225 protein-coding genes and 3 tRNA genes (2 of these 228 only partly in view) are annotated in these 221,336 nt (G+C 67.2%); 93 read left to right on the top strand and 135 right to left on the bottom strand.

All coding sequences use genetic code 11. The annotated features are described in order from the left end of the window. The 3 genes in view from AC07OH_RS09195 to AC07OH_RS09205 are tightly spaced (at most 31 nt apart) and all read right to left on the bottom strand, a layout consistent with a single transcriptional unit that may run on beyond the window. Window positions 1-104: the 5' portion of a SixA phosphatase family protein gene (locus AC07OH_RS09195; RefSeq protein ID WP_369632787.1), read on the bottom strand. 358 nt of this gene lie to the left of the window's left edge; 104 of the gene's 462 nt are visible here — the first part of the coding sequence; its start codon is at window positions 102-104; the stop codon falls past the left edge of the window. Window positions 105-135: 31 nt separating this feature from the next. Beyond that, window positions 136-2,463, bottom strand: a complete 2,328-nt coding sequence (ppk1, locus tag AC07OH_RS09200) for a polyphosphate kinase 1 (RefSeq protein WP_495300368.1) — start codon at window positions 2,461-2,463, stop codon at window positions 136-138. Beyond that, on the bottom strand, window positions 2,460-3,377 hold the full coding sequence (locus AC07OH_RS09205) for a GNAT family N-acetyltransferase (RefSeq protein WP_495300369.1): 918 nt from the start codon (window positions 3,375-3,377) through the stop codon (window positions 2,460-2,462). Before AC07OH_RS09205 ends, ppk1 begins: the two co-directional genes overlap by 4 nt. A gap of 158 nt (window positions 3,378-3,535) precedes the next feature. Between AC07OH_RS09205 and AC07OH_RS09210 the strand changes: the two genes are divergently transcribed. The 6 genes from AC07OH_RS09210 to AC07OH_RS09235 all read left to right on the top strand — a co-directional run bounded on the left by AC07OH_RS09210 (window position 3,536) and on the right by AC07OH_RS09235 (window position 8,993). Continuing rightward, a complete protein-coding gene (locus AC07OH_RS09210; RefSeq protein WP_495300370.1) occupies window positions 3,536-5,215 on the top strand; it encodes an FAD-dependent oxidoreductase in 1,680 nt (559 codons plus the stop codon). Between the two features lie 29 nt (window positions 5,216-5,244). After that, window positions 5,245-5,508 carry a UBP-type zinc finger domain-containing protein gene (locus AC07OH_RS09215; protein WP_492676766.1) on the top strand — a complete coding sequence of 88 codons (264 nt, stop codon included), beginning with the start codon at window positions 5,245-5,247 and terminating at the stop codon, window positions 5,506-5,508. 101 nt (window positions 5,509-5,609) lie between these two features. After that, a complete protein-coding gene (locus AC07OH_RS09220) occupies window positions 5,610-6,314 on the top strand; it encodes a glutathione binding-like protein (RefSeq protein WP_070060964.1) in 705 nt (234 codons plus the stop codon). A 35-nt stretch (window positions 6,315-6,349) separates the two neighbouring features. Beyond that, window positions 6,350-6,426 (top strand) — tRNA-Pro (locus AC07OH_RS09225). Between the two features lie 1,077 nt (window positions 6,427-7,503). Then, window positions 7,504-7,580, top strand: a tRNA-Arg gene (locus tag AC07OH_RS09230). A gap of 174 nt (window positions 7,581-7,754) precedes the next feature. Next, window positions 7,755-8,993 carry a tyrosine-type recombinase/integrase gene (locus tag AC07OH_RS09235; RefSeq protein ID WP_495300371.1) on the top strand — a complete coding sequence of 413 codons (1,239 nt, stop codon included), beginning with the start codon at window positions 7,755-7,757 and terminating at the stop codon, window positions 8,991-8,993. Between the two features lie 108 nt (window positions 8,994-9,101). Here AC07OH_RS09235 and AC07OH_RS09240 read toward each other — a convergent pair whose 3' ends face one another. Together AC07OH_RS09240 and AC07OH_RS09245 are read right to left on the bottom strand one after the other, a co-directional pair. Beyond that, window positions 9,102-9,908 carry a NotI family restriction endonuclease gene (locus tag AC07OH_RS09240; protein WP_495300970.1) on the bottom strand — a complete coding sequence of 269 codons (807 nt, stop codon included), beginning with the start codon at window positions 9,906-9,908 and terminating at the stop codon, window positions 9,102-9,104. A 47-nt stretch (window positions 9,909-9,955) separates the two neighbouring features. Further along, on the bottom strand, window positions 9,956-11,047 hold the full coding sequence (locus tag AC07OH_RS09245) for a DNA-methyltransferase (RefSeq protein ID WP_495300372.1): 1,092 nt from the start codon (window positions 11,045-11,047) through the stop codon (window positions 9,956-9,958). 443 nt (window positions 11,048-11,490) lie between these two features. Between AC07OH_RS09245 and AC07OH_RS09250 the strand changes: the two genes are divergently transcribed. Both AC07OH_RS09250 and AC07OH_RS09255 read left to right on the top strand, forming a co-directional pair. Next, on the top strand, window positions 11,491-11,814 hold the full coding sequence (locus AC07OH_RS09250) for a hypothetical protein (RefSeq protein ID WP_495300373.1): 324 nt from the start codon (window positions 11,491-11,493) through the stop codon (window positions 11,812-11,814). Window positions 11,815-11,882: 68 nt separating this feature from the next. After that, on the top strand, window positions 11,883-12,443 hold the full coding sequence (locus AC07OH_RS09255; RefSeq protein WP_495300374.1) for a hypothetical protein: 561 nt from the start codon (window positions 11,883-11,885) through the stop codon (window positions 12,441-12,443). Here the strand turns inward: AC07OH_RS09255 and AC07OH_RS09260 are convergent, their stop codons facing one another. After that, window positions 12,444-13,196: an SOS response-associated peptidase gene (locus AC07OH_RS09260; RefSeq protein ID WP_495300375.1), complete on the bottom strand. Its 753-nt coding sequence runs from the start codon at window positions 13,194-13,196 to the stop codon at window positions 12,444-12,446. Window positions 13,197-13,285: 89 nt separating this feature from the next. On the opposite strand from AC07OH_RS09260, the gene AC07OH_RS09265 reads away from it, so the two are divergent. The 7 genes from AC07OH_RS09265 (at window position 13,286) to AC07OH_RS09295 (ending at window position 15,892) form a co-directional block, all read left to right on the top strand. After that, window positions 13,286-13,696, top strand: coding sequence for a hypothetical protein (locus tag AC07OH_RS09265; protein ID WP_495300376.1), 411 nt, complete (start codon window positions 13,286-13,288; stop codon window positions 13,694-13,696). A 30-nt stretch (window positions 13,697-13,726) separates the two neighbouring features. Then, window positions 13,727-13,960: a hypothetical protein gene (locus AC07OH_RS09270; protein WP_495300377.1), complete on the top strand. Its 234-nt coding sequence runs from the start codon at window positions 13,727-13,729 to the stop codon at window positions 13,958-13,960. Window positions 13,961-14,037: 77 nt separating this feature from the next. Then, window positions 14,038-14,301: a hypothetical protein gene (locus tag AC07OH_RS09275; RefSeq protein ID WP_495300378.1), complete on the top strand. Its 264-nt coding sequence runs from the start codon at window positions 14,038-14,040 to the stop codon at window positions 14,299-14,301. Between the two features lie 92 nt (window positions 14,302-14,393). Continuing rightward, on the top strand, window positions 14,394-14,609 hold the full coding sequence (locus AC07OH_RS09280; RefSeq protein WP_495300379.1) for a hypothetical protein: 216 nt from the start codon (window positions 14,394-14,396) through the stop codon (window positions 14,607-14,609). A 5-nt stretch (window positions 14,610-14,614) separates the two neighbouring features. Further along, on the top strand, window positions 14,615-14,872 hold the full coding sequence (locus AC07OH_RS09285) for a hypothetical protein (RefSeq protein WP_495299678.1): 258 nt from the start codon (window positions 14,615-14,617) through the stop codon (window positions 14,870-14,872). Continuing rightward, on the top strand, window positions 14,869-15,195 hold the full coding sequence (locus AC07OH_RS09290) for a hypothetical protein (RefSeq protein ID WP_495300380.1): 327 nt from the start codon (window positions 14,869-14,871) through the stop codon (window positions 15,193-15,195). The genes AC07OH_RS09285 and AC07OH_RS09290 overlap by 4 nt, the downstream gene beginning before the upstream one ends. Before the next feature lie 88 nt (window positions 15,196-15,283). After that, the gene (locus AC07OH_RS09295; protein WP_495300381.1) at window positions 15,284-15,892 is read left to right on the top strand and encodes a hypothetical protein; all 609 of its coding nucleotides are present in this window, start codon (window positions 15,284-15,286) and stop codon (window positions 15,890-15,892) included. Between the two features lie 64 nt (window positions 15,893-15,956). Here AC07OH_RS09295 and AC07OH_RS09300 read toward each other — a convergent pair whose 3' ends face one another. The 12 genes from AC07OH_RS09300 to AC07OH_RS09355 form a co-directional block, all read right to left on the bottom strand. Beyond that, window positions 15,957-16,490 (bottom strand): lysozyme, encoded by a 534-nt coding sequence (locus AC07OH_RS09300; protein ID WP_495300382.1) that lies wholly within the window; start codon window positions 16,488-16,490, stop codon window positions 15,957-15,959. Beyond that, window positions 16,487-16,750 carry a holin gene (locus AC07OH_RS09305; protein WP_495300383.1) on the bottom strand — a complete coding sequence of 88 codons (264 nt, stop codon included), beginning with the start codon at window positions 16,748-16,750 and terminating at the stop codon, window positions 16,487-16,489. The genes AC07OH_RS09300 and AC07OH_RS09305 overlap by 4 nt, the downstream gene beginning before the upstream one ends. Before the next feature lie 33 nt (window positions 16,751-16,783). After that, entirely contained in the window at window positions 16,784-18,247 is a 1,464-nt protein-coding gene (locus tag AC07OH_RS09310; protein ID WP_495300384.1) for a hypothetical protein, read from the bottom strand. 25 nt (window positions 18,248-18,272) lie between these two features. After that, window positions 18,273-18,932 carry a hypothetical protein gene (locus AC07OH_RS09315; RefSeq protein ID WP_495300385.1) on the bottom strand — a complete coding sequence of 220 codons (660 nt, stop codon included), beginning with the start codon at window positions 18,930-18,932 and terminating at the stop codon, window positions 18,273-18,275. Between the two features lie 208 nt (window positions 18,933-19,140). Then, on the bottom strand, window positions 19,141-19,413 hold the full coding sequence (locus tag AC07OH_RS09320; RefSeq protein ID WP_495300386.1) for a hypothetical protein: 273 nt from the start codon (window positions 19,411-19,413) through the stop codon (window positions 19,141-19,143). Then, complete coding sequence (locus AC07OH_RS09325) at window positions 19,410-25,799, bottom strand: LPD38 domain-containing protein (protein ID WP_495300387.1); 6,390 nt, start codon at window positions 25,797-25,799, stop codon at window positions 19,410-19,412. Before AC07OH_RS09325 ends, AC07OH_RS09320 begins: the two co-directional genes overlap by 4 nt. Next, window positions 25,799-26,929 (bottom strand): hypothetical protein, encoded by a 1,131-nt coding sequence (locus AC07OH_RS09330; protein WP_495300388.1) that lies wholly within the window; start codon window positions 26,927-26,929, stop codon window positions 25,799-25,801. Before AC07OH_RS09330 ends, AC07OH_RS09325 begins: the two co-directional genes overlap by 1 nt. Before the next feature lie 67 nt (window positions 26,930-26,996). After that, the gene (locus AC07OH_RS09335) at window positions 26,997-28,295 is read right to left on the bottom strand and encodes a hypothetical protein (RefSeq protein WP_495300389.1); all 1,299 of its coding nucleotides are present in this window, start codon (window positions 28,293-28,295) and stop codon (window positions 26,997-26,999) included. 10 nt (window positions 28,296-28,305) lie between these two features. Continuing rightward, window positions 28,306-29,361, bottom strand: a complete 1,056-nt coding sequence (locus AC07OH_RS09340; RefSeq protein ID WP_495300390.1) for a hypothetical protein — start codon at window positions 29,359-29,361, stop codon at window positions 28,306-28,308. Window positions 29,362-29,364: 3 nt separating this feature from the next. Further along, window positions 29,365-29,613 (bottom strand): hypothetical protein, encoded by a 249-nt coding sequence (locus tag AC07OH_RS09345; protein ID WP_495300391.1) that lies wholly within the window; start codon window positions 29,611-29,613, stop codon window positions 29,365-29,367. After that, window positions 29,600-29,932: a hypothetical protein gene (locus tag AC07OH_RS09350; RefSeq protein WP_495300392.1), complete on the bottom strand. Its 333-nt coding sequence runs from the start codon at window positions 29,930-29,932 to the stop codon at window positions 29,600-29,602. The genes AC07OH_RS09345 and AC07OH_RS09350 overlap by 14 nt, the downstream gene beginning before the upstream one ends. 89 nt (window positions 29,933-30,021) lie before the next feature. Further along, window positions 30,022-30,444 (bottom strand): hypothetical protein, encoded by a 423-nt coding sequence (locus AC07OH_RS09355; RefSeq protein ID WP_495300393.1) that lies wholly within the window; start codon window positions 30,442-30,444, stop codon window positions 30,022-30,024. Window positions 30,445-30,722: 278 nt separating this feature from the next. On the opposite strand from AC07OH_RS09355, the gene AC07OH_RS09360 reads away from it, so the two are divergent. Together AC07OH_RS09360 and AC07OH_RS09365 are read left to right on the top strand one after the other, a co-directional pair. Further along, window positions 30,723-30,944, top strand: coding sequence for a tautomerase family protein (locus AC07OH_RS09360; RefSeq protein WP_495300394.1), 222 nt, complete (start codon window positions 30,723-30,725; stop codon window positions 30,942-30,944). 157 nt (window positions 30,945-31,101) lie between these two features. Continuing rightward, window positions 31,102-32,622, top strand: a complete 1,521-nt coding sequence (locus AC07OH_RS09365) for a hypothetical protein (protein WP_495300395.1) — start codon at window positions 31,102-31,104, stop codon at window positions 32,620-32,622. A 75-nt stretch (window positions 32,623-32,697) separates the two neighbouring features. Here AC07OH_RS09365 and AC07OH_RS09370 read toward each other — a convergent pair whose 3' ends face one another. The 31 genes from AC07OH_RS09370 to AC07OH_RS09520 form a co-directional block, all read right to left on the bottom strand. After that, window positions 32,698-34,356: a hypothetical protein gene (locus AC07OH_RS09370; RefSeq protein WP_495300396.1), complete on the bottom strand. Its 1,659-nt coding sequence runs from the start codon at window positions 34,354-34,356 to the stop codon at window positions 32,698-32,700. Continuing rightward, window positions 34,328-34,519, bottom strand: a complete 192-nt coding sequence (locus AC07OH_RS09375) for a hypothetical protein (RefSeq protein WP_495300397.1) — start codon at window positions 34,517-34,519, stop codon at window positions 34,328-34,330. The genes AC07OH_RS09370 and AC07OH_RS09375 overlap by 29 nt, the downstream gene beginning before the upstream one ends. Further along, a complete protein-coding gene (locus AC07OH_RS09380; RefSeq protein WP_495300398.1) occupies window positions 34,519-35,295 on the bottom strand; it encodes a hypothetical protein in 777 nt (258 codons plus the stop codon). Before AC07OH_RS09380 ends, AC07OH_RS09375 begins: the two co-directional genes overlap by 1 nt. Further along, a complete protein-coding gene (locus tag AC07OH_RS09385; RefSeq protein ID WP_495300399.1) occupies window positions 35,255-35,944 on the bottom strand; it encodes a phage adaptor protein in 690 nt (229 codons plus the stop codon). The genes AC07OH_RS09380 and AC07OH_RS09385 overlap by 41 nt, the downstream gene beginning before the upstream one ends. Beyond that, a complete protein-coding gene (locus tag AC07OH_RS09390) occupies window positions 35,941-36,297 on the bottom strand; it encodes a hypothetical protein (RefSeq protein WP_307693071.1) in 357 nt (118 codons plus the stop codon). The genes AC07OH_RS09385 and AC07OH_RS09390 overlap by 4 nt, the downstream gene beginning before the upstream one ends. Window positions 36,298-36,353: 56 nt before the next feature. Further along, on the bottom strand, window positions 36,354-37,004 hold the full coding sequence (locus AC07OH_RS09395; RefSeq protein ID WP_495300400.1) for a hypothetical protein: 651 nt from the start codon (window positions 37,002-37,004) through the stop codon (window positions 36,354-36,356). Between the two features lie 31 nt (window positions 37,005-37,035). Then, on the bottom strand, window positions 37,036-37,983 hold the full coding sequence (locus AC07OH_RS09400; RefSeq protein WP_495300401.1) for a hypothetical protein: 948 nt from the start codon (window positions 37,981-37,983) through the stop codon (window positions 37,036-37,038). Between the two features lie 4 nt (window positions 37,984-37,987). Next, window positions 37,988-38,899, bottom strand: coding sequence for a hypothetical protein (locus AC07OH_RS09405; protein ID WP_495300402.1), 912 nt, complete (start codon window positions 38,897-38,899; stop codon window positions 37,988-37,990). Between the two features lie 129 nt (window positions 38,900-39,028). Further along, entirely contained in the window at window positions 39,029-39,307 is a 279-nt protein-coding gene (locus AC07OH_RS09410) for a hypothetical protein (RefSeq protein WP_495300403.1), read from the bottom strand. Continuing rightward, window positions 39,307-39,471 (bottom strand): hypothetical protein, encoded by a 165-nt coding sequence (locus AC07OH_RS09415; RefSeq protein WP_495300404.1) that lies wholly within the window; start codon window positions 39,469-39,471, stop codon window positions 39,307-39,309. The genes AC07OH_RS09410 and AC07OH_RS09415 overlap by 1 nt, the downstream gene beginning before the upstream one ends. Before the next feature lie 100 nt (window positions 39,472-39,571). Beyond that, a complete protein-coding gene (locus tag AC07OH_RS09420) occupies window positions 39,572-40,048 on the bottom strand; it encodes a hypothetical protein (RefSeq protein ID WP_495300405.1) in 477 nt (158 codons plus the stop codon). A gap of 41 nt (window positions 40,049-40,089) precedes the next feature. Beyond that, window positions 40,090-40,266, bottom strand: coding sequence for a hypothetical protein (locus tag AC07OH_RS09425; RefSeq protein WP_495300406.1), 177 nt, complete (start codon window positions 40,264-40,266; stop codon window positions 40,090-40,092). A 114-nt stretch (window positions 40,267-40,380) separates the two neighbouring features. Then, entirely contained in the window at window positions 40,381-40,791 is a 411-nt protein-coding gene (locus tag AC07OH_RS09430) for a hypothetical protein (protein WP_495300407.1), read from the bottom strand. Window positions 40,792-40,841: 50 nt separating this feature from the next. Next, window positions 40,842-41,222 carry a hypothetical protein gene (locus tag AC07OH_RS09435; RefSeq protein WP_495300408.1) on the bottom strand — a complete coding sequence of 127 codons (381 nt, stop codon included), beginning with the start codon at window positions 41,220-41,222 and terminating at the stop codon, window positions 40,842-40,844. Window positions 41,223-41,239: 17 nt separating this feature from the next. Further along, window positions 41,240-41,875, bottom strand: coding sequence for a hypothetical protein (locus tag AC07OH_RS09440; RefSeq protein WP_495300409.1), 636 nt, complete (start codon window positions 41,873-41,875; stop codon window positions 41,240-41,242). Next, complete coding sequence (locus AC07OH_RS09445; RefSeq protein WP_307693073.1) at window positions 41,872-42,156, bottom strand: hypothetical protein; 285 nt, start codon at window positions 42,154-42,156, stop codon at window positions 41,872-41,874. Before AC07OH_RS09445 ends, AC07OH_RS09440 begins: the two co-directional genes overlap by 4 nt. Continuing rightward, window positions 42,153-44,111 carry a hypothetical protein gene (locus tag AC07OH_RS09450; protein ID WP_495300410.1) on the bottom strand — a complete coding sequence of 653 codons (1,959 nt, stop codon included), beginning with the start codon at window positions 44,109-44,111 and terminating at the stop codon, window positions 42,153-42,155. The genes AC07OH_RS09445 and AC07OH_RS09450 overlap by 4 nt, the downstream gene beginning before the upstream one ends. A 2-nt stretch (window positions 44,112-44,113) precedes the next feature. Further along, entirely contained in the window at window positions 44,114-45,583 is a 1,470-nt protein-coding gene (gene terL, locus AC07OH_RS09455) for a phage terminase large subunit (protein ID WP_495300411.1), read from the bottom strand. 7 nt (window positions 45,584-45,590) lie between these two features. Next, on the bottom strand, window positions 45,591-46,052 hold the full coding sequence (locus AC07OH_RS09460; RefSeq protein ID WP_495300412.1) for a hypothetical protein: 462 nt from the start codon (window positions 46,050-46,052) through the stop codon (window positions 45,591-45,593). 472 nt (window positions 46,053-46,524) lie between these two features. Continuing rightward, a complete protein-coding gene (locus AC07OH_RS09465) occupies window positions 46,525-46,923 on the bottom strand; it encodes a hypothetical protein (protein WP_495300413.1) in 399 nt (132 codons plus the stop codon). After that, the gene (locus AC07OH_RS09470; protein ID WP_495300414.1) at window positions 46,920-47,123 is read right to left on the bottom strand and encodes a hypothetical protein; all 204 of its coding nucleotides are present in this window, start codon (window positions 47,121-47,123) and stop codon (window positions 46,920-46,922) included. The genes AC07OH_RS09465 and AC07OH_RS09470 overlap by 4 nt, the downstream gene beginning before the upstream one ends. A gap of 11 nt (window positions 47,124-47,134) precedes the next feature. Further along, the gene (locus tag AC07OH_RS09475; RefSeq protein WP_495300415.1) at window positions 47,135-47,368 is read right to left on the bottom strand and encodes a LexA family protein; all 234 of its coding nucleotides are present in this window, start codon (window positions 47,366-47,368) and stop codon (window positions 47,135-47,137) included. Next, the gene (locus tag AC07OH_RS09480) at window positions 47,365-47,907 is read right to left on the bottom strand and encodes a nuclease domain-containing protein (protein ID WP_495300416.1); all 543 of its coding nucleotides are present in this window, start codon (window positions 47,905-47,907) and stop codon (window positions 47,365-47,367) included. Before AC07OH_RS09480 ends, AC07OH_RS09475 begins: the two co-directional genes overlap by 4 nt. Beyond that, window positions 47,904-48,356, bottom strand: a complete 453-nt coding sequence (locus AC07OH_RS09485; protein WP_495300417.1) for a hypothetical protein — start codon at window positions 48,354-48,356, stop codon at window positions 47,904-47,906. Before AC07OH_RS09485 ends, AC07OH_RS09480 begins: the two co-directional genes overlap by 4 nt. Then, entirely contained in the window at window positions 48,353-48,541 is a 189-nt protein-coding gene (locus AC07OH_RS09490; protein ID WP_495300418.1) for a hypothetical protein, read from the bottom strand. The genes AC07OH_RS09485 and AC07OH_RS09490 overlap by 4 nt, the downstream gene beginning before the upstream one ends. Next, window positions 48,538-49,053, bottom strand: coding sequence for a RusA family crossover junction endodeoxyribonuclease (locus AC07OH_RS09495; RefSeq protein ID WP_495300419.1), 516 nt, complete (start codon window positions 49,051-49,053; stop codon window positions 48,538-48,540). Before AC07OH_RS09495 ends, AC07OH_RS09490 begins: the two co-directional genes overlap by 4 nt. After that, the gene (gene dnaB, locus AC07OH_RS09500; protein ID WP_495300420.1) at window positions 49,050-50,465 is read right to left on the bottom strand and encodes a replicative DNA helicase; all 1,416 of its coding nucleotides are present in this window, start codon (window positions 50,463-50,465) and stop codon (window positions 49,050-49,052) included. The genes AC07OH_RS09495 and dnaB overlap by 4 nt, the downstream gene beginning before the upstream one ends. Beyond that, window positions 50,462-51,466, bottom strand: coding sequence for a hypothetical protein (locus tag AC07OH_RS09505; RefSeq protein WP_495300421.1), 1,005 nt, complete (start codon window positions 51,464-51,466; stop codon window positions 50,462-50,464). Before AC07OH_RS09505 ends, dnaB begins: the two co-directional genes overlap by 4 nt. Continuing rightward, window positions 51,459-51,683, bottom strand: a complete 225-nt coding sequence (locus AC07OH_RS09510; RefSeq protein ID WP_495300422.1) for a hypothetical protein — start codon at window positions 51,681-51,683, stop codon at window positions 51,459-51,461. The genes AC07OH_RS09505 and AC07OH_RS09510 overlap by 8 nt, the downstream gene beginning before the upstream one ends. A 26-nt stretch (window positions 51,684-51,709) precedes the next feature. Then, a complete protein-coding gene (locus AC07OH_RS09515; protein WP_495300423.1) occupies window positions 51,710-52,030 on the bottom strand; it encodes a hypothetical protein in 321 nt (106 codons plus the stop codon). After that, a complete protein-coding gene (locus AC07OH_RS09520) occupies window positions 52,027-52,395 on the bottom strand; it encodes a hypothetical protein (RefSeq protein ID WP_495300424.1) in 369 nt (122 codons plus the stop codon). The genes AC07OH_RS09515 and AC07OH_RS09520 overlap by 4 nt, the downstream gene beginning before the upstream one ends. Before the next feature lie 330 nt (window positions 52,396-52,725). On the opposite strand from AC07OH_RS09520, the gene AC07OH_RS09525 reads away from it, so the two are divergent. Continuing rightward, window positions 52,726-53,040 carry a hypothetical protein gene (locus AC07OH_RS09525; protein WP_495300425.1) on the top strand — a complete coding sequence of 105 codons (315 nt, stop codon included), beginning with the start codon at window positions 52,726-52,728 and terminating at the stop codon, window positions 53,038-53,040. A 317-nt stretch (window positions 53,041-53,357) separates the two neighbouring features. Here the strand turns inward: AC07OH_RS09525 and AC07OH_RS09530 are convergent, their stop codons facing one another. Both AC07OH_RS09530 and AC07OH_RS09535 read right to left on the bottom strand, forming a co-directional pair. Beyond that, a complete protein-coding gene (locus tag AC07OH_RS09530; RefSeq protein WP_495300426.1) occupies window positions 53,358-53,636 on the bottom strand; it encodes a hypothetical protein in 279 nt (92 codons plus the stop codon). A 3-nt stretch (window positions 53,637-53,639) separates the two neighbouring features. Next, entirely contained in the window at window positions 53,640-53,873 is a 234-nt protein-coding gene (locus AC07OH_RS09535; RefSeq protein WP_495300427.1) for a helix-turn-helix domain-containing protein, read from the bottom strand. An 84-nt stretch (window positions 53,874-53,957) separates the two neighbouring features. On the opposite strand from AC07OH_RS09535, the gene AC07OH_RS09540 reads away from it, so the two are divergent. From AC07OH_RS09540 to AC07OH_RS09590, 11 genes are all read left to right on the top strand, one after another. Beyond that, a complete protein-coding gene (locus AC07OH_RS09540; protein WP_495300428.1) occupies window positions 53,958-54,752 on the top strand; it encodes a S24 family peptidase in 795 nt (264 codons plus the stop codon). After that, complete coding sequence (locus AC07OH_RS09545) at window positions 54,677-55,978, top strand: trypsin-like peptidase domain-containing protein (RefSeq protein ID WP_495300429.1); 1,302 nt, start codon at window positions 54,677-54,679, stop codon at window positions 55,976-55,978. Before AC07OH_RS09540 ends, AC07OH_RS09545 begins: the two co-directional genes overlap by 76 nt. Before the next feature lie 168 nt (window positions 55,979-56,146). After that, a complete protein-coding gene (locus tag AC07OH_RS09550) occupies window positions 56,147-56,437 on the top strand; it encodes a hypothetical protein (RefSeq protein ID WP_495300430.1) in 291 nt (96 codons plus the stop codon). Window positions 56,438-56,672: 235 nt separating this feature from the next. Next, entirely contained in the window at window positions 56,673-56,855 is a 183-nt protein-coding gene (locus AC07OH_RS09555; RefSeq protein WP_495300431.1) for a hypothetical protein, read from the top strand. Window positions 56,856-56,865: 10 nt separating this feature from the next. Further along, a complete protein-coding gene (gene bet, locus AC07OH_RS09560) occupies window positions 56,866-57,867 on the top strand; it encodes a phage recombination protein Bet (RefSeq protein ID WP_495300432.1) in 1,002 nt (333 codons plus the stop codon). A gap of 11 nt (window positions 57,868-57,878) precedes the next feature. Beyond that, entirely contained in the window at window positions 57,879-59,630 is a 1,752-nt protein-coding gene (locus AC07OH_RS09565; RefSeq protein ID WP_495300433.1) for a YqaJ viral recombinase family protein, read from the top strand. 27 nt (window positions 59,631-59,657) lie between these two features. After that, entirely contained in the window at window positions 59,658-59,942 is a 285-nt protein-coding gene (locus tag AC07OH_RS09570; protein ID WP_495300434.1) for a KTSC domain-containing protein, read from the top strand. A gap of 122 nt (window positions 59,943-60,064) precedes the next feature. Further along, window positions 60,065-60,781: a hypothetical protein gene (locus AC07OH_RS09575; RefSeq protein WP_495300435.1), complete on the top strand. Its 717-nt coding sequence runs from the start codon at window positions 60,065-60,067 to the stop codon at window positions 60,779-60,781. A 3-nt stretch (window positions 60,782-60,784) separates the two neighbouring features. Beyond that, a complete protein-coding gene (locus AC07OH_RS09580; protein WP_495300436.1) occupies window positions 60,785-60,952 on the top strand; it encodes a hypothetical protein in 168 nt (55 codons plus the stop codon). Next, complete coding sequence (locus AC07OH_RS09585; protein WP_495300437.1) at window positions 60,949-62,847, top strand: DNA cytosine methyltransferase; 1,899 nt, start codon at window positions 60,949-60,951, stop codon at window positions 62,845-62,847. The genes AC07OH_RS09580 and AC07OH_RS09585 overlap by 4 nt, the downstream gene beginning before the upstream one ends. Then, on the top strand, window positions 62,847-62,978 hold the full coding sequence (locus AC07OH_RS09590; protein ID WP_495300438.1) for a hypothetical protein: 132 nt from the start codon (window positions 62,847-62,849) through the stop codon (window positions 62,976-62,978). The genes AC07OH_RS09585 and AC07OH_RS09590 overlap by 1 nt, the downstream gene beginning before the upstream one ends. Before the next feature lie 2 nt (window positions 62,979-62,980). On the opposite strand, the gene AC07OH_RS09595 is transcribed toward AC07OH_RS09590, so the two are convergent. From AC07OH_RS09595 to AC07OH_RS09605, 3 genes are read right to left on the bottom strand one after another with little or no spacing between them, the layout of a single operon-like run. Next, window positions 62,981-63,178, bottom strand: a complete 198-nt coding sequence (locus tag AC07OH_RS09595; RefSeq protein ID WP_495300439.1) for a hypothetical protein — start codon at window positions 63,176-63,178, stop codon at window positions 62,981-62,983. A 6-nt stretch (window positions 63,179-63,184) separates the two neighbouring features. Next, window positions 63,185-63,427 (bottom strand): hypothetical protein, encoded by a 243-nt coding sequence (locus AC07OH_RS09600; RefSeq protein ID WP_495300440.1) that lies wholly within the window; start codon window positions 63,425-63,427, stop codon window positions 63,185-63,187. 6 nt (window positions 63,428-63,433) lie between these two features. Then, window positions 63,434-63,652 carry a hypothetical protein gene (locus AC07OH_RS09605; RefSeq protein WP_495300441.1) on the bottom strand — a complete coding sequence of 73 codons (219 nt, stop codon included), beginning with the start codon at window positions 63,650-63,652 and terminating at the stop codon, window positions 63,434-63,436. A 29-nt stretch (window positions 63,653-63,681) separates the two neighbouring features. Between AC07OH_RS09605 and AC07OH_RS09610 the strand changes: the two genes are divergently transcribed. The 8 genes from AC07OH_RS09610 to AC07OH_RS09645 all read left to right on the top strand — a co-directional run bounded on the left by AC07OH_RS09610 (window position 63,682) and on the right by AC07OH_RS09645 (window position 68,369). Next, a complete protein-coding gene (locus tag AC07OH_RS09610; RefSeq protein ID WP_495300442.1) occupies window positions 63,682-64,548 on the top strand; it encodes a hypothetical protein in 867 nt (288 codons plus the stop codon). After that, on the top strand, window positions 64,548-64,877 hold the full coding sequence (locus tag AC07OH_RS09615; RefSeq protein WP_495300443.1) for an ASCH domain-containing protein: 330 nt from the start codon (window positions 64,548-64,550) through the stop codon (window positions 64,875-64,877). The genes AC07OH_RS09610 and AC07OH_RS09615 overlap by 1 nt, the downstream gene beginning before the upstream one ends. After that, on the top strand, window positions 64,874-65,098 hold the full coding sequence (locus AC07OH_RS09620) for a hypothetical protein (RefSeq protein WP_495300444.1): 225 nt from the start codon (window positions 64,874-64,876) through the stop codon (window positions 65,096-65,098). The genes AC07OH_RS09615 and AC07OH_RS09620 overlap by 4 nt, the downstream gene beginning before the upstream one ends. A 79-nt stretch (window positions 65,099-65,177) precedes the next feature. Then, a complete protein-coding gene (locus AC07OH_RS09625; protein WP_495300445.1) occupies window positions 65,178-65,567 on the top strand; it encodes a helix-turn-helix transcriptional regulator in 390 nt (129 codons plus the stop codon). Window positions 65,568-65,925: 358 nt separating this feature from the next. Continuing rightward, entirely contained in the window at window positions 65,926-66,231 is a 306-nt protein-coding gene (locus AC07OH_RS09630) for a hypothetical protein (RefSeq protein ID WP_495300446.1), read from the top strand. Continuing rightward, a complete protein-coding gene (locus AC07OH_RS09635) occupies window positions 66,224-66,649 on the top strand; it encodes a hypothetical protein (protein ID WP_495300447.1) in 426 nt (141 codons plus the stop codon). The genes AC07OH_RS09630 and AC07OH_RS09635 overlap by 8 nt, the downstream gene beginning before the upstream one ends. 322 nt (window positions 66,650-66,971) lie before the next feature. Then, on the top strand, window positions 66,972-67,250 hold the full coding sequence (locus AC07OH_RS09640; protein WP_495300448.1) for a hypothetical protein: 279 nt from the start codon (window positions 66,972-66,974) through the stop codon (window positions 67,248-67,250). A gap of 42 nt (window positions 67,251-67,292) precedes the next feature. Further along, entirely contained in the window at window positions 67,293-68,369 is a 1,077-nt protein-coding gene (locus tag AC07OH_RS09645) for a hypothetical protein (protein ID WP_495300449.1), read from the top strand. Between the two features lie 40 nt (window positions 68,370-68,409). On the opposite strand, the gene AC07OH_RS09650 is transcribed toward AC07OH_RS09645, so the two are convergent. Next, the gene (locus AC07OH_RS09650) at window positions 68,410-68,967 is read right to left on the bottom strand and encodes a hypothetical protein (protein WP_495300450.1); all 558 of its coding nucleotides are present in this window, start codon (window positions 68,965-68,967) and stop codon (window positions 68,410-68,412) included. Window positions 68,968-69,100: 133 nt separating this feature from the next. Between AC07OH_RS09650 and AC07OH_RS09655 the strand changes: the two genes are divergently transcribed. After that, window positions 69,101-70,651 (top strand): MORN repeat-containing protein, encoded by a 1,551-nt coding sequence (locus AC07OH_RS09655; protein WP_495300451.1) that lies wholly within the window; start codon window positions 69,101-69,103, stop codon window positions 70,649-70,651. A gap of 106 nt (window positions 70,652-70,757) precedes the next feature. On the opposite strand, the gene AC07OH_RS09660 is transcribed toward AC07OH_RS09655, so the two are convergent. Both AC07OH_RS09660 and AC07OH_RS09665 read right to left on the bottom strand, forming a co-directional pair. Then, on the bottom strand, window positions 70,758-71,129 hold the full coding sequence (locus AC07OH_RS09660) for a hypothetical protein (RefSeq protein WP_495300452.1): 372 nt from the start codon (window positions 71,127-71,129) through the stop codon (window positions 70,758-70,760). Between the two features lie 8 nt (window positions 71,130-71,137). Continuing rightward, complete coding sequence (locus tag AC07OH_RS09665; protein WP_495300453.1) at window positions 71,138-71,605, bottom strand: hypothetical protein; 468 nt, start codon at window positions 71,603-71,605, stop codon at window positions 71,138-71,140. 284 nt (window positions 71,606-71,889) lie between these two features. Here AC07OH_RS09665 and AC07OH_RS09670 point away from each other — a divergent pair, with 284 nt between their 5' ends. The 3 genes from AC07OH_RS09670 (at window position 71,890) to AC07OH_RS09680 (ending at window position 75,766) form a co-directional block, all read left to right on the top strand. Next, the gene (locus AC07OH_RS09670; protein ID WP_495300454.1) at window positions 71,890-72,210 is read left to right on the top strand and encodes a hypothetical protein; all 321 of its coding nucleotides are present in this window, start codon (window positions 71,890-71,892) and stop codon (window positions 72,208-72,210) included. A gap of 179 nt (window positions 72,211-72,389) precedes the next feature. After that, complete coding sequence (locus AC07OH_RS09675) at window positions 72,390-74,348, top strand: YadA family autotransporter adhesin (protein WP_495300455.1); 1,959 nt, start codon at window positions 72,390-72,392, stop codon at window positions 74,346-74,348. Between the two features lie 134 nt (window positions 74,349-74,482). After that, entirely contained in the window at window positions 74,483-75,766 is a 1,284-nt protein-coding gene (locus AC07OH_RS09680; RefSeq protein ID WP_495300456.1) for an acyl-CoA dehydrogenase family protein, read from the top strand. 21 nt (window positions 75,767-75,787) lie between these two features. Here the strand turns inward: AC07OH_RS09680 and AC07OH_RS09685 are convergent, their stop codons facing one another. Together AC07OH_RS09685 and AC07OH_RS09690 are read right to left on the bottom strand one after the other, a co-directional pair. Further along, on the bottom strand, window positions 75,788-76,069 hold the full coding sequence (locus AC07OH_RS09685; protein ID WP_489058355.1) for a hypothetical protein: 282 nt from the start codon (window positions 76,067-76,069) through the stop codon (window positions 75,788-75,790). A gap of 348 nt (window positions 76,070-76,417) precedes the next feature. Further along, window positions 76,418-77,245, bottom strand: a complete 828-nt coding sequence (locus tag AC07OH_RS09690; protein WP_495300457.1) for a crotonase/enoyl-CoA hydratase family protein — start codon at window positions 77,243-77,245, stop codon at window positions 76,418-76,420. Between the two features lie 104 nt (window positions 77,246-77,349). Here AC07OH_RS09690 and AC07OH_RS09695 point away from each other — a divergent pair, with 104 nt between their 5' ends. Beyond that, window positions 77,350-79,227, top strand: a complete 1,878-nt coding sequence (locus AC07OH_RS09695) for a PhoX family protein (RefSeq protein WP_495300458.1) — start codon at window positions 77,350-77,352, stop codon at window positions 79,225-79,227. Between the two features lie 42 nt (window positions 79,228-79,269). Beyond that, window positions 79,270-79,659 (top strand): DUF488 domain-containing protein, encoded by a 390-nt coding sequence (locus AC07OH_RS09700; RefSeq protein WP_062481598.1) that lies wholly within the window; start codon window positions 79,270-79,272, stop codon window positions 79,657-79,659. A 10-nt stretch (window positions 79,660-79,669) separates the two neighbouring features. Here the strand turns inward: AC07OH_RS09700 and AC07OH_RS09705 are convergent, their stop codons facing one another. Then, entirely contained in the window at window positions 79,670-80,290 is a 621-nt protein-coding gene (locus AC07OH_RS09705; protein ID WP_495300459.1) for a glutathione S-transferase, read from the bottom strand. A gap of 125 nt (window positions 80,291-80,415) precedes the next feature. Here AC07OH_RS09705 and AC07OH_RS09710 point away from each other — a divergent pair, with 125 nt between their 5' ends. Next, window positions 80,416-80,874 (top strand): Lrp/AsnC family transcriptional regulator, encoded by a 459-nt coding sequence (locus AC07OH_RS09710; protein ID WP_495300460.1) that lies wholly within the window; start codon window positions 80,416-80,418, stop codon window positions 80,872-80,874. A gap of 3 nt (window positions 80,875-80,877) precedes the next feature. On the opposite strand, the gene AC07OH_RS09715 is transcribed toward AC07OH_RS09710, so the two are convergent. Continuing rightward, complete coding sequence (locus tag AC07OH_RS09715; protein ID WP_095745627.1) at window positions 80,878-81,780, bottom strand: SDR family oxidoreductase; 903 nt, start codon at window positions 81,778-81,780, stop codon at window positions 80,878-80,880. 164 nt (window positions 81,781-81,944) lie between these two features. On the opposite strand from AC07OH_RS09715, the gene AC07OH_RS09720 reads away from it, so the two are divergent. Continuing rightward, window positions 81,945-82,817: a CoA transferase gene (locus AC07OH_RS09720; RefSeq protein ID WP_307635601.1), complete on the top strand. Its 873-nt coding sequence runs from the start codon at window positions 81,945-81,947 to the stop codon at window positions 82,815-82,817. Between the two features lie 6 nt (window positions 82,818-82,823). On the opposite strand, the gene AC07OH_RS09725 is transcribed toward AC07OH_RS09720, so the two are convergent. The 3 genes from AC07OH_RS09725 to AC07OH_RS09735 form a co-directional block, all read right to left on the bottom strand. Next, the gene (locus tag AC07OH_RS09725) at window positions 82,824-84,899 is read right to left on the bottom strand and encodes an esterase-like activity of phytase family protein (protein ID WP_495300461.1); all 2,076 of its coding nucleotides are present in this window, start codon (window positions 84,897-84,899) and stop codon (window positions 82,824-82,826) included. A gap of 142 nt (window positions 84,900-85,041) precedes the next feature. Further along, window positions 85,042-85,956 carry a hypothetical protein gene (locus AC07OH_RS09730; protein WP_495300462.1) on the bottom strand — a complete coding sequence of 305 codons (915 nt, stop codon included), beginning with the start codon at window positions 85,954-85,956 and terminating at the stop codon, window positions 85,042-85,044. A 4-nt stretch (window positions 85,957-85,960) separates the two neighbouring features. Beyond that, window positions 85,961-86,881, bottom strand: coding sequence for a DMT family transporter (locus AC07OH_RS09735; RefSeq protein ID WP_495300463.1), 921 nt, complete (start codon window positions 86,879-86,881; stop codon window positions 85,961-85,963). Between the two features lie 290 nt (window positions 86,882-87,171). Between AC07OH_RS09735 and AC07OH_RS09740 the strand changes: the two genes are divergently transcribed. Then, the gene (locus tag AC07OH_RS09740) at window positions 87,172-87,813 is read left to right on the top strand and encodes a DUF1294 domain-containing protein (RefSeq protein WP_495300464.1); all 642 of its coding nucleotides are present in this window, start codon (window positions 87,172-87,174) and stop codon (window positions 87,811-87,813) included. Between the two features lie 19 nt (window positions 87,814-87,832). Here the strand turns inward: AC07OH_RS09740 and AC07OH_RS09745 are convergent, their stop codons facing one another. Next, window positions 87,833-90,220, bottom strand: coding sequence for a YgiQ family radical SAM protein (locus AC07OH_RS09745; protein WP_062481079.1), 2,388 nt, complete (start codon window positions 90,218-90,220; stop codon window positions 87,833-87,835). Window positions 90,221-90,376: 156 nt separating this feature from the next. On the opposite strand from AC07OH_RS09745, the gene AC07OH_RS09750 reads away from it, so the two are divergent. Beyond that, on the top strand, window positions 90,377-91,318 hold the full coding sequence (locus AC07OH_RS09750; protein ID WP_495300465.1) for a bifunctional helix-turn-helix transcriptional regulator/GNAT family N-acetyltransferase: 942 nt from the start codon (window positions 90,377-90,379) through the stop codon (window positions 91,316-91,318). Window positions 91,319-91,423: 105 nt separating this feature from the next. Here AC07OH_RS09750 and AC07OH_RS09755 read toward each other — a convergent pair whose 3' ends face one another. The 4 genes from AC07OH_RS09755 to AC07OH_RS09770 all read right to left on the bottom strand — a co-directional run bounded on the left by AC07OH_RS09755 (window position 91,424) and on the right by AC07OH_RS09770 (window position 94,877). After that, window positions 91,424-92,206, bottom strand: a complete 783-nt coding sequence (locus AC07OH_RS09755) for a 3-hydroxybutyrate dehydrogenase (protein WP_495300466.1) — start codon at window positions 92,204-92,206, stop codon at window positions 91,424-91,426. Window positions 92,207-92,263: 57 nt separating this feature from the next. After that, window positions 92,264-93,013 (bottom strand): acetoacetate decarboxylase, encoded by a 750-nt coding sequence (locus tag AC07OH_RS09760; RefSeq protein WP_495300467.1) that lies wholly within the window; start codon window positions 93,011-93,013, stop codon window positions 92,264-92,266. Window positions 93,014-93,115: 102 nt separating this feature from the next. Continuing rightward, a complete protein-coding gene (locus AC07OH_RS09765) occupies window positions 93,116-94,354 on the bottom strand; it encodes a patatin-like phospholipase family protein (RefSeq protein ID WP_495300468.1) in 1,239 nt (412 codons plus the stop codon). Between the two features lie 73 nt (window positions 94,355-94,427). Further along, entirely contained in the window at window positions 94,428-94,877 is a 450-nt protein-coding gene (locus tag AC07OH_RS09770; protein ID WP_495300469.1) for a CHRD domain-containing protein, read from the bottom strand. A gap of 104 nt (window positions 94,878-94,981) precedes the next feature. Here AC07OH_RS09770 and AC07OH_RS09775 point away from each other — a divergent pair, with 104 nt between their 5' ends. Beyond that, window positions 94,982-95,536, top strand: a complete 555-nt coding sequence (locus tag AC07OH_RS09775) for a DUF924 family protein (RefSeq protein WP_495300470.1) — start codon at window positions 94,982-94,984, stop codon at window positions 95,534-95,536. Here the strand turns inward: AC07OH_RS09775 and AC07OH_RS09780 are convergent. Next, window positions 95,533-96,462: a YihY/virulence factor BrkB family protein gene (locus AC07OH_RS09780; protein WP_495300471.1), complete on the bottom strand. Its 930-nt coding sequence runs from the start codon at window positions 96,460-96,462 to the stop codon at window positions 95,533-95,535. The two genes, AC07OH_RS09775 and AC07OH_RS09780, sit on opposite strands and share 4 nt — an antisense overlap. A 46-nt stretch (window positions 96,463-96,508) precedes the next feature. Between AC07OH_RS09780 and AC07OH_RS09785 the strand changes: the two genes are divergently transcribed. From AC07OH_RS09785 to AC07OH_RS09795, 3 genes are all read left to right on the top strand, one after another. Further along, window positions 96,509-97,099, top strand: coding sequence for a chromate transporter (locus tag AC07OH_RS09785; RefSeq protein WP_495300472.1), 591 nt, complete (start codon window positions 96,509-96,511; stop codon window positions 97,097-97,099). A 61-nt stretch (window positions 97,100-97,160) separates the two neighbouring features. Further along, on the top strand, window positions 97,161-97,763 hold the full coding sequence (locus AC07OH_RS09790) for a chromate transporter (RefSeq protein WP_495300473.1): 603 nt from the start codon (window positions 97,161-97,163) through the stop codon (window positions 97,761-97,763). 45 nt (window positions 97,764-97,808) lie between these two features. Further along, window positions 97,809-98,771, top strand: coding sequence for an aldo/keto reductase (locus tag AC07OH_RS09795; protein WP_495300474.1), 963 nt, complete (start codon window positions 97,809-97,811; stop codon window positions 98,769-98,771). 3 nt (window positions 98,772-98,774) lie between these two features. Here AC07OH_RS09795 and AC07OH_RS09800 read toward each other — a convergent pair whose 3' ends face one another. Continuing rightward, window positions 98,775-99,296, bottom strand: coding sequence for a GNAT family N-acetyltransferase (locus AC07OH_RS09800; RefSeq protein WP_495300475.1), 522 nt, complete (start codon window positions 99,294-99,296; stop codon window positions 98,775-98,777). Between the two features lie 42 nt (window positions 99,297-99,338). On the opposite strand from AC07OH_RS09800, the gene AC07OH_RS09805 reads away from it, so the two are divergent. The 3 genes from AC07OH_RS09805 to AC07OH_RS09815 all read left to right on the top strand — a co-directional run bounded on the left by AC07OH_RS09805 (window position 99,339) and on the right by AC07OH_RS09815 (window position 101,531). Then, on the top strand, window positions 99,339-99,938 hold the full coding sequence (locus tag AC07OH_RS09805) for a helix-turn-helix domain-containing protein (RefSeq protein ID WP_095745637.1): 600 nt from the start codon (window positions 99,339-99,341) through the stop codon (window positions 99,936-99,938). A gap of 101 nt (window positions 99,939-100,039) precedes the next feature. After that, window positions 100,040-100,210 carry a SoxR reducing system RseC family protein gene (locus AC07OH_RS09810; RefSeq protein WP_143605928.1) on the top strand — a complete coding sequence of 57 codons (171 nt, stop codon included), beginning with the start codon at window positions 100,040-100,042 and terminating at the stop codon, window positions 100,208-100,210. Between the two features lie 115 nt (window positions 100,211-100,325). Beyond that, window positions 100,326-101,531 (top strand): NAD(P)/FAD-dependent oxidoreductase, encoded by a 1,206-nt coding sequence (locus AC07OH_RS09815; protein ID WP_495300476.1) that lies wholly within the window; start codon window positions 100,326-100,328, stop codon window positions 101,529-101,531. A gap of 7 nt (window positions 101,532-101,538) precedes the next feature. Here AC07OH_RS09815 and rlmB read toward each other — a convergent pair whose 3' ends face one another. Genes rlmB through AC07OH_RS09835 form a run of 4 tightly spaced genes read right to left on the bottom strand, consistent with a single transcriptional unit; the run spans window position 101,539 to window position 104,614 of the window. After that, window positions 101,539-102,285 carry a 23S rRNA (guanosine(2251)-2'-O)-methyltransferase RlmB gene (gene rlmB, locus AC07OH_RS09820; protein ID WP_070060993.1) on the bottom strand — a complete coding sequence of 249 codons (747 nt, stop codon included), beginning with the start codon at window positions 102,283-102,285 and terminating at the stop codon, window positions 101,539-101,541. 33 nt (window positions 102,286-102,318) lie between these two features. Then, a complete protein-coding gene (locus AC07OH_RS09825; RefSeq protein ID WP_159276532.1) occupies window positions 102,319-103,308 on the bottom strand; it encodes a hypothetical protein in 990 nt (329 codons plus the stop codon). Between the two features lie 4 nt (window positions 103,309-103,312). After that, a complete protein-coding gene (locus AC07OH_RS09830; protein ID WP_489058377.1) occupies window positions 103,313-103,831 on the bottom strand; it encodes a ribosomal protein L7/L12 in 519 nt (172 codons plus the stop codon). A 60-nt stretch (window positions 103,832-103,891) separates the two neighbouring features. After that, window positions 103,892-104,614 (bottom strand): ABC transporter ATP-binding protein, encoded by a 723-nt coding sequence (locus AC07OH_RS09835; protein WP_095947226.1) that lies wholly within the window; start codon window positions 104,612-104,614, stop codon window positions 103,892-103,894. 36 nt (window positions 104,615-104,650) lie between these two features. Here AC07OH_RS09835 and AC07OH_RS09840 point away from each other — a divergent pair, with 36 nt between their 5' ends. Then, on the top strand, window positions 104,651-105,277 hold the full coding sequence (locus AC07OH_RS09840; RefSeq protein WP_495300477.1) for an arylesterase: 627 nt from the start codon (window positions 104,651-104,653) through the stop codon (window positions 105,275-105,277). Between the two features lie 87 nt (window positions 105,278-105,364). Here AC07OH_RS09840 and AC07OH_RS09845 read toward each other — a convergent pair whose 3' ends face one another. Both AC07OH_RS09845 and AC07OH_RS09850 read right to left on the bottom strand, forming a co-directional pair. Next, window positions 105,365-105,568: a hypothetical protein gene (locus AC07OH_RS09845; RefSeq protein WP_055796387.1), complete on the bottom strand. Its 204-nt coding sequence runs from the start codon at window positions 105,566-105,568 to the stop codon at window positions 105,365-105,367. A 104-nt stretch (window positions 105,569-105,672) separates the two neighbouring features. After that, entirely contained in the window at window positions 105,673-106,866 is a 1,194-nt protein-coding gene (locus AC07OH_RS09850) for a PLP-dependent transferase (protein ID WP_492743810.1), read from the bottom strand. 134 nt (window positions 106,867-107,000) lie between these two features. Here AC07OH_RS09850 and AC07OH_RS09855 point away from each other — a divergent pair, with 134 nt between their 5' ends. The 3 genes from AC07OH_RS09855 (at window position 107,001) to AC07OH_RS09865 (ending at window position 109,263) form a co-directional block, all read left to right on the top strand. After that, on the top strand, window positions 107,001-107,756 hold the full coding sequence (locus AC07OH_RS09855) for a M48 family metalloprotease (RefSeq protein ID WP_495300478.1): 756 nt from the start codon (window positions 107,001-107,003) through the stop codon (window positions 107,754-107,756). A gap of 80 nt (window positions 107,757-107,836) precedes the next feature. After that, window positions 107,837-108,718 carry a helix-turn-helix domain-containing protein gene (locus tag AC07OH_RS09860; protein ID WP_495300479.1) on the top strand — a complete coding sequence of 294 codons (882 nt, stop codon included), beginning with the start codon at window positions 107,837-107,839 and terminating at the stop codon, window positions 108,716-108,718. Between the two features lie 74 nt (window positions 108,719-108,792). Further along, entirely contained in the window at window positions 108,793-109,263 is a 471-nt protein-coding gene (locus tag AC07OH_RS09865; RefSeq protein WP_495300480.1) for a VOC family protein, read from the top strand. 31 nt (window positions 109,264-109,294) lie between these two features. Here the strand turns inward: AC07OH_RS09865 and AC07OH_RS09870 are convergent, their stop codons facing one another. The 20 genes from AC07OH_RS09870 to AC07OH_RS09965 all read right to left on the bottom strand — a co-directional run bounded on the left by AC07OH_RS09870 (window position 109,295) and on the right by AC07OH_RS09965 (window position 129,956). Then, a complete protein-coding gene (locus AC07OH_RS09870; protein WP_062480750.1) occupies window positions 109,295-109,819 on the bottom strand; it encodes a phosphoribosyltransferase in 525 nt (174 codons plus the stop codon). A gap of 17 nt (window positions 109,820-109,836) precedes the next feature. Further along, window positions 109,837-111,168, bottom strand: coding sequence for an adenylosuccinate synthase (locus AC07OH_RS09875; protein ID WP_101490073.1), 1,332 nt, complete (start codon window positions 111,166-111,168; stop codon window positions 109,837-109,839). Between the two features lie 23 nt (window positions 111,169-111,191). Further along, complete coding sequence (locus AC07OH_RS09880; protein ID WP_447744891.1) at window positions 111,192-112,352, bottom strand: ATP phosphoribosyltransferase regulatory subunit; 1,161 nt, start codon at window positions 112,350-112,352, stop codon at window positions 111,192-111,194. Window positions 112,353-112,396: 44 nt separating this feature from the next. Beyond that, window positions 112,397-112,585, bottom strand: coding sequence for a DUF2065 domain-containing protein (locus AC07OH_RS09885; protein ID WP_062480756.1), 189 nt, complete (start codon window positions 112,583-112,585; stop codon window positions 112,397-112,399). Window positions 112,586-112,622: 37 nt separating this feature from the next. Continuing rightward, window positions 112,623-113,510 (bottom strand): protease modulator HflC, encoded by an 888-nt coding sequence (gene hflC / locus AC07OH_RS09890; RefSeq protein ID WP_062480758.1) that lies wholly within the window; start codon window positions 113,508-113,510, stop codon window positions 112,623-112,625. A gap of 17 nt (window positions 113,511-113,527) precedes the next feature. Then, window positions 113,528-114,907 carry an FtsH protease activity modulator HflK gene (gene hflK, locus AC07OH_RS09895; protein ID WP_489058386.1) on the bottom strand — a complete coding sequence of 460 codons (1,380 nt, stop codon included), beginning with the start codon at window positions 114,905-114,907 and terminating at the stop codon, window positions 113,528-113,530. 74 nt (window positions 114,908-114,981) lie between these two features. Next, on the bottom strand, window positions 114,982-116,151 hold the full coding sequence (gene hflX, locus AC07OH_RS09900; protein ID WP_070061004.1) for a GTPase HflX: 1,170 nt from the start codon (window positions 116,149-116,151) through the stop codon (window positions 114,982-114,984). A gap of 53 nt (window positions 116,152-116,204) precedes the next feature. Further along, window positions 116,205-116,450, bottom strand: a complete 246-nt coding sequence (gene hfq, locus AC07OH_RS09905; RefSeq protein WP_056582504.1) for an RNA chaperone Hfq — start codon at window positions 116,448-116,450, stop codon at window positions 116,205-116,207. A gap of 164 nt (window positions 116,451-116,614) precedes the next feature. Further along, window positions 116,615-117,958 carry a ribosome biogenesis GTPase Der gene (gene der, locus AC07OH_RS09910; protein WP_489058387.1) on the bottom strand — a complete coding sequence of 448 codons (1,344 nt, stop codon included), beginning with the start codon at window positions 117,956-117,958 and terminating at the stop codon, window positions 116,615-116,617. A gap of 66 nt (window positions 117,959-118,024) precedes the next feature. Beyond that, window positions 118,025-119,167: an outer membrane protein assembly factor BamB gene (gene bamB, locus AC07OH_RS09915; RefSeq protein ID WP_489058388.1), complete on the bottom strand. Its 1,143-nt coding sequence runs from the start codon at window positions 119,165-119,167 to the stop codon at window positions 118,025-118,027. 12 nt (window positions 119,168-119,179) lie between these two features. Continuing rightward, window positions 119,180-119,872, bottom strand: a complete 693-nt coding sequence (locus AC07OH_RS09920; RefSeq protein ID WP_307586896.1) for a YfgM family protein — start codon at window positions 119,870-119,872, stop codon at window positions 119,180-119,182. A 6-nt stretch (window positions 119,873-119,878) separates the two neighbouring features. After that, entirely contained in the window at window positions 119,879-121,189 is a 1,311-nt protein-coding gene (gene hisS / locus AC07OH_RS09925) for a histidine--tRNA ligase (RefSeq protein WP_495300481.1), read from the bottom strand. 15 nt (window positions 121,190-121,204) lie between these two features. Then, window positions 121,205-122,485 (bottom strand): flavodoxin-dependent (E)-4-hydroxy-3-methylbut-2-enyl-diphosphate synthase, encoded by a 1,281-nt coding sequence (gene ispG / locus AC07OH_RS09930; RefSeq protein WP_495300482.1) that lies wholly within the window; start codon window positions 122,483-122,485, stop codon window positions 121,205-121,207. After that, window positions 122,482-123,408: a helix-turn-helix domain-containing protein gene (locus AC07OH_RS09935; protein ID WP_489058392.1), complete on the bottom strand. Its 927-nt coding sequence runs from the start codon at window positions 123,406-123,408 to the stop codon at window positions 122,482-122,484. Before AC07OH_RS09935 ends, ispG begins: the two co-directional genes overlap by 4 nt. After that, entirely contained in the window at window positions 123,401-124,252 is an 852-nt protein-coding gene (gene pilW / locus AC07OH_RS09940) for a type IV pilus biogenesis/stability protein PilW (RefSeq protein WP_489058393.1), read from the bottom strand. Before pilW ends, AC07OH_RS09935 begins: the two co-directional genes overlap by 8 nt. Before the next feature lie 4 nt (window positions 124,253-124,256). Next, window positions 124,257-125,426: a dual-specificity RNA methyltransferase RlmN gene (gene rlmN, locus AC07OH_RS09945; RefSeq protein ID WP_495300483.1), complete on the bottom strand. Its 1,170-nt coding sequence runs from the start codon at window positions 125,424-125,426 to the stop codon at window positions 124,257-124,259. Window positions 125,427-125,447: 21 nt separating this feature from the next. Next, window positions 125,448-125,873, bottom strand: a complete 426-nt coding sequence (gene ndk, locus AC07OH_RS09950) for a nucleoside-diphosphate kinase (RefSeq protein WP_489058395.1) — start codon at window positions 125,871-125,873, stop codon at window positions 125,448-125,450. A gap of 152 nt (window positions 125,874-126,025) precedes the next feature. Beyond that, window positions 126,026-127,873, bottom strand: coding sequence for a pseudouridine synthase (locus AC07OH_RS09955; RefSeq protein ID WP_495300484.1), 1,848 nt, complete (start codon window positions 127,871-127,873; stop codon window positions 126,026-126,028). Beyond that, window positions 127,870-128,811, bottom strand: coding sequence for an SMC-Scp complex subunit ScpB (gene scpB / locus AC07OH_RS09960; protein ID WP_495300485.1), 942 nt, complete (start codon window positions 128,809-128,811; stop codon window positions 127,870-127,872). Before scpB ends, AC07OH_RS09955 begins: the two co-directional genes overlap by 4 nt. A 128-nt stretch (window positions 128,812-128,939) precedes the next feature. Next, complete coding sequence (locus tag AC07OH_RS09965) at window positions 128,940-129,956, bottom strand: RluA family pseudouridine synthase (protein ID WP_495300971.1); 1,017 nt, start codon at window positions 129,954-129,956, stop codon at window positions 128,940-128,942. A gap of 23 nt (window positions 129,957-129,979) precedes the next feature. Here AC07OH_RS09965 and AC07OH_RS09970 point away from each other — a divergent pair, with 23 nt between their 5' ends. After that, window positions 129,980-130,789 carry an outer membrane protein assembly factor BamD gene (locus tag AC07OH_RS09970; protein WP_489058398.1) on the top strand — a complete coding sequence of 270 codons (810 nt, stop codon included), beginning with the start codon at window positions 129,980-129,982 and terminating at the stop codon, window positions 130,787-130,789. 21 nt (window positions 130,790-130,810) lie between these two features. Here AC07OH_RS09970 and yoaA read toward each other — a convergent pair whose 3' ends face one another. Next, window positions 130,811-132,892 carry a DNA repair helicase YoaA gene (gene yoaA, locus AC07OH_RS09975; protein WP_495300486.1) on the bottom strand — a complete coding sequence of 694 codons (2,082 nt, stop codon included), beginning with the start codon at window positions 132,890-132,892 and terminating at the stop codon, window positions 130,811-130,813. Then, a complete protein-coding gene (locus tag AC07OH_RS09980; RefSeq protein WP_095745658.1) occupies window positions 132,889-133,095 on the bottom strand; it encodes an HP1242/YdcH family protein in 207 nt (68 codons plus the stop codon). Before AC07OH_RS09980 ends, yoaA begins: the two co-directional genes overlap by 4 nt. Before the next feature lie 107 nt (window positions 133,096-133,202). Here AC07OH_RS09980 and AC07OH_RS09985 point away from each other — a divergent pair, with 107 nt between their 5' ends. After that, window positions 133,203-133,973 carry a PP2C family protein-serine/threonine phosphatase gene (locus AC07OH_RS09985; RefSeq protein ID WP_495300487.1) on the top strand — a complete coding sequence of 257 codons (771 nt, stop codon included), beginning with the start codon at window positions 133,203-133,205 and terminating at the stop codon, window positions 133,971-133,973. Window positions 133,974-133,989: 16 nt separating this feature from the next. On the opposite strand, the gene AC07OH_RS09990 is transcribed toward AC07OH_RS09985, so the two are convergent. The 8 genes from AC07OH_RS09990 to AC07OH_RS10025 all read right to left on the bottom strand — a co-directional run bounded on the left by AC07OH_RS09990 (window position 133,990) and on the right by AC07OH_RS10025 (window position 145,012). Continuing rightward, entirely contained in the window at window positions 133,990-134,637 is a 648-nt protein-coding gene (locus AC07OH_RS09990) for a hypothetical protein (protein WP_495300488.1), read from the bottom strand. Beyond that, a complete protein-coding gene (gene zapE, locus AC07OH_RS09995; protein ID WP_492684040.1) occupies window positions 134,634-135,731 on the bottom strand; it encodes a cell division protein ZapE in 1,098 nt (365 codons plus the stop codon). Before zapE ends, AC07OH_RS09990 begins: the two co-directional genes overlap by 4 nt. A gap of 82 nt (window positions 135,732-135,813) precedes the next feature. Beyond that, complete coding sequence (lpdA, locus tag AC07OH_RS10000) at window positions 135,814-137,244, bottom strand: dihydrolipoyl dehydrogenase (protein WP_495300489.1); 1,431 nt, start codon at window positions 137,242-137,244, stop codon at window positions 135,814-135,816. 19 nt (window positions 137,245-137,263) lie between these two features. Then, a complete protein-coding gene (gene odhB, locus AC07OH_RS10005; protein ID WP_495300490.1) occupies window positions 137,264-138,508 on the bottom strand; it encodes a 2-oxoglutarate dehydrogenase complex dihydrolipoyllysine-residue succinyltransferase in 1,245 nt (414 codons plus the stop codon). A 54-nt stretch (window positions 138,509-138,562) separates the two neighbouring features. Further along, complete coding sequence (locus AC07OH_RS10010) at window positions 138,563-141,439, bottom strand: 2-oxoglutarate dehydrogenase E1 component (RefSeq protein ID WP_495300491.1); 2,877 nt, start codon at window positions 141,437-141,439, stop codon at window positions 138,563-138,565. Window positions 141,440-141,634: 195 nt separating this feature from the next. After that, the gene (locus tag AC07OH_RS10015) at window positions 141,635-143,608 is read right to left on the bottom strand and encodes a propionate--CoA ligase (protein ID WP_495300492.1); all 1,974 of its coding nucleotides are present in this window, start codon (window positions 143,606-143,608) and stop codon (window positions 141,635-141,637) included. A 99-nt stretch (window positions 143,609-143,707) separates the two neighbouring features. Continuing rightward, window positions 143,708-144,313 (bottom strand): isochorismatase family protein, encoded by a 606-nt coding sequence (locus tag AC07OH_RS10020; RefSeq protein ID WP_495300493.1) that lies wholly within the window; start codon window positions 144,311-144,313, stop codon window positions 143,708-143,710. Window positions 144,314-144,325: 12 nt separating this feature from the next. Continuing rightward, window positions 144,326-145,012 (bottom strand): TetR/AcrR family transcriptional regulator, encoded by a 687-nt coding sequence (locus AC07OH_RS10025; protein WP_495300494.1) that lies wholly within the window; start codon window positions 145,010-145,012, stop codon window positions 144,326-144,328. A gap of 128 nt (window positions 145,013-145,140) precedes the next feature. Between AC07OH_RS10025 and AC07OH_RS10030 the strand changes: the two genes are divergently transcribed. Both AC07OH_RS10030 and AC07OH_RS10035 read left to right on the top strand, forming a co-directional pair. Beyond that, on the top strand, window positions 145,141-146,766 hold the full coding sequence (locus AC07OH_RS10030; protein ID WP_495300495.1) for a 4-hydroxyphenylacetate 3-hydroxylase family protein: 1,626 nt from the start codon (window positions 145,141-145,143) through the stop codon (window positions 146,764-146,766). Window positions 146,767-146,776: 10 nt separating this feature from the next. Next, window positions 146,777-147,577: an alpha/beta hydrolase gene (locus AC07OH_RS10035; RefSeq protein ID WP_495300496.1), complete on the top strand. Its 801-nt coding sequence runs from the start codon at window positions 146,777-146,779 to the stop codon at window positions 147,575-147,577. An 8-nt stretch (window positions 147,578-147,585) separates the two neighbouring features. Here AC07OH_RS10035 and AC07OH_RS10040 read toward each other — a convergent pair whose 3' ends face one another. Beyond that, on the bottom strand, window positions 147,586-148,638 hold the full coding sequence (locus tag AC07OH_RS10040) for a PQQ-dependent sugar dehydrogenase (protein WP_495300972.1): 1,053 nt from the start codon (window positions 148,636-148,638) through the stop codon (window positions 147,586-147,588). Window positions 148,639-148,960: 322 nt separating this feature from the next. On the opposite strand from AC07OH_RS10040, the gene AC07OH_RS10045 reads away from it, so the two are divergent. Then, on the top strand, window positions 148,961-149,536 hold the full coding sequence (locus tag AC07OH_RS10045) for a C40 family peptidase (protein WP_489058409.1): 576 nt from the start codon (window positions 148,961-148,963) through the stop codon (window positions 149,534-149,536). An 88-nt stretch (window positions 149,537-149,624) separates the two neighbouring features. Here AC07OH_RS10045 and lpdA (AC07OH_RS10050) read toward each other — a convergent pair whose 3' ends face one another. Genes lpdA (AC07OH_RS10050) through aceE form a run of 4 tightly spaced genes read right to left on the bottom strand, consistent with a single transcriptional unit; the run spans window position 149,625 to window position 156,466 of the window. Beyond that, the gene (lpdA, locus tag AC07OH_RS10050) at window positions 149,625-151,445 is read right to left on the bottom strand and encodes a dihydrolipoyl dehydrogenase (protein ID WP_495300497.1); all 1,821 of its coding nucleotides are present in this window, start codon (window positions 151,443-151,445) and stop codon (window positions 149,625-149,627) included. Beyond that, the gene (locus AC07OH_RS10055) at window positions 151,442-152,035 is read right to left on the bottom strand and encodes an Ntn hydrolase family protein (RefSeq protein WP_095745669.1); all 594 of its coding nucleotides are present in this window, start codon (window positions 152,033-152,035) and stop codon (window positions 151,442-151,444) included. The genes lpdA (AC07OH_RS10050) and AC07OH_RS10055 overlap by 4 nt, the downstream gene beginning before the upstream one ends. After that, complete coding sequence (aceF, locus tag AC07OH_RS10060) at window positions 152,032-153,687, bottom strand: dihydrolipoyllysine-residue acetyltransferase (protein ID WP_495300498.1); 1,656 nt, start codon at window positions 153,685-153,687, stop codon at window positions 152,032-152,034. Before aceF ends, AC07OH_RS10055 begins: the two co-directional genes overlap by 4 nt. A 49-nt stretch (window positions 153,688-153,736) precedes the next feature. Continuing rightward, complete coding sequence (gene aceE / locus AC07OH_RS10065) at window positions 153,737-156,466, bottom strand: pyruvate dehydrogenase (acetyl-transferring), homodimeric type (protein WP_495300499.1); 2,730 nt, start codon at window positions 156,464-156,466, stop codon at window positions 153,737-153,739. Between the two features lie 183 nt (window positions 156,467-156,649). Between aceE and AC07OH_RS10070 the strand changes: the two genes are divergently transcribed. From AC07OH_RS10070 to AC07OH_RS10090, 5 genes are all read left to right on the top strand, one after another. Next, on the top strand, window positions 156,650-159,190 hold the full coding sequence (locus AC07OH_RS10070; RefSeq protein ID WP_056580072.1) for a PAS domain-containing sensor histidine kinase: 2,541 nt from the start codon (window positions 156,650-156,652) through the stop codon (window positions 159,188-159,190). Next, on the top strand, window positions 159,187-159,822 hold the full coding sequence (locus AC07OH_RS10075; RefSeq protein ID WP_099790122.1) for a response regulator transcription factor: 636 nt from the start codon (window positions 159,187-159,189) through the stop codon (window positions 159,820-159,822). The genes AC07OH_RS10070 and AC07OH_RS10075 overlap by 4 nt, the downstream gene beginning before the upstream one ends. Window positions 159,823-159,902: 80 nt before the next feature. Next, window positions 159,903-160,754 carry a bifunctional methylenetetrahydrofolate dehydrogenase/methenyltetrahydrofolate cyclohydrolase FolD gene (gene folD, locus AC07OH_RS10080; protein ID WP_495300500.1) on the top strand — a complete coding sequence of 284 codons (852 nt, stop codon included), beginning with the start codon at window positions 159,903-159,905 and terminating at the stop codon, window positions 160,752-160,754. Window positions 160,755-160,883: 129 nt separating this feature from the next. Further along, the gene (locus AC07OH_RS10085) at window positions 160,884-162,929 is read left to right on the top strand and encodes a M3 family metallopeptidase (RefSeq protein ID WP_495300501.1); all 2,046 of its coding nucleotides are present in this window, start codon (window positions 160,884-160,886) and stop codon (window positions 162,927-162,929) included. A 59-nt stretch (window positions 162,930-162,988) separates the two neighbouring features. Further along, on the top strand, window positions 162,989-163,618 hold the full coding sequence (locus AC07OH_RS10090) for a glutaredoxin family protein (RefSeq protein WP_495300502.1): 630 nt from the start codon (window positions 162,989-162,991) through the stop codon (window positions 163,616-163,618). 49 nt (window positions 163,619-163,667) lie between these two features. Here AC07OH_RS10090 and rpiA read toward each other — a convergent pair whose 3' ends face one another. Next, complete coding sequence (gene rpiA / locus AC07OH_RS10095) at window positions 163,668-164,372, bottom strand: ribose-5-phosphate isomerase RpiA (protein WP_492676694.1); 705 nt, start codon at window positions 164,370-164,372, stop codon at window positions 163,668-163,670. A 40-nt stretch (window positions 164,373-164,412) separates the two neighbouring features. Between rpiA and AC07OH_RS10100 the strand changes: the two genes are divergently transcribed. Beyond that, a complete protein-coding gene (locus tag AC07OH_RS10100; protein ID WP_495300503.1) occupies window positions 164,413-165,492 on the top strand; it encodes a quinone-dependent dihydroorotate dehydrogenase in 1,080 nt (359 codons plus the stop codon). 25 nt (window positions 165,493-165,517) lie between these two features. Here the strand turns inward: AC07OH_RS10100 and AC07OH_RS10105 are convergent, their stop codons facing one another. The 5 genes from AC07OH_RS10105 to AC07OH_RS10125 all read right to left on the bottom strand — a co-directional run bounded on the left by AC07OH_RS10105 (window position 165,518) and on the right by AC07OH_RS10125 (window position 169,039). Further along, window positions 165,518-166,219 (bottom strand): phage holin family protein, encoded by a 702-nt coding sequence (locus tag AC07OH_RS10105; protein ID WP_495300504.1) that lies wholly within the window; start codon window positions 166,217-166,219, stop codon window positions 165,518-165,520. Window positions 166,220-166,303: 84 nt separating this feature from the next. Further along, entirely contained in the window at window positions 166,304-166,600 is a 297-nt protein-coding gene (locus AC07OH_RS10110) for a glycine zipper domain-containing protein (RefSeq protein WP_056580064.1), read from the bottom strand. A gap of 133 nt (window positions 166,601-166,733) precedes the next feature. Continuing rightward, a complete protein-coding gene (locus AC07OH_RS10115) occupies window positions 166,734-167,837 on the bottom strand; it encodes an NAD(P)/FAD-dependent oxidoreductase (RefSeq protein ID WP_495300505.1) in 1,104 nt (367 codons plus the stop codon). A 35-nt stretch (window positions 167,838-167,872) separates the two neighbouring features. Beyond that, a complete protein-coding gene (locus AC07OH_RS10120) occupies window positions 167,873-167,995 on the bottom strand; it encodes a hypothetical protein (RefSeq protein ID WP_062479916.1) in 123 nt (40 codons plus the stop codon). Window positions 167,996-168,835: 840 nt separating this feature from the next. Beyond that, window positions 168,836-169,039, bottom strand: a complete 204-nt coding sequence (locus tag AC07OH_RS10125; RefSeq protein WP_495300506.1) for a hypothetical protein — start codon at window positions 169,037-169,039, stop codon at window positions 168,836-168,838. A gap of 177 nt (window positions 169,040-169,216) precedes the next feature. On the opposite strand from AC07OH_RS10125, the gene AC07OH_RS10130 reads away from it, so the two are divergent. The 19 genes from AC07OH_RS10130 to gmd are packed head-to-tail and all read left to right on the top strand — an operon-like array spanning window position 169,217 to window position 200,534. Further along, complete coding sequence (locus AC07OH_RS10130; RefSeq protein ID WP_495300507.1) at window positions 169,217-176,356, top strand: amino acid adenylation domain-containing protein; 7,140 nt, start codon at window positions 169,217-169,219, stop codon at window positions 176,354-176,356. Further along, window positions 176,353-181,350, top strand: coding sequence for an amino acid adenylation domain-containing protein (locus AC07OH_RS10135; protein WP_495300508.1), 4,998 nt, complete (start codon window positions 176,353-176,355; stop codon window positions 181,348-181,350). Before AC07OH_RS10130 ends, AC07OH_RS10135 begins: the two co-directional genes overlap by 4 nt. Window positions 181,351-181,352: 2 nt before the next feature. Further along, a complete protein-coding gene (locus tag AC07OH_RS10140; RefSeq protein ID WP_489058422.1) occupies window positions 181,353-182,126 on the top strand; it encodes a 4'-phosphopantetheinyl transferase family protein in 774 nt (257 codons plus the stop codon). Next, a complete protein-coding gene (locus AC07OH_RS10145; protein WP_495300509.1) occupies window positions 182,123-182,944 on the top strand; it encodes a serine aminopeptidase domain-containing protein in 822 nt (273 codons plus the stop codon). The genes AC07OH_RS10140 and AC07OH_RS10145 overlap by 4 nt, the downstream gene beginning before the upstream one ends. Continuing rightward, a complete protein-coding gene (locus AC07OH_RS10150) occupies window positions 182,937-183,860 on the top strand; it encodes a hypothetical protein (protein WP_495300510.1) in 924 nt (307 codons plus the stop codon). The genes AC07OH_RS10145 and AC07OH_RS10150 overlap by 8 nt, the downstream gene beginning before the upstream one ends. Window positions 183,861-183,888: 28 nt before the next feature. Then, window positions 183,889-185,064, top strand: coding sequence for a polysaccharide biosynthesis/export family protein (locus AC07OH_RS10155; RefSeq protein WP_495300511.1), 1,176 nt, complete (start codon window positions 183,889-183,891; stop codon window positions 185,062-185,064). 44 nt (window positions 185,065-185,108) lie between these two features. Next, window positions 185,109-187,388, top strand: a complete 2,280-nt coding sequence (locus tag AC07OH_RS10160; RefSeq protein WP_495300512.1) for a polysaccharide biosynthesis tyrosine autokinase — start codon at window positions 185,109-185,111, stop codon at window positions 187,386-187,388. Next, the gene (locus tag AC07OH_RS10165) at window positions 187,385-188,083 is read left to right on the top strand and encodes a sugar transferase (RefSeq protein ID WP_495300513.1); all 699 of its coding nucleotides are present in this window, start codon (window positions 187,385-187,387) and stop codon (window positions 188,081-188,083) included. Before AC07OH_RS10160 ends, AC07OH_RS10165 begins: the two co-directional genes overlap by 4 nt. A 37-nt stretch (window positions 188,084-188,120) precedes the next feature. Then, complete coding sequence (locus AC07OH_RS10170) at window positions 188,121-189,098, top strand: GDP-L-fucose synthase family protein (protein ID WP_495300514.1); 978 nt, start codon at window positions 188,121-188,123, stop codon at window positions 189,096-189,098. A 19-nt stretch (window positions 189,099-189,117) separates the two neighbouring features. Beyond that, window positions 189,118-190,431 (top strand): hypothetical protein, encoded by a 1,314-nt coding sequence (locus AC07OH_RS10175; RefSeq protein ID WP_495300515.1) that lies wholly within the window; start codon window positions 189,118-189,120, stop codon window positions 190,429-190,431. An 8-nt stretch (window positions 190,432-190,439) separates the two neighbouring features. Beyond that, the gene (locus tag AC07OH_RS10180) at window positions 190,440-191,531 is read left to right on the top strand and encodes a glycosyltransferase (protein WP_495300516.1); all 1,092 of its coding nucleotides are present in this window, start codon (window positions 190,440-190,442) and stop codon (window positions 191,529-191,531) included. Then, on the top strand, window positions 191,528-192,490 hold the full coding sequence (locus AC07OH_RS10185; protein ID WP_495300517.1) for a hypothetical protein: 963 nt from the start codon (window positions 191,528-191,530) through the stop codon (window positions 192,488-192,490). The genes AC07OH_RS10180 and AC07OH_RS10185 overlap by 4 nt, the downstream gene beginning before the upstream one ends. A gap of 28 nt (window positions 192,491-192,518) precedes the next feature. Further along, a complete protein-coding gene (locus tag AC07OH_RS10190; RefSeq protein WP_495300518.1) occupies window positions 192,519-193,475 on the top strand; it encodes a hypothetical protein in 957 nt (318 codons plus the stop codon). Then, a complete protein-coding gene (locus AC07OH_RS10195) occupies window positions 193,472-194,740 on the top strand; it encodes a lipopolysaccharide biosynthesis protein (protein WP_495300519.1) in 1,269 nt (422 codons plus the stop codon). The genes AC07OH_RS10190 and AC07OH_RS10195 overlap by 4 nt, the downstream gene beginning before the upstream one ends. Then, the gene (locus tag AC07OH_RS10200; protein WP_495300520.1) at window positions 194,737-196,008 is read left to right on the top strand and encodes a glycosyltransferase WbuB; all 1,272 of its coding nucleotides are present in this window, start codon (window positions 194,737-194,739) and stop codon (window positions 196,006-196,008) included. Before AC07OH_RS10195 ends, AC07OH_RS10200 begins: the two co-directional genes overlap by 4 nt. Then, a complete protein-coding gene (gene galE / locus AC07OH_RS10205; RefSeq protein ID WP_495300521.1) occupies window positions 196,005-197,117 on the top strand; it encodes a UDP-glucose 4-epimerase GalE in 1,113 nt (370 codons plus the stop codon). The genes AC07OH_RS10200 and galE overlap by 4 nt, the downstream gene beginning before the upstream one ends. Window positions 197,118-197,157: 40 nt before the next feature. After that, on the top strand, window positions 197,158-197,919 hold the full coding sequence (locus AC07OH_RS10210; RefSeq protein WP_492677177.1) for a LuxR C-terminal-related transcriptional regulator: 762 nt from the start codon (window positions 197,158-197,160) through the stop codon (window positions 197,917-197,919). 59 nt (window positions 197,920-197,978) lie between these two features. Beyond that, window positions 197,979-199,466 carry a mannose-1-phosphate guanylyltransferase/mannose-6-phosphate isomerase gene (locus tag AC07OH_RS10215; RefSeq protein WP_495300522.1) on the top strand — a complete coding sequence of 496 codons (1,488 nt, stop codon included), beginning with the start codon at window positions 197,979-197,981 and terminating at the stop codon, window positions 199,464-199,466. 30 nt (window positions 199,467-199,496) lie between these two features. After that, entirely contained in the window at window positions 199,497-200,534 is a 1,038-nt protein-coding gene (gmd, locus tag AC07OH_RS10220) for a GDP-mannose 4,6-dehydratase (protein ID WP_495300523.1), read from the top strand. 139 nt (window positions 200,535-200,673) lie between these two features. On the opposite strand, the gene AC07OH_RS10225 is transcribed toward gmd, so the two are convergent. From AC07OH_RS10225 to uvrB, 10 genes are all read right to left on the bottom strand, one after another. Further along, a tRNA-Val gene (locus tag AC07OH_RS10225) sits at window positions 200,674-200,748 on the bottom strand. 75 nt (window positions 200,749-200,823) lie between these two features. Next, a complete protein-coding gene (gene dnaQ, locus AC07OH_RS10230; RefSeq protein WP_495300524.1) occupies window positions 200,824-201,531 on the bottom strand; it encodes a DNA polymerase III subunit epsilon in 708 nt (235 codons plus the stop codon). After that, on the bottom strand, window positions 201,531-201,869 hold the full coding sequence (gene fdx, locus AC07OH_RS10235) for an ISC system 2Fe-2S type ferredoxin (RefSeq protein WP_099790179.1): 339 nt from the start codon (window positions 201,867-201,869) through the stop codon (window positions 201,531-201,533). Before fdx ends, dnaQ begins: the two co-directional genes overlap by 1 nt. Before the next feature lie 13 nt (window positions 201,870-201,882). Next, complete coding sequence (hscA, locus tag AC07OH_RS10240) at window positions 201,883-203,745, bottom strand: Fe-S protein assembly chaperone HscA (RefSeq protein WP_495300525.1); 1,863 nt, start codon at window positions 203,743-203,745, stop codon at window positions 201,883-201,885. A gap of 6 nt (window positions 203,746-203,751) precedes the next feature. Further along, window positions 203,752-204,270, bottom strand: a complete 519-nt coding sequence (hscB, locus tag AC07OH_RS10245; RefSeq protein WP_495300526.1) for a Fe-S protein assembly co-chaperone HscB — start codon at window positions 204,268-204,270, stop codon at window positions 203,752-203,754. 63 nt (window positions 204,271-204,333) lie between these two features. Then, window positions 204,334-204,657, bottom strand: a complete 324-nt coding sequence (gene iscA / locus AC07OH_RS10250) for an iron-sulfur cluster assembly protein IscA (RefSeq protein WP_007828190.1) — start codon at window positions 204,655-204,657, stop codon at window positions 204,334-204,336. Between the two features lies 1 nt (window position 204,658). After that, complete coding sequence (iscU, locus tag AC07OH_RS10255) at window positions 204,659-205,081, bottom strand: Fe-S cluster assembly scaffold IscU (protein ID WP_062473231.1); 423 nt, start codon at window positions 205,079-205,081, stop codon at window positions 204,659-204,661. A gap of 50 nt (window positions 205,082-205,131) precedes the next feature. After that, entirely contained in the window at window positions 205,132-206,352 is a 1,221-nt protein-coding gene (locus AC07OH_RS10260; RefSeq protein WP_489058440.1) for an IscS subfamily cysteine desulfurase, read from the bottom strand. Between the two features lie 87 nt (window positions 206,353-206,439). Next, the gene (gene iscR / locus AC07OH_RS10265) at window positions 206,440-206,976 is read right to left on the bottom strand and encodes a Fe-S cluster assembly transcriptional regulator IscR (protein ID WP_056580055.1); all 537 of its coding nucleotides are present in this window, start codon (window positions 206,974-206,976) and stop codon (window positions 206,440-206,442) included. 238 nt (window positions 206,977-207,214) lie between these two features. Then, entirely contained in the window at window positions 207,215-209,332 is a 2,118-nt protein-coding gene (gene uvrB, locus AC07OH_RS10270) for an excinuclease ABC subunit UvrB (protein ID WP_307693153.1), read from the bottom strand. A gap of 105 nt (window positions 209,333-209,437) precedes the next feature. Here uvrB and AC07OH_RS10275 point away from each other — a divergent pair, with 105 nt between their 5' ends. From AC07OH_RS10275 to AC07OH_RS10290, 4 genes are all read left to right on the top strand, one after another. Next, complete coding sequence (locus AC07OH_RS10275; protein WP_307586982.1) at window positions 209,438-210,634, top strand: amino acid aminotransferase; 1,197 nt, start codon at window positions 209,438-209,440, stop codon at window positions 210,632-210,634. 155 nt (window positions 210,635-210,789) lie between these two features. After that, complete coding sequence (locus AC07OH_RS10280) at window positions 210,790-212,250, top strand: polyhydroxyalkanoate depolymerase (RefSeq protein ID WP_495300527.1); 1,461 nt, start codon at window positions 210,790-210,792, stop codon at window positions 212,248-212,250. Between the two features lie 19 nt (window positions 212,251-212,269). Continuing rightward, window positions 212,270-212,902, top strand: coding sequence for an RnfABCDGE type electron transport complex subunit B (locus AC07OH_RS10285; RefSeq protein WP_495300528.1), 633 nt, complete (start codon window positions 212,270-212,272; stop codon window positions 212,900-212,902). Next, complete coding sequence (locus tag AC07OH_RS10290) at window positions 212,899-213,534, top strand: LysE family translocator (protein ID WP_492676657.1); 636 nt, start codon at window positions 212,899-212,901, stop codon at window positions 213,532-213,534. Before AC07OH_RS10285 ends, AC07OH_RS10290 begins: the two co-directional genes overlap by 4 nt. Before the next feature lie 9 nt (window positions 213,535-213,543). Here AC07OH_RS10290 and yedA read toward each other — a convergent pair whose 3' ends face one another. Then, window positions 213,544-214,461: a drug/metabolite exporter YedA gene (yedA, locus tag AC07OH_RS10295; RefSeq protein WP_495300529.1), complete on the bottom strand. Its 918-nt coding sequence runs from the start codon at window positions 214,459-214,461 to the stop codon at window positions 213,544-213,546. Window positions 214,462-214,577: 116 nt separating this feature from the next. Between yedA and AC07OH_RS10300 the strand changes: the two genes are divergently transcribed. Further along, window positions 214,578-215,075, top strand: coding sequence for an Lrp/AsnC family transcriptional regulator (locus tag AC07OH_RS10300; protein ID WP_495300530.1), 498 nt, complete (start codon window positions 214,578-214,580; stop codon window positions 215,073-215,075). On the opposite strand, the gene AC07OH_RS10305 is transcribed toward AC07OH_RS10300, so the two are convergent. The 6 genes in view from AC07OH_RS10305 to AC07OH_RS10330 are tightly spaced (at most 59 nt apart) and all read right to left on the bottom strand, a layout consistent with a single transcriptional unit that may run on beyond the window. Continuing rightward, entirely contained in the window at window positions 215,065-215,550 is a 486-nt protein-coding gene (locus tag AC07OH_RS10305) for a VOC family protein (RefSeq protein ID WP_495300531.1), read from the bottom strand. The two genes, AC07OH_RS10300 and AC07OH_RS10305, sit on opposite strands and share 11 nt — an antisense overlap. Beyond that, the gene (gene bioB, locus AC07OH_RS10310) at window positions 215,547-216,584 is read right to left on the bottom strand and encodes a biotin synthase BioB (protein WP_495300532.1); all 1,038 of its coding nucleotides are present in this window, start codon (window positions 216,582-216,584) and stop codon (window positions 215,547-215,549) included. Before bioB ends, AC07OH_RS10305 begins: the two co-directional genes overlap by 4 nt. Then, complete coding sequence (accC, locus tag AC07OH_RS10315) at window positions 216,584-218,632, bottom strand: acetyl-CoA carboxylase biotin carboxylase subunit (protein WP_495300533.1); 2,049 nt, start codon at window positions 218,630-218,632, stop codon at window positions 216,584-216,586. The genes bioB and accC overlap by 1 nt, the downstream gene beginning before the upstream one ends. A 21-nt stretch (window positions 218,633-218,653) precedes the next feature. Continuing rightward, the gene (locus AC07OH_RS10320; RefSeq protein WP_099790205.1) at window positions 218,654-220,198 is read right to left on the bottom strand and encodes an acyl-CoA carboxylase subunit beta; all 1,545 of its coding nucleotides are present in this window, start codon (window positions 220,196-220,198) and stop codon (window positions 218,654-218,656) included. A gap of 59 nt (window positions 220,199-220,257) precedes the next feature. Then, on the bottom strand, window positions 220,258-221,307 hold the full coding sequence (gene meaB, locus AC07OH_RS10325; protein ID WP_307693158.1) for a methylmalonyl Co-A mutase-associated GTPase MeaB: 1,050 nt from the start codon (window positions 221,305-221,307) through the stop codon (window positions 220,258-220,260). Further along, a protein-coding gene (locus AC07OH_RS10330) for a GNAT family N-acetyltransferase (protein ID WP_062473207.1) crosses the window boundary here: on the bottom strand, window positions 221,301-221,336 show its end. The gene runs 438 nt beyond the window's last position; the window shows 36 of its 474 coding nt (coding positions 439-474); the start codon falls outside the window, past its right edge — the gene reads right to left on this strand; its stop codon occupies window positions 221,301-221,303. Before AC07OH_RS10330 ends, meaB begins: the two co-directional genes overlap by 7 nt.

Consider the following 221,336-nt stretch of genomic DNA (forward strand, 5'->3'; position numbering starts at 1 on the left):
CGCTTGGCCTGTTTTTCGCCGCGCGGCGTGAGCGAGCGCTGCATGTCGTCACATCCTTCGGTCCAGTCCTCGGCTTCGGCGTGACGCCAGAAGATCAAGTCCATGCTCATCGTCTTTCGAACTTCTTCTTCAACTTCAATTGGAGGACGCATCACGGTGGTTTCCTCGTGATGCATAGCGGCCCATCAAGGCGGCCTGGGCGCCATGCGCTTCGATCGCGGGGGACGCACCCGCCTCGCCGGAGTGCGTGTCGTGGTCGACACGTCGGTAGACACCGTCGCCGCCCAGGTCCCAGGCGTCGCGCCCATCGTGCAGGTAAGCCACCAGGCACTCGTCGATGAGGCGCTGGCGCAGGGTGGGATCGGTCACGGGCCAGGCCAGCTCGATGCGCCGCATCATGTTGCGGTTCATCCAGTCGGCGCTCGACAGGTACAGCGACTCGTCCTCGCCATGGCGGAAATAGAACACCCGCGAATGCTCGAGGAAACGCCCGATCACCGAGCGCACGCGCACGTTGTCGGTGAGCCCCGGCACCTGCGCCGGCAGCGTGCAGGCGCCGCGCACGATGAGATCGATCTTCACGCCCTTCTGCCCGGCGCGAATGAGCGCGCCGATGATGGCCTCGTCGGTCAGCGCATTCATCTTGGCAACGATGCGCGTCGGCTCGCCGCTGGCGGCGGCCTGCCCCAGCGCATCGATGCGCGCGACCAGGTTCTTGTGCAGGTCGAAGGGTGCGAGCCACATGCGGTTGAGCTTGGGCAAGCGGCTCTGGCTGGCCAGGTGGACGAACACGGCCTCCATGTCGGCCGTGAGCGCCGGGTCGGCCGTGAGGTGGCTGATGTCGGTGTACAGCCGCGCCGTGCGCGGGTTGTAGTTGCCGGTCGACAGATGGCCGTAGCGGCGCAGCTGCTTGCCCTCGCGGCGCGTGACCAGCAGCATCTTGGCGTGGGTCTTCAGGCCCACCACGCCGTACACCACCTGCGCGCCGATCGACTCGAGCATCTCGGCCCAGTTGATGTTGGCCTCTTCGTCGAAGCGCGCCTTCAGCTCGACCACCACCGTGACCTCTTTGCCGCGGCGCACGGCTTCACGCAACAGGTCCATCAGCTCCGAGTCGGCGCCGGTGCGGTAGATGGTCTGCTTGATGGCAAGCACCTGCGGGTCGAGCACCGCGTCGCGCAGGAAGGCCAGCACGCCGTCGAAGCTCTCGAAGGGCTGGTGGATCAGCACGTCGCCGCGCTGCAGCCGGTCGAAGAACGACTGCGCAGGCGACAGCGTGACGGGGAACGACGCCGCGTACGGCGGAAAGCGCAGCTGCGGCTCGCCGATCAGGTCGATGAACTGCGTGAGCCGGGCCAGGTTCACCGGGCCGTGCACGCGGTACAGCGCCTGCGGCGGCAGGTTGAACTGCGCCAGCAGGAAGCTCGCGAGCGATTCGGCGCAGCTCGCCGACACCTCGAGCCGCACGGCCTGGCCGTAGTGGCGGTGCTGCAGGCCCTGGCGCAGCGCGGTGCGCAGGTTCTTGACATCTTCTTCGTCGACCGCGAGGTCGGAATGGCGCGTCACGCGGAACTGCGAGAAGTCGCCCACCTCGCGGCCCGGGAACATGCTCGACAGGTGCGCACGCACCACGCTCGACAGCGCCACGAACAGCGTCTTGCCGTCCGACACCTTGGCCGGCATCTTGATGAGGCGCGGCAGCACGCGCGGCAGCTTGACGATCTGGATCGGGTTCTCGCGGCCGAAGGCGTCCTTGCCGCCCAGGCGCACGATGAAGTTCAGCGACTTGTTCGCCACCTGCGGGAACGGGTGCGCCGGGTCGAGCCCCACGGGGATCAGCAGCGGGCGCACTTCGCGCTCGAAATACTCGCTGACCCACTTGCGCTGGGCCGGGTTGCGTTCGCCGTGCGACACGATGTGGATGCCGTGCGTGGCAAACGCCGGCATCAGCTCGTCGTTGTACAGCGCGTACTGGCGCGCCACCAGCGCATGGGCGGCCTCGGCCAGCCGCTCGAAAGATTCGACGGTGTAGGTGCCCTTGTTGTCACCGGCGCTGCCGGCGATCAGGTGCGGCGCGGCGCGGACTTCGAAGAACTCGTCGAGGTTCGACGACACGATGCACAGATAGCGCAGCCGCTCGATCAGCGGCACCTCGGGGCGGCGCGCCCAGTCGAGCACGCGTTCGTTGAACGAGAGGATGCTGTGGTCGCGGTCCAGCAACGCGAACGGAGGCGCCCCACCAGCGCGCGACGGGTCAGCGGAGAGGGAAGGCATGGGCACTGATTCTGGAGCAAGCGGCACGGGAGAACACGTCGGCTGAAATATGACAGTGTCAACGTCGTCCGTGACAGTTCCATGACATTCGCGTGACGCACCCTCCCCCGCAGAGAGCGAACCTGACACATTCGACGACAGCGAAGCAGCGTGCGGCCCGGCGTCGGGCCGGATGGCCGCCGGCTTCATGCGCCGAGGAAGTGCTTGCGGTAGCGCGCCGGCAGGTCGTCGATGCGCATCAGCATCGGCAGGTCGGCGGTGTTGAAGTCAGGGTCCCAGGCCGGCGCGCCGAGCACCTTGGCGCCCAGGCGCAGGTAACCCTTGATGAGCGCAGGCGGTTCCACGTCGAGCGCGCTGTCGAGCCGTTCGACCGGCAGCGGCAGGCGCGGCTGCACCTGGTACTGGATCGGCGCGAGGTGGCTGGCCGAGAGCTGGCGCCAGATGCTGGCCGCCGCGTCGCCGCTGGTCACGCCGTTGTGCGACATCGGGATGCTCGCGCAGCCGATCATCGTGTCGAGCTTGTTGCGGTGCATGAAGCCGGCCAGCGCGCCCCACAGCGCGAGGATCACGCCGCCCTGGCGGTGCTCGGCGTGCACGCAGCTGCGGCCCAGCTCGACCATGCGCTCGCGCAGGTCGCGCAGGCGGGTCAGGTCGAATTCGGTGTCGCTGTAGGTGCTGCCGACGCGGCGGGCCTGTGCGGGGGTCAGCACGCGGTAGGTGCCGATGACCTGGCCGGTGAGCTCGTCGCGCACCAGCAGGTGTTCGCAGAAGTCGTCGAACAGATCGATATCGTGGCCGGCCAGCGGCGTGCTCAGGCGCGCGCCCATCTCGCCGACGAACACATCGTGACGCAGGCGTTGCGCGGCGCGCACGTCATCCAGATGACGCGCCCAGCTCACCGTGATGCCCGGCTTGGCTTCGGCGGCCGGCGGCACGATGACGGCCAGAGGCGCCTCGGGGACCGACGTGCGGGTGGCCAGTGCGGCGACGGTGGCAGCGGCAGCAGCAGCAACGGCGGGGGTTCCGGCAGCGGGTGCGGGCCACAAGGCTGCGCGCAGTCCGAGCTGCGAGAGCGGAAACGTCGGGTTCGGCAGTTCTTTCATGGGAAATCCCTTTCTGCTGACCGAGTCTGGACACGCGCAATGAAACCGGCATGTCAGCGGCGTGGCAGACACATGACGTTGTTACATCGCGCGTCAACGTCGCTTTGGCGCTGCTTCGGCGTCTAATGCGGGGCATTCGCGACACGGAGTTCGACCCCATGGCCACCGACGCACCAGGCGCCCCCAACAGCCGCCTGCACCAGACTTTCCCCGTCCTCAGTGACGCCGAGATGGCACGCATTGCCAGCTTCGGCAGCGTGCAACGGTTTGCGCGCGGCGAGCGGCTTTTCACCGCCGGCGAGACCGGGGCCGGCATGTTCGTGCTGCTCAAGGGCGTGGTCGCCGTCACGCAGCGCGACGGCCTGGGCCATGTGGTGCCGATCGCACGCCAGGGGCCGGGCGAGTTTCTCGCTGAGGTCGGCCAGCTGAGCGGGCGCCCTGCCCTGGTCGACGGGCATGCCGACGAAGAGGTCGAGGCGCTGGTCGTGCCGCCGGACCGCCTGCGCGCGCTGCTGGTGGCCGAGGCCGATCTGGGCGAACGCATCACCCGCGCGCTGATCCTGCGGCGTGTGGCGCTGATCGAATCGGGCGCGGCCGGGCCGGTGCTGATCGGGCGGCCCGATTCGCCCGAGATGGCCCGGCTGGAAAACTTCCTGCGCCGCAACGGCCATCCTTATCACCTGGTCGATGCAGCCGCCGACGCCGATGCCGCCGCGCTGCTCGCCCAATATGGCCCCGACAAGCTGCTCGCCGTGTGCCCCGACGGCTCGGTGCTGGTCAACCCGAGCGACGAGGGCCTGGCGCGCTGCCTCGGCATGGTCGACACCGCGGCGCGCGACGAGCTGTACGACGTGGCCGTGGTCGGCGCCGGGCCGGCGGGCCTTGCGACCGCGGTGTATGCCGCCTCCGAAGGGCTGCGCGTGATCGTGCTCGACTGCCGCGCCTTCGGCGGACAGGCCGGCGCCAGCGCGCGCATCGAGAACTACCTGGGCTTTCCGACCGGCATCTCGGGGCAGGCGCTGGCGGGTCGCGCGTTCGTGCAGGCACAGAAGTTCGGCGTCGAGATGCTGATTCCGGCGCAGGTGGCGGCGCTCGACTGCTCGCGCGAGAACGCGCTGGGCAGCCTGGCGCTGAAGCTCACCGACGGCCGCACGATCAGCGCGCGCACGGTGGTCATTGCGAGCGGTGCGCGCTACCGCCGGCCCGGCGTGCCGCGTCTGGCCGAATTCGAAGGCCGCGGCATCTGGTACTGGGCCTCGGCCATCGAAGCCAAGATCTGCGCGCAGCAAGAGGTCGCGCTGGTGGGCGGCGGCAACTCGGCCGGCCAGGCGGCGGTGTTCCTGTCTCGCCATGCCGCCAAGGTCAACGTGCTGGTGCGCGGGCCGTCGCTGGCGGCCAGCATGTCGCGCTACCTCATCGACCGCATCGAGGCCACGCCCAACATCTCGCTGCAGCCGCACACCGAACTCGTGCGACTGCACGGCGCGCCCGAAGAAGGCCTGACCGGCGCCACGTGGCGCTGCCACACCTCGGGCCAGGAGCACGACTGCCCGGCGCGCAACATCTTTCTGTTCGTCGGCGCCGAGCCCGAGACGTCGTGGCTCGAAGGCTGCGGCGTGTCGGTCGACAAGCACGGCTTCGTGCTGACCGGCGCGGCGGCGAGCAGCGGCTTTCCCGCACGCCCGGCCACGGCGCTCGAGTCCAGTGTGCCGGGCGTGTTCGCCGTGGGCGACGTGCGATCGGGCTCGGTCAAGCGCGTGGGCGGTGCGATCGGCGAAGGCGCCGCAGTGGTGGCGCTGATTCACCAGCACCTGTCGTCGGCCTCGGCCGTGGCCTGAGTTTTTCTTTTCCCTGTCTTGAGACACCCATGCCCATCCAAGCCTGCGAGCACGTTCCCGCCAACATTGCGCAACCGCACACGCCCCACGGCTGCGAAGACTGCCTGAAGACCGGCGACACCTGGGTGCACCTGCGCCTGTGCGTGCACTGCGGCCATGTGGGCTGCTGCGACTCGTCGAAGAACCGCCACGCCACGAAGCATGCGCGGGCCGAAGGGCATCCGGTGATCCAGTCGATCGAGCCCGGCGAGCACTGGATGTGGTGCAACGCGCACGAGCGGCAGGTGGGGTGACCAGCGGCTGAGCGGCCAATGCCCGCACCCGCACGCGTCTGGAAGCGCGTGTATATGCTGCCGTTCTCTCGTCACAACCCTCTCACTCTGGAGCCCGCGACATGCCCGCATCGCCCATCGAGGTCTATTCCTGGCCCACGCCGAACGGCCACAAGATTCACATCATGCTCGAGGAGTGCGGCCTGCCGTACCACGCGCACCCGGTGAACATCGGCACCGGCGACCAGTTCGCGCCCGAGTTCCTGAAGATCAGCCCGAACAACAAGATCCCCGCCATCACCGACCCCGACGGACCGGACGGCCAGCCGATCTCGCTCTTCGAATCGGGCGCCATCCTCGTGTACCTCGCGGGCAAGACCGGCAAGTTCTTGCCCACGGGCGACCGCGAACGCTACGACGTGCTGCAGTGGCTCATGTTCCAGATGGGCGGCGTCGGCCCGATGCTCGGCCAGGCGCATCACTTCCGCATCTACGCACCCGAGAAGATCGCCTATGCCGTCGACCGCTACACCAACGAGGCCAGGCGCCTGTACGGCGTGATCGACCGGCAGCTGTCCAAGCACAAGTTCATCGCCGGCAACAGCTATTCGATTGCCGACATCGCCATCTTCCCGTGGCTGCGCAGCTGGGAAAACCAGGGCATCACCCTCACCGACTACCCGCACCTGAAGGCCTGGTTCGACGGCATCGCCGCGCGCCCCGCCGTGCAACGCGGCGTGAAAGTGCTGGCCGATCTGCGCCGCCCGATCACCGATGACAAGGCGCGCGAGATCCTTTTTGGCAAGACGCAGTACGAGAAGCGCTGAGCGGGCCTTTATTCGGGCTAGAATGGAAGGCTTGGCGGGGTGTAGCGCAGCCTGGTAGCGCATCTGGTTTGGGACCAGAGGGTCGAAGGTTCGAATCCTTTCGCCCCGACCAAAAGAAAAGTGAAAGCCTGCAACGATGAAAGTCGTTGCAGGCTTTTTTCTTTTCCGGGCCGCTCGCGATCACCGCGAATCTCACCGCCCTTTAGACGTTTCGTAGCACGACCCACGGCTTTCCGTACATCGGGCAACGCCGCTGCCTTGTTGTTACACCGTCAAGACAACCTTTTTCTTAAGGAACTACCCGCGAGGCCCTCGGCGCTCACGCAGAATCGAGCCAATCGTGATCGTGTTTACAAAGTAAGCGGAATCGCGTTTACAAAGCCGAAGAGCTGAGTCAGGGATGGACGTCGCAACAGAACCCTCACCCCTGGACCCTTTTCCGATGCTGAATTACTTTTCCCGCTGTTCTTGCGGCCTCAGGCATCTCGCACGCATCGAGCGCCGGCCATGGATGCGACTCTTCTCGAGCCTGCGCTTCTACCAATGCAGCGCCTGCGGAAAGAAGCAACTGGCGTCCGAACGCGCGGTGAACGACGCGGTCTGGAAGTACCGCTCGGAAAACGTCTGACGCCCCCTCGGCCCCAGCGATCCTCAGAGGCATCGGACGGTCGAAACGCCGTCCTTAGCAATCTGTTGCGCATGCAGCCCTTTCGCTGCATGCCTTGCGCCCCCACAGAATCGAACGCGGATGCTTCACGGTTGCGCAAACCGCGAAGCAGCATCGGGGAAAGAGTGTCCACACCTTCCCGGTTTGAACTCTTCTGTGATGCTGGTGAATCTGTTTTTCCGATGTTCCTGCGGGTTGGCCGGTCTTCGTCGCGTCGAGCGGCGGGCGTGGATGAGGGTGTTCCCCGCCCTCAGGCTCTACCGATGCAGCGCCTGCGGCAAGAAGCAGCTCGTGTCCAAGCAGGCCGCCGAGACCGCCAGGGTCTCGTCCCGCGCCATCCCCGCGCATTCGCCCCCTCAGCAGCGACCACCCACGAAGGCATCGTGCCTGGAGGGTTGTAGGTAGAATCCGCGCTTCCCCGGTCAGAGGCAGAAGCGTCCAGACCGTTGATTTTTCGGTCTGCTGCCGCACTGCGTGCGGCCCGAGGACTGAAGGCTGCGGCCCTCGTTTCTCAACCGGAATCTGCCCGTAGCTCAGTTGGATAGAGCACCTGCCTTCTAAGCAGGTTGTCGGGGGTTCGATCCCCTCCGGGCAGGCCATTTCTTGGCTCCACGTTCCCCCACAAAGAACCGTGAACCGCCATTTCTCCTCTGTAGAGGTCAGCGGTATTGCTTCACGAGCAACCACGAAAAACCGCTGAGATTCCTCCAATTTGGGGGAACAAACGGGGGAACGGGTACAGTTTCAGCACCAGTCGCCGAAATTGTTCCCCCATGCTCACCGACACCGCCTGCAAGAAGACCCTCTGCCCTGCCGACAAGCTGCGGCTGCGCCTCGCCGACTCCGGCGGCCTCTATCTGCAGATCGAGCCCAGCGGCTCGAGGCGCTGGTTCTGGAAGTACCGCTTCGACGGCAAGGAAAAGCGCCTGGCACTGGGCAGCTATCCCGAGGTGACGCTCAAAGCCGCGCGCACTGGCCGCGACGACGCCCGCAAGATTCAACAGCAAGGCATCGACCCCGCGCAACGTCGGCAGCTTGAGAAGCTCGAGCGCAAGGTCGACACCGACGCCAGCTTCGAGGCGGTGGCGCGCGAGTATCACAAGACCAAGAGTTCGGCATGGAGCCCACGGTATGCGGAGCGCTGGATCTCGATCATGGAGAAGGATGCATTCCCCTGGCTTGGCAGCCTGCCCCTATCCAGCATCACGGCGCCGATGCTGCTGCAGGTCCTGCGTCGCGTCGAGGCCCGCAGCGCGCATGAGACTGCACACACGTTGCGCCAATGGTCTGGCCAGGTGTTCCGTCACGGCATCGCCACCGGCCGATGCACCAGCAACCCAGCACCCGACTTGCAAGGCGCGCTTGTGCCGGTGCAGGTCAAGCACATGGCCGCGGTGCTGGAGCCAGTGAAGGCCGGTGAGCTGATGCGTGCAATCGCCGCATACGCTGGTCAGCCTGCGACGCGCGCAGCGTTGCACCTCTCTGCCCTCCTCTTTCAACGGCCCGGCAACATCCGGCAAATGCGCTGGTCTGACCTTGACCTCGAGAAGGCGCTATGGACGATCCCTGCGGCGGACATGAAACGCACGAAGACCGCAAAGATCAACGGGCGCCCGCACCTGGTGCCGCTGCCGCAGCAAGCCGTCGAAGTCCTTGTCGACCTCAAGCCGCTCACTGGCCACGGCCAGTACGTGTTCCCGAGCCTGCTGACCGGCGAGCGACCGATGAGCGATAACACCGTGAACACAGCGCTGCGCCGCATGGGCTTCGACAACACCGAGATGACGGCCCACGGTTTCCGAGCGATGGCGCGCACGATCATGGTCGAACAGATGGACGTCGAGCCAGAGGTCATCGAAGCGCAGCTCGCCCACGGAAAGAGCGGGCCGCTCGGCGCCGCCTACGATCGTGCGGAGTTCGTGGTCAAGCGCCGCAAGATGATGCAGCTGTGGGCCGACCACCTCGACGAGCTGCGCCAAGGGGCAAAGATCCTGGCGCTCAAGGCTGCATGAGCCCCCATGTGCTTTGCCGTACAGGACCATTCGTCAGCAAGGTGCCGGGTCTGCAATCCACGATGAAACGCAGGCCCCGCGCTCCTCTACATTTTCGAAATGCTATCGCTACACGGGCCGAAACAGGGTCTTGTGAGAAATCTTGGCCTGGAGCGAGGTCAGAAGCTGCGCGAGTTCGATACGTGCTTCTGCCTGTAGACCTAGACAAGCGGCAATACCCTCCGCGTCCGTGCTCACCCGGGAGCTCATCGCGAGCCGAAGCTCGCCAGACACGCCGTTGGATCGAAAGCTGTATGCGTGGAGATGCATCGAATCCCCGAGCGTCGCCGGGTTCTTGAGATGATCAAACCTGAACTCTCGCGTCATATAGGCAAGAAGCTTGTCCTGAACAATCAAAACCAACTTCTTGTTGATATGTTCGAAGGTCTGCACCTTGTGATGCATCTGCACAAGGATTGTCTTCGCCGTCATCTTCCAATTCATGCCGAACGGCTTGACGGAGTTCTCCGCGTCGTCAGAGCGCGGCAATCCCAGCTCCCGGAGGAGACGCTGACGTTCGGGCCACACGGTGCCCGTGGTGTCTAGCGTTTGGAGTTCGATCCCAACAAAGTCTCGGACGACGCCATCACGAGCAGACACCAAGAAGTAATCTACGCTTCCACCCGGTACCGAGACCTCAGAGACTACGTGTAGTTCGTTCCCTGGCTCGTGATTCGTGAGGAGGTGGAGGCAGTCCGTAAATATCTGCCCACGATCAATGAGGCGCGTAGGGCAGATGAGAATTGGCTCTGGTGGCGCTGTGCCATAAAGAACGGTACAAGACCCAATCGAAATAGCAGGGTCGGATTTACGAACCTTGTAGCAGCGTTTCCCCAAAAAGGGGCATTGCTGTTCCGCGACGACCTTTGGCCACATTGCAACGTTGCTACTGGAGGCATGCCCGAAAAGCTCAACAACCTTGCTCACAACTGCACCTCACAACGCTCCCGCGCGTGCTCGAGGTAGCTCTCTGAAATGTCGATGCCAACCGACTTTCTTCCAAGATTGCGCGCAGCGAGCAGCGTGGAGCCGGTACCGCAAAAGGGGTCCAAAGCTATACCGCCTGCTGGACAAGTCGCAAGCAGTGGGCGCCGGCAAAGGTCTGTAGGGTACGGAGCGAAGTGAGCGGTACGACGCTGAGTGTCTTCAGGAATGATGTCCCATACGTCGCCCGGCTTACTACCGTTCGGGTGATATTTCAAGAAATAGAAGCCTTTGTCTCGAAGCTCCTTGGCGCGGCCCGACAACTTCTCACTGTCCGAATGAGTTGCTCTTTGCTGCCCGCGAATGACCATCCTGAAATCCGAAAGACGGCCTGCCGAAACGTCGCGCAGAATCCTCTCCAACCCCTCCAATGCGTTTCGCTTTTCGTCAAGGGAAAGGGCCGTCGAAAGCTCCAGTTGTCGCTTGTACCTGACGCCTGAGACTCCAGTTGCAGAGATCACCGCACCGTTTACGACTTGGGCTTCCCTAGGCTTCGAGCGGATAGCGTCCGCATCGTAAAAATAACCCTTGGGCTTTTTGACAAAGTGGAAGAGTGGCTCATGGACGTTTGCAAGTCGGTCCTTGCTGTTGTCCATACCTCCTTTGAGCTTGTTCCAGATGACGCTGTTGCGGAGAACCCAGCCTTGAGAGTCGGTCAATTCAAATGCGACGCGCCACGGCACGCCGATGAGCCCTTTACCCGAGTAGCTATCGCCTAAATTTAGCCAAAATGATCCCGTGGGTTTGAGGACACGCTTGATCTCGGCGCAGATTGCGACCAGATTCTTGACGAAGTCACGGTAATCCGGCTCCAAACCAATGCCGCCGCTCTCGTACTCGCGTTTACCCCAGTAAGGGGGCGAGGTCATTACGAAATCAATGGAATCGGCGGGAAGGCCTTGTAGCACCTTCAGCGCGTCACCGGCCAAAAAAAGGGGCTGGAGGGAGTCAGAACCCGCATAACTGGCAAAGGCCTCCCTGAAGCCCCTCGAAATTATCTTGTTGGATTCAGGTTTGGGCGAGGATTTCAAGGGGCGCATACAGGGATGATACGAGTGACTCGAGCACTGTACATGTAAACAGTATCAGCTTCACGCGGTAGCCGCCAACTCGACCAACGAAAAGTTCGCGCACATGAACGTGAACAAGCCCATCAACAAGACGATCGGCGTGCAGTCTGCCGAACGGCGCGGACTTCACTTCTTGTGCCGCTGAGGTCTCTGATGATCGGGGCACAAGCTGCTGCAACGCAAGCCATGGAAGCAGACGACAAGTAGCGAGAGCCGCCCTCGAGGCGGCTTTTTCATTGGCGCTCACCCTCCAAGACATTAAGCCGTTAGACTTACTTCGCGATTCCCATCTCTCTATCCTCCCTCCTCCGGGGATCGCCTTGCCCGCCTTCGTGCGGGCTTTTTCTTGGGTTGCCCGCTCGAGCTGAAACGCTGGCAGCCGGGCTGCGAAGTAGCATTCGCCCATGTGGAAGCCCGCCAGTCCCATCGTGATCGCCGGCCACCCCCTGACCGACCGGGAGGCCTGGTGGCACGAGTTCAAGGAAGAGCTGCACGACCAGTGCTCGGGCGAGGTCGACGGCCACTGGCTCAACGAGATCTGCCACGCGCTCTATCCGCTCGCGCTCAACGTCGACCCGAGGCAGATGGCGCAGCTCGCCTTCGTTGTGTTGATGTTCGAGCCTGCCGAGTTCGTGGAGCGCGAGCATGCGGCACGTGGCCGAGCGCTGCACCTGAAAGCAACGGGACCTTGGCGTGTCCGATGCCCGGGCCCGTGGTATCAGCGCTAAAAGCAACGCCTTGCGGCATGCCCGAAACGCCAGCTAAATTGCCACCCTCGGCTTTACCGGAGAGATCAATGAGCCACAGAAGGCCCTTCGACCCGTCCCCACTTCCATGGATCGCCTGCGACCTCGGAGACTATGGCGACTACGACGGAAATTGCCGCGTGATTCTTGCCGACGACAGGCGCATTGCTGTCGTGCTGGGCAAGACAGATCAGGATGCGTCGAATGCTGCGGTGATCGCTGCAGCGCACGATTTGCTCGCCGCAGGGCAGGCGTCACTCCAGCACGTTGAGGCGGCGCTTGGCGCCGAGCATCCCGCGTGTGTTGCACTGCGCGCCGCAATCGAGAAGGCCACCACGATCCAGGAGCCCGAGGAAGACGAAGATCAAGACCCCGTGGGCGACGAGGCAGAAGACCAGGAAGACGCGAGCGCCTGGTGCTCAAGCTTCGCCGACACGTTCATCGCGTTGCGCGAGGGTGCTGGCGACCGTCAGTGGGTCGAAGGCCTGGCGGCGACCCTCTATGACCTAGACCCGTTTCGTCATCCGATTGAAGCCGCCGAAGCGGCGTTCATTACGTTGGGGTTCGAACTCGGTTCCTCCGAGGTTCCGCCCCTCGAAGAGCGGCACTGATCAGGTTTCGTCCGCCACTTTGGCTTCCCCTTCGGCCGAGTCTGCATCGGCCGCTACTGGGCCCGCGTCGAACAACTCGACCGACGGCACCTTCAGCATCTCCCTCGCCTCCTCGACCGTGCAGGTCAGCCAGCGGTCGAAGTCGTGCACCTCGAGCGGGATCACTGTGCGCTTGTCCTGCTGGTCGGGCGGCAGCTTCGGATCGGGCTTGTGCATGCGGCCCATGAGCGGGTGCCCGTCTGCGTTCATCGTCAGCATGGTGTAGCTCTCCCAGACTTCGCCCGTCTTCAGGTCGGTCCAAGCGTCCCACAGGCCGGCCAGGCCCCAAGGTGCCCCGTCGGCGCGGCGGAAGCGCCACCAGACGTTCTTGCCCGTCTCCCAATTCGGCTCGTCGTAGCTGGCGGCCGGGATGATGCAGCGCTTGCCGCGAGCCCAGGCGTTCTTGTAGGTCGGCGACCTCTCCATGCCCTCGGTGCGCGCGTTGACGGTGCTCAGGCGCTTTCCCTTCTCCTCGCCCTTCTTCGGCTTCGTCGCCGGGACGTTCGAAGTCGACCAGGGCGGGATCATTCCCCACTGCCCGGTCACCAGCTCGCGCGCGTAGTCGACCTCGTCGGCGCGGCGGATGAACATGGCCGGCGAAAGCGGGAACACCGTGAGCAGAGCCTCCCAGTCCTTGCGCTGGTTGGACTTACGGTCAATCGCCCAGAAGGCCTCGATCTCACGCTCCTCGGGGGAAATGTAACGAGTACACATGACCTCATTCTGCTCTCGGATGCCTGTTGACGGAGCGCCACGGCCGGGAAGATACTGTATATCCAACCAGTACTTTTTAGGAGTTCAACATGGACGGAACCACAGTACCCCTCTCGCGCGAGCAATGGATTTCCTCCTTTGCTGCCGAATGGGTTCTTCTTGCAGATGGCCGCGCCGACTACGAGGAGTTGATCTTCCAAGGCAAGACGCTCCACTCCGTCGTGGGCGACAGGCCGCCCACCGAAGTGGCGCAGCTGCACTTCAAGAACTCGCCCGAGCCTGAGCAGCTTGTGCGCGACCCCAAGTCCTTCTTCACCCAGGCGGCGGTCGATGCCGGGCTCATCATGTTGGGCGACCCTCTCGACCAGGATCAGATGGCCTTCGGGCACGAGATCGCAGAGCTGTGCGCTGCGGCCATTGACCATCGACCCGTGAATGCCGAGGTCAGACCCGGCGACTACATCCGCGCGCTGTTCGGATCGACCGAGCGGCGGCAATGAAGACTGTCGAGGCGCGGGTGCGCGAAGGCGATGGAAATTGAAGACGAGTTCACAGCCTTCGCGCGGTTTGCCGGCGAGCTGGGCCCGGCTGAGCCGATGCGCCCGTCGCTGCTCGATTTCGCCGAACAGGTCGTCGCGCGATGTGCTCGCATCGGCGACCGGTACGGCGACCTCGAGTGCAACGCTGGCGACCACATCCGCGCCGTGATGTATGGCATTCCGGCCTTGATGCCGACGACAGCAAAGAGCGATGAGACCCCGTGAAAGCGACAGTTTGGACAAGGCGCATCAAGGGGCGCATTCAGCCCTGGAACCGGCAAGCGCCACCAGTCACGGGAACGATGACCACCAGGGTCAGGGAGGCGCCCGACGAGCGCAAGGTAGTGGTCCTGTCGCTGTCCGGCGGCAAGGACGGAGAGATCCTGCTCTTCGAGCCGCGCCTGATCTCCGCAGGTGGCATCGAACTGAAGTTTTCCGGCTACGAGTGCGATGAGTTCTGCTGGGTGATTCAGGAATGGGTGTGCGAGCTGCAGCCCGAGGCCGCGGTGGACGACGCTGCGTTCCGAGTCGGCTATGGACTTCCGCCCTCGCCTTTGCCGCGATGATCGATGAAATACCACCCACAGGCAGTAAATACGAAATACCACCCAGGGGTGGTATCGCCGCGCTGCCGCGGGCCGACAGCGACAATCTGACCATGAGCCAGACCGACTTTTTCCCCGAAGCCACTACGATCCTGCGCACGCCCGTTTGGTACGACGGCGTCGCGCGCGACGACCACCCTCTTCCCCTCTCCCTCGACGACTACAAGGTTGCGCCCGGCGCGGCCGGCGAGCACTGGGTCGTGACCAACCTGAAAACCGGAGAAACGGTCTACAGCGGCGTCGGCCCTGTCGAGATCCTGCGCGGCTGATCACCATGCAAAGCCTCTACCTCCCAATGACCGAAAAGCTGATCGCGCACTGGCGCGCGAACGGCAACGCCTACCCCCAGAAATTCATCCTCACGCCCGAGCAGCACACGGTTTACGTGGAGACGCGAAAGAAGGGCATCGGCGGCCCCAACATCGATGGATTCGAGCACATGGGCGTGCGCGTAGAAGTTTCCGACAGCACGCCGGGCGTCATGATCGCCGCCGACGGCACCGAGGTGTCGCTCGTCTCAACCGAGGAATGAAGACCTCGGAGCTGGGCGGCGCCGCCCTGAACGCTTGGATCGCCAAGGCCCTGGGCGACGAGCCGGGCACGGCGTACACCACCTCTTGGCCAGGCTTCGATCAGCTGCTCGAGCGCGAGTCGATCCACGTTGCGCCGATGCCCGGAAAGGGGCACCAGTGGTGCTCCATCGTAGTGGGCCGGCCGGGCGGACGGCTGCCTGAAGGCCGCGGGCCGTGGCAGGAAGGGCCGAACCCGCGCATCGCGATGGGCCGGGCCATCGTGGCAGCGCGGTATGGAATAGAGGTTAGCGACCCCGCTGGCGTCGACGCCGGAAGGCAGTAGGCGGTCGACGGAATTTCACCCCTTCGGTGCGCAGACATCGATTTCGTAGCGCTTTCAACTACGATGCGGCCCAGAGGATGGGAAGCCGATGCCAATTCCAACAATTGATTTCGATGTACTGATCAAGCTACTCGCGCCATTGCTTGTCGCTTTGATCAGCAATTGGGCGAAACGTCGATTTGAAGGTCGGGCGAAGTTGATGACCTATCTGGTTCATTCGGCCGCAAACACCTTTCCGGTAGAAGTGCCGCCGCAAGCTGCAAACCCACCCCAGAATGCGCCTGCTCCGACCTTGAATGTCATCCACACACACGCGCTATTGATCAAGAACGTGGGGAAAAAGACAGCGCACAACGTGAGGATCGGTCACAACGTACTGCCCAAGATTTTCAACATCTTTCCGCCCGTGACACACGAAGTGGTGATGAATGGCAACAGCGGCGAAATCGTTCTGCCCGTGCTGGTGCCAGGGGAACAGGTGACGATTTCCTATATCTACGGTCCGCCGTTGCTAGTCGCTGAGATTCTCGGGCAGGTCAAGTCTGATGAAGGATTTTCAACAAGTGGAAATGTGATTCCATCTGTTCCGCCGCCACCAAAATGGATCGCGGGCATCCTCGCAATTCTCGCCTTCATTGGAGCGTCCACCGTGCTGTATTGGGCGTTGAAATGGGCTGCAGGCCTCCTGTTCAACTAGCCCGATTTCTGCTCAATGAGACTCGCAGGGCCGGGTGCCCACCACGGCGTGCAGATCGCTAGAGCTACTGCGCCCCTTGGCACTGCTTATGCAGCCGCTGACGGTCTGTCCATACACCAGCGCACCGACGATTCCCTGGCGTCGAACAGTCGAAGCCGGCTGCGTAGCGGTAGAGAAGGATTGCGTCGCACGCGCCCGAGTAGTCGCCGGCCTGCAGATTTCGCACGATGACACCCGGGCCGCCGGTCTTCGGATTCGTGCAGAAATTGCGCGTCCCGATGTTGTAGGCCAGGTCCACGTAGGCGTCGTACTCGGCTTGGTGCAAGGGCACGTTTTCGCCGATGCAGCGCTTCAGCGCTCCCTCATCCTTCTGGATGTGCGCCAGCGAGCGCTGCGCGGCAGCCACCGGCGTGGTGGTATCGCCCATGCGAACCGGCGACCCGTCTTCCTTGAAAGTGCTACCGAAGCCCACAGTCGGAACGTCGCCCTTCGTGGGGATCATGGCTGTGCTGACGTAGGACTCGCGAGCCAGGATTCCCACGAAAGCCGCTGCACTGATGACGAGCCCACCGATTGCGATGCGGAGCTTCACAGTCATTCGGGCGCCTCATCGCCGCCACTAGGATGCTTGCCACGTCGCAAGAGCTCCACCCGAATCGTGTGCTCGATCTCGTAGCGCCGGTCAGCCTTGACCTTGTAGTACCAGTTGACGAGGAAGCCCCCCACCGCGACGATCAGGCCGACGATGATGGTGAACTCGCTCGACAGCAGCCACCCGAGAAACGACGTCGCCGCGCCCCCGTAGGTCGACTTCGACGCGGCAGCCGCCACGCCAAGCTCGATTGCTTCTTTATCCATTTTTCAGTCCTCGCTTGGCGTCTGCAGCTGGCCTCAGGCCGGCGAGCCACCGCTCGACGTGCCGTCGGGTTCCGCGTTGGGCAGAGTCGTCGTGCGCGCGAACACCAGGTACATCTGGCCGGTGGCTTCGTTGATGAACACGTTTTCGCCGTTCACGAACGACGCACCAGGGACAGGGTTGACGCCCGAGCCCGGCTGCCCTTGGTTGAGGATCGTGAATTTCGCGTAGAAGAATCCGTTCGCTGGAGGAGGTGCAGGCAACGTCGACACCTGTACGCGCGCGGTGTTCGTCGTTACGCCAGGCGGCAGAGAGAGCGAGTAGATGCCGTCGGGAATCCGCGGGTGATTCGCACGCGATCCCACTCCTCGGCCGCCGTCCGGGGCAGAGACGTCGAAGACCTGGGTGACGCCTGCGACATAGGAGCCGGGCGCTGGCCCGCCAGTGCCGTTGGCGGCCGCGATCTCGACACCGCCGTCAGGGGTCGGCGTGACCGTGATGTTGGCGCCGGGGTGGACCTTGCCCGCCGTGAGCAGGCCGCACTCGTTAACCAGCGCATTGCAGTCGATATCGAGCGGCGATGCAGCCAGGCCGTTGCCGGTGATTGGCGACGCAACGGCCACGCCGGTGAACGCCACGGTCAGGTCGTGATTGGTGCCCGGCGTGACAGAGATGCCCTCCCCTTCGTGGATGTCATCGACACCAGGGATGCCGCACTTGGTCTTCAGCTGCTCGCAGTCGATACCCAGCGGCTTGTCGGGCTGACCATTGCCGGTGATCGGCGACTCGACGGGGATGGCGTGCCAGTCGATGGCGTGTTCCATCTCCGCGCACGTCGGCAGCTTCTGCGGGCCGCACAGCAGCTCGCCTGCGCAGTTCGTCCACTGCGTGTTGCTGTCGAGCTTGATCGGGTTCTCGACAGTACCGGTGCCGGTCAGGCCGCAGCCCACCGCCACGGCCGAAAGCCCGGCCTCGGGGATGTCGGGGAAGACGACATGCAGCGGGCTCTGCTGCGTGCCATCGCCGCTCATCGTCTCGTCGTGAATCACACGCACGAAAGCGTTCTCCGTCGCGCTGTTGATCGCGTCCTGCATTTCTTGGCACGTGGGCACCTGATTGCCCGGTTGATGCGCCGTGCCCGCGCAGGTGCGAAGGCCACCAGCAGGCGGCAAGGCTTCAATCGCCTCGCCGATCGCGGCGTTCATCTCGTCGCACGTCGGCACGCTGTCGTTGGCCTGGTGCGGCTCGCCGGCGCAGGTGCGCAGCGATGCCGCGGCGGCGGCGGCCAGCCCGCCAACTTGCGCCGCTTGGATGCTGACGCCGCTGGGCAGCGCGCCCTCGGCCAATGCCTTCGGCGGGATGGTGCCAGGCTTGGCGTTTTCCCACTTCACCTCGGGATCGGGGTACTCGCCCGCCAGATCACCGCCCGCGGCGCCCGACGGTGGCAGAGTTTCCGGGAGCAGCGAAGCGAGCTTTTCGCAGGTGACGAAATTGACCATTGCAGGTTCCTCTTGAAAGTGGTGATCAGCAGGTGGAAGCGCTGTTGCCGGCGTTGACGGCGTAGCCGATCAACTGGCCGCAGGCAGTGACCGGGGCGCTGTGGCCCGGCCGAAACGACGGGTAGATGCGCGACAGCAGAACGCCGTCGCAGTCCTTGATCTCGACGGTGGCCGCAGGGTCAGCCTTGTCGAACGGATCGAAGCCGTAGCCGTACAGGTTGCCTTCGCAGTCCTTGATTTCGGACGTCGCGATGTACTGGCACGCCGAGCACTGCGCCATGAGCAGTGCGTCGCTCACGTCTTCCGCGGACAGCTTCACGCCCACGACAGTGACCTGGCGCGATGCGAAGCCCGGGCCCGAGAACTCGAGCATGTAGTTGCCTGGATCGCGGATGCGCAGGATCGGCTGCTCGAGGCACATGCACACGCACTGCCCGCAGTAGGTGTAGGGCACCGAGCCGATGATCGAGAGCGGGTCCGGGCACTCGACCGCGCAGCCGCTGTTCTGATGCGTGGCGTTGCCGTCCTGGCGCTGGTAGATCTGGCGCACGCACAGGCGGTCCCCTTCCGTCAGGCCGTAGGCGGTGAGCTTGATCGCGCCGCCGGGAGCGATGTCGAAAGCAGCGCCAAGCCACGGGCCGGGCCCCTCGAGCGGCGTCATGGGACTGATCAGTTCTTGGGCCATGCTGGGGTGCCTCTTGCTTGCCGAAGCTGCTTCCGCCGCAGCGGAGAAGCCAAGGGCGGTATTCGGTCGAGCCATAGAAAAAGCCGCGCCCGGTTTCCCGTCGCGGCCCTGTGTGCATCGCCTGTCGCGCGTGTTTGGCGCAGGCATGAAAAAAGCCGCCCGTGGGCGGCTTTGTGAATTCGAGGCGAGATACGCCCCTTGCGCGGGATTATGCAGGGCAGCGATTTGCGATGTCAACGGGAACGCAGGCCCGGCATTTGCCACCCAACACGGTCGCGAAGTACCGGCCAGGCTTGACCTTGAGCGTGTGGTCGTCGGCGGTGAAGCACACGCCGGTGGCATCCGCCGTGCCCGGATAGACGATGAAGGTGCCTGCATTGCCAACGCGCTCCAGGCGCACGGTCAGCTTGCTCTCTCCCTCGAAGCCCTTGAGCGGGATGCACACGTTCGTCGTTTCGGGTGTGATGGTGATCGGCTTCATCGGGTCGTCCTCGTCGTTTCCAAGTTCTGCATGGTGCGCCAGCGGTACAAGAAGTCCGCTTGCGCCTTCTCGCGTTTCACCGCAATCGCGTTGTATCGAGCGCGCGTCGCGTCGGGCTTCATCTTCGCGCGCGTCACCGCCCTCTTCTCCGATTTCAGCGCGTTGTCGGCGCGCTTCCATTCGTCCAGCCAGGCCAACGTCTTGCGCTCTTCTGCGGTGCGCGGATTCTCTTGGACCTCCCGCAGCACGTTGTTCGCGGTGTCGACCGCCTCGTCGAAGCGCGCGCGCACCGCGTAGGGGTTGTAGGTGTCGACAAACTGGCTCAGGAACGGAATCCGGGTATCGCGGCCCAGGCGCTCGTTGTTCGGGTTCGCCACGCCCACCTGCAGCGCCGTGCGCAGTGGGCCCACCGCCAGACCATCGATCAGCACACGGACCTGCTCGGGCGCCAGGTCAATGCCGAAGGCGGTGCGCAGCTCAGTGGCCGCGTCCTTGTAGAAGTCCGCAGTTGCATCGCGCCCCTGCTCCGAATGGAACCGGTTGTCCCGCAGCGGATAGACGATGGGCGAGCCGAACGCCGAGCGGTTCACCGCGACCTGCGCCGCGGGCCGCAGCAGCGTGGGCGTCAGCGCCACCACCAAGTACTCCATCGGGTTCTTCTTGAAGTCGATATCGCTCGGCTGGATCGGGCTGAAGGTCTTCAGGTTCTGCTTGATGGCCAGCTCGGCGAAGGTCTGGCTCGCGGTCTGCTCGCCGGCGCCCATCTTCACGAGATTGGTCGCGAACGCCCACGCGAGCTGCGGCAAGCCGAAGCCGAGCGGAATCTTCACGATGCCATTGCCGACCGGCACCGGGATGCTGCGCTCGAGCGTGAAGTTGCCCAGGTTGTCGATCTTCTTGCCGGCTTCGTCATCGCCGCCGGCCGCGCGCAGCGCCGAGTAGAGCGCCATGCCCGCCACCGTGTAAGCCAGAAAACGCGCCTGCCCCTTGCGCGTGGAAAGCATGTTGGCCAAGGCCGCGCCACCCGTGACCACCGGCTGCGCGAACGCGTACATCACGCGCACGGGCGCCATGATCTCGCCGCGCTTGCGGAAGTTCATCAGGTTGAGCGTCACCTCGGCAGCCTGGCGCGCGTCGACGCCGGCCTCTCTCATCGCCATGAACGCGGTCAGGCTCGACACCAGCTCGAAGCTGTTGTTCCAGCCGTGCACCGCCTCCTTTGCCGCGTTCATGGCGGTGCGCACCGGTGTCGCCGCGCCGGCGCCAGCGCGCTCGATCTCGGCGGCCAAGTCGGTGCGCGTGCGCGAGAGCACATTGCCCCAGGTCGACACGCCGCCCAGCGCGATCAGCTCGTCCAGCGCCTTGGCGGCCGGCGTTTCACCCGCGGCCGCGCCCAGCCCATGAAAACTCTTGCGCGCCGTCGCACCCCACACGTCCGGGCTGGCGTTCAGGGCCAGCATGCGACGGGCAACGGCGTCCATGTCCACCGCCCCGCCCTGCGCATTGCTCACCTGACGGATGCGGATGTTCTCGCTCTTCTCCCAGGCGTCTCGAAACCAGTTCACCGGTGCGAAGGTCAGATTCAACTGCGTCGCGGTGTAGGCGAACCAGCGCGTCGGCGTGCCGGCCAGCTCCAGCAGCAGGCCCGGGCGCTCGACGTTGTTCCGCTTGATCGCATCGATGGCAGCCTGATCCTCAAAGCGGAACACGTAGCTCTGCCCGCCTTCGCGGTAGATCACGACGTCGTCGCTGGGCCCGGCCAGGATGTTCTCCGTGGTGCGGCTGAGCCCGGTGCGCTCACGCGCCGCTTTCACGTTGCCGTCGGCATCGGCCAGCGCCTGCTCGTAGGCCGCGTTCAGCGCACGCTTGTAGTCCTGGAAGCCCGCGTGCGTCGCGCTGCGCGACAGACCCGCCCACGTGGCGGCAAGTCCGTCTTCGGCAATGCTGTCGGTGCGCCCTTCCATCGCGCGATCTCGCGCGGTGTTGGGAACGCTGGTGCCGGTCCCGAATACGTCGGTCTGGCCGTCGGCATCGGGCGCGCCGGTCAGCGGCACGTAGTCGCTGCGCACCGCCTTCGCAATGGCCGCACGCTCCGCATCCGTCACCGCGCCGCGGCGCGCGGCAAATTCACGCAGCTGCTCTGCGATCTGCGGGCGGCCCAGGAAAGCCGCGGCCACGGCCGGCGCCGTCTTTCCGCTCTCGATGTCGAGCGCCAAGCGCCACGCGTTGAGGTCGCGCACTTTGCCAGCGAAGGCTTCCAGCTGCGTCGGCGGGATTCGGCGCTCGATGTTCGCGCGCATGAGTGCAGCCGCGGCGTTGTTCAGGCCGCCGGCCAGGCCTCGGGTGGGTGCCGCGCGCGGGTCGGGTGCGTTCACGCTGTCGATGCGCGCCTGCAGCTCCGCGGTCGTCACATCGCCGCGGGCCACGCCAGCGCGGTCTCGCTCGATCAGTCGAGCATTGGCCTGCGGTGCGTAGATCGCACTCAGGTAGTAGCCGGCCAACTGCTGCGCGGTGCGCGTGTCGATGTTGTTCTGCACAGCCATGCGGCGCACGTCCGACAGGATGGCCTTGCCGTGCCGCTCCATCGCCTGCGCCATCAGTGCTTGCTGCACGCCCTGGCCGCGGTAGAGCGCGCCGTTGATCGCGTTGGCCGTCTCGCGCGAAAAGACACTCTCGGCCCAGCGCACCGCCGGCCCGAGGCTGTCGGCGAACGCGTCGCTGATCGAGTGCACCGCCTGCGTCAGCCGGCTCTTGAGCGCCTCCGTGTCGCGCGCAGCAATGTCACCGGCGAGCGTGGGCGAGCGCGCAGTGCCATTCGCGGTCAGCGTGATGGCCTCGTCTCGCGTGACCGGTCGGCCGTTGATGTTGGGGGCCGCGGTGGCGCCGCCGGTGTAGCTCGCAGCCGCTTCGGCGACGCTACGCCCCGGTGTTTGTTCAAGCGGATTGGAGACGCCACCAAGACCTTGGAGCCGCAGCGTTTGCCCGATCTCCGGCACCGCATCCATCAAGAGGCCCGACGCGACCGCAGCCTTGATCGGCGTCGAGTTCATGTCAGAGTTTGCGCCCACGGCGAAGACGTCACGCGAGCCCGACATTCGCATGAAACGCCGCACCAAACCCGACAAGTAGGCGCGGCTACGCGTCAGAATCTCAGACGGCGCTTCGCTCACCGCTCGCACGCGACCATCTGAGCCACGCCCCACGAGGGTGATCCAGCCCTCGCGCTGCAGCGATTTCCCCAACGCTACCAGGTCACGAGGATCCGAGAGCGTCTTTCCGAGTACCTCCATCGGCTTGCTCGCCTTGAGCAGTTCCTCGGCACCAAAGACTTTCACGCGCACCATGTCTTCGACAGGCGCGCCCTCATCCACCCCCGGCTCGATCTCCGCAAACTTGTTGCTGTTGATGACGACGTGAGCCTTCATGCCCGGCACGCGCGCGGCCAAGTACCGCGTGAGTTTGAGATCGCTCGAGCTGGGCGTGGGGTCGCCGCTGGGATGGTTGTGCAGGATGTAGTAGCCGTCGGCGCCAGTCTGCGACATCTGGTCCCGAAACTGCTGCAGGTACTCGGATTCGGTGGTGCCGGCAGGAATCATGGGCGCCTGCCCCGGCAGCCGAGCGCTCACCCCCGTCGCATGGACGATGCGGCCAGCCTTGAGAAAGAAGACGCGGAAAGTCTCGAACCGCGGGTCGCGGTAGACCTGCGCTAGCTCTGCGAGCTGATCCGCTCCAGAGACTTCACGGCCGACAAGGGCCGTTGAGCCTGCTCGCTCGATGTCAGCGGCGATTCCCAATCCAACGACGTTGGCTCGACGATGTAGGGCACCGTCGCCCCCCCGCAAAGATGAAAGGGTGGAAGATTGGCCCAATACAAGCCCAGGCGATCCGGACCGGTCAGGCGACTTTTCGGGTTGGGCTGGCTCGTTGAGGCTTCCATCTGCCGGAGTGTAGTCCGGGTCTTCGGCGCCCTTCAAGGAACTACTTGGCGCGGCCGCTGCAATCTGGCCAGGCCTCGGCGAGGACGTCGCTTCACCTTGGGTGTGCCCCTTAGAGAGAAACTCAGCCTCCGACAACCCCGCTCGAGAGCCGTTCTTCACGGTTTGCTCCATGCGGCCAGCCCACTTCCGCGGGGCGCGCGCATAGGCGCGGGCGTTCTTGAGCGTCTTCGCTTCGAAATCCGGAACGCCCTCGCCCGGCCGGCCCGCAGCCACTTCTTGCGCCAGGTAGGCCTGGTAGCTGGCTGCGTGGGCCGTCACTCGGCGCTTCAACTCGGCGGGTCCAGGCCTGCCCCTAGTCAGCCGTGCGAGGGCTTGCGCTTCAGATTCGTCTGGGACGAACTGCGTCAGCGCCCCATCGCCTTCAACTGCGCCACCTGGTTCTGCAGTGGGAGCAGCGCCGCCGCCGGCATCGACCGCGGATTGAGCGAGCTGATTCGCTCCAGCGGGGTCAGCTGCGATTGCAGGTGGCTCGATGCTGGCTTGTCCGTCCGCGGCAAGCTGCCCGTCTGCGCCAGTGCTTCCCTCGCTTCGCTGTCCTTCACCTGCTGCGCGAAGTTGCTGTTCAACGAGGGCGTTGAGCTCGACGGCAAGGGCGTCAACGACGGGGTCACCGGTTGGCTCGAGGGCAGCTGCGCGCGCAGAACCTGCTGGATCGACGCCTGTTCCTGCGGTGTCATCTGCTGGTACAGCTGCGCCAGCTGGGAGATCATCGTTGCTGCTTGTGTCAGTGGAGTTTGTGCCACGGTCTGCCTCATTCAGTGAAACGCGAGCCAACATGCGCTGCGCTGCGCGGCCCACGCTGTTCGATTGCTGCGCCAGCTCTTCCAGCGTCCCGTTGCGCATCGCGCTTTCAAGGCTGCGCTGCACGTGAGTGCGCACGGCTGGCGCCGTGGGTGCGTCAGCCAGGACGACGCTCATGTCTTCCGGCGTGACGTAGTAGCGTTCGCTGAGGCTGCCGGTCGCGTCTTGGCCCTGGCTCGCCGGATCGAAAGCGATGGCGGCCTGAGCCGACGCGGGCGCAGCCGACACCTGCGCCGGCGGCGCGTCTCCCGAGAGCAACTGATCCTGCAGGCTGGTCGAAGCGCTGCCGGACCCGCGCTGTTGCGCCACGCGCAGCCCACCGGCCGCCCCGGCCAAGCCGCCACCGGCGAGCGCACCCTCGGTCGCCGCGCGCGCAACGCCAGTGCCGAGGCTCGTCGTGGGGTCGACGAGCTGGGTCGCGAAGTTCGAGATTCCCTGATTGGCACCTTCCTCGATGGCCTCCTGGCCCGTCTCTCCCAGCACCTTGCCCGCGATCTGCCGCGCGCCCATCGTCCCGCCGCGCAGCAACGCCTCGGCGCCGTGGGCGACGCCGATTCGCCCCATCACGCCGCCCAGCACGGCATTCATTGCGCCCGACACGTTGCTGGCATAGGTGGCCCGCTCGCGCTGCGCGCGCTGGCGCCCTTCTGCGGTATCGCCGTACTCGGCAACCCGGCGCACGTATTCCGGGTCGCGCAGCATGTCAGCATGGCCCAGCCGCATGACGTTGTCGAAGGCCTCGTCGCCGTTGGCCGCGCCGAGCGTCGCGCCGGTAACGATCACCCCCGCCACGCCGACGGGTCCACTGACCAAGCTGCTGGCCAAGATCGGCGCGCTCGTGCCCACTGCCTGAAAAAGCTTGACGCCGGGCATCGCGAAGAAGTCGCGCCCGCCCGCCTTCATGTCCTCGTACCACGGCACCTTGTCGGCCCCGCCGAACTGCTGGTCGAGTGCCTGCTTACGCTCAGCCTCCTGCTTCATCAGCTCTTTGGTTTCATCGCTGAAGTTGGCTTCGCGGATGCGCTGCGCATCGGCCTTTGCGCTCGCACCGAAGCGCTGCAGTGATTCGGAATTGATGGCGCGGCCGATCACGTTTGCGGTCTGGCCAGTCACGTCCGCCAGGCCTGCGGCCGCGGCGTCCCAGTAGTCGCGATCCAAGCCCTGCTTGGCAACGACCTTGCCCGGCCGCTGCACGTCCATCTGTTCCAGCAGCTTGCCCTGCATGGCGTCGCGCCGCTTCACCCAGGCCTTGCCTTGCGAAGTGGTGAGGTCTTCGGGCTCGTCGCCGATCTGCGCCGCGATGAATTTCGGCAGGTGCTCCTGCGTCCACGCGTCTCGCTTCTGGTTGTAGAGCTGCGCGCTGCTGTTGGCCGATACGCCCTGCTGCTGCAGGTAGGCGTCCAGTGGCACCCAACCGCTTTCCGCGAGCCGCTGCGCCGCAGTGTTCTGCTGTTCGGCCGCGGCCTCGGCTTGATGACTCGCCCGGAAATTGCCGGCGAACTTCTCTGCATCGGCCACCACCTGCTCGACGGGCGTGTCATCGCCCCACGCACGCGTCATCGCGTCGATTTCGTCCATCAGTGCCATCAGGTTTCTTTCGAGATCAATTCGATGAAGCGATCGACGCCACCGCCGATCAGGTCGGTGGTGTCGTCATCGAACGCGGCCCTCACGCGCTCGTCGACTGAGTCGGCGCGCTGCTCGTCCGCCTGCTCGTCCGAGAGCTGCGCCATCACCTGGTCGGCGAAGTCGTCAGGGATGGGTGCTTGGTCCGCGCTGGGCTGCGCCTGAGGTGCGGCAGGGTCGGCGCTCACCAGGTCTGAGCCCGCCGGTGCCTTCGGGCTGCCCATGGCCGTGCGAAACTTCTGCAGGTAGCCCGCGGCCGTGGTCAGGCCATCCGTGCGGCCCGGCGCGGGGTTCGGCGAGCCGGTGAAGTATTCGTTCGTCGCAGCATCCAGATTGCCGCCGTTCTTGCGCGCGAGGTCCGCGTACATCCGAATCCCGGCCACCGTCGCGTGCACGGGGTTGTTCGGATCGGTCATGCCCGGCGCGGCGTATTGCTCGAAGTTGCCGTACTTCGCGCCCAGCTTCTTCGACAGGATTTGCATCGGCCCGATGGCGCCCACGCTGTTTGCCCGGTACGCGGCCGGGTTCTCGCCATGCGTGCTTTCGATGCCGGCAATGGCATCGATTGCGCTCTCGAGGCCTGGGGCGTATTGGCCGGCGAGATGTGCAATCTGCTCGCGGGTGATGCGACCGCCCGCCGCCGCAACAGGATCGGCGTTCGGGTCCGTCTGCGCCTGGCCGGCCGCGGCGGCCGGCGCCGCCACCTTGATGCCGGCGGCCTTGAGATCCTTTGCCGGGTTCCCGCTCACGCCAAACGCCGAGTACGCGCTGCTGAGCGTGGCTTCGTCGATCAGCTCGCCGGTGTACTTCGTGCCGCGGGTGTACGCCCGCAGTGCGCGCTGCGCGAGCTTGGGGTCGGGCGCGGCCGGGTCGCCGCCGAGGTAGGTGATGGCCGCGCCCAGATCGGTGCCGCCGGCTTGCTGCTTCGCCGCGGCCAACGACATGAGGCCCATGTCGATCTGGGCGCGCCAATCGCTGGTGAACTCGTCGGGGTTGCGCACGCTGTCGACCGGCGCCCCCATGAGCCCGAGGCGGTTCCCGGTGCGACCGGTGTTGTAGCTCGACAGCTCCTCGATCAGCCCGATGGCCACGCCCGGGTTGAGATCGAGTGCGGCCGCGCGCTCCGCGACGTAATCGCGGATGGCCTGTGCGTTGGGTTTAGTTGCCACTGAATGCCCTCATTGCCTGTTCGCGGCGCTGCACGCGCTGCTGTTCTTCACGCTGGCCCGCCGCCACGCGCGCCTGCTCGCGAGCGTCCCAGGCCTGTTGCACTCGAGTGCGCTCGGCTTGGAGGGTGCTGTCCGCGGCGCCGCGCTGCTGAAGCAGCAGCTGGTTGCGGCGGTTGAGATAGGCGGCCTGCATCTCTCGGTCGTCGATGCCGTCAGACTGGGCCGAACGCCAGAGCGCGTCGATGCGGTCGATCTCGGCCTGCACCGGATCAGGCGCAGCTGGCGCCGGTGCCGAGGGCGGCGCGGCCGCAGCGGCTGCCGCTGGTCGTGCTGCCGCGGCGCCGGGCGCGGCCGGAGTAGCTGCAGGTGCGGCAGGGCTCTGCGCTGCTGCGCTGGGCGCCACGGCCGCCGGCCCCGATGCCGCGAACCCGGCGCCGGTGAAAGGATCGATAGGCACCCCGCCGCCACCGCCAGCAGCCCCGGCGGTCGCGCGAGCTGGCGCGCCGCGCGCGCCGGCGGTGATCACCGTTCGCGCGATGCTCCCCACCATGTTCATCCGCGCCGCATCGCGCTGGGCCTGCAGCCGCTGCGCCTGCGCTCGGACCTGCGCCTCGGCAGACAGCTCCCGCTGACGTTGGCGCAACGATTCGTTCGACCCGCGCGTCATGTCGTGCACCTGGGCCATCAGCGCAGATCGCGAAAGCGTGACCTGCGACCCGCTGGGCGTCTTGAGCACGAACTGCTCTTCGCCCGAGGCGTTCTTGCTGTTGGCCGGCAGGGCTTCATACCCGGCGCGCAGCAGTCCGCGGTCGACGCCGAACTGGATGGCAGCCACGGGGTCAGCCGACGATGTGCGCTTCAGCTCCTCGAGCGCTTTCTGGTTGCCGCTGAGACGCAGCTTTTCCCGCGCCCACGGCGTGATGTCGGGATTCTGTTCGACCGCCAGGTCGTAGCGCTCCCACGGGGTGAGCCGGCGCTGCCGCGAGCCGCCCGCGCCGTCGTCCTCGTCGACGAACTCGGGGGTGTTGGCCAGAGCCTCGATTCCCTCGCGACGCGCACTGACGTTGTCGCCCTCGAACTCGGCCTGCTGCTGCTTCGCCTCGTTCACGGCGTTCACCGCATCGACCTTGGCGTCTTGCGTGTTCGCCGTCTCGTCGAGCTTGTAGGCGTTGTCGAGGATCTTCTGGTAGTCCTGGAAGAGCTTGTTGCTCTCTTCGAAGGGTTTGGAGGTCTGTTTGAACCCTTCGTCCCAGCCGGCGTTCAAATCCCAACTGCTTTGTGTTGCCATGCTGTGCCTTTCAATAGCCGGGACTGGTCCACGGCGAGCTGCTGCCCGGGTTGTTCACGCCGGCGCCCATGCCGTCGAGGCCGGTTTCGCCCCACTGCTGGAATCCCGCCTGTTGCGGCGTGCCGAAATCCGTGCCGCCGCCGAATGCGCTCATGGGTGCGAGGTCCGTCGCCGCCACACTGCCTTGCGAGACAGGAAACGCCTGAGCCACCGACGCCCCGCTGCTGTAGCTGTACACGCCGTTGTCGGTCACCGAAGGCGCTTGGTAGCCGGTGCGCAGCATCCCGCCAGCGAATGCGCCAGCCGCCGCGTCAGCGCTGAGCAAACCGCTGACCCGTCCAGCGATGCCGTTCACCGCTTGAACCCAGCCCTGGTACGGATTGATGCCCGCGCTGGCCTGCACAGCGGCCGCGGCCCCCTGCAGCGCGGCAGACGCGCCCTGTGCATGCCCACGCATGGCTTGCAGCGCCTGCAGCCGCTCGGCCTTGGCCTGCGCCTTCCGTGCCTCGTGCAGAGCCTCCTCACGGCGGTAAGCGGCTTCGACCGCACGGGTAATCTGCTTCGCCTCCTCGATGCCGATGCGCCGCTCTTCGCCGCACGCCATCGCTGCGCAGTTCACCGGGTAGCACCTGGCCAGCTTCTGCCGCAGGCGGCTGAACTGCGCACGAATTGGGGCGGTCACTCGGGCCTTGATGGCGTCGTAGTCCGGTGCGGCCACGGTCTGATCGCACGCGTCGTCTGCCATCTGGCGCTCGCACGCCATGATGTATTCGTACTGCGTGCGCAGATTCGTGCTGTTGCGCATTTGCTCGGCCGCGATCAGGTCGAGCCGGTCCTGCGCCTGCTTGGCGATGTCGTGCTGCTTGTCGGCGAAGTAGAGCTGCGCCGCCGACTGGATGCCGGCGACGATGCTCTGCATCAGGGTCTGGTTTTTGACCGCTTCCAGGTAGCGGCAGGCGTACCAGACCTGCGCATGCGCGGCCTTGACATCCTTCTTGACAAGATCATCCAGCTTGAGGCAATCGCCGCTGTCAGTGTTCGTTCCGCCCGTAGGAATTGATGCCATGAATCACTCCTGGGCGTTGTCGTCCATCATCGAACAGAAGCCGTCTTCCTTCTCGGTCGACGTGTAGACCCAGCTCATGCAGTCATTGCCGAGACACTTGCAATCCGAGTGCGCCTGGCCGCCCTGCTGCCGGTTGATCGATGCCACGGCCACGGTGAAGCCATTCGTGGCACCAAGCAGCATCCCCTGCACGGTCTGGCCCTGCCCGATGGCGAAGGGGCACCATTTCTGTTTGGCGTCAGACTCTTTCATCAACGACCTCCCGCCAGCCGCGCACGAACGTGTCGAACACCGCTTGTCGGTACGCATCGATTTCCGCCTGGTGCTCGCCCACCGAACAGAGCAGGTAGCAGACGTACTCGCCCTCCGCCATCGGATGAGGCACGGTCAGCCACACCTGGGCTGCGACGGGCTTGCCGTCAGCGCGTTTGACGAACGCGTGCGCGAGCCCACTGCCGGCGAGCGGCACCAGCAATCCGGCGTCGACCGGGCGGTGCAGAACTTCCGAAATGAAGTTGCCGAACTCCACGTGCCATTCGGCAGTGGTCGGGCGTTCGAGCTTGATGGTCATCGGTACTCCAAAAGCAAAAAGCCCCGCAGCACGAATGCTCGGGGCATAAAAAAGCCCGCCGAAGCGGGCCCAACGAATTGGATTCGGGTCTACTTAGACGAACACAGGCGTTTGTTCACGTATGACGACGTGACAAATTGACCGTCTTTTGCATAGTAAACAGAGCGAATCGCAAAATTCTCATCTTGTCCTCGCTTCATCGAAGCGAGGCTCTGACAGTTCCATCGTTCTGAACCGCGACGTACATCCTGCGCCTGAGAGGTCGACAGATTCGAGTGCACGGTGAACGACCATGCCAACACCGGCGTGCAATTAGCACCTTCGAAAATCACGGCCAGCTTGTCAACGGTGGTTTCAGAATCAAGCCAATGGGGCAGCTTCTTGTTGGTATCTCCAATCCAGGGCCGCATGCTGCTGTAGATGATCTGATTGACCGGATCGTCGAGGCAGTCTGCAGCGGCAGGCGACGACCATGCAACAGCGGCCGCCAGAACCGCAAGGGCTCGTTTCATCTGTTCTCCCTGCTTTATCGGAGGCGCCCAATGCGCGCCGCCGACATCTTAGAGAGCAGCATCGAGCGAAGCCGGGGCGGCGAAGAGGCTCCTTGAAATTCCAAGTACAGACGTGAAAAAGCCCGCACAAAGCGGGCTCGCATCGGTCGCCGGACGCAGGTCGCCCCTACCCCGACATTCTAGATAGCGCATCTGTCGCATGCAAGGACGTGCACTACTGCTCTCATCGGCAGTTCGAGCACAATCGCCCAGCGATCGATTCAAGGAAGAGCATCCACATGCCCATAGTCACCATCCGCCTCGCGCGTCGTAAACCGGCGGCCTCGAAGGAGCAGAAAGCCGCGCTAATCGCTGGCGCCACAAAGCTGTTGCACGACGTGCTCGGCAAGCGGCCAGAAGACGTGACGGTCCTGATCGATGAGATCGATCCCGACAACTGGGGTCAAGGTGGTGAAAGCGCGATGATGCTGCGGCAAAGTCGGCGTTCAGCGGGTGACTAGTCGAGTACCCGGAATACCCAACGACCGCTCGGAGGCCCGAAGCAGACTGCTGCTACCCCCGAAATGACCCTCGACAAGGAAGCCAACTCGCCCCGCCTTCGGCAGTATGCTTCGCACCTAACCTGCGTGAATAGTTCAAAAAATACCGAGAACCTTGATGAACACACTTGCAAAACTCGAATTGCCTAAGCGTTGGGAGTTTCTGGAGCAAAGAGCCCAGGCAGCTGGGCTTGATGCGGGTCTTTTTGTTGAGCGAGTGGACAGCGCAGCAGATCGCATTGACTACCTTTTGCAGCGCGTGAAGACAGGTGGCGGAGGACTTTTTGAGGTGTTCTACGGTCTTTCCGGCAGTGGAAAGACAACATTTCTCAAAACACTACCCAAACAGTTTCAGCAAATTCGAGTTACCTCGTTCCCGAAAGATAAGCCCCTGAGCGAACTTCCTACGTTCATTCATGACATGTACGTTCCGGGAGATGCAAGCGCTCGAGTCGTTCTGATTGAGCGCCGGGACAACCCATCACAGCAAGATATGCAAAGTCTCAGTGAGAGCTTCGCAGAACTGCTCGAAGTCTTTCGTGACCCAAAGGGTGCCGCACTCGTTCTTTGGCCAGTTACTCGAGAGCCCTCGGCACAGAAAATCGCAGCTGAAGCTTGGGCGACGGGGCGTGATTCTATGACTGATACGCGCTCCAGGGGATTTTTCAATTTTACCGGACTGCCAAAAGATCGCTTCTACTCGGTGGCAGACACGACAACTCGAAATTTGACGGGCGATGGTCTAGAGACCTTTGGCGTCACACCAGAGGTAGCGACTACGTTGTTAGCCGGCGTTGAAACTATTGCAGATTTCTTCAACGCAGTGGACATCTACGCTGAAGAGCAGAGAGAAAAAACTTGGTCGGTTCTCAAGACGAAGGTCCGTGCTCGCCTTTGGATCGTGCTGCCAGGTGATATTCCATCTGCAATTCGCTCCACTGTCTTGTCACTTACACAAGGCTCGCGAAACAGAGTAGACATCGAGTTGGTAGCTGAATTTATCGACCAACCCGATGACAAGGCGCCACTTTATGTTGCGGATTGGAAAGCAAGACGATCAGCGATGGCGCACCTTCTTAGGGCGATTGATTTGCGCCTGTTCGAGCTGCCACCGAATGTATCCCTCGCTGCCATCCGCGCGTATGGCGATCCAACTATCAAAGCAAGGCTCAATCAGCCTGCCGCCAGAGCGGAAGATGCCAAAACGGCTATGCGCAACAGCAAGCTGTACAAAGAGATTGAAGTAGAACTCGGCATCAACGAGACACCGTTCGCTGGAGCCAGCCGCGATGTTGAAGACACCTCGAATGAATATCGCCGAGTACAAGCCACCGCGTCCAAAGGGGATAAATCATTGAATAAGGCAATTGGTCTTTTGCTAGCCGATTGCCTTAAAGAAGATGCGCCCAAAGTCGCTGTTGCGAGTGAAAAAAAGTCCCTGCCTAACTGTGAGCTGAAGCCTGATGTGTGTCTTCATATCGAAGCTTTGGACTACATCTGTATCGAGCCGACATGGCGGTCGACGGATAAGGGAATTCCCGGCGAGTTAGAGGGTGGGCAGAATACGCTAGCTGCATCGCATATGAAAAAGTATCTCCTAGACAAGGCCATGCAGTACATAAAAGCGCTTGACCTTTGATTTGACATTCAAAGTATCGCCACTCGGTACTGAATTTCTTTTCGGCGTGCCGCTTACCTCCGCCTTACCTCCGCCTTACCCCGCCCCCTGCGCCAGATCGCGCACGCTGCTGGCGATGTGGAACTCGCGCACCTCGCCCCTCGTCTCGATCTCCGCCTGCCAGTCCAGGCCGGACACCAGCGGCAGGCGCTGCGGCAAGTTGGAGTCGACGACCTCGATGTCGACCAGCTCGTCGTCGCACCAGTGCCGCACGGTCACATCGCCATTCGTGTGCATGACCTTGTAAGCCGCAAACGCGGTGATCGCCGGCATGTCCAGTAGAGCGCCGCGCCAGCGCAGCGTCATGAAGGTGGTCCCCGCATTCCACTGGTGGACACCGTCCGCCAGAAGCAGGTACAGCTCGTCGGAGTCGGAGCGGTACACCGCGCTCGGCCGTAGAGTCAACGTCGTGAGCCCGATGTCTGCCGGCTTCTCGTACACGTTGTCGGGAATGCGCAGCCGGATGGCCTGGCCACGGCAGAAGCCGAAGTAGTGCCCGTCGTGCACCACGCCCACCATCGTCCAGGGCTCGAGCGCCTGCCACTGGTCGCGCGCGAAGTAGTCGTCGGTGAGCAGTTGGCACTGCCCGGCCGGCGAGATCATCAGCAAGCCGTCCTTGGTGGCGTAGATGGCGTGATCGTTGTAGGTGACCGCACTGCGGATGCTCACGATGGGATGCTTGTCGTCCAGCTCGCGCACCTGGTGGCAGTTCCCGCCCTCGCAATCGCCCTTCAACGCCACGATGGCGGGGCTGCCATCCGTGAGCACGTAGCCCGTCGACTTCCCCACCACCCACGCGCGCGGCGTGCTGTGAAACGTCACGGCCAGACGCGATGGCCAGGCGTGATAGTGGTGCTTCAGCGAGAAAACCAGAGCGTCGCCAGCCAGCCCTGAAAGCTGCGCGTCACCCCAGTAGCGAACGAATCGCAGGTTCGCGGGCGGCTCGTCGAACTCTTCGCCGTCGAGCTCGTCCTCGGGCTGCACCGCGGCGGGGTCGTCGCTGAAGTCCGTGGTGCCGAGAGGAACCTCACCAATGAAGAAAAAGCTGCCGTCGATGTCTTGCTTGTCCGCGCCATAGGTCAGTTCCTGTTCGCTGCGATAGATCAGCACCGCCTCGACGCACCAGCCGGGGAACGCTGCGGGGATGCCTGTGACGGTGACGACGGCGGTGGAGTCGACCTCCACCTCGATACTGGCCGGGCTCGGCTGGCTCATCTCGCCGAAGGCGTTGCGCAGGCGGTAGACATAGCTGCGCAGCTGCCGCCGGTGGATGTTGTCGGCGAACGCCGCCGGCGCGGGCGCCGCGGCCACCGGTGCGGGAATGTCGCAGGGGAAGCCCAGCCGGCACCACGTGCCCGCGCAAGCGTCGGCGACCTTCGCCGTCATGGGATAGCCGTGGCCGGTGTCGGTGGCGAACACGCGGCCGCAGTTGATCGCCGCATAGGCCACGCTGGCCTGGCAGTCGTCGAACGTCAGCGTGCAGCATTCTTCCCGCCACAGCGCGCGCCCTGCCCCTTCGGCCACCTTGGCAGACGCGCGCCAGGGCCGCAGCGTGTGCCGCGACAGGTCGACGTTCTCAGCGACCACCGCCATGTGCTTGGGCAGGCTGTGGTCGCTGTTGATCGGCGCCATGCCGCCGAACTTGGTGATGCGAAGACCCGGCATGTCAGGCGCAATCCGGCGGCGATTGAACAATCACGCGCTCCACGTCCCGCCGGACAGGCTTCGCGGGCTCGGGAAAGGCGCAGCGCTTGCAGGTGTCGTTCTTCTCCGGCATGCATCGCAGCGTCTCGTGGCAGCCCATGCAGGGCGCCTCGGTGCCCGGCGGGCACGCGGGGGTGGTCGGTGTGGTTTCCATCAGAAGCTCCGTTGCGCAATGGCCGACCGGCGGCCAGACGCAAAACTGTTGGCCGCGTCGATCTTGGCCGCGGCGATTTCCATCTGGAACTTGCGGTCGAAGTTCACGCCGTAGTCGGGCCGCGTCCATTCCCAACCGGGCAGCGTCAGCAGCCGCGCCAGCGCGCCGTACTGCATCGCCTGCCGGTACCGCGCCTTCAGCTCTCGATCGAAGACGCAGGCCTCCTCGGTCGGCACCGCGTGGTAGGTGATCTCGATGCCCATGCATTCCTCGTCGCACGTGGGCGCGCAGTCGAGCACCAGCTTGTCGGGAATCTCGAAGACGAAGCCGCCGCCGGCGCAGCAGTCGCCAGTGCTGCAGCAGCCCAGTTCGCTCGGGTCGATGCAACGCCCGCTGACGCACAAGCGGTTGACCAGGCCCACGCGCTCGTCGGGTAGCGTGCCCACGTAGTAATCGCGCACGCCCTTCTGCGCCACCGTGCGGTAGACCCGCCGAAGCACGCGCGTGTCGCTCGCGAACTCGACGGCCGCCTCGCGCAGCGCCTGCAGGATGGCGCCATGCGGCGCAGCCATGCGGTCGCCCGCGCTATTGCGGTAGCTCACGCCCGACGTCACGAACGCAGCGAGTTCCTCCCAGGGAATCGTCTCGACGTCGCGGCCGGTGTTGGGGCGGCAAATCTGGCAGGCCGGCGCGCACGGCGGCGCGGGCGGCTGGCAAAGCGGATTCCAGCTCGTGTCAGCTGGACTGCTGGCTGGCTTGGAGTTGTCGTAGGGCATTGGTGCGTGCCTCCTTGTAGTAGTCGCGGTCGACCGACTTGTGCACGCCCAGGAGCCGGAAGAACAGCCCGATGTAGGTGTCAAACCACGCCTTGCTGCTGGCGCTCTCCTGCTCGGTGGCATAGGCCATCGCCTTGACGTAGTGCAGCAAGACAGGGAACCGGCCGGCGTCCAGGCACAGCGGCTCCTCGAGATCGTCCACGCACAGCGGCGTGGGCTGGATGGCCACCACCACGCGCGCGTAGACCTGCTGGTCCGGCGCCACGGGTGGCGTGACGGTGAAGCGGCACGGGATCATCCCGTCCACGGAAAAGGTCTTGGGCAGGTCGCCCGGTGCGTTGGACACGCACTTGAAGGCGCCGAAAAAGGCGCCGGCCTGGTCGTCTTCCTTGTTCGGCTTCGACAGCACGTTGCCGCAGGCGTCGGTGAACGCCTCGACGTCGTAGATCTTGTCGCAGTTGCAGGGCTGCTGCAGCTCGCCGGGTTGCAGCTGCATCAGCACTGTCTTCTGGAACAGCTCAGGCCGCAGCTGGAAGATCTCGGCGAGCGCGTCGTTGAACCACTCCACGAAGAGCTCGTCGATCCAGCGCTTGGCTCTCGTGTCCGAGAGCTCAGCGCGCACGCGGCGGATGGCGTCAGCCAGGTTCATTCGACGACTGCGATTTCGCTATCGGGGGTGGCGGTCGTGGACGTGCGCGGGCCAGGCTTGCGGCCCGGCTTGGCTTTGGTGCTCGCCTTCGGCGCGGCGTCTTCCGCGGGCCGGCGCCCCTGAAGACGCGACGGGATGAACGGTGCGTCGAAGCCGGCCACGCTGGTGCGGCCGCTGCCGCCGCCCTTGACCACCTTGAACATCTCGCCGGCCTCGGTGCGCATCAGCATCGGCGTGGTGGCGTCGCGACCGATTGCGTTCGGGCGCGGCGCGAATTCCAGGCCGTTGTACTCGCTGCGCACCGTGGCGCGCTTGACAGTTTCTTCGGTGATGGAGACGGGTTCTTGACTCATGGGGATTCCTTTGATGAATGAAGGGCCGGGCCCCGTGAAGAGCCCGGCCCGTGCGATCAGTTCGCGTCGCCGCCGAGGGCGGGAGCGCCGTCCTGCGTCTGCGTCTCGCACACCCGGTCGCCGTGGCAGATGCCATCGCGGCGGATGCCGATGAAGAGCCGGATGGCGAAGTCTTCAATGGTTCCCACCGTCGGCAAGGCGGTGATGGTCAGATGCAGACCACCCGGCACGTCGTAGAACAGCGGCTCGATGTCACGGGTGAAGTCCCAGCGATCGCGCGTGTCCGCGCCGAGCCCTTGCGGCGAATCGATGCCGACCACCGTCACCGCCTGCGTGCAGGCCGCAGCAGGCGGGGCCGCCTGGGTGTAGGTGGTGCGCACATGGTGGCCGAGCAGATCGCGATCGAACGAATCGCTCACGTCGAACGAAAAGCCGTTCGTCTTCGAGTCGACGTGCACGCGCAGCGACTCCAGCACGCTGTAGGTGGGCAGCGGGATGTAGATCACGTCGCCGACCGCGAGATCCTGGGCGGTCTTGCCGTAGCGCTGCATCAGGCGGTTCAGCAGCTGGCACACGTTGTAGTCGAACAGCGCGCCCGGCGGGTGCATGTGGTGGCCGATGTCCAGGCCGTAGCAGCGCGCAGCGCTCGGGCCGCATTCCAGCGCCGAATCGGCCGCGCCGCCGATGCCGAGGTTGTAGGTCGTCATGATTGAATTCCTCTCTGTCTCGTGGTGGGTGTTAGACGTAGCGGACCTTGGCCACGGCCACGACGCGCGGGTCGGGAACCTTGAAGCCGAAGGCGCCATCGCCGATCAGGTAGAAGTCGCGCAGGTGCTTGTCCCACTCGATGTAGTCGATGTCGACGGGCAGCCAGCCTTCCTTGTTGGGCATCGCGATCACGTAGTCGATCTGGCCCGCGGCCGACTGGCCGGCCATCGGCGTGTAGATGTCGCGCACGATGCTGTAGCCGGAGCTGTGCAGCACCTTGCCGGTCACCATCGTGTTTTCTTCGCCGCAGCAGATGTTCAGCTTCTCCTGGCCGGTGCCCAGGGCGCTGTAGCCCTCCTGGTTGACGAGCACCTGCATGTCGCGCGGGTCGCACGAAACGCCCTGGTTGGCGATGGCGTTCGCCAGCAGCTTCACCACTTCGCTCATCGCGTGCTGGCCGGCACCGGGCTCGCGCGTGGTGGGCACGACGAACACGCCGTCGGCGGCAGCCGGGTTCAGCACGATGTTGCGCGGGTGCGCCGAGCCGGCCAGCTTGATGTAAGCGAAGTTCGTGATGCGGCGGTTCATCCACTTCGCGACGCCGTTCTCGGTGGCGCTCTCGACGCCGGCCCAGCGCTCGCCCAGGCGGATGGCCTGCGTGCGGTTGAACTTCATCTGGAAGGCCAGGGGCTGGCACGCCTCGACGAAGTCGGTGCGCATCTTCTGTTCCAGGTAGGTCACCTGGCCATTGATACCTTCATCGGCATCGGACTCGCACATCTCGCCGAAGCGGTCGTAGAGCACGCGGCTGGTGTGCGTGATCTTCCCGCCATCGAGGATGCTCGGGTTGATATCGAAGATGTCCATGGCCTTGGACATGCACTGCATGTCCAGGTAGGTCTGGGTGGCGTAGGTCGGGTGCAGCTTCGGCAGCACGTCACCGTGGTGGCCGAGTGCGTGATTGGTCAGATTCGACATGGTCTCAACTCCTGTTTGCTATCAAGAACTCACGCGCCTTGCGTGGGTCTTTTCGGGCGATCTCCCGCGACTTGGCTTCGACCTGGGCCACGGTGAGCTTCACGCCCTGCCGCGATCCGCCTTGCGGCTTGGTCACAGTGCCCGGTTGCGCGGGTTCCTTGGATTTCTCGAACTGATCGACCTTCTCGGCGATGTAGTCGACGGCGGAGAGATCGCGGTCGCGAACAATCGCGGCGATCTCTTCGTGCACCGTGCGGCGGCCGTCGCGCGTGCCCTTCGCCCACTGCATGAACTCCGAATCGGCGTCCCGGCTGTAGTCGATGAACTTCTCGGGCACCGAAGAAAAGAACTTCGATTGCCGCTCCTGCGCGTCACGATCCTGCAGATCCTTCTTCGTCACGACATCCACCGGTGCCTTGCGCACCAGCCGCTTCGTGTCGATCAGTTCCTGCTCGATCTCCTTGGCCGCTTCTTCGCCGAGTAGCTCGGTCATGCGAGCGCGCTTCTCGTCGGTCCATCCCAGCGTGGTTTCTTCGGCCTTGGCCTTGATGCTGGCCAGCTCCTCCGCTGCGGGCTTCGCCGCTGCCAGTTCCGCTTCGACCACCTTGAGGCGGTCCTGCGCTTCCAGCAGCTTGCCCTGCACGAACGAGTGGTTCTGCACGACCGGCTCCAGCTCCTTGAGCTTGGTGCTGGCCTGTTCGAACCGACCCCGCCACGCTGCGACGTCATCGGTGTTGCCGCTTTCCTTCGGGACATCGGTGACGTCGTCGGCGGGAACGTCGTGGTTGTCAGCGTTCGGGTCCACTTCGGGCAAGTTCGACTCTCCGCCCGTCGCGTCCAGTTCGGCAGCTTCCAGCTTCTCCCGCATGTGGCGCGGCAGCATGGCGCGCGCCTTGTCATCGATTCCATTGGTCATTCAACACCTCGTTGGCAAGCCCTTTCGGGGTCGCCCAATGCGGCCATGCCCAAGCGGGTTTAGGCCAAAAGAAAAGCCGCACGAGTTACCCCGTGCGGCTTTGGTGTGTGGTGGGTCGCGGTGTCGGCGTCAGCCTTCGTTCGCGGTCCCGTTACTTGGCGGCTGCAGCGATTCGTCGAGCAGTTCGCGCATGATGATTTGCACCTCGGCGGCGCGTTCAAGCAGCTTGAGCTTGGCCGCGTCGTCCGGTGCGGCGGTAGCGGCGCGCACGTGCGTCTGCCAGCGCGCGTAGAGGTATTCCTCGAACGGTCGCGGGTCGCGAACGACACGCTTGCGGGCCTCGAGTGCGAGCGGCACGACCGGCAGCTCGCTCGCGGCCAGTTGCCACAGCGCCTCGATGTGCCGCATCAGCCGTTGCTCTTCGTGGGCTTGATCTGCGGGCTCGTCAGGCTCTTGGTCTTTCCGACGTTGACGCGTTGAATCGCCAGCTTCGAACTGGTCAGGCTCGTGGCGCGTCCGACCGGTGCACTGTTGGAGGGCGACCGGATCGCCCGCGGATGGGATGAATTCATGGTGGCTCCAGAAACGAAAAAGCCCGCACAGAGGCGGGCTTGTCAAAAAAGGGGCGTAGTTCGCCCCGCACGCGGATTGTGGATATTCGCCCCGAGCGTGTCAAGCCGCCACAGTGCGCGCTACGACGATGCCGATGCCAAACCACGCAATGGCCACGGCCAGCACGCGGTAGCCCCAGCAGCAGCCGCACTCGGTGCCGTAGCTGAAGACCTTCCACGCTGCGATGCCGATGTGGTTGGTCCACTTCTTCTCGCCGCGCGTCAGCTCGAGCACGTGCTCGGACACCACGATGGGATTGGCCTTCAGGTACTCGCGCTGTTCCCACGGCAGCGATGCCGCCAACTTGACCGCGGCGTCAGGCGCCAGGCCGGCCGCCACGTAGTAGCGCGCCAGCACCTCGCGGGTGGTGCCCATGTCGGTGCCATCCACCGGTGAGAACACACGCGCGTCAGCCGCGATCTCGCGTAGCGTGCACAGCGGCTCCACTCGGGCATGCAGCCACGCGGCCAGGCGCTGCAGCGCGCCCGGGCCGCTCTTGGGGTTCGCCGCGGTACCGGCGCTGGGGTGATGCTCCATGGATTCGAGGATGGCTCGGTACTGGTGCTGGCGCCAGCACATCAGGCCGCGACCAGCACCGTGCTGTTGTCGGCCTTGCTCTGCGGGAGCAGCAGCCACTCGATGTAGCAGCCCTTTCCGCCGCACGAGGCCGTGACGGGTTCGAGCACCTTGCGCATGAAAGCGGCGAATTCGGGGGATTGCTTGGCGGCCTGCGGGCCTTGGTTCTTCGGGTTCATGGGGAGTTCCTTGTGCCGGCTTGCCGGCGTGATGGTTGGTGATTCGCGCCGTGCCGGCCTCCACGCCCTATTGCGTCGGGGCCGGTCACGGTTTCGCGAGACGAAGGCGACCTGCTACGCCGCCTTGTAGATCGCGTTGATGGTGACTCCGTACTGGCTGCCGGGCGTCGTGCCCAACAGTGCGGAGTACCGGTTCGCGGTGTACGCGGGCACGGGGATGTTTCCATCGGTGAGCGCGCACGTGACGTTGAACTGCAGCAGCGTCCAATTGGTTTCCGCGGACTCGAGAGTCTCAGGAAGAGTTATCCCGTGACTTCCCGGAGGAATCACTTCCGAAGTCGTGCGCACAAAGCCGTTGGACACGAACATCAACTCACCGACGACAGTGCTGGTCGGGTTGACGAAGAACTCCTTGGTCCCTGAGATGACAAGCACGTCTTCTTCGGTGAGTGCGGCTGCGGTTCTGGTCGGCCCGGGGACGTGGCGACGTGATTCGGTATCGAGGCTGATGTCGGTGCTGCTCATGTTTCTTCCAGTTCAATGGATGCGATGTGGCTCATTGGCATGCCTTAGGGTCAGCCGCCGGCAGGCGGGGTAACCGCGCCCGCACCGGCACCGGGGGCACGTTCCTCCGCCTTCCAGTCAATGAGGACGTAGGCGTCCGATGCGTCACCGGCCGGTGGCATCAAAGTCCAACTGCCACCTGCGTAGAGGTCGAAGCCCGCTGCGGTGAGATTTCGGATGGTCACGTCCACGAGCCGGCCGCCTCGGTCCGCGTAGGACACAAAGGGAGCGTCTGCGAAGGGCGGCTCGAAGCTGACCTTGTACGGCTGCGCCGAGATGCCGGTCACGACGACTTGGCCGTACGCGACTTGCAGGCCCGGCAAGGGTTCCCCTTCGGGACGCACGATGTGGCGCCGCCGGTCGGCGTCGAGCTTGATATCAGTGTTGCTCATGGTTCAGGCGCCCCGTGTCACTGGTTCCCGCCAGCACCTGGCGCCGACCCGCGATCGGTGTAGTACGGCACCTTCACTGAGCCGATGCCGGCGACGTCGAGCAGCAGCCAGCCCGCGGGGTCACCGAGGGCGATTGCGTTGCTGTTGTAAAACCGCGTCGGCACGCCGCCGTCGTCAGCAATAGCGTTGGCCGGTGGGGTCGTGGGCTGCGCCACGGACGACGCGCTGGCCGGCAGGGTGAAAGAAACGGCAGGCCCGCCCTCGTCCTCGGTCAGCGTGACGGTCGCGCTGCCGTCCGCGTTGACCACCACATCGGCGCTCGTGACGTTGACGTCGGCGAAAGTGCCCGGCAAGGTCCAGGACGTACCGTCGGTCTGAGTCAGCACCAGGTTGTCGCCGACACGGCCGAAGCTGGCGACACGAATGTCGGCCTGCGGGTTCGCCACCAGCACCAGTGGTGGGCATGCCGTCTCCACGGCGTTGACGATGGCCGTGGTGCCGTCTTCTTCGAGATAGACCAGCGTGCGCACACCGTTGGCGTCCAGCGTGGTGCGCTTGATCGCCTGACGAATGCCGGGTCCGTTTTGCAGGCACACGTAGGTGTCGACCGTGCCGGGGATCAGCGCCGGCCCGCTTGCTTTGCAGTTGCTCATCTTGCGTTCTCCATCAAAGTGATTGCCGCACTCACCAGCGCGGCCAGGTTGGCGCGCGCCGCGGTGCTGGCGGTTTTGGCCGGCCACACCTCGAGCGGTGCATGCCAGCCGATCTGACGAGAGCCGCCGACATGGCCGCCCCCATCGAAATACACGGCGCCGATGGTCGGAAAGCGAGCCATCGCACCGTTGGTAGCGATTGAGGCGACCGTGCCGTACTGGCCCGACTGCCGGTGATAGACCCGGTCGCCGACGGCGAGCTGTGTTCCATCGAGATTCATGAGCCGACTCCAAGCGTGTTCGGTTGCGGGGTGAATGAGCGCCCGTCCTGCGACTGCGCCGGGTTGAGGCCGAACGAGTTGATTTCCTGCTGGGCCTGCTGGCCTGGCATCGCGCTGGTGTCGATGCCGGTGTTGTCGAAATACTCTTTGAGCGCGGCCTGCAGCATCGGCGTGGGCGTGACGCCGGCCTGCGACGTCTGCATGAGCAAGGGCATGGCCTGCGCCATGAGGCGCTGCTGCAGTTCCTTCTCGCGCAGAGCGGAGATGCCGCGGCCTTCGATCTCAATGTCGCCGCGGATGAACTTGCGCTTCGTCTCGCGCTTGAGGTTCTGGAAGTGCTGCGCCTGGACCAGCGGCTCGATGATTCCCTTGTCGAGATTGATCATCGCGTCGTTCATGCCGCGCTCGCCGTTGGTCTGCTCGAGCACCGCACCACCCAGCGTGGTGCGCGAGACGCCGCCGCGCGACATGCCGGAGAACAGCGAAGGAATGCCGCTCTCTTCGTCGGCCAGCACCATCGTGCGGCGGATCTCCTCGTGCAGCTGGCCAAACAGCGACTGCACGTTGACCTGCTGCACGCCCCAGTTCTGCCCCGTGGTGTTCTTGGGGTTCGCCCAGGCCACGCTGAACGGCTCCATGCGCACGTCTTCCGGGTGCTGGAAGTAGTGGCCGTTCATGATGATGTTCGGCCCGCTGGCGTGCCACGCGTTGCGATTCTTCGAGAACAGCAGGCGGTTGCACTCGAGCTGCCGATCGTGGAGCATCATCGCCACGCTCGGGCCGGCGTAGCTGTCGCCGTACTGCTTGTAGCAAGCGCTGAAGTAGGTGCGCAGGCCGTCGCGCAGTTGCACGCGGATGGTGGTGTTGCCGCACACCTCGAGCGTCACCTCGTGGAAGTCGCTGGCGTCGCCGTGGCCGGGGTGCCCGTACTCGGCCAGCTCATCACCGCTGACCAGCCCCTGGTGCACCACGCACCGAATCTTGTGGCCCGGGTTGCTGCTCCACGGGCTGTCCTTGCTGATGATGTCGCCGGTGAGCTCGCCGAAGCCCAGCCAGTCGAGAGACTGCGCCTCGTGCGCTTCGAGCACCAAGTCGATCTGCTCGCCAAAGTACAGCGGCTGGCCGCCCTTGTCCTTCAGCTTGCCGAGTTCGACCAGCTCGTCGCGTGAGCGCTCGACCACCTCGCAGAAGCCACTGCCGTCCTGCGCGCTGGTTGCGTCCGAGCCGATGTAGGCGTTGGCAGCCAGCACATGGCGGTAGGTCGGGGCCAGCACCATCTTGCGCGTGGGCCGGTTGCCCTCCCAGCGGTAGTCCCACCGCGGCAGCAGCTCGCCGCCGCACAGCACCGTGTAGGGCTTCGCGATCAGGTCGGCGAACAGGCCCGCGCTCGCGCGCACCCAGCCGCCGTCGATGAACTGCTTGCGCATGAAGGCGTGGTGGTACGCCGCGGCCTGCTTCGCCACCGCGCGCTCTTCTTCGAGGATCGTGCTGCGCATGCCGTCGCGTTGCTTCTCCAGCCAGTTGAGCACCGGCTTCTTGAGGCCGTCGCGCCCCATCAAGTCGGCCGGGTTCAACGCCGAGTCCTGCAGCTTGCTCAGCAGCATGGCGCGCAGGCGTGATGTCACCTGCTGCTGCGAGTCCTTCGACAGCTCGGGCTCGGCGCTCGGCCGCATGACGAACGGCGCATCGATCGCGTTCGCGTAGGTGGTCTTCAGGTGTGAGGTGGTGGCGTTGCACTTGAGCATCGACAGGCCGAAGTAGCTCTTCATGCCCGGAAAGCTCTCCAGCTCCTCGGCCTCGTGAACCTTGTTCAGGGCTCGCTCGGTCACGTCGAGCCATTCGTCGATGCTCTTGTTCAGGACGCGCTGCGTGCGGCGCCAGTTGCGGGCCGCACGCAGGCGGTCGAGCACCAGGGCGGCGAGGCGGTCGGCTTTGATCTGTTGGTCGTTGCGCATGTTCAGAATGAGATCGCTGCGAATTTGGAGCGCTGCACGCGCGGCGCCAGCGCCGAGGCTTCCTCGGCCTCTTCGTCGAGCAGCGGCGAGGATGGAAACGCCGGGTTCTTGATCTCGCTGAGTGCGTCGTACAAGTCGTCGTGCGCAGCGGCGGGGAAGTCGGTGTGCTCGTCAGTGAGCGCTTCGGTCAGGTTGTAGGAACGCGCATCGGCGTTCTGCGGCTTCACATGCCACTCGTGCGGGATGTAGATGCGGTGGGCCTCGAACAGCGCGAGCAGCGACTCGATGCGCGTTTCCTTCGGGCCCACTTCGTTGATGTAGGTCACGTCGAAACGGAACTGCTCGGCTTCCTGCTTCTCGGCGATGTATTCCTCGTCGCTCTCGAAGCGCCGGATCTTGTAGAGCACCGCTCGCGGCTTGTACTTGCGCACGAGGCCCAGCAGCGCCTTCCAGCGCTCCGACTGGCTCAGCCGCTCGCGAATGCCGTCCAGCACGTAATAGTTGTCGTCGGTGTGCAGGCCCACCACCAGCATCGCCGTGTAGTCGGAGCGCTTGCCCTTCGTGGCGGCCGGGTCGACGATCAGCGCCCGCGCCATCGCGGTGATCGTCTTCGGCTGCATGATCTGGCGGTTGTATTTCTTGAGGTCGCCGTACTGGAAGAAGCCGCCCTCCCCTGGCACAGGGCGCTGCTGGTACAGGGCGCTCCATTCGCGGCTGCCGAGAACGCGGCGCTTCTTCTGCAGGGCCTCATGCGAGAAGCGCTCCGGTGCCAGCGGCTCGTCGACCTCACGGCCGAGCGGGTCATCCTCGCGGGCCAGCGCCGACAGCTCGATGATTTCCCAGCCTTCGTCGCGGTGCTCATCCATCAGCCAGCCGGCCAGGTCGTCGGCGTGCCACCGGGTGTGCATGAGCACCAAGATGCTGTGCTCGGCCAGGCGCGTGTAGACCACCGACCGGTACCAGTCCTTCACCGATTCCCGCACGCGCTTGCTGTCGGCGTCCTCGCGGTTCTTGAACGGGTCGTCGATCACGAACACCTTGGACGGGAAGCCCGTGCCGCCGCCGCGCACCGTGGTGCCAAGGTACTGGCCGCCGTCGGTGGTCTGGAAATCGGTCTTGGCTGTGCTGCCGGGCAGTAGTCGCGACTTCGGGAACACCGCCGCGTGCACCGAGCTGCTGATGCGGTCGCGCACCGATTGCCCGTTGCGGTCGGCTAGGTCCGTGCCGTAACTCGCCGAGATGATCGGCCAGTCGGGATGCTTGCCCAGCACCCAGCTCGGGAACTCGGTCGACACCATACGGCTCTTGCCGTGCTGCGGCGGCGCGAACACCATGATTCGCCCGTGCCCGCGCGCCACTGCCGCTTCCAGGCGCTCGCACAGGTAGCGGTGCCACTTCAGCGGGACATAGGCGCGGTCCTGCAGCACGGCGTAGGCCATGAGGCTGTCCTGCGCAGCCAGGAAGGGAGCCATGTCGACCTTAGCCACGGGCCGACCTCACGAACTCCTGCGCCGCCAGCAGCCGCTGCTCCGGCGTCGTGACGCGATCCAGCCCGAAGTCGTGCTCAGTCTTGTCGGTCGACTGGCCCAGCGCCAGCCGGCGGATGGCCTGCGCCTTCTGGATCGCGCTGGCCAAGGCGTGCACGTCGGCCGGCTTGCGGACCTTGGGCGCCAGGGCCAGCGCCTTGGTCATGATCTTGTCCGCAGCCGTCAGATCACGCTTGTTTCCGGCCACGATCAGCTCGGCGCGCTGCTCAACCAGTGCTTCGGTCGCCAGTTCCAGCACCTTGTCTGTGTTTTGTTTCCGGTTCTGCTTCCACTTCTCGGCTGCGGCGCGCTTGCCGAGGGTGCCGAATGGAACGCCACAGGTGACGGCGTAGTCGCGCAGACTCTGGGTTCCGGCCTCGTACCCGGCGCGGATGGAAACCCAGTCTCTTTTCATGGCGGTCGCAGTCGCTCCTCCCCCCCACTTTGGGGGGAAGGAAACACGTCGTGGATGGAAACACCCGTTGTGGGTGTGCGCGTTTCTCAGGAAGCGCGGGACGAAAAAAAACCGGCCGCCCTGTGAGGGGAGCCGGTTTCGGTGGCGGGCGCAGTTGTGCCCACGGGCGAGATTGTGGGCGAGCGGGTCAGCCTATGTCAAGGCGCCACGGTGCGCCGTCGGGGTGGCGGCGGGGGTGGTGGCAGTCTCGCCGCGTCTCGCTCTGCGCGCGTGAGCATTGCCCCGCACGAAATGCAAACGTGGTCGCCTGAGCGCTGGCCGAAACACACATCCGGTGCGGTTTCAGTGTGCCAGCACTTCGCTGGCGGATTGGAGGCTGAGTGCATGGTCGGTCCCTGAGGTTGCGGTCGTTCCATGCTGGCGCCGGGTTTCTGGACCGTCAAACCGACGTTACAGTCCGCGCCGCGCCAGGTCAGAGCACCCCATCACGCTGCAGGCTCCGGCGCATCTTCTCGAGGGCGCGCTCGGCCAGCGCCGCGCGTTCCTCCGGGGTCAGAGCCCCGGCCCGCAGGCTCACGTAGACGTTGGCCTGCACCCCGCAGTTGCGCGCGTGGACCATCACCGCGGCGCGCTCCTCGGGCGTGAGCGCGGCCAGGGCCCGCTCGATGGCCGCGTGCTCGCCGGCCCGGATCTCGTCGTCCAGCGAATCGCCCTCCTCGTCTTCGCATTCGTCGTGGTCCGATCGGCTCCACACCGAAAGCGGGTTGGCGGTCGGGTAGCCGAGCTTCATCCCTGCCGAACGGGTCGCAGAGTGCCAGCTGCCCAGCAGCTGGTCGAGGTGGTCCGCCTTCGGCGTCTTGCCGTGGCTCATCCGCGACGCACCCATTCGAGCACCGGCGCGCCGCCGAACTGCTGCTTCGCGTCCGCCATGCCAGATGCGAACCCGACTTCGATCCACTGGAGCGTCTGGTGCTCCACCTGGATCGGTTGGCCGTGGCGGCCCGTGGCCGGAAAGAACTCGCCGCTCGGGCGATAGATGGCCTTCAGGACTCTGTAATGACCGCGGTTCAATTGGCTCTCCTTCATGTGTTGGTAGTGCATGCCGGCTGCCGCGTGAAGCGGTACTTGCCGACGGTGTTGCGTTCGATGTAGCCCTTGCGTCGCAAGGCTGCGATGTAGTCGGCGCCGGCGTTGGGACTCGTGAAGCCGAAGCGTCGGCTGATGTCCGGCCCGCCGGGCAGGTGATCGTTCTCTGCGAAGAACGCGCGCATGAAAGCCAGCACGGCAGCCTGTCGCGGGGTCAGCTCTGCCGTCATGCCGGCGCTCCTTGCCCGACGGGCGTTGCGTTGAGGTGGTCGAGCGCCCACTGGGCCGCTGTGCGGTCCTTCGGCGGCTGGGTTGGATCGGCCACGATGGCGCGCCACTCCAGCACCTGCCGGAGGAAGCCCATGTCGAAAGCTGCAGACTTCTGCGCGCGCGTGGCGCCCTCGTAGGCATCGGTGTAGTGGTTGCAGCGATAGCAGCCCCAGGCCGTGCGCCAGTCGTCCACCTTGTACCCAAGGCCCTTGCCATTGGCGACGCCGCCGCCGTGGCAGGCCACCGTGGTGTCGGTGCCTCCCACGCAGATCGGGCTGCGGATCAGGCAGCGCTTGCCGCGCGCCATGCTCAACAGGTGGCGGTTCTCGGCGCGGGGCTGCTTTGGGACCGAAACGGAATTTCCCGTGTCGGCAGCGGCGTAGGTGCCGCGGCGCATGGAAACGGTCAGCACCAGCGCGCCGCGCGCCGCCGGCGCCAGCCGTGATGGCGGCAGGCGGCGCTTGAACCCGCTACCGCGCGGCATGGGCGAGCGCTTCATGCCTGCGTATCCTGCTCGGTGAACACCACGCCCCATTCGGTGACCGCGTGCGCCTGCACCTTCAACAGGAACTCGGCGAACTCGTCGTCGAGCAGCTCCTCGGTGCTGCGCCGGCGCTGGCGCACCTTGATTTCCCCGGTCTTCCTGACCCGGTACTCCTCGAAGGTCGGTTCGATGAACAGCTCGGCGAAGTAGTGCTTCCAGGCCAGCGGCACGTAGCGATACCGCACGCCGTTCTTCTCGTCCACGATCCACACCTGGTGCGCAATGTCACGCAGCACCGGTCCGTGGAATGTCTTGCGCAGCTTGTGGCGATAGTGCTCGTTCGTGCTGACCAGCTGCATCAAGAAGCGCGCGCCTGTCTTCGTCGCCTCCTTGGCGATGCCGTAAAGCTCAATCGCAGCCTCGTGCGCGCTGCGCGGGCTGCTCAACATGCGTTGTTCGATCATGGTGTCGTCTCGGTGAAAAGGTCGCCCTGGCGCGCATCGGCGCCGGGCCGGCGGAAGTTGAAGAGGCTCGCGCGCCGCGGGCGCGGGCCGGCGACGGCCGTAGCGCACTTCGGGCCCATTGGCATGCCGGCGACGACGACGGGCTCGCGCAGCAGTGCGCGGTGGCAGCGGGCGCAGATGGTCAAAATGGCAGCCCCTCAGGGATCGGCGTGAAGGCCGCCGGCGCCGCGGCCGCGACAATGGGGAGCAGTTCGCCCTGCAGCACCGCGGGCGCCAACGGCTCAATGCGCACCACCACACGCGCGCCGTGCCCGTCGGGCTCCATGCGGTCGGCCACGTAGCTGCGCACTTGCTTGTCGTCGTTGAATGCGATGGTGTTCAGCGCGTCGAGCAGCACCTTCTCGCAGTTGGTCAGGTCCATGCACTGCACGGTGTCGTCCCAGTTCGCGCCGAACTTGCGCATGCGCGCTTGCCAGTCCTGCGGGCGGTGCGGGTACAGCTGCACGGTCACGCGCAGCCGACCAGCGAGCGGTTGGCGAATGCCGGCGGCACGGCACAGCCATCCCACCTGCTCGATGTAGTCCTTGGCCTCGGCCGTGACGTAGACCATCGGCATCTGGCGGCCCTTCACCGTCACAACCCGCGACGCCCAGTAGCGATTCGCGCTGATGGGATACGGCAGGGTGAGTTCGATCACAGCGCTCCTCCTTGCGACGAGCGCGCGACGCGTACCTGGCTGGTTGGGACCGGCAGGCTCTTGGGCCAGTCGGCGAAACGCGTGTTCTCGCCCACGTACATCAGGTCGACGAACCCCGCCTCGCCGTCGCGCAGCTTGGCGATCGACACCTTGGCGTAGTGCTTCCACTCGTCGCCCAGGCCCGGGTTTGCCTTGATGGGGCGATGCACGAACATCACGACGTCGGCGTCCTGTTCGACTGAGCCCGAATCCCGCAGATCGGAAAGCATGGGCATCTGGTCGACGCGCTGCTCTACCGCGCGGTTCAACTGGCACAGCAGGAAGATCGGGCAGTCCAGCTCCTTGGCGAGCGACTTCAACCCCTTCGTGATCTCTTCGATCTGATAGACGCGCGGCATCTTCGGATCGGTGCCGGCCATCAGGCCAAGGTAGTCGACGATGAGGCAGGCCAGCTTTCCATGCCGCCGGCGCAACCTGCGCGCCGACGCGCGCACCTGGTTGATGTTCAGGCCGGCGCGGTCGTCGACATAGAAATTCAAATGACGCAGGCTGTCGGCGGCCGCGGTGATCGCAGGCCAGTCGTAGTCTTTCAGCCGCTCGCCTCGCTTGATGCGACTCAGGTGGATGCGCGACTTCAGCGACATCGCTCTGGTCACCACCTGGGCCTTCGGCATTTCCATCGAGTACATGCCCACGGTCTTTCGGCTGGACTCGGCCATGTTCACGCCCATCGACAGCACCAGCGCAGTCTTGCCCATCCCTGGCCGCGCACCGATCACGATCAACTCGCCGTTGCGCGGGCCGCCGTCAAGCCGCGCGTCGATGTCCGTCATGCCGGTGGCGGTGAAGTCATCGATGGCGGTCCCTTCGGCCTGCGCGTTGATTCGGTCCAGCAGGTGCACGACGCCCTGTTCCATCGGCTGCCACTCGTCCCCCCTGCCCTCATCGAACAAGTTGGTGACCAGCGCGCTGGCCTGCTCCAGCGTTTCGTCGAAGCCCACGCCGCGCTGGCACGCCAGCTCGTGGATTTCGCTGCTGGCCGCCATGAGCTTTCGACGCAGCGCGAAGTCGCGCACGATCAGCGCGTACTGGCGCACGCTGGCGGAGCTGGGCACGTACTGAGCCAGGGAGTTCAGGTAGCTCAGTCCGCCCGACGTCTCGGCTTTGCGGTCGCGCTGCAGCTGATCGAACACGGTGAAAACATCGACCGCCTTCCCTGCGTTGAGCATGCTGCTCACGGCGCCGAAGATGAGCCGGTGCTCGCCACGGAAGAAGTCGGCCTCGGTCAGCAAGTCGCCGACCCGGTCCCACAGGCGGTTGTCCAGCAGCAGCGCGCCCAGCAGCGAGGATTCGGATTCAGGGCTCCACAGCACCGCGGGCGCCAGAAGGTTGTCATCGACGCGGTCGTTCATGCGGTTTCCTTATTGATGTAGTTGCCTTGGACGACCTTGGAAAAGTTGTCCTTCTTCATGAGCCAGGACAGGTCGCAGTTCTTCCACCGGCCGCTGCGGCCCGTCAGGAAGTCGGACGCAGCGACGCTCTCGAAGAAGAGCTGGAACCAATCCAGGCCCTCGGCGGTGTTGGTGGCGTAGCGCTCGTTGTTCGTGGACCGCACAGCGGTCAGCAGCCACTTCCACCGGTGGCGCATTGCTTCGGCACCGGCGCTGTCTTCCCACATCTCGCGCCTCGGCTGTGGCAGCTCTGGCACAGCAGCGGCGAACAGGGCGAGCAGCTTCTGCTGCGGGCATGGCGGGACCGGGCCGGCCGCCGGTGGAGCGCCGGCTTCGTCCTCGTCTGCGAACAAGCCGGCTGGCGGCGCTGGCGGCGCAGCCGGCGGCAAAGGAGCGTTAGCTCCTTGGTCTTTCTTCTGTTCCTGTTCCTGTTCCTGTTCCTGTTCCTGTTCCTGATTCCCCATAGCCTTCGGGGAAGGCTTCGGGGAAGGCTTCCCGAATGACTCATCGAAAGCCTTTGCGAAAGACTCTCCGAGCGCATGGATACTGGCTTTCAGCGATTCGTAGGCCTCGCGCTTCAGGTCGCATTCGGGGATCAGGTCGAACTCGGCGGCCCAGCTGCGCACCACGTTGGGCGACTCCGGCCGGTTGTGCTTGATAGCCTTCGGCACCCACATCACGCGGGCCTTGAAGTCGGCTTTCGCCATGCCTTGCCGAAAGACTTCCCCGAAGGCTTCGTCGAAGGCTTCGATCTCCCAATCAAGGTCTTCCGCCATCGCGGCGCGGCCGGCACGAAACAGCCCTGGTATCGGGCCGGTGTGCGGCCCGGTGATCAGGTACAGCCAGAGGCCCTGCCCGCTCGGCGGCAGCGTAGAGAGCGCACGGAACTTCTCGTCGCCCCACGTCCGCACCTCCACCTTCCGGTAGCGGCCGGACTTCTTGACATCAGGCGAATCAGCCACCGACAGCCCTCCGCAATGCCTCAGCGCGCGCTAGGTCACCCTGCTGCGCGAAATAGCAGCCGTCCATGCGAGCCACCTGCCGCGGTGTGCGCGCGCGGATGGCTTCGGTTTCCAACTCGAGCCAGCGACGCGCAGCGGCATAGTCGCCCTCGTCGTAAGCCTTTTGCATCAGGCGCCCGCAGTCGGCGATGTGCGCCTCGCGCTCGGCGTCTGTCATGCGGCCCCGCTGTTGGGGTTGGAACGTCATGCGCCCCCCCACACGGTGGCCAGCTGCGGCCGGCGCTGAATGGCACGCTGAACCGTCGTCATCACAACGACCGGCAGCGCTTCGAGCGCAGGCTCGCCGCCCAACACCGCGTCACCGGCGGCCGTCCTGCGGAAGTACGCAACCTCGCACCGCGGCGCGCCTTCGTTCACCCGCTCGACATAACCGCGGGCCTTGAGGTGCGCCACATTCGTCGACAGCAGCTTCGGGTCGATGCCGGTGGCCGCCGCCATGTCGGCGTAGGAGGTCTCCTGACCGATGGCCGCGAGGGTCCGGGTCATCTTGCTATCGGCCTTCATGCGACACCTCCGTGCAGCACGCGGCGCAGCGCGGCGTTCTCTTCGCGCAGCAGGCGGTTCTCGCGCTCGGTCGCCGTCTCCAGCTTGCGCACGCTATTGAGGTCGTAGCCGCGGCGGCCGAGCATCCAGAGAACGGGCGCATCGTTGCCGCAGTAGTCCATCAGGGACTCGAACTTTGGCCAGACAACGCCCTCGCCGCCGGAAGCCCAGCGGGACAGCTGCGCCTTGTCGAGCTTGAGGTCGATCTGCACGTCCTTCGGGTCTTTGCCGGCGGCCTCGATGCACAGATCAATGGCAGCACCGAGACTCCGTTTTCTCGATATCTCTCCTAGGGAGAGGTCGACGGGAAAAGCAATCTGGTTCATGTGGTCACACAACAAAGTTGAGAGCTGTTGTGAAGCTCCGCGGGACAAAAAAAAGCAGACTTGCTGCCATGTTTCAAAGCCTTCATGAACTAGCAGTCGAGCTCGTCGAGCGGCTGCGCGCGGAGTGTTCGCGTGCAACGGAAAGCCGAGAGGAATCCCCCACCGAGGAGGACGAAGAGGCGGTCGATGTGGGCGCGCAGGAGTCGGGCTCCCTCAACGAGGGCGACGGTCGGCGCGCCCGTCCATTGGCCTCGCTGGGCGTTGGCGCCCCGCCTGTGCGCAGCGCAGAATCCGAGTTCTTCAACATGGACCCCGCGAGGGACGGCAAAGATGGACAAGGAAGACGTGATGCTGCTTCTGGACGCGAGCTTGCAACCCATCTGGGAAGCGCAGTTCGAGCAGTCGGCTCGCATCACCACGCTGCGCTTCTTGCTCGAAGACTTGTTCGCGGACAAGTACTCCGACCGACTGCCAGAGTTCACCGCCCACATGGAACGGCTCCTGGAGATGACGCGTACTGCACCGGTGAAAGGCGGCCGAGCAAGCGCGGAGCAACTGCAGGAGATGCAGGTGCGCGTGGCGACGCACCTCGACAGATTCCAGAGCGAGACCGCACGGAAGATCGCGGCACGATCTTCGAAGTAGCGGCGCTCGCCGCGAATCGCTTCGCCTCTCGCTCGCGGAACGGCGGCGGGACAAGAATTGGTGCCTGTGTATTCATCGCCCCGCTCACGAACGAGGATCTGAACGAGGGGTGCCCGCGCCCTCGCGGGGTAGAGTCCGAGTTCCACAACACGGACCCCGCGAGGGGCGGACGAAATGGCCACTGTTCTGATCGCGTACGACTTGCACAAACTGGGGCAGCGGTACGACAAGCTACGAACCCTCATCAAAGCAAGCTTCCCAAGCTGCTGGTTCTGCTTGGAATCAACCTTCATCGTGGTCACCGACATGACGCCAGCTCAGGTGCGAGACCTGTGCAGGACGGCACTGGACTCGAACGACGAATTGCTTACGGTCGGGTTGCAGCCTTCTGCTTGGGCCACCTGGGGCATGGCGTCCAACTGCAACGACTGGCTGCGCACACACGTCGGGCCGTAGCAAACGCCGCTTTGCGGATCAGCCTGGAGCAACGGCCAATTGGCCGGATGACACTCGATCTGCGTAGCGTTGAGCAGCAAAATCGGGATGCCGTTGCGCTTCACGACGGTGCCGGCTGGGAGCGTGAAAACTTCGACCATCGCTCACGCCTCCTTCGATTCGGCGAGTTCGGGCAGCTTGGCGTCGCCGTAGATGTGATCGAAGGTGATGGCCAAGCCGCGGGTGCTCGCGAAGGTGATCAGGGCCCGGGCGGCATCGGGCGGAACCGTTTGGCCGTTCTCGTAGTGCCCGATGTTTCCTTGGGTGCAGCCGATACCGTCGGCCAGCACCTTCTGCGTCACGCCGAGGCGCTCGCGAATGGTCTTGACATTGCTCATGCACCAAATACTAGCGGCGCTACTTATTAGTGTCAATAGCGCCGATATTTTGCAAATCAAATAGCTTCGCTAATGATCAAAAAGATGAGCACCAAGTCACGTCGCGCAACGATCACTGAGGAAAACATCGAAGAGTCCCGCCGCCTTCGTGCGATCTGGGATCGCACGCCTGACCGCCCCAGCCAGGCTGTGTTTGGCGAGACATACAACATCGGCAACCAAAGTGCGGTAGGCCACTTCCTCAACGGCACCTCCGCACTGAGCATGAAAGCGGCCAAGGGATTCGCCAAGGGATTGAACTGCTCAATCGGTGAATTCAGCCCTCGCCTTGCGCGCGAAGCGATGGACCAGTTGCACGCACTCGACAAGACGTGGGAAGTTGGCGCGCCCCGAGGTGTAGAAATTGCTGGCCTTGAGGAAAAGGTCACCACCAGGTCCACGCTCCCTCCAGATTCGCTGAGCATTCCCGAGTACAACGTCGCAGGACGAATGGGATTGGGAGGACTAGTGCTTAGAGATCAACCAGGCGTGATTCATAGCTGGAACGTCTCTCCAGAATGGGTACAGAAGAACGTGCGCTCGCATTCCGGCGTACAAAACCTATGCATCGTCACCGGGTTCGGCGACTCGATGAAGGGCATGTTCAATCCGGGTGACCCCTTGCTCGTAGACAAAGGGGTGACGACCGTCGAGCTCGATGCAGTCTACTTTTTTCGAGTCGAAGGTGAGGGCTTCATCAAGCGGTTGCAGCGCATCCCCGGAGAGGGAATTCGCGTCATCTCGACCAACAAGGAGTACGAGACGTGGACGATAAAAAAAGGCATGGAGTTTCAAGTCTTAGCCCGCGTGCTCAGAGTTTGGGAAGGTACGGACCTCTAGCGTTCGCCGCGCTCTTCGGCCTTGCCCCGCCACCGCTTTTTGCAAAATCTCGGGCGGCAGAAATTTTTGCAGCGGCCAGTCCGTCCGTCGTGACGGTTCGCACAGACCGGAGCTTGGGAAGCGGCGTCTCGATCAACACAAACGGTGTTTTCAGCATCGTGGCGACGAACTGCCATGTCATCGCCAATTCAACGCGAAGCTTCGTCAAGAACTCCCGAAACGAACTGTTTGACGTTGTGATGAGCGACGGGATACCCGCGCTCGATGTCTGTCTCCTGCGTGTCCGTGGGGCAATTCCAGCCGTCAAGATACGTGACATCCAGAGCGTGTCGGTCGGCGAAGACGTGTTCGCTATCGGATCGCCTCAAGGATTTGAGGCGACCATCTCTACAGGAATCGTGTCCTCGATTCGGTTTGACCCCTCGAGTCAATCGAAGGTGATTCAAACCTCCGCACCGATCTCCCAGGGTTCAAGCGGCGGGGGACTGTTCGATGAGAGCGGAAATTTGATCGGCATCACCACGTTCATGTCCAAGGAAGGACAGAACCTGAACTTCGCGATGCCTGCATCCGCCATCTACACGGTCGCAAACAAGATCGTTTCCGCTGGCCAAGCGCCGAGTAAGGCACCGCAAGCGCTTCCACCTTCGCCGACCACCCGCGCCTCCACCGGCAGCAGTGCGTCAGACGAATTGGCTCTCGGACCTGCGCGCGACGGGACAGCCCTATTTGTGTCCAGCATGCAAGGGTCACCCAATGGAGCCCGAATGATCCTCCGCCGCGCCCTGGCGTCCCAGAAGATGGATGAAACGACGGGGCTGCCGTACGAGGCGACGATTGGTGCCCTCGAGCTGAATTGCCTCGAGCGAGAGTACTACTACTCGGACGAACGTCGAACGATGGGAGTGAACACGGTTCGAGTCATACCATTCGTGCAGGCGTGGGCACCATTTTCGAACTTCGTCTCACTCGAGGAGGCGTTCGACATCGTCTGCAGCTCCAGGAAGATCAGTCCCGTGTTGCACCCGCGAGTTGGCACCGTGAGAGTGACATCCGCGATGGCAAACGTACGGGACCGCGCGAGCTTCAAGGGAAGCAAGGTCGTCGCCGAATTGCCCAAAGGCACGGTTCTGCCTACGACGGGACGCGTGAGCGATTATTTTCAGGTTCGGCTTCAAGGCGGCCTTCACTACCTTTCCCGAAAAAGTTCTGAGTTCGTCGAATGAGTGGCTTGTAGCAACCGCTCTACTTCCGCCTGCTAAACGCGGGCTCGTCGTGCCCTCCCATCCCGAACCGCCTCCAGCAATCGGCCCCACTCACAAAAAATAACTAGCGGCGCTGTTGACGCAATCAACTAGCGCCACTACTATTCGCCCATCGACAAGGAGATGGGCATGCAAGACCAACACGCAACACCACGCCACGGCAAGGGCAGCTTGGCCCAGCAGGGATTCCGCTTCGTGCGGCGCGCCTCGACCTGCACCTGGGTTCACCCACTAGAGGTGAAGCCGGCCGACCAAGACTGCACCGACATGACCGACGCCGAGTTCGAGCGCGTCGCAGCACAGATGGAAGCGCAGGCCCTGGCGGCCGACGGCGCGCGGAACGCGACCAAGGCCACGCCTGCCTACTTCGCCTTCTCCGACCACTACGCGCTTGAGCAGCAGATCGGGCGGGCGTCGTGAGCGCGATCCCTCGCCCCCTCGGCCCTCTCTGCGTCGTCAATGGCCGCGTGCGCACGCCGCTGACCGCACGCGGTGGCGCCGTCGTCATCGGCTCGGCATTCATCCCAACACCGCCGCCGCAGAGCCGCGATGCAGACGCGATCCAGGCCTCGCTCCTCGAGACGCGCCCGGCCCGCGCCCGCCCTCTCTTCCACCGTATCGCTGGCGCCATCTGGCGCTGGTGCTGAGACGCGCCATGAGTCGACGTCATCCCCACGGCTTCCCCAAGGACACGCCGGAGCCGTCTGCCCAGCCCTACGGTGCCATTGACGCGCTGCTGCAGCTGGTGGTCGCCTGGGTCAAGTTGTCTGCCGTCTGCGCGGCCTGCATCGGCCTCCTCGCCCTCTTCTTCCCCTCCGTTTTCAACCTCTTCCGCTGAAAGGCTCCTCGTGAATGCAATCGCAACCCAGCAGGGCGGTGCCCTCGCTCTTTCCAACGACGAACTCATCGACGTTCTGACGACGTCGCTCTATCCGGGAGCGAATCGCCAGTCCGTGAAGATGGTTCTCGGCTACTGCAAGGCAGCGGGCCTCGACCCAATGCAGAAGCCCGTGCACATCGTTCCGATGTGGGACGGCAAGGCCAAGCAAATGCGCGACGTTGTGATGCCGGGCGTGGGCCTGTATCGCACCCAGGCGGCACGCACTGGCAACTTCGCGGGCCAGACCGAACCCGAGTTCGGCCCCATGGTCACCCAGAAGATCGGCGGAGTGGAAATCACGTTCCCGGAGTGGGCACGCGTCACGGTCAAGAAGCTCATGGCCAACGGCAGTACCGCCGAGTTCACTGCCACCGAATACTGGATCGAGAACTACGCAGCGAAGGGTGGCTCGGAAAAGTCCGTCGCGCCGAATGCGATGTGGTCGAAGCGCCCACGCGGCCAGATCGCGAAGTGCGCCGCAGCTCAAGCCCTGCGCCTCGCTTTCCCTGAAGGCGGCGCCCAGCCGACGGCCGAGGAAATGGAAGGTCAGCCGCTGTATGACGTAAGCGAGCCGCGTGGAGCGGTTGCGGATGCCGACGGCGTTATCGACGTTCACGCCAAGCCCGCCCTCCCCGCTCAAAGCGACGAAGAGTTCGCCAAGAACATGGTGATCTGGACCAAGGTCATCCGGACGAAGAAGAAGGACGTCGACGGCGTGCTCGCGACCGTCGCAACCGTCGCCACGCTGACCGATGCCCAGGTTCAGGCCATCAAGAACATCCCCGCCGAACTCGCGAAGGCAGCCGCGGCCGGCCCAACGTTCGCCAGCGTCTCCGACGCACTCGCGAAGGCTCAGGACGAAGACGCCCTGAACCTCGCCGCCGACCTCATCAACGCCATCCCCGATGAGCAGCACCGCAAGGAGCTGAACGCCACCTACGACGCGCGCCGCGCCGAACTCAACGCCTAAGGACCAGCACCATGAAGACCATCGAACTCGTTCAAGGCAGCCCCGAGTGGCATGCCCATCGCGCGACCCACTTCAATGCCAGCGACGCGCCGGCCATGATGGGCTGCTCGAAGTACAAGACCCGCTCGCAGTTGCTGCACGAGCTGCATACCGGCGTCACGCCCGAGGTGGATGCATCGCAGCAGTTCCGCTTCGACGAAGGCCACCGCTTCGAGGCGCTCGCGCGACCGCTCGGCGCGCAGGTCATCGGCGAAGACCTCTACCCGGTGGTCGGCACCGAGGGCGAACTGAGCGCGTCGTTCGACGGCCTGACCATGGACGAGTCGATCGCGTTCGAGCACAAGTCGCTGAATGACGAACTGCGCGCGGCGATGACCACCACCGACGGCGCGGCTCTACCCCTGGCTTACCGCGTGCAGATGGAGCAGCAGTGCGCCGTCTCGGGCTGCCAGAAGGTGCTGTTCATGGCCACGAAGTGGGCCGGCGACGAACTGGTCGAACGCCGCGAAGCTTGGTATCTGCCAGACCTGCAGCTGCGCGCGCAACTCATTGCCGGCTGGGCCCAGTTCGCCGTCGATCTGGCGGCCCACGTGCCCGTCGCTCCTGCCGCGCCGGCGCCGACTGCCAAGGCTCGCGAGGCCCTGCCTGCCCTGGTGTTCGAGGCGAAGGGCGAGATCACGTCCAGCAACCTCGACGCCTACAGGACTCACGCGCTGGAAGTCCTGGGCTGCATCCCCGTTGCGCTGGAAACGGATCAGCAGTTCGCCGACGCCAAGGAAGACGCGAAATTCTGCCGCGACGTGCAGGCAGCCATGGAGCAGGCGAAGGCCGCGTGCCTGGGCCGCATGGAAAGCGTGGATCAAGCGATGAAGGCCATGGAGCACATCGCCGAAGTGGCGCGCCGCAAGGCGCTCGACCTCGAGAACGCTGTCGAGGCCGAAGAAAAGCGTCGCAAGCAGAAGATGCAGACCGACGCTGCCGCCTTGCTCAAGGCTCACATCGAAGCGCTGAACACTCGCCTCGGCAAACCCTACATGCCGCCGGTGCCCGCGGACTTCGCGACAGCCATCAAGAACAAGCGATCAGTGGCGAGCATGCAGGACGCCATCGACACCACGTTGTCGCGCGCCAAGATTGCAGCCAGCGAGATCGCCGACCGCATCCAGACCAACCTGACCACGCTGCGCGAGCACGCCTCCGACCTCCCGCAGCTGTTCCCTGACACGGCACAGATCGTCCAAAAGGCGCCCGAGGATCTGACCGCGCTGGTGAAGATCCGCGTGACCGACCACCGCGCCGCCGAAGCGAAGAAGGAAGAAGACCAGCGCGAGCGCATCCGCCAGGAAGAACTCACGCGCCTCGCAAGCGAGCAGGCTGCCGCCGCTGCTACGCCGCCCGCATCGACACCAAGTACGGCCTCCGCCGCTGTCACGCCGCTGTCGGCGACGCCAATTAGCCGCATCGCCGCTGTCACGCCGTCGTCGACAACGGCAAGTAGTGGCCCCGCCGCTGCACCGGCGCCCACCGTCATCCCCATGCCCACACGTCCGGCAGCAGCGCCGACCAGCGCGCCAACGCTGCGCCTTGGCCTGCTCAACGACCGACTGGCTCCACTGCAGATCACCGCCGATGGCCTGGCCGCGCTCGGATTCAAGGGCACGCGCGAGCGCGGTGCCGTGCTCTTTCACGAGGCCGACTACCCGCACATCTTGGCCGCGCTTGCCGCGCACGTGCAAGCCATCCAGGCCAAGCAGGCCGCCTGAATCACCACCACCCCGAGGACCATCACCATGCCCAAGACCTACGCAGCACCTCAAGCCTTCTCCGAAGCCAAGTACGAGCCGATCCCGATGGCGGCCGTCGAATCCAACCAGGTCGCAGCCGTCGGCTACGACGAGGCCACCAAGACGCTCGCCGTGACCTTCACCCGCGGCACCGGCGCGATCTACCACTACCCCAACGTGGAGCCGAAGCTCCATGCGGACTTCATGGCCGCCGAGTCGAAGGGCACCTTCTTCGGCGCCCACGTCAAGGCCCTGCCGTTCCAGAAATTCAAGGCGCCTACGGCTGCCTGATCAGTTTTCGGGCGCTGCTGGCCGGGCTATTTCTCCCTCCCTCCTCCCTGCCTTCCTGGCCAGCTCGCGAAAGCGACGCCCTCTTTCTTTTCACACCGCATCACCCACCAGGAGACACACGCATGTTCCAGCTGGAAAAGCCGACGCCCATCACGATCACCAACACCAATCCGCGCCGCGAGCTACATGGCGAAGAGCGCGTTCGCGCGATCGACATCGCTTGGTCCATGACCGGCGAGAACACCCTGCTCGACCTCATCGAGCCGGGCCTGCGCGAGCACCACTACTGCAACCACGCGCTGAAGGCCGGGCAGGAGTCGCTGCCGGACATGATCATCCCGCTGCCGAACCTGCGCCGCCCCAAGTTGCCGACGGCATACCACTACGCCAAGGGCGAGAAGTGGCGCGGCTACCGCTTCGTTTGGGACTGGGGGACCGAAGAGGCGCACGTCGACTTCACCGATGTCGTGCTGGCCAACCTGCACTACGAGCTGAATGAAGGCGGCAGCGTCACCATCATGGGCACCATCCAATACAACGGCGACGAGCTGGAGAACAACGACCTCTACGGCGAGCTGTCGGGCCTCGCGTCCGAAGGCGAAATTTCCGTGATGCTTCTGGCGCCCGCCGACCTGATGCCGGCGAAGAAGGGATACCGCGCGGGCAAGCCTGACGCCCAGCCCACGCAGGAAGACGATGGCAAGAACGCCGGTGAGCTCTTCGCCGAAGCGCACGGTGCCGCCGCGACCGACGACGCGGACGCGGACGCGGACGCGGATCTTGATGCGGACGCCGACGAGGAAGAGCCGAGCAGCGTGGCCGCCAGCCAGGACGCCTGACGCATGGACTTCACCGTCATCCCCATCGAGAAGGTGAAGGCCGCGTTCGCGCGGGCCCTCGCCCTGAACGCTGACCGCGAGGCTGCTGCCCGCGCCGCGGCGCAGGCCCTCGGCATCGCCGTCGAGGCGGTGCGCGAGGTCGTCGAATTCACATCGGAAGCCACTGCATGAACACCGTCGAGATTCGACACTTCGGCGTCTTCAGCGGCCTCGGCGCGGGCGCCAGGGGCTTCAACCAAGCCAACCCACGAGTGGGAAACACGCAGGCCAAGTTCCGCTGCATCGGGGGCATGGACGTTGATCCAGCGGCCATCCGCGACTTCGGCCGTCTCGCTGGCGTTGAGGGCACGGTGATTGACCTGTTCGACCGCGACCAGTACCTCAAGTTCTGGGGTAAGGAGCCTCCCGCAAACTGGCGCGAAGCGACCGTCGCCGACGTGCACCGCGCCGCTGGGCACGAGCGGCCGCACATCATCTTCCTCTCGGCGCCGTGCAAGGGCTTCAGCGGCCTGCTGTCCGAGGGCAAGAGCAAGACCGACAAGTACCAAGCGCTGAATCGCCTCACGCTGCGCGGCATGTGGCTGATGCTCGAAGCCTGGAAGGACGATCCCGTCGAGATGATCCTGTTCGAGAACGTGCCGCGCATCGCCACCCGCGGCCGGCACCTACTCGACCAGATCACCGGCTTGCTGCGCAGCTACGGCTACGCAGTAGCTGAGACGACGCACGACTGCGGCGAAATCGGCGGGCTGGCGCAAAGCCGCAAGCGCTTCCTGCTGGTGGCTCGCCACATCGAGAAGGTGCCGCCCTTCCTCTACGAGCCCGACAAGCGCCCGCTGCGCGCCGTGGGCGACGTGCTGGGCAAGATGCTGATGCCCGGCGACTTGCGCGCCGGCCCGATGCATCGCATCCCTGCCCTGCAGTGGAAGACCTGGGTACGCCTCGCGTTCGTCGAGGCCGGCAGCGACTGGCGCAGTCTGAATAAGCTGGCCGTCGAGAACGGGCACCTGCGTGACTACCTGATCGTGCCCAGCACGCAGGAAGGCACAGGCGCCTACGGGGTGACCCACTGGGACGACCATTCCAAGCTCGTGGCTGCGCGCAGCGGCCCGAGCAATGGCCCGTTCTCAGTCGCCGACCCGCGCGCGGCCGCGGGAGCACTGCAGTACCAGCAATACGGCGTGCTCGACTGGGCCGAGCCGATGGGCGCAGTGATCGGCGTGAAGTCGCCCGGGCAGGGAACGTTCAGCGTCGCCGATCCGCGCGGCCCTCAGGATCGCAAACCGTTCTCGAAATATGCGGTTTCTGGCTGGGGTATGCACGCTGGCACCGTGATCGGCGGCGACGACACCGGAGCCTATGCAGTGTCCGACCCGCGGCATGCAGGCCCCGCGAAGCACAGCAACGAATTCCGCATCGTCCCGTGGGATCGGGCGAGCCTCGCCGTTACCAGCGCGCACGGCACCGGTCAGGGCGTTGCAGACCCGCGCGGCGGCACTGATGCCGAAGCGCTGCATGGCAAGTACCACATCACCCCATGGGGCAGCTCCAGCCGCACCGTTATCGCCGGCAACGCGAACGGCGCCTTCGCGGTGGCCGACCCGCGCAGCGGCATCCAGCGCGGCAAGGGCGACAACTACCTGACGGCCGGCCACTATGGCGTGATGCCGTGGACCGAGCCCGCCGGTGCGGTGAGCGCGGCCGCCGGTCACGACAACGGCCGGTGGAGCGTCGCCGACCCGCGCATGCCCGCCGCGGCCGACAAGGTGGTGTGCCGCATCCAGGCGCTCGACGGCACCTGGCACCGCCCATTCACGACGCTGGAGCTGGCCGCGCTGCAGTCGCTGTTCGACCCCGAGGAACGCTTCGAGCTGGACGGCCTGAGCGATCAGGCCTGGCGCGAGCGCATCGGCAACGCCGTGCCCAGCGACGCCGCGCGCGCCATCGCCGAGGTGATGGGCACCACGCTGCTGCTGGCCTGGAGCGGCGAGACGTTCATGCTGTCGGCGCAGCCGATCTGGGTGCGCGACGTGGCGATGGCGCTGACCATGCCAGGGGCGCAGTGATGGTGAACGACCGCCACATGGCCCGCGTGTTCCTGGCGCAGGCGCGCGCCACGCTGATCGGCTGGGCAAAGAAGCGCTGCGTGTCCAGTCACTACGGGCAACAGCTCGAACTGTTCGCGGAGGTGCGCTAATGTCATTTCAAGCCCAAAGCCTCCCTCAGGTCGAGTGCTTCGCGAATCAAGTCCATGAACGTGTGATCAAAGGTCATCAACAACCAAGACCCCAAGGGCTTGTCGTTCAAATAGGTGCACAGGTATTCGTAGTGCTCAGCGTCGAGGGCGCGCATCTCGCTGTAAACGTCAACGAGCCTTTCTCGGGGATCGATGTCCATCGCCGCTCAATCTTCCAAGTCGAACTGCATCTGCAGCGTGCGAATGATCTGCGCGATGTCGGCACGGTGCGTGCCTCGGTCGCTGACCACGCGCACGGTCCAGTTCGGACCCCCCTCGTAGCCCGGGTCCATCCAGATCACGCCGCCACGGTGCACATCCGTCTGCTGGCCACGAAGGCCCGGCAATGCCTCGATGCGCATGAGCAGCATCCGCTTCAGCTGCTCGGCGTTGCGGGTGGGCTTGGACACCGCCCTTCAGCCTTGCAGCTTCACCAGCCAAATCTTGTTGGCGGCAGCCACAGCGGCGGCGACGTCCTCATAGGAGTTGTCGTCGTCGGCCAGAGGCCACGGGCCCGACCACTCAATCTCGTGAATGGTGACCTTTCCGCCCTCGTATTGGTGCAGCACCGCCACCGCCTCGTGCTCGCCCTTTTCCAAGTGGACGCGCATCTCTTTCAGATCGGGTTTTCCCATTTCTTCCTCCAAGAGTTAGGAGACGCATTTTGACGCTTCCCACCATCCAGCCCGTCGAGCCCTGCGGCGCCGTCGGCAAGTGCATGAGCAGCCCGGCGAGCTACGCCAGCCGCATGAGCTACGGCGCCGACAAGCCGCGCGCCGTGGCCGGCCATGCGCTGCGCGAACTCGAAGCCGCCCGCGCCCGTGATGTCGCCACGCACGAGAAGAACCTGCCGGCCATCGAGGCGAACAAGGCCGTGGCCGCGCGCGTCGAGGCTCTCATGGCCGAGATCGGGATGCCGAAGTCCTACAGCGAGCGCGACACGAAGTCCCGGGCCCGCTATCCGAAGTCGATCACCCACTCGGCCGGCTACATCGCCGACCTCCGCCGGCACTGCCCGACGTCGGACAGCTTCGAGCACGCCACCAGCACCTACGAGCGCCTGAAGAAGGAATACGACGCTTACGCCGCGCGCGCCGAGGAGGAAGCCAAGCAGGCCGACGCCAAGCGCGAGCGCGAAGCTGCGGCACTGGTCGAGAAGCGCAAAGCCGACATGGAGCTGGCAGCCGTGCTGCTGCGCTACGAGCTGCCGCTGGAATCCAGCTGGGCAGACGTGCTCGACGCGCTGCGCGAGAAGGACCAGCGCCTCGACCTCGCCGTGGCCATGCAGCGCACGCGCGGCGACTGGAGCGAGGGCCCGTATCGCGTGAAGAACGCGCTCGACCGCTTCCAGATTGAGACGACCGAAGACAAGGACATCGCGAACGACGTGCTGTCCTGCCTCGAAGACTTCGAGGATGGCCGCGATTTCCGCGACACGAACTGGAACTACGGTCGCCTGTTCGCCAGCGTGACCGACGAAGTGCTTTCCGCCGACGTGCAGAAGGCCATGCGGCACGCAGGAGCCGAATGATGGCGCCTCCTGAAGTCGTGAACACCAAGCCGTGCCCCGCGCATGCGCTCGCGCCGCGCACGCTGCATCTACCGCTCAAGGGCGAGTACTTCGACCAGATCAAGGCCGGCACCAAGCCCGAGGAATATCGCCTCTGCACGCCCTTCTGGAGCAAGCGGCTCACGGGCCGCAGTTACGACACGATCACGCTCACCAGGGGCTACCCGTCGCGCGACGATGTTGAGCGGCGCCTGGTCCTTCCCTGGCGCGGGTTCGCCATCAAGGTCATCACGCACCCTCACTTCGGCCCCGCATCCGTGTCGGTGTTCGCAATTCGGGTGACACCATGACCACGCCCGGATTCGGAGCCTTCTCCAGCGCGGTGGCGCGCGCAATGGCCGAGGTGCGCCGCCAACATTGCCAGCCCCCCACCTACCGCCCCGCCGAGACGCAGCGCGGAACGATCCGCTGCACGCGATGCGGCGGGAACCTCACCTACTCCGCCAGCGCGATCGACGGCCGCACCACCGGCCGCTGTTCGAGCGCTGGCTGCTTGAAATGGAGCGACTGAATATGAAAAACACCTTCCGCGGCGTCAACGCGTTGCTCGCATCCGCCGCGGTGCGCTTCGAAAAGATCGAGGTGCCCGCATGACAGCACTTCTCCGCGAACTGCTGCAGTGCAACCACAGCGACCCGAACCGACTGCGCGCTGGTGCCGGAAAGTGGGTCACTGTGAACGTGCCGGCCGAGTTGTGGGAAAAGATTCAAGCTGCCACCGAGCAAGCCGATTTTCGACCCGCAGTCCCGACACATAAGCACCGGCCCCCCCCCGCCCAGACCCTGCAGGCGGCGCTCATACCCGACGCACTCTTGCGCATCGACGTTGTCGAACATCTCACCGGCCTCGGCGAGTCGACGATCCGCCGGAAGATGGCCACAGCCAACTTCCCGCAGCCGATCAAGAACGGTGCGCGATGCACGCGCTGGCGCGCCGGCGACGTGACGACCTGGCTGCGCGAGCAAGGTGCGGCGGCGTAGGCGCCACTGCTCTTTGCAGCAACGGAGCACAGGCAATTGGGTTCCCTCAGGCCAGATCACATTCGGCCTCGGTGCGCTCTCGCGGCGCATCGACTCGCTCTGAAATCGCATCGAAAGCAAGTACATTCAATGCGGGGGAACAGACGGGGGAACAATTCGAACGCCTACGAAGGGAATCGAATGCTGGCGCGGCTTACAGCTCGCCCTTCAATCCCCTCCGGGGGCCACCTAAACCATTGATTTAAATGATTTTCTCGAATCATTGAGAAAATCCGAGTGGCTGAGAGCGTCTCAAAGCGCCTCCGCGCTACCCAAAAAGGTAGCGGTGCTACCCTCGATTTCTCGCACGCTTCTGCCTATGGCGCAGAACATTCAAGCGCGAGACGGCCGCTTCCAACTACGCATCAAGCACAAGCTGCTGGAGCGCCCGTACTTCTCGACCTTCGAGACCGAGCCGGTGGCGATCACGCACCGCGACGCCCTTGAGTCCTACCTCCGCCGCGGCATGGTGCCCCAGGGCCTGCAGCCCGACGCGTCAGCGGTGAAAGATCCGCTCGTGGTCGAGGTGATCCGGTCACCCTATTGGGGGTGCAGAATCCTCGCCTGGAGCGCAAGGATGTTCCTGCGCGGGAACTTGGATCAGGAAGCCGAAAGCCATGACTGACGAATCGCCCGAAGACCTCGCTGCACGCGCGGTGCACAGTTCAGCAGAAGCGGCGATTGCAATCCTCAACAAGATGGGGGACCTTCCCCCATTCGGGATCGCATTCTTCGCGGACGGAAGGCGCCAGCTCGTTGCGCCATTCGAGGCGGCGGAAACAGTCGAACAAGCCACGCACGAGTCGCTTCGAACGCAAGTCGCCAAACAGCTCGAAGCCGTTGTTCGCCAGCGTGATGACGTCCTCGCTGTGACTACCATCCTGGCCGACGATGGCCCTGCGAAGGTCTACATCCAGTTGGAAACGCGCGCATCGTTGGCAGCACCATTCGCCTTTCCGGTCACATTGCGCGACGGGACACACGACCTCGAGGACCCGCATGTCTTCGAACAGCTGATCGCAGCACCGATCTTTCCTCGATAAAAAAGCCCGCTCGAGCAAACCCGGCGGACGAATCACCCGCAAGGTAGCAGGCGAGGAGACACCTGCACGCGCAGATTGGCGTCGTCGTTGAGCAGCGTGCCGAGGCGGTTGTCGATCACAGCGAGCTTCAGGCCAGTGAGCTCGGCCAACCGTGTACATGTGACCGCGCGCCTCCTTCATGCGAGCGCCAACCCCAGAGCCGGCGCAGATCAGCAGTGAACGGCTCGCACCACCGGTTCCCGTGGACTCCCACAAATGCGGTATTTGGTTTTCAGACCGCATGTCTAGATTCAGGTCTCCCCATCCGCACGAGGAGACTTCGATGACTTTCCTGCAAGCCATGGCGCTGAGCGCCGTTCTGATTGGCGCGGCCCAGGCGCGGGCTGACGATCTCGACCGGGCCTGTTCGAGCTATCGAGACCGGTACAACTACTACAAGGAGAACTGCCCTAGGGAACGCACGCGAGAGGATCGGGTTGATTGCAACAACGACCGCCTCCTGCCCGCGCAGGACAAGTACGCCGCCTGCATCAAGAGTTTCGAGTTGCGCAGGCAGGGCGTTCGCGTGGAGCCGCAGCGTCAGCGCCCCGAGCGCTATTGACCTAGGCGAATGCAACCCGGTCATCCCCTGGAGAACAACACCATGTCGATCGCCCGCACCCTGGCACTGAGCGTCTTCCTGCTCGGCACCACCTTGCCCGCACTGGCCGCAAGCGACGGCACCGACAGCCATTGCGTCATCGGCAAGGACAACACGCTGTTCAACCAGTGCAACTACAGCGTCGACGTGGGCTTCTGTGTCGAGAACCCGCGGCAGACCAAGAACTTCTTCGACGGCTCCGACGCCTTCGAATGCCCCAACGGCGGCCTCAGCACGCTGGGCCCCGGCAAGAAGGAGGGCAACATCCTTCACGGCACCGTGCACTGGTGGGCCTGCTCGACGAAGCACCGGGGCACGGGCCGGTGGCGCTACGTGCAGGGACGAGGCTACCGGGGGTACTGCGTCTCCGAGCAGGAGACAAAAGCCGGCAATGCGGCGCCCTCCCCGCGAACGCGCGCCTCCGCGCAGGAATGCAGTGCGTTGCAGCAGCGCGCCACGCAGGCCTCAGGCACTGGCGCGGACAGGGTCCACAACTACACGATGATCGAATACCTCGACCGCGGCTGCGGCAAGCTGACGCCGGAAGATCGAGAGGCCACGCGCAAGATCTATCAGCAGGAGTACGTGAGGCTGGTTTCGGAATGCAGGCATTCGGGCGCCAGGAATTGCGACTCGGCCGCCATGTCGAACGAGGCCGCGACGCCGGCACGCCCGGCGGTCCAGACGCCCCCCTCGGCCCCGTCGGGCAACGTCTCCGCAGCGAGAGCACCCGCACGCAGCGAACCCTCGGTAGACATGCTGATGTCGCGCTGCTCGGACGCCCTCAAGACAGCCATCGACACCTTCTATCAATCGGAGGTGGACGGCGACCGCTATTACCGCCGCAACCACACGGGGTCCCGTGAGCGCGTACAAGGCTGGATGACGGAAAAAGCCAGGGGCGAATACGCCGCAGGCACGCTGGCCATTCCGCCCCAGTCGCTGGCCGAGTACCACGCGGGAGCCCTTCAGGAGGCGGCAAGCCGCACCAGGCCGATGGGCAACGGATTGCACGACCCCCATCGCGAACTGGCGCTCCTGCGGGCCTGCTTCATGAAGGCCCGCATGGACAGCCGGTAAAGAGCCACTGCGGCGCTTGCGCGAACCGACCCGCGGATGCTCAGCACCTGGCCCTGAACTGCGCGTCGCGCGCCTCCTTGCGTTGCTGGGCAATCCACGATTGGGACGCGGCGCTCTGCGGCTGTCGCGCCAGGCGGTCGTAGTGCGCCACCTGCTGGTTGAAGTGTGCGCAGCGCGACGTGTCTTCACCCGCACCCGCCCCGCCTGTCACGCCCGGCAGGCTCGCGCCGCGCTGCTGCGCGGCCTGTTGCTGGACGGCGTGGCCCTGCCTGGTCTGCTGGTCGGCAATCTGCACCTGTTGCTCCCACGACAGCCCGCCGGGAACCGGCTCGATGCGCTCGACCAGCGCGCCGCGTTCACGGCAATGCTGGGGTGACCAGAACCGACCTCCGCTGTGGCTGACGCAGAGAAACACCTCGGCAGCGCCGGCCGCATCGAGGTTGCGCACCGGGGGCGACACATCCACCAGCCGGCCGCCGCCGCCGCGTGCACACGGCTCGCTGCTGTACTGGTTGCCGCATCGGTAGACCTGCTGCCCATGGGCCATGCCGCAGGCGGCCAGGAGGAGGCCGGCGAGGAAGGTGGCGGTGTTGCGCATGGCGCGATGGTAGCGACGCCCCGCCAAACGCGGTGACCCGAACCACCGGTTCCCGTGGACTCCCACAAACGCGGTATTTGGTTTGCAGACCGCTTCGCTAGATTCGGCCGATCGCAGACCGAGGAGAGACGCCATGACGACGAAGACCACCGTGCGGCCACCCGCCTGTTCCCATGTACTGTCGGCGCTCGTGCTCTCGGCCTGCGCGCTGGCCCTTCCCGCAGTCGTCCGGGCCCAGGTCAACCCCGAGATCGCGAACTGCACCGAGCTCAAGGACGAAGCCACGGTCACCCAGGCCGATCTTTGTTCGGCCCACATCGGTTGCCGTTTCGTGCTGAGCGCACAGAAGACCTGCGCGCGCGCCAAGAGCTACATCGAGCGGCTGCAGACGGCCATCGGCGAAGGCACGCGCAACTTCCTCGGCTTCTACCGCAAAGAGGTCACGCCCGACGCCATCTTCACGGCGGAGCTGAACAGCGAGGAGCGCAGCAACGAACGCGCGTTGGGCGCCCGGCCCGACGTCCAGCCCCGCGCGCAGGACATCGGCACCCGCGTGCGCGATGCAGGCAGCGGCGACACCCTGAGCGGCAAGGGCAACAACGGCACCACCTGGGTCTACTACGGCCAGACCCGGGACGGCCAGGAGGAAGGCGCCGGCACGACGATCTTCTCCAGCGGCGAGATCCAGCGCGGCCAGTACCGGCAAGGCGAGAGGCAGGGGGCATTCGACGTCCTGCACTCCACCGGCGACCGGTTCGTGGGCGAGTATGTGAACGGCAAGCGTGTCGGCGCGGGAGCGTACGGCTTCAAGAACGGCGCCACCCTGGTCGGCCGCTGGACCGACACAGGCGCCGTACAGGGCACTTTTACGCGCGCCGACGGCTCCCGCTTCGAAGGCCTGCGCGTGGACGGCAAACCCGCTCAGGGCCGCGAGTACCGCGCCGACGGCTCGCTATCCGAGGAAGGCCGCTACGACAAGGGCGTGCTGTCGGTAGGCGCGCGCATCGACACCGAGGGCAACCGGATCGACGTCAACCTGCCGCGCGACCGCGAGGCCGCCGCCCGCGCCGAAACAGAAAAGAACCGGCTTGCGGCCGAAGCCGAACAGCAGCGCAAACGCGAGCAGGCGGCGCAAGCCGAACAGCAATTCCGAACCAGCCTGCAGACGATGAACCCCGGACAGCTGTTCGCACGCGCCGACGAGCTGAATGCCCAAGGCGACCGCGCCCGTGCGCGCGAAGTGCAGCGCACGTTGATGAGCCGCTTCCCCGACCATCCGCTGGCGGCCACGACGGCGCGGCAGATGACGGGTGAGTCGGGTGGCAGCACGGCGACGGGTGGAGGTTCGTCGTCAGGGGGCACCACCAACGCGGCCAGCCGCCCTGCCGGAACGCGCCTTTCCAGCCAGAGCTGCGAGGCCATGAAGCAGTCGGTCATCGCGACGAAGGTCGCACCCAATGCCTCGATCACCGCCAGCCAGGAAACGGTGATGTTCATGACGAAGACGGTGCTGGACATGATCGCCGCCAACTGCCCCACCGAGCCCGGCGTGACACCCGCCCAGATCGCCGCGGAACGCCAGACGCGCCAACAGCAGTACGCCGCCGCCGAGAACGCCTGCAATGCCGTGCAATCCGGCGGGCGTCGGTGCGTTGCGCAGAATCATTTCGGGCCCGGCCGCTGAGGCTCTTGGCCCCTCGCCGTCCGAGCAAGGGAAGGAGCACCTGAGTACGAGTCGTCGTTGAAAGAATGGCACGGGCAGCGGACGCCGACCCTGGCCGCTTGCGCCTTCAGCGTGTCTTGCCGCGCAGCCTGGTGGTCAAGGTGTGCCAGCCGTGCTTCATGATGAGCAGCGACAGCACCCCCAGCACCACCGGGACGATGATGTACTCGGCCATCGAAGGCAGGTCCGTCATGGCCGTTCGCGACTTCTTGATCGTGTCCCAGACGGCGAAGGCGCCCATGGCGAAGCCCCCCAGGAGACTGAAGACCGCGTCCGTGAGGAAACCGAACCAGGCCGCGAACCTGGACAGCGGCACGGCGCCCGGCCAATCCAACGCCAGCCACACAAGGCCCAGCCCGAGCAAGGCGACCATGGCCACGAACCAGGCCACGAGCCCGTAGACAAGCAAGGGCACCATCGAGGAAAGGGCTGCGAACATGGCGGCCATCAGCGTCCGTCGGCGGCAGCGGCCTGTGCACGCGTGGACAACGGCACGCCCGGCGGCAGCAGCGCCAACGCCTGCGCACCGCGCGCCGCAGTGCCCACATTCGCCACGAAGGTGCGCCGCGTGTCGTGGAACTCGAAGATCAGGTTGAAGGTGCCGTAGGCCTCGCGCACATCGACCTGTCGTATCTCCGCGAAAGGCCGCTCGCGCTGGCGCAGCACGCGGTACGCCAGCTGCCCGCTTTCGATGCGGAAGACAGGGTTCAGGCTGTTGGTCGCCAACGCGATCCACGGCATTCCGCGCAGGCCGGTGAAGGTGGCCACGGCGGGGATCACCCCGCCCTTGATCACAAGAGGCGCGGCACCCGCCCGGGGCGCCTTGGGCGTGCAAAGCTTCTTCCAGAGCCAGTAGAGGAACCAGAACGACAGCCCCTGCAGGACGATCACTGCGACGGTCCCCAGGACGGTCATCCAATCCATCTGCACGTCGCCTTCCTCTGCTCTGTGACACCAGCCTGGGCCCTTGCGGGCAAGGCGCCATTAAAGCAGAGGGTTCCACGCGCCAGATGTACGCCGTCTGTCATTTGAATTCTGGATTCAATACTGTACATTTAAACAGTATTCTCAAGGAATCCACATGCCGAAGAACATATCCCAGTCCAACGCGTGGGTGAACCATGACCCAAGCTGAACTCTTCTTCCCCCGGCCGGCAACGCCGCCCTCGACCGTCTTCCACTTTCACGAGCCCGCCCCTATGGTCCTGCCTGAGGCATCCGAAGACGAACTGGGCGAAGCCTTCTGCGCCAAGCTGATCGACTACCCCCATTCGTCGGCCGACGCGGTCAGGGTCGCAGAACAACGCTTCCGGCGCGAACTCGAAAAGCAGCTGGGCGCCGACGTGCTGCCCGTGATGCGCGCGTTCCAGAACGCCAGCGAATCGAGCGACACCGACCTCACCAAGACCGAGATCGCCCTGGCCGCGCGCTGGATCAAGGCCTACGACGCCGCGCGCAAGGCAGGCTTTCGCGACCTGGGCGATACGGACGAGGCGTACTTCGAAGTCAAGGCGATCTAGCACCCCGGCGAGGGCTCGTACCAGTTTTCGGTGATGGCCTCCTCGAAGGCGAAAAGACACACTTCGACGCGTTTGTCTTGTTTGCTTTCACAGGGGAAGAGTCCATGCCGATCCACGTCCACATCCATGGTGTCCATGGACAACCGCCGCGCGTCCGCGCCCTTCGGCACTTGGCCGCCGTGGCCTTGCTGGTTGCCGGCAGTGTCCATGCGGCCGGCCTGGTCCACGGCAACGTGGGCAATGCGGGCGCGGGGGGTTCGGGTGCATCCGGCGGTGTCGGCGGAAGTGCCGCCTCGGCCTCTGGCGACGGTGCCACAGCGCTGGGTGCGGGCGGCGATGGCGGTGTGGGAACGTCCGGCGGAGCCGGCGGCACGGGAGGGTCCGGCGCCAGCACCACCGCAAGCGGCACGACGGCCATCGGAGGCGGAGGCACCGGTGGACAGGGCAACGCAGGCGGCACAGGCGGCACCGGAGGACGTGGCGCCCAGGCAGCGGCCAGCGGGGCGATCGCGCTCGGCGCGGGAGGCACAGGCGGTAACGGTTGCTGCGGCTTTGGCGGCCAGCCGGGCGGCAGCGGCGCACAGGCATCGGGCAACGCCGCGGTCGCCATCGGCAGCGCCTTGGGCACCCAACAGGGCGCCCAGGCCTCCGGCAACGGCAGCACGGCCATCGGCGGCGCGAGCGACACAGCCTCGGGCGCCGCAGCACTGGCCACGGGCGGCGTGGCGATCGGCTCGGGCAGCAAGGTCGAGAGCGGCGCGAACGGCGGTGTGGCCATCGGCGCGAACTCGGTCGCCACATCGACCAACACCGTGTCTTTCGGCAGCACGGGACAGACGCGTGCCTTGGTCAACGTGAGCGCCGGCGCGGTGAACGCCACCAGCACCGATGCCGTCAACGGCGGCCAGCCGTACACCGTGCGGCAGGCCGCGGACACCGCACAGGCCGCGGCCTCCGCGGCCAATGGCACGGCCGTCCTCGCGAGGGACGCCGCGGGCGCGGCGCAAGGCACCGCCAACACCGCCCTGGGCGCCGCGCAAACCGCGCAGGCCGCGGCGGCGGCCGCCCAGGGCACGGCCAACACCGCGACCACGGCCGCAGCCACGGCCCAGGGCACCGCCAACACGGCCCTCGGCGCGGCGCAAGGTGCGCAGGCCAGCGCCACGGATGCCAAGGCCACCGCCGTCGCCGCGCAAGGCACGGCCAACACGGCGCTGGGCGTGGCGAACAACTCCGTGCAGTACGGCGCAGGCGGTGCCCAGGTCGCGCTGAACGCCAACGGCGGCGCCGGCACCACGCTGAGCAACGTGCGCGCGGGCGTCGCCGCCACCGACGCCGCCAACGTCGGCCAGCTGCAGCAGGTGCAGCAAGGCGCATTGACCACCGCCAACACCTTCACGATGCAGCAGATCGCCGCCTTGCAGGGCGTCATGAACCAGGCGCTGTCCAACGGACTGTGCAGCTTCAGCGGCGGCAACGTGACCTGCGGCACCGGCACGCAGGCCACAGGCACGGGCGCCACGGCGCTGGGCACCCACGCCACCGCCAACGGCGACAACACCACGGCGATCGGCAACGGGGCGCAGGCGCGCTACGCGGGCTCGGTGGCGATCGGCGCGGGCGCGAAGGCGCTGGCCGATCCGACGACGGCCGTCGGCAACGACGCCGTCGCCACCGGCAACAACGCGGTGGCACTGGGCGCCAACACGCTGGCCGCAGGATCGAACTCGGTCGCTCTGGGCCAAGGCTCGGTGGCCACGCGCGACAACTCGGTGTCGGTGGGCAATGCGGCCACCGGCCAGACGCGCAGCATCGCCAACGTCGCGCCGGGCGTGCTGCCCACCGACGCGGTCAACCTGCAGCAGGCCCAGCAGCTGACGGCGGCTGCGGTGTCGGAGGCGCGCAGCTTCGCGGCCAAGGGCGTGGCCGCGGCGATGGCGATGGGCGACGCGCCGATGCCGTCCGCCCCCGGCAAGACCAGCTGGGCCGCGCAGCTGGCGAACTACAAGGGCCACTCCGCGATGGGTGCCAGCGTCGTGCACCGCCTCGCGACGGACATGCCGCTGGCGCTCTCCGCCGGGGTCAGCGGGTCGAGCGGATCGGTGGGCGTGCGCGTGGGGCTCAAGGGCGAGTTCTGACGCGATGACACAGCACACCTGCCGCGCATAAGAAAACACGAAAAGCGTATTTCCCCCCGAGGGCATGGCGCGGGCACAGTCCCACGCCTGTATCGCTCTTTTTCCGGCGCGCCCTCGGGGCCGCCCGGCTCGCCATGGCATCCCTTCACGACACGCCGACGCGCCCAGCCGCGCCCTCGGCTCCCACCCGCCCTTCCCCGCTCGCGCCCTCTTCGCAGCAACTCGCCGAGCGCTTTCGCCCCGTCTTCGACCGCATCGCCGAGCACGCAGCGCAGCGCGAGAACGAGCGCGAACTGGCCTACGCGCCGGTGGGCTGGCTCAAGGCCGCCCGCTTCGGCGCACTGCGCGTGCCGCTCGCGCACGGCGGTCTCGGTGCATCGGTCGAGCAGCTGTATGACCTGCTGATCGAACTCGGCGAGGCCGACTCCAACCTGCCGCAGATTCTTCGCGCGCACTTCGGCTTCATCGAGCGCCTGTTCGCCGAGATCGACCCCGCGCTGCACGGCCCGTGGATGCGCCTGGCGGCCGACGGCGTGATCTTCGGCAACGCCACCACCGAACTCGGCGAAGGCGCGCTCGGCGCGCTGCAGACCACGCTCACGCGCGACGCGCAGAGCGCCGACACGTGGCGGCTCGACGGCGACAAGTTCTACAGCACCGGCACGCTCTACGCCGACTGGATCTCGGTCGCGGCCCAGCGCCTGAACGACGACGGCAGCAGCGACCGCGTGATCGCCCTCGTGCCCGCGGAAGCCGCGGGTGTCGAGCGTGTCGACGACTGGCGCGGCTTCGGCCAGCGCCTGAGTGCCTCGGGCACGACGCGCTTTCGCCAGGTGCGCGTGAAGCCCGAGCACGTGCTGCTGTACGTGCGCGACCAGCCCACGCCGCTCACCGCGCATTTCCAGCTCACGCACCTGGCGACGCTGGCGGGCATCGCGCGCGCCATCGTGCGCGATGCGGTGGCCTTCGTGCAGCCGCGCAAGCGCGTCTACAGCCACGGCAGCGGCGCCACGCCGCGCGAAGACCCGTTGGTGCAGCAGGTGATCGGCCAGCTCGCGAGCACGGCCTTCGTGGCGGCGTCGACGGTGCAGGCGGTCGCACGCGGCCTGGGCGAGGTCGACCGCCACCTGCAACGCGGCGAGGCCGTGCCCGAGCAGTTGCTGTTCGAAGTGGAATTGAACACCGCCAAGGCACAGGCCGGCATCGTCGATGCGGTGCTGCAGGCGGGCACGCGGCTGTTCGACATCGGCGGCGCCTCGGCGCTGCAGGAAGACCGGCGGCTCGACCGGCACTGGCGCAATGCGCGCACGCTGGCGTCGCACAACCCGACGATCTACAAGGGGCGCGTGGTGGGCGACCACCTGCTCAACGGTGCGCGGCCGACCTTCTACTGGGCGGTCGGTGCCATTGCCAGCTGAGACGAGAAACGAGGAAGGTGTTCAGACCCGCGGCAGCGCCGCGAGAAAGGTCGACACCACGATCGCAGCCGCGCGATCGAGCTGCAGGATGTCGGCGACGTCGAAGGCGTTCGGCGCCGTGTGGCCGCTGGTGCCGAGCGGCTTGCGGATTTCGACCAGCACTTCGGCGGCGAGTTCGCGATCGCTGCGCGGCCGGCCGTCAGGGTGCATCACCCAGGCGTCGACCTGTTCGATGGGAATGCTGCGAAACACCCCCACGATCGGGACGTACTTGTAGCGGTCCTCGCCCACGAGGATGGGCACGCTGAGATTGCAAAAAAACGTATTCGTCGACATGCAGGACGCCGTCGCTAGCCAAAGCAAGAAGTTGATTAATTGTTTTCGAGTGTGACTCCGATAGTCATTTTCCCGACCGAGGGCATACGGCAAGTCGTGATCTTCCGCACACTAAGTGCGGTCAATTCCGTCGAATTACTCGGGAAAACAACTACTTAATTCTTACACAAAGACACGGCTGGCGCACTTTGTGTACGATTTTTGGCATACGAAATGTTGCGATCGCCCCTTTGACCGGTCGAAAAAGGCGCACGAGCAGTTGCGCCTCGCGGTGTCCGCACCGCGAGGAACGCAGGAAAAACCAGAAGAGAAAACTCAGGCCGGCGCGCTGAACTGCGGCACGCGCCGCTCGATGTTGGCCTTCACGGCCTCGAGCTGGTTGGGGCTGCCGATCAGCGCCTGCTGCTCGACCGACTCGGCGATCAGCAGCTCGGCGGCGCTGTGCGCGAGCGACGCATTCAGCAGCCGCTTGCCGGCGCGGATCGCGTCGGGGCTCTTGGTTGCGATCTCGTGCGCCATCTGCAGCGCCTCGGCCAACGGGTCGGCGGCCACGCGCGTGGCCAGGCCCAGGCGCACGGCCTCTTCGCCCGAGAAGATGCGGCCGGTGAAGGTGAGTTCGCGCACGACGTCGGTGCGCGCCAGTTCGCGCATCAGCACCATGCCCGCCATGTCGGGCACGAGGCCCCACTTGATCTCCATCACCGACAGCTTCGTGTCGGCGGCCACGAGCCGGATGTCGGCGCCCAGCGCCACCTGCAGCCCGCCGCCGAAGGCCACGCCGTGCACGGCCGCGATGACCGGCACCGGCACTTCGCGCCACACCATCGCCACCTGCTGCGCGGCGTTCGAGAGGCCGTGGGTGCGCGCGACCAGGTCGGTGCCACCGGCCGACGCGCCCAGCACGTCGCTGGCGGCGCCCTGCCCCATGCGTTCGAACGACGCCATGTCGAGCCCTGCGCAGAAGGCCTTGCCACGGCCCGCGATGACCACGGCGCGCACGCTCCTGTCGTCGCGCAGCGCTTCGCCGGCTTCGACCAGCGCGTCGAACATCGCGGGGTCGAGCGCGTTCATCTTGTCGGCGCGCGCCAGCTGCAGTTCCACCACGCCGTCGGCGTGGCGGGTCCATTCGATACGGTCGCTCATTGCATGTCTCCTGTCGGTGTCCGGGTATCGGCTCAGTATCGCGCGACCGGGCCGCTGGGCGATGATGCGCACTGTCGCCGACCCAACACCTCCGCCGCCTCGCCATGACCCTGGACCGCCGTCACTTTCTCCTGCAATCGGGCGCCACCGCCGCCGTCGTCGCGTTGTTCGGCCAGGGCTGCGCGCGCTCGCAGCTGCCGCCTTCCACAGGCGCGACGAGCCCGTCGGGCTTCTTCACCAGCGTGCCCATTTCGCAACGCGACGCGGTGGTGGTGCCGCCGGAGTACGAGTGGCAGATGCTCTACCCCTGGGGCGCGCCCACGGGCCTTGCGGGCCGCATGCCGGCCTTCGCGCCCGACGCCGGCAACAGCGCCGACGAGCAGGCCCTGCAGGCCGGCATGCACCACGACGGCATGCACTTCTTCGCGCTCGATGCGCGCGGCGAGCGCGGCCTGCTCGTGATGAACCACGAGTACACCGACGAGCAGCTGCTGCACACTGACGGCGTGAAGGCCTGGAACGCCGACAAGGTCCGCAAATCACTGCATGCGATGGGCGTGTCGGTGATCGAGGTCCGCCGCACACAAGAAGGCTGGCGCCAGGTGCTGCCCTCGCCCTACGCGCGCCGCGTGCACGGCCGCACGCCGATGCGCATCGCCGGCCCTGCCGCGGGCACACCGCTGATGCGCACCGCTGCCGACCCGGCGGGCACCGGCGTCTTCGGCACCTTCGCCAACTGCGCCATGGGCGTCACGCCCTGGGGCACCTACCTGACCTGCGAGGAAAACTTCCACGGCTACTTCGGCGGCCCGAAAGAGGCTGCGAACCGCGCGACACCCGCGCAGCGCCGCTACGGCACGGTGCCGGGCGCGCAATGGGTCGAGTACTGGCGCTTCGACGAACGCTTCGACCTGAGCCGCCATCCGAACGAGCCGCACCGCTTCGGCTGGGTGGTCGAGATCGATCCCTTCGACCCCGAGTCGGTGCCCGTCAAGCGCACCGCGCTCGGCCGCAAGCGCCAGGAAAGCGCGACCTGCACCGTGGCCAGGGACGGTCGCGTGGTGGTCTACATGGGCGACGACGCGCGCTTCGAATACATCTACAAGTTCGTGAGCCGCGACCCCGTGCGCCCCGGCACCGATGCCGCCGCGCGCGCGGCCAACCGACACCTGCTCGACGAAGGCACGCTGCACGTCGCGCGCTTCGATGCCGATGGCCGCGGGCGCTGGCTTGAACTCGTGCACGGACGCCACGGCATCGACGCGGCCAGCGGCTTCGCCGACCCCGCCGAGGTGCTGATTCATGCGCGGCTGGCGGGCGACGTCGTCGGCGGCACGAAGATGGACCGCCCCGAATGGATCGCCGCGCATCCGCACAGCGGCGAGGTGTACGTCACGCTCACCAACAACACGCAGCGCGGCGACCTCGGCAAACCCGGCGCCGACGCCGCCAACCCGCGCGCGCCCAACTTCTTCGGCGGCATCCTGCGCTGGCGCGAGGACGGCGGCGACGCGGCGAGCACCGCCTTCGCCTGGGACCACTACGCGCTCGCGGGCGACCCCGCGCAGCCCGGCGCCGGCACGCGCTACCCCGGCGACCACGCCGATGTCTTCGGCTGCCCCGACGGGCTGCACTTCGACAGCGGCGGGCTGCTGTGGATCCAGACCGACATGAGCGGGCAGGCCATGGGCAAGCCGCCTTACGCCGGGCTCGGCAACAACCAGATGCTGTGCGCCGACCCGGCCACGGGCCGCATCCAGCGCTTCCTGACCGGGCCCAACGGCTGCGAGATCACGGGCTGCGTGGTCACGCCCGACCGGCGCACGCTGTTCGTCAACATCCAGCACCCGGGCGAATCGCGCGACGACGGCGACGCGAAGCACAACAGCGCCTGGCCCGACGGCACGCAGCCCGGCAGCGCGCGCCCGCGCTCGGCCACGCTGGCGATCCGCCGGCGCGACGGCGGTATCGTCGGCACCTGACACTCGAACACATCACAACAACAGCCCCAGGAGATCCCCGTCATGAGCATCCGCATCGTCCGCCTCGGCACCCCGCGCGCACCCGGCGAGGGCCTGCGCATCGGCACCGTGCGCCGCCCGCCGCGCGGCGTGCCGAAGACCGAGTTCGCCTCGCAGAACTGGTACGACGTGTGGTACCCCAACCTCGCGCCGTCGGCCGAGACGATGAAGCTGGGCCAGGAAGCCGAGACGCCGGCGCAATGGAACGCCTTCATGCGCAAGTACAAGGCCGAGATGGCCGAGGCCGACGCGAGCCGCAGCCTCGACCTGCTCGCGGCGCTCTCGCACACCGCCGCGCTCGCGGTCGGCTGCTACTGCGAGGACGAGTCGCACTGCCACCGCTCGCTGCTGCGCGGCCTGCTGGCCGAGCGCGGGGCGGACATCGCGGCCTGAGCGCGGTCGCTCAGGCCAGCGGCGCGCCGACGAACACCGGCAGTTGCTCGGCCTGCGCCGTGTACGCGGCGAGCAGCGCAAAGTCCGACGGGCGCACCGCGTCGGGCAGGATGAACTGCGTGAAGGTCCAGGCCACCGCCGCCGAAATGCCGCCCTGCGTGATCGTGTTTTCTGCGGGTGCCGCCAGCGGCGCAGCCGCCAGTTCGCGCTCCACCTCGGCATAGGCCGTATTCAGCTGGCCCTGCACGCGATCGACCCACGGCTGGTGCTGCTTCTCACTGGGGCGCAGGTTGCGCTCGTAGACGATCTGCACCGTCTTCTCACAGGCCGCGAGCGCGAGCCCCGTGAGGCGCAGGTCGCGCAGCCGGGCGGCCGGATCGGCCGGATCGGCCGGCCACAGGCTGCGGCCGGCGACCGTCTGTGCATGGTCGATGATGAGCGTCGAATCCATCAGCACCGTGCCGTCGTCGCACACCAGCGTCGGGGCCTTCACCACCGGGTTGATCGCGCGGAACTGCTCGAAGGTGCTGAAGACCGAGATCGAGCGGTGCTCGAAAGCAAGGCCGAGCAGGCGCAGCGAGATCGCGGCGCGGCGAACGAAGGGCGAGTCGAGCATGCCGACGAGTTGCATGGGGTCTCCTGGAGAAAGATGACCGCCACCTTAGCGCCCGCGCCGCGCGCGCAGAAGGGCAACCCATCGAAAATCGGCGCCGCCCGCCGATCGATCATCGGTCTCCTCTTCTTTCGCCGCACGCCATGATCCTCGACAAGAAAGACCGCCTCATCCTCGAAGCCCTGCAGACCGACGCGCGCCAGAGCCTGGCCGCGATCGGCAAGCGCATCGGCCTGTCGCAGCCGGCGATGAGCGAGCGCGTGCGCAAGCTGGAGCATGCGGGCGTGATCGAGGGCTACGGCGCGCGCGTGAACCTGCGCGCGCTGGGCGTGGGGCTGGAGGCCATCATCCGCATCGACACCACGCATGCGGCCATTGCGCGCTACCTCGCGCTCTTCGAGGCCATGCCCGAGGTGCTCGCGGTGGACCGCGTGACCGGTGCCGACTGCTTCTTCGTGCGCTGCGCCATCGCCGAGCCGACCGACCTGGAGCGCGTGGTGGATGCGCTGGCGGTCGACGGTTCGGTGACCACCTCGCTCGTGCTGTCGAGCCCCGTGCGCAAGCAGGTCACCGTGGGCGCGGCAAAGGCGCCGCGCAAGTAAGCGTCAGCGCTGCGCCTTGTCCTTCTGGTTCTGCGCCTCGATGCGTTCGCGCGCGGCCAGCCAGTCGGCGTCGCTCCACTCGCGCAGCTCGTAGAAGTTGCCGCCGGTGGCCAGCGCATTGCCGCCGTCCATCATGATGCTCTGGCCTGTGAGCCAGTCGCACTGGCCCGGCGCCATCAGGAAGGAGGCGAGGTTCTGCAGCTCGCTCATGCGGCCCACGCGCGCCATCGGGTTGGTCTTGATGCTGCGCGCGCCGGGTTCCTCGCCGGGGTTCAGGCGCTTGCTCATGCCCTCGGTCGGGATCTCGCCGGGGCCTACCGCGTTCAGGCGGATGCCGTGGCGCGCCCACTCCACCGCGAGCGACTTGGTCATGACCTCGATGCCGGCCTTGCTCATGGCCGAAGGCACGACGTACGGGCTGCCGTTGTCGACCCAGGTGACGATGATGCTCATCACGCTGCGAAAGGCATCGCCCGGCTTCCACGCGCCCGACTTGGCCTGCGCCACCCAGCGCTTGCCCACCGCCTGCGTCACGTAGAAGCTGCCGTGGAACACGATGTTGGCCACGGCGTCGAAGGCGCGCGGCGAGAGGCTCTCGGTCGGCGAGACGAAGTTGCCCGCCGCGTTGTTCACGAGGCCGGTGAGCCCGCCGCTCTGGAACAGGCTCTCGACCATGTCGTCGACCTGTTGCGCGATGCGGATGTCGACGCCGAAGGCATCGATGCGCCGATCGGGAAACTGCTGGCGCCAGGCGGCGGCGGTTTCTTCGCAGACCGCCTGGCGCCGGCCGCAGATGGCGACGTCGGCGCCCAGGCTCAGAAAACGCTCGGCCATGGCACGGCCGAGGCCGGTGCCGCCGCCGGTGACGAGGATGCGTTGGCCGCGCATCAGGGATGCTTCGAACATGAGGGGTCTCCTTGGCGTTGCGGCAGCGGCAGGAGCGCGTGCTGCCATCGGCCGCATGCTACGACCGACAGGCCGCCATGGCTTGCGGAATCTGGCTTTGCCGGCGGGTGAAAATGGCCGCGCCCCCTTCCCTTTCACCCCTGGACCTTCCGGACACACGACCCATGCCCCGTTCCTCCGATGCTTCCTTCCTGCCGCTCGACGGCGTGCGCGTGCTGAGCCTGGCGCTCAACCTGCCGGGCCCCGCCGCGCTGCTGCGCTGCCGCACGATGGGCGCGGCCTGCCTCAAGCTGGAGCCGCCCGGCGGCGATCCGATGGGGCTGTACAACCGGCCCGCGTACACGGCGCTGCACGAGGGCGTGGAGGTCCGCACCGTCGACCTGAAGACCGAGGCCGGCCAGGCGCAGCTGCATGCCGAGCTGGCCCGCACCGACGTGCTGCTGACCTCGTTTCGCCCCTCGGCGCTGCAGAAGCTGAAGCTCGACTGGGCCTCGCTGCAGGCGCGGCATCCGGCGCTGTCGCAGGTCGCCATCGTCGGCGCCCCGGGCGAACGCGCCGAGGAGCCGGGTCACGACCTGACCTACCTCGCCGAAAGCGGCCTCGTCACCGGCACCGAACTGCCGCCCACGCTGTACGCCGACATGGGCGGCGCGCTGCTCGCGAGCGAGGCGGTGCTCAAGGCCGTGCTGCAACAGACGCGCCAGCGCGGCGGCGTGTACCTCGAGGTGGCGCTGAACGCCTCGGCCGACTGGCTCGCCCTGCCCCGCACCTGGGGGCTGACAAAGCCCGACGGCGCGGTGGGCGGCGCGCACGCGGGCTACCGCGTCTACCCCTGCGCCGACGGCCGCGTGGCGGTGGCGGCGCTGGAGCCGCATTTCGCGGCGCGCCTGTGCGACGTGGCCGGCGTGGCACCGCCGGACATGATGGCGCCGGCCACGCATGCGGCACTGGCCGCCTGGCTCGCGACGCGCACGCGCGCCGAGCTGGAAGCCATGGGCCGTGAGCGCGACGTGCCGCTGCTCACGCTGGCCGACTGACGGCGCTCAGGACGCCGGCAGGCGCAGGTCACTCAGCTTGCGATCGAGCTTGATGAGCCAGATGCGCGTCGGCCGCTCCAGGTCGGAGCCGCGCGTGATGCGCGCCCGGGTTGCGCCCGCGGGGCAGCCGCTGAGCTGGCCATCGACGGCGGCCGTGCAGTCTTCCACGCTGCCGGCCAGGCGGGTGCCATCGGCGCCGAGCAGCACGGTGCCCAGGCCGAAGTCGTTGTCGTTCACCAGCGCCAGGGTCTGGTCGTCGACGATGGTCAGGCCCTCGGCCTTCTCGGCCAGCCAGCCCAGCACGTTGAGGTCGAGCAGCTCGGTCTTGCGCATCGTCACCACGGTCGAATAGTCGGCACCGTTCGACGCGGCCTGCGTGATGCTGCTGATTTCCAGGTTGTGGTCGAAGGCCTTGATGTCGGTCGCGTTGGCCGGCAGCTCCACCAGCATCAGCTTGTTGAACACCTTGCCGTCGCTCTTGCGCGCGCCCTGCTCGATGACGATGAAGCGGCCGTTGCCCAGGCTCACCATGTCGCCGAGCTTGGCGTTGCCGGTGCGGTCCTTGTCGTACTGGCTGCCGTCGATCGGGTAGGCGTAGAGCTTGGAGGTCTCGGTGGCCGGATCGAACGCGAGCCAGCGCGTGAACTTCGCGATGTGGCGCACGTCGGTGTTGCTGCCGCCCGGCGGCTTGGCCTTGATCGACTTGCCGTTGGCGTCGCGCGGGTCGATCGGGCTTTGCAGGAAGCCATGCAGCACGCCGCTGGCCACATCGAGCGTCAGGCCTTCCATGCCGCGGTTGGGGCGGCGCTGGGCCAGCACGGCCGGCAGGTCGGTGGCGCCGGGGCCGGGCGCGTACTTCTTCTCGATCACGCCGCTGGCGATGTTCAGGCGCGCGATGAAGGGGCCGTACTCGTCGCTGGTCCACAGCACGTTGCGCGCCTTGTCGAGCACCAGCGTCTCGGGGTCGAGGCCGTTGGCGTCGTAGCCGGCCTTGGCCTCGTCGAACGTGTACCGGTCGGTCAGCGGGGTTTCGCCCGTCGAGCCCACGCCCGAGCGCGGTGGCAGGCCGGTGATCTTCTTGCCGGCGTCGAGCCGCAACGGCACGCTGGTGCTGAGCACCGCGCCGGTCTTGCCCACGCGCACGATGCCGAAGCTCGGCGCGAACGACGGCGCCGGGAACACCTTGCTGATGTTGGTGGCGCCGTTGCCGCCGGGCACGGGCGCGGTCGGGCCGTCGCCGTTCGGGCCGCGGTCGGTGATGGCGTAGAACTCGAGCGTGCCGTCGTCGGCCTTGCCCTTGAACGCCAGGCCCGAGCCGTAGGCCGGCAGGAAGCCCTGGGGGAAGTCGGCCTTGATGTCCGCGTTGTCGCCCTCGTAGGGCACGTGGAAGCGGGCGTCGGCCTGCAGCTGGTAGCGCGTGACGGCGATGCCGATGGCGCCGAGCTGGTTCGTCTGCTTCGACGCCTCGGTGACCGGTGCCCCCAGGCGCGAGGCCAGCGTGTCCTCGAAGTGTTCGCGGGCCAGCATGCGACGGTTCGCGTCGACCGTGCGGGCGTTGTAGGGCGCGGGCAGCGCGGCCAGCACCGCGTTGAGCGCGGTGTGGAAGGCGTCGGGCGCGGCGTTGAAATCGAGCGCGCCGGCCGTCAGCGCAGCCTTGAGCGCGGGCGTCAGGCGGATGCCGTTGGCGGGGTCGCGGTCTTCGTCGAAGCTCTGCAGCGCGAGCAGGCGGTTGACCACGGCATCGGCCTTCACGTCGCTGCCGCCGGCCAGGGTGAGCGGCGTGATCGCGTCGCCGCACGCGGCGCTGCCCAGGGCCAGCGCGCCGGCGCTGAAGGTGACGGTCTCGCCGTCCTTGCAGGTGAACTCGCCCTTGGCGTTGGTGGCGGCCTTGGCGGCGCTGCCGGCCACGTAATCGAGGCCTTCGACTGCGGCATCCAGGAAGGTGCCGGTCTTCGACTGTGCCGCCGGTGGGTTGGTGGTGCCACCACCGCCCACGGGGAACGACCAGCCGCCCCCGCCGCCGTTGCCGCCGCCGCAGGCGGTCAGCACCGCGCCAGCGCCCACGAGCGCCAGCCATCCCATCCTCGATCCTCTTGTTGTCTTGCGCATTGCTTGTTGTCCTTGTGATGCGCCCGCGCAAAGGCGCAAGCCCCGGCGATTAGTGCCGAGGCAGATGACAAGCCCGTGAAACTGCAACCGAAAGGTTGCGGTGGTCGGCGCCTTTTCAGCGCCCGTTGCCGTCGCGCTGGCGGTCTTCGCGCTTGACCGCGAGGTAGGTGTCCAGGTCGACCTCGTGCAGCTGGCGCGGGTAGCGCTCGGCCGCCGCGAACCAGTAGCGCTGCCGGCGCTCGGCCGGGTCGTTGGCGCCGGTGGCCAGGTAGGCGTCGAGCGTGAGGAAATAGCGCATCGCATTGCGCTCCACCAGCCCGCGCAGGCCCCGGATGTACTCGGGCTGGCCGTCGGGGCCCTTGCCCACCACGGTGAAGCCCACCTTGCCGCTGCCGAAGGTGGCCAGGTAGGCCTGCGTGGCCAGCCGCACCATCGTGTTGTGGTCGTAGCCGTAGCTGAAATGCAGGAAGGTCTTGCGCTCGTCGAGCGCCACCGCCTCGAGCCGCACGCGGTAGTTGCTGGTGCCGAATGGGCCGGTGTCGGCCGACAGCTCGACCTGCAGGTGCTCGGGCGTGGCGCTGGCCACGCGGTAGGCAAACGGCAGCTCGAAGGCCTGGTCGACCGGCTTGTCGTAGCGGCGCACCACGAACAGCGTGAGCGTCTCCTTGCCCTGCGGCGAGGTGCTCACGCGGCAGCGCCGGTTGTTGATGTGCAGCGTGAGCAGTTCGCACCAGTGGTCCGAGCCCTTGAGCGCCGCGCTGACCTTCGACAGCGGGTGCTCGACCACGGCGTAGATGTCGCCCTCGAGGCCGCCGGGGGTCTCGGTGGAATCGAGCTGCACGGGGCGCCCGAAGCGGCTCTGGTCGAGCTTGTCGCTGAGCTTCTGGTGCTCGGCGCGCAGGGCCTGGGCACCCGCGGGCGCGGAGGCCTCGGGGGCCGCCGCCTGCGCCAGCAGCGACACCGCGCAGCATCCGGCCATCGCCAGGATGCGCTTCCACGAAACCGGCACGGGGGGCGAACTGCTCGTCATGGGGCTACACGATACCCCGGTTCCGCCGCACCAGCAGCAGCATCGCCCCCGCCAGCAGCGCCGCGCCCAGCCATTGGCGCGGCGCCATCGGCTGGGCCAGCCACAGCGCCGCCAGCCAGGCCGCCACCAGCGGCTCGATCAGCGTGCCGACCACCGCCGCTGTCGGCGACAGCCGGCGTGCACCCCAGGCGAAGGCCAGGTAGGCGACCGACGTGGTCGCCACGCCGGTGTAGGCCGCGCCCGTCCATTGCGCCGTGCCCTCGGGCCAGGTGATGCCGTTCGCCACCGCGACGCCGAGCATGCACAGCGCCGCGGCGCTCATGCCCCAGGCGGACGCGGTCACGGCCGGCACCCGCGCCGGCATGCGCGCGTTGCCCAGCACCACCAGCGCGTAGCAGACGGCCGAGCCGAAGGACCACGCCAACCCTGCGCCGTAGCCTGTCGGCAAGGCGCCCCAGCCCTCGGCCGGCATCACCAGCAGCAGCACGCCCGCCAGCGCCAGCAGGAGGCCGCCGAGCAGGCGCGCGCCGAAGGGCTCGTAGCCGCGCAGCACCGACACGCAGGCCACGATCAGCGGTGCGCAGCAGATCGAGATCACCGTCGGCAACGCGGCGCCCAGGTGCGCGATGCCGGCGAACCAGCAGCTCACGTTCAGCGCCATCGCGGCGCCGGTGCCGACGACGTGGCCCTGCTCGCGGCGCGTCAGATGGCGCCAGCCGGCATCAACGGCCGGTGACCGCCGCGTCGCCTGCCAGTGCAGCCACCACAGCAGCGGCATGCCCAGCGCGAAGCGCGCCAGCGACAGGCTGTGCGGCGCGATGCCGCCGTCGATCAGGAATTGCGCCACCAGGGCGCCGCCGCCCCAGAGCACGCCGGCCAGCAGCACGCCGCCCCAGGCCAGGGCGGCCGTTGTTCTTGCATTCATGTTGAAACTCTCCGTGAGGCCCGTCGCCTCGGCGTCGCGTCGACGCATTGCCGGGGGCGGGCATGACCATCCGGCCACCGCCCGGCGTTCTTCATTCAGCGGAAGAAGGCGGACGGCGGCGACCACTTGCGGGTCTGACGGGCGCGGCGCGAGGCGCGCGCGAACGTCAGCGGCAGGTCGAGGAAGGGGGAGAGTGATGCAGGTGCATGAGCGGCCGATGATAGGAGCGGCACCCCGCGCCCACAAGAGAGAATCGCCCGCATGTGCCCTGCCCTTTCTCACTGTATGCCATGAAGCGCCAAGGTCGACTCGTTCGTTGGGAGGCCGAGCGCGGCTTCGGTTTCATCCGCAGCCCGGAGGTGTCGGCCGATGTGTTCGTGCACCTGCGCGACTTTCGCGATCGCCAGCTGAAGCCGCAGGTCGGCATGGCGTTGCACTTCGACGAAATTCATGTCGGCGGCAAGGGGCCGCGTGCGGTGGCCGTGGAAGCGGCTGCGGCCTCGGCGGGTGCCGTACCCCGCGCAGCATCACGCGCGCAGCCGCGCCGGCCCTCGGGTCGCAGCACGGCCGGCACGCCGTGGGGTGCGTGGCTGATCGGGGTCTACGCGCTGGGCCTGGGCGCCGCCGTCTGGCTCGGTCGCCTGTCGCTGTTCGCGCTGGCGGTCGTCGCAGGGCTGAGCCTGCTCACCTTCGGGGCCTACGCCTTCGACAAGCGCGCGGCGCAGGCCGGGCGCTGGCGCACGCAGGAAAGCACACTGCACCTGCTCGCACTCGCGGGCGGCTGGCCGGGCGCGTGGTGCGCGCAGCGGCTGCTGCGGCACAAGTCGAGCAAGGCGAGTTTCCTGTGGAGGTTCTACGTCACGGTCGCGCTGCATTGCGCGGCGGTGCTGGCGTGGGTGTTCTGGCTGTCGAAGCACGCGGCCTTCGGCTGACCGCGCCTTCGACCAGGCCTCAACGCACCTTGCGTGAAGGCTTGTTGAGCGGCTTGCCGCCGCTGCCGTTGTCGCGCGGCGGCAGGCCCGTGTGCTGCGTGAGGATGCGGCCCTTGGAGGGCTTCACCGGCGCCAGCCGGACCGGCGCTGCGGCCTTGGCGGCCACCGGTGCGGAGGTCGAGTTCTTGCGGCGCGCGCTCGTGTAGCCGCCATCGGTCAGCGGCTGCCACGTCGGGATCAGGTGGTGCTTGCCGTTGCCGATGAGGTCGGCGCGGCCCATGCTCTTGAGCGCCTCGCGCAGCAGCGGCCAGTTGTTGGCGTCGTGGTAGCGCAGGAAGGCCTTGTGCAGGCGGCGGCGCTTGTCGCCACGCACGATGTCCACCGTCTCGCTCTCGCGCGTGATCTTGCGCAGCGGGTTCTTGTTGGTGTGGTACATCGTCGTCGCCGTGGCCATCGGGCTCGGGTAGAACGTTTGCACCTGGTCGGCGCGGAAGCCGTTCTTCTTGAGCCAGATCGCGAGGTTCATCATGTCCTCGTCGCTGGTGCCCGGGTGCGCGGCGATGAAGTACGGGATGAGGTACTGCTTCTTGCCCGCCTCGGCCGAGTACTTCTCGAACATCTGCTTGAACTTGTCGTAGCTGCCGATGCCGGGCTTCATCATCTTCGTGAGCGGGCCCTGCTCGGTGTGCTCGGGCGCGATCTTCAGGTAACCGCCGACGTGGTGCTGCACCAGCTCCTTCACGTACTCGGGCGACTGCACGGCCAGGTCGTAGCGCAGGCCGGAACCGATGAGGATCTTCTTGATGCCCTTGAGCGCCCGCGCGCGGCGGTAGATCTTGATGAGCGGGTCGTGGTTGGTGCCCAGGTTCGGGCAGATGCCCGGGTACACGCAGCTGGGCTTGCGGCAGGCCGCCTCGATCGCGGGGCTCTTGCAGCCCAGGCGGTACATGTTGGCCGTGGGGCCGCCCAGGTCGGAGATGGTGCCGGTGAAGCCGCTGACCGAATCACGGATGGCCTCGACCTCCTTGATGATCGAGTCTTCCGAGCGGCTCTGGATGATGCGGCCCTCGTGCTCGGTGATCGAGCAGAAGGTGCAGCCGCCGAAGCAGCCGCGCATGATGTTCACGCTGAAGCGGATCATTTCCCACGCGGGGATCTTGGTCGCGCCGTCGTGGCTGCCGTTCTCGTCGGCGTAGCGCGGATGCGGGCTGCGCGCATACGGCAGGTCGAACACGTGGTCCATCTCGGCCGTGGTGAGCGGAATGGGCGGCGGGTTGATCCACACGTCGCGCGCCGTGGCGCCCTCGCCGTGCGCCTGCACGAGCGCGCGGGCGTTGCCGGGGTTGGTTTCGAGGTGCAGCACGCGGTTGGCGTGGGCGTAGAGCACCGGGTCGCTGCGCACCTGTTCGTACGAAGGCAGGCGGATCACCGAGCGGTCGCGCGGCGGCACGGCGATCTTGCCGCGGCCTTGCAGCGCCGGGTTGGGCACGAAGTTCAGCGGCTTGATGGCGGGGTTGACGACCGAACCGGCGGCAGAGCCCGCGGCTTCGGCGGCCTTGGCGACGGCCTGCGCCTCGTCTTCCTTCGCGCAGGTGGCGCCGTTGGCCTTGGCCTGGTCGGACACCATCAGGTACGGGTTGACGTGCGCCTCGACGCGGCCGGGTTCGTCGACGCTGGTGGAGTTGATCTCGAACCAGGCCTCGGGCGTTTCGCGGCGCACATAGGCGGTGCCGCGCACGTCGGTGATCTGCTGCACCGGCTCCTTGGCGGCCAGGCGGTGCGCGATCTCGACGATGGCGCGCTCGGCGTTGCCGTACAGCAGCAGGTCGCACTTGGCGTCGACCACGATGGAGCGGCGCACCTTGTCCGACCAGTAGTCGTAGTGCGCGATGCGACGCAGGCTGCCTTCGATGCCGCCCAGGATGATCGGCACATCGTTCCAGGCTTCCTTGCAGCGCTGCGAATACACGATGGCCGCACGGTCGGGGCGCGAGCCCCCGACGTCGCCGGGGGTGTAGGCATCGTCGCTGCGGATCTTCCGGTCGGCCGTGTAGCGGTTGATCATCGAATCCATGTTGCCGGCCGTGACGCCGAAGAACAGGTTCGGCTTACCCAGCACCTTGAAGGGCTCGGCGCTTTGCCAGTCGGGCTGCGCGATGATGCCGACGCGAAAGCCCTGCGCCTCGAGCATGCGGCCGATGACCGACATGCCGAAGCTGGGATGGTCGACGTAGGCGTCGCCCGTGACCACGATGATGTCGCAGCTGTCCCAGCCGAGCGCGTCCATCTCCTTGCGCGAGGTCGGCAGGAACTTGGCCGTGCCGAAACGGGCCGCCCAGTACTTGCGGTAGCTGGTCAGCGGCTTGGCGGCACGCGCAAAAAAGGAGACGTCGACGGGGGCGTTCATCGGTGGGAGCGGACAGCGCCGGGGCGCCGCCTGTGTGGGCAACCCTCGATTTTAGGGTTTTCCAGCATTTCTGTCGCCCTGAAGATCCCTTGCCCCGGGATGCGAGGGCTCTTATTTGATTGCCAAAGTCAATCAATTTGAATGACAATGGCAACCATGCCCACGCCAACGCCCTCCGTCGACCCGTCCGCCGTCAAGGCCATCCGCCGGTTCAACCGCTTCTACACCCGCCGCATCGGCGCCCTCGACCCCTACCTGGGCAGCGACCTGTCGCTGACCGACGTGCGCGTGCTCTACGAGCTGGCGCACCGCGAAACCCCCGTGGCCAGCGAGATCGGGCGCGACCTGGGCTTCGACGCGGGCTACCTCAGCCGCATCCTGCGCCGCTTCGAAACCCACGGCTGGCTCACGCGCGAGCCGCACCCGCGCGACGCCCGCCAGAGCGTGCTGCGCCTGACCGAAGCCGGCCATGCCGCGTTTGCGCCGCTGCAACAGAAATCGCGCGACGAAGCCGCTGCCCTGCTCGCCGCGCTGCCGCCGGCGCAGCAGAACCAGCTGGTGCAGGCCATGGCCACGGTGCAGGCGCTGCTCGAACCGGCCGCATCGCCGGCCCGGCCCCAGGCCGCCGTGCTGCGCGACCCGGCGCCGGGCGACATCGGCTGGGTGGTGCAGCAGCACGGCGAGCTGTACGCGCGCGAATACGGCTGGGACCACCGCTTCGAAGCGCTCGTGGCAGGCATCGCGAGCGAGTTCCTGCTCAAGTTCCAGCCCGAGTGGGAGCGTTGCTGGATCGCCGAACTCAACGGCGAGCGCGTCGGCGCGATCTTCGTGGTGCGCAAATCGGCCTCTGTGGCGCAGCTGCGCATGCTGATCCTCACGCCGGCCGCGCGCGGGCTGGGCCTGGGCGGGCGCCTCGTGGACGAGTGCATCGCCTTCGCGCGCCGCAAGGGCTACAAGAAGATGACGCTGTGGACCAACAGCTGCCTCACGGCCGCGCGCAGCATCTATGCCAAGCGCGGCTTCCAGCTCACGCACTCGGAGCCGCACGAAGGCTACGGCCAGCCCCAGGTGGGCGAGACGTGGGAGCTGAAGCTCTGATGCAAGGAACACCACGGAACCGGCTTTGCCGGGCCGTCGGTGTTGCCCCCGGTAGGGGGTTGGCGAAGCGACACGAAGTGCGCGCAGCCTGGGGGCGAGCAACAGTTACTGCATGTACCAGCCGTGGCTCACGACGAGCGATTGGCCGGTCAACGCGTTGGTCGGGAAGGCCGCGAACAGCAGCGCCACGCGCGCCACGTCGTCCGTGGTGGTGAACTCGCCATCCACCGTCTCCTTGAGCATCACGTTCTTGATGACCTGCTCTTCGGTGATGCCCAGCGTCTTCGCCTGCTCGGGAATCTGCTTCTCAACCAGTGGCGTGCGAACGAAGCCCGGGCAGATCACGTTGGCGCGCACGCCGTGCTTGGCGCCTTCCTTGGCGACCGTCTTCGCAAGACCGATGAGCCCGTGCTTGGCCGTCACGTAAGGCGCCTTCAGCAGCGACGCCTCTTTGGAGTGCACCGAGCCCATGTAGATCACGCTGCCGCCGCGGCCTTGCGCGTACATGTGCTTCAGGCAGGCCTTGGTGGTGAGGAACGCCCCGTCCAGGTGAATGGCGAGCATCTTCTTCCAGTCGGCGAAGCTGAACTCTTCGACCGGATGCACGATCTGGATGCCGGCGTTGCTGATGAGGATGTCGATGCCGCCGAAGGCCTTGGCGCCCTCCTCCACCGAGGCATTGACCTGGTCTTCGTTCGTCACGTCGACCGCCACGCCGATGGCCTGCGCGCCCGTGGCCTTCAGTTCGGCGGCGGTGGCGTCGGCCGCTTCCTTGTTGAGGTCGGCAATGATGATCTTCGCGCCTTCCTGCGCGAACAGGATGGCGATTTCCTTGCCGATGCCGCTGGCCGAGCCGGTGATGTAGGCGACCTTGTCCTTGAGTTGCATGGTGAAGTCCTTGAGAGGTTGGGGTTGGAAAGTGACAGCAAAAAACGTGCGGGGACGTCAGGCGAGATAGTCGTGTTCGACCGTGCCCAGCGCGAGCGTCATGTCGGCGATGTAGTGCACCGCCGATTCGACCTTCAGCACCGGCAAGTCGGCGACCGGCGCGAGCGCATGCGGATGCAGTTCGAGCGAGGCCGGCGCGGTCCACGCGCCATGCAGCGTGACATCGACCATGTGATAGCGCACCAACTCGCAGATGCGTGCCGTGCCGTCGACGTGCGGAATGATCTTGAGCAGGAAGTTCGGCTGCGCAATGCCCGCAAGGATCGGCGCGGGGTCGAGCGCGCGGTGCTTGAAGCCCATCGTGGCCTTGGCCACGCGCACCTTGCCGTAGTCGAGCGTGCCGACGATCACATCGGTCTCGTAGTCGAGCGACGGCGAGGCCAGCTTCTTGGGAAAGCCCCACAGCTCGCGGCCGCCGGCAATGGGCGGGTGGTCGTTCAGGTACATCGCATGCACGTAGGCACCCTTCTCCACGCCCTTGGCGGTGCGCAGCTGCACCGGGATGACCTGCCCCGACTCGGTGTAGTCGCCGAAGCCGGTGGAGTCGGGCATGCGGATGAATTCGTACTTGACCAGCGGCTCGGTCACTTCGAGCGGCTCGGGCACCACGGCGCGCAGGGCGTCCATGTCGGTGCGGTAGGTGACGATGAGAAATTCGCGACGCGTGAAACGGTAGGGCCCGGGCGGAAACGCCGGACTGGTCAACGGCATGGCGAAAGCCGTTCGTCGCACATCTTCAATGTTCATGAAAACATTTCCTCCTGTTGAAGTGACGACCCAGTCTGGCGCTGGTTTCTTAGCCCAAGCTGAATGGCCGCCGCTCGTGGCAAGCGGCGACCGCTGCGACGCTCAGCGCGACAGCCCCGGCCGCTTGATGCGCCCGGTGCCCGGCTCGCCGAGGTCGAAGGTCGTCACGCCGTTCACCGTGGCATCGGCGCGCAGCGTCTCGGGGTGCGCGAGCGTCTTGCGCATGTCGCGCACGCCCGACTCCCAGTGCTCTTCGACCGCGGCGCGCGAGAACTCGTAGTCCTTCGACTCGAGTTCGTACGACTTGTCGCGGTAGATCAGGTGAAAGATGTCGATCGGCTCGTGCGTGAGCTGCGCCTGCACCTCGACCACGCTCGGGTCGCTGCGCAGGCCGGGCGGCAGCTTGGCGATGAGGTCGGCAATGGCCTGCTGCAGGTTCATGTTGGCCGCGAGCGCATCGGTGTTCATGCGCGTGCGGCTCGAATAGGTGATGTCCTTCTGGCGCTCCATCACGCCCGACAGCGTGTGCGGCATCTCACCGCGCGCGTTGAACAGGTCGACCTGCAGCACCACCAGCGCCTCGGCGCGCGGATGCGTGTCGAGCACGTACTGCAGCGGCGTGTTCGACACGATGCCGCCGTCCCAGTAGTCGTCGCCGTCGATGTGCACCGGCGCAAAGCCGGGCGGCAGCGCGCCGCTGGCCATGATGTGCTCGGGGCCGATGCGCTGGCGCGTGTTGTCGAAGTACACCGAGTTGCCGGTGCGCACGTTGACCGCGCCCACGCTGAAGCGTGCCTCGCAAGCGTTGATGCGGTCGAAGTCGATGAGCCGCTCCAGCGTGGCCTTCAGCGGCGAGGTGTCGTAGTAGCTCAGGAGCGGCGCCGCACCGCCCATCAGCAAGGCCGGCGAATAGCGCGGCTCGAAGAAGCCCGGAATGCCGACCAGAGAGGCCATGGTGGCGCGCCACTGGTTCTGCGTGGCGCGGTCGCCCAGCCACGACGGCAGGCGCTGCGCCGGCCCCGAAGACACCAGGTGCCAGAACTCGCGCAGCCGGTCGACCCGCTGCGCGGGCGCGTTGCCGGCGATGAGCGCGGCGTTGATGGCGCCGATCGACACGCCCGCGATCCAGTGCGGCTGCAACTCGGTCTCGCTGAGCGCGGCGTACACGCCCGCCTGGTAGGCCCCGAGCGCACCGCCGCCCTGCAGCACCAGCGCCTTGCGGGCGGCACGCATGTCTTCGCGGCGGGCGATGAACGGATGGGGCGGTGCAGTGGAAGAAGCGGGAGAAGAAGAGGAAGCAGCGGTGGCGGCGCGAGGCTTTTTCTTGGGTGTCGTCGTCATGCGTTCATTGGACACCAGCCTTGCGACAGCCACCTGACCTGGGGCCTTTTCGCTGCTTCAGCCCGGACGAATCTCACATCTTCGGCAGCATCTGCCCGCGGATCTCGCCGCCCGGGTTGGCGGCCGTGTGGATGTTGGCGTACCACTTGCCGGCCACGAGATCGGCCGCTTGCGCCGGCGTGAGCGTGGCCTGCCCTTCGATCGGGCTGGCCGCACTCGCGAAGGGCAGCACCACGCCGGCATTTGCGCCTGCAGCGGCAGGCCCGTGGAAGTGGGCTGCCGTGGCCGGGCCGCTCAGGCCGTTGTAGGTGATCTTGTACTTGAGCACGTTGGTGTCGCGGTTGAGCCAGGCCTCGGCCATGCCGCTGCCGCGCGTCATGTTGGGCGGCACCTCGCTGGCCGCGTTCATCGCGCCGCTGAAATTCGCGACGTTCGATTTCGACATCATTCCGCAGCCGGCCAGCGCGACGGCGGCCAGGCCCGCGACGAGGGTGGTGCGCCGGAGTGTGCGAGTGTTGTTCATGGTCGGGTCTCCTGTGGATGAAAGCATTCAGCATAGGCAGACGCCGCCTGCGGCCTTGTCGGCCAGCGCCCCTTCTTCGCACGCCTGTGCAAGAGAATGCAACGATGATTTCCGACGACACCCTTCCTTCCGCACACGACGTGGTCGCCTTCTGGCGCGATGCCGGCCCCGAGCGCTGGTTCGCGAAAAGCGATGCCTTCGATGCCGCCTGCATCGACCGGCTGGCCGCCGCCCACCAGGCCGCGGCCAGTGGCCGGCTCGACCACTGGGCCGACACCGGCGAAGGCGCGTTGGCGCTGCTGGTGCTGCTCGACCAGTTCCCGCGCAACGCCTGGCGCCAGAACCCGCACATGCTCGCCACCGACGGCCTCGCGCTGGCCGTGGCGCGCCGCGCCGTCGAGGCCGGCTTCGACCAGCAGGCTGACGCTCTGATGCAGCGCTTCTTCTACCTGCCCTTCATGCACTCGGAGGTGCTGGCCGAGCAGGAGCGTTCGGTCGAACTCAACGCCACGCAGGACGCCAGCACGCAGCACTTTGCCGTGCTGCACCGCGACATCGTGGCGCGCTTCGGGCGCTTTCCGCACCGCAACCGGATGCTCGGTCGCACGTCCACGCCGGAAGAGCAGAAGTTTCTCGACGAGGGCGGCTTCGCCGGCTAAGCAGCGTCGACGTGCGCGGGCAGCGGCACGTCGCGCGTCGGCGACGCCTGCCCTGCCGGCTCGCCGATGGCGTCCTTCATCGAGCCGTAGGTGCGCGCATAGACCCAGGTGAACTCGGCGCCCAGCAGGAAGATCTGCGCCGAGTAGTACACCCACACCAGCACCACCACCAGCGAGCCGGCCGCGCCGTAGCCCGAGGCCACGCTGCTCTTGCCGATGTACAGGCCGATGAGGTGCTTGCCCACGGTGAACAGCAGCGCCGTCACCGCCGCGCCCACCCACACGTCGCGCCACTGCACCTTGGCGCGCGGCATGATCTTGTAGATCATCGCGAAGATCACCGTGACCATCGCGAAGCTGAAGACGAAGTTCACCACCTGCGCCAGCGTGGCCCAGGCACCGAACACCGGCGACCACCATTTGCCGAGCGCAGCCAGCGCCGCGCTCGCCACCAGCGACACCATGAGCAGGAAGCCGATGCCCATGATCATGCTGAACGACAGCAGGCGCACGCGCAGCATGTTGAAGACGCCCTTGTTGCGGGTGCGCGCGGGGGCACGCCAGATGCGGTCGAGCGCGTCCTGCAGCTCGCCGAAGACGGTGGTCGCACCCACGATCAGCAGCGCGATGCCGACCACCGTGGCCACGATGCCCTCGGTCGGCTTGTTGACCGCCTGCAGCATGCCCTGCACCGCCGCCGCACCCTGCTCGCCCATGAGGCCCGAGAGCTGCGCGAAGATTTCGCCGCGCGCGGCCTCCTGCCCGAAGACGAGGCCGGCCACCGCGATCACGATCAGCAGCAGCGGCGCGATCGAGAACACCGTGTAGTAGGCCAGCGCCGCGCCCATGCTCGGGGCGTAGTCGTTGGACCAGGAAGCGAAGGCGCGCCGGCAGAGATCGAAGAGTGCGCGAAGTTGCATGAGCATGGCGTCGGGTCCCGGTGAAGCAGTGCGCCTACGATAATCGTTCCACATGCATCCGTCCGCCCCCGCCGCGGCATCGCCGCCCGACCACCCCCAGCCCGCGTCGCCACGCGACCTTTTTGTTTCATTCACCTGGCTCGCGCTGCAGGGCTTCGGCGGCGTCCTCGCCATCGTCCAGCGCGAGATGGTCGAGAAGAAGAAATGGCTCACGCCCGACCAGTTCCTCGAGGACTGGGCCGTGGCGCAGGTGATGCCGGGGCCGAACGTGATCAACCTCGCGCTGATGATCGGCGACCGCTACTTCGGCCTGCGCGGTGCCGTGGCCGCTGTGGCCGGCATGCTCACCGTGCCGCTGTTCGTGATCCTCGCGCTGGCCGTGCTCTACGCTCACTACGCCGCCAACCCGCAGGTGGCGGCAGCGCTGCGCGGCATGGGCGCGGTGTCGGGCGGGCTCATCGCCGCCACGGGCATCAAGCTGATCCCGCAGCTGCGCAAGCACCCGCTGGGCTTTGCGACCTGCCTCGCGTTCGTGGCGCTGGTGTTCGCGGCCATCGCGCTGCTGAAGATTCCGCTGGGGTGGGTGCTGCTCGCGGTGGGCGGCGTGGCCTGCGTGTGGACCTGGCGAAAGATTGCGCCATGAGCGCCGCGCCGGGCCGCCCCAAGCAAGCTTGCACCGCAGTGCGCAGCACGGAGGTGCGTTCATGATCACCATCGTCATGCAATGGCACGACTGGCTGGCCCTCTTCGGCCAGTACCTGCTGCTGTCGCTGCTGTCGATCAGCGGCGCGATCACCACGGTGCCCGACATGCACCGCTACCTCGTGGTGCAGCACGGCTGGCTCACCGAGGCGCAGTTCACCTCCTCGGTCGCCATCGCCCAGGCCGCGCCGGGGCCCAACGTGCTGTTCGTCGCGCTGATGGGCTGGAATGTCGGGCTCAACGCGGGCGGCGGCATCGGCGCCGGGCCCATGGCCTGGCTGCTCGGCTTCTTCGGCCTGATGGTCACCATGGTCGGCATCATGCTGCCGAGCACCACCCTCACCTACGTCGCCACGCGCTGGGGCCACCGCAACCGAACGCGCCGCGAAGTGCGCGCCTTCAAGCAGGGCATGGCGCCGGTGGTGGTCGGGCTGCTCATCGCCACCGGCTGGGTGCTGGCCGGCGGCAACCAGTCGAGCGGCGTGCCGGCCTGGCACCTGTGGCTGCTCAGCGGCGTGGCCGCGCTGGTGGTCTGGCGCACGCGCATCCACCTGCTGTGGCTGCTGGGCTGCGGCGCGGCGCTGGGCGCGGTAGGCTTCGTTTGAGCCGTTTTCCTTTCTGCATACTTTTTCTTTCAGGAGCCCTCTGCCATGTCGCAACTTCGTCCGCTCGGCCGTTCCACCCTCCGGGTGTCTCCCCTCGCCTTCGGCGGCAACGTGTTCGGCTGGACCGCCGACGAGGCGACCTCGTTCAAGCTGCTCGACGCCTGGCTCGACGCCGGCTTCAACTTCGTCGACACGGCCGACGTCTACTCGGCCTGGGTGCCGGGCCATGTGGGCGGCGAGTCGGAGACGATCATCGGCAAGTGGCTCAAGCACAGCGGCAAGCGCAACCGCCTGGTGCTGGCCACCAAGGTCGGCAAGCCGATGGGCGAAGGCAAGGTGGGCCTGTCGCCCACCTACATCCGCGAGGCCGTCGAGGCGTCGCTCAAGCGCCTGCAGACCGACTACATCGACCTGTACCAGTCGCACGACGACGATGCCAACACGCCGCTCGAAGACACGCTGGGCACCTTCGACGCGCTCATCAAGGAGGGCAAGGTGCGCGCCATCGGCGCCTCGAACTACACGGCGCCGCGGCTGGCCGAGGCGCTCGACGTGTCGGAGCGCCTGGGCATCGCGCGCTACGAGAGCCTGCAGCCGCTGTACAACCTGTACGACCGCGCGGTGTTCGAAGAGGCCCTGGAGCCGCTGTGCCTCAAGCGCGAAGTGGGCGTGATCAACTTCTATGCGCTGGCGGCGGGCTTTCTCACCGGCAAGTACCGCACCGAGGCCGATGTGGCCAAAAGCGCACGCGGCACCACCACGAAGAAGTACCTGAACCCGCGCGGCCTGCGCATCCTCGGTGCGCTGGACAAGGTGGCCCAGCAGTACAACGCCAAGCCCGGCCAGGTCGCCATTGCCTGGCAGATCGCACGGCCCGGCGTGACCGCGCCGATCGCCAGCGCGACCTCGCTGGCGCAGCTCGAAGAACTGGTGGTGGCCACGCAGCTCAAGCTGGACGCGGGCACCATCGACATGCTCGACCGGGCCAGCGCCGAAACGCCGGCCTGAATCTCAACCGTCGACGGGGTTCAGCGGCGTCGCCAGGATGCGCTGGTAGAACGCCACGTCGAGCCATCGGCCGAACTTGAAGCCGGCCTGCCGCACAGTGCCTGAATGCGTGAAGCCCAGGCGCTCGTGCAGCGCGATGCTGCCGGCGTTCGAGGCGTCGATGGCGCCGACCATCACATGCACTTCGCGCGCGATCGCATCGGCCACGATCGCCTCCATCAGCGTGCGGCCCAGGCCCTCGCCGCGGTGCGCGGCATCGACGTACACCGAGTGCTCGACCGTGTACTTGTAGGCCGGAAAGGCACGGAAGGTGCCGTAGCTTGCGAAGCCCAGCAGCTTGCCGTTGTCGTCCACCGCACCGATCACGGGAAAGCCGCCGGCGCGCTTGGCGGCGAACCACGTCACCATGTTCTCGGGGGTGCGCGGCTTGTAGTCGTACAGCGCGGTGGAATTGACGATGGCCTCGTTCAGGATCGCCAGGATGGCGCCTGAATGGGCTTCTTCGGTGCAGGCGATGAGACGCATGGTGTTTCTCTGTCGTTCAATATAAGAGAATAATAATCTCATATGGGAAACACCTCACCTTCCACCCCCTCGCCGGCGCCGGCCGACGGCCACATCGACGCGCTCATCGCCACCCGGCTGCTGGCGCTGCGCCAGGCGCAGGGGCTCAGCCTCGCGGACCTGGCCGGGTTGTCGGGCGTGAGCAAGGCGATGATCTCCAAGGTCGAGCGCGCGCAGAGCAGCCCCACCGCCGTGCTGCTGGGCAAGCTGGCCGCCGGCCTCGGGGTTTCGCTGGCGCAGCTTCTCACCGAGGACAAGGCGCAGCCGCAACGCCTGCGCAAACGGGCCGCGCAGGAGGTCTGGCGCGACCCCGAGGCAGGCTACCTGCGCCGCCAGGTCGCCGAGCGCGGCGCGGGCAGCGGCGTGGAACTGGTCGAGGTCGAGCTGCCGCGCGCCGCGCAGGTCGGCTACCCGCGATGGAGTGGCACGCCGTATCGGCAGAGCCTGTGGATGCTCGAGGGCGCACTGCAGGTCGACTACGGCGACGAGCGCTTCGAGCTCGCCCCCGGCGACTGCCTGGACTTCGGCGTCGACCGGCCGCTGGTCTTCAAGGCGCTGGGGCCCACCGCCTGCCGCTACCTGCTGGTCGCCGTCCCTGATTGATTGCGGTAGGCAAGCTCCCACACGCAGAGACGACTCAGGCCGGTCCGGGCAACAGGGTGCGTCGGGATACTGCAAGGCATCTCAGCTACCGGAGCCGCACGATGTCCTTTGCGCTTTACATGATCGGCTTTCTGATCTTCCTGGCCGGGGTCGCCTGGGGCGCCTCGGTGGCCGGCGTGCCCACGCTCTACATCGGCATCGGTGCGCTGATCCTGCTGGGCATCGGCATCTTCAGCGCGGTGGGTCGCACGCGCAGCAAAGACCCGTCCTGAACGGGCCTGACGCCTTCACAAAGCAGTTCACACAGGCTTCACGCCCGGCGCACATGGCGTCGCTAACTTCGCAGGCGCACCACAGCCCGTGGTGCGCATTGCAAGTCAGCCTCCCATGCACGCCTCTTCTTCCTGTCTCTTTTCTCCCCACGCGCCATCCTCGTCGGCCGCGCCCTGCCCCGCACTGGCCTTCGTGAGCGACCCGGGTACGGCCTGCACCCAGGTCGACCTGCTCGTCATCGGCGCGAGCTTTGCCGGGCTGGCCTGCGCGCGCGCCGCCGCCAAGGCCGGCCTGCGCGTGATGGTGCTCGAGAAGAAGGCCGCCGCCGGCGCCAAGCTGCACACCACCGGGATCATCGTCAAGGACGCGGTCGACAGCGTGCCGTGGCTGGCCGAAGTGCCGCCCGCGCTGGTGCGCCGCATCGAAGGCGTGCGGCTGTACGCGCCCGACATGCATCACGTCGACCTGCACGCGCCCGGCTACTGGTTCTGGGCCACCGACGCGCCCGCGCTGCTCGACTGGATGGTGGAGTCCACCCGGGCGTGCGGCGTCGACGTGCGACTGGGCACGCTGTTCGAGCAAGCGCTGTGGGCGAACGGGCGCTGGGAGGTGCCAGTGGCGCAGGGCCCGTGCATCCGCGCGACCTACCTCGTGGGCGCCGACGGTCCGCATTCGCGCGTCGCCAAGGCGCTGGGGTTGTCGCGCAACACGCGCTTTCTCTACGGCGTGGAGCACGAGTACCAGGGCGCGCGCATGGCGCCCGACCTGCTGCATTGCTTCATCGACAAACAACTCGCGCCGGGCTACATCGGCTGGGCGCTCGACGGCGTCGGCGTGAGCCAGATCGGCCTGGCGCGCCGCATGAGGCGCCACGACACGGGCGCACTGCGCCTGGACCCGCTGCTGCGCAAGATCGCCTCCGTGGTGTCGCCCGGCGACGCGCCGCCGGTCGCCGTGCGCGCCGGGATGATCCCCTGCGGCGGCGTGCTGCCGGTGGTGGCCCGCGAACGGGCGCTGCTGGTGGGCGATGCGGCGGGCATGGTGTCGCCCGTGACGGCCGGCGGCATCCACACGGCGCTGCAGCACGGCGAGCGCGCCGGCGAGGCCGTGGCGCGCTTCGTGCGCGGCGAGGCGGACGACCCCGCGACGTGGTTCGTGCGCGGCTACCCGCGCTTCCTGATGAAGCGCACGCTGCGCTGGGCCTTCGACCACTTCCAGAGCGACTGGATGTTCAACCGCCTGCTCGGCACGGCGCCGATGCGGCGTGCGGCGGAGCTGGTGTACTTCCACCGCAAGGGCAGCGGGCCCGTGGCCCGCTAGCCCCCGCTCAACCGCCGCGCTGGCGCATCGCCTCGTAGAGGCACACGCCGCTGGCCACCGAGACGTTCAGGCTCTCGACCGCGCCGGCCATGGGAATGCTCACCAGCTCGTCGCAGGTCTTGCGCGTGAGCTGGCGCATGCCCTCGCCCTCGGCGCCCAGCACCAGCGCCAGCGGGCGCTTGAAGTCGCTCTGGTAGATGGTGCCCGGCGCGTCGTCGCTGGTGCCCACGCACCAGATGCTGCGTTCCTTGAGCTCGTTGAGCGTGCGCGCCAGGTTGGTCACCATGAAGTACGGCACCGTCTCGGCCGCGCCGCTCGCCACCTTGGCGACGGTGGCGTTGATGCCGGCCGCATGGTCCTTGGGCGCGATCACCGCGTGCGCGCCGGCGCCGTCGGCCACGCGCAGGCAGGCGCCGAGGTTGTGCGGGTCGGTCACGCCGTCGAGCACCAGCAGCAGGGGCACGGTGCCGGCCTCCTCGAGGCCTTCGAGCAGCTCGTCGAGCGAGCGGACCTGGGCCACGGGCTCGACCCGCGCGACCACGCCCTGGTGGCCGTGGCTGCCGCTGAGCTTGGACAGCCGCAGGCCGTCGGCCTCGACCAGCCGCACGCCGGCTTCTTGCGCACGCGCAATGAACTGTTTCATGCGCGCATCGCGCCGGCTGGCGTCGAACATCACTTCGAGCACCGATTTCGGCGCGGTCTTGATGCGCACGCCCACGGCATGGAAGCCGAAGATCACTTTGGGGGAAGACATGTGCCGATTATCGAGGGCGCGGCGCCCTCGCCCTCAGGCCAGCGGCAAACCGCTGTTCGCGCGGGTGCGTTCGTCGTGCAGTTCCTGCACCACCAGGGCGTTCATGTGCACCTTCAGCGTGTTGCCCACGCTGCCCAGGTACTGGCAGGCGGCATACCCCTCGGCCGCCTTTTCGTAGCGCGCCACCCAGGCGTCGCGCGCGGGCAACCGGTCGGGCGACACAGGCCAGACGCCCGGGCGCGGGCGCAGGTGTTCGCCGATGCCCACGCGCCATGGCTTGGCGCTCAGGCGGGCGCGAAAGCAGTTCTGGTTGCGGCACATGCGCGCGTAGACCTTGTCCGCGCCCAGCGTCTGGAACACGTCGGTCACGGCGGCGTCGGACGGTGCGAAGACATCGTGCATGGCCAGCACACGCAGCCCGGCCGGCGTGCGGTACAGGCGCAGGTGCCAGTCGGGATGCTGGTGAATGAAGCGCTCGACACGCGCCCGTGCGCCCGCCAGCGGGTCGCTCTTGTCCTCGACCACGGGCAGGCCCTCCTTGTGGGCGCGCCAGAAGCCGAAGGCCGCCACCAGCATGAAGGCGGCCACGCCGGCCATCGCCGAGCGCGTGGCGTAGCCCGCGACCATCGCACCGATGAACGCCGCGCCGATCACCGTCAGCCCGCGTGCGCTGCCGCGCGCGCCCTGGTTCTCGAAGTCGACGTCGACGAACAGCACGTCGGGCGTGTTCAGGCAGCGCGCGCCGTAGCCGTTGCGGGTGACGACGCTGTCGCCCTGGCGTTCGACGATCTCCTCGCGGATCGGCACGCCATTGGCGCCGTTGTAGGCCAGCTTGCGTTCGCGGCGCTCCAGCTTTTCACCGTCGACCACGATGCGGTCATAGGCCTCGCGCGTGCGCTGGTCGGCATGGGCCTGCGCGGCCAGCGGGCTGTCGTCGGACCAGCCGAAGCGGCGCACCGTGACCTGCCGGCCGGCCACGCGCTCCTGGATGCGGCCTTCGGCCCAGAACTGGGGAACGATCACGAGGTCAGGCGCCCTTGAAATACGACCACGCCGCCGCCGCGATCAGCAGCACGACGATCACGGGCAGCCACTTGAAGCCGCCGCCCGACACCCGGCCCGGCTCGGCCATCGGATTCACCGCCGCGCTCGACGGCAGGTGCCCGAAGTCGCCGGCGGCCGGGTTCTGGTGCGCCTCGACCAGCTGCTTGGCCTCGGCCAGGCCCAGACCGGTGGCTTCGCGCGTGAGGCGCACGGCCTCGACCTTCTGGCCCCGCGCCAGGGCCGCGAGCGCAGCGGCCGGCACCGCGGCGGGGCCGTTGCCCTGCATGCCGCCCGTCTCGCCCCCTGCGTCGCCCCGGCCCCAGTCGCCTTCCTGCCAGTCGGCCGGCGCTCCCGCGGCGACCGCACCGCTGTTGGCATAGCGCTCGACGGCCTCCTTGGACGACTTGAGGTCCATGCCGGTGCGATCGCGCACGATCTTGATGGCTTCGATCAGGTTGCCGCGCTCGAGGGCGGCAATGGCTTCGGGGGGAAGCTGGGTCATGAACTCTCCTCTGTGTTCAGGGGAGCGCCGCGGGAGCCGGGCGCTGTCTTTTTTGCTGGCTCAGGCGGCCTGAGCGACGGTCGATTCTGGCGTTTTTTCGTTGAGCGCCACGCGCCCGGCCTCGATGGTGATGCGCCGCTCGCACTGCGAGGCGATGCCGCGGTCGTGCGTGACCAGCACCAGCGTTGTTCCGAGCTCGCGGTTCAGGTCGAACATGAGTTTCATGACCTGCTCGCCGGTGGCGAAGTCGAGGCTGCCGGTGGGCTCGTCGGCCAGCAGCAGGGCCGGCTGCACCACGAAGGCCCGCGCCAGCGCCACGCGCTGCTGCTCGCCGCCCGACAGCACCTTGGGGTAGTGGCCCAGGCGCTGGCCCAAGCCGACGCGGCCCAGCATCTCGGTGGCGGCCTTGCGCGCGTCCTTGCGGTTGGCCAGCTCCAGCGGCAGCATGACGTTCTCGAGCGCGCTCAGGTTGCCCAGGAGCTGGAAGCTCTGGAACACGAAGCCCACGCGCTGGGCGCGCAGCGCGGCGCGCTCGTCCTCGTCGATGGCGAAGATGTCGTCGCCCGCCAGCTTCACGGTGCCGCGCGTGGGCGTGTCCAGCCCGGCAATGATCGACAGCAAGGTGCTCTTGCCGGAGCCCGAGGCGCCGACGATGGCGGCGGTTTCCCGCGCGCCCAAGGTGAAATGGATGTCCTGCAGAATGTCCAGCGTGCCGGCCGAGTCGGTGACGGACTTGAAGACATGCTCGACGGCGACAATGGCATCAGACGGGGGTTGGGACATGAAAGGCTTTTCGTTTTGAATCGACGTGACTTTATCTTGACCACCGCCGCGCTCGGCAGCGCGGGGGCATGGACGGCTGCGGCAGCCCAGGCACCGGCCGGCAAGCCGGTGATCCTGGTGCTCGGTGATTCACTGAGCGCAGAGTACGGCCTCAAGCGCGGCGAAGGCTGGGTACCCTTGCTGGAAAAAAGGCTTGCGCAGCAGAAGATCGCGGCCTCGGTGGTCAACGCCAGCATCAGCGGCGACACCAGCTCCGGCGGGCGCGCCCGCTTCCCCGCCCTGCTGACACAGCACAAGCCCAGCCACGTGGTGCTGGAGCTGGGCGCCAACGACGCCCTGCGCGGCCTGCCGCTGTCCAACACCGAAGACAACCTGCTGCAGATCACCAAGGCCGCGCAGGCCGCGGGCGCGCGGGTGCTGATCGTCGGCATCCAGGTGCCGCCGAACTACGGCGGCGACTACACGCGGCGCTTCGAGGCGGTGTTCGCGAAGGTGGCGGGCACGACGAAGTCGGCGCTGGTGCCGTTCCTGCTCAAGGGCGTGGCCGATGCGCCCGACGCCATGACGCTGTTCCAGTCCGACCGCATCCACCCGACCGCCGCGGCGCAGCCGCAGATCCTGGACAACGTCTGGCCGGAGCTGCGCAAGCTGCTGCCCAAATAACGCGCCCTCGCGCGACCAAAGAAAAAGCCGCAGCAGGCCTTCGCCTGCTGCGGCTTTTCTATGTCCGGGGGTGCAAGAAACGGGCAATCACCCGTTCTTGGTCGGCAACTCAGGCACCGTGGGAGGATCGCGTTCGAGCGAGGCCACGTCGGTTTCCGGATCTCCGGGAGCCAGCCCGTCGCTGCTCGGGCTGAGCTTGCGGTTCGCCTTCTCCCGAAGCTTTTCTTCCTTCTTCTTCTTCTTGGCCAGCTCTTTCTGGCGCTTCTCGTAGCCGTAATTGGGTGTTGCCACTGCTTTTCCTTCAGGCGAGGCAGTCAGGGTGACTGCGATTCGGCCTACTGTAAGCGATAACGGTGCACTCCCAGCCCGGCGGCGGCCCGGGCCTGGCGCTTTGCTTACATCTGCAGCAATGCCTGTTGCAGGTCGGCACGCAGGTCGTCCACGTCTTCCAGGCCGACCGAGAAACGCACCAGCGTGCCCTTGTAGGGCCAGCGGGCCACGCTGGCGTCGCGCATCAGGCCGATGTCGTAGGGCACGACGAGGCTGATCGGGCCTCCCCACGAATAGCCGAGGCGGAAGAGCTTCAGGCTGTCGCAGAAGCGATCGACCTGCTCGGTGCTGAAGCGCTCGTCGAACACCACCGAGAACAGGCCCGCGGCCAGGTCGGTGGCACCGCACAGCGCGCGCCAGTTGGCGTGGCCCGGCGAATCCTCGAGCGCGGGGTGCAGCACCTGCGCAATCTCTTCGCAGCCGTTGAGCCAGCCGGCCAGCTCGCGCGCGGCGCGGTCATGTGCGCCATAGCGCAGCGCCATGCTCGGCAGCGAACGCAGCAGCGTTTCGACGTCGCCCACGCCGATGCCGAAACCCGTGCGCATGTGGGTGAGCTTGAGCGCGCGGTGCAAGCGCTCGTCGCGCGTAACGACGCTGCCCATGAGCACGTCGCCACCGCCGCTCGGGTACTTGGTGAGCGCGTGCACCGACACGTCTACGCCTTGCCCCGTGCCGTTGAAATCGAAAGGCGCGAAGGCCAGGCCGGCGCCCCAGGTGTTGTCCAGCGCCGTCATCACGCCGCGCTCGCGGCAGATTTCGGCCAACGCCGGCAGGTTGGGGAATTCCATCGTCACCGAGCCGGCCGCTTCGAGCCACACCAGCCGCGTGCGGTGCGAGAGTTTGGCTTCGAGGTCGGACGGATTCATCGCGTCGTACAGGCGGTGCGTGATGCCGAAGTTGGCGAGCTCGCCCGTGGCCAGCGCCTTGGTGGGGCCGTAGGCGTTGTCGGGAATCAGCACCTCGTCACCGGTCTTGAGGAACGCGAACGAGACCAGCGAGATCGCGGCCAGACCGCTCGGCACGAGCAGGCATTCGGTGCCGCCTTCGAGCGTGGCCAGGCGTTCTTCGAGCGTGAAGGTGGTGGGCGTGCCGTGCAGGCCGTAGGTGTAGCCGGCCTTGGTCTTCCAGTCGCGCGCGCGCATGGCGGCAACGTCGGCGAAGAACACGGTCGAGGCCTTGAACACGCCGGGCTGCGGCGCAGCGAAGGTGGCCGGCGGCGTGTAGGGATGGTGGATCAGGGTCGTGGAAGGCTTGCTCATGTGCCGATGCTAGCGCCCCGCGAGGAACCCTCGACGGCCGTGACATTCTCCGTGCGATGTCGACGGCCTTGGCCGGAGCGCCTGCGCATTGCGGATAGAGTTGCCCCTCCGAAAATAAAGGGAGGATTTTCTCGATGCGTCATCTGCTCATCACCATCACGGCCGCTGCGGCCCTGTCCGCCTGCGGCGGCATGAAGAACCTGGATTCGAACGCGCTCGCGGGCGCCGGCGGCAGTGCCTTCAAGGCCATGTCGCTCACCGACGGCGACGTGCAGGCACTGGCCAACCAGTCCTGCGCCGAGCTCGACAAGAGCTCCAAGGTCGCGGCACCCGCCGATGCCTACAGCAAGCGCCTGGAGCGCGTGCGCCAGGGCCTGCCCACCACCATCGGCGGCCAGCCCGCCAGCTACAAGGTCTACCTCACGAAGGACGTGAACGCCTGGGCCATGGGCAACGGCTGCATCCGCGTCTACAGCGGCCTCATGGACCTCATGAACGACGACGAGCTGCGCGGCATCATCGGCCACGAGATCGGCCACGTCGCCCTGGGCCACAGCAAGAAGGCCATGCAGACCGCCTACGCCGTGTCGGCCGCGCGCGGCATCGCCAGCGCCACCGGCAATGCGGCGATCACGCAGCTGTCGTCCTCGCAGATCGGCGACTTCGCCGAGAAGCTGGTCAACGCGCAGTTCTCGCAGTCGCAGGAAACCGACTCGGACAACTACGCCTTCGACTTGCTGACCACGCAGAAGCTCAAGCGCGAAGGCCTCGTCACCGCGTTCCAGAAGCTGGCCAAGCTCGACGGCGGCAAGAGCTCGATGCTCAGCTCGCACCCGTCTTCCGGCGATCGCGCAGCCAACATCCAGAAGCGCCTCGCAACGAGCAAGTAAGCAGCCTGGGCCGGAGCGGTTCCCTCGGCGCACAATGCGCCGATGCTCACCCGCCCGCCCTTGCCGGGGCCCGTCGCGCCATGCAGCTGACGCGGCCCCCGTCCCCTGATCTGCGGCCCTTCCTGCGGCTGCTGTGGGCCTCGGCGCCCGAGGGCACACCCGAATCACGCACCGGCGCCCGCGAGCACGTGCTGCCCACGGGCGGCATGCACCTGGTGTTCCGGCTTTCGGGGCCGCCGCTGCGGCTCTTCGACGACACACGCGACCTGCGCGGCCACACGGTCGGCCATGCCATCGTCGGCGGTGCGCGCGCCGCGTTCTATCTGCGCGATGTGTCGGTGGCTACACGCTCGGTCGGCGCGCAATTGCACCCCGGTGCCGCCCGGCTGCTGTTCGGCGCACCTGAAGACGCTCTGAGTGGTCGCCACACGCCGCTCGACGCGCTGTGGGGCGAGCGGCAGACCGCCGACGCGCTCGAACAGCTGCATGCATCGTCCGACGACCCGGCCCGGCAACTGGACGTGTTCGAGGCCCTGCTGACCCGGCGCCTGGCCGCGGCCACCCTGCCCCGCACCAGCCCGCGCGGCCTGCACCCGGCCGTGGCCGCCTCGCTGGGGCAGATGACGCGCGACGCGCCCGCGTCGATCGCCACGCTGGTGGCGCACAGCGGCTACAGCCACCGGCGCTTCATCGCGCTGTTCCGCGCGGCGGTCGGACTCGCGCCCAAGGAATACGCCCGCGTGATGCGCTTCGATCGCGTGCTGGCGCTGGCCGCTGACGATCCCGCGCGCGCCTGGGCCGACATCGCGCTCGCCGCGGGCTACAGCGACCAGGCGCACCTGAGCCGCGAGTTCTCCGCGCTGGCCGGCCTGTCGCCGCAGGCCTGGCGGCAGACGGGGGCGGCCTCGCCCCGCCATGTGCCGGCTGTCAGTGTGGCAGGTCAAATTCCTTCAAGACGCTAGCGCCGCGGCTGCGCAGAATCGGCGCCACGGCCCCCGTTTCAACACCCATTCCAGAAAGAAAGGCAGGTCCCGCCATGGCCATCCACGAGCTGTTTCCGTACCTCTGCGTCGACAACGCCGCCGCCGCCGTCGACTTCTATTGCCACGTGTTCGAAGTGAAGGAAATCTTTCGACTGACCGAGCCCAGCGGCCGCATCGGGCACGTCGAGCTGGACTTTCACAACGGCGCGATCCTGATGATCTCGGACGAGTTCGCCGAATTCAACATCCGCTCGCCCAAGGCGCTCGGCGGCAGCGCGGTCTCGCTGCACCTGCACGTGGACGACGCCGATAAGGTGGTCGCGCGCGCGGTCGCCGCGGGGGCCACGCTGGACATGGCACCGCAGGATCAGTTCTATGGGGAGCGTTCCGGCGTCTTCCGCGACCCCTTCGGTCACCGGTGGAACGTAGGTCACAGCATCGAGAAGCTGACGCCGGAGGAAATGCAGCGGCGCTACACCGCGATGTTCGACACCCCCGGCGGCGGCAGCTGCAGCAGCAGCTGAGCGCGCCGGCCGGTGGAGCCAGGGCCGGTCGTCAGACCGACCACTTCTCGATCAGCTTCTCGGCGCCGAGCGAGTCGTAGCCCTCGAAGGGCTGGTGGATCCACGGGTTGGTGGCCAGGAACTCGACCGAGTAGTCAGGCGTGAAGGTCGACAGCGCCTTGGTCCAGATGACCGCGCTGCGCAGCTCGGTGATCGGCTGGTAGTTGTTGCGCAGCATGTCCATCACGGCGTGCAGCGTGTGGCCCGAATCGGCCAGGTCGTCCACCAGCAGCACCTTGCCGGCGATCTCGCCCTTGGGGGTCGTGATGTAGCGGGCGATGTCGAGATGGCCCTGGATCGTGCCGGCATCGGCGCGGTAGGAGCTGGTCGACATGATCGCCAGCGGCTTGTCGAAGATGCGCGAGAGCACATCGCCCGGGCGCATGCCGCCACGCGCCAGGCACAGGATGGTGTCGAACTCCCAGCCCGACTGGTGCACCTTGATCGCGAGCTTCTCGATCAGGTTGTGGTACTCGTCGTAGCTGACGTAGAGATGCTTGCCGTCTTCGGTCAACATGGGTCTTTTCTTCCTCTTCAGTCGGCCAAGTAAGGATGGCGCATCATGATCGTGTGGTCGCGGTCAGGGCTGGTCGACACCATGTGGATCGGCACGCCCGTGATCTGTTCGATGCGCTGCAGGTACAGGCGCGCATTGACCGGCAGCTTGTCGTGCTGCGTGACGCCCACGGTGCTTTCGGTCCAGCCTTCGAGCGTTTCGTAGATCGGCGTGCAGCGCTCGATTTCGTCCGCGCCCATCGGCAGGATGTCGGTGATTTCGCCGTCGAGTTCGTAGCCGGTGCACAGCTCCAGCTTCTCGAGGCCGTCGAGCACGTCGAGCTTGGTGATGCACAGGCCCGACAGGCCGTTGACCTGCGCCGAGCGCTTGAGCAGTGCGGCGTCGAACCAGCCGCAACGGCGGCTGCGGCCCGTGGTCACGCCCTTCTCGGCGCCCACGGTGCTCATGTGGTAGCCGGGGGTGCCCGGCGTGGCCCAGTCGAGCTCGGTGGGGAACGGACCGCCGCCCACGCGGGTGCAGTAGGCCTTGGTGATGCCCAGCACGTAGTGCAGCATGCCCGGGCCCACGCCCGAACCGGCGGCGGCGTTGCCGGCCACGCAGTTGCTCGAGGTGACGTACGGGTAGGTGCCATGATCGACGTCGAGCAGCGTGCCCTGCGCGCCTTCGAACAGCAGGTTGGCGCCGGCCTTGTGAGCGTCGTTCAGTTCGCGCGACACGTCGGCCATCATGGGCTTGAGCAGCACGGCGTGGCGCATGGCCTCGTCGAACACGGTGTCGTAGTCGATGGCGGGCGCGCCCAGCACCTGGGTCAGCACGTGGTTGTGCAGCTCGAGCAGCACGCGCAGCTTGGCCGCGAAGCGCTCAGGGTGCTTCAGGTCCTGCACGCGCAGCGCGCGGCGGGCGATCTTGTCTTCGTAGGCCGGGCCGATGCCGCGGCCGGTGGTACCGATCTTCTCGATGCCGCCCTTTTCACGGTAGGCCTCTCGCGCGATGTCCAGCGCGGCGTGGAACGGCAGGATCAGCGGGCAGGCCTCGCTGATGCGCAGGCGCGAACGCACTTCGACGCCGGCTTTCTCCAGGCCTTCGATTTCCTCGAAGAGCTTGGCAGCCGACAGCACCACGCCGTTGCCGATGTAGCACTTGACGCCGGGCCGCATGATGCCGCTCGGGATCAGGTGCAGCGCGGTCTTCACGCCGTTGATGACCAGCGTGTGGCCCGCGTTGTGGCCGCCCTGGAAACGGACCACGCCCTGGGCGCTTTCCGTCAGCCAGTCAACCAGCTTGCCCTTGCCTTCGTCGCCCCACTGGGTACCGACGACGACCACGTTTCTTCCGGTGGTTACGCTCATGCTCGTTCCATTACTTCAAAAATTCAGATCGCTCGGACATTCCATTGGCCAGCCTGCTCGACGAGCTCGCGGTCGCAATGGAATTCATCGATTTCGCTGCCGTGGCCGGGCAGCACGCAGACTACCGTTTCGCCGGCCTTGCGCAATTGGGCAATCGCCTGACGCAGGCCGGCCGCGTCGCTCCAGGGCGCACGGATGGCAGCGCGCAGCGGACGCGCCGGCAGCACGCCGACGAGTTCGCGCACATCGAGGCTGAAACCGACGGCCGGACGGTTGCGACCGAACACGGCGCCCACCTCGTCGTAGCGGCCACCGCGCACCAGCGAGTCGGCCGCGCCCGGCACGTAGATGCCGAAACGCATGCCGCTGTAATAGGCGTAGCCGCGCAGGTCGGCCAGGTCGAAGCTGATCTGGCGCCCTGCCGTGCCGTTCAGGCCAGCCGCAAGTTGCTTCAGGTCGGCCAGCGCAGCCGCCACGGCGGGCGTGCCCTTCAGGGCCTTCGCGGCCTCGTCGAGCACGGCCACATCGCCGTACAGGCCCACGAGGGCGCGCAGGCCGTCGCGTGACGCAGCGGGGAAATCCTTGGTGAGCGCCTGCAGCTCGCTCGCGTCCTTGGCGGCCAGCGCGGCGTGCACGCGGGCGATCGCGGCGGCATCGACCGGCACGCCGGCGAACAGCGCGCGCACGATGCGGGCGTCGGCCAGGTCGACGATCACGCCGTCGCGCAGGCCGGCGGCGTCGAGGCAGTCGAGCGCCAGCAGCAGGGTTTCGGTGTCGGCTTCCAGGCCGGCGTGGCCGTAGATCTCGGCGCCGAACTGCAGCGGCTCGCGGGTGGCGTGCGGGCGGTCGGGCCGGGTGTGGACCACCGGGCCGCAGTAGCACAGCCGGGCCACGCCGTCGCGGTTCAGCAGATGGGCATCGATGCGCGCCACCTGGGGGGTGGTGTCGGCACGCAGGCCCATGCTGCGACCGGAGAGCTGGTCGACAAGCTTGAAGGTTTGGAGGTCGAGCGCCTCGCCGGTGCCCGAAAGCAGCGACTCCAGGTGCTCGAGCAGCGGCGGCATCACCAGCTCGTAGCCATAGCCACGGGCGGTATCGAGCAGCTGGCGTCGAAGTTCTTCGATGTGGCGCGCCTCGGAGGGCAGCACATCGGCAATGTGATCCGGGAGGACCCAGGCGGACATGGGGATCGGGGGCGTGGTTAAACCGGGATTCTACCGGGCCCGCGTTACCCCAGAACCCAAAGGAGTACCAAACCCAGCAGGATGCTGCAAAGACCGAAGAAACGCAGCTGGCCGTCGCGCAGCTGCAGCAGTTGGCTGAAGCCGCGCCGCCACCCGCCCGGCGAGACGAAAGGCAGGATGCCTTCGATCACCAGGACCAGCGCCAACGCGCTCCAGAAGGTGTCGGCGCTCACGGCTCCAGGCAGGACAGCGGAAACGGACGGCCTGTTGTTACTTGCGCGCCGAGCCGGAGCTCTGCATGGCGCGGAAGAAGTCCGAGGACGGGTCGAGCACCATCACGTCGCTCTTCTTGTTGAAGCTCTGCTTGTAGGCCTCGAGGCTGCGGTAGAACTGGGCGAACTGCGGATCGCGGCCGAAGGCCTCGCTGTAGGTCGCGGCAGCCTGGGCATCGCCCTCGCCCTTGATCTTCTGGGCGTCGCGGTAGGCGTTGGCCACGATCACTTCGCGCTGGCGGTCGGCGTCGGCGCGGATCTTCTCGCCTTCGGCCGTGCCGGTGGAACGCAGCTCGTTGGCCACGCGCTTGCGCTCGGCTTCCATGCGGCGGTAGACCGATTCGGTAATGGCTTCCACGTAGTCCACGCGGGTGATGCGCACGTCGACCACGTCGACGCCCCAGGGCTTGGCGCCCTTCACCACGGCCAGCACTTCGCGCTGCACGTCGGCCATCAGGGCCTCGCGGCGCACGGAAATCAGGTCGCGCACGGTGCGCTTGTTGATGTTTTCCTGGAAGGCGTTGCGCACCACGCGGTTCAGCTGCATGGCGCCCGCGTTTTCGTCGAGGCCGACGTTGCGGATGTAGGCCTGCGGGTCGGAGATGCGCCAGCGCACGTACCAGTCGATCACCACGCGCTGCTTTTCAGCGGTGAGCATGGGCTCGGTGTCCAGGCTCGACAGCGTCAGCAGGCGCTTGTCGATGTACGACACGTTCTGGAACGGCGGCGGCAGCTTGAAGTTGAGGCCGGGCTCGGTGATGACCTGCTTGATCTGGCCGAGGGCATAGACCACGCCGAACTGGCGCTGGTCGACCACGAAGAGGGTCGAGCTCAGCAGCACGAGCAGGACGAGGACCGAAGTGGCGATGAAACCGATTCTGTTCATGTTGTTCCGGGCCTTTCTCAGCGCACGTCGCGGTCACGCGAGCGGCCGTCACGGGCGCGCACGTCGGTGGTGGTGGGTGCCACCGGGATCACCGACGACTGGGTCGGTGCGGTGCCGGCCACGTTGGGGTTGGCAGCGTCCACGGGCGTGGCCGCGGTGTTGTTGCCGCCTTGCTGCATCAGCTTGTCGAGCGGCAGGTACAGCAGGTTGGAACCCTGCTTGCTGTCGACCAGCACCTTGGTCGTGCTGGCGTAGATCTGCTGCATGGCGTCGGTGTACATGCGGTCGCGCGTCACCTGCGGTGCCTTCTGGTATTCGGCCAGCACCGAGCTGAAGCGCCCCGCATCACCCTGTGCCTGCGCCACGATCCGCGCCTTGTAGGCCTCGGATTCTTCCTTCAGGCGCGACGAGGTACCGGTGGCCAACGGCACGACGTTGTTGGCGTAAGCCTCGGCGTCGTTCTTGGCGCGTTCGCGTTCCTGGCCGGCCTTGAGCACGTCGTCGAAGGCGGCCTGCACCTGCTCGGGCGGACGCACGCCGCCCTGCTGCAGGTTGATGCCGACGACTTCGACACCGACCTTGTAGCGATCGAGGATGGTCTGCATCAGCGCGCGCACGCGGGGTGCGATCTGGTCGCGCTCTTCGGCGAGCGCCGCGTCCATCTTCATCTTGCCGACCACTTCGCGCACGGAGCTTTCAGCCACCTGCACGATGGTTTCCGCGGGCGACTTGCTCTCGTAGAGCCAGGCGCGCGCATCGCTCAGGCGGTACTGCACGGCGAACTTGATTTCGACGATGTTCTCGTCTTCGGTCAGCATGGCCGATTCGCGCAGACCGGTGGAACGCACGATGGCGTCGCGGCCCACGTCGGTGGAGCGGATCTGCGTGACCACCACCAGTTCATGGCGCTGGATCGGGTACGGCAGGCGCCAGTTGAAACCCGCGCCCACGGTGCTCTTGTAGCGGCCGAACTGCGTGATGACGGCCTGCTGGCCTTCGTTCACGATAAAGAAGCCGGTGCCGAGCCAGATCAGGACCGCCACGATGGCCACGAGGCCGATGCCGAAGCCGGCATTCTTCATGTCGGGCTTGTAGCCATTGCCGCCACCGCCGCCGGTGCCATTGGGACGATTGCCGCCACCCTTGCCGCCGCCGAAGAAACCGCCGAGCTTGCGATTGAGGTCGCGCCAGAGTTCGTCGAGGTCGGGCGGGCCCTGATTGGGGCCCTGGCCGCGCGGGCGATTGCCGTTGCCGTTGTTGTTCTGGTTGCCGCTCGAAGGCGGCGGGATCGGGGCGCCGGGGGGATCGGCATCGGGCGGCCGGTTGCCGGCCGGGCGGTCGCCGTTGGAGGACGGCTCGTCGCCACGACCCCATCGGCCATCGTTCAGATTGAACATGCCCAGAAACCCTCTCCGCGCTGGCTTTGCATTCATTCGCTTCGTTCTCGTGTCAGTGGCGGGATTGTGCCCAATCAAGGGGCCGCATCGTGCAATTCAGCGTCCGCCTCAGGGGTCATCGTATCGGCGACGGAACCCGACTGCCGGGCCAACTCGGCCCGCAGCAACGGCAGGCCTTCACCGGTCTTGGCGCTGAGGAAGATGCGGGGAACCTGCACGCCGTCGATTTCCATCTCGTCCTGCAGATGCAGCGGATGTTGCGCGCTTTCAAGGGCATCGAGCTTGTTGAACACCAGCAGTTGCGGCACGTCGCCTGCGCCGATGTCCTGCAGCACCGACTGGACCTCTGCCATCTGCTCGGGATAGTGCGGGTTGGAGGCATCGATCACGTGCAGCAGCAGGTCGGCGTCGACCGCTTCCTGCAAGGTGGCCTTGAACGCGTCGACCAGCCCGTGCGGCAGGTCGCGGATGAAGCCCACCGTGTCGGAGATCGACACCTGCCGGCGCGCATCGCCCAGGTAGAGGTTGCGCGTGGTGGTGTCGAGCGTGGCGAACAGTTGGTCGGCCGCATAGGCGCGGGCCTTGACCATCGCATTGAAGATCGACGATTTGCCCGCGTTGGTGTAGCCGACGAGCGAGATGTTGAAGGTCTCGCGGCGCTCGCGCTGGCGGCGCTGCGTGCTGCGCTGCTTCTGCACCTTGGCCAGGCGCTCGCGCGTGCGCTTGATCGACTCGTTGATCATGCGACGGTCGAGCTCGATCTGCTTTTCGCCGGGGCCGCCGCGCACACCTGCACCACCGGTCTGGCGCTCCAAGTGGGACCAGCGACGGACCAGCCGCGTGCTCAGGTACTGCAGCCTGGCCAGCTCGACCTGCAGCTTGCCTTCGTGCGAGCGGGCGCGCTGAGCGAAGATCTCGAGGATGAGGAAGGTGCGGTCGTAGACCGCGACATCGAGCTGGCGTTCGAGGTTGCGCTGCTGCGCAGGGCTCAACGACTGGTCGAAGATGACCTCGCTCGCCCGGTGCATCGCGGCGAGCTCCTTGATCTCTTCGGCCTTGCCGCTGCCGACGAACAGCGCCGCATCGGGCGCCTTGCGCTTGCAGGCCAGGCGGGCGACGGGCGTCAGGCCCGCGGTTTGTGCGAGCAGGCCGAGTTCTTCGAGCTCGCTGTCGAAATGGGGCAGCCCGAAATCGACGCCGACGAGAACGGCGGCGCCTTCCTGGCGGGGGATCGAATCAGACAAGCGGAATCAGATATGGAAAAAGCGCGGCGGGGTTACCGCCGCGCTCCGCGCGATCAGGCGGCGGCGTCGTCGTTCTCGTTGGCCGAGAAGTTGACGGCACGACCCGGCACGATGGTGGAAATGGCGTGCTTGTAGACCATTTGCGTCACTGTATTGCGAAGCAACACGACGTATTGATCGAAAGACTCGATCTGGCCCTGCAGCTTGATGCCGTTCACCAAATAAATGGAAACCGGCACATGCTCGCGACGCAAGGTGTTCAGAAACGGGTCTTGCAGAAGTTGCCCTTTATTGCTCACGATATTCTCCGTGTTCAAGAGTAGTTGTTGGAGAGATGACCTTAACACAGGGTTTCTGCGCCGCAGCAATCGGGGTCAAAAGCCTTGAGAAAATAACGGTTCTCAAAAGACGGAACTTCCGCTCCTGCTGCGGCTCATCGGCTGCCATCGGCAGCCAAGCGCCCTCAGTTGTCCTTGTCCGCAAACGGATTTTGCGAGCTTTTGAACTGGATCCGCAAGGGCGTGCCCACGAGGTCGAATTCCTTGCGGAAACGCCCTTCCAGGAAACGCTTGTAGGCGTCGGTCACGTGCTCCAGCGAATTGCCGTGAATGATGATCACGGGCGGATTCATGCCGCCCTGGTGCGCATAGCGCAGCTTCGGCCGGTACATGCCGCCGCGTTGGGGCGCCTGGAATTGCACCGCCTCCAACAACAGGCGCGTCAGCACCGGCGTCGACATCTTGCGCGTGGCCGACTTGTGCGCCTGCGCAATGGCCTGCCACACCGGGCCCAGGCCTTGGCGCTTGATGGCCGAGATGAAATGCAACGACGCGAATTTCAGGAACGGCAGGCGGGTTTCGATCTGCCGCTGGATCTGCTCGCGCTGGTAGCTGTCGACCGCGTCCCACTTGTTGATGGCGATCACCACCGCACGTCCACTTTCGAGGATGTAGCCAGCAATGTGCGCGTCCTGGTCGGTCACGCCCTGCGTCGCGTCAAGCAACAGCAGCACGACGTTGGCCGACTCGATGGCCTGCAGCGTCTTGACCACCGAGAACTTCTCGATCGCCTCGAAAACCCTGCCCTTGCGGCGCAGACCGGCGGTGTCGATCAGCTCGAAGCGCTGACCGTTGCGCTCGAACGGCACCGAGATGGCGTCGCGCGTCGTGCCGGGCATGTCGAAGGCCACCAGGCGCTCTTCGCCCAGCCAGGTGTTGATCAGCGTGGACTTGCCGACGTTGGGACGGCCGGCCACCGCCAGCTTGATCGGCTTGTTGACCTCGTCTTCGTCTTCCTCATCGTCCGGGTCGGCCAGGTTCAGCGGCTCAAGCGCCAGCTCGACCAGGTCGCGCATGCCCTGCCCGTGCGCCGCGGACACGCCGTGCACGTCGCCGAAGCCCAGCTCGTAGAAGTCGACCAGCTTGGTGCCGTCGTGCATGCCTTCGGCCTTGTTGGCCGCCAGCACACAGGGCTTGCCCAGTCGGCGCAGCTCGTTGGCGATGTCGTGGTCTTGCGCCGAGAGGCCTTCGCGGGCATCGACCACGAAGATCACAACGTCGGCTTCGGCCACGGCCTGCCGCGTCTGCTTGGCCATTTCCTTGTAGATGCCGCTGCCGGCATCGGGCTCGAAGCCGCCGGTGTCGATCACGATGAACTCGTGCTTGCCCAGGCGGCCGTTGCCGTAATGGCGGTCGCGCGTGAGGCCGGCGAAGTCGGCGACGATGGCGTCGCGCGTCTGGGTCAGGCGGTTGAAGAGCGTCGACTTGCCGACGTTGGGACGGCCGACCAGGGCCACGACCGGCTTCATGGCCGGCCTTTCGATGGCGCGGTTTTCATGGTCGGGCCTTGGAAGTAAGAGAAAGACAAAAAATGATTATTCAGGGCGGTAACCGAAAACGCCACCCTTGGCGGTCACGACGACCACCGTGTTGCCGGCCAGGACCGGCGTCACGGTGATGGCCGAGCCGTCGGGCGTGACGCGGTTCAGCAGCGCGCCGTCTTCACGCGACACGAAGTGCAGCGTGCCGGTGCTCTCGCCGATGATCAACGAGCGGCCCACGGCCAACGGTGCGGTCAGTTCGCGGTTCTTCAGGCGGCTCATCTGCCAGGCGCGCTCGCCGTCGGCGCGGCGCCAAGCGGTGACGCTGCCGTCGGATTCGGTGCCATAGAGAAAGCGCTCGTCGCCGCTCACGCCGTCGGCGCCCGAGGCCGGCTTGCTCCAGAGCAGCTGCCCGCGCAGGGTGTCGACGCAGCCGACGCTGGCGTAGTAGGCGCGTGCGCAGACCGTGTCGCCGTAGCGGCTCACGCTGCCGGTCAGGTCGACCAGGCGTTCCACGTCGTTGGTGCCGCGCGGCGCGGCGATGGGGGCCTCCCAGCGCGAGCTGCCGTTGCCGGGGTTCATGCCGACGAGTCGGCCGCCCAGACCGGCGACCAGCGTGTCGCCGACTGCGATCAGCACGCCCGACTTGCGCAGCACGAGGTTTTCGCCCGGGCGCTGCTGCTGCCACAGGCGGCGGCCGCTCTGGCCGTCCCAGGCGCTGACGCTGCGGTCGGCGGTCTGCACGAAGACGCGGCGGCCGGCCACCAGCGGTGCCGTGAAGGCCTGGGCCGACAGGCGCTGCTTCCACAGCACCTTGCCGTTTTCGATCGCCACCACTTCGTTGTTGGTGGTGACCACGGCCGTCAGCGAACCGTCGCTGCCGACGCCGGCGGCCAGCGGCGCGCCGGCGCTGGCGCGCCAGGTCTCGCGGCCGGCGCGGGCATCGATGGCGACGACCGTGCCGTCGCTGCCGGCCACGGTCACGATGTCGCCGCTGACATCGGCGGTGAGCGGGAATTCGACGCCCGGAATCCGCACGTTCCAGGCCTGGCGCACGCCCATCAGGGACGGGTTGGCCGGCAGCTCGGCAGGCTTGGGCTTGCCGGAGCCCGAGCAGGCGGCCAGGAGCGCTACCAGAACAAGAGCAGAACCCGCGCGCAGGGCGGTCGATTCAGGCTTGAAACGCTTGAAATTCATGAGGGTGTGCGATCAGGAGTTCTTGGGGACGGCGGGCGTCACGGTGACGGTCGGCGCCAGGGTCTTCGGGTCGACACCGACCGCGTTGAGCTTGATCTCGACCAGCCGGCGGTAGTCCGAGCCGGCGCCCAGGCCGGTCCAGGCCTTGCGGTACTCGGCCTGCGCCTCGTCGCGCTTGCCCTGTGCCATGAAGATGTCGCCCTTGCGGTCGGCCACCAGCGGTTCGAATTCGGTCGGCACCTTGCCGTCGAGTTGCTTGAGCGCGTCGTCGTAGGACTTGGCATCGAGCAGTTCGGCCGCAAGCCGCAGCTTGGCGATGGCCTGGTAGCCCGGGTCGACGGCGTTCTGCGCAACCCAGCCCAGCGCGGCGCGCGAGCCATCGGCATTGCCCTTGTCGAACAGCGTCTTGGCGACCAGCAGGCCGGCTTGCTGCGCGTAGGCGGTGCCTGCGAAGCGGTCCTTCATGTCGGTCATCACGCGCTGGATGCGCTCGACGTCGCCCGACTGCGTGCTGCGCTCGACCTCGTCATAAAGGGCCGCGGCCTGGGCAGCCTTGGTGCGCTGGTAGTACTGCCAGCCGTTCCAGGCCACGAAGGCGCCGGCGACGAGCAGCACGGCCCAGGTGATCAGGGTGCCGTAGGTGTTCCAGAAATGCTTGAGCTGGTCGAGCTGTTCCTGTTCTTCGAGGTCGAGATGGGTGGCCATGCGCTGTCAGAGGTTGGGAGCCGGCGATTGTAGGGTGGCGGCCCAGGTGGTCACTTCAGCAAGTGAACGGGCGGACTGCGCGACGCTGGCGTCGCGCAAGGCCTTGAGAGTCACTTCACCGCGCGCAAGTTCATCGGCGCCGAAGATCAGGGCGTAGGCGGCGCCGCTGGCGTCCGCCTTGCGCATCTGCGCCTTGAAGCTCGCAAGCCCTTCGGCCGTGCTGGCGTGCATCTGCACGCGCACGCCGGTTTCGCGCAGCTGCTGCAAGGCGCGCAGCACGACGGGCATCGAAGCGGCGTCGGGCACGATGGCATAGACATCGGGCACCGGTGCCGGCACTTCGGCGCCCTGCTCTTTCAGCAGATCGAGCACGCGCTCGACGCCGATGGCCCAGCCCACCGCGGGCGCCGGCTTGCCGCCGATCTGGGCGATCAGGTCGTCGTAGCGGCCACCAGCGCACACCGTGCCCTGCGCGCCGAGGCGGTCGGTCACGAACTCGAACACCGTGAGGTTGTAGTAGTCGAGCCCGCGCACGAGGCGCGGGTTGATCGTGAAGGCGATGTCGTTGGCCTTGAGGATGGCCTGCAGCCCTTCGAAGTGCGCCAGCGATTCGGCACCGAGGAAATCGATCAGCTTCGGCGCCGACTCGACCACTTCCTTCATCGCCGGATTCTTCGTGTCGAGGATGCGCAGCGGGTTGCTGTGCAGGCGGCGCTTGCCGTCCTCGTCGAGCTTGTCGGCGTGCTGTTCGAAGTGGGCAATGAGCTGGGCGCGGTGCAACGCGCGCTCGGCCGGCTGGCCCAGGCTGTTGAGTTCCAGGCGCACATCGGTCAGGCCGATGGCCTTCCACAGCGCGGTGGCCAGCAGGATCAGTTCGGCGTCGACATCGGGCCCGGCGAAACCGAGCGCCTCGGCGCCGATCTGGTGGAACTGACGGAAGCGCCCGCGCTGCGGCTTTTCGCGGCGGAACATCGGGCCCGTGTACCAGAGGCGCTTGGGCCCTTCGTAGAGCATGTTGTGCTCGATCACGGCACGCACGAGGCCGGCCGTGTTCTCCGGGCGCATCGCCAGGTGCTCCGACTGCCCATGCTTGTCCGAACGGTCTTCGAAGGCGTACATCTCCTTCTCGACGATGTCCGTCACCTCGCCGATGCCGCGCACGAACAGCGCCGTGTGCTCCAGGATCGGGGTGCGGACGTTGCGGTACGCATAGCGCCCCATCAGGTCGCGCACGATGGCTTCGAGCCATTCCCAGCGCGCCGATTCGGGCGGCAATATGTCGTTCATGCCTTTGACGGCATTCAGTTTTTCAGCCATGGATCTGCGGAGGTGTCAGGCCAGGACAGCGTGCTCGCTGCCGAAGCGCTTTTCGATGTAGGTTTCGACGAGCTGGTGGAACTCGTTGGCGATATTGTCGCCGCGCAGCGTGAGGGCCTTTTCGCCGTCGATGAAGACCGGCGCGGCCGGCGCTTCGCCCGTGCCGGGCAGGCTGATGCCGATGTCGGCGTGCTTGCTCTCGCCGGGGCCGTTGACGATGCAGCCCATGACGGCCACCTTCAGCGTCTCGACGCCCGGGTATTTCTTGCGCCAGACCGGCATCTGCAGGCGCAGGTAGTCGTCGATCTGCTTGGCCAGTTCCTGGAACGTGGTGCTCGTGGTGCGGCCGCAGCCCGGGCAGGCGGTGACGCTCGGCACGAACACGCGCAGGCCCAGGGCCTGGAGGATTTCGTTGGCGATCAGCACTTCCTGCGTGCGCGACTCGCCCGGCTGCGGCGTGAGCGACACGCGGATCGTGTCGCCGATGCCCTCTTGCAGCAGGATCGACAGCGCCGTGGCCGAGGCCACCGTGCCCTTGGTGCCCATGCCGGCTTCGGTCAGGCCCAGGTGCAGCGGGTTGTCGCAGCGCCGCGCGAGTTCGCGGTACACCGAGATCAGGTCTTGAACGCCGCTCACCTTGCACGACAGGATGACCTGGTTGCCGGCCATGCCCATCGACTCAGCCAGCTTGGCGGACTCGATGGCCGAGGTGATCAGCGCCTCGTACATCACCTGCTTGGCGTCCCAGGGCGAGGCACGCTGGCTGTTCGTGTCCATCAGGCTGGCGAGCAGTTCCTGGTCGAGGCTGCCCCAGTTCACGCCGATGCGCACCGGCTTGTTCCAGCGCATGGCCGCGTCGATCATCTGGCCGAACTGCTTGTCCTTCTTGTCGCCCTTGCCCACGTTGCCGGGATTGATGCGGTACTTGCTCAGCGCTTCGGCGCAGGCCGGATAGTCGGTCAGCAGGCGATGGCCGTTGTAGTGGAAGTCGCCGATCAGCGGCACGTCGATGCCCATGCGATCGAGTTGCTCGCGGATGTAGGGCACCTGCGCGGCGGCTTCGGGCGTGTTGACGGTGATGCGGACCATCTCGGAGCCCGCAATGGCGAGCTCCTTGACCTGGATCGCGGTGCCGATGGCATCGACCGTGTCGGTGTTGGTCATCGACTGCACGCGCGTGGGCGCATCGCCCCCCACCGTGACCGTGCGCGGCCCCCAGACCACGCTGGCCTGGCGCGAGCGCCGCGCCTTGGGCGCAGCCGATTCAATGGGTTGGGGAGTGCAGTCGGTTGTCACGATTTCACCTCGAAACGCGCCACGCCGCCTCCGCGGGTGACAGGCTTCAGATCGTAGGGCTTTCCGTTCACCTGCACATCGACGGCCGATGCGCGCCCGACCACCACGGACAGCGGCAGCGTGCCGGACAGGCCGACGGTTTCGCCGACCTGCAGGCTGCGGCGCAGCAACTGCTTGCCGCCGGCTTCGGTGACGGTGACCCAGCATTCCTCGCGCGCCACCAGGACGAGCTGCTGGCTGCTGGCCGTGCTGGTGTTGGCGACGGCTGCCGCGGGCGCAGAGGCCGGGGCGGCGGGCACAGCAGCCACCGCGCCGGCGACCGGTGCAGCGCCCACCGGACCGGTCGGCGCCACGGCCTGCGTCGGCACGGGCTCCGAGACGCCCCCCTGATCGGCGGGCGGCATGACCTCGGCATCGTTCTTTGCGGTCAGTCGCGCGACGGAGGCGCCGATCTGGTCGAACGCCGACTGCGGCATCCAGAACAGCACGCCGGCACCGATCAGCAGCAGCACCACGACCGTCAACAGCGCGCGCGATGGCAGGCCGCCGGAACGCCCACCGCTCCAGCGCGGCGTGTCGGAGACCACGCGGGCATTCAGCGTGCGATTGGTTTCGGCCAGCGGTGCGCGTTGCGCGCCTGGCAGCTTGGCAAGCACGGGCGCCGGATCGATGCGCAGTGCGCGGCACACGCTGCTGGCCAGGGCTCGGGCGAACACGGGGTCGGGCAGCGAGGCGATGTCGTCGGCCTCGAGCGCCAGCAGCTTTTGCGGCGGCACCTTGAGTGCCGCGGCCACCATCTCGATGTGCAGGCCATGCGCTTCGCGCGCCTCGCGCAGCATGTCGCCAGCCGTCTTGTGCGCGACGTCGCCTTCTGCCAGCGGCAGTGCCGCGGACGTCCCGAACTCCGAAACCCGTTCAGTCATTGAAATTCCCGCGCTCGTACGCCATTGCCTCCCGCGATTGAGGGAAACGTCGTTGCAGTTGACCGCCCAGCTGCGCGACAGCCTCGCGGTTGTTGAGCTTCCGTTCGACCTTGATGCCGAGCCACAGCGTCTCGGCATTGGCCGACGGGCTGTTGTTGACACGGCGGATGTAGAACTGCGCGCGCGACCATTCTTCGCGCTGCGCCAGCACCGAGGCCAGGTTGAAGCCGATCACCGGATTGCCGGCGTCGAGTTCGTAGGCCTGTTGGAGGCTGCGTTCGGCTTGCGGCCTCTGACCGGCCTTGAGCTCGCAGACCCCTTGGGTCATGAGCGTCTTGGCGCGGTCGGTGTAGCTTGGCACCGCCAATGCGGCGGCGAACTGCTGTGCGGCGTCGCCGTAGCGGCTCTGCTGGCACAGCAGCCAGCCGTAGTTGTGGCGCGTGTTGGCATCGCGCGGATTGATCGCGACGGCGCGGCGGAAGCTGTCTTCGGCCAGACCGGCATCCTCGAGCCGCATGTAGACCAGGCCGCGCAGGTTGTAGGCGTCGGCGTAGTTCGGGTCGATGGTCAGCACCTGCTTGAGCTCTTCGAGGGCGACCGAGGTCTGGCCTTGTTCGAAGTAGCCGGCGGCCAGCTCCATCCGCAGGCGGGCACGGCGGCGGTTGTTTTCGTCGACGTCGGTCACGACCGTGGTGCCGCTGTCGGCCCCGCTGCCGACAAGCCCGGTGGTGGTGGTTCGCGTGTTGACGCAGCCAGCGAGAAGAAGCACCACGGCGACGCTCGCGATTCCTGCGCTCAGCACTCGCTGCGCGCTCGCGGTCGTCGTCGGTAAGGCCATGCTCATTGCGTCAATGCTCCTGGGGAACGGTTGGTTTGGTGGTCTTGGCGCGGGGCGGGTGCAGAACGACGGGGCGCTCGGCCACTGCCGCACGGCGCTGGGCCATGCGTTCGGCCGCACGGGTGCGGTCTTTCACGTCGCCGGCGAGTTGTCCGCAGGCGGCGTCGATGTCGTCACCGCGCGTCTTGCGCACGGTGGTCACGAGGCCCGCTTCGCTCAGCATGCGGGCAAAGGCCAGCACGCGCGGTTGCGGCGAGCGCAGCAGGCCCGACGCCGGAAACGGGTTGAACGGAATCAGGTTGAACTTGCACGAGACGTCGTGCTTGCGCACGAGCTCGATCAGCTGGCGCGCGTGCTCGGGCTGGTCGTTCACGCCGTCGAGCATGCAGTATTCGAAGGTGATGAAGTCGCGCGGCGCATGCACGAGGTAGCGCTTGCAGGCCTCGAGCAGTTCGGCGATCGGGTACTTGCGGTTGAGCGGCACGAGGTCGTCGCGCAGCGCATCGTTGGGCGCATGCAGCGAGACGGCCATGGCCACGGCGCAATCGGTGCCCAGGCGGTCGATCATCGGCACCACGCCGGAGGTCGACACGGTGACACGGCGGCGCGACAGCCCGTAGGCGTTGTCATCGAGCATGGTGCGCAATGCGGGCACCAGCGCCGAGTAGTTCTGCAGCGGCTCACCCATGCCCATCATCACCACGTTGGAGATGACGCGCTCGTTGCGATTCAGGTGCTTGCGCAGGAAGTGCTCGGCGAACCAGAGCTGGGCGACGATTTCGCCCGTGGCGAGGTTGCGGCTGAAGCCCTGATGCCCGGTCGAGCAAAAGCGGCAGCCCACGGCGCAACCCGCCTGCGACGACACGCACAGCGTGCCGCGATCGTCTTCGGGAATGAACACGGCCTCGACCGCATCGCCGCCGCCGACGTCGAACAGCCACTTGATCGTGCCGTCCTTGGATTCGTGCTGCGTGAGGACCGACAGGGCCTCCACGCGCGCGGTGGTCGCGAGCTTCTCGCGCAGCGACTTCGCCAGATCGGTCATCTGGGTGAAGTCGCTGGCGCCACGCTGGTGGATCCAGCGAAACAGCTGCGTGGCGCGGAATTTTTTCTCGCCGAGTTTTTCGCAGAACGCAGCCAGCCCGTCGAGATCGAATTCGAGCAGATTGGCTGTGGTCATGAATTCAGGCGAGAAACGGCTTCAGCGTGCGTAGACGTTGAGGCCGGCGAAGAAGAAAGCGACTTCGTTCGCTGCCGTTTCGGGCGCGTCCGAGCCATGAACGGCGTTGGCGTCGATGCTGTCGGCGAAGTCGGCGCGAATGGTGCCGGCGGCTGCCTTCTTCGGGTCCGTGGCGCCCATCAGGTCACGGTTCTTGGCGATGGCGTTCTCGCCTTCGAGTGCTTGCACGAACACGGGGCCCGAGATCATGAACTCGACGAGGTCCTTGAAGAAGGGACGCTCCTTGTGCACCGAGTAGAACTGCTCGGCTTCGTTGCGCGACAGGTGCACCAGCTTGGCGGCGACAACCTTGAGGCCGGCAGCCTCGAAGCGGGAAACGATCTTGCCGATGACGTTCTTGGCGACGGCGTCGGGCTTGATGATGGAAAGGGTACGTTCGATAGCCATTGAAATGCTTCCTGAGCTTTGATTTTGAAGTGTTTTGTCACAACTGCAGCGAATTTGTTTCGCGGCCCGTCGACAAAGCCTCTGATTTTAACCGGCGCGACCTGCGGGATTGGTGAAAACCCCGCGAAAGGCCGCGCTCCGACGGCTGGCTTTCAGCGTCCGCGACGGCGACTGCCGGCCGGACCGCCGAAGCCGCCACCGCCTTGCGAACCGCCGCCACCACCGCCGCGACGTCCCGGGCCGCCGCGCTGTTCCTTGCGCTGGCGCGAGAAACTGTCGGCACCGATGTAGCCGAGCGAGGTCTTCATCGGATCGGGCTGGTTCGCGCCGCCGCCACCACCACCCGCGGCCCGGTTGCCGCCGCCCTGCCCTTGCCCCTGGCCGCCCTGACGGTTGCCGGGACCCGCGTTGCCGCGACGCCCCTGTTGCGGCGGACCGCCGTTGCCGCCGCCCCGGTTCGGACCACCGCGTCCTCCGCGCTCGCCGCGCGGCGGACGGCCGTCGCCCAGCGGGCTCGGGATCGGCGCTTCGCCGCGTGCTTCACGCGGCTGACCGCCCCCCATGCCACCATTGTTATTGCGGTTGTTGTTGTTGCCACGGCGCTTCTTGTTTCGACCGTTGCGCCCCCCGCCCTCAGGACCACCGGGGCCACGCTGCTGCTGCGGAGCCGGTCGCGCCTGCGCGCCGCCCGAGGCCTGGAACAGCGCTTGAATATCGCGCTCGTCGAGTTCCATCCAGGCACCGCGCTTGAGACCGCGCGGCAGCACCATCGCGCCGTAGCGGATGCGGATGAGCCGGCTGACCGCATGGCCCACCGACTCGAACAGGCGACGCACCTCACGGTTGCGGCCTTCGGAAATGGTCACGCGGTACCAGCAGTTGGAACCCTCGCCGCCACCGTCTTCGATGGTGCCGAACTGCGCCATGCCGTCGTCCAGGCGCACGCCCTCGAGCAGTTTCTTCTTTTCTTCGCTGGTGAGCGCGCCCAACACGCGCACCGCGTACTCACGCTCCAGGCCGAAGCGCGGGTGCATGAGCTGGTTGGCCAGGTCGCCGGAGCTGCTGAACAGCAGCAGGCCTTCGGTGTTCAGGTCGAGCCGGCCCACCGACTGCCACTTGCCTTGCTGCAGACGCGGCAGCTTGCGGAACACCGTCGGGCGGTTCTGCGGATCGTCGTGCGTGACGACTTCGCCCACCGGCTTGTGGTACGCGATCACGCGCGGCGGCGGCGGTGCGATGCGGTAGCGGATCGGCTTGCCGTTGATCTTGACCTGGTCGCCGTACTGGATGCGCTGGCCGATGTGAGCCGGCTCGTTGTTGACCGAGATGCGGCCCTGCAGGATCAGCTGCTCCATCTCGAGGCGCGAACCGAGCCCGGCCTGCGCCAGCACCTTGTGCAGCTTGGGCGAATCGGCTTCGGGCAGCAGCACGCGCTTGAGCGGCGGCACCTCGGGGCTTTCTTCGTCCGCGTCGAACTGGCCAGAAATGACGTCGGCAAAGCGGATCGGCTCGGTCGGCGGCGCGTTGCGCTGCTCGCGCTCGGCGGCGCGGCGAGCACGGTCGAGGTCGTCCTCCTCTTCGTCGGGCTCGTCTTCCTCGTCGTCTTCGTCATCCCCACGGTCGTCGTCCTCGTCCTCATCGGACGCCTGAGGACGCGGTGCTTCGATCGGTGCTGGCTCGCTTTCCTCGGTCGCCGCTGGCGCAGCAACCACGGGGACCACATCGGGCTCCACCGTCGCGGGGGCTTCGGCCGCAGGAGCGACTTCCGCCGCGCTCGCCAATTGCTCATCGGCAGCCGGAGCCTCGACCACCTTCTTCTTGCGGGGTGCACGCGGCTTCTTCGGCGCCTCCTCGGCCTCGGCCCCTGCCGGCTCTGCGGGCGCAGCGACGGATTCAACAGCAACTTCCGTCACCTTCTTGGGCGTGGCGGCCCGCTTCCGCTTCTTGACTTCGGGTTCGACCGGCAGCATCGCTGCGTCGTCGGTGTCGGATGAGCTCATGGGGTTTTTCCGGGAGAAACAGCGGGGGGGTCGTGGGGGTCGGTCTCGTCCGCTGCGGGGGACGGGACGTCGGATTCGGGTTCTTCGGGCGCGGCGGCCACTTCGGGTTCGGCGGGCAGCTCGCCGGTTTCTGGCTCGGACGCCGACGGCGCTTCGTCTACAGGCTCGACGGCTTCGTCGCCCTCGGTGATCGCCACCACCTCTTCGGCAAATTCCGCCGCATCGGTCGAAACGACCTCGGCCAGCTCCGCCGACTCGGGCGGCACATCGACCATGGCGAGTTCGGGCTGCACGCCCTCTTCGACCGCAGGCACTGCAACCTCTGCAGATTCCGCAACCAACTCTTCCGCCGCGTCGACGTCGATCGGCAGCCCCGGCTGGTCGCCCGAGGCCTGCTGCAGTGCATCAACCAGTGCCGCCTGCTGCGCGGGTGTTTCGACCAGCGGCAGTTGGTCGAGCGAGGCCAGGCCCAGGTCGTCGAGGAACTGGCGGGTGGTCGCGTAGAGCGCGGGCCGGCCGACCGTTTCGCGGTGACCGATCACCTCGACCCAGCCGCGGTCTTCGAGCTGCTTCAGGATCAGCGAGTTGATCGTGACGCCGCGGATGTCTTCCATGTCGCCGCGCGTGGCCGGCTGCCGGTAGGCAATGATGGCCAGCGTCTCGAGCGCGGCGCGCGTGTAACGCGGCGGTTTCTCGGGATGCAGGCGATCGAGGGCATCGCGCATCTCGGGCCGGCTCTGGAAACGCCAGCCGCTGCCGACGCTCACCAGCTCAAGGCCGCGTTGCGCCCAGTCTTCCTGCAGTTCGAGCAACAGCACCTTGATCGTGTCCACGCCCAGCTCGTCGTCAAACAGCACGCGCATGTCGCGCACCGGCAGCGGCTGGCTCGAACAGATCAAGGCGGTTTCGAGAATGCGCTTGGCATCCGCCGTATTCATGGTTCGCGTTATCCGGAAAAAGGCGCCTGGCGACGCTTGTTCAGATGGATGGAAGGGGTAGGCGTTGCCGGCACGCGGCGAGTGCAACGCAAGGCCGGCCTCGGGTGGCCGGCGCGGCCCTCGGGCCGTCAGGCGCGATTGTAATCCAGCCCCCAGGTCTGCAAAGCCTGGGCCAGATCGGGCGGGGGCGGCGAACGGAACTCCATCGCCTGCTGCGTGACGGGATGCACGAAAGCCAGCCGGAACGCATGCAGCGCCTGCCGCGACAGGCCTGCCGCCGGCGCACCGCCATACAGCGCGTCGCCGACCAGCGGATGACCGATCGATGCCATGTGCACGCGGATCTGGTGGGTGCGACCGGTTTCGAGCGTGCAGCGCACCGCGCACCCTTCGGTGTGGCTGTCGAGCCGCTCGATCAACGTGCGCGCGGTCTTGCCCGCGTGGCGCTCCAGGTCGACCACGGCCATGCGCAGCCGGTTGCGCGGATCGCGGCCGATCGGCGCATCGACCTGCCGGGCCGCCGCGCCTTCCCAGGCCTTGTGTCCCATCGCCAGGTACTGGCGCTTCACGTCGCGCGCGGCGATCAGCGCCACCATGGCGTCCATCGCGGCCCGCGTGCGCGCCACGACCATCAGGCCGCTGGTGTCGCGATCGAGACGGTGCACGATGCCCGCGCGCGGCAGCAGCACGGCCTTCGGGTCGAGCGCCAGCAGCCCGTTCAGCAGCGTGCCGCTCCAGTGACCCGGCGCCGGATGCACCACCAGGCCGGCGGGTTTGTCGATGATTCGCAGGTGTTCGTCTTCGTGGACGGTGACCAGGTCCATCGCCTCGGGCCGGAAGGCCTGGCTTTGGGGCGTGGGCCGCAGTTCGATGCGCCCCGACTGGCCGACGCGCACCGTGGCAGAAACCTTGGTGAGCGTGCGCCCTTGCAGCTCGACGGCGCCGGCCTCAATGAGTTGCTGAAGGTAACTGCGCGAAAACTCGGGCACCAGCACAGCCAATGCGCGGTCGAGCCGCTGGCCGTGCTGCGCCTGCTCGATGGCGAAGGGCCGCAGCTCGCTGGGCTCCGCGAGATCGGCACCCTCTTCAGGTTCAGGCCCTTCCGGGGGATCGGTCAGGGGGTCGGTCGATATAATTGAGGGCAACTGTTTCACGAAAGCCGTATGTGATGTTTCGCGCCAAATTATCGGTCCCTGCCTGGATCGCGCTCAGCGCGGCGGCCCTTCTCGTCGCCGGTTGCGGTTCCACCACCAAGGAAGACAAGACCGCGAACTGGAGCCCCAACCGCATCTACTCGGAAGCCAAGGACGAAGTCGGCTCCGGCGCCTACGACAAGGCGGTGCCGCTGTACGAGAAGCTCGAAGGCCGTGCCGCCGGCACGCCGCTGGCCCAGCAGGCCCAGCTCGAAAAGGCCTACGCCCAGCACAAGGCCGGCGAAAAGGCCAACGCCATCGCCACGCTCGACCGCTTCATGAAGCTGCACCCGGCCAGCCCGGCGTTCGACTACGCGCTCTACCTGAAGGGCGTGATCAACTTCAACGACGACCTGGGCATGTTCGCGTTCCTGACGCGCCAGGACCTGTCCGAGCGCGACCAAAAGGCGGCCAAGGAATCGTTCGAATCCTTCCGCGAGCTCGTGACGCGCTTCCCCGAATCGCGCTATGCGCCCGACGCGCGCCAGCGCATGAACTACATCGTGAACTCGCTCGCGCAGTACGAAGTTCACGTGGCGCGCTATTACTACTCGCGTGGCGCCTACCTGGCGGCCATCAACCGGGCGCAGATCGCGCTGTCCGACTACCGCGAAGTGCCGGCGCTCGAAGAAGCCCTGTACATCATGGTGAAGTCGTACGACGCGCTCGGCATGAAGGACCTGCGCGACGACGCGCAACGCGTGCTGACCACCAACTACCCGAAGAGCACCTACCTGGCGAACGGCTTCAAGGGCAGCAGCGACCCTTGGTGGAAGCTCTGGTAATCCAGCGCCCCACGGTAGATATCAATAAGGTTTCCTGAGCGCGTCGATCGCGCTCTCGAAATCCGCTTCGGTTTCCAGCCGGCGCATCGGCGGCAACGCCGCCAGCAGCCGCCGGCCATAGCCCATCGCCACGAGGCGCGTGTCGCAGATCGCGAGCACGCCGCTGTCGGTTTCACGGCGAATGAGGCGCCCCGCCCCCTGTTTCAATGCCACGGCCGCCTCGGGCAGCGAGTAATCGCTGAACGAGCTGCGTCCCTGCGCTTCGAGCCGCTGCGAGCGGGCCTCCACCAGCGGGTCGTTGGGCGGCGGGAACGGCAGCTTGTCGATGACCACGAACTGCAGCGCGTCGCCCGGTGCATCGAAGCCTTCCCAGAACGAGGCCGACGCCACCAGCACGCAGCCCGCGCGCCCGTTGCTCGCGCCTTCGCGAAAGCGGTCCATGAGCACGCGCTTGGGCAGCTCGCCCTGCACCAGCACCTCGGGCCGCGCTTCTGTCTGGAGCAGTTCGAACTGCTGGCGCATCGCGTCACCGATGGTGCGCAGCGCGCGCAGCGTGGTGGTCAGCACCAGCGTGCGCCCGCCGAGCTCGGCGGCGCCGTGCGCGGCCAGCTTGGCCACCTGCTGGCTGTGCGTGGGATCGTTAGGCTTCGGAAAGGCCCGTGGCACGTAGATCGCCGCCTGCGAGGCGTAGTCGAAGGGGCTTTGCACGCGCAGCACTTCGGCATCGCGCAGACCGCAGGGTTCGGTGAACCAGCGCAGCGTCGGGTCGTCGCCCAGCGTGGCGGAGGTGAAGACCCAGGCGCGGCGGCTGTCTTCCTGCGGTGGCGGCGGGACGGCGCCGTGCTCGGGGTCTTCGTCGTCATCGCCGTAGGGCAGGTCGGACTCCACAGGCTCGTCGGTCAGCTTGAGCACCCGCTTGCGCATCGCATCGGCGATGTCGAGCGGCGACTCGATCAGCCGCAGCTGCGTGCCGACATCAACCCAGCGCACGGAATCGAGCTCGCACGGCTGCGCGAAACGCGCGGTGCGCTTGGCGAGCTGGCGTGCGCGCTCGTGCAGGCGCACGAAGTCGGGCGAGATCTCGCTCACCGTGTCCAGCCCGTCGGCAGCCAGCACGAAGGCGTCCTGCAGGTCGTCGAGCGCGCCCTGCCAGGCCTCGGCATTCACGCCCTCGGGGGCGGGACCGATCCAGCGCAGCTTGGCGCCCGGCCATTGCTTGCCGACCACCAGGCGCAGTTCGCGCGCCGCACGTTCGACGCCCGCCACCAGCTGCTGCCAGTCGACCAGCCCGCGCGCATGCTGCAGGCCGGCGCCGAGCATGTCGCGCGCGAAGTCGAGCGCCTGCCCGCTGCCGAGCTGCGCGCCCAGGAACTGCACGCCGGTCTCGTTGAGCTGGTGCGCCTCGTCGAACACGACGACGCTCACGGTCGGCAGCAACTCGGCCATGCCGGTCTCGCGCACCGCGAGGTCGGCAAAGAACAGGTGGTGGTTGATGACCACGATGTCGGCCGCCAGCGCCTCGCGCCGCGCCAGGTTGACGTGGCAGGCCTTGAACTGCGGGCATTGCGCGCCCAGGCAGTTCTCGCGCGTGGAAGTGATCAGCGGGATCAGCGGCGAACGCTCGTCGAGCCCCGGCAGTTCGGCGAGGTCGCCGGTGCGCGTGGCTTTCGACCACTGCTCGATCTTCGCCAGCGTGCGCAGGCTGCCGCGCTCGGGCAGCGAGGCGTCGTGGCGCGCCATGTCGAGCCGGTGCAGGCACAGGTAGCTGCCCCGCCCTTTCAGCAGCGCCGTGCGTATCGGCAGCGCGAAGGCCTCGACGAGGCGTGGCAGGTCGCGCCCGAACAGCTGGTCCTGCAGGGTCTTGGTGGCGGTCGAGAGCAGCACGCGCTCGCCGCTCAGCAATGCGGGCACGAGGTACGAGAAAGTCTTGCCCACGCCCGTGCCGGCCTCGACCACGAGCATGCCGCCGTCGGAGATGGTGCGGGCCACGGCCATCGCCATCTCGGTCTGGCCGCCGCGTTCGCGGAACTGCTCGGCGGCCTGCGACAGCACCCCGTCCTGCGCGAACGCGTCGCGCACCTGGTTTTCGAGCGGCGACGTCACGCCGGCTCTTTCGGGTCGAGCGCGTTCTCGAGCTGGGCGATCTGGTCGCGCAGGGCGAGGCGGCGCTTTTTCAGGCGGCGCATCAGCAGTTCGTCCTGCGGCACACCGTCTTCCGAGAGCCGGTCGATGGTCGCGTCGAGGTCGGCATGCGCGATGCGCAGCTCGATCAGCTGACGGGAAAGGGAATGAAGATTGGAGTCCAACGGTGGGGGTGCGCGTGCCGCATGGGGCCGCGCGTGTTCATTCGATAATACGTCCTGACACGAACCCCAGAGAAGACAGAAAGCGCGCCTCTGGCGCCCCAGCGCTCATGACCCAAGGCTTTCGACTCGCCGCCGCCACCGGCCTCCACAAGGGGGATCGCCCCTACCAGCAGGACCAGGTGCTGTTGATGAGCCACCCCCGCACGCCGGGCTGCGTGCTCGGCGTCATCGCCGACGGCATGGGCGGGCGCAGCGGCGGGCGCAAGGCGTCCGACCAGGTGCTCATGACCGCGCGCCAGCTCTTCACCCGCTACAGCCCCGAGCGCGACGACCCCGCCGTCGTGCTGCGCCAGCTGCTCGAAGACGCCCACACGGTGATCAAGCTCACCGCGCTGTCGAGCGAGCAGGAGCCGCACAGCACGCTGGCCGCCTTCCTGATGACCCCCAAGGGCGGCTGCGCCTGGATCCACGCGGGCGACTCGCGCATCTATCACTTCAACGACGGCGCGCTGGTCAAGCGCACGCGCGACCATTCGTATGTGCAGGCGCTGGTCGATCGCGGCCAGATCAGCGAGGCCGAGGCCAACATCCATCCGCAGGGCAACATCCTGCTGGGCTGCCTGGGCATGACGACCACGCCACCGCCCGTCGATCCGCACCACATTGCCAAGCTGCAGCCGGGCGACCTGCTGATGGCCTGCAGCGACGGGCTCTGGCACTACTTCTCGCCCGAGGAACTGGCCAGCGTGCTCTACGCGCAGCCACCGCGCGATGCGGTGGAAATCTTGGTGGGAGAGGCCCGGCGCCGTGCGCGCGGCACGGGCGACAACATCTCGATCGCGGTGCTCAAGCTCGACCCGCTGCCTGCGGCGGCCTGAGCGCCCCGCCTCTCTTTCAGGGCGCCGGTGCTGGCAACGGCGCGCCGCGCGGCTTGGTCCGCTCGGCGTTCTGGCGTTCACGGCTGGCGCGGTGTTCCGCCGCCCGCTTCTGCTTGTCTTCGAAGCGCGTGCTCACGGCCGGTGCGTCGGCGCGGCGCTGCGCCGCCTTGGCCTGCTCGTCGGCATGGGCCTTCTGCTTGTTCTCGAACTGGCGCTGGCGCGCGTCCGCATCGGCCGCCGTCGCAGCACGGCTCGCTGCGTGGTCGGCGGCGCGCTGCTCGCGCTCTTTCTGATCCTGCTGCGACTTCTCGCGCTGCTCGCGCGAATCCTGTGGGCGCTGGGTGGCAGCCTTCTGGTCGAGCTTCTGCAGCTCGGCCGCGCCGCTGCGCTGGCGCTGGATGTCGTTGATTGCGGTTTCCTGCCGCTTGATGTGATCGGTTTCCTTACGACGACGGCTGCGGCTTTCGCGCAGGCAGTCTTCGACCGCGAACTTCTTGTAGCAGGCCGCGCGCTCCTTGGCGTAGCGCGACTCGATGGCCTCGCGCTCGGTGGCCAGGCGGCTGCGTTCGGCTTCGAGGTCGGCGCTGCCCGCCGCCGCATTGGACTGGGCCCACAGCGGCAGGCTGGCCAAGGCCAGGAACAGGGCAAGAGCGGTTTTTTTCATGTGAGTCGGGTGTCGACGATGCGGCGTTCGAGGGCGAGGAATTCGCTCGACTGCATTTCGGTGAGCCGGGACACCGTGCGCGGAAACTCGTGCGCCAGCGGGCCCTCGGTGTACAACGCCTCGGGCGGAACCTCGGCCGACATGATGAGCTTGCAGCGCCGGTCGTACAAGACGTCGACCAGCCAGGTGAAACGGCGTGCTTCCGAGGCCATGCGCACCGGCATGTGCGGCACGTCGGACAGCAGCACGGTGTGGAACTGGCTCGCGATTTCCAGGTAGTCATTCTGCGAGCGCGGACCGCCGCACAGCGTCTTGAAGTCGAACCACACCACACCGCCGGCCTTGCGCAGCGCGCGGATCTCGCGCTGCTCGATGTGCAGGATCGGGTTCTCGTCGGCCGTCTCGGCCAGCTTGTCGAAGGCGTGGCGCATTTCCTTCTCAGCCGCCGCGTCGTTCGGCGTGAGGTACATGCGCAGTTGCTCCAGCGTGCGGCGCCGGTAGTCGGTGCCGTTGTCCACGCTCAGCACTTCGAGCTTCTGGTTGAGCAGTGCAATGGCGGGCAGGATGCGATCGCGGTGCAGGCCGCCCGGGTACAGATCGTCGGGCTTGAAGTTCGAGGTGGTGACAAAGCCCACGCCGTTGTCGAACAGCGACACGAGCAGCCGGTGCAGGATCATCGCGTCGGTGATGTCCGCGACGTGGAACTCGTCGAAGCAGATCAGCTTGTAGCGCTTGGAAATGCGCAACCCCAGCTCGTCGAGCGGGTTCACAGTGCCCTGCAGGTCACGCAGTTCGCGGTGCACCTCGCGCATGAACTCGTGGAAGTGCAGGCGCGTCTTGCGCCGCAGCGGCACGGCGTTGAAGAACAGGTCCATCAGGAAGCTCTTGCCGCGTCCCACGCCGCCGTACATGTAGACGCCGCGCGGCAGCTCCGGCCGGTTGATGAGCTTCTTCAGCGCATTGGAGCGCCGGGCCTTGTACTCGCCCCATTCGGTGGCGCAGCGGTCGAGCGCCTCGACGGCCGCCAGTTGTGCGGGATCGCTCTTGAACCCGCGTGCCGCGAGTTCCGCTTCGTAAGCCTGTTTGACGCTCAAGGGATCGGATCGCTTCAAAAATGGAGAGCCCCGACCGCCCCGCGAGGGTCGATCGGGGCCGGGTTCGCTCAAGAACCGGAGATCAGAAGTTGAGCGTGCGCTTGTCCACGGCCAGGGCCGCTTCCTTGGTGGCTTCCGACAGCGACGGGTGCGCATGGCAGATGCGCGCGATGTCTTCGGCACTGGCCTTGAACTCCATCGCCACGACGGCTTCGGAGATCAGCTCGCTGGCCTGCGGGCCCACGATGTGCACGCCCAGGATCTCGTCGGTGGTGGCATCGGCCAGGAACTTGACCATGCCGGTCGTGTCGCCCAGCGCGCGTGCGCGGCCGTTCGCCAGGAACGGGAAGGTGCCGGCCTTGTAGGCGCGGCCCGCGGCCTTGAGCTGCTGCTCGGTCTGGCCGACCCACGCGATCTCGGGGCTGGTGTAGATCACCCACGGCACGGTGTTGAAGTTCACGTGGCCGTGCTGGCCCGCGATGCGCTCCGCCACGGCCACGCCTTCTTCCTCGGCCTTGTGCGCCAGCATCGGGCCGCGCACCACGTCGCCGATGGCCCACACGTTGGGCAGGCTGGTCTTGCAGTCGTCGTCCACGGCGATGGCGCCGCGCTCGTCCAGCTTCAGGCCCACGGCTTCGGCGTTCAGGCCGATGGTGTTGGGCACGCGGCCGATCGAGACGATCAGCTTGTCGACTTCCAGCGTCTGGGCTTCGCCCTTGGCATTGGTCCAGGCGACGCTCACGCCCTTCTTCGACGACTTGATCTCGCCGACCTTCACGCCGAGTTCGATCTTCAGCTTCTGCTTGTCGAAGGCCTTCTTGGCTTCTTTGGCGATCTGCTCGTCGACGGCGCCCAGGAAGGTCGGCAGTGCTTCGAGCACCGTGACCTCGGCACCGAGGCGGCGCCACACCGAGCCCATTTCGAGGCCGATGACGCCCGAGCCGATCAGGCCCAGCTTCTTGGGCACCGCGCCGATGCGCAGCGCGCCGTCGTTCGAGAGGATGTTCTCCTCGTCGAACGGCGTGCCCGGCAGCGCGCGGGCGTTGGAGCCCGTGGCCAGGATGATGTGCTTGCCGCTGATCGATTCTTCAGCAGCGCCTGCCACCTTGATCTCGTAGCCGGTTTCGTCGGTCTTCACGAACGAACCGCGGCCATGGAAGAAGCTGATCTTGTTCTTCTTGAACAGGTACAGGATGCCGTCGTTGTTCTGCTTCACGACCTGGTCCTTGCGGGCCAGCATCTTGTCGATGTCCAGGCCGAGGCCTTCGACCTTGATGCCGTGATCCGCGAAGTGGTGACCGGCCTGCTCGAAGTGCTCCGACGATTGCAGCAGCGCCTTCGAGGGGATGCAGCCGACGTTGGTGCAGGTGCCGCCCGGTGCGGGGCCGCCCTTGCCGTTCTTCCACTCGTCGATGCAGGCCACGTTGAAGCCGAGCTGCGCAGCGCGGATCGCTGCGATGTAGCCGCCAGGACCGCCGCCGATGACGACGACGTCGAATTGCTTGTTTGCCATCTGGTTCTTGCTCCCCGGATCAGATGTCGAACAGCAGGCGCGACGGATCTTCCAGCGCTTCCTTCATGGCGACCAGGCCCAGCACGGCTTCGCGGCCGTCGATGATGCGGTGGTCGTAGCTCATAGCGAGGTAGTTCATCGGGCGAACGACGATCTGGCCGTTTTCGACCACGGCGCGGTCCTTGGTGGCGTGCACGCCCAGGATGGCCGACTGGGGCGGGTTGATGATCGGGGTCGAGAGCATCGAGCCGAAGGTGCCGCCGTTCGAGATCGAGAACGTGCCGCCGGTCATCTCTTCGATGCCCAGCTTGCCGTCTTGCGCCTTCTTGCCGTACTCGGCGATCTTCTTCTCGATGTCGGCGAAGCTCATCTGGTCGGCATTGCGCAGGATGGGCACCACCAGGCCGCGCGGCGAACCGACGGCGATGCCGATGTCGAAGTAGCCGTGGTACAGGATGTCGTTGCCGTCGACCGAGGCGTTGAGCACCGGGTACTTCTTCAGCGCGTGCACTGCCGCCTTCACGAAGAAGCTCATGAAGCCGAGCTTCACGCCGTGTTCCTTGGTGAACGCGTCCTGGAACTTCTTGCGCAGGTCCATGACCGGGGCCATGTTCACTTCGTTGAAAGTGGTCAGGATGGCGTTGGTCGATTGCGACTGGATCAGGCGCTCAGCGATGCGGGCGCGCAGGCGGCTCATCGGCACGCGCTGTTCAGGGCGCTCGCCCAGGTCAGGCGCAGCAGGCGCTGCGACCTGTTGCAGCGCGGGCTTGGCAGCCGGTGCAGCGATGGTGGCGGCAGGCTTGGCGCCGGCAGCCACGGCGCCGAGCACGTCGCCCTTGGTCACGCGGCCGTCCTTGCCCGTGCCGGCCACGTCGCTGGTCTTCAGGTTGTTGTCGGCCAGCAGCTTGGCGGCGGCGGGCATGGCCACGTCGGCCTTCGAACCACCGGTGGCGGCGGCTGCCGCTGCGGGGGCAGCAGCGGCCGGTGCAGCTGCAGCAGCAGGCGCTGCGGCGGTGGCCTTGCCGTCGGTGTCGATCTTGGCGATCAGCTGCTCGGCCACCACGGTGGCGCCGTCGGGCTGAACGATCTCGACCAGCACGCCGGCCGAAGGCGCGGGCACTTCGAGCACGACCTTGTCGGTTTCGATCTCGATCAGGATTTCATCGACGGCGACGGCTTCGCCGGCTTTCTTCTTCCACGTGAGCATGGTGGCCTCGGCCACGGATTCGGAAAGCTGGGGGACTTTGACTTCTACGATAGACATTTGGAGTGAGCTCCGTTTTGTTCTTGAGGGTGTTCGTGTGAAAAGGGACGGTTCTTACTTGGTCAGCACGAAGCCCTTGAGCTTGCCAAATGCGCCATCGACCAGCGCCTTCTGCTGTTCCTGGTGCAGGTGCGAGTAGCCGACGGCCGGCGATGCCGAGGCGGCACGGCCGGAGTAGCCGAGCTTCTGGCCTTCCTGCATGTTTTCGTGGATGTAGTGCTGCACGAAGAACCAGGCGCCCTGGTTCTGCGGCTCGTCCTGGCACCAGACGATGTCCACGAGGTTGGGGTACTTCTTGACCTCGGCGGCGAACGCCTTGTGCGGGAACGGGTAGAGCTGCTCGACGCGGATGATCGCCACGTCGTCGCTGCCCTGCTCTTCGCGCTTCTTGGCCAGGTCGTAGTAGACCTTGCCCGAGCAGGCGATCAGACGCTTGACCTTCTCGGCCTTCAGACCCCTGCTGTCGGGAATGACGGTCTGGAAGCTGCCCTTGGTGAACTCGGACAGCGGCGAGGTCGCGTCCTTGTTGCGCAGCAGCGACTTGGGCGTGAGGATGATCAGCGGCTTGCGCAGGTTGCGCACCATCTGGCGGCGCAGGATGTGGAAGATCTGGCTGGCCGTGGTGGGCTGCACCACCTGCATGTTGGTGTCGGCGCTCAGCTGCATGAAGCGCTCCAGGCGGGCCGAGCTGTGCTCGGGGCCCTGGCCTTCGTAGCCGTGCGGCAGCATCATCGTGATGCCGTTGACGCGGCCCCACTTCACTTCGCCCGAAGCGATGAACTGGTCGATCACCACTTGCGCGCCGTTCACGAAGTCGCCGAACTGGGCTTCCCAGATGACGAGCGTGTTGGGGTCGTTCGAGGCGTAGCCGTATTCGAAGGCCAGCACGGCTTCTTCGGACAGGATCGAGTCGATGACGACGAACGGGGCCTGGTTCTCGGCCACGTTCTGCAGCGGCGTGTAGGTGCCGGTGTCGAACTTCTCGCGGTTCTGGTCGTGCAGCACGGCGTGGCGGTGCGTGAACGTGCCGCGGCCCGAGTCTTCACCCGACAGGCGCACCGGGTAGCCGCTGGCTACCAGCGAAGCGAAGGCCATGTGCTCGCCCATGCCCCAGTCGACGTTCACGTCGCCACGGCCCATGGCGGCGCGGTCGTCCAGCACCTTCTTCACGAGCGGGTGCACGGTGAAGTTCTCGGGTGCCTTGGTGATGCGTTCGGCCAGGCGCTTCCACTCGGCGGAGGGAATGGCGGTGTCGCCGGCGTCGGTCCACTTCTTGTTGAGGTACGGGCTCCAGTCGACGGCGTACTTGCTCTTGAAGTTGGTGAGCACGGGGTCGACGGTGTTCTTGCCTTCGTCGAAGGCGGCGCGCTGCGCCTTGACCATGTCGTCGCCCAGCGTGTCGCCCAGGCCTTGCGCGGCCAGCTTGTCGGCGTACAGCTTGCGCGTGCCGGGGTGGGCCGCGATCTTCTTGTACATCAGCGGCTGGGTGAGCGACGGCGTGTCCTGCTCGTTGTGGCCCAGCTTGCGGAAGCAGATGATGTCGACGACCACGTCCTTCTGGAATTCCATGCGGAAATCAAGAGCGAACTGGGTGGCGAGCACCACGGCTTCGGGATCGTCGCCGTTCACGTGCAGCACCGGCGCTTCGATCATCTTGACGATGTCCGAGCAGTACAGCGTCGAGCGGCTGTCGCGCGGGTCGCTGGTGGTGAAGCCGATCTGGTTGTTGATGACGATGTGCACCGTGCCGCCGGTGGAGTAGCCACGGGTCTCGGCCAGTGCCAGCGTTTCCATCACGACGCCCTGGCCTGCGAAGGCGGCGTCGCCGTGCACGATCACGGGCAGCACCTGCTTGCCCAGCGGGTCGCCGCGGCGGTCCATGCGGGCGCGCACCGAGCCTTCGACCACGGGGTTCACGATTTCCAGGTGCGAGGGGTTGAACGCCAGGCTCAGGTGGACCGGGCCGCCGGGGGTGGTCACGTCCGAGCTGAAGCCCTGGTGGTACTTGACGTCGCCGGAGGGCAGGTCTTCGGGGGCGGTGTGGTCGAACTCGGCGAACAGGTCGGCGGGCATCTTGCCCAGCGAGTTCACGAGCACGTTCAGGCGGCCGCGGTGGGCCATGCCGATCACGATTTCCTGCACGCCCTTGACGCCGGCCTGGTTGATCAGCTCGTCCATCGCGACGATGAAGCTTTCGCCGCCTTCGAGCGAGAAGCGCTTCTGGCCGACGTACTTGGTGTGCAGGAAGCGCTCGAGGCCTTCGGCGGCCGTCAAGCGGTTCAGCACGTGCTTCTTCTGCTCGGCGCTGAGCTTCGGGTTCGTGCGGGCGCTTTCGAGCTTCTGCTGCCACCAGCGCTTGTGGTTCTGGTCGGTGGTGTACATGTACTCGGCACCCATCGTGCCGCAGTACGTTTCACGCAGGGCATTGAGCAGGTCGCGCAGCGACATGGTCTCTTTGCCGAAGAAAGTGTTGCTGGTGTTGAACACCGTCTCGAGGTCGGCGTCGGCAAAGCCGTAGAACGAGGGCTCGAGTTCCGGGATGGCGGGACGCTCGGCGCGCTTGAGCGGGTCGAGGTCGGCCCAGCGGGCGCCAACGTTGCGGTAGGCGGCAATCAGCTGCTGGACTGCCGTGCGCTTGCGGCCGAGCTCGGAGTCGGCGCCGCTGGCCTGCACGACACGGGTCGTGCCCTGCTTGGCCAGTTCGGCAAAAGCGTTGATGACCGGCAGGTGGGGGACGTCGCGGGCGCTGGTGCCGTCGGCGGCGGGAACGTTCTGCAGGGCGTCGAAATACGTGCGCCAGTTGTCGGGAACGCTGCCGGGGTTGGCGAGGTAGTTTTCGTACATCTCCTCGACATAGGGCGCATTGCCGCCGAAGAGGTAGGTGTTGCCTTGATAGGCGGTGTACGCCGTGGGCGTAGAGGAATCGCTCATGATCCGCTGACCTTCGCTTCCCTGGAGGAAGCACGAGTTGGTTAAGAAACCTTCCGCGACACGGCTGGACCGATTGGCGGATGCGACTGTGGCTGGGGAAGGGCCTGAGTACCTTGGCATTGTGCCACGTCAACCATATGACGACAGAACGCGGCTGCGCAAGGCCCGCAACCCTACCCCGATTCGCGCCCGCGGTCAGGTGGCGGACAGTAACTGTTTGATCTGTTGCAGCGTGGCCGGGTCGTCGATGGTGGTCAGGTCGCCCGGGTCGCGCTGCTCGCACACGGCCTGGATCGCCCGGCGCAGCAGCTTGCCGCTGCGGGTCTTGGGCAGGCCGCTCACGAAGCGCACGCGCGCGGGCCGCGCCAGGGCGCCGAGCTGGTCGGCCACGACCTTCATGATCTCGCCCTCGAGCTGGAGCGCCGCGTCGGCATCGGTCACAGCCAGGCCGTCCTTCGGCACGACGAAGGCCATCGCCACCTGCCCCTTGAGCGTGTCGGCCACGCCGACCACCGCCACCTCGGCCACGTTGGCATGGCCCGAGATGCTCTCCTCGATCTCGCGCGTGCCCAGCCGGTGGCCGGCGACATTGATCACGTCGTCGGTGCGGCCCAGGATGTAGAAATAACCGTCGGCATCGCGGATGCCCCAGTCGAAGGTCGAATAGACCATCTTGCCCGGCACGCTCTTCCAATAGGTGTTGACGAAGCGCGCGTCGTCCTTCCACACGGTCTGCATGAAGCCGGGCGGCGTCGGCCCCTCGACCACGACCACGCCCTTCTCGTTCGCGCCGGTGAGCTCCTCGCCGGTCGACTCGTGCAGGATCTTGATGCGGTAGCCGTACATCGGCACGCCGGGGCTGCCGAACTTGCTGGGCTTGGCTTCCACGCCGTTGGCGATGGTGATCATCGGCCATCCCGACTCGGTCTGCCAGTAGTTGTCGATGATCGGCACGCCCAGGCCGTCGCTGATCCAGCGCGCGGTCGGTTCGTCCAACGGCTCGCCCGCCAGGAACAGCGCGCGCAGGGTCGACAGGTCGTACTTCTTGAGCAGCGCCGGGTCTTGTTTCTTGAGCACGCGCACGGCGGTGGGCGCGCTGAACATCACGGTCACCTTGTACTTCTCGACCAGGCGCCACCAGATGCCGCCGTCGGGCTGCTGGTCGATGCCCTGCGTGGGCAGGCCCTCGTACATGATGGTGGCCATGCCCGCGATCAGCGGACCGTAGACGATGTAGCTGTGCCCCACGACCCAGCCGATGTCGCTGGTCGAAAAGTAGGTTTCGCCGGGCCGGCCGTCGAAGATGTGCTTCATGCTCGCGGCCAGCGCCACGGCGTAGCCGCCCACGTCGCGCTGCACGCCCTTGGGCTTGCCGGTGGTGCCGCTGGTATAGATGGTGTAGCTGATCTCGGTCGATTCGAGCCAGGTGCAGGGCACCCGCGCATCCAGGTGCTTTTGCCTCAGGTCGCCCGCCAGATGGTCGCGGCCGGCCACCAGCGTCATCGGCGCCAGGCCCCGGTCGGTCAGCAGCACGGCCTCGGGCTTGTGCTTCGACAGGCGGATGGCTTCGTCGAGCAGCGGCTTGTACGCAATGACCTTGCCGCCGCGCGAGCCCGCATCGGCACTCACGACCACCTTGGGCTCGGCGTCCTCGATGCGGGTGGCCAGCGAGCCGCTGGCGAAGCCGCCGAACACCACGCAGTGGATGGCGCCGATGCGCGCGCAGGCCAGCATCGCGAAGGCGGCCTCGGGAATCATCGGCATGTAGATGAGCACGCGGTCGCCCTTGCCCACGCCCAGTTCGACGAGGCTGGCGGCGGTGCGCTGCACCTCGGCGTGCAGCTCGGCGAAGCTGTAGCTTGTTTCGACGCCGGTTTCGGTCGACACGAAGATCAGCGCCGGCTGGTCGCCCCGATCGGCCAGGTGCCGGTCGACGGCGTTGTGGCACAGGTTGGTGGTGCCGCCGACGAACCAGCGCGCGAACGGCGGCTGGCTGGCGTCGAGGATCTGCTGCGCGGGCGTGTGCCAGTCGATCAGCTTGGCTTGCTCGGCCCAGAAGGCCTCGGGCGCGTCGACGGACTGGCGGTAGAACTCTTCATAGCGGCTCATCGGGATCTGTCTCCTGTTGTATGGGCTCCGTTTCAGGCTCGATGCCGAAACTGAATTCATAATTATGGGGACCGATCTTGCGGGAAGCTGACAGCCGCGGCAATCCGGGCGGCACCCTTGCCGGGCCGCCCTTCAACAGCAATTCAGTGAGTCAGTAAGTCAGCGAATCAGCGCCTGCAGGTCGCGAAATGCCGGGTGCTCGGCGGTGCGCAGCCACTCGAAGCCGACCATCTCGGTGGTCACGAGCTCGGCGCCCGCGCCGGCCAGCCGGTCGAAAGCGGCGTCGCGGTTGCGCTCGGTGCGCGAGCTGCAGGCGTCGGTGACGACCCACACGTCGAACTCGTCCTCGAGCAGGTCGAGCGCAGTCTGCAGCAGGCAGACATGGGCTTCGCAGCCGGCGATCACGATGGTGTTGCGCTCTTCGGCCGCGGCCGGGGGCTTCTGCAGGTGCTTGGGCAGGCTGCGGGCATTGCCCTGCGGCGCGGCCTTCGCGGGCGGACGCAGCCATTCGCCGAGCCCCTCTTCCACGCCGCTGAAATGCATCTTGGCCAGCGTCTTGCGGCAGAAGGCGCGGATCTCGGGCAGGTTCTCGCCCAGCTTGGACGGGTTCTGCTCGGTGCCCCAGACCGGCACGTCGACCCACTGCGCCATCCGGCCCAGGCGCGCCGCATTGCGCGCCGCCGCCTCGCCCTCGAAGATCGCCGGCATCAGCCGCGCCTGGTAATCGACCAGGACGAGTTGGGATTGCGTGGCGTCGAGCAGCATGGACTTCTTCTTTCAGGTATCGGTTGAACTGGACTGAACCGTACCACCGAAAAGAGAGGGTTTCGCGGGATCGTCCGCCGTTGCTACCGGGGAAGATCGCTGCACCAGCTGCGCAAGGTAGGTCTTGAACAGCGCATCCGCCGACTGCCTGAACATGCGGATGCGCCCCGTGTGCTGCATCAGCAGCAGGCCGACGCCGTGCGCGAACAGCGCCGTGTTCTCCTGCTGCGCGAGGTCGGCATCGAGGCCCAAGGCCAGGAGCGCTTCCTCGCAGGGGCGCAAGGCGTCGTAGAGGCGGTCGTTCAGTTCGTGGTCGAGCGCGTGCGTCAGTCCCCGGGGCCGCATGCCATGCACCAGATAAAAGCCGAGGTCGAGATCGCGCGGGTTCGCCGCATAGAAATCGAACCAGGCCTGGGCCTTGGTGGCCAGGGTCTGGTCGGGCCGGCGCTCGGACACCGCCACCTCGGCCACCGCGGCCTGCAGGCGCAGCAGCGACTCGTCGAGCAAGGCCGCGTAGATCGCCTCCTTGCTCTCGAAATACGAATAGATGGCGCCCGGCGTGTAGCCGGCTTTCTTCGCGATTTCACGGATGCTCGCGCCCTCGATGCCCGCCTCGGCGAACACCGTTCGGGCGGCGTCGAGCACCAGGGCGCGGCGGGCGTCGGTGAGGGTCTGGCGGCGTTGGAGCTTGGCGTGCATCGTTGGGACTATAGCCCTCGACCTGGTCACCGATCATTTTTTCGAACATTGATCTAAAAATTGAACAGTGTTTAAATCTTCGCGACAACGGTCCAAAAAATCCCCACGAGCCCCTGGAGACAACACGCATGAATGCCCCGCCTTCCGACGCCCTCCTCATGTCCGGCGCCGACTACCGTGAATCGCTGCGCCGCTACACGCCCACCGTGTTCGTCGACGGCCGCCGCGTCGCCAGCGTGGCCGACGAGCCCGCCTTCCAGCCCGGCATCAACGCCATCGCCCTCACCTACGACCACGCGCTGAAGTCCGAGTACGCGCCGCTCATGACCGCCGTGCAGCACACCAGTGGCAAGCGGGTGAACCGGCTCTCGCACATCAACACGAGTTCGGGCGACCTGCTCAACAAGCTCGAGGCCGTGCGGCTGGTCTGCCAGGAAACCGGCTGCGCCCAGCGCTACCTGACACACGACGCGCTCAACGCCATCGCCCAGGTGTCGGCGCGCATCGACGACGCACGCGGCAGCACCGAGCACACCGCGCGCTTTCACGACTACCTGCACCGCATCCAGGACCAGGACCTGACCCTGGGCGTCGCCATGACCGACGCCAAAGGCGACCGCAGCCGCCGGCCACACGAGCAGGCGAACGTCGACAGCTACCTGCACGTGGTCGAGCGCAACGCGCGCGGTATCGTCATCTCGGGCACCAAGGCCATCGTGACCGGCGCGCCGTACGTACACGAACTGCTGGTCATGCCCTGCCGCAACATGGGCAAGGAAGACGCCGACTTCGCCGTCTGCTGCGCCGTGCCGCTCGATGCGCCCGGCCTCACCATCGTCGCGCGGCCGGCCGGGCGGCCCGGCGAGAAGCTCGAGCACGGCGACGCCCTGTTCAGCCGCAAGTACGGCCAGAGCACCGGCGTGTGCATGTTCGACCGCGTGTTCGTGCCGTGGGAGCGCGTGTTCTACGCCGACGAATGGGAGCATTCGGGCCACCTGACCTACAGCTACGCCACGCACCACCGCCACAGCTGCATCGCGGCCCGCGCCGGTTTCGGCGACCTGCTGATCGGCGCCGGCGCGCTGATGTGCGAGGCCAACGGATTCGACCCCGGCAAGGAAAGCCACCTGCGCGAGCAGATGGTCGAGCTCATCACCATCACCGAGAGCTTCTTTGCCTGCGGCGTGGCGGCCAGCGTCTACGGCAAGGCCGACGACCATTGCGAGGTCTTCATGCCCGACCCGGTGTTCAGCAACATCGGCAAGCTGCTGCTGGCCACCAAGATCTACGACATGCACCGCATCGCCCACTACGTGAGCGGCGGGCTCATCGTCACCCTGCCCGGCCCGGACGAGGACCACAACCCCGAGACCGCGGCGCGGCTGTCCGACGTGCTGCGCGCCAACCCCGCCATTCCCTACGAGCAGCGCATCGAGACGGCCCGCTTCATCGAAGACCTGACGGCCGGCTATCAGGGCGGCTGGTACAGCGTGATCAGCTTGCATGGCGGCGGCTCGCCGGCGGCGATGAAGCAGGAGATCTGGCGCAACTACCCGGTCGGCTCGAAGGTCGAGCTGGTGGAGCGGCTGCTCGAGCGCGGCATCGCAGCCGACGGCACGCCGGCCGCCGCGCCGCACGACCCGCACCGCGCCATCACGAAGAACCGCCAGCCCGGCAAGTGCTGCGACACCGGCTGCACCGTGCCGGGGCAACCCGTGATGGTCGACCTGCCGGTTCCGCTGTCGCGCGCCTAGACTCCGGCGGATGCAGACCTTGCCACTCCTGCGCCGCCGCCTCGCCCTGCTCCTCGGCACCGCCTCGCTGCTGCTGCTCGCCGGCTGCGGCGGGTTGCGCGCCGCCGAGGCGCCGCTGGCCACCACACTGGAAAAGAGCAGTTGCACCCGCAGCGCCGACACGCTGATCGTGCTGCTGCCCGGCGCCTACTCGGCGCCCGAGGAGTTCGTGCGCGAAGGCTTCATCGACGCGCTGAACGAGAGCCGGCTCGCGGTCGACACCCTGCGCGTCGATGCCCACATGGGCTACTACCGCAACAAGACCATCCTCGACCGGCTGGATCGGGACGTGATCGCACCGGCGCGCCGCCAGGGCTACAAGGCGATCTGGATCGCAGGCATCTCGGTCGGCGGTTTCGGCGGACTGCTGTATGCCCAGACGCACCCCGGCGACCTCGCCGGCCTGGTCGTGCTGGCGCCCTACCTGGGCGAACGCGTGCTGAGCCAGGACATCGCCAATGCCGGCGGCCTGTCGCACTGGCGCGGCCCGCTCGAAGCACCACCCGGCAGCGACCCACGCACGCCCAGCGACACGCAGCTATGGCAATGGCTGCGCGGCTACGTCGGCCACACCCGCACATTCGGCGACCGGCCGCCGCTGTACCTGGGCTACGCGCTCGACGACCGCTTCGCCTTCAGCCACCGGCTGCTGGCCGGTGCGTTGCCGGCGGAGCGCGTGGTCACGACCGAAGGCGGGCACGACTGGCCCGAGTGGCGGCGGCTCTGGCGCCGCCTGCTGCCGACGCTGCCGCTGCCGGGCTGCCCGGGCTGAGGCGTCGGTCAGTTCGGCCGCAGGCGCAGCAGCTTGCCGTCGGACTCGTCGGTGAGCACGTAGAGCAGGCCGTCCGGCCCCTGCTTCACGTCGCGGATGCGGGCCCGCCCGTCGGCCAGCAGCTTGTGCTCGACAACCACCTTGTCGTCCTTCAGTTCGATGCGGTCGAGATAGCCAAACTTCAGCGAGCCCACGAACAGGTTGCCCTTCCAGCCGGCGCCGTAGCGGTCGCTGGTGAGGAAGGCCATGCCCGAAGGCGCGATCGACGGCACCCAGTAATGCAGCGGCTGCGCCATGCCGTCCTTGCGGGTGATGCCCTCGCCGATCTTGCCGCCGCCGTAGTTCTCGCCATAAGTGATCACCGGCCAGCCGTGGTTGACGCCGGCACGCGGGATGTTGATCTCGTCGCCGCCCTGCGGGCCGTGCTCCGTCATCCAGAAGCGGCCGTCGGGCGCGAGCGTCGCGCCCTGGCTGTTGCGATGGCCGTAGCTCCAGATCTCGGGCAGCGCCCCCGGCTTGCCGACGAAGGGGTTGTCTTTCGGCACGCTGCCGTCCTTGGCGATGCGCACCACCTTGCCGTGGTGGTTGTCGAGCGTCTGCGCGTCGTCCTTGCGGCTGAAGCGGTCGCCGAGCGTGAAGAACAGGTTGCCGTCGCGGGCCTCGACGATGCGGCAGCCGAAGTGCGCGCGGCTCGCGACCTTCGGCTTCTGGCTGAAGATGACCTTCAGCGCCTCCAGCGCCGTGCCGTCGGCCGACAGGCGGGCGCGTGCGAGCGCGGTGCTGTTGGCAGATCCGCCGCCCGCCTCGGGTTCCGAATAGCAGAAGTACAGGGTGCGGTTCTGCGCGAAGCCGCTGTCGGCCAGCACGTCGAGCAGCCCGCCCTGCCCGCCCGCCGCGACGGGCGGCAGGCCCTGGATCGGCGCGCCCAGCTTGCCGTCGGCAGCCACCAGCCGCAGGCGGCCGGGCTTCTCGGTGACCACGAAACGGCCTTCCGGCAGGAAGGCGACGCCCCAGGGGCTCTCAAGACCGGAAGCGACGGTTTCGGCACGCACTTGCGCCATGGCCGCGCCAGCCAGGCCGTAACCCGCGAGCACCACGAGGCTTCCCAGGGAGCGACGAAAGGAGAAATTTCGCAAGTTCATGAAGATTTCCTGAATTTGAGGCCATCTTGACAACAAATGGAACGCACATGTCGACTTTTAAGACCACAAAGTCATATCGACCGAGACGTTTACATTCGAATCCTTATGCCGCATAAACGTTCACCGTTACATTTTTTCTTCCGACGGATCGAAAAAACACATGCAAATCAATGACTTACGAACGCATTCAACAATTCAGATTAAATTGACATAACTGCGCGTCATCAATATCCTACGCGCCATGCGTTTTTTCGTCCTACCCGTATCCCTCCTGTTCGCCGTGGCTGTCCACGCCGCCCCCCCTCAACAGGATCGATCGGATGAGATGGACCGAATCCTTGCCGAACGCGGCCTGGTCGGCCAGTTCCATCAGGTTCGCCAGACCGTCGCAGAGCGCACGTCCGACCTCGTCGTGACCGCCATCGGTTTCCTCGGCGTCCCCTACCGCCGCGGCGGCAACACCGCCGAATCCGGCTTCGACTGCAGCGGCTTCGTCCGCGCCATGTACAACCAGACGGTGGGCCACGTGCTCCCGCGCCGCGCCGAAGAGCAGGCCGCCGCCACCGAGAAGATCGACCGCAGCCAGCTCAAGCCCGGCGACCTCGTGTTCTTCAACACCATGCGCCGCACCTTCAGCCACGTCGGCATCTACGTCGGCGAAGGCAAGTTCATCCACTCCCCCCGCTCCGGCGCCCAGGTCCGTGTCGAAGACATGAACGGCAGCTACTGGCAGCGCCGCTTCGACGGCGCCCGCCGCGTGCTCAGCGGCCAGGGCGACGAGGTCAAGGCTGCGGCCATGGCCAACGCCAGCGACTGATTCGATTTCCCCGAATCCCGGACGAAAAAAATCCCGCCGCGGCGGGATTTTTTGTGGGCGCCAGTTCGGCACCCTTCTTATATGTCGCTCAGGCCTTCTTCGCCGGCGGCAGGTCCGTGCAGGTGCCGTGCGCCACTTCCGCCGCCATGCCGATGCTTTCGCCCAGCGTCGGGTGCGGGTGGATGGTCTTGCCGATGTCGATCTCGTCCGCGCCCATCTCGATGGCCAGCGCGATCTCGCCGATCATGTCGCCCGCGTGCGTGCCGACGATGCCGCCACCCAGGATGCGGTGCGTCTCGGCGTCGAACAGCAACTTGGTGAAGCCTTCGTCGCGGCCGTTGGCGATGGCACGGCCCGACGCGGTCCACGGGAAGTGGCCCTTCTTGACCTTGATGCCTTCGGCCTTGGCCTGGTCTTCCGTGAGGCCGACCCATGCCACCTCGGGGTCGGTGTAGGCCACGCTGGGGATCACGCGAGCGTTGAAGGCGGCGCTGGACAGCTCCTTGTCGCCCTTCTGCTCGCCAGCGATCACCTCGGCCGCCACGTGCGCCTCGTGCACCGCCTTGTGCGCCAGCATGGGCTGGCCCACGATGTCGCCGATAGCGAAGATGTGCGGCACGTTGGTGCGCATCTGGATGTCGACCGGAATGAAGCCACGGTCGCTCACCGTGATGCCGGCCTTCTCGGCGCCGATCTTCTTGCCGTTCGGGCTGCGGCCCACGGCCTGCAGCACGAGGTCGTACACCTGCGGTTCCTTCGGCGCGTTCTCGCCCTCGAAGGTGACCTTGATGCCTTCCTTCGTGGCTTCGGCGCCGACCGTCTTGGTCTTGAGCATGATGTTGTCGAAGCGCGGCGCGTTCATCTTCTGCCAGACCTTCACGAGGTCGCGGTCGGCGCCCTGCATGAGGCCGTCGAGCATTTCGACCACATCGAGGCGCGCGCCCAGCGTCGAGTACACCGTGCCCATCTCGAGGCCGATGATGCCGCCACCCAGCACCAGCATGCGCTTGGGGTCGGTGCCCATCTCGAGCGCACCGGTCGAGTCGACCACGCGCGGGTCCTTCGGCATGAAGGGCAGGCTCACCGATTGCGAACCGGCCGCGATGATCGCGTTGCGGAACTTGACGGTCTGCTTCTTGCCGGTGGTGTCCCAGCTCGTGCCGGAGGTCTCTTCGACTTCTAGGTGGTACGGGTCGATGAAGTTGCCGACGCCGCGCAGCACCGTCACCTTGCGCATCTTGGCCATGGCCGTGAGGCCGCCGGTGAGCTTGCCCACCACCTTGTTCTTGTGGCCGAGCAGCTTGGCGCGGTCGACCGTGGGCGCGGCGAAGCTCACGCCCAGGTCGGCGAAGTGCTTCACCTCGTCCATGACGGACGCCACGTGCAGCAGCGCCTTCGAGGGAATGCAGCCGACATTCAGGCACACGCCGCCGAGCGTGGCGTAGCGTTCGATCAGCACGACCTTCAGGCCGAGGTCGGCCGCGCGGAAGGCGGCCGAGTAGCCGCCGGGGCCGGCGCCGAGCACGACCACGTCGCACTCGACATCGACCTTGCCGCCGTAGCTGGACACCACCACGGACGCTGCCGCAGCAGGGGCCGGTGCGGCCGCCTTGGGCGCAGGCGCAGCTGCCGCCGGTGCGGGTGCAGCAGCCGGCGCGGCCGCAGCGGCCCCGTCGACCTCGAGCGTCAGCACGACCGAGCCTTCCTTGACCTTGTCGCCCACCTTCACGGCCAGCGACTTCACCACGCCGGCAGCCGACGACGGAATTTCCATCGAGGCCTTGTCCGATTCGACCGTGATGAGCGACTGCTCGGCCTTGACCGTGTCGCCGACGTTGACCAGCACCTCGATCACCGCGACTTCGTCGAAGTCGCCGATGTCCGGCACCTTGATGTGTTGTTCGCTCATTTGGACACTTTCAGTTTGAGTGTGAGAACGTCGGCCGGCAGGGCCGAATTGCGATCGAATTCGCAGGCGGCGGCGATGCCCGCCTCCGCCACGTCGCGCGCGTTGCGCGACTTGTTGTCATAGGCCGCGTGCATGGCGCCGAGCGCGAAGCTGCGTCCCGAGCCGATGGCCCAGTACTGCTTGAACTCGAACACCTCGCGGTAGCTGTAGATGCCGTAGATGCCGCTCGGGTTGGCCAGCAGCATGGTGAACTGGCTCGACTCGTAGGGCTCGTGCTCGTCTTCCTTGGTCTGCATGAAGAACGAGTCCTTCAGCACCGGATGCAGCTGCGTGAAGGTGTGGAACACCTCGTGCTTGCTGCCGAACTGCAGCGCCTCGCGCGGCTGGGCCGCCAGCGCATGCTGGAGCACCAGCTGGTGCGCGGCGGCGCCCGCCACCGCGAACAGGCTCTGGCCCGCGGCATCCTCGACGGTGAAGATCTTCTGGTTCGCTTCGGCGTTGTGCGACATGCGCGTGTCGCCGAAGGTCACCAGCGAATCGGCCGCCATCGTGACCTGGCCACCCTTTCGGACGGCCACAACCGTGGTCATAGCAGGATGCGACGGTAGTCCGCGAGCACCTGGCCCAGGTAGGCGTTGAAACGCGCAGCCAGGGCGCCGTCGATCACGCGGTGGTCGTACGACAGCGACAGCGGCAGCGTGAGACGCGGCACGAACTGCTTGCCGTCCCACACCGGCTTCATCTGGCCCTTGGAGAGGCCGAGGATGGCCACTTCGGGGGCGTTGATGATGGGCGTGAAGTGCGTGCCGCCGATGCCGCCGAGCGAGCTGATCGAGAAGCAACCGCCCTGCATGTCGGCCGAGCCGAGCTTGCCGTCGCGCGCCTTCTTGGCGAGTTCGCCCATCTCGGCGCTGATCTGCAGGATGCCCTTCTTGTCGGCATCCTTCAGCACCGGCACCACGAGCCCGTTGGGCGTGTCGGCCGCGAAGCCGATGTTGTAGTACTGCTTGTAGACGAGCTGGTCGCCGTCCAGGCTGGTGTTGAAGTCGGGGAATTTCTTCAGCGCCGCGACCACCGCCTTGATCACGAAGGCCAGCATCGTGACCTTGATGCCCGACTTCTCGTTCTCCTTGTTGGTGGAGACGCGGAAGGCTTCGAGCTCGGTGATGTCGGCTTCGTCGTTGTTGGTGACGTGCGGGATCATCACCCAGTTGCGGTGCAGGTTCGCGCCGCTGAGCTTCTTGATGCGCGACAGGTCCTTGCGCTCGACGGTGCCGAACTTCGTGAAGTCGACCTTCGGCCACGGGATGAGGCCCAGCGCCGCGCCGTCGCCACCACCACCGGCCGGCGCCTTGGCCGCCGAGGCCTTGGTGCTGGCCTGGCCGCTCATCACGGCCTTGGTGAAGTTCTGGACGTCTTCCTGCGTGATGCGGCCCTTGAGGCCGGAACCCTTGACCTCTTCGAGCGGCACGCCGAGTTCGCGTGCGAACTTGCGCACCGAGGGCGAGGCGTGCGGCAGGCTGCCGGTGGGGGCCGAGGTCGGCTGGTGGGCCGGGGCGGCTGCAGCAGGTGCTGCGGCGGACGGCGCAGGTGCGCTGGCGGTTGCAGCGGCGGGCGCGGCAGCCGCGGCCTGTGCCGGCGCGGGCGCCGGTGCGGCAGCCCCCGCGGCGCCTTCGAGCACCGCGATCAGGTCGCCGATGTTGACGGTGTCGCCGACCTTGACCTTGAGCTCCTTCAGCACGCCGGCGGCCGACGACGGGATTTCCATCGAGGCCTTGTCCGACTCCACCGTGATCAGCGACTGCTCGGCGGCGATGGTGTCACCCACCTTCACCAGCAGCTCGATGACCGCGACGTCCTTGAAGTCGCCGATGTCCGGCACCTTAATGTCGACCGGGCCCGAGGCCACCGGCGCGGCTGCGGCGGGCGCAGGCGCTGCAGCAACCGGAGCTGGTGCCGCGGCAGCAGGCGCAGCGGCCGGTGCCGGGGCGGCGGCAGCCGCGCCCTCGGCCTCGACCACCAGCACCACCGAGCCTTCCTTGACCTTGTCGCCCACGGCGACCTTGATTTCCTTGACCACACCGGCCGTGGACGACGGGATTTCCATCGACGCCTTGTCCGATTCGACCGTGATGAGCGACTGCTCGGCCTTGACCGTGTCGCCCACCTTCACGAGCACCTCGATCACCGCGACTTCATCGAAGTCGCCGATGTCGGGCACTTTCACTTCCACTGCTGCCATATCGTTGTCTCCCGCCGTCAGGCGCCGTTCGTTCGTTGGTTGTTGATGTTCAAGCGTAGAGCGGGTTGACCTTGTCGACATTGATGCCGTACTTCTTGATCGCTTCCACCACCTTGGCCACCGGCACGGTGCCATCTTCGCTCAGCGCCTTGAGCGCAGCCACCACGATGTAGTGACGATTGATTTCAAAATGCTCGCGCAGCTTGGCGCGGAAGTCGCTGCGACCGAACCCGTCGGTGCCCAGCACCTTGTAGGTGCGGCCCTTCGGCACGAACGGACGGATCTGCTCGGCGTAGGCCTTCATGTAGTCGGTTGACGCGATCACCGGGCCGGTCGAAGCACCGAGCTGCTCGGCCACGAAGGGCACGCGCGGCGTCTGGTCGGGGTGCAGCAGGTTCCAGCGGTCGGCGTCCTGGCCGTCGCGGGTCAGTTCGTTGAAGCTCGGGCAGCTCCACACCGAAGCCGACACGCCCCACTCCTTCTCGAGCAGCTCCTGCGCGGCAAAGCTCTCGCGCAGGATGGTGCCGCTGCCCAGCAGTTGCACGGTCGGCGCTTCTTTCGCGCCCTTGGCGGCCTTGACCACCGGGCCCTGCTTGGACAGGTACATGCCCTTGATGATCTGCTCTTCGGTGCCGGGCTGCAGGCCGGGCATCGCGTAGTTTTCGTTGAGCAGCGTCAGGTAGTAGTAGACGTTGTCCTGCTTCTCGACCATGCGCTTCAAGCCGTGGTGCAGGATCACGCCGACTTCGTGCGCGAAGGTCGGGTCGTAGCTCACGCAGTTCGGGATGGTGTTGGCCAGGATGTGGCTGTGGCCGTCTTCGTGCTGCAGGCCTTCGCCGTTCAGCGTGGTGCGTCCCGAGGTGCCGCCCAGCAGGAAGCCGCGGGCCTGCATGTCGCCGGCCGCCCAGGCCAGGTCGCCGATGCGCTGGAAGCCGAACATCGAGTAGTACACGTAGAACGGCACCATGATGCGGTTGTTCGTGCTGTACGACGTGGCCGCCGCGATCCAGCTGGACATGCCGCCGGCTTCGTTGATGCCCTCTTGCAGGATCTGGCCGGCCTTGTCTTCCTTGTAGTACATGACCTGGTCCTTGTCGACCGGGGTGTACTGCTGACCGTGCGGGTTGTAGATGCCGATCTGGCGGAACAGGCCTTCCATGCCGAAGGTGCGGGCCTCGTCCACCAGGATGGGCACGACGCGCGGGCCCAGGGCCTTGTCGCGCAGCAGCTGCGTGAGGAAGCGCACGTAGGCTTGCGTGGTCGAGATCTCGCGGCCTTCGGCCGTGGGCTCCATCACCGCCTTGAAGGTGTCGAGCGAGGGCACCGTGAAGCTCTCGTCGGCCTTGACGCGGCGGTGCGGCAGGTAGCCGCCCAGGGCCTTGCGGCGCTCGTGCAGGTAGCGCATTTCCGGCGTGTCGTCGGCCGGCTTGTAGAACGGCAGCTCGGCGATCTGGCTGTCGGGAATCGGGATGTTGAAGCGGTCGCGGAAGGCCTTGATGTCCTCGTCGCCGAGCTTCTTGGTCTGGTGGACCGTGTTCTTGCCTTCGCCGATCTTGCCCATGCCGAAGCCCTTGACGGTCTTGACGAGCAGCACGGTGGGCTGGCGCTTGTGGTTCTGGGCGGCGTGGAAGGCGGCATACACCTTCTGCGAGTCGTGGCCGCCGCGCTGCAGGTTCCAGACCTCGTCGTCGGTCAGGTGCTCGACCATCTTCAGCGTGCGCGGATCGCGGCCGAAGAAGTTCTTGCGCACGTAGGCGCCGTCGTTGGCCTTGAACGACTGGTAGTCGCCGTCGTTGCACTCCATCATGATCTTGCGCAGCGCGCCGTCATGGTCCTTCTCGAGCAGGGCATCCCAGCCCTTGCCCCAGATGAGCTTGATGACGTTCCAGTTGGCGCCGCGGAACTCGCCTTCGAGCTCCTGGATGATCTTGCCGTTGCCGCGCACCGGGCCGTCCAGGCGCTGCAGGTTGCAGTTGATGACGAAGATCAGGTTGTCGAGGTTCTCGCGCGCGGCCAGGCCGATGGCGCCCAGCGATTCGACTTCGTCCATTTCGCCGTCGCCGCAGAACACCCAGACCTTGCGGTTCTCGGTGTTGGCGATGCCGCGGGCGTGCAGGTACTTCAGGAAGCGCGCCTGGTAGATCGCCATCAGCGGGCCCAGGCCCATCGACACCGTGGGGAACTGCCAGAACTCGGGCATCAGCTTGGGGTGCGGGTAGCTCGACAGGCCCTTGCCGTCCACTTCCTGGCGGAAGTTGAGCAGCTGGTCTTCGGAGAGGCGGCCTTCCAGGTAGGCGCGGGCATAGATGCCGGGCGACACGTGACCCTGGATGTACAGCAGGTCGCCGCCGTGGTTTTCGCTCTCGGCGTGCCAGAAGTGGTTGAAGCCGGCGCCGAACATGCTGGCCAGCGAGGCGAAGGAGCCGATGTGGCCGCCCAGGTCACCGCCTTCGGGCGGGTGGATGCGGTTGGCCTTGACCACCATGGCCATGGCGTTCCAGCGCATGTAGGCGCGCAGGCGCTGTTCGATCTCGAGGTTGCCGGGGCTGCGGGCTTCCACGCCCGGCTCGATGGTGTTCACGTAGCCGGTGTTGGCCGAGAACGGCATGTCGACGCTGTTCTGGCGCGCATGTTCGAGCAGTTGTTCGAGCAGGAAGTGCGCCCGCTCGGGCCCTTCGCTCTGGATGACGGAAGACAGTGCATCCATCCATTCACGCGTCTCCTGGGCGTCCGCATCGTTTGCGGCCGAGCCGAACAGGTTCTCGGGATTTGCCGACATGCTTGTCTCTCCTTTTAGGGCTGTGGCTGTAATTTAGTGCGCTGGGCACCGAGCGCGCCGGAGTTTCGCATAGAAGTTTCCCTATTTCAAATAGTGCTTGTTGATTTCTTATTATGAAATATCAAGGAGGCACGTCCCCGGCAGGGCCTCTTGCCTGAGAGGGCCATCACCTAAACTCCGCCCATGCCCCTTTCCTCCCCGCTCGCGGTCGCCCGCAGTGCCGTCAAAGCCTCGCCGCTGTCCTGGTGGCGCACGTGGTGGCGCAAGCAGACACCCGTGCTGCAGGACGCCGTCGCGATGCTCGCGCCGATGGCGGCCGTGCTGTTGTTTCTCGCGGCCATCGTGTCGGCGTTCTGGTACCTGCGCTCCGAAGAAGTCGAGCGCGAGCAGGAGTCGGTGCGGCGCGATGTCGAGTACGCGCAACAGCGCATGCGACTTCGCCTGCTGGAGCGGCAGGAACAGCTGATGCGCATTGCGCGCGATGCCTCCAACCGCGAGATCGATCCGGTCGAGTTCACGAGCCGCGCCGAGTCGCTCGTGAGCCAGTTCCCCGAGCTGCAGACCATCAGCTGGATCGACGACCGCCGTCGTTTCAAGGCCGGCTATGCCGCGCCCAGCGTGCATCCGGCGCAACAGCACCTGATCGGCGACGTGCTGCGCCCCGGCGACATCGAAAGCAACTATGCGCTGGCGCGCGAGCTGCGCCAGCCGGTGTACTCGCAGCCCGTGGCCGGCGGCGAACCGGCCGCGATGCTGCAGCTACACATTCCGCTGTTCGACCAGGGCCTGTTCGCCGGCGTGGTGCTCGGCGAGTTCTCGATCGACGGCCTGCTGCGCTACGGCATGCCCTCCGAGGTGCAGGCGCGTTACGCCGTCTCGCTGCTCGACGCCAAGGGCAACGTGATCGCCGGCAACACCACGCCGCTGAAGAACAGCGGCACCCGCCTGCTGCCCTGGACCGAAGCCACCAACGAATACGAAGTGCCGGTGTCGCCCGTGGGCAACGCGCTGATGCTGCGCGCGCAGGCCTACCGCACCTCGCAGGGCGTGGTGGGCAACGGACTCTTCTGGCTCGTGTGCGCCCTCAGCGTGATGACCAGCTGGATGCTGATCGGCACCTGGCGCCACACGCGCCGCCGCCTGCAGGCGCAGCAGCGGCTGGTGGCCGAAACCAACTTCCGCCGTGCGATGGAAAACTCCATGCTCACCGGCATGCGCGTGCTCGACCTGCAAGGCCGCATCACCTACGTGAACGCCGCGTTCTGTGCCATGACGGGCTGGAGCGAGGACGAACTGGTCGGCCAGACGCCGCCTTTCCCTTACTGGCTCGAATCCGACCGCGAGGTGATGAACGAGCGCCTCGAAGAAGAGCTGCACGGCCGCGCCCTGCCCGGCGGCTTCCAGGTGCGCGTGAAGCGCAAGAACGGCAGCGTGTTCAACGCCCGCCTGTACGTGTCGCCGCTGATCGACGCGCGCGGCCACCAGACCGGCTGGATGACGTCGATGACCGACATCACCGAGCCGACGCGCATCCGCGAGCAGCTGTCCGCCTCGTACGAACGCTTCACCACCGTGCTCGAAGCGCTCGACGCCGCCGTGTCGGTGGCGCCCATCGGCAGCGAGGAGCTGCTGTTCGCCAACAAGCTGTACCGCCTGTGGTTCGGTTCCGACACCGTGGGCCACCTGGGCATGGTGGCGCAGGCCGGCGTGCCGCCGTCGAACGCGCACGACGAAGGCCTGGACGACGTCGACCCCTACGCCGGCCTGCCGATCGACACCCTGACCGCCGCCCAGACCGCGAACAACGAGATCTTCGTGCCGCACCTGGGCAAGTGGCTCGAGGTGCGCTCGCGCTACCTGACCTGGGTCGACGGCCGCCTCGCGCAACTGGTGATCGCCACCGACATCACGCCGCGCCGCGACGCCGAAGAGCAGGCCGCCGCGCAGGCCGACAAGGCCCAGGCCGCGAGCCGCCTGATCACCATGGGCGAGATGGCGTCCAGCGTGGCGCACGAACTCAACCAGCCGCTGACGGCCATCGCCAACTACTGCAACGGGATGATGTCGCGCATCAAGGGGCAGACGATCGACAACGACGCCCTGCTTGCCGCGCTCGAGAAGACCTCGAAGCAGGCGCAGCGCGCAGGCCAGATCATCCAGCGCATCCGCTCCTTCGTGAAGCGCAGCGAACCCAACCGCACGCCGGCCGACGTCGCCACCATGGTGAGCGAGGCGGTCGAACTCGCGGGCATCGAGCTGCGCCGGCGCAACGTGCGCCTGAACCACTACGTGGCCGCGCGGCTGCCGGTGGTGCGCGTCGACCCGATCCTCATCGAGCAGGTGATGGTCAACCTGCTGAAGAACGCGGCCGAATCCATCGACATCGCCGACCGCCCGCTGGCGCGCCGCAGCGTCGAATTGCGCGTGCTGCCCAAGGTGATCGAGGGGCAAAATGCCATCGAGTTCTCGGTGCAGGACACGGGCAAGGGCCTCTCGCCCGAGGTCATGGACCGGCTCTACGAGGCCTTCTTCTCCACCAAGCCCGAAGGCATGGGCATCGGGCTCAACCTGTGCCGCACCATCGTCGAGTCGCACCGCGGCCGGATGCAGGCGGAGAACATCTACAATGGCCCGGATGTGATCGGATGCCGTTTTTCCTTCTGGATTCCGGTGTTGGACGCTATCAGTTCCGTAGCAAGCGACGAGGCAAAGGTACCTGCATGAGTTTGATTCCGAAGAAGGGCACGGTCTATGTCGTCGATGACGACGAAGCCGTCCGCGATTCACTGCAATGGCTGCTCGAAGGCAAGGACTACAGAGTCCGCTGTTTCGAGTCCGCCGAATCCTTTCTCTCCCGATACGACCCGCGCGAAGTCGCCTGTCTGATCGTCGATATCCGCATGGCCGGCATGACCGGCCTCGAATTGCAGGATCGACTGATCGAACGGCGCTCTCCGTTGCCGATCGTGGTCATCACCGGCCACGGCGACGTGCCGATGGCGGTCGACAGCATGAAGAAGGGCGCGATGGATTTCATCCAGAAGCCCTTCAACGACGAAGAGCTGGTGTCGCTGGTCGAGCGCATGCTCGAACACGCACGCGGCGCCTTCACGCAGCACCAGCAGTCGGCCAGCCGCGACGCGTTGCTGTCCAAGCTCACCGGCCGCGAGGCGCAAGTGCTCGAGCGCATCGTCGCCGGCCGCCTGAACAAGCAGATCGCCGACGACCTGGGCATCAGCATCAAGACGGTGGAGGCGCACCGCGCCAACATCATGGAAAAGCTCAACGCCAACACCGTGGCCGATCTGCTCAAGATCGCGCTCGGGCAAGCGGCCCCCACGGCCAAGGCCTCCTGAGCCGCAGCTATCCCGCCGATAGCCACGCACCTTCCCCACGCCTGCGCAAGCGGGCGTTTTTACTTGGAAAATCAAAACCGATGACCGCCCAACTGATCGACGGCAACGCCCTCGCCAAAACCATCCGCGCCGAGGTGTCCGGCCGCACCGCTGCGCTGAAGGCTCGCGGCGTGAACCCGGCCCTGTCCATCATTTTGGTGGGCAGCGATCCGGCGAGCCAGGTCTACACCAAGCACAAGGTCAACGACAGCACCGAGACCGGCCTCGCGGCCACGCTCGAGACCTACCCCGCCGACCTGAGCGAGGCCGACCTGCTGGCGCGCATCCGTGCCCTCAACGACGACCCGAAGGTGCACGGCATCCTCGTTCAATTGCCATTGCCCAAGCACATGGACAGCCAGAAGGTCATCGAGACCATCTCGCCCGCCAAGGACGTCGACGGCTTCCACGTGGCCAGCGCCGGCGCGCTGATGACCGGCGCCCCGGGCTTCTGGCCCTGCACGCCGCACGGCTGCATGAAGATGCTCGAATCGATCGGCTACGACCTGCGCGGCAAGCACGCCGTGGTCATCGGCCGCAGCAACATCGTCGGCAAGCCGATGGCCATGATGCTGCTCGCCAAGAGCGCCACCGTGACCATCTGCCACAGCGCCACCCAGGACCTGGGTGCGATCACGCGCCAGGCCGACGTGATCGTCGCCGCCGTGGGCAAGCTCGACCTGCTGACCGCCGACATGGTGAAGCCCGGCGCGGTCGTCATCGATGTGGGCATGAACCGCAAGGCCGACGGCAAGCTGGCCGGCGACATCGATTTCGACGGCGTGAAGGAAGTGGCCGGCTGGATCACCCCCGTGCCCGGCGGCGTCGGCCCCATGACGCGCGCCATGCTTCTGGTCAACACCCTTGAAGCGGCCGAACGCGCCGCAAGATAAGAACCACCCCGTTGTTGGCTCACTGCGTGTAGCCGCCTCCCCCTCAAGGGGCACCACCGGCGGCCCGGCAAAGCCGGTTCCGCGGTGGTTCCCGAAATGGCTTCGCTACGCTCGCCCAGGATCTTTCACATGACCAATCCGCTCCTCGACTTCACCGACCTCCCCCTGTTCGACCGCATCAAGCCCGAACACGTGTCGCCCGCGGTCGACGCGCTGCTGGCCGATGCCGAGGCCGCGCTGCAGACGGTGACGGCGCCCGAATTCCCGGCCGACTGGCTCGCGATCTCGAAGGTGCTCGACGTGGCCTCCGAACGCTTCAGCCGCGCCTGGGGCGCTGTCGGTCACCTCAACGCCGTGGCCGACACGCCCGAGCTGCGCGCCGCCTACAACGAGGCCATGCCGCGCGTGACCGCCTTCTGGACCCGGCTGGGCTCCGACGAGCGCCTGTACGCCAAGTACAAGGCCATCGACCCGGCCACGCTCAACCCCGAGCAGCGCCAGGCGCACAAGAATGCCGTGCGCAACTTTGTGCTCGGCGGCGCCGAGCTGCAGGGCGAGGCCAAGCAGCGCTTTGCCGACATCCAGGAACGCCAGGCCGAACTGAGCCAGAAGTTCAGCGAGAACGCGCTCGACGCCACCGACGCCTTCGCGCACTACGCGCAGCTCGGTGAACTCGACGGCGTGCCCGAAGACGTGGTGAGCGCCGCGCGCGCGGCCGCCGAGGCCGAAGGCAAGCAGGGCTACAAGCTCACGCTCAAGATGCCCTGCTACCTGCCGGTGATGCAGTTCGCCAAGAGCAGCGCACTGCGCGAAACCCTGTACCGCGCCTACGTCACGCGCGCCAGCGAACTCGGCGATCCGAAGTTCGACAACACCGCACTCATCACCGAGATCCTCGCGCTGCGCGAGGAAGAGTCGAAGCTGCTGGGCTACAAGAACTTCGGCGAACTCTCGGTCGTGCCCAAGATGGCCGAATCGCCCGAGCAGGTCGTCAAGTTCCTGCGCGACCTCGCCGCCAAGGCCAAGCCCTACGGTGAGCGCGACCTGGCCGACCTGCGCGCCTTCGCTTCCGAACAGTTGAACCTCGTCGACCCGCAGGCCTGGGACTGGACCTACGTCGGCGAGAAGCTCAAGGAAGCGCGCTACGCCTTCAGCGAACAGGAGGTGAAGCAGTACTTCCCCGCGCCCAAGGTGATGGCGGGCCTGTTCAAGATCGTCGAGACGCTGTTCGAGGTGTCGATCCGCCGCGACAGCGCGCCCACCTGGCACCCGAGCGTCGAGTTCTACCGCATCGAACGTGGCGGCCAGAAGGTCGGCCAGTTCTACCTCGACCCTTCCGCCCGCGCCGCCAAGCGCGGCGGCGCCTGGATGGACGACGTGCGCGCCCGCTGGCTGCGCCCCGACGACGGCCTGTTGCAGACGCCGGTCGCGCAGCTGGTGTGCAACTTCGCCAGCGGTGTCGACGGCAAGCCGCCGCTGCTCACGCACGACGACGTGACCACCCTCTTCCACGAGTTCGGCCACGGCCTGCATCACATGCTCACGCAGGTGAACGAGCGCGACGTGTCGGGCATCAGCGGCGTCGAGTGGGATGCGGTCGAACTGCCGAGCCAGTTCATGGAGAACTTCTGCTGGGAGTGGGACGTGCTCGCCCACATGACGGCCCACGTCGACACCGGCGAGCCGCTGCCGCGCGCCCTCTTCGACAAGATGACCGCCGCCAAGAACTTCCAGAGCGGGCTGCAGACGCTGCGCCAGATCGAGTTCTCGCTGTTCGACATGCTGCTGCACACCGAGCACCAAGCCGCCGCCCAGCCGGGCGCCGTGATGGCGCTGCTCGGCCAGGTGCGCGCCGAGGTGGCCGTGATGCCCTCGCCGCCCTTCAGCCGCACGCCGAACACCTTCAGCCACATCTTCTCGGGCGGCTACGCGGCCGGCTACTACAGCTACAAGTGGGCCGAGGTGCTGAGCGCCGACGCCTACGCGGCCTTCGAGGAAACCGTGGGCGCCGACGGCGAGCCGAACATCGAGACCGGCCGCCGATACCGCCAGGCCATCCTGGAGGCCGGCGGCAGCCGCAGCGCCATGGATTCGTTCAAGGCCTTCCGCGGCCGCGAGCCGCAGCTTGATGCGCTGCTGCGACATCAGGGCATGGCTCAGGCACAGCCCGCTTGATACGGCGCTGAAGCTTGCGATACTCGGGAGATATGTATCCGACTTTTTACAAACTCCCGATGCGCGGCCTGATCGGCCTGGTCCTCGTGCTGTCGACTGCCAGCGTGCTGGCGCAGGCGGTCTACCGCCAGGTCGACAAGAACGGCAAGGTCACGTTCTCGGACCAGCCCCCCGTCGTCACCAACGCGCCGACGGGTGGGCCCCAGCCGGCCGGCGTCAACGCGCCGACCAACAGCGGGCTTCCCTACGAACTGCGCCAGGTGGCACAGCGCTACCCCGTCACGCTGTACAGCGGCGAAAGCTGCGGCCCCTGCAACGAGGCGCGCACGCTGCTCACCACGCGCGGCATTCCCTTCGAGGAACGCACCATCAAGAGCAACGAGGACGTCGACGCCCTGCAGCGCCTGAGCGGACAGAACGCGCTGCCGCTGCTGACCGTCGGATCGCAGCAGCTCAAGGGTTTCTCGGATGTGGAATGGTCGCGCTACCTCGATGCGGCCGGCTATCCCAAGAGCAACAGCCTGCCCCCGGGCTACCGTCCGCCCGCCGCGCGTCCGCTCGTTGCGCAGCAGGCACCGGCGGCGGCTGCGCCCCGTGCGACCGACACGCCCCTGCAGCCGCCGAACCCCGCGCCGGCACCGCCTTCGAACGCACCGGGCCCGAACAACCCGGCCGGCATCAAGTTCTAGGAACGACGGGGGCCGCGCCCCCGTACTCCCCGTGCTGCATCGCCGCCGTTCAGCCGGCGAACTGCAACGTCTTCACGCCCGACGCCGTGCCCAGCAGGCACACGTCGGCCTTCTGGTGGGCGAAGACCCCCACCGTCACCACGCCCGGCCACTGGCTCACTTCGGATTCGAAGGCGCGCGGGTCGGTGATCCGCAAGCCGGTCACGTCGACGATGTGCTGGCCGTTGTCGGTCACCAGCGGCAGGCCGTCTTTTTCGCGCACCTGGGCGATGCCGCCCAGGCTGGCGAACTGACGCATCACGCGGCGCACCGCCATCGGGATCACTTCCACCGGCAGCGGAAACGCGCCGAGCGTCTCGACCAGCTTGGAGGCGTCGGCGATGCAGACGAAGCGCTTGGACTGCGCCGCGACGATCTTCTCGCGCGTGAGCGCCGCGCCGCCGCCCTTCACCATGAAGCCCCGGTGGTCGATCTCGTCGGCGCCGTCGATGTAGACGGCCAGTTCTTCCACCTCGTTGCTGTCGAACACCGGGATGCCCAGCGCGCGCAGACGTTCGGTGGAAGCAACGGAGCTGGAGACCGCGCCCTTGATCTCGTCCTTGATCGTGGCCAGCGCGTCGATGAACTTGTTGACCGTGGAGCCGGTGCCCACGCCGACGATCTCGCCCTTGACCACGTAGGCCAGCGCGGCAAGGCCGACCTGGGCCTTGAGTTCATCCTGGGAAAGAGGGGTTGGGGAGGCGGGTGCGGTCATCGCGGAGAATCCTTGGCTCATTGAAGTCGAGAATTATCCGATGCCCCTGCTGTTGCCCTCTTCGCTCTATGGCCTGGCCCGCCCTTTTCTGTTCGGTTTCGACCCCGAGCACGCCCATGAAATCACCCTCGACGGGCTGGCCCGCACACAGAACACGCCATTGGCCTGCGCCTACGCGGCGACGCGCGTCGAAGACCCGATCCAGCTGGCAGGCCTGAATTTCCCCAACCGCGTCGGCCTGGCCGCCGGACTGGACAAGAACGCACGCTGCATCGACGCCTTCGCGGCCATGGGCTTCGGTTTCGTCGAGGTTGGCACCGTCACGCCCAAGGGCCAGCCCGGCAACCCGAAGCCGCGTATGTTCCGCCTGCCGCAGCGCGACGCACTGATCAACCGCCTCGGCTTCAACAACGAAGGGCTCGACGCCTTCCTGGCCAACGTGCAGAAGGCGCGCTTTCGCAAGCAGGCCAGCGGCGGCAAGTCGCCCATGCTGCTGGGCCTGAACATCGGCAAGAACGCGGCCACGCCGATCGAGCGCGCGGTGGACGACTACCTGGCCTGCCTGGACGGTGTCTACCCGCATGCGGACTACGTGACGATCAACATCTCGAGCCCCAACACGACCAACCTGCGCTCGCTGCAAAGCGACGAAGCGCTCGACGCGCTGCTGGGCGCCGTGGCCGAGCGGCGTGAAGCGCTGGCCACGCGCCACGCCAAGCGCGCGCCGCTGTTCGTGAAGATCGCCCCCGACCTCGACGACGCCCAGGTCGCGGTGATCGCCGCCACGCTGCAGCGCCACGGCATGGACGGCGTGATCGCCACCAACACCACGCTCGCGCGCGACGCGGTGGCAGGCCTGCCGCACGCGCAGGAAGCCGGCGGCCTCTCGGGCGCGCCGGTGCGCGAAGCCAGCAACCGCGTGATCGCGCAACTGCGCGCGGCGCTGGGCAAGGACTTTCCGATCATCGGGGTGGGCGGCATCCTGAGTGCGGCGGATGCCAAGGCCAAGATCGCCGCGGGCGCGGACGTGGTGCAGATCTACACCGGCCTGATCTATCGCGGCCCCGGGCTGGTCCGCGAAACGGCCCAGGCGCTGCAGCAGGATCGCCGCAAGGCCTGAGCCGGTTCTTCGTGCTGCCGGTGGCTCAGCGCATGCGCCAGAGCACCGGCGCAATGACCGTGGCCCAGCGCAGCAGCCGCCTCGGGCGGATCACCGCCACGGCCGCAGCGGCGACAACCCCGGCAGCCACCGGGTGCTCGCGTGCAATGCGCAACGCCGTGGCCGCAGCCGACTCGTTCGCAGGCTCGCCCGAGGCCGGCTGCGTTTCGCGGCCGCCCTGCAGGGTGGCGATGCGCTCGCGCTGACGGTCCATGCGGGCCAGCAGCTCTTCGCGCGTGGCGGGGCGCGGCGGGCGCGGTGCTTCGTCGTCCAGCTCCGGGTCCTTGCCGAGGTTGAAACGGTCCTGGACCCAGGCCCAGTCGCGCTCGAACTCCTGAAAGGTCGGAACGAAGCTGTTGGAAGCATTGCTCAGGCTGCGCATCAGGCCGATGACGGCCGCCAGCCACAGCACCACCCAGACACCGGCCACCACCCAGGCGGCGGTGACGCGGTACGGCGTGTCCCAGTAATGCACGACCACCGCCATCGAGAGCAGCGCCACCGCGACGGTGGTCAGCCCCAGCACGGCGACGACCAGGACGAGGGTCAGCTTCAGGCGCTGCTTCTCGTCCTCCCAGGCCATGCGCAGCAACTGCACCCGGTCCTCGGCCGCCAGCGCACCTTCGGCGGCGGCGATGCGCAACCGGCGGATGCGGGCATCGAGCCCGAACAGGGACAGCAGTCTCATGCGCCGCCTCCGCCCTCACCGGCCACAGCGTGGCGACGGCGAACGAAGGGATGGCGGTGCGCGCTCAGGCCGGTGCAGTGACGCTCAGCGGCGGCCAAGCAACAGACCCACCAGCACGCCGACCGCCAGTGCGGCGCCGGCAACCTGCCAAGGTTCGTCGTGGGCGTAGGTGTTGGTGGCGGTGGCCGCCTGGCGCGCCTTCTTGGCAGCCAGCTTGCTCTTTTCGGAAGCCAGCTCGCGCGCGATGGCGAGCTTGGTGTCGATGCGTTGGCGCAGCGCCTTGATGTGGGGAACCGAATCCAGGTCCTTGCTGGCCAGCACGCCGCGCACGTCGCTTGCGATGTCTTCGGCTGCTGCTTCAAGATTGTTGGATGCACTCATTGGAATCTTTCCTCCGTGATGACACCGGCACCGCGCCGGCGGCTTCACGCCAGCATATGGCGTGCTGTCATGTTACAGGCTCGAAAGCCCCTCATGCGCGACAGATGTGCTCAGTTGTGCCCGAGTGCATGCATCAGGCCTCGGCGAGCAGGTCCGCGACATGCCGTCCGATGGCCAGGCAGCTGGTGAGGCCCGGCGACTCGATGCCGAAGAGATGGACCAGCCCCGGCACCCCATGCGACGCGGGCCCCGCAATCACGAAGTCGGCCGCAGGCGCGTCCGGCCCCGAGATCTTCGGACGCATGCCCGCATAGCCGGGGATCAGCGCACCATCGGGCAACGCCGGCCAGTACCTGCGCACCTCGTCGTAGAAGCGCTCGCCGCGTGCCGGATCGACCACGAGGTCGTCGGCGGCCTCGACCCATTGCACATCGGGCCCGAACTTGGCCTGCCCGCCGAGGTCGAGCGTCAGGTGCACGCCGAGCCCGCCCGGTTCCGGCACGGGATAGATGAGCCGGCCGAAAGGTGCGCGGCCCGCGAGCGTGAAGTAGTTGCCCTTGGCGAAGTGCTCGCGTGGCACGGCCGACGCCGGCATGCCTTCGAAACGACGCGCCAGTGCCGGGGCACCGAGCCCCGCCGCATTGACCACGGTGCGACAACGCAGCACCGTGCCATCGGCGGCGATCAGCACGACCGCGCCGTCCACGCCTTCGGCACGTTCGATGGGCGACTTGAGCGCCAGCATGCCGCCCGCGTTCTCGAGGTCGCCGAGCAGGCCCAGCATCAGCGCATGGCTGTCGACGATGCCCGTGCTCGGTGAATGCAGCGCCGCGACGCAATGCAGTTGCGGTTCCATCGCGAGGGCTTGCTGCGCGGTGAGCAGGACCAGATCGTCCACCCCGTTGGCCGCCGCCTTCGCGCGGATCACCTCGAGTTGGCCTACCTGTTCGGCGGAGGTCGCCACGATGAGCTTGCCGCAACGGCTGTGCGGCACGCCGCGCGCCTGCGCGTAGCTGTAGAGAGCCTTGCGTCCTTCCACGCACAGCGTCGCTTTCAGCGAACCCTGCGGGTAGTAGATGCCCGCATGGATCACCTCGCTGTTGCGCGAACTCGTTCCCGTGCCGATCGCCCCTTCGGACTCCAGCACCAGCACCTCCCGGCCCGCGAGCGCCAATGCACGCGCCACGGCCAGCCCCACCACGCCAGCGCCGATGACGACGCAATCGACTTCATCCATCGCGCGAGCTTAGCGCGGCGCGAGGGGCGCTGTTCTCACCTCGCGCTGGGCGGCGGCTCGGGGTCGGTGGGCTCGTCGGGCGCGTGCTCCGGCCCTTCATCGGGCTCGACCGGCAGGTCGGGCGTGATCGGAGACGGAAGATCGGGTTGGGTGGCCATGGCTGCACTCCTTCGTTCCATCTCTTCGTTCTAGCGCGTTCTCACGCGCCTGCAAGCGGCCCGTGGCGAAAGGCCTCGTCGGTGCGCACCGACAGCAGACCTTCGCCCAGGCGCTCCAGCAATAGGGCCACGCACGCTGCTGCTTCCTCGCCCCTCCCACACCGCACAGGGAGGATCACAGTGGACGATGCATGGCAGGGCCAGTCTAGGCATCGACGTGCCTTCGCACATGAGCCAAGCGCACCTTTGCGAGGGGGGCATGCGCCCTGCCCCGGTACGCCTGCGAGCGTGACAAAACGCCTGCCCGGGACCGGGCGCGTTCCGAGCATCGGCGTCGACAAAGAGCCGGCATCCGACCTGAAGAACCGTCCCCGCAACGCCATCCACGCCGCGGTGCGGCGGTGAATTGCGGACGGGCCCGGCGCGTCGATCTCCGGGGCCGGTTCGGACCTTCCGGCCAGTGCGACGGAAATCAATCGGGATCAATTCCGGCGCCCATGACGCCGCCGATCGCCCCAATTTCGCTGGCGGCTGCCGCGAGGCATCCGGGTGCTCCGCATGCTGACAGAGGAGAAATCACCTCATTGGCCACCGCTCCCAATTTTTAGAAAAACGATGGCACCCAACCAATCAAATCTATCTTCAACAGTCATGAAAAACTGAAAATCAAGCGCCGACAAGGCATCAAAGTAACATTTTCAATTGAATTTCTATAAATTCCAATTGCACTAAAAATTCAATAATCAAATAAATTGAAAGACAGATTTTTTCTTTCTCCGAAGAAAAAAACCTACCCCATTTGAGCCTACAGCTTCTGAATGTCGATGTCATCCGTTTGTCTCAATTTGCGAAAAATCCAATCTCATCCTTCCATTTTTGACTTAATTTCGCAATTAACCTGACATTAATACCGAGATTCAGACTTTCAAGCGTATCGACCGAAGGAGACGAAACAGCCATTTTTTTGAACTGACGTTCCGCTATAGCTTCAGAAAGGCGTGACAAACCGCCCCCCACAAATGTCCTTGGTACCTCAAATGTCATGGCTTAGGTAGTTCTATTCAGAAATATTTATATCAAAGTGTAAACAAACAGAAAAGACCCAAACAAACGCCTTGCCAAGTTCCTAGGATCGCAACAAATCAAGAACCAAATCCAATTGAAATCAATTCAACCCCTTCAATTGTATTTTTCATTCACTGTCTGCAGCCGGGCAATTGCATGGACACCCACATTGCTTCGTCGCCGGAGGCCACCATGGCTTCGCAGGCCACGCTGGGCGACCTGTTCGTCTCGCCGCCTGCGCGCGCGGCGGCAGGCGAACGGCTCGGCGTCTCGCTGGCTCTCGACACCGGGTTCGCGCAGCGCTGGCTCGCGTCGCTGGGCACCACGGGGTACCTGCCCGACACGCTCTTCGTGGGTGCCTGGTTGCTGCTGCAATCGCACTGGCTGGGCGCGGCCCTGCCGGGGCCGCAAGGCATGCCGACGTCGCAGCCCGGCACCGCGAGCGCGTGGCTGACCCAGCTCGACCTCGCCCGCCGGACCACGCCTCCCACCGGCGACACCCCACTGCCCTTGCGGCTCGAAGCCCGGGCGGAGCTCCCCGCCAGCCTGCACCTGGACGTCGACGCGAGCCTGATGGACGCGCCCTGCGCCAGCCGCCTGCTCGCTGCCATCGCCGACACCGCCGCCGATCTGCTGGCGCACCCCGACGCAGCACTCCACGGCATCCGTGCCCTGCCCGACGCCGACCGCCACGACCAGCTCGCCACCTGGACCACGCCGCCCGCCGCGCCCGACCTGTCGCTCACCGTGCCCGCCGTGTTCCGCCACCGGGCCGCGACCACGCCCGACGCCGTGGCGCTGGTGGAAGGCGACGAGACGATGCGCTACGGCGAACTCGACGCGCGCAGCGACCGGCTCGCACAGCGCCTGCAGCGGTCGGGCGTGCAGGCGGGCGACCCCGTCGGGATGGTGTTCGAGCGCTCGATGGCCGCCATCGTCGCCATGCTCGGCATCCTCAAGGCGGGCGCGGCCTACGTGCCGGTGCCGACCGACTTCCCGCCCGAACGGGTCGCCGCCATGTTCGACCAGGCCGGCGTGACCCGGGTCGTGACCACCGAGGCACTGGCCTCTCTCGTGCCGGCCCCCCGCATCGCCGTGCGCATCGACGCGCCCGAAGACAGCGCGGACCCCGCGCCGTGGACGCCACCCGCCATCGACGGCGAATCGCTGGCGTACCTCATGTACACCTCGGGCTCGACCGGCGTACCCAAGGGCATCGAGATCGGCCATCGCGCCATCCTGCGGCTGGTCGTCGACGTCGACTACATCGACTTCGCACCAGGGCGCGCGATGCTGCATGCGGCACCACTCGCCTTCGACGCCTCGACGCTCGAAGTCTGGGGGCCGTTGCTCAACGGCGGGTGCTGCGTGATCCACGGCGAACGGGTACCCACCGGCGCCTGCCTTGCACGCACCATCGCCCGCCACGAGGTACACACCGCCTGGCTCACGGCCTCGCTCTTCAACGCCGTGATCGACGGCGATCCGCAGCACCTCGCGGGCCTGGTGCACCTGTTCACCGGCGGCGAGGCGCTGTCGGTACCCCATGTGCGGCGCGCGCTCGACGCACTCCCCGGGCTCACCATCAGCAACGGCTACGGGCCGACCGAGTGCACGACCTTCGCGGCCACCCACCGCATCGAACGCGCCGCGATCGCTGCGGGCCCGCGCTCGGTGCCGCTCGGGCGCCCGATCAAGGACACCGTGCTGCGCGTGCTGAGCCCGACGCTGGCGCTGCTGCCCAGCGGACTCGTGGGAGAGCTGTGCATCGGCGGGCACGGCCTGGCGCGCGGCTACCTGGGCCAGCCCGAACTCACGGCTGCGCGCTTCGTGCCCGACCCCTTCGGCGCGCCCGGCGAGCGGCTCTACCGCACCGGCGACCTCGCGCGCTGGCTGCCCGACGGCACGATCGAATTCATCGGCCGCATCGACGGCCAGGTCAAGATCCACGGCCACCGCATCGAGACCGGCGAGGTCGAGGCGGCCATCCTCGCGCACCCCGCGGTGCAATCGTGCGCGGTGGTCGCGCGACCCGGTCGCGACGGCCAACTGCGGCTGGTCGCCTACCTGGTCGCACGCACGCAGAAGCTGGCGTGGGACACGCTGCGCGCGCACCTGGCGGCCCGCCTGCCCGCGCCGCTGCTGCCGTCGGCGCAGGTGTGGCTTGCGCAGCTCCCCGTCACGCCCAACGGCAAGCTCGACCGCAACGCACTGCCTGAGCCGGCCGCCGAGCGGCCCGAACTCGCGCAGCCTTTCGAGGCCGCGCGCGACGCGCTCGAGCAGCAGGTGTGCGACGCCTTCGCGCGCGCCCTGGGCATCGACAAGGCCGGGCGTCACGACAACTTCTTCGACCTGGGCGGCAGCTCGCTGCTGGTGCTGCAGGTGCTGGCGGACCTGCAGCGCGAGGGCGCGCCGCCGCTGTCGACCAACCTCTTCTTCCGCCACCCGACGCCGGGCGCCATCGCGGCGCAGTTGCAGTCGGCCGGCGAGGCGCCGCAGGCGCCACACCCCGTGCCCGTGCGCGAGGACGCCGCCCGCGTCCCCGAGCCCATCGCTCTCATCGCCACCGCCGGTCGCTTCCCCGGCGCGGGCGATGTGGAGCAGTTCTGGGACAACCTCGTCGCCGGGCGCGACACCGTCAGCTTCTTCGACGACGCCAGCCTGGACGCCGGCGTCAGCGAGTCGCTGCGCCGCGATCCGGCCTACGTGCGGGCACGCGGCGTGATCGACGGCATCGAGGGTTTCGATGCCGCCTTCTTCGGCATCGGCCCGAAGGAAGCCGCGCTCATGGACCCTCAGCACCGCGTGTTCCTCGAGATCTGCTGGGAATGCCTGGAGCGCGCGGGCTACGTGCCCGACGAAGCGCCGGGCCCGGTGGGCGTGTACGCGGGCACGTACAACGCGACCTACTTCCAGCGCCACGTGGCCTCGCGGCCCGACCTCGTGGAGGCCGTCGGCGAGTTCCAGGTGATGCTGGCCAACGAGAAGGACTACATCACCACCCGCGTGGCCAACCGGCTCAACCTGCGCGGGCCGGCGGTGAGCGTCAACACCGCGTGCTCGACCTCGCTGGTCGCGGTGGCCCAGGCCTTCCACGCGCTGCGCACGGGCCAGTGCTACATGGCGCTGGCGGGCGGCGCCTCGGTCACCTGCCCGCCGCGCAGCGGCTACCTCTACAACGAGGGCTCGATGCTCTCGCCCGACGGCCACACGCGCAGCTTCGACGCGCAGGCCAAGGGCACCGTGTTCAGCGACGGTGCCGCCGTGGTGCTGCTCAAGCGGCTGTCCGACGCGCAGGCCGACGGCGACACCGTCTATGCCGTGCTGCGCAGCGCCTGCGTCAACAACGACGGCGGCGCCAAGGCCAGCTTCACCGCGCCCAGCGTGGACGGCCAGGCGGCGGTGATCCGCGCCGCGCTGGCCGCGGCGGACGTGGACGCACGCAGCATTTCCTACGTGGAAGCGCACGGCACGGCCACGCCGATGGGCGACCCGGTCGAGGTCGAGGCGCTGGCCGTCGCCTACGCCGAGCACACCGACGCGCGGGGCTACTGCACGCTGGGCTCGCTCAAGAGCAACGTGGGCCACATGGTCACGGCCGCGGGCGCCGCCGGCCTCATCAAGACGGCGCTGTCGCTGCACCACGAACTGATTCCGCCCACCGCGCACTTCACGGCACCGAACCCGGCGATCGACTTCGCGCGCACGCCGTTCCATGTCAGCAACCAGCTGCAGCCGTGGCCGCGGGCCGCGCAGCCACGCCGCGCGGGGGTCAGCTCGTTCGGTGTCGGGGGCACCAACGCGCACGTCGTGCTCGAGGAAGCGCCGGCGCGTCAGGCACGCACCACGCAACCGGGCGTCCATGTGCTGGCGCTGTCGGCCCGATCGGAGGCCGCGCTGGCGGTCGCGACGCAGCAGCTGGCGACGCACCTGGAAGAACAGCCCGGGCTCTGCCTGGGCGACGCGGCGTTCACCCTGTGCGTCGGCCGCAAGGCCCATGCCTTCCGCCGCGCCGTGGTGGCCGGCGATGCGGCGCAGGCCATCGAGGCCTTGCGCTCGGAGAACACGGCCTGGCGCGTGAGCGACCGGATCGCCGAGCGCGCGCCGCAGCCCGTGCTGATGTTCCCGGGCCAGGGCGCGCAGTACCCGGGCATGGGCCGCGCGCTGCATGCCGGCGACCCGGTGTTCGCGGCCGCGTTCGACAACTGCCTGCGCGCCTTCGAGGGCGCACTCGACTTCGACCTGCGCGAGCGCCTGTTCGCAGACGACCCGCAGGCGCTCGCGCCCACGGCCGTCACGCAGCCCGCGCTCTTCACGCTCGAGTACGCGCTTGCACGGCGGCTGCTGTCGCTGGGCCTGCGCCCGCACGCGCTGATCGGCCACAGCGTCGGCGAATTCGTCGCGGCCGTGATCGCCGGCGTGATGCGCCTGGAAGACGCGGCCCGGCTCATTGCGCGCCGCGGCGCGCTCATGCAGGCCCAGCCCGCGGGAACGATGCTGTCGGTGCGCCTGGGCGCGGACGCGCTGGCCACGCGGCTCGCGTCCTCGCCCCGGGTCTCGCTCGCCGCGGAGAACGCACCCGGCGCCTGCGTGGCCGCCGGCCCCACCGAGGCCATCGCCGAACTCCAGGCCGCGCTCGAAGCCGAGGGCGTCGCCTGCCGGCTGCTGCAGACCTCGCACGCCTTTCACTCCGCCATGATGGACGCCGCGGTGGCGCCCTTCGAGGCGCTCGTGGGCCAAGTCGTGCTGCACGCGCCGCAGATTCCCATCTACTCCACGTTCACCGGCCGCCTGCTCGAAGACGCGCAGGCCACGAGCCCGGCCTACTGGGCGCAGCACCTGCGCGGCACCGTGCGCTTCTCGCCCGCATTGCAGAGCGCGGCGGACGACGCCCCCCATCCGGTGTTCGTGGAGGTCGGTCCGCGCAACACGCTGGCCGCGCTGGTGCGCCAGCACCGCGTGCCAGGCCTTGTCGCGGCGGTGTCGCTGCTGCACGGCGAGCCGGCCGACGAGCCCCGCACCCTGCGCCTGGCCGCCGCGCGCCTGTGGACCTGCGGCGCCGAGGTCGACCTCGCGCTGCTGGCACCGCGCACCGGCGCCCGGCGCGTGTGCCTGCCCACCTACCCGTTCGAACGCAAGCGCCTGTGGGTCGACATCGCGCCCACCGCGCCGGTGTCGCCCGCCTTGCCTGTTTCCTTGGAGCCGATCGTGACCGCTGCAGCGCCCTCGCCTCACCTGCCTGCGCCTTCTCCCCTGCCGCCCGATGCATCGCGTGCGGCGTCGATCGACGCGCGATTGCGGGCCCTCTTCGAAGACATCTCGGGCATCGACATGGCGCAGGCCGAGGGCCAGGCCTCGTTCGGCGAGATCGGCATGGACTCGCTCACGCTGACGCAGGCCGCCACGCAGATCAAGAAGCGCTTCAAGGTCGAGCTGAGCTTCCGCCAGCTGATGGAGAACTACCGCAGCTTCGACGCGCTGGCCGCGTACCTGCAGCAGAGCCTGCCGCCCGAGGCCGAGCCGGTGGCCGCGCCCGTCATGCCTGCGGCCCCCGCCGTGCAGGCGTCCATGCCAACGCCAGGGCTCCCGCAGCCCACCGGCCTGCTGAACCAGGTGATCGCGCAGCAGATGGAGCTGATGCGCCAGCAGCTCGTGCTCCTGTCCGGCGGGGCCGCGCCGGTCGCACCCGAGGCCGCGCCCGCCGTGCAGCCACCACAGCCGCCCGCCGAAGCCCCGCTTCGCTACGACGTCAACAAGGCCTTCGGTGCCATTGCCCGCATCCACACCCAGCGCACCGCCGAACCCAGCGCGCGGCAGAAGGCGCGGCTGGCGACCTTCGTGCGGCGCTATGTCGAACGCACGCAAAAGAGCAAGCGCTTCACCGAGGACAACCGCGCCCACATGGCGGACCCGCGCGTGGTCAACGGCTTTCGCCCGCTGACCAAGGAGATCACCTACCAGATCGTGATCGAGCGCTCCAAGGGCTCGAAGATGTGGGACATCGACGGCAACGAGTACGTCGACGCGCTCAACGGCTTCGGACTGAACCTGTTCGGCTGGCAACCCGACTTCGTGCAGGACGCCGTGCGGGCCCAGCTCGACGCGGGCTACGAGATCGGGCCGCAGCATCCGCTCGCGGCCGACGTGACCCGCCTCATCTGCGAACTCACGGGCAGCGAACGCGCCGGCCTGTGCAACACCGGCTCTGAGGCCGTGATGGCGGCGCTGCGCATCGCACGCACCGTCACCGGGCGCAGCACGGTGGTGGCCTTCACGGGCTCCTACCACGGCACCTTCGACGAAGTGCTGGTGCGCGCCGGCAAGGGCGGCAAGGGCCTGTCGGCCGCGCCGGGCGTGATGAGCGGCATGTTCGGCGACATCCGCGTGCTCGACTACGGCACGCCCGAGGCGCTGGCCTTCATCCGCGACAACGCCGCGGACCTGGCGGCCGTGCTGGTCGAGCCGGTGCAAAGCCGCCGCCCCGACTTCCAGCCGCGCGAGTTCCTGCACGACGTGCGCGACGTCACCGCGAAGAACGGCTGCTGCCTCATCTTCGACGAGGTCATCACCGGCTTTCGCAGCGCGCTGGGCGGCGCGCAGGAGCTGTTCGGCGTGCGCGCCGACCTGGCCACTTACGGCAAGGTGATCGGCGGCGGCTTTCCGGTCGGCGTGATCGCCGGCAAGCGCGAGTTCATGGACGCGCTCGACGGCGGCGCCTGGCAGTACGGCGACGACTCGATCCCGGGCGTGGGCGTGACCTACTTCGCCGGCACCTTCGTGCGCCATCCGCTGGCGCTCGCCGCGGCCAAGGCCTCGCTCACGCACCTGAAGGAGGCCGGGCCCGCACTGCAGGCCGGGCTCAACGCGAGCACGACCGCCATGGCCACGGAACTCTCGGGCTGGTGCCGGGAGGTCGGCGCGCCGATCGAGATCCGCCATTTCGCGTCGCTGTGGCGCGTGAGCTGGCTCGAAGACCAGCCGCTGCAGGACCTGCTGTTCGCCATGATGCGCAGCCGCGGCGTGCACATCCTGGACAACTTCCCGTGCTTCCTCACGAGCGCGCACAGCGCCGAGGACATCGCCTTCCTGCAGCGCGCCTTCAAGGAGTCGGTCGCCGAGATGCAGGAATCCGGCTTCCTTCCGCGCCGCGCTCCCGTCCCCACCCGCTTCGACGCGCACCAGCCCGCCGAGGACGGCAGCGTGCTGGCCCGCGACAGCGACGGCCAGCCGTACTGGTACGTGCCCGAAGACGCCGCCTCGCAGGCGCGCCTCATCAACGGAAAGGCTGCAGCATGAACGCCGCACTCAAGCCCACCGCGAGCGGTGGCCTCGTCGAATGCATCATCGCGACCACCGAGTCGCAGCGCGAAATCTGGCTCGGCGCCTCGCTGGGCCCCGAGGCCTCGATGGCCTACAACGAGTCGGTCGTGCTGCGCCTGCGCGGCGCGCTCGACGCCGACGCCATGGCGCGCGCCACCGACCGGCTGCTCGAACGCCACCAGGCGCTGCGCGCCACGATCTCGCCGGACGGCAGCTTCATGCTGGTCAGCCCGCCCACCGGGAACCACCTGGTCCGCCACGACCTGGGCGGGCTGGCGCCCGAAGCCCTCGCGCAGGCGCTGCACGCGGCCCACGACGACGCCGTGTGCACGCCGTTCCCGCTCGAACACGGGCCGCTGTTCCGGGCCGTGCTGTACCGCCTGGGCGATGACGAGCACGAGCTCGTGATGTCGGCGCACCACGTGGTCTGCGACGGCTGGTCGTGGGCGGTCATCACCGAGCAGCTGGGCCACCTCTATGCCGAGGAGACCGGCGTGGGGCTCAAGCTCAAGGCCGCACCGCTCTTCGCGGACTTCGCCGCCGAGGAAGCCGCCGCCGCCGCGAGCCCCGAGATGCAGGCGCACATCGACTACTGGCTGGCGCGCTTTGCCGGCACCACGCAGCCGGTGCTCGACCTGCCGCTGGACCGCCCCCGCCCGGCCGTGCGCACCTTCAACTCGCGCCGCGCCGAACGCCTGCTCGACCGGCGCGTGGTGGGCGCCGTGCGCATCGCGAGCACCAAGGCCGGCGTCAGCCTGTTCACGGGCCTGCTCAGCGGCTTCGTCGCGACGCTGCACCGCCTCACGGGGCAGGAAGACATCGTGGTCGGCATCCCGACCTCGGGCCAGCTCGCGCACGACGTGCCCGGCCTGGTCGGCCATTGCGTGAACCTGTTGCCGCTGCGCATCGCCGCGCACCCGGCCATGCGCTTCGACGCGCTGATGGACGAATGCAGCACCGCCGTGCTCGACGCCTTCGATCACCAGGCCCTGACCTACGGCGCGCTGCTGGGCCAGCTGTCGCTCGAGCGCGACCCGAGCCGGCTGCCGCTGGTGAGCGTGTCCTTCAACGTCGACCCCGACGTGGCGAGCAGCGCGCAGGCCTTCACCACGCTCGACGTGGTGCAGGACACCATCGCCCGGCGCTACGAGAACTTCGAACTGTTTGTGAACCTGCGTCCGCACGCCGGCAGCCTGCAGGTCGAGGCCCAATACAACACCGACCTGTTCGACGACGTAAGCGTGCAGCGCTGGCTCGACATGTTCGAGTGCGTGCTGCAGTCGGCCGCGCACAAGCCCGAGGACACCATCGGCGGGCTCGACGTGCTGTCCGCCGGCGCCGCGCGTGCGCTGCTGGCGCTGCAGCCCGCGCGCGTGCCGCTGCGCGGCGCGCCGCTGGCGCACGCCGGCTTCGTGGCGCGCGTGCCGCAGCAGCCGCACCGCCCGGCGGTGCGCGACGGCGCGCGCAGCTGCAGCTACGGCGAACTCGATGCGCTGTCCAACCGCCTGGCGCGTGCGCTGCGCGCGCGCGGCGTGGGCCGCGGGCAGCGCGTGGGGCTGTGCCTGGAACGCAGCCTGGAGATGGTCGTCGCGATGCTGGGCATCCTCAAGGCGGGCGCGTCCTACGTGCCACTGGACCCCGCATTCCCGCCGGCGCGGCTGGACCACTACGCTAGCGACGCCACCCTCGCCCTGATGCTGACCTCGTCCGACATCGCGGTGGCGCCGCGCGACTGGCGCGTCGACGCCGACCAGCGCATCTTCGAGATCGATCGCGACACCGCCTGGCGCCAGCTCTCGGGCGAAGCCCTGCCGCCGAGCAGCGACGACCCCGGCTCCGAAGACGCGGCCTACGTGATCTACACCTCGGGCTCCACCGGCCTGCCCAAGGGCGTCATTGCGCACCATCGGGGCGTGGCGCACCTGCTGCAGTGGATGCAGCGCGAATCGGGCATCGGCCCGTCCGACCGCATCGCCGCCGTCACCACGCTGTCGTTCGACATGGCGGTGCCCGACCTGCTGCTGCCGCTGGCGACGGGCGCCGAGCTGGTGATGGTGCAGCGCGAGGTCGCCATGGACGGCAACCGCCTGTCGCAGGCGCTGGACGACGAACAGATCACGCTGCTGAACGCCACGCCCGGCATGTGGCAACTGCTGCTCGATGCCCAGTGGGCCGGCGGCACACCCGGTTTTCGCGGCTGGACCGGCGGCGAGGCGCTGCGCCCGAGCATGGCGCTGGCGCTGTGTGAGCGCATGGAAGGCCTGTGGAACGGCTACGGCCCGACCGAGACGACGGTGTATTCCTCCGCCTGGCATGTGCGTCCCGAAGAGATCGCCTCGCGCGGCGTGTCGATCGGCAGGCCCGTCGACAACACCGAGATCTGGATCCTCGACGTCGACCTGCAGCCCTGCCCGATCGGCGTGCCCGGCGAAATCTGCATCGCGGGCGAAGGCGTCTCGCTGGGCTACCTCGACCGCCCCGCGCTGACCGCCGAGCGCTTCGTCACGGTGCGCATCTTCGGCGCCACCAAGAAGGTCTACCGCACCGGCGACCGCGGCCGCTGGCGCAACGACGGGCTGCTCGACCACCTGGGCCGGCTCGACTTCCAGGTCAAGGTGCGCGGCTACCGCATCGAGCCCGGCGAGATCGAGGTGCGCTGCTGCGAAGCGGCCGGTGTCTCGCGCAGCGTGGTCGTGGCCCGCGAGGACACCCCCGGCGACGTGCGCCTGGTGGCCTACCTGGCGCTGGTGCCCGGCGGTGGCTTCGACCTCGATGCGTTGATGGTGCACCTGCGCAAGCACCTGCCGGTCTTCATGCTGCCGCAGCACGTGGTGACGCTCGATGCGCTGCCCACGCTGCCCAACGGCAAGGTCGACCGCGTCTCGCTGCCGCCGCCGCAAGCGGTGGCGCGCGACGAGGTGCGGCGCGGCGCCGGTCCGCGCAACGCGCACGAGCGCAAGGTGCTCGCGGTCATGGAGAAGGTGCTGAGCCTGCCGGGCCTGGACATGCACGACAACTTCTTCACCATGGGCGGCCACTCGCTGCTGGCCGCGCGACTCACCACGCTGCTGAGCCACGAGTTCCAGGTCACGCTGCCGCTGCGCGCGCTGTTCGAGGCGCCCACGGCCGAGAAGCTGGCCGCGGCCATCGAGGCCCTGCAGGGCGCGGGCGTCGGCCTGCAGGCGCCCATTGCCTGCCACCTCGATCGCCGCAGCGCGCCGCTCACGCCTTCGCAGGAACGCATCCGCTTCATGGAGCAGCTGTACACGGGCCGCTCGGTCTACAACGCGCCCTCGGCGCAGCGGCTCACCGGCAAGCTCGACGCCGCGCGCTTCGAAGGCGCGCTGCGCGAGATGATCCGCCGCCAGCCGACGCTGCGCACCTGCGTCGGCTTCGACGAGGACACGGGGCGGCCCATTCAATCGATCGCAGCGTCGGTGGAATTCGCCCTGCCGCTGGTCGACCTGCGCGGCCTGCCCGCGGACCAGCGCGAGGCCGAGCTGGCCGAGCAGATGCAGGAGCTGTCGGACCGGCCGATCGACATCCACAGCGCGCCGATGATGCGCGCGACCCTGTTCCAGCTCGACGACACCGAGCACGTCTTCCTGTTCGTGCCGCACCACCTGATCTGGGACGGCTGGTCCTTCGACCTGATGCAGCGCGAACTGGCTGCGTTCTACGACGCCGCCGAACGCGGCCGTCCGCACAACCTGCCCGCGCTCGCCACCACCCAGGGCGACTATGCCGAGTGGCTCGAGACCTGGCTGACCGAAACGGCCTGCGAAGAGCAGCTCGCGTTCTGGCGCGGCCGGCTCGCGGGTGCCAAGGCCGTGCGCCCGCCCCGCACCGACATGCCGCGCCGCGCGGGCAAGAGCGGCCAGGGTGGCGCGCACTGGATCCACATCGACCTGCAGAGCACGCAGCGGCTGCGCGAGGTGGCACGCGACATGGACGTGACGCTCAGCATGCTGACCTTCGGCATCTACGCGCTGACCATGGCCCAGGCCACCGGCAACGACACCATCGTCATCGCGAACCCGGTGCGCGGACGCCAGCAGGCCGAGACGGAAGACGTCATGGGCTTCTTCAGCAACGTGCTGCCGGTCTCGCTCGCGGTCGACATGGCGCTGCCGCTGCCCGACTTCATGCGCTACGTGAAGCAGGAGCTGCTGTCGATGATGAACCACCAGCAGGTGCCGTTCGAGCGCCTGATGGCCGAGCCCGGCTACGCGGGGCAGATCAAGGCCTCCGGGCCCTACCAGGCGATGTTCTCGTTCCAGGACGCCCGCGAGCGCGCGCGCACCGTCGGCAGCCTGCAGACCCGCCAGGTGCACGTGATGCAGCACGGCGCCACCGACGACGTCGGCGTGTGGCTGATGGACAAGCCGCACGGCCTGGAAGGCGCGCTGCTCTACAACGCCGACGTGTACCTGCGCGAGACCGGCGCCCAGCTGCGCGAGCGCTACCTCGAGGTGCTGGGCCGCGTCGCCGACCACCCGAACGCCACGCTGGCCGAGATCGCCAGCACCGAAGGCTCGGCCAGCGCGCGCTATCTGCACAAGCTGGCGGCCGACGACGCGGACAAGAGTGCGCCGGCCGAGCCCCTCAACGGCGCCGCGCGCGAGGCGAAGCCCGGACTGCTCAGCCCCGAGCACGCCCAGCTGGCCCAGATCTGGGCCGACGTGATCGGCATCGACGTCGACGAGATCCGCGCCAGCGACAACTTCTTCGACCTCGGCGGCGACTCGCTGCTGGTGCTGCGCGCCGTGCAGCAGGCGGCGCAGACGCTGGGGCACCGCGTGGAGCCGCGCCGCTACCTGTTCGAGAACCTCGGGCAGATCGCCTCTTCGGCGCCCGGTACGGCGCACGGCGTGCCCCCGGACCTCGCCGACCTGGCCGCCGGCACGGCCGCGCATGCACAGCGCGGCGGGCTGCTCGGCGCACTCGGCAGCTGGCTGCGCAAGGGGTGACCATGACCGGCGCCGCCCACGCCCTGTCCATCGACGCACCGGTCTGCCGGTACGTCGAGCTGGACCACTTCACCGACACCCTGCCCGCGCAGGTGCTGTCGGCAGAAGAGTGCGCGCGTGCCGAGAGCCTGCGGTTTCCCGTCGACCGGGCGCGCTTCGTGGCGGCCCATGTCGCGCTGCGCCAGGCGCTGTGCGCGTACACGGGCCTGGCGCCCGATGCGCTGACGCTGGCCACCGGCGCCTTCGGCAAGCCGTCGCTGGCGGGCCACCCGCGCACCCAGTTCTCGCTGAGCCACAGCCAGGGCCTGGCATTGATCGCCATCGGCGGTCGCGGCCCGCTGGGCGCCGACGTCGAGCTGCTGCGCCCGATGTCCGACGCGGCAGCCTTGGCCGCAGCGCATTTCACGCCGCATGAACAGGACGCACTGGCCGCCCTGCCCGCGCACGACCGTGACCGCGCCTTCCTGACCTGCTGGACCCGCAAGGAAGCCTGCCTGAAGGCCATCGGCGTGGGCCTGCTGGTGTCGCCGCAGAGTTTCGAGGTGGGCGTGACACCGGACTGCCGCAGCGTCGAGCTGCCGGTGGCCGGACGTACCCTCGTGCTGGTGCTGGAGCCCGCACCCGCGCGGCCGGACAGCGTGGGCTCGCTCGCCGAATGGCGCCACACCGAAGCCCGCGCCCAGGCATCGGGAGCCGGTTTCGAAGGCGGCCCCATGCGCGCCCTGAACGCGCGCCAAGGGATGACCGAGGCGCGATGCGCAGGGGGTGTCGCATGACCCACTTCACACCGCTCATGTTCGGGCCGGCCTCGCGCCAGGTCTTCGGCGCGTTCCACGCTCCCGACGAAGATCGGGGCGAGCCCACCGCGGTGCTCCTGTGCCCGCCCTTCGGGCAGGAGGGCCTGCGCACCCACCGCTTCTTCAAGGTGCTGGCCGAACGCCTCGCGCGCGCCGGCGTTGCCACGCTGCGTTTCGACTTCTACGGCGCCGGCGACTCGCCGGGCGACGAGAGCGAGGGCGAGCTCGACGGCTGGCGCCGCGACCTGTGCGCGGCGCACGAGGAGCTGCGGCGGCACGCGCCGCACGCCGCCATCGTGTGGATCGGCGCGCGGCTGGGCGCCACCCTGGCCGTGCTGGCCGCGCGCAACGGGCGCTGCGACCCGGCGCGGCTGGTGCTCTGGGAGCCGGTGATCGACGGGCAGGGCTACGCGCGCCTGCTGCGCGAGCGGCACGTCGCGGCGATCGACACGACCTTCTGCATTCCCGACCTCTCGTGGCGCCGCCACCTCGCGCGGGAACCCGACGCACTGCCCGAGGAGGCGCTGGGCGTGCGCCTCTCGCCGGCACTGCAGGCGCAGCTGCACGCCCTCACGCCGCAATCGCTGCCGCTCACCGCCCTGCACGACACCCTGGTGCTGGCCCCGCCCGACGACACGCCCACCGCGCAATGGGCGGCCGAGCAGCAGTCGCGCCACATGCCGGTGCGCCTGGCCTACCTGAGCCATCCGCTGGACTGGACCTCCGACCCCTATCCCCACAGCGCGATGGTGCCGGCCGATGCGCTCAGCCGCCTGCAGGGAGCCATCCATGAATGACCTGACGCAGACCCCGGTGTGCTTCGGCCCCGGCAACGCACTGATGGGCATGCTCACCGTGCCCGCGCAGCGCGTGCCGGCGCCCGTCGCCTGCCTGATGTTCAACATGGGCGCGAACCACCGCGTCGGGCCGCGCCGCATCAACGTGAAGCTGGCGCACGTGCTGGCCGCGCACGGCGTGGGCAGCCTGCGCTTCGACCTGGGCGGCATCGGCGACAGCGAGGCGCTGGACACCGGGCCCGACCTGCAGACGCGCGCGGTGCACAGCCTGCAGGCCGCCATGGACCTCGTGCAGCGCAGGCTGGGCATCCACCAGTTCGCGGCCGTGGCCATGTGCTCGGGCGTGGAGCACGCCATGTCGGCGGCCGCGGTGGACGCGCGCGTGGTGGCGCTTTCGCTGTTCGACGGCTTTGCCTTTCCCCAGCGGCGCACGCGCTGGGAGCTCACGGTGCGCCGCGCGCTCGCGGCGCCGCTGCACCCGTCGTTCCCCGGCAAGGCGCGGCGCTGGGTGCTGCGCCATCTGCCGGGCAGCACGGTGGGCAAGCCGCTGCCGGGCTACTTCGTGGACCGGCGGCCCCCCAACGTCAACGCGATCTGGTTCGAAGCCACGATGAAGCAGCTGGTCGAGCGCGAGGTGGCGGTGCAGCTGCTGTATTCGGGATCGCTGCACGTACGCGACCGCGACCGCGACCAGCTCGGCGCCCTGCGCCACGAACCGTTCATGCAGGGCCTGCAGTACGAGTTCATTCGGGACGTGGACCACACCGTCTGCACGGTGAAGGGCCAGCAGCTCTTCCTGCAGTCCGTCGGCGACTGGGTGGTCGCGCACTGCCTGGCCACCCCCAGCCCGCAGCGGCTGGGCCGCCCGGCGACAGGCACCCCGCGCGCGATCCCCGCCACGCTCGCCGCGCCCTGAAACAACAACCGAAGCCAAGGAGATTGCCATGACATCCGCAACCCCAGCGACCCCGCGCGGCGAGCGCCTCCTCGCCACCGAGGGCGTGCGCGCCCTTCCCGGTGGCCGCTTCCGGTCGCGCGCCCTGGCGCTGCTGCTGTCGCTCGGCCTGTGCGGCTGCGCACCCGGTTTCGGCACGCCGGGCCCGCTGCAATCCTCCGACGGCACGGCCGGCGGCCGGATCGCGGCCATCACGCCGGAGCTGATCCGCGCGCAGCTGGCCGGCAACACGGGCATCCCGCCCGAGGTGAAGGCGCTGTTCGGCCGGCCCACGGCCTACACCATCGGGCCGGGGGACGTGGTGGGCATCACCGTCTACAACAACCCCGAGCTGCAGCCCAACCTGGGCGCGGTGATCGCGCAGCAGAGCGACCCGACCGGCGTCACCGTGGCGCCGGGCTTCATCGTCGATGCCGCGGGCGAGATCAGCTTTCCCTACATCGGCCGCACCCGGCTGCAGGGCCTCACGGAAAGCGGTGCGTCCGAGCTGATCGCCAAGCGCATCGGCAACATCATCAAGGCGCCGCTGGTGAGCGTGCGCATCCAGTCGTTCCGCAGCCAGCGCGCCTATGTCGAGGGCGAGGTCCGCACGCCCGGGCTGCAGATCTTCACGGACATCCCGATGACGCTGTCCGAGGCGCTCAACCGCGCGGGCAGCATCACCGCCGTGGGCGACCGTTCGCAGGTGACGCTCACGCGCGGCGATCGCACGGTGGCCATCGACCTGATGCAGCTCAAGCGCTTCGGCGCCGACGCCAACAACATCCCGCTGCGCAACGGCGACGTGGTGTACGTCGGCACCCGCGACGACAGCCGCATCTACGTGATGGGCGAGATCCTGCGGCCCTCGGCGCTCTTGATGCGCAACGGCCGCATGAGCCTGAACGAGGCCCTGGGCGATGCGGGCGGGCCCGACCTGCTCACGGCCGACCCCGGGCAGATCTACGTGATCCGCAACTCGCCGCAGACGCCCGACACGCCGCAGATCTTCAGCCTGAACGCGAAGAACCCGGCGGCGCTGGCGCTGGCCGACCGCTTCGAGCTGAGGCCGCGCGACGTGGTCTACGTCGACCGCGTGCCGCTGGTCTCGTGGAACCGCGTCGCCACCCTGATCCTTCCCGCCGCCCAGGTGATCAACCTCGCGCGCGACACCGCCCGCAAATAAACCGCACGGCGCCCCGGCCCGACCACGAACCCAAGGTGAAGCCCATGAATGCGCGTTGGTACCCCCCGCTTCCCCCACCGTACAACCCGGAACCCGAGCGCCCCCGCTCGCGGTTCAAGGAGTACGTCGACCTCCTGCTGGACAACCGCTGGCTGATCGCCTCGGTCACCGCGGTGGCGCTGGTGCTGGGCACGGGCTACGCGCTGTTCGGGCCGCGGGTGTACGAGACGAACGTGCTGATCCAGCTCGAGGATGCCGAGCGTTCGCCCGGCGGCGCGGGCGATGCCGCGGTCAACGGCGTGAACGTGAAGACGCCGACCTCGGGCGAGGCCGAGATCCTGAAGTCGCGCATGGTGCTCGGCCAGGCGATCGAGAACACCAAGCTGTTCATCACGGCGCGGCCGCACTACATCCCGGTCGTGGGCGAGTTCATGGCGCGGCATTCGAAGACGCTGTCCAAGCCGGGCTTCCTCGGCATGCGCGGCTACGTGTCGGGCACCGAGCGGATCGCAGTGCCGCAGATGGACGTGCCGCCGGCCCTCGAGGGCAAGAAGTTCCTGCTGACCGCCGGCAAGGACGGCCACTACACCCTGACGCACCCCGATCTCGACACGCCCCTGCACGGCCGCGTCGGCGAGCCGATGGACAGCTCGGTGCCGGGCGGCACGGTCCACCTGCTGGTGGCCTCGTTCGACGCCCTGCCCGGCGGCGCCTTCGAGCTGACCCGGCGCTCCACGCAGCTCACCATGCTCGCGTTGCAGCGCGAGCTGCGCGTGATCGAGAAGGGCAAGCTGTCCAGCGTGATCGACGTCAGCTGGCAGACCGACGACCGCGAGCACCTGGCCAACCTGCTCAACGAGGTGTCGCGCCTGTACATGCGCCAGAACATCGACCAGAAGACCGCGCAGGCCGAGCGCACGCTGAACTTCCTGGGCACCGAGCTGCCCAAGTTCAAGCAGCAGCTGGAACAGTCCGAAGAGGCCTACAACCAGTACCGCAACCAGAACGGGACCATCAGCCTGGACGACGAGGCGCGCAACGCGCTGTCGCAGAACGTCGACCTGCAGGCCAAGCTGCTCGACGCGCGCCAGAAGCGCCTGGACCTGGCGAGCCGCTTCACCAACGAGCACCCGATGCTGATCACGCTCGACGCGCAGATCGCCTCGCTGCGCAAGGAGCTGGGCGGCGTGGACAACCGCATCCGCCGCATGCCGATGCTGCAGCAGAACTCGCTGCGCATGCAGCGCGACATCAAGGTCAACACCGAGCTCTACGCGTCGCTTTTGAACAGCTCGCTGCAGATGCGCCTGGCGCGCGAAGGCCGCATCGGCAACGTGCGCGTGCTCGACCAGGCGCTGTCGCCCGAAAAGCCGGTGCGGCCCAAGGCCGTGATCTCGGTGGCACTGGCGCTGATCGTGGGGCTGTTCCTGGGCGCCCTCGCCGCGGTGCTGCGCCAGGCGCTCAAGAGCACGGTCGCCACCCCCGACGAGATCGAGATGCGCACCGGCCTGAACGTGTACAGCACGATCGCGCTCAGCGCGCGGCAGGCCGTGCTCGACCGCGCCATCCGCCACGGCAGGCCCGGGATCAAGCTGCTGGCGGCCTCGCACCCGGAAGACCCGGCGCTCGAAGGCGTGCGCAGGCTGCGCACCACGCTGGGCTTCCTGATGGCCGGCGCGCAGAACAACCGCATCCTGCTGACCAGCGCCACGCCGGGCGCGGGCAAGACCTTCCTGTCGGCGAACTTCTCGGCCGTGCTGGCGGCCTCCGGCAAGCGCGTGCTGCTGATCGACGCCGACATGCGCCGCGGCAAGCTGGCGAGCCAGTTCGGGCTGAAGGCGGGCACGGGCCTGTCGGAGCTGATCGCCGGCACCGCCACGCTCTCGCAGGCGGTGCACGCGCAGGTGCTGCCGCACCTGGACGTGATCACCACCGGCAAGCTGCCGCTCGACCCGGCCACGATGATGGGTTCCAGCGCGTTCACGCGGTTGCTGGAGACCCTCTCGGCGCCGTACGACGCCGTGGTCATCGATGCCCCGCCGATCCTGCTGGCGACCGAGACGGTGGCGATGTCCCCCGACATCGGCACCCTGATGCTCGTGGCCCGCGCCGGCGACAGCGAGCTGAGCGACCTGGTGGAAAGCGCGAAGCGGCTGGCGCACGTGGGCGCGGCATTCCACGGCGTGGTGCTCAACGCACAGGACGCGCGGCAGCGCCACAGCACCTACGGCTACGACTACGGCCCCAACCGCCTGCCGCCGAACATCTATCCGCCCGCGCTGGGGCACACGCCCCACGCCGAACCGGAGCGCGCGACATCATGAGCACGCACCTTTCACGCACATCACGCACGTCAAGCACGCCGCAGCGCACCGCCGCACGCCCCGTGCCGGTGGGCGGCTCGCGGCTCCTGCAAGCCGCCAAACGCGCCATGGACATCCTGCTGGCGGGCGCCTTCTTCCTGTTCCTGGGCTGGGCCTACGCGCTGATCGCCGTCGGCGTGCTGCTGACCTCGGGCGGCCCGGCCATCTACGTGCAGCCGCGCTACGGCCGGGACGGGCGGATCTTCCGCTTCTACAAGTTCCGCACCATGGCGCCCAACGCCGACGCCCTGCTGGCCCGGCACCTGCGCGAGAACGACGCGGCACGGCGCGAATGGGAGAAGTTCCAGAAGCTCGAGCACGACCCGCGGATCACCCGCTTCGGCGCCTTCCTGCGCCGCTACAGCATCGACGAGTTCCCGCAGTTCTGGAACGTGCTCAAGGGCGACATGAGCATGGTCGGCCCGCGCCCCTGCATGTTTGCGCAGAAGGAACTCTACGGCCCCTACTGGGCGTACTACTGCGCCGTGCGCCCGGGCATCACGGGCCTGTGGCAGATCAGCGGGCGCAACGAGGTGAGCTACCGCCGCCGCGCAGCCATGGACGCCGAATACGTCGCCACGCTCTCGCTGCTGCGCGACGTGGTGATCCTGCTGAAGACCTTCCGCGTCGTGCTCGGAGCGCGCGGTTCGCGCTGACGCCCGCAGCGCCCTCCTCCTTCACCGAAAGAACGCCATGCGAATCTATGTTGCAGGTCATCGCGGAATGGTCGGCCAGACGCTCACGCGGCGCCTGGGCGAGCTCGGCCACGAGGTCGTGACGCGCAGCCACGCCGAGCTCGACCTGCTCGACCAGGCAGCCGTTGCGCGCTTCTTCGCGACCGAGCGCGTCGACCAGGTCTACGTGGCGGCGGCCAAGGTCGGCGGCATCCACGCCAACATGACCTACCCCGCGCAGTTCATCTACGAGAACCTGCTGATCGCGGCCAACCTCACGCACCAGGCCTTTCTCGCCGGCGTGAAGCGGCTGCTGTTCCTCGGCTCCAGCTGCATCTACCCGCGGCTGGCCGAACAGCCGATCCGCGAGGAGGCCCTGCTCACCGGCAAGCTCGAGCCCACCAACGAGCCCTACGCGATCGCCAAGATCGCGGGCATCAAGCTGTGCGAGAGCTACAACCGGCAGTACGGCGCCACGCACGGCGTCGACTTCCGCAGCGTGATGCCGAGCAACCTCTACGGCCCCGGCGACAACTACCACCTGGAGAACAGCCACGTGGTGCCCGCGCTGATCCAGCGCTTTCACCTGGCCAGGATCAGCCGCACGCCGAGCGTGCTGATCTGGGGCAGCGGCCGGGCGCGGCGCGAGTTCCTGTACGTGGACGACATGGTCGAGGGCTGCCTGGACGTGATGAACCTGTCGCGCGCCGCCTACGACCAGCACACCGATCCGATGCGCGGCCACATCAACCTCGGCACGGGCGAGGACGTCTCGATCGCCGAGCTGGTGGAACTCATCCGCGAGGTCGTGGGCTACGAGGGCAGCATCCGCTACGACCTGGCCCAGCCCGACGGCGCCCCGCGCAAGCTGCTGGACGTGTCGCGCGCGGCCAGCTTCGGGTGGCACGCCACGGTGCCGCTGGCCGAAGGGCTGCGCCGCACCTATGCGGACTACCAGGCGGCGCGCCGCAGCGCCACCGAGGCCGCGCACGCCTGAAGCAGAAACGGACCGCGCCATGCGAACCCTCGTCTTCTGGTCCGGCATCGTCTGCGCCGCGCTGTGCGGGCTGATCGATCCTGTCTGGGGCTACGGGGTGGTGTTCGTGCTGACGGTGGTGCAGCTGTCGATGCTGGGCACCGCCGGCGACAGCGTGTTCCTGCTGATCCACTACACAGCGGTGCTCATCTACTTCTCGCTGGCGCCGGCGATGCAGATCGCGACCGACACCGACTTCTGGGACGTCGGCATCGTCGGGCAGGCCGCGCACACGCAGGCGCTGATGCTCGTGCTGATGTACATGGCGGGCGTGGAAGCCGCACGGCTGGGCCAGCCCGCGCCGCCGGCCGGGCCCTGGCCGGCGCCCCGCACGCGCGCCGCCGGCGTCGCCCACCCCTTCCTGCTGCTGGCCTGCCTGGAGGTGGCGTTCGCCATGCTCTTCCTGCGCCCCGACATGAACTTCACGGCGCGCGGCGTGATTTCCGAAGAGGAGGCCGCGCCGGTCCAGTACATCGTCTATTCCACGCTGCCCAAGCTGATGGTGCTGCTGTGCTGCGTGGCGCTCGCGATCCACGCCTCGCGCCAGCGCACGCTGTGGGCCTGGTGCGTCGCGGGCCTCTCGTTCGCGCTCGCCGCCATCGCCGCCAACCCGGTCAACACGGCGCGCCAGATCATCCTGATCGGGCTGCTGCCGCTGCTCATCCATGCCCTGGGGCGGCGCCACCGGTGGGCGCTCGTCGCCGTGATCTTCGGCGCCATCGCGGGCCTGGGGCCGGTGCTGAACCTGATCTCGCGGGACGCCATGTGGGGCGCGGAGCTGGCGTCGTACCCCTTCAGCCAGGACTTCGACGCGATGTTCGTCATCGCGGGCATCCTGGAGCGCGCGCCCTCGCCCGAGCTCGGCTACGGGCGCTACCTGCTCTCGGCGTTCTCCTTCGTGCTGCCGCGCGAGCTGAAGATGTTTCCCGAGTTCGACCCGCTCGGCTGGCCGGCCGTGCTGGGCAACTTCTCGCAGAGCAATTTGTCGCTGCCGCCCTTCACCACCGCGTACTTCGACTTCGGGCTGGCCGGCCCGGCGCTGCTGGGCTTTGCGGTCTCGGCGCTCTTTCGCGTCGTCGACCGGGCCGTCGACCCGCACCGCGCGCTCACGCCCGGCTCCCTGTGCGCGCTGGTGCTGCTGGCCGCCTACGTGCCGTTCCTGCGCGGTCCGATCCTGGGCTGGGGACCGTTCGCCGTCTCGGGGCTGGCCGCGGCCGTCGTCGCCGGCAGCCTCGCCGCGTGGTTCCGCCGGCCGGCCCCCCGCCCGGCGCGCGCCAGCCTGCCGACAGCCTGAGAACGACCATGGCCACCTACCTCTTCTACGACACCATCCGGCTCAACGCGTCGGCGGGCGGGGTGCTGAACGTGTCCGAAGTGCTGCTGCAGAGCATGCGCGGCTCGCCGGACCACCAGGTGCAGCCCATCAGCGAGCGCCATCCGCGCCTGTACGCGATCGCGCGGCGGCTGAAGATCAGCCGCTTCGTGCTCGACACGCTGCTCTACAACCTCCACCTGGTGCGCGGGTGGCTTCGCGGGGAGCGCGTGTACTCGCTGTTCCCGAACTACTTCCTGCCTTTCTCTCTGCTGGCGCCCTTCGGCCGCCATCAGGATTCGATCGTGGTGGTGCACGACGTGCAGTACAAGTCGTACCCGCAGTACTTCTCGGCGCTCAAGCGCCTGTGGCTCGACTGGAACCTGCAGCGCGTCGCGCGCAGCGCCGCCGACGTGGTCTTCATCAGCCGCAGCAGCCAGGAAGATTTCGAGCGCCACTTCAGGCGCTGCGCGCACCCGGCGGTGATCTTCAATCCCGTGGATGCTGGCGCCGTCCCCCCGGCTTCCGGCAACACGCCGGCGCCCGGCGAGCGCTACCTGATCGCCGCCTACCACTACTACCCGCACAAGAACTTCGAGGGCATCCTGAAGCTGTTCGTGCGCATGAAGCGCCAGGGCCTGGTCGACTGCCTCGACATCACGGGCAACGGCGCCAAGGAGGTCGAACGCATGATCTCGGCCCTGGCGCCCGCGTTGCGCGCCAGCGTGCGGCACCGGGGGCTGGTGTCGCGGGACGAACTCCTGCGGCTGTACCGGGGCGCGACGGCCTTCATTTCGCTGTCCACCTTCGAGGGCTTCAACCTGTCGGCCGCCGAGGCGGCCACGCTGGGCGTGCCGCTGCTGCTCTCGGACCTTCCGGTGCACCGGGAGCTCTTCGCGGGCTACGCGTTCTTCATCGCCAACGAATTCCGCGGCCTCGGCGGCATCGAGCGCTACCTGGCCGACCACGAGCGCGCACGACCCACATGGTCGCTCTCGCGGGCCTGCACGCCGGGCGCGGTGGCCGCGAGCTACTTCACGTTGAAACGCAGCGGCGCTTCGCTGGCGCAGGCCACGCCATGACGAACCGCGCCCTGCCCCTTCTTCGCGCATTCGCGGTGCTGGCGTTCGGGCTGGCCGCGTGCGCGGGGCTGGCCGTCGCGACGCGGCCCACCCCGCCGGATGCGCCGGGCGTGCAGGGCTTTGGCGTGATGGTGCATTACCTGCCCGACAAGCAGTCCATCGCCGGCATCGGACGCTTCGACGTCGACGCTTTCGCCGACGCGCTTGCCGAGATGCGCGCCAACCACCTCATCCTCACGCTCGGGCAGAACAACGGCCAGTTCATCGCGCCGAATGCCGCGCTCGAAGCGCTGTGTCCGCGCAGCGCCGCGCACCGTTCGCCGCGCGACCTGCCGCTGGAGATCGGCCGCGCACTGCGGCGCCACGGCATCGCGCTGATCCTTTACCTGCCCTTCCGCGCGCCGCAAGGCGACCCCTACCTGATGGAATGCCTGGGCGATGTCTCCGAACAGTTGCCGCCGCCGCCGCGCTTCATCACCGCCTGGTCGGCCGTGATCGAGCGCTGGTCGCAGCACTACGGCGCACTCGCCACGGGCTGGTGGTTCGACGGTGTCTACAACACGACGGGCATGACGCCGAACGGCTGGAACACGCTCTGCGCGGCCGCGCGCAGCAGCGCCCCCACCCGGTGGCTGGCCTTCAATGCCGGCGAGGGGGCGGCGCGCTTCAGCCTCAAAAGCGCGCCGTGCCAGAACCTCATGGCGGGCGAGTACCTGCAGCCCGCGGCACGCCTGGCCTCGCCGCCCTCCGAACTCCGGCTGCATGTGCTGACGCCGCTGGGCGCCTCCTGGGCCCAGCCGAGCGCGCCGCGCTTCTCGGCGACACAGCTGCGCAGCTGGATCGGCGACGCGAACGCCCGGGGCGGAATGCTCACGCTCGACATGCCGCTGGACGCCGACTTCCACTTTCTTCCCGCCCACGTCGCGCTGGTGCGCAGCGCCACCGCGCCGCGGCCCTGACCCGTACTGCCAACCTGCTTGCCCGACCATGGACCACGCCCTCCCCTTCATCGTTGTGGAAGACCGCCGGAACACAGCGCTGCGCCTGTGCAGCGAATCCGCGGCCATGGCGCAGGAGCCGCTGGTCGTGCTGTCGGACACCGACGCCGGGCCGGCATACGAACGTTTCTGCCAGGCCTACGTGCACCTGTCGAGCAACACGCCGGCGTTCGAGAAGATCTGCTTCCGGCGCTACTTCCTGCTGGCGAACCATCTCGCAGCACACCCCGATTGCCGCGCCTTCGTGCTGATCGACAGCGACGTGCTGCTGTTCCGTGGCGTCGGCGCCCACATTGCGCGCCTGGTGGGCAGTGCCGATTTCTCGGGCTCCAGCATCCTGCCCACGGGCGGCTGGAACCCCTGCCAGATCTCGCCGCACGTGAGCTACTGGACGGCCGCCGGCCTGCAGGACTTCGTCGCCTGCCTCGTGCGCATGTACAGCACGCCCGCCGGCCTGCACCAGCTGCGCGAGATTGCCGAGCGCTTCGCGGCCCGCAGCGTGCGCGGCGGGGTGTCCGACATGACGCTGCTGTACCTGTGGGCGCAGGCCACGGGCAACACCGTGCCGATCAACCGGGTGTTCGAGGGCCAGGTGATCGACCACAACGTCAACGGCGGCACCAACCACCTGGCGCGCGAATTCCGCGTTCGCGGCGGCGCCAAGCGCCTGGCCTTCGTCGACGGCCAGCCCTGCCTGCAGACGCCGGCGGGCGACACGGTGCGTGTGCTCGCGCTGCACTTCCAGGGCTCTGCCAAGCTGGCGATGCAGCCCGCGCTGCATCGCCGCGTGTACACAGTCGCGGCGCTCACCTGGGCCCTGCAGATGGCGCGCCGGGCCAAGAACAACGCGCACCGGATTGCCTCGCGCGCGCGCCGCATGGCCGACGGCCTGGGCTTCGCGGATGCGCCGGCAGCCAAGCACCCCGCGGACGGGAGCACGCCATGAAGCCCGCCGCCGGCACCTCGTTCGCCCTGCCCGGCGTCCGCCTGGCGCAGCGCCTGGGGCTGGGGGCGCTCGCGTCGCGGCTGTATGTGTACCTGTCGGGTTTCCTGGCGATCTTCCTCATCGCGGCGCAGGTGGCGCCCGCGCGCTTCGGCGAGTACTCGATCTACCAGTCGGTGCTGGAAGTGGCGCTGGTCGTGGGCACGCTGGGCAGTTCGCTGCTGTTCTCGCGCAATGCCGCGAGCGTGCCGCCCCGGGTGACGCGCGGCGACCTGGTGCGCACGCTGGCGATCGGGCTGCCGCTCGCCGCGGTGCTCGCGGCCGGCGTCGTGGGTGCGCAGCGCCTGCCGGTGGCCGGCATGCCCTTCGTGCTGATCGTGTTGTCGCTCGCGGTCTTCGCGTTCAACAGCCTGCGCCTGTCGTACAGCCGGGGCCTGGGCCATGCGGGCCTGCTCAACCTGGAGTCGGGCGTGCGCGCGACCGTGCTGGTGCTGGGCGTGGCGGCGATGGCTGTGCTCGGTCTGGGGATCGGTGTGGCGCACCTGCTCGCCATCAACCTGCTGGCCTTGACGCTCGTGGGCGCGGCCATCTTCCTGACGGCGAACGGTGCTGCGCCGCCGGCCGGGCCGCCCGTGCTGGCGCTCGCGTCGCAGGCCAGCGCGGCGGTGTATGCGCTGCTGACCTTCCTGCTGCGCAAGTCGGACCTGCTTCTGGTGGCGCTCTTCATGCCGCTGGGCTACGTGGGCGCGTTCAAGCTGGCCTTTCTTCTCGCGGAGGCGCCTTCGCAGTTCGTGCAGGCCTTTCTGGTCACGAAGACGCCGGCGATGCTGGACGCCAACGCGGGCAACCTCACGCGCGAGAAGCTGCGGCTGGCGCGGCATTCGTTCCTGCTCGGCTGCGTGCTCTTCGTGGGGCTGGCGGGGCTGATGGCGATGGCCGCGCCGCTGCTGAAGCTCGGCCCCGAGGCGCGCGACATCTTCGTGTGCATCGCGCCGTACTTCCTGCTGAGGACCTACACGGTCCATCACGAAATCATGCTCTCGCTCAACGCCACGATGGGCTCGCTCGGCTGGTGGACGCTGCTGGAGTTCGCGCTGCGCATCGCCTCGTACGGCATCGTGATCTCGCTCTTTCCGGACAAGCCGCACTACGTCTTCTTCATCGCCTTCGTCTCCGACTTCCTGCTGTACGAGCTGCGCATGCGCGCGCTGTTCGGCTTCTTTCCGATCGTGCGCCTGCTGCGGCCGGCCCTGGGGAGGTCGCCGTGAAGATCCTGCTGTACTCGATGAACTTCGCGCCCGAGCTGGCCGGCATCGGCAAGTACTCGGGCGAGATGGCCGACTGGCTCCAGGCCCGGGGCCACGACGTGCGCGTGATCGCGGCGCCGCCCTTCTTTCCGCACTGGGCGGTGTTCGAGGGGCATTCGGCCTGGGCCTACCGCAAGACCACCGGGCGCAACGGCCTCACGGTCTGGCGCGCGCCCACCTGGGTGCCTTCGCAACCGCGTGCGCTGTCGCGCGTGGCGCACCTGCTCTCGTTCATGCTGTCGAGCCTGCCGCTGCTGCTGGCGCAGGCACGCTGGAAGCCCGACCTCGTGGTCGTCGTGGAGCCGCCGCTTTTCTGCGCGCCCGCGGTGCTGTGCTTCTCGAAGCTGCTCGGCGTCCCGTCGTGGCTGCACATCCAGGACTTCGAGGTCGATGCGGCGTTCGGCCTGGGCCTGCTGCGCGGTGCGGGCGTGCGGCGTGTCGCGCTGTCGCTGGAGCGCTGGCTGCTGGCGAGGTTCGACCGCGTGTCGACCATCTCCGCGGCCATGATCGACAAGGCCCGGAGCAAGGGCATCGGTGAAGGTCGCCTGGTGCTTTTCCCGAACTGGGTAGACGTCTCGGCGATTCGCCCCGCCCCCGATGTGGACGGCGGCTACCGGGCCGAGCTGGGCATTCCACCCGAGGCCGTGGTCGTGCTCTATGCGGGCAGCCTGGGCGCCAAGCAGGGCATCGAGCTGCTGGCCGAGGCGGCAGGCCTGCTCGCCGACCGGCAGCAGATCCACTTCGTCATCTGCGGCAACGGCCCGAGCCGCGGCCCGCTGATGTCGGCCTGTGCCGGCCTGGACCGCGTGCACTTTCTCGACCTGCAACCCGCCGAGCGGCTCAACGAATTGCTGGGCATGGCCGACATCCACATGCTGCCGCAGCGCGCCGATGCCGCGGACCTCGTGATGCCCTCGAAGCTGGCCGGCATGCTCGCGAGCGGCAAGGCCGTGATCGCCACGGCGCACCCCGGCACCGAACTCGCCCGTGTGATCGCGGACCGCGGCGTCGTGGTGCCCCCTGGCGATGCCGCCGTGCTGGCCGATGCGATCGCGCAACTCGCGTGCTCACCGGGCCTGCGCGCAGCACTCGGCGCGGCGGGCCGCGCGTTCGCGCAGGCGGAGCTCGACCAGGACGCGATCCTGTCGCGCTTCGAGCAGGCGCTGCTTCGCTGCGTGGCGCAGCCAAGCACGACCGCGCCGTCTCCCCTTCACGAGTCACGGCCATGACCCCCTCCAAGATCCTCGTGACGGGTGGCGCCGGCTTCGTCGGAAGCCACGCCTGCGTGGCGCTGATCTCGGCCGGCTTCCTGCCGGTGGTGCTGGACACGCTGGTCAACAGCGACCCGCGTTCGCTGGAGCGCGTGGGGCGCATCTGCGGCGTGCAGCCGCAGCTCGTGCGCGGCGACGTGCGCGACGCGGCGGTGCTCGACCGCGTGTTCGCCGAGCACGGGGTCGACGCGGTGCTGCATCTCGCCGGGCTGAAGGCGGTCAGCCGCTCGGTGAGCGACCCGCTGGGCTACTACGACGTCAACGTGGCGGGCAGCCTGGCGCTGGCGCGTGCCATGGAGCGCGCCGGCGTGCGCACGCTGATCTTCTCGTCCTCGGCCACGGTCTACGGCGACATCCCGCGCTCGCCGATCCGGGAGAGCGCGTCGTACGCGGCCGTCAACCCCTACGGGCGCTCCAAGGTGATGGTGGAGCGCATGCTCGCGGACCTCTCCCGCTCCGATCCGCGCTGGGGCATCGCGTGCCTGCGCTTCTTCAATCCCATCGGCGCGCACGAGAGCGGCCTGCTGGGCGAACACCCCCAGGGGCCACCCGACAACCTGGTGCCGTATGTCTCGCAGGTGGCGGTGGGCGAGCGCGGGCACGTCGTCGTGCATGGCAACGACTACGACACACACGACGGCACGGGGGTGCGCGACTACGTGCACGTGATGGACGTGGCCGAAGGCCATGTGGCGGCCCTGCGGTACGCGGCGCTCCATCGGGGCCTGCTCACGGTGAACCTGGGCACGGGGCGCGGCGCGTCGGTGCTCGACGTGATTGCGGCCTTCGAACGCGCGTGCGGGCACCGCATCGCGGTGCACATCGGGCCGCGCCGTCCGGGTGATGCCGCGGCCTACTGGGCGGATGTGCAGCACGCCCAGGACAGGCTCGGCTGGCGTGCACAGCGCAGCCTGGACCAGATGTGCGCCGACAGCTGGCGCTGGCAGCTGGCGAACCCGCGCGGCTTCGACGCGCCGGTGCCGGACTTCCCGGTCCACACCGCCGACGCCAGCGCCGCATCGGCCTCCCTCCCTCACTCACTCCAACCGGGGCAAGAACATGGTTGACAACACGCTCATGACGTCCGGCGACCCCGCCCCCGCCGCGATGCTGCTGCGCCAGCAGGGCACTTCCACCACCCCCGCGTACGCGTCCGCCGCAAGGCTGTGGCCGGACTTCATGACCGGCCAGGAAAAGTCGCCGGTGCGCGTGCTGCTCATCGACGACGACGAGTACATGCGCCGGGTGATCGCCCAGGAGTTGCTGTCGGACCTGCGCATCCAGCTCGAAGGCCAGGCCGACAGCATCCGCGAGGGACGCAAGCTGCTGGCCACGCATGCGTTCGACGTGCTGATGGTCGACCTGCGGCTCAGCGACGGCATGGGCTTCGAGCTGATCACCGAGGCGCGCCGCCACCATGGCAACGGCGAGATCATCGTGATCTCCTCGCTCGAGGACGATGCCCACGTGCTGCGCGCCTTCGAGCTGGGCGCCACGGGCTATCTGCTGAAGAACGCCTGGCTGCAGAGCTTCGCCGAGGCGGTGCTGCACGTGGTGAACGGCGGCGCCGTCATCACGCCGAGGCTCGCGCGGCGCCTGCTGCACCGCCTGAACCAGCAGCCGCGCGAGCAGCCGCAGCAGCAGCCCGCCGACGACGCCACGTCGCCGCCGCACGGGGCCACGCTGACGCCGCGCGAGAGCCAGGTCCTTCGCCACGTGGCGTCGGGCTGCGTCTCGGCGGAGATCGGCGCCAGGCTCGGCATCACCGGCCAGACGGTCAACGTGCACATCAAGAGCATCTACAAGAAGCTGCATGTGCATTCGCGCGCCCAGGCGGTGAACTTCGCCGTTCACACCGGCCTGATCTGAGCGGCACGCCTTCGAAGCGATCCGATCCACCACCCCCTGCACAACAAAGGCTGGTCACCATGAACACCCCCACCATCCATCCCGTGGTCCTGTGCGGCGGCAGCGGCACGCGGCTGTGGCCGCTGTCGCGCAAGGCCTTTCCCAAGCAGTTCGCGCCGCTGGTCGGCAACAAGAGCCTGCTGCACCTCACGCTGGAGCGGCTCGCCACGCTGAACCGGACGATCACCTGCGTCGCGTCGGAAGAGCATCGGTTCCTGGTGCGCGAAGCGATCGAGAACGCGCACACGCAAGGCCGCCAGATCCTCGAACCCGTGCCCCGCAACACGGCCGCTGCCATGGCCGCCGCGGCCCTGCTGGCCGACCCCGACGACCTGCTGCTCTTCGCGCCCGCGGACCACCACATTCCCGACGTGGCGCTGTTCGAGGCCACGATGCGCAGCGGCGTCGAAGCAGCCCTGGCGGGCAACATCGTCACCTTCGGCGTGGCACCCAGCTTTCCGAGCACGGCTTACGGCTACATCGAGGCGGCCGGGGCCACGGGCCATGGCCCCAGCCACGCGGTGGCGCGCTTCGTCGAGAAGCCGACGGCGGCGGTGGCCGCAGCGCTGATCCTGCAGGGCAACTACTGCTGGAACGCGGGCATCTTCCTGGTCCAGGCGCGCACGCTGGTCGCGGCCCTGCGCACGCATGCGCCCGACATCCTCGCCACCTGCGAACGCGCGACCGCCGCGGTGTCGGTCGACGGCAGCTTCGTGCGCCTGGACCGCGAGGCCTTCGAAGGCTGCCGCAGCGACAGCATCGACTACGCGGTCCTCGAAAAGCACGCCGACGTCGCGGTGGTGCGCTTCGAGGGCGCGTGGAGCGACGTGGGCAGCTGGAACGCGGTGGCCCAGCTGCACCCCGCCGACGAGGCGGGCAACCGCGTGAGCGGCGCGGGCAGCGTGCTGAACTCGCGCAACACCTTTGTCCATGCGCCGCACCGGCCGGTGGTGGCGCTCGGCACCGAGGACCTGATCATCGTGGACACGCCGGACGCGGTGCTGGTCGCCGGCGCGGACTGCGCCGAACAGGTGGCCGAGGTGGTGCGCATGCTGGCGCGCGAGGGCACGGTCGAAGCCACCGAGCATCGCCGCGTGGTGCGGCCCTGGGGTGCCTACGACAGCATCGACACCGGCGAGCGCTTCCAGGTGAAGCACCTGACCGTCAAGCCCGGCGGCAAGCTGTCGCTGCAGATGCACCACCACCGCGCCGAGCACTGGATCGTCGTCAAGGGCACGGCCAAGGCCACGCGCGGCGGCGAAGTGCTGCTGGTGCGGGAGAACGAGTCGATCTACCTGCCCTCGGGCACCATCCATCGGCTGGAGAACCCCGGCAAGACGATGCTGGAAGTGATCGAGGTGCAGACCGGCAGCTACCTCGGCGAAGACGACATCGTGCGCTTCGACGACACCTACGGCCGCTGCCCTGCGGCCGAGAAGCGCGAGGCGCTCGCGATGGCATCGGCCGTGGCGCTGGCGATCGAACCCGGCATCGATGCGCCGGCCTGACCCCTTCCTTCATCCCACTGCACCGAAGCCATGAAAAAACGCGCTGTCGTCACTGGCATTACCGGACAAGACGGGGCGTACCTGGCCGAGCTGCTGCTGGGCAAGGGCTACACCGTCTACGGCGCCTTCCGCCGAACCAGTTCGGTGAACTTCTGGCGCATCGAGTCGCTCGGCATCCAGGACCACCCGGAGCTTCAGCTCGTGGAGTACGACCTGACGGATCTGGGCAGTTCGCTCACGCTGATCCGGGACGCGGAGCCCGACGAGGTCTACAACCTGGCGGCGCAGAGCTTCGTGGGCGCGAGCTTCAACCAGCCCGAAGCCACCACGCACACCAACGGCCTGGGCACCCTCCACCTGCTCGAAGCGATCCGCCTGACGAACCGCCAGATCAAGTACTACCAGGCATCGACGTCGGAGATGTTCGGCAAAGTCCAGGCCATTCCGCAGAAGGAAGACACGCCCTTCTACCCGCGCAGCCCGTACGGCGTCTCCAAGCTCTTCGCGCACTGGATGACGATGAACTACCGGGAGAGCTACGGGATCTTCGGTTGCTGCGGCATCCTGTTCAATCACGAGAGCCCGTTGCGCGGCCGCGAATTCGTGACGCGCAAGGTCACCGATGCGGCGGCCAAGATCAGGGTCGGCAAGCTCGATGTGCTCACGCTGGGCAACCTGGACGCCAAGCGCGACTGGGGCTACGCGAAGGAGTACGTCGATGGCATGTGGCGCATGCTGCAGGCCGACAAGCCGGACAACTACGTGCTCGCCACCCACCGCGCGGAAACCGTGCGGGAGTTCGTCGACATGGCGTTCAGGGCCGCAGGTTACGAGCTCCGGTTCGAAGGCATGGGGCAGGAGGAAGTCGCCATCGACCGCGAGACCGGCAAGGTCCTCGTGAAGATCGACCCGAAGTTCTATCGCCCGGCCGAAGTGGACCTGCTCATCGGCGACGCGTCGCATGCCAGGAAGACGCTGGGCTGGGAGCCCCGCACGACGCTGGAAGAACTGTGCGCGATGATGGTGGAGGCCGATTTGCGGCGCAACCGCGAAGGCCATTCCTTCTGAGCGCCCGAGGTGCGCTGGCCGCGCAGCAGACCCTTCCTGAATGGCACCAGGATTTGCGCAGGACAAACGAAAACGGCACCCGAAGGTGCCGTCTGAAACGAAAACGGCACCTGATGGTGCCGTTTGTCGTAGGTCTGAATGGTGGGCGGTGGAGGTTTCGAACCTCCGACCCCAGCAGTGTGAATGCTGTGCTCTACCCCTGAGCTAACCGCCCTGAGACACTGCTTTTGAGTTCAGTGTCTTGAACACGTATCGCGTTGTGCGAAGCCTCAGATTATGCCATAGCTTTTCAGCCGTTTTGGCGAAATAAAGTTTTTCCGCCGCTGGATTTGTCGAGTTGCGACAACACGGCCTCGTGCGCGCTGAGCTCATGCTCGGCCGCCGCGATCACCGGCAGCTCGAACTGGCTCAGGTCGATGGCCACGACCGTCGTGCCCTGCGCGGGCTCGTTCGAGGCCACGTCGATCAGCAGTGCGTCCTGCCCCCGCGTGAGGTTGATGTAGACGTCGGCGAGCAGCTGCGCGTCGAGCTTGGCGCCGTGGAAGGTGCGGTTCGAGCGGTCGACACCGAAGCGGTCGCACAACGCATCGAGCGAATTGCGCTTGCCGGGGTAGACCAGCTTGGCCATGGCCAGCGTGTCGGTCACCTCGCTCACGAAGGTCTTGAGCGGCGGCAGGCCGGCGCGCTCGAATTCCTTGTTCAGGAAGCCGACGTCGAAGGCCGCGTTGTGGATGATCAACTCGGCATCGCGCAGGTACTCGATGATGTCCTTGGCCAGCGTGGCGAACTTCGGCTTGTCGCGCAGGAAGTCGGTCGTCAGGCCGTGGACCTTGAGCGCGTCCTCGTGGCTCTCGCGCTCCGGGTTGAAGTAGATGTGCAGGTCGTTGCCAGTGAGCTTGCGCGCGAACAGCTCCACGCAGCCCAGCTCGATGACGCGGTCGCCGTTCTCCGCAGAGAGCCCGGTGGTTTCGGTATCAAGAACGATCTGGCGCGACATCAGTGGTTTTCCTTGGCGTGGTTGATCGTGTACTTCGGAATCTCGATCGTCACATTTTCCTGCGCCAGGATGGTCTGGCAGCTCAGGCGCGACTGCGGCTCCAGGCCCCAGGCACGGTCGAGCAGGTCTTCTTCGCCTTCCTCGGCTTCGTTCAACGAATCGAGGCCCGCGCGCACGATCACGTGGCAGGTGGTGCAGGCGCAGCTCATCTCGCAGGCGTGCTCGATGTTGATGTCGTTGTCGAGCAGCGCCTCGCAGATCGAGGTGCCGGCCGGCGCGGTGATCTCGGCGCCTTGCGGGCAGTACTCGGGATGCGGGTAGATCTTGATCGTGGGCATGAAATGGTTCTGTCTACAGGGATTCGACCTTGCGGCCTGCGAGCGCGCGTGCAATGCCCGCGTTCATGCGCTGGGCGGCGAAGGCCTCGGTGTCATTGGCCAGCGCCTTCGTGGCGGCTTCGATCACGGCGGCTTCGTTGCTGCTCTTGGCAACGTCGCGCAGCCGTGCCATCGAGGCGTCGATGGCGGCGCGTTCTTCGCTGTTCAGCAGGTCGCCGTCGGCATCGAGCGCGCTCTGCGTGGCCAGCAGCATGCGGTCGGCATCGACGCGCGATTCCACCAGCGCGCGGGCCTGCATGTCCTGCTGGGCGGTGGAGAAGCTCTCCTGCAGCATGGTCGCGATCTGGTCGTCCGACAGGCCGTACGAGGGCTTGACCGCCACGCTGGCCTCGACGCCGCTGCCCTGCTCCTTGGCGCTCACGCTCAGCAGGCCGTCAGCATCGACGGTGAAGGTCACGCGAATGCGCGCCGCACCGGCAGCCATCGGCGGGATGCCGCGCAGCGTGAAGCGCGCGAGGCTGCGGCAGTCGGACACGAGGTCGCGCTCGCCCTGCACCACGTGCAGCGCCAGCGCGGTCTGACCGTCCTGGTAGGTCGTGAAGTCCTGCGCCATCGCGGTGGGGATGGTCTGGTTGCGCGGCACGATGCGCTCGACCAGGCCGCCCATGGTCTCGATGCCGAGCGACAGCGGGATCACATCGAGCAGCAGCAGCTCGCCCGCGCCGTTGTTGCCGGCCAGCTGGTTGGCCTGAATGGCAGCGCCGAGCGCCACGACCTCGTCGGGGTTCAGGTTGATCAGCGGCTCGCGGCCGAAATAAGCGGCCACTGCGCTGCGGATCTGCGGCATGCGCGTGGAGCCGCCGACGAGCACGATGCCCTGCAGGTCTTCGGGCTTGAGCTTCGCGTCGCGCAGCGCCTTGCGCACGGCTGCGAGGGTGCGATCGGTGAGTGCCTGCGTGGCGGCAAAGAACTGCGCGCGGGTCAGCGTGAACTCGGCCTTGCCGCCCGCCAGCGCGGCGCTGAAGAGGGTCGACTCGGCATCGGTCAGTGCCTCCTTGGCGGCACGCGCGGCCACGAGCAGTGCGGCGCGGTCGTTGTCGCTGCCGGCCTGACGGCCAGTCTGCGCGAGCACGAAGTCGGCGATGGCGTGGTCGTAGTCGTCGCCGCCGAGGGCCGAGTCGCCGCCCGTGGCAATCACTTCGAACACGCCCTGCGTGAGCCGCAGGATCGAGATGTCGAAGGTGCCGCCGCCCAGGTCGTAGACCGCGTAGACGCCTTCGCTCGCGTTGTCCAGGCCATAGGCAATGGCCGCAGCCGTCGGCTCGCTGATCAGGCGCAGCACGTTCAGGCCCGCGAGCTGCGCGGCGTCCTTGGTCGCCTGGCGCTGGCCTTCGTCGAAGTAGGCCGGCACGGTGATGACGGCGCCGTAGAGCTCGTCGTCGAAGGTGTCTTCGGCGCGATAGCGCAGCGTGGCCAGGATTTCGGCGCTGATCTCGACGGGCGACTTCTCGCCGGCCGAGGTCTGCACCTTGACCATGCCGCCGTCGTCACCGCCGATGCGGTACGACATGGCGTCGCGGTTCGCGATGTCGGCCAGGCCGCGGCCCATGAGCCGCTTGACCGAGGTGATGGTGTTGGCGGGGTCCTGCGCGCGCGCAGCCACGGCCTCGAAGCCGATCTGGCGGCGGTCGCCGTCGAGGTAGCGCACGGCCGAGGGCAGCAGCACGCGGCCCTGGTCGTCGGGCAGGCACTCGGCCACGCCGTTGCGCACCGAGGCCACCAGCGAATGCGTGGTGCCCAGGTCGATGCCCACGGCAATGCGGCGCTGGTGCGGATCGGGCGCCTGGCCGGGTTCGGAAATCTGAAGAAGAGCCATAAGGGCTTATTGTCCCAACTGATCGAATTTTTTCTCGACGTCCTCGCCGAAGCGCTCAATGAACATGAGGGCTCTCACCTGCTGCACGGCGCCGGGGTAGTCGCCCTTTTCGTCGATCAGCCAGTCGAGCGACGAGAGTGCGCGGGCGCGCGTGGTTTCGACGTCCTCCTGCAGCAGCTCGACGGCGGCGATGTCGCGGGCGTCGTCGAGCGCTTCGCGCCACTCCATCTGCTGCATCAGAAAGGCGCCGGGCATCGCCGTGTTGTTCTCGGCATTCAGCGGCGCGCCGTTGAGTTCGCAGATGTAGCTCGCGCGGCGGATCGGGTCTTTCAACCGCTGGTAGGCCTCGTTGATGCGCACCGACCACTGCATGGCCACGCGCTGCGCCGCGGCGCCCTGCGCGGCAAAGCGGTCCGGGTGCGCCTCGCGCTGCAGCTCCTTCCAGCGCGCGTCGAGCACGGCGCGGTCCTGCGCGAAGGTCGCCGGGACGGCGAACAGTTGGAAGTCGGTGTCGTTCAGATTCATGGCAAGAAAAAACCGCCAGCACATGACATGGTGGCGGCTGTGGTCGCGGTCAGCGACGACGCATCAGATGCGAAAACTTTCGCCGCAGCCGCAGCGATCACGTTCGTTCGGGTTGATGAACTTGAAGCCCTCGTTCAGGCCTTCGCGCACGAAGTCGAGCTGCGTGCCGTCGATGTAGGCCAGGCTCTTCGGGTCGACCAGCACCTTCACGCCGTGGTCTTCGAACACCACGTCTTCAGGCGTGAACTCGTCGACGTACTCGAGCTTGTAGGCCAGGCCCGAGCAGCCGGTGGTCTTCACGCCCAGCCGCACGCCCACGCCCTTGCCCCGTTTGCCGAGGTAGCGGGTGACGTGGCGCGCAGCGGCTTCGGTCAGCGTGACGGCCATCTCAGTGAACAGCAGCTTCGGCGGTCGACTCGGGGGTCTTGGCGCCGTGCTTGGCCTTGTAGTCGCTCACGGCCGCCTTGATGGCGTCTTCCGCGAGGATCGAGCAGTGGATCTTGACCGGCGGCAGTGCCAGTTCTTCGGCAATCTGCGCGTTCTTGAGGGCTGCCGCTTCGTCGAGCGTCTTGCCCTTGACCCATTCGGTCACGAGCGACGACGAGGCGATGGCCGAGCCGCAGCCGTAGGTCTTGAAGCGTGCGTCTTCGATCACGCCGGTTTCGGGGTTGACCTTGATCTGCAGCTTCATCACGTCGCCGCAAGCCGGTGCGCCGACCATGCCGGTGCCTACCGAGTCGTCGCCCTTTTCGAAGGAGCCGACGTTGCGGGGATTTTCGTAGTGGTCGATGACCTTGGAAGAATATGCCATGGTGTACCTCTCAAACTTTGTTCAATCGTGGAGCCTTGGGCTGGCCTGGGTCAGTGGGCCGACCACTGGATCGTGCTGATGTCGACGCCGTCCTGGAACATCTCCCACAGGGGGCTCAGCTCGCGCAGCTTGGCGACGTTGTGCTTGATGGTCGAGATGGCGTAGTCGATTTCTTCTTCGGTCGTGAAACGGCCGATGGTCATGCGCAGGCTGCTGTGGGCCAGCTCGTCGCTGCGGCCCAGGGCGCGCAGCACATAGCTGGGCTCCAGGCTGGCCGAGGTGCAGGCCGAACCAGACGACACCGCCAGGCCCTTGATGCCCATGATCAGCGACTCGCCTTCAACGTAGTTGAAGCTCATGTTCAGGTTGTGCGGCACGCGGCGCTCGAGGTCGCCGTTGATGAAGACCTGTTCGACATCCTTCAGGCCGTCGAGCAGGCGCTTCTGCAGACGCGCTGCGTGGGCGATGTCGTCCTTCATCTCGAGCTTGGCGATGCGGTAGGCCTCGCCCATGCCGACGATCTGGTGCGTGGGCAGCGTGCCCGAGCGCATGCCGCGCTCATGGCCGCCGCCGTGCATCTGCGCTTCGATGCGGATGCGCGGCTTGCGACGCACGTACAGGGCGCCGATGCCCTTGGGACCGTAGGTCTTGTGCGAAGCCAGGCTCATCAGGTCGATGGGCAGCTTGGTGATGTCGATGTCGACCTTGCCGGTGGCCTGGGCCGAGTCGACGTGGAAGATCACGCCCTTTTCGCGGCAGACATTGCCCAACGCGACCACGTCCTGGATCACGCCGATTTCGTTGTTCACGAACAGCACGCTGGCCAGGATGGTGTCGGGGCGAATCGCCGCCTTGAACTTCTCGAGGTCGACGAGGCCGTTTTCCTCGACGTCGAGGTAGGTCACTTCGAAGCCCTGGCGCTCGAGTTCGCGCATGGTGTCGAGCACGGCCTTGTGCTCGGTCTTCAGGGTGATCAGGTGCTTGCCCTTGCCCTTGTAGAACTGGGCCGCGCCCTTGAGGGCCAGGTTGATCGACTCGGTGGCGCCCGATGTCCAGACGATCTCACGCGGGTCGGCGTTGATCAGGTCGGCCACCTGGCCGCGCGCCTTCTCGACCGCCTCTTCGGCTTCCCAGCCCCAGGCGTGGCTGCGCGATGCCGGGTTGCCGAAGTGTTCGCGCAACCAGGGAATCATGGCGTCGACCACACGCGGGTCAACCGGCGTGGTGGCGCCGTAATCGAGATAGATCGGGAAATGAGGAGTGACGTCCATGGCTGGCTCGGGCTGGCGTGGGGGTTGTTTTATGAGGTCGGGGCAAACTCGGGGCGATGCCCGCAGGCATCGCCGGACTCAATCAGGTCAGGACTTCGCGAAGACGTTGCCGAGAGCGAAGACCGAATTCGGCGCATTCACGCGAATGGGCTTGACCACCGGCTGGGCCGAGATGGCGCGCTTGACGACCGGCTTGTTCTCGATCTGCACGCCCTTGGCGATCTGGTCGTCGACCAGCTTCTGCAGCGTGACGGAGTCAAGAAACTCGACCATGCGCTGGTTCAGCGAGGCCCAGAGTTCGTGCGTCATGCAGCGACCCTGCTCACCGAGGCAGTTTTCCTTGCCGCCGCACTGCGTGGCATCGATCGGCTCGTCGACGGACACGATGATGTCGGCGACCGTGATGTCCGCCGCCTTGCGTCCGAGGCTGTAGCCGCCGCCGGGGCCGCGGGTCGATTCGACCAGCTCATGGCGGCGCAGTTTGCCGAACAGCTGTTCGAGGTACGACAACGAAATCTGCTGCCGCTGGCTGATCGCAGCCAGCGTGACCGGACCGGTGTTCTGACGCAACGCCAGATCGATCATTGCTGTGACCGCAAAACGGCCTTTGGTAGTGAGACGCATCGCAAGCTCCTTCAAGTGCTTACCGTTGAAATGACACCACAGCCTTGGGCCGCGGTGACTTCGTCTCCGCCCTGCCCGACCCCGACGCTGGTGAACCAGCCGGTAGGAGTCGGTCCTTCATCGCGAAGTTCTTTGTTGTTGAGTATTTCGGTCAAGTATAGCAGATGCCCCTGAGATCTGCTCGGGTAAACCCCAGCGCGGCTCGCTTGAAGAAAGCGAACTTATGGCCTAGCCGAAATCAGGACGCCAAACCGGGGATGTTGTCGCCACCCGACGCCCCGAACGCCTGCTCGCGCAGCAGCGCCAGCTGGTCGCGCACCCGGGCCGCCTTCTCGAACTCGAGGTTGCGGGCGTGCTCCAGCATCTGCTTCTCGAGCCGCTTGATTTCCCGGGCGATGTCTTTCTCGCTCATGTCCTCGACCTTGGCGCGTTCCAGGTCGAGCTTGGCCATTTCCTTGCCGGTCTTCTCGCTGTAGACGCCGTCGATCAGGTCGCGCACCTGCTTCACGATGCTGCGCGGCGTGATGCCGTTCGCCTCGTTGTGGGCAATCTGCCGGGTGCGGCGGCGCTCGGTTTCGCCGATGGCCTTCTTCATCGACTCGGTCATCCGGTCGGCATAAAGAATGGCCTTGCCGTTCAGGTTGCGCGCCGCGCGGCCGATGGTCTGGATCAGCGAGCGCTCGGCGCGCAGGAAGCCTTCCTTGTCGGCATCGAGGATCGCCACCAGCGACACCTCGGGAATGTCCAATCCTTCGCGCAGCAGGTTGATACCCACCAGCACGTCGAAGGAGCCCAGGCGCAGGTCGCGCAAAATTTCCACCCGCTCGACCGTGTCGACGTCGCTGTGCAGGTAGCGCACCTTCACGCCGTTGTCGCTCAGGTAGTCGGTGAGCTGCTCGGCCATGCGCTTGGTCAGCGTGGTGATCAGCACGCGCTCGTTCTTCTCGACGCGGATGCGGATCTCGCCCAGCACGTCGTCCACCTGGTGCGTGGCGGGACGCACCTCGACCTCGGGGTCGATCAGCCCGGTCGGCCGCACCAGCTGCTCGACGACGTTGCCGGCGTGGTCCTTCTCGTACTGCGCCGGCGTGGCCGACACGAAGATGCACTGGCGCACCCGCTTTTCGAACTCCTCGAGCTTGAGCGGCCGGTTGTCCAGCGCGCTCGGCAGGCGAAAGCCGTACTCGACCAGCGTGACCTTGCGCGCCCGGTCGCCGTTGTACATGGCGCTGAGCTGGCCCATCATCTGGTGGCTCTCGTCGAGGAACATCAACGAGTCCTTCGGCATGTAGTCGGTGAGCGTCGCCGGCGGGTCGCCAGGCTCCGCGCCCGAAAGGTGCCGCGTGTAGTTCTCGATGCCCTTGCAGTGGCCGATTTCGGCCAGCATTTCGAGGTCGAAGCGCGTGCGCTGCTCCAGCCGCTGCGCCTCGACCAGCTTGCCCGAGCCGGTCAGCTCCTTGAGCCGGCCGGCCAGTTCGATCTTGATGGTTTCCACCGCCGCCAGCACCTTGTCGCGCGGTGTCACGTAATGGCTCGACGGGTACACCGTGAAGCGCGGCACCTTCTGGCGGATGCGTCCGGTGAGCGGGTCGAACAGCTGCAACGACTCGATCTCGTCGTCGAACAGCTCGAAGCGGATGGCCAGCTCGCTGTGCTCGGCCGGGAACACGTCGATGGTGTCCCCGCGCACGCGGAACGTGCCGCGCGCAAAGTCCTGCTCGTTGCGCGTGTACTGCATGCGGATGAGCCGCGAGATCAGGTCGCGCTGGCCGACCTTGTCGCCGACGCGGGCAATCAGCCGCATCTCCATGTAGTCCTCGGGCGTGCCGATGCCGTAGATGGCGCTCACCGTGGCCACGATGACCGTGTCGCGCCGCTCCAGCACGCTCTTGGTGGCCGACAGGCGCATCTGCTCGATGTGCTCGTTGATCGACGAGTCCTTCTCGATGAACAGGTCGCGCTGCGGCACGTAAGCCTCGGGCTGGTAGTAGTCGTAGTAGCTCACGAAGTACTCGACGGCGTTCTTGGGAAAGAACTCGCGGAATTCGCTGTACAGCTGCGCCGCCAGTGTCTTGTTGGGCGCGAACACGATGGCCGGGCGGCCCAGCCGGGCGATCACGTTGGCCATGGTGAAGGTCTTGCCCGAGCCCGTCACGCCCAGCAGCGTCTGGTACACCTCGCCGTCGAGCACCCCGGCCACCAGGCCGTCGATGGCCGTGGGCTGGTCGCCTGCCGGCGGATAAGGCTGGAACAGCTCGAACGGCGAATCGGGATAGCGGATGAATTCGCCCTGTTTCGCCGGCCCGATCGGGTCGACTTTCTTCAGGTCTGCTATGGCTTCGGTGTTCTCTGGCATGGCTGTTCCCGACAGGTGGCGTGGCGCCGGTAAAATTCAAGGCAACCGGAAAGGATAAAGCCTCCTCCGGTTGCCAGCGAAGCTTTCATCCCAAAGGACCTTTCCATGTCTATGTTCACCGCGGTCGAAATGGCGCCGCGCGACCCGATCCTCGGCCTCAACGAGCAATTTGCAGCCGACACCAACCCCCTCAAGGTCAATCTCGGCGTCGGCGTGTATTACGACGACAACGGCAAGCTGCCCCTGCTCCAGTGCGTGCAGGCCGCAGAGCAGAACATGATGAAGGCCCCCTCGGCCCGCGGCTACCTGCCGATCGACGGCATCGTGGCCTACGACAACGCCGTCAAGGGCCTGGTCTTCGGCCCCGAGAGCGAGCCCGTCACCTCGGGCCGCGTGGCCACCATCCAGGCCATCGGCGGCACCGGCGGCCTGAAGGTCGGCGCCGACTTCCTCAAGAAGCTCAACCCCAACGCCACCGTGCTGATCAGCGACCCGAGCTGGGAAAACCACCGCGCGCTGTTCACCAACGCCGGCTTCACGGTCGAAAGCTACCCCTACTACGATGCCGCCCAGCGCGGCATCAACTTCGACGGCATGCTGGCCGCCCTGAACGCGGCACCGGCCGGCACCATCGTCGTGCTGCACGCCTGCTGCCACAACCCGACCGGCTACGACATCACCCCCGCGCAGTGGGACCTGGTCGTTGCTGCCGTCAAGGCCAAGGGCCTCGTGCCCTTCCTCGACATGGCCTACCAGGGCTTCGGCTACGGTCTGAAGGAAGACGGCGCGGCTGTCGCCAAGTTCGTCGACGCCGGCCTGACCTTCTTCGTGTCGACCTCGTTCTCCAAGAGCTTCAGCCTGTACGGCGAACGCGTCGGCGCCCTGTCGGTGCTGTGCGAGAACAAGGAAGAAGCCGGCCGCGTGCTGTCGCAACTCAAGATCGCCATCCGCACCAACTACAGCAACCCGCCGATCCACGGCGGCGCCGTGGTGGCCGCGGTGCTCGGCACCCCCGAGCTGCGCGCCCTGTGGGAAAAAGAACTGGGCGAGATGCGCGTGCGCATCAAGGCCATGCGCCAGAAGCTGGTCGACGGCCTGAAGGCCGCCGGCGTGAAGGAAGACATGAGCTTCATCACCACCCAGATCGGCATGTTCAGCTACTCGGGCCTCACCAAGGACCAGATGGTGCGCCTGCGCAACGAGTTCGGCGTGTACGGCACCGACACCGGCCGCATGTGCGTCGCCGCGCTCAACAGCAAGAACATCGACTACGTCTGCGCGTCGATTGCGAAGGTCATCTAGGTGACAACCGGGTGTGAGTGAATCGACTTTTTGACGATTCGTTCACATTCGGCCACAGAAGGCGAATCCAGCCCGCTTCGGGCTAGGGTTCGGCCCCCTGCGCCGCGGCAAATGCACTGATATATTGCACTGCAACATCCACTCAAAGACCCGCGATGCTCTATCAACTCTACGAAGCCCAGCGTTCCCTGATGGAGCCCTTCTCGGACTTCGCCCAGGCCGCCTCCAAGCTCTACGGCCCCGGCGCCGTCTGGAGCCAACTGCCGATGGCACAGCGCATGGCCGCCGGCTATGACCTGCTGTACCGGCTGGGCAAGGACTACGAGAAGCCCGAGTTCAACATCAAGTCCGTCAAGGTCGACGGCGAAGACGTCGTGATCCAGGAGGCCGTCGAGCTCGACAAGCCCTTCTGCGAACTGCGCCGCTTCAAGCGCTTCACCGACGAACCGCACATCCTCAAGACGCTCAAGAGCCAGCCCGTGGTGCTGATCGTGGCGCCGCTGTCGGGCCACTACGCCACGCTGCTGCGCGACACCGTGCGCACCATGCTGCAGGACCACAAGGTCTACATCACCGACTGGAAGAATGCGCGCCTGGTGCCGCTGTCCGACGGCGAGTTCCACCTGGACGACTACATCAACTACGTGCAGGAGTTCATCCGCCGCCTGCAGGCCGAGTACGGCAACTGCCACGTGGTGAGCGTGTGCCAGCCCACCGTGCCGGTGCTGGCAGCCGTGTCGCTCATGGCCAGCCGCGGCGAGCCCCTGCCCCTCACGATGACCATGATGGGCGGCCCGATCGATGCGCGCAAATCGCCCACGGCCGTGAACAACCTCGCGACCAACAAGAGCTTCGAGTGGTTCGAGAACAACGTGATCTATCGCGTGCCGCAAGGCTTCCCGGGCGCGGGCCGAAAGGTCTACCCGGGCTTCCTGCAGCACACGGGCTTCGTGGCCATGAACCCCGACCGCCACGCCAGCAGCCACTACGACTACTTCAAGGACCTGATCAAGGGTGACGACGCCAGCGCCGAAGCCCATCGCAAGTTCTACGACGAGTACAACGCCGTGCTCGACATGGACGCGGACTACTACCTCGAGACCATCCGCACCGTGTTCCAGGACTTCGACCTGGTCAACGGCACCTGGGACGTGAAGAACCCCGCCGGCCAGGTGGAGCGCGTGCGTCCGCAAGACATCCACGCCACCGCCCTGCTCACCGTCGAAGGCGAGCTCGACGACATCTCCGGCTCGGGCCAGACCCAGGCCGCGCACAGCCTGTGCACCGGCATCGCCGATGCCAAGCGCGAGCACTACGAAGTCAAGGGCGCGGGCCACTACGGCATCTTCAGCGGCCGCCGCTGGCGCGACCTGGTCTACCCGAAGGTGCGCAACTTCATCGCCGCCAGCGACGAGCCCCAGCGCCGCGCCGGTGCGCGCGAAGAGCTGCCGGCCGAAGACCGCATCAAGCCCGGCCAGAAGCTGAAGGCCGTGGCCACCGCTGCGGCCCGCAAGACGCCGGTCGCCGCCAAGAAAGCGGTCGCCGTGAAGGCCGCGCCGGCTGCCAAGAAGCCGGCCGCAGCGGCAAAGAAGCCCCGCGCCAGCGCCGCGCGCTGAGTCGCGCGCATCACCCACCGTGAACGGGCTGGCCGCACGCATCAACGACGCACTGCCTCAAACGCAGTGCACACGGTGCGGCTATCCCGATTGCGCGGGTTATGCGCAGGCCATCGCCGACGGCGAGGCCGACATCAACCAATGCCCGCCCGGCGGTGCCGAAGGCATCGAGCGCCTGGCGCTGCTCACCGGCCGCGCCGCACAACCACTCGATCCGCAGTTCGGCACCGAGGGCCCGCGCGCCATGGCGGTCATCGACGAGGCCTGGTGCATCGGCTGCACGCTCTGCCTCGACGCCTGCCCGACCGACGCGATCATCGGCATCAACAAGCGCATGCACACGGTGATCGAGGCGCACTGCACAGGCTGCGAGCTGTGCATTCCGGTGTGCCCCGTCGATTGCATCTCGCTCGAGGTTGAAACCCCCGGCCGCAGCGGCTGGCAGGCGTGGTCGCAGGCACAGGCGCAGGCCGCCTTGCAGCGCTACAAGCTGCACGCCCAACATCGCGACACCGCGAAGCGCGAGGCCGAACCCGCACCTGCCGCTGCCGAACCGCAAGCCGCCGACACGCGCAAGCGCTCGATCGTCGAAGCCGCCCTCGCGCGCGCCCGGGCCGCCGCCGAACAACGCCAGGCCGCCACCAAACCATGACCCTCGACACCCTGCTGATCTACGCCGTCGCCTCGCTTGCCCTAGCGGTGATCCCCGGTCCGACCATGCTGCTGGCGCTGTCCAACGGCATCGACGGCGGCATGCGCCGCGCCAGCTGGGGCATCGCGGGCGCGTCGCTCGGCAGCGTCTCACTGATCGCGGTCGTGGCGCTCGGGCTGGGCTCGCTGCTCGCGGCCTCGGAATGGCTCTTCAACGCGATCCGCGTCGCGGGCGTGGCCTACCTGGTGTGGCTCGGCATCAAGCTGTGGCGCAGCGAAGCGACCGACCTGGGCACAGCGCTGGCCAAGTCGGCCGTCGAGGTCCGACCACACGGGCGCATCGCCCTCGTGCGCAGCCTGATGGTGGCGCTGTCGAACCCGAAGACGGTGCTGTTCTTCGCCGCCTTCCTGCCCCAGTTCATCGACACCGCCAAGCCCCAGGGCATGCAGTACCTGGTGCTGGGCGCGATCTTCGTGGTGCTCGACACCTGCGTGATGCTGGCCTATGCCGGCGCCGGCACGCAGGCCGTGCGCTGGCTCTCGCGCCGCGGCCTCAAGGTGCTCAACCGCAGCTGCGCCGTCGGCATGTGGCTGCTGGCCGCCACCCTCGCCTTCTGGCGCCGTCCGGCCTGAGCTGTTCGATCAGCCCTTCTGCGGGCGCTTGAAGAGCAACAGCAGCACGCCCGCCAGCACCACGCCCACGGCGTACCACTCGAAGCGCGTGACCGTCTCGTGGGCGATCCACACGCCCAGCAGCATCGCGATCACCGGGTTGACGAAGGTATAGCTCGCCGCCAGCCCGGCCGGCGCCTGCGCGAGCAGCACCATGTAGGCGTTGAACGCGATCAGCGAGCCGAACACCACGAGATAGACCCACGCCCCCAGCGCCACCGGCTGCGGCGGCCAGCTCATCGTTTCGCCCGACACCGCGGCCAGCACCATCAGCACCACGCCGCCGCACAGCATCTCGCTCGCAAAACCCATCGCACCGGGAGCCAGCGGCAGACTGCGCTGGCTCAGCACGCTGCCGAGCGACCAGCAGATGCAGGCCACGCAGATCGCGATCAGCCCCTCGGGCGAAGCCTTGAAGCCGCTGCCCTGCGTGAGCATCAACACGCCGACGAGCCCCAGCGCAATGCCGGCCGCTTCGAGCCGCGCCGGCTTCACGCCCCAGATCAGGTTCAACAGTGCGATCAGCAACGGAATGACGGCAATGAACGCCACCACCAGCCCCGAGCCGATCGACACCTCGGCCAGGGCCGTGCCGCCCATGCCGCCACCGAGCATCAGCGCGCCGACGACCAACGCATTGCGCCACTGCAGGCGCGACGGCCAGGGCGTGCCGCGCCAGCGCATCCACGCCGCCAGCAGCACGCCCGCGACCAGGAAGCGCGAGCCCATCTGCAGGAACGGCGGAAAGCTGATCAGCGCGTACTTGATGGCCAGGTAGGTCGAGCCCCAGACCACCCAGGTGGCGGCCAGGCAGAGCCACAGCAGCGGCGTCAGCCGGGGGCGCGAAGAAGCAGGCGCGGCCTGCGCAGTGGGTGCGAGTGTCGACATGGCGAGGGTGTCTCTTATTGGTATCAGGTGTGCGTCATGGTATGAAAGCCACCCGCCGGCAGCCATGCGAATTTCATGGTTCTGCTTGCACCGCACCGCCGATTTAAAGGACTTCCATGGACTTCACCTTGACCCCCACGCTGGACGCCCACGACACCCGCATCCTGGCCGAACTGCAGGCCGACGCCCGCCTGAGCATGGCCGAGCTGGGCCGCCGCGTGCACCTGAGCCAGCCGGCCGTGACCGAGCGCGTGAAAAAGCTGGAAGCCGCCGGCGTCATCACCGGCTACCGCGCCACCGTGAACCTCACGCGACTGGGCTACGGCATCCGCGGGATCATCCGCGTCGGTCGCGCCGACTACGACCTCGTGGTGAAGCTGATGCAGGAGACGCCCGAGTGCGTCAATGCCTACAACGTGACCGGCGAGGACAGCTGGATCCTCGAGATCGCCGTGATCGACGTGCCGCACCTCGATGCGGTGCTCGCCAAGTTCTGCATCCTGACCGAGACCGCGACCTCGATCATCTTGAATCCGGCGCGCGAGCACCAGCCGATGCTGCCGCCCCGGCACGCCGACGTGAAGCCGCCGGTCAGGAAAGCGCTCAGCGCGTAGCGGCCAGTGCGTTGAAGGCCGTCACCACCTCGGGCGGCGCCTGCACCATCTCGACCAGCACGCCCTCGCCCGAGATCGGGAACTCGTCGTTGGCCTTGGGGTGCAGGAAGCAGATGTCGAAGCCGGCCGCGCCCTTGCGGATGCCGCCCGGCGCAAAGCGCACGCCCTGCGCCGTGAGCCATTCGACGGCCTGGGGCAGGTCGTCGATCCACAGGCCGACATGGTTCAGCGGCGTGGTGTGCACGGCAGGCTTCTTCTCGGGGTCCAGCGGCTGCATCAGGTCGACCTCGACCTTGAACGGGCCGCTGCCCATCGAACAGATGTCCTCGTCGACGTTCTCGCGCTCGCTGCGGAAGGTGCCCGTCACCTCGAGCCCCAGCATGTCGACCCACAGCTTCTGCAGGCGCAGCTTGTCGGGGCCGCCGATGGCGATCTGCTGAATGCCCAGCACCTTGAAGGGACGTGGCGCGGTCATGCGCAGCCGCCTTCTTCCGCCTGCTCCTGCGTGCGGTGCGAGCGCAGGCCGAGCTTGCGCAGCAGCTGCACGTCGGCATCCACGTCGGGGTTGCCGGTGACCAGCAGCTTGTCGCCGTAGAAGATCGAGTTGGCGCCGGCCATGAAGCACAGGGCCTGCACCGCCTCGCCCATCTGCTGGCGGCCGGCCGACAGGCGCACGCGCGCGGTCGGCATGGTGATGCGGGCCACGGCGATCATGCGCACGAAGTCGAAGGGATCGACCGGCTCCGAGTCGGCCAGCGGCGTGCCGGGCACGCGCACCAGGCTGTTGATCGGCACCGACTCGGGGTACGGGTCCATGTTCGCGAGCTGCGCGATCAGCCCGGCGCGGTGCACCGGCTGCTCGCCCATGCCCACGATGCCGCCGCAGCACACGCTGATGCCGGCGCTGCGCACAGCCGCCAGCGTGTCCAGGCGGTCCTGGTAGGTGCGCGTATCGACCACGTCGGTGTAGTACTCGGGCGCGGTGTCCAGGTTGTGGTTGTAGTAGTCCAGGCCCGCGGCCTTGAGCTGCTGCGCGTGGTGCGGCTCCAGCATGCCCAGCGTGGCGCAGGTCTGCAGCCCCAGGCCCTTCACGGCCTCGACCAGCACCGCCACCTTCTCGACGTCGCGGTCCTTGGGCGCGCGCCAGGCGGCGCCCATGCAAAAGCGCGTGGCGCCGGCGTCCTTGGCGGCCTGCGCGGCGCGCACCACCTCGTCGACCTCCATGAGCTTCTGCGCCTTCACGCCGGTGTCGAACTCGGCCGACTGCGGGCAGTAGCCGCAGTTCTCGGGGCAGCCGCCGGTCTTCACCGACAGCAGCGTGGCCAGCTCGATGTCGCCTTCGGGGAAATGCCGGCGGTGCACGGTCTGCGCCTCGAACAGCAGTTCCATGAAGGGCTTGTCCAGCAGCGCCTGGATGGCCTCCACGGACCAGGGGCCCCGGGGCGTCGCCACGGCCTTGGCCGGGCGGTGCAGCGTGATTGCTGCCTGTTGCAGGTCGTTGGCACCCATCAGTTGAACTCCAGAATGATTTGGTCGACGGCGAGCGATTCGCCCTTGGCCGCCGAGATCTTGCCCACCACGCCGTCCTGCGTGGCGAACAGCACGTTTTCCATCTTCATGGCCTCGATCACGGCCAGCTTCTCGCCGGCCTGGACCTGTTGCCCCGGCTGCACCGACACCTCGACCAAGAGGCCCGGCATCGGCGACATCAGGAACTTGCTCAGGTCGGGCGGTGCCTTGTAGGGCATCAGCTCGAGCAGGCGCGCGCCCAGCGGCGACAGCACCATGGTCTCGATCTGCGTGCCGTCGTGCGACACGCGCAGCGCCAGCGGGTTCTTGCCCGCGCCGCGCTCCACCTGCGCCGTGAAGGGCTTGCCGTTGGCCGTGCCCTGCACGCGCACCGCGCCCAGCGCGAAGTCGCTCTCGATCTGGTAGCGCTTGTCGCCCACCGTGACCGCGCTGGCGCCGGTCTTGTCCTGGAAGTCGCTCACCGACACCGCGTGGTGCACGTGCTTGCCCTCGGGGCCCAGCTCGACCACCACGAACTGCTCGCCCACCTTCACGCCGTGACCTTCGAGCTGTCCGCTGATGCCCGAGGCGCGCGCGCGGTAGCGGCGGTTGACGAAGGCGGCCAGCGCCACCAGGAACGACGGATCGGCGTGCGGCACGTCTTCCGCATGGAAGCCCTTGCCGTAATGCTCGGCGATGAAGCCGGTGTTGAAATCGCCCGCCACGAACTTCGGATGCGCCAGCAGCGCGGCCTGGAACGGGATGTTGCTGCTGATGCCGCGGATCACGAAACCGTTGAGCGCCTCGCGCATCAGGGCGATGGCCTCGTTGCGGTCCTTGCCGTGCACGATGAGCTTGGCGATCATCGAGTCGTAGTACATCGGGATCTCGCCGCCGTCGTACACGCCGGTGTCCACGCGCACGCCGTGCAGGTGGCCGGTGTCGCTCGCGAACATGCTCTCGGCCGGCGGCTGGAACTTCACCAGGCGGCCCGTCGACGGCAGGAAGTTGCGGAACGGGTCTTCGGCGTTGATGCGGCACTCGATGGCCCAGCCGTCGCGCTTCACGTCGGCCTGCGCCAGCGGCAGCTTCTCGCCGGCCGCCACGCGGATCATCAGCTCGACCAGGTCCAGGCCGGTGATGCACTCCGTCACCGGGTGCTCCACCTGCAGGCGCGTGTTCATCTCCAGGAAGTAGAAGCTCTGGTCCTTGCCGACCACGAACTCCACCGTGCCCGCGCTCTGGTACTTCACGGCCTTGGCCAGCTGCACCGCCTGCTCGCCCATCGCCTTGCGCGTGGCGTCGGTGATGAAGGGCGACGGCGCCTCCTCGATCACCTTCTGGTGGCGGCGCTGAATGGAACACTCGCGCTCGTTCAGGTAGATGACGTTGCCGTGCGAATCGCCCAGCACCTGGATCTCGATGTGGCGCGGCTCCTCGACGAACTTCTCGATGAACACGCGGTCGTCGCCGAAGGAGTTGCGCGCTTCATTGCGGCACGAGGTGAAGCCTTCGAAGGCTTCCTTGTCGTTGAAGGCCACGCGCAGGCCCTTGCCGCCGCCGCCGGCCGAGGCCTTGATCATCACCGGGTAGCCGATGTCCTTGGCGATCTCGACGGCGCGCTCGGCCGTCTCGATGGCGTCGTTCCAGCCGGGGATGGTGTTGACCTGGGCTTCGTTCGCCAGCTTCTTCGAGGCGATCTTGTCGCCCATGGCCGCGATCGAATAGTGCTTCGGTCCGATGAAGGCAATGCCCTCTTCCTCGACCTTGCGCGCAAAGGCTTCGTTCTCCGACAGGAAGCCGTAGCCCGGGTGCACGGCCTCGGCGCCGGTCTTCTTGCAGGCCGCGATGATGCGGTCGGCCTGCAGGTAGCTTTCGCGGCTGGGCGCGGCGCCGATGTGCACGGCCTCGTCGGCCAGCTCGACGTGGCGGGCTTCCTTGTCGGCGTCGGAGTAGACGGCGACGGTGAGGATGCCCATCTTCTTCGCGGTCTGGATGACGCGGCAGGCGATTTCGCCACGGTTGGCGATCAGGATCTTCTTGAACATGTTCTTCTTTCTCCGTGCGGCTCAGAGCGGAATGTTTCCGTGCTTGCGCCACGGGTTCTCGAGCTTCTTCTCGCGCAGCATCACGAGCGAGCGGCAGATGCGCTTGCGCGTTTCGTGCGGCAGGATCACGTCGTCGATGTAGCCGCGCGCGCTGGCCACGTACGGGTTGGCGAAGCGGGCCTTGTATTCGGCTTCGCGGGCCGCGAGCTTCTCGGGGTTGTTCTTGTCTTCGCGGAAGATGATTTCCACCGCACCCTTGGCACCCATCACCGCGATCTCGGCGCGCGGCCAGGCCAGGTTGACGTCGCCGCGCAGGTGCTTGGAGGCCATCACGTCGTACGCGCCGCCGTAGGCCTTGCGCGTGATGACGGTGATCTTCGGCACCGTGCACTCCGCATACGCGTAGAGCAGCTTGGCGCCGTGCTTGATGATGCCGCCGTACTCCTGGCCGGTGCCAGGCATGAAGCCGGGCACGTCGACGAAGGTGATGACGGGGATGTTGAACGCATCGCAGAAGCGCACGAAGCGCGCGGCCTTGATGCTGCTCTTGATGTCCAGGCAGCCCGCCAGCACCAGCGGCTGGTTGGCCACGATGCCGACCGTCTGGCCTTCCATGCGCGCGAAGCCGATCACGATGTTCTTCGCGTAGTCGGGCTGCAGCTCGAAGAAATCGCCGTCGTCCACCACCTTCAGGATCAGTTCCTTGATGTCGTAGGGCTTGTTCGGGTTGTCGGGCACCAGCGTGTCCAGCGAGTAGTCGGGCCGGTCGGCCGGATCGCCCTGGCCGTCGTTGCCCAGGCGCACCGGCGGCTTCTCGCGGTTGTTCAGCGGCAGGTAGTTGTACAGGCGGCGCAGCATCATCAGCGCCTCGACGTCGTTCTCGAACGCCATGTCGGCCACGCCGCTGCGCGTGGTGTGGGTGATGGCGCCGCCGAGTTCTTCAGCCGTCACGCTCTCGTGCGTCACGGTCTTCACCACCTCGGGGCCGGTGACGAACATGTAGCTGCTGTCCTTCACCATGAAGATGAAGTCGGTCATGGCGGGCGAGTACACCGCGCCGCCGGCGCACGGGCCCATGATCATGCTGATCTGCGGCACCACGCCCGAGGCCATCACGTTGCGCTGGAACACGTCGGCATAGCCGCCCAGCGAGGCCACGCCTTCCTGGATGCGGGCGCCGCCCGAATCGTTCAGGCCGATGACCGGTGCGCCGACCTTCATGGCCTGGTCCATCACCTTGCAGATCTTCTCGGCGTGGGCTTCGCTGAGCGCGCCGCCGAAGACCGTGAAGTCCTGGCTGAACACGAACACGAGGCGGCCGTTGATCATGCCGTAGCCCGTGACCACGCCGTCGCCGGGGATCTTCTGCTCGGCCATGCCGAAGTCGACCGAGCGGTGCTCGACGAACATGTCCCACTCTTCAAACGTGCCGTCGTCGAGCAGCAGCTCGATGCGCTCGCGCGCCGTGAGCTTGCCCTTGGCGTGCTGCGCGTCGATGCGCTTCTGCCCGCCGCCGAGTCGCGCCTGGGCGCGCTTCTTTTCGAGTTGTTCGATCAGTTCTTGCATGGTGTGCTTCCGAAGCTGTGGTTCTGGATTGCTGGGAGAGTCTTGTGGGGGCCGGGGTGTCACACCCGGGCGGTGATGGCTGCCGCGGCGAGCAGCTGGCGCGCCGCCGTCGAGGCCGGCAGGCTGCCCTGGGCCACCTGCTGCGTGAGTTGCGGCAGCAGCTCGCGCACCTGCGCGTGCTGGCGGAATGCCTGCTTGAGCCCGGCGTCGATGCGTTCCCACATCCACGCGGTGGCCTGCTTTTCGCGGCGCTTCGCGAGCTTGCCGTTGGCGGTCTGCAGCGCCTTGAATTCGAGCACGGCGTCCCAGAAGGCGTCGACGCCGGTGCCGGCGAGCGCGCTCAGCTGCAGCACCTTGGGCAGCCAGAAGCGGCGCTCCACGCCGCTGTGCGCGTCGTGCACGGCGTGCGCATGGTCGGGGTTGCCCTGGTGGCCGAACAGGCGCAGCGCCGAGGTGATCTGGGCCTGCGCGCGCGTGGCGGCGTCGCGGTCGATGTCGGCCTTGTTGATGGCGACCAGGTCGGCCAGCTCCATCACGCCCTTCTTGATCGCCTGCAGGTCGTCGCCCGCGTTGGGCAGCTGCAGCAGCACGAACATGTCGGTCATGCCGGCCACCGCCGTTTCGCTCTGGCCCACGCCCACGGTCTCGACGATCACGATGTCATAGCCCGCGGCCTCGCAGACCAGCATGGCCTCGCGCGTCTTCTCGGCCACGCCGCCGAGCGTGCCGCTCGAGGGGCTGGGGCGGATGTAGGCGCGCTCGTGCACCGACAGGCGCTCCATGCGCGTCTTGTCGCCCAGGATGGAGCCGCCCGACACGGTGGAGGACGGGTCGATGGTGAGCACCGCCACGCGGTGGCCCTTGCCGATCAGCAGCAGGCCCAGCGTCTCGATGAAGGTCGACTTGCCCACGCCGGGCACGCCCGAGATGCCGAGGCGAAACGATGCGCCAGTGCGCGGCAGCAAGGCCGTGAGCAGTTCGTCGGCCTGCGCGCGGTGGTCGGCGCGCGTCGATTCGAGCAGCGTGATCGCCTTGGCGATGGCACGCCGCTGCGCCATGCCCGGCGCATCGGCGAGCGCGCGTTCAAGCGCGCCGACGGTGTTCAGCACGCGGCCTCCGACGCCACGCGCCAGCGGTA

It is taken from the genome of Variovorax sp. GW821-FHT10C12, from assembly GCF_059415405.1.

Bases quoted from the DNA above. Each gene is read 5' to 3' on its own strand.
- terL (WP_495300411.1), bottom strand. From the start codon at position 45,583: ATGGCTCCCTTCCTGGCTGCGCAGGACAGCCTCATGGCCTACGCCGTG.
- AC07OH_RS09325 (WP_495300387.1), bottom strand. From the start codon at position 25,799: ATGGCACTGATGGACGAAATCGACGCGATGACGCGTGCGTGGGGCGAT.
- AC07OH_RS10160 (WP_495300512.1), top strand. From the start codon at position 185,109: ATGAATGCGCGTTGGTACCCCCCGCTTCCCCCACCGTACAACCCGGAA.
- AC07OH_RS09765 (WP_495300468.1), bottom strand. From the start codon at position 94,354: ATGACGACGACACCCAAGAAAAAGCCTCGCGCCGCCACCGCTGCTTCC.
- AC07OH_RS10300 (WP_495300530.1), top strand. From the start codon at position 214,578: ATGGACTTCACCTTGACCCCCACGCTGGACGCCCACGACACCCGCATC.
- AC07OH_RS09375 (WP_495300397.1), bottom strand. From the start codon at position 34,519: ATGGAAACCACACCGACCACCCCCGCGTGCCCGCCGGGCACCGAGGCG.
- AC07OH_RS09645 (WP_495300449.1), top strand. From the start codon at position 67,293: ATGTCGATCGCCCGCACCCTGGCACTGAGCGTCTTCCTGCTCGGCACC.
- AC07OH_RS09515 (WP_495300423.1), bottom strand. From the start codon at position 52,030: ATGAAGGCCGATAGCAAGATGACCCGGACCCTCGCGGCCATCGGTCAG.
- AC07OH_RS09830 (WP_489058377.1), bottom strand. From the start codon at position 103,831: ATGACCCAGCTTCCCCCCGAAGCCATTGCCGCCCTCGAGCGCGGCAAC.
- AC07OH_RS09290 (WP_495300380.1), top strand. From the start codon at position 14,869: ATGAAGACCTCGGAGCTGGGCGGCGCCGCCCTGAACGCTTGGATCGCC.
- AC07OH_RS09315 (WP_495300385.1), bottom strand. From the start codon at position 18,932: ATGGCCCAAGAACTGATCAGTCCCATGACGCCGCTCGAGGGGCCCGGC.
- rlmN (WP_495300483.1), bottom strand. From the start codon at position 125,426: ATGACCACAGCCAATCTGCTCGAATTCGATCTCGACGGGCTGGCTGCG.
- AC07OH_RS10290 (WP_492676657.1), top strand. From the start codon at position 212,899: ATGACCCTCGACACCCTGCTGATCTACGCCGTCGCCTCGCTTGCCCTA.
- AC07OH_RS09635 (WP_495300447.1), top strand. From the start codon at position 66,224: ATGACTGACGAATCGCCCGAAGACCTCGCTGCACGCGCGGTGCACAGT.
- AC07OH_RS09935 (WP_489058392.1), bottom strand. From the start codon at position 123,408: ATGACTGAACGGGTTTCGGAGTTCGGGACGTCCGCGGCACTGCCGCTG.
- AC07OH_RS09400 (WP_495300401.1), bottom strand. From the start codon at position 37,983: ATGTCGAATCTGACCAATCACGCACTCGGCCACCACGGTGACGTGCTG.
- hscA (WP_495300525.1), bottom strand. From the start codon at position 203,745: ATGGCTCTTCTTCAGATTTCCGAACCCGGCCAGGCGCCCGATCCGCAC.
- AC07OH_RS09345 (WP_495300391.1), bottom strand. From the start codon at position 29,613: ATGAAAGAGTCTGACGCCAAACAGAAATGGTGCCCCTTCGCCATCGGG.
- AC07OH_RS09720 (WP_307635601.1), top strand. From the start codon at position 81,945: ATGCCCCGTTCCTCCGATGCTTCCTTCCTGCCGCTCGACGGCGTGCGC.
- aceE (WP_495300499.1), bottom strand. From the start codon at position 156,466: ATGTCGGCAAATCCCGAGAACCTGTTCGGCTCGGCCGCAAACGATGCG.
- AC07OH_RS10280 (WP_495300527.1), top strand. From the start codon at position 210,790: ATGCTCTATCAACTCTACGAAGCCCAGCGTTCCCTGATGGAGCCCTTC.
- AC07OH_RS10100 (WP_495300503.1), top strand. From the start codon at position 164,413: ATGCCCCTGCTGTTGCCCTCTTCGCTCTATGGCCTGGCCCGCCCTTTT.
- AC07OH_RS09585 (WP_495300437.1), top strand. From the start codon at position 60,949: ATGAACACCGTCGAGATTCGACACTTCGGCGTCTTCAGCGGCCTCGGC.
- AC07OH_RS09480 (WP_495300416.1), bottom strand. From the start codon at position 47,907: ATGAAGCGCTCGCCCATGCCGCGCGGTAGCGGGTTCAAGCGCCGCCTG.
- AC07OH_RS09660 (WP_495300452.1), bottom strand. From the start codon at position 71,129: ATGTTCGCAGCCCTTTCCTCGATGGTGCCCTTGCTTGTCTACGGGCTC.
- folD (WP_495300500.1), top strand. From the start codon at position 159,903: ATGACCGCCCAACTGATCGACGGCAACGCCCTCGCCAAAACCATCCGC.
- AC07OH_RS10025 (WP_495300494.1), bottom strand. From the start codon at position 145,012: ATGCACGCCAAGCTCCAACGCCGCCAGACCCTCACCGACGCCCGCCGC.
- AC07OH_RS10020 (WP_495300493.1), bottom strand. From the start codon at position 144,313: ATGCTGCTCGACGCCACGCAATCCCAACTCGTCCTGGTCGATTACCAG.
- AC07OH_RS09365 (WP_495300395.1), top strand. From the start codon at position 31,102: ATGAACACACTTGCAAAACTCGAATTGCCTAAGCGTTGGGAGTTTCTG.
- AC07OH_RS09220 (WP_070060964.1), top strand. From the start codon at position 5,610: ATGCCCGCATCGCCCATCGAGGTCTATTCCTGGCCCACGCCGAACGGC.
- AC07OH_RS09860 (WP_495300479.1), top strand. From the start codon at position 107,837: ATGCAGCTGACGCGGCCCCCGTCCCCTGATCTGCGGCCCTTCCTGCGG.
- AC07OH_RS09265 (WP_495300376.1), top strand. From the start codon at position 13,286: ATGGACGGAACCACAGTACCCCTCTCGCGCGAGCAATGGATTTCCTCC.
- hisS (WP_495300481.1), bottom strand. From the start codon at position 121,189: ATGGCTGAAAAACTGAATGCCGTCAAAGGCATGAACGACATATTGCCG.
- ndk (WP_489058395.1), bottom strand. From the start codon at position 125,873: ATGGCTATCGAACGTACCCTTTCCATCATCAAGCCCGACGCCGTCGCC.
- hscB (WP_495300526.1), bottom strand. From the start codon at position 204,270: ATGAATCTGAACGACACCGACTTCCAACTGTTCGCCGTCCCGGCGACC.
- ppk1 (WP_495300368.1), bottom strand. From the start codon at position 2,463: ATGAAGCCGGCGGCCATCCGGCCCGACGCCGGGCCGCACGCTGCTTCG.
- AC07OH_RS09835 (WP_095947226.1), bottom strand. From the start codon at position 104,614: ATGTCCCAACCCCCGTCTGATGCCATTGTCGCCGTCGAGCATGTCTTC.
- AC07OH_RS09735 (WP_495300463.1), bottom strand. From the start codon at position 86,881: ATGAATGCAAGAACAACGGCCGCCCTGGCCTGGGGCGGCGTGCTGCTG.
- AC07OH_RS09620 (WP_495300444.1), top strand. From the start codon at position 64,874: ATGACCACGCCCGGATTCGGAGCCTTCTCCAGCGCGGTGGCGCGCGCA.
- AC07OH_RS09360 (WP_495300394.1), top strand. From the start codon at position 30,723: ATGCCCATAGTCACCATCCGCCTCGCGCGTCGTAAACCGGCGGCCTCG.
- AC07OH_RS09285 (WP_495299678.1), top strand. From the start codon at position 14,615: ATGCAAAGCCTCTACCTCCCAATGACCGAAAAGCTGATCGCGCACTGG.
- AC07OH_RS10040 (WP_495300972.1), bottom strand. From the start codon at position 148,638: ATGGCGCAAGTGCGTGCCGAAACCGTCGCTTCCGGTCTTGAGAGCCCC.
- AC07OH_RS09640 (WP_495300448.1), top strand. From the start codon at position 66,972: ATGACTTTCCTGCAAGCCATGGCGCTGAGCGCCGTTCTGATTGGCGCG.
- AC07OH_RS09580 (WP_495300436.1), top strand. From the start codon at position 60,785: ATGGACTTCACCGTCATCCCCATCGAGAAGGTGAAGGCCGCGTTCGCG.
- AC07OH_RS09205 (WP_495300369.1), bottom strand. From the start codon at position 3,377: ATGAAAGAACTGCCGAACCCGACGTTTCCGCTCTCGCAGCTCGGACTG.
- AC07OH_RS09465 (WP_495300413.1), bottom strand. From the start codon at position 46,923: ATGAGCCACGGCAAGACGCCGAAGGCGGACCACCTCGACCAGCTGCTG.
- AC07OH_RS10185 (WP_495300517.1), top strand. From the start codon at position 191,528: ATGACGAACCGCGCCCTGCCCCTTCTTCGCGCATTCGCGGTGCTGGCG.
- AC07OH_RS09350 (WP_495300392.1), bottom strand. From the start codon at position 29,932: ATGACCATCAAGCTCGAACGCCCGACCACTGCCGAATGGCACGTGGAG.
- AC07OH_RS09270 (WP_495300377.1), top strand. From the start codon at position 13,727: ATGGAAATTGAAGACGAGTTCACAGCCTTCGCGCGGTTTGCCGGCGAG.
- odhB (WP_495300490.1), bottom strand. From the start codon at position 138,508: ATGTCTATCGTAGAAGTCAAAGTCCCCCAGCTTTCCGAATCCGTGGCC.
- AC07OH_RS09380 (WP_495300398.1), bottom strand. From the start codon at position 35,295: ATGCCCTACGACAACTCCAAGCCAGCCAGCAGTCCAGCTGACACGAGC.
- AC07OH_RS10010 (WP_495300491.1), bottom strand. From the start codon at position 141,439: ATGAGCGATTCCTCTACGCCCACGGCGTACACCGCCTATCAAGGCAAC.
- AC07OH_RS10125 (WP_495300506.1), bottom strand. From the start codon at position 169,039: ATGACATTTGAGGTACCAAGGACATTTGTGGGGGGCGGTTTGTCACGC.
- AC07OH_RS09595 (WP_495300439.1), bottom strand. From the start codon at position 63,178: ATGGACATCGATCCCCGAGAAAGGCTCGTTGACGTTTACAGCGAGATG.
- AC07OH_RS09320 (WP_495300386.1), bottom strand. From the start codon at position 19,413: ATGAAGCCGATCACCATCACACCCGAAACGACGAACGTGTGCATCCCG.
- scpB (WP_495300485.1), bottom strand. From the start codon at position 128,811: ATGAATACGGCGGATGCCAAGCGCATTCTCGAAACCGCCTTGATCTGT.
- AC07OH_RS09695 (WP_495300458.1), top strand. From the start codon at position 77,350: ATGACCCTGGACCGCCGTCACTTTCTCCTGCAATCGGGCGCCACCGCC.
- uvrB (WP_307693153.1), bottom strand. From the start codon at position 209,332: ATGCCAGAGAACACCGAAGCCATAGCAGACCTGAAGAAAGTCGACCCG.
- AC07OH_RS09280 (WP_495300379.1), top strand. From the start codon at position 14,394: ATGAGCCAGACCGACTTTTTCCCCGAAGCCACTACGATCCTGCGCACG.
- lpdA (WP_495300489.1), bottom strand. From the start codon at position 137,244: ATGGCAAACAAGCAATTCGACGTCGTCGTCATCGGCGGCGGTCCTGGC.
- AC07OH_RS09525 (WP_495300425.1), top strand. From the start codon at position 52,726: ATGGACAAGGAAGACGTGATGCTGCTTCTGGACGCGAGCTTGCAACCC.
- pilW (WP_489058393.1), bottom strand. From the start codon at position 124,252: ATGAGCATGGCCTTACCGACGACGACCGCGAGCGCGCAGCGAGTGCTG.
- AC07OH_RS09570 (WP_495300434.1), top strand. From the start codon at position 59,658: ATGCCCAAGACCTACGCAGCACCTCAAGCCTTCTCCGAAGCCAAGTAC.
- AC07OH_RS10305 (WP_495300531.1), bottom strand. From the start codon at position 215,550: ATGACCGCGCCACGTCCCTTCAAGGTGCTGGGCATTCAGCAGATCGCC.
- AC07OH_RS10015 (WP_495300492.1), bottom strand. From the start codon at position 143,608: ATGAATTCAGTTTCGGCATCGAGCCTGAAACGGAGCCCATACAACAGG.
- AC07OH_RS09535 (WP_495300427.1), bottom strand. From the start codon at position 53,873: ATGAGCAATGTCAAGACCATTCGCGAGCGCCTCGGCGTGACGCAGAAG.
- AC07OH_RS09460 (WP_495300412.1), bottom strand. From the start codon at position 46,052: ATGAAAAGAGACTGGGTTTCCATCCGCGCCGGGTACGAGGCCGGAACC.
- AC07OH_RS09355 (WP_495300393.1), bottom strand. From the start codon at position 30,444: ATGAAACGAGCCCTTGCGGTTCTGGCGGCCGCTGTTGCATGGTCGTCG.
- AC07OH_RS10190 (WP_495300518.1), top strand. From the start codon at position 192,519: ATGGACCACGCCCTCCCCTTCATCGTTGTGGAAGACCGCCGGAACACA.
- AC07OH_RS09790 (WP_495300473.1), top strand. From the start codon at position 97,161: ATGATCACCATCGTCATGCAATGGCACGACTGGCTGGCCCTCTTCGGC.
- AC07OH_RS10075 (WP_099790122.1), top strand. From the start codon at position 159,187: ATGAGTTTGATTCCGAAGAAGGGCACGGTCTATGTCGTCGATGACGAC.
- iscU (WP_062473231.1), bottom strand. From the start codon at position 205,081: ATGGCATATTCTTCCAAGGTCATCGACCACTACGAAAATCCCCGCAAC.
- AC07OH_RS09260 (WP_495300375.1), bottom strand. From the start codon at position 13,196: ATGTGTACTCGTTACATTTCCCCCGAGGAGCGTGAGATCGAGGCCTTC.
- AC07OH_RS09680 (WP_495300456.1), top strand. From the start codon at position 74,483: ATGGCATCCCTTCACGACACGCCGACGCGCCCAGCCGCGCCCTCGGCT.
- AC07OH_RS09530 (WP_495300426.1), bottom strand. From the start codon at position 53,636: ATGGTCGAAGTTTTCACGCTCCCAGCCGGCACCGTCGTGAAGCGCAAC.
- AC07OH_RS10055 (WP_095745669.1), bottom strand. From the start codon at position 152,035: ATGACCACGGTTGTGGCCGTCCGAAAGGGTGGCCAGGTCACGATGGCG.
- bamB (WP_489058388.1), bottom strand. From the start codon at position 119,167: ATGAATTTCAAGCGTTTCAAGCCTGAATCGACCGCCCTGCGCGCGGGT.
- AC07OH_RS09605 (WP_495300441.1), bottom strand. From the start codon at position 63,652: ATGGGAAAACCCGATCTGAAAGAGATGCGCGTCCACTTGGAAAAGGGC.
- AC07OH_RS09725 (WP_495300461.1), bottom strand. From the start codon at position 84,899: ATGGGATGGCTGGCGCTCGTGGGCGCTGGCGCGGTGCTGACCGCCTGC.
- AC07OH_RS09390 (WP_307693071.1), bottom strand. From the start codon at position 36,297: ATGAGTCAAGAACCCGTCTCCATCACCGAAGAAACTGTCAAGCGCGCC.
- AC07OH_RS09755 (WP_495300466.1), bottom strand. From the start codon at position 92,206: ATGCAACTCAAGGACAAGGTCGCCTACATCACCGGCTCGGCCAGCGGC.
- AC07OH_RS09875 (WP_101490073.1), bottom strand. From the start codon at position 111,168: ATGAGCGTAACCACCGGAAGAAACGTGGTCGTCGTCGGTACCCAGTGG.
- AC07OH_RS10070 (WP_056580072.1), top strand. From the start codon at position 156,650: ATGCCCCTTTCCTCCCCGCTCGCGGTCGCCCGCAGTGCCGTCAAAGCC.
- AC07OH_RS10180 (WP_495300516.1), top strand. From the start codon at position 190,440: ATGGCCACCTACCTCTTCTACGACACCATCCGGCTCAACGCGTCGGCG.
- AC07OH_RS09805 (WP_095745637.1), top strand. From the start codon at position 99,339: ATGGGAAACACCTCACCTTCCACCCCCTCGCCGGCGCCGGCCGACGGC.
- AC07OH_RS09310 (WP_495300384.1), bottom strand. From the start codon at position 18,247: ATGGTCAATTTCGTCACCTGCGAAAAGCTCGCTTCGCTGCTCCCGGAA.
- AC07OH_RS09810 (WP_143605928.1), top strand. From the start codon at position 100,040: ATGTCCTTTGCGCTTTACATGATCGGCTTTCTGATCTTCCTGGCCGGG.
- AC07OH_RS09880 (WP_447744891.1), bottom strand. From the start codon at position 112,352: ATGTCCGCCTGGGTCCTCCCGGATCACATTGCCGATGTGCTGCCCTCC.
- AC07OH_RS10115 (WP_495300505.1), bottom strand. From the start codon at position 167,837: ATGGATGAAGTCGATTGCGTCGTCATCGGCGCTGGCGTGGTGGGGCTG.
- AC07OH_RS10135 (WP_495300508.1), top strand. From the start codon at position 176,353: ATGAACGCCGCACTCAAGCCCACCGCGAGCGGTGGCCTCGTCGAATGC.
- AC07OH_RS09240 (WP_495300970.1), bottom strand. From the start codon at position 9,908: ATGTGGCCAAAGGTCGTCGCGGAACAGCAATGCCCCTTTTTGGGGAAA.
- AC07OH_RS09250 (WP_495300373.1), top strand. From the start codon at position 11,491: ATGTGGAAGCCCGCCAGTCCCATCGTGATCGCCGGCCACCCCCTGACC.
- der (WP_489058387.1), bottom strand. From the start codon at position 117,958: ATGAAGCCGGTCGTGGCCCTGGTCGGCCGTCCCAACGTCGGCAAGTCG.
- AC07OH_RS09710 (WP_495300460.1), top strand. From the start codon at position 80,416: ATGATCCTCGACAAGAAAGACCGCCTCATCCTCGAAGCCCTGCAGACC.
- AC07OH_RS09520 (WP_495300424.1), bottom strand. From the start codon at position 52,395: ATGAACCAGATTGCTTTTCCCGTCGACCTCTCCCTAGGAGAGATATCG.
- AC07OH_RS09780 (WP_495300471.1), bottom strand. From the start codon at position 96,462: ATGCTCATGCAACTTCGCGCACTCTTCGATCTCTGCCGGCGCGCCTTC.
- AC07OH_RS09785 (WP_495300472.1), top strand. From the start codon at position 96,509: ATGCATCCGTCCGCCCCCGCCGCGGCATCGCCGCCCGACCACCCCCAG.
- AC07OH_RS10210 (WP_492677177.1), top strand. From the start codon at position 197,158: ATGCTGCTGCGCCAGCAGGGCACTTCCACCACCCCCGCGTACGCGTCC.
- AC07OH_RS10275 (WP_307586982.1), top strand. From the start codon at position 209,438: ATGTCTATGTTCACCGCGGTCGAAATGGCGCCGCGCGACCCGATCCTC.
- iscA (WP_007828190.1), bottom strand. From the start codon at position 204,657: ATGGCCGTCACGCTGACCGAAGCCGCTGCGCGCCACGTCACCCGCTAC.
- AC07OH_RS09990 (WP_495300488.1), bottom strand. From the start codon at position 134,637: ATGAAAAAAACCGCTCTTGCCCTGTTCCTGGCCTTGGCCAGCCTGCCG.
- AC07OH_RS09800 (WP_495300475.1), bottom strand. From the start codon at position 99,296: ATGCGTCTCATCGCCTGCACCGAAGAAGCCCATTCAGGCGCCATCCTG.
- AC07OH_RS09615 (WP_495300443.1), top strand. From the start codon at position 64,548: ATGGCGCCTCCTGAAGTCGTGAACACCAAGCCGTGCCCCGCGCATGCG.
- AC07OH_RS09750 (WP_495300465.1), top strand. From the start codon at position 90,377: ATGCCCACGCCAACGCCCTCCGTCGACCCGTCCGCCGTCAAGGCCATC.
- AC07OH_RS09870 (WP_062480750.1), bottom strand. From the start codon at position 109,819: ATGTTGACCGAAGACGGCAAGCATCTCTACGTCAGCTACGACGAGTAC.
- AC07OH_RS09630 (WP_495300446.1), top strand. From the start codon at position 65,926: ATGGCGCAGAACATTCAAGCGCGAGACGGCCGCTTCCAACTACGCATC.
- AC07OH_RS09550 (WP_495300430.1), top strand. From the start codon at position 56,147: ATGCAAGACCAACACGCAACACCACGCCACGGCAAGGGCAGCTTGGCC.
- AC07OH_RS09670 (WP_495300454.1), top strand. From the start codon at position 71,890: ATGGTCCTGCCTGAGGCATCCGAAGACGAACTGGGCGAAGCCTTCTGC.
- aceF (WP_495300498.1), bottom strand. From the start codon at position 153,687: ATGGCAGCAGTGGAAGTGAAAGTGCCCGACATCGGCGACTTCGATGAA.
- accC (WP_495300533.1), bottom strand. From the start codon at position 218,632: ATGTTCAAGAAGATCCTGATCGCCAACCGTGGCGAAATCGCCTGCCGC.
- AC07OH_RS10110 (WP_056580064.1), bottom strand. From the start codon at position 166,600: ATGAGTGCATCCAACAATCTTGAAGCAGCAGCCGAAGACATCGCAAGC.
- AC07OH_RS10170 (WP_495300514.1), top strand. From the start codon at position 188,121: ATGCGAATCTATGTTGCAGGTCATCGCGGAATGGTCGGCCAGACGCTC.
- AC07OH_RS09655 (WP_495300451.1), top strand. From the start codon at position 69,101: ATGACGACGAAGACCACCGTGCGGCCACCCGCCTGTTCCCATGTACTG.
- AC07OH_RS09700 (WP_062481598.1), top strand. From the start codon at position 79,270: ATGAGCATCCGCATCGTCCGCCTCGGCACCCCGCGCGCACCCGGCGAG.
- AC07OH_RS09210 (WP_495300370.1), top strand. From the start codon at position 3,536: ATGGCCACCGACGCACCAGGCGCCCCCAACAGCCGCCTGCACCAGACT.
- dnaB (WP_495300420.1), bottom strand. From the start codon at position 50,465: ATGAACGACCGCGTCGATGACAACCTTCTGGCGCCCGCGGTGCTGTGG.
- yedA (WP_495300529.1), bottom strand. From the start codon at position 214,461: ATGTCGACACTCGCACCCACTGCGCAGGCCGCGCCTGCTTCTTCGCGC.
- AC07OH_RS09305 (WP_495300383.1), bottom strand. From the start codon at position 16,750: ATGGATAAAGAAGCAATCGAGCTTGGCGTGGCGGCTGCCGCGTCGAAG.
- AC07OH_RS09665 (WP_495300453.1), bottom strand. From the start codon at position 71,605: ATGACCGTCCTGGGGACCGTCGCAGTGATCGTCCTGCAGGGGCTGTCG.
- AC07OH_RS09540 (WP_495300428.1), top strand. From the start codon at position 53,958: ATGAGCACCAAGTCACGTCGCGCAACGATCACTGAGGAAAACATCGAA.
- AC07OH_RS09340 (WP_495300390.1), bottom strand. From the start codon at position 29,361: ATGGCATCAATTCCTACGGGCGGAACGAACACTGACAGCGGCGATTGC.
- AC07OH_RS10140 (WP_489058422.1), top strand. From the start codon at position 181,353: ATGACCGGCGCCGCCCACGCCCTGTCCATCGACGCACCGGTCTGCCGG.
- AC07OH_RS09920 (WP_307586896.1), bottom strand. From the start codon at position 119,872: ATGGCCACCCATCTCGACCTCGAAGAACAGGAACAGCTCGACCAGCTC.
- AC07OH_RS09650 (WP_495300450.1), bottom strand. From the start codon at position 68,967: ATGCGCAACACCGCCACCTTCCTCGCCGGCCTCCTCCTGGCCGCCTGC.
- AC07OH_RS10155 (WP_495300511.1), top strand. From the start codon at position 183,889: ATGACATCCGCAACCCCAGCGACCCCGCGCGGCGAGCGCCTCCTCGCC.
- AC07OH_RS09775 (WP_495300470.1), top strand. From the start codon at position 94,982: ATGATTTCCGACGACACCCTTCCTTCCGCACACGACGTGGTCGCCTTC.
- AC07OH_RS09690 (WP_495300457.1), bottom strand. From the start codon at position 77,245: ATGAGCGACCGTATCGAATGGACCCGCCACGCCGACGGCGTGGTGGAA.
- lpdA (WP_495300497.1), bottom strand. From the start codon at position 151,445: ATGAGCGAACAACACATCAAGGTGCCGGACATCGGCGACTTCGACGAA.
- AC07OH_RS09475 (WP_495300415.1), bottom strand. From the start codon at position 47,368: ATGACGGCAGAGCTGACCCCGCGACAGGCTGCCGTGCTGGCTTTCATG.
- AC07OH_RS09435 (WP_495300408.1), bottom strand. From the start codon at position 41,222: ATGAGCAACACTGATATCAAGCTCGACGCCGACCGGCGGCGCCACATC.
- AC07OH_RS09215 (WP_492676766.1), top strand. From the start codon at position 5,245: ATGCCCATCCAAGCCTGCGAGCACGTTCCCGCCAACATTGCGCAACCG.
- AC07OH_RS09415 (WP_495300404.1), bottom strand. From the start codon at position 39,471: ATGAATTCATCCCATCCGCGGGCGATCCGGTCGCCCTCCAACAGTGCA.
- AC07OH_RS09335 (WP_495300389.1), bottom strand. From the start codon at position 28,295: ATGGCAACACAAAGCAGTTGGGATTTGAACGCCGGCTGGGACGAAGGG.
- AC07OH_RS10045 (WP_489058409.1), top strand. From the start codon at position 148,961: ATGCGTTTTTTCGTCCTACCCGTATCCCTCCTGTTCGCCGTGGCTGTC.
- AC07OH_RS09625 (WP_495300445.1), top strand. From the start codon at position 65,178: ATGACAGCACTTCTCCGCGAACTGCTGCAGTGCAACCACAGCGACCCG.
- AC07OH_RS09740 (WP_495300464.1), top strand. From the start codon at position 87,172: ATGAAGCGCCAAGGTCGACTCGTTCGTTGGGAGGCCGAGCGCGGCTTC.
- AC07OH_RS09565 (WP_495300433.1), top strand. From the start codon at position 57,879: ATGAAGACCATCGAACTCGTTCAAGGCAGCCCCGAGTGGCATGCCCAT.
- AC07OH_RS09440 (WP_495300409.1), bottom strand. From the start codon at position 41,875: ATGAGCAACTGCAAAGCAAGCGGGCCGGCGCTGATCCCCGGCACGGTC.
- AC07OH_RS10085 (WP_495300501.1), top strand. From the start codon at position 160,884: ATGACCAATCCGCTCCTCGACTTCACCGACCTCCCCCTGTTCGACCGC.
- AC07OH_RS09815 (WP_495300476.1), top strand. From the start codon at position 100,326: ATGCACGCCTCTTCTTCCTGTCTCTTTTCTCCCCACGCGCCATCCTCG.
- AC07OH_RS09430 (WP_495300407.1), bottom strand. From the start codon at position 40,791: ATGAGCAGCACCGACATCAGCCTCGATACCGAATCACGTCGCCACGTC.
- AC07OH_RS10145 (WP_495300509.1), top strand. From the start codon at position 182,123: ATGACCCACTTCACACCGCTCATGTTCGGGCCGGCCTCGCGCCAGGTC.
- AC07OH_RS10175 (WP_495300515.1), top strand. From the start codon at position 189,118: ATGCGAACCCTCGTCTTCTGGTCCGGCATCGTCTGCGCCGCGCTGTGC.
- AC07OH_RS09275 (WP_495300378.1), top strand. From the start codon at position 14,038: ATGACCACCAGGGTCAGGGAGGCGCCCGACGAGCGCAAGGTAGTGGTC.
- AC07OH_RS09850 (WP_492743810.1), bottom strand. From the start codon at position 106,866: ATGAGCAAGCCTTCCACGACCCTGATCCACCATCCCTACACGCCGCCG.
- AC07OH_RS09410 (WP_495300403.1), bottom strand. From the start codon at position 39,307: ATGCGGCACATCGAGGCGCTGTGGCAACTGGCCGCGAGCGAGCTGCCG.
- AC07OH_RS09420 (WP_495300405.1), bottom strand. From the start codon at position 40,048: ATGGAGCATCACCCCAGCGCCGGTACCGCGGCGAACCCCAAGAGCGGC.
- AC07OH_RS09555 (WP_495300431.1), top strand. From the start codon at position 56,673: ATGAGTCGACGTCATCCCCACGGCTTCCCCAAGGACACGCCGGAGCCG.
- AC07OH_RS09970 (WP_489058398.1), top strand. From the start codon at position 129,980: ATGTTTCGCGCCAAATTATCGGTCCCTGCCTGGATCGCGCTCAGCGCG.
- rlmB (WP_070060993.1), bottom strand. From the start codon at position 102,285: ATGTCTTCCCCCAAAGTGATCTTCGGCTTCCATGCCGTGGGCGTGCGC.
- hflK (WP_489058386.1), bottom strand. From the start codon at position 114,907: ATGTTCAATCTGAACGATGGCCGATGGGGTCGTGGCGACGAGCCGTCC.
- AC07OH_RS10215 (WP_495300522.1), top strand. From the start codon at position 197,979: ATGAACACCCCCACCATCCATCCCGTGGTCCTGTGCGGCGGCAGCGGC.
- AC07OH_RS09855 (WP_495300478.1), top strand. From the start codon at position 107,001: ATGCGTCATCTGCTCATCACCATCACGGCCGCTGCGGCCCTGTCCGCC.
- AC07OH_RS09485 (WP_495300417.1), bottom strand. From the start codon at position 48,356: ATGATCGAACAACGCATGTTGAGCAGCCCGCGCAGCGCGCACGAGGCT.
- AC07OH_RS10030 (WP_495300495.1), top strand. From the start codon at position 145,141: ATGAATGCCCCGCCTTCCGACGCCCTCCTCATGTCCGGCGCCGACTAC.
- iscR (WP_056580055.1), bottom strand. From the start codon at position 206,976: ATGCGTCTCACTACCAAAGGCCGTTTTGCGGTCACAGCAATGATCGAT.
- AC07OH_RS09865 (WP_495300480.1), top strand. From the start codon at position 108,793: ATGGCCATCCACGAGCTGTTTCCGTACCTCTGCGTCGACAACGCCGCC.
- AC07OH_RS09255 (WP_495300374.1), top strand. From the start codon at position 11,883: ATGAGCCACAGAAGGCCCTTCGACCCGTCCCCACTTCCATGGATCGCC.
- AC07OH_RS09760 (WP_495300467.1), bottom strand. From the start codon at position 93,013: ATGAACATTGAAGATGTGCGACGAACGGCTTTCGCCATGCCGTTGACC.
- AC07OH_RS09795 (WP_495300474.1), top strand. From the start codon at position 97,809: ATGTCGCAACTTCGTCCGCTCGGCCGTTCCACCCTCCGGGTGTCTCCC.
- AC07OH_RS09575 (WP_495300435.1), top strand. From the start codon at position 60,065: ATGTTCCAGCTGGAAAAGCCGACGCCCATCACGATCACCAACACCAAT.
- AC07OH_RS10120 (WP_062479916.1), bottom strand. From the start codon at position 167,995: ATGGCCACCCAACCCGATCTTCCGTCTCCGATCACGCCCGACCTGCCG.
- AC07OH_RS09705 (WP_495300459.1), bottom strand. From the start codon at position 80,290: ATGCAACTCGTCGGCATGCTCGACTCGCCCTTCGTTCGCCGCGCCGCG.
- AC07OH_RS09985 (WP_495300487.1), top strand. From the start codon at position 133,203: ATGACCCAAGGCTTTCGACTCGCCGCCGCCACCGGCCTCCACAAGGGG.
- AC07OH_RS09405 (WP_495300402.1), bottom strand. From the start codon at position 38,899: ATGACCAATGGAATCGATGACAAGGCGCGCGCCATGCTGCCGCGCCAC.
- AC07OH_RS09955 (WP_495300484.1), bottom strand. From the start codon at position 127,873: ATGAGCTCATCCGACACCGACGACGCAGCGATGCTGCCGGTCGAACCC.
- AC07OH_RS10260 (WP_489058440.1), bottom strand. From the start codon at position 206,352: ATGGACGTCACTCCTCATTTCCCGATCTATCTCGATTACGGCGCCACC.
- AC07OH_RS09385 (WP_495300399.1), bottom strand. From the start codon at position 35,944: ATGAACCTGGCTGACGCCATCCGCCGCGTGCGCGCTGAGCTCTCGGAC.
- AC07OH_RS09730 (WP_495300462.1), bottom strand. From the start codon at position 85,956: ATGACGAGCAGTTCGCCCCCCGTGCCGGTTTCGTGGAAGCGCATCCTG.
- AC07OH_RS09445 (WP_307693073.1), bottom strand. From the start codon at position 42,156: ATGAATCTCGATGGAACACAGCTCGCCGTCGGCGACCGGGTCTATCAC.
- AC07OH_RS10035 (WP_495300496.1), top strand. From the start codon at position 146,777: ATGCAGACCTTGCCACTCCTGCGCCGCCGCCTCGCCCTGCTCCTCGGC.
- AC07OH_RS09425 (WP_495300406.1), bottom strand. From the start codon at position 40,266: ATGAACCCGAAGAACCAAGGCCCGCAGGCCGCCAAGCAATCCCCCGAA.
- AC07OH_RS09235 (WP_495300371.1), top strand. From the start codon at position 7,755: ATGCTCACCGACACCGCCTGCAAGAAGACCCTCTGCCCTGCCGACAAG.
- AC07OH_RS10130 (WP_495300507.1), top strand. From the start codon at position 169,217: ATGGACACCCACATTGCTTCGTCGCCGGAGGCCACCATGGCTTCGCAG.
- AC07OH_RS09300 (WP_495300382.1), bottom strand. From the start codon at position 16,490: ATGACTGTGAAGCTCCGCATCGCAATCGGTGGGCTCGTCATCAGTGCA.
- AC07OH_RS09510 (WP_495300422.1), bottom strand. From the start codon at position 51,683: ATGACAGACGCCGAGCGCGAGGCGCACATCGCCGACTGCGGGCGCCTG.
- AC07OH_RS09770 (WP_495300469.1), bottom strand. From the start codon at position 94,877: ATGAACAACACTCGCACACTCCGGCGCACCACCCTCGTCGCGGGCCTG.
- AC07OH_RS10150 (WP_495300510.1), top strand. From the start codon at position 182,937: ATGAATGACCTGACGCAGACCCCGGTGTGCTTCGGCCCCGGCAACGCA.
- AC07OH_RS10195 (WP_495300519.1), top strand. From the start codon at position 193,472: ATGAAGCCCGCCGCCGGCACCTCGTTCGCCCTGCCCGGCGTCCGCCTG.
- AC07OH_RS09715 (WP_095745627.1), bottom strand. From the start codon at position 81,780: ATGTTCGAAGCATCCCTGATGCGCGGCCAACGCATCCTCGTCACCGGC.
- AC07OH_RS10090 (WP_495300502.1), top strand. From the start codon at position 162,989: ATGCGCGGCCTGATCGGCCTGGTCCTCGTGCTGTCGACTGCCAGCGTG.
- dnaQ (WP_495300524.1), bottom strand. From the start codon at position 201,531: ATGTCGCGCCAGATCGTTCTTGATACCGAAACCACCGGGCTCTCTGCG.
- AC07OH_RS10105 (WP_495300504.1), bottom strand. From the start codon at position 166,219: ATGAGACTGCTGTCCCTGTTCGGGCTCGATGCCCGCATCCGCCGGTTG.
- gmd (WP_495300523.1), top strand. From the start codon at position 199,497: ATGAAAAAACGCGCTGTCGTCACTGGCATTACCGGACAAGACGGGGCG.
- AC07OH_RS10165 (WP_495300513.1), top strand. From the start codon at position 187,385: ATGAGCACGCACCTTTCACGCACATCACGCACGTCAAGCACGCCGCAG.
- galE (WP_495300521.1), top strand. From the start codon at position 196,005: ATGACCCCCTCCAAGATCCTCGTGACGGGTGGCGCCGGCTTCGTCGGA.
- hflC (WP_062480758.1), bottom strand. From the start codon at position 113,510: ATGAACAGAATCGGTTTCATCGCCACTTCGGTCCTCGTCCTGCTCGTG.
- AC07OH_RS09395 (WP_495300400.1), bottom strand. From the start codon at position 37,004: ATGACGACCTACAACCTCGGCATCGGCGGCGCGGCCGATTCGGCGCTG.
- AC07OH_RS09590 (WP_495300438.1), top strand. From the start codon at position 62,847: ATGGTGAACGACCGCCACATGGCCCGCGTGTTCCTGGCGCAGGCGCGC.
- rpiA (WP_492676694.1), bottom strand. From the start codon at position 164,372: ATGACCGCACCCGCCTCCCCAACCCCTCTTTCCCAGGATGAACTCAAG.
- AC07OH_RS09745 (WP_062481079.1), bottom strand. From the start codon at position 90,220: ATGAACGCCCCCGTCGACGTCTCCTTTTTTGCGCGTGCCGCCAAGCCG.
- bioB (WP_495300532.1), bottom strand. From the start codon at position 216,584: ATGGGTGCCAACGACCTGCAACAGGCAGCAATCACGCTGCACCGCCCG.
- AC07OH_RS09450 (WP_495300410.1), bottom strand. From the start codon at position 44,111: ATGCGCAACGACCAACAGATCAAAGCCGACCGCCTCGCCGCCCTGGTG.
- fdx (WP_099790179.1), bottom strand. From the start codon at position 201,869: ATGCCCACGATCAAGATCTACCCGCATCCCGAGTACTGCCCGCAAGGC.
- AC07OH_RS09295 (WP_495300381.1), top strand. From the start codon at position 15,284: ATGCCAATTCCAACAATTGATTTCGATGTACTGATCAAGCTACTCGCG.
- AC07OH_RS10320 (WP_099790205.1), bottom strand. From the start codon at position 220,198: ATGCAAGAACTGATCGAACAACTCGAAAAGAAGCGCGCCCAGGCGCGA.